This is a genomic window from Vreelandella maris, from assembly GCF_013371085.1.
GTDB classification, from domain to species: domain Bacteria; phylum Pseudomonadota; class Gammaproteobacteria; order Pseudomonadales; family Halomonadaceae; genus Vreelandella; species Vreelandella maris.
This window is the reverse complement of record NZ_JABWCV010000003.1, coordinates 1-230,686: the sequence shown is the minus strand read 5'-3', so window position 1 is coordinate 230,686 and position 230,686 is coordinate 1. Positions and strand designations below refer to the sequence as shown.

The 230,686-nt window shown below is 55.7% G+C and carries 198 protein-coding genes, 7 tRNA genes and 2 pseudogenes (1 of these 207 cut by a window edge); 96 read left to right on the top strand and 111 right to left on the bottom strand.

The window, feature by feature from the left end:
• The 9 genes from malQ to HUO07_RS03665 form a co-directional block, all read left to right on the top strand.
• A protein-coding gene (gene malQ / locus HUO07_RS03705) for a 4-alpha-glucanotransferase (RefSeq protein ID WP_176302427.1) crosses the window boundary here: on the top strand, positions 1 to 185 show its final stretch. Its footprint begins 1,957 nt before the window's first position; 185 of the gene's 2,142 nt are visible here — the last part of the coding sequence; the start codon falls outside the window, past its left edge; the stop codon is at positions 183 to 185.
• The gene (gene treY / locus HUO07_RS03700) at positions 178 to 2,994 is read left to right on the top strand and encodes a malto-oligosyltrehalose synthase (RefSeq protein ID WP_176302426.1); all 2,817 of its coding nucleotides are present in this window, start codon (positions 178 to 180) and stop codon (positions 2,992 to 2,994) included. The genes malQ and treY overlap by 8 nt, the downstream gene beginning before the upstream one ends.
• Positions 2,995 to 3,065: 71 nt before the next feature.
• Positions 3,066 to 3,674: a DUF2934 domain-containing protein gene (locus HUO07_RS03695; RefSeq protein ID WP_176302425.1), complete on the top strand. Its 609-nt coding sequence runs from the start codon at positions 3,066 to 3,068 to the stop codon at positions 3,672 to 3,674.
• Between the two features lie 101 nt (positions 3,675 to 3,775).
• Positions 3,776 to 5,974 (top strand): glycogen debranching protein GlgX, encoded by a 2,199-nt coding sequence (gene glgX / locus HUO07_RS03690; protein ID WP_176302424.1) that lies wholly within the window; start codon positions 3,776 to 3,778, stop codon positions 5,972 to 5,974.
• 58 nt (positions 5,975 to 6,032) lie between these two features.
• On the top strand, positions 6,033 to 8,060 hold the full coding sequence (locus tag HUO07_RS03685) for an alpha-1,4-glucan--maltose-1-phosphate maltosyltransferase (RefSeq protein ID WP_176302423.1): 2,028 nt from the start codon (positions 6,033 to 6,035) through the stop codon (positions 8,058 to 8,060).
• Between the two features lie 88 nt (positions 8,061 to 8,148).
• Positions 8,149 to 11,496: a maltose alpha-D-glucosyltransferase gene (treS, locus tag HUO07_RS03680; RefSeq protein WP_176302422.1), complete on the top strand. Its 3,348-nt coding sequence runs from the start codon at positions 8,149 to 8,151 to the stop codon at positions 11,494 to 11,496.
• Entirely contained in the window at positions 11,489 to 13,723 is a 2,235-nt protein-coding gene (gene glgB, locus HUO07_RS03675) for a 1,4-alpha-glucan branching protein GlgB (RefSeq protein ID WP_176302421.1), read from the top strand. The genes treS and glgB overlap by 8 nt, the downstream gene beginning before the upstream one ends.
• A 46-nt stretch (positions 13,724 to 13,769) precedes the next feature.
• On the top strand, positions 13,770 to 15,002 hold the full coding sequence (locus HUO07_RS03670) for a cation:proton antiporter domain-containing protein (RefSeq protein ID WP_176302420.1): 1,233 nt from the start codon (positions 13,770 to 13,772) through the stop codon (positions 15,000 to 15,002).
• A gap of 208 nt (positions 15,003 to 15,210) precedes the next feature.
• On the top strand, positions 15,211 to 16,077 hold the full coding sequence (locus HUO07_RS03665) for a DMT family transporter (RefSeq protein WP_176302419.1): 867 nt from the start codon (positions 15,211 to 15,213) through the stop codon (positions 16,075 to 16,077).
• Positions 16,078 to 16,082: 5 nt separating this feature from the next.
• On the opposite strand, the gene HUO07_RS03660 is transcribed toward HUO07_RS03665, so the two are convergent.
• The 5 genes from HUO07_RS03660 to HUO07_RS03640 all read right to left on the bottom strand — a co-directional run bounded on the left by HUO07_RS03660 (position 16,083) and on the right by HUO07_RS03640 (position 22,112).
• Complete coding sequence (locus HUO07_RS03660; RefSeq protein ID WP_176302418.1) at positions 16,083 to 17,096, bottom strand: asparaginase domain-containing protein; 1,014 nt, start codon at positions 17,094 to 17,096, stop codon at positions 16,083 to 16,085.
• 39 nt (positions 17,097 to 17,135) lie between these two features.
• Entirely contained in the window at positions 17,136 to 18,599 is a 1,464-nt protein-coding gene (locus tag HUO07_RS03655; protein WP_176302417.1) for an alanine/glycine:cation symporter family protein, read from the bottom strand.
• 185 nt (positions 18,600 to 18,784) lie between these two features.
• A complete protein-coding gene (locus HUO07_RS03650) occupies positions 18,785 to 18,985 on the bottom strand; it encodes a DUF2798 domain-containing protein (RefSeq protein WP_479694268.1) in 201 nt (66 codons plus the stop codon).
• Positions 18,986 to 19,094: 109 nt separating this feature from the next.
• Entirely contained in the window at positions 19,095 to 21,278 is a 2,184-nt protein-coding gene (locus tag HUO07_RS03645; protein WP_176302415.1) for an OsmC domain/YcaO domain-containing protein, read from the bottom strand.
• 192 nt (positions 21,279 to 21,470) lie between these two features.
• Entirely contained in the window at positions 21,471 to 22,112 is a 642-nt protein-coding gene (locus HUO07_RS03640; protein ID WP_176302414.1) for a TetR/AcrR family transcriptional regulator, read from the bottom strand.
• 88 nt (positions 22,113 to 22,200) lie between these two features.
• Here HUO07_RS03640 and fabF point away from each other — a divergent pair, with 88 nt between their 5' ends.
• Positions 22,201 to 23,472 carry a beta-ketoacyl-ACP synthase II gene (gene fabF / locus HUO07_RS03635; protein WP_176302413.1) on the top strand — a complete coding sequence of 424 codons (1,272 nt, stop codon included), beginning with the start codon at positions 22,201 to 22,203 and terminating at the stop codon, positions 23,470 to 23,472.
• Positions 23,473 to 23,500: 28 nt separating this feature from the next.
• Here the strand turns inward: fabF and HUO07_RS03630 are convergent, their stop codons facing one another.
• Positions 23,501 to 24,385, bottom strand: a complete 885-nt coding sequence (locus HUO07_RS03630) for an alpha/beta fold hydrolase (protein ID WP_176302412.1) — start codon at positions 24,383 to 24,385, stop codon at positions 23,501 to 23,503.
• Positions 24,386 to 24,501: 116 nt separating this feature from the next.
• Positions 24,502 to 25,386, bottom strand: a complete 885-nt coding sequence (locus HUO07_RS03625) for a LysR family transcriptional regulator (protein WP_176302411.1) — start codon at positions 25,384 to 25,386, stop codon at positions 24,502 to 24,504.
• 122 nt (positions 25,387 to 25,508) lie between these two features.
• On the opposite strand from HUO07_RS03625, the gene HUO07_RS03620 reads away from it, so the two are divergent.
• Together HUO07_RS03620 and HUO07_RS03615 are read left to right on the top strand one after the other, a co-directional pair.
• Positions 25,509 to 26,519: a zinc-binding alcohol dehydrogenase family protein gene (locus HUO07_RS03620; protein WP_176302410.1), complete on the top strand. Its 1,011-nt coding sequence runs from the start codon at positions 25,509 to 25,511 to the stop codon at positions 26,517 to 26,519.
• A gap of 108 nt (positions 26,520 to 26,627) precedes the next feature.
• Positions 26,628 to 27,431, top strand: coding sequence for a helix-turn-helix domain-containing protein (locus tag HUO07_RS03615; protein WP_176302409.1), 804 nt, complete (start codon positions 26,628 to 26,630; stop codon positions 27,429 to 27,431).
• Here HUO07_RS03615 and HUO07_RS03610 read toward each other — a convergent pair.
• Positions 27,428 to 28,018 (bottom strand): TetR/AcrR family transcriptional regulator, encoded by a 591-nt coding sequence (locus tag HUO07_RS03610; RefSeq protein ID WP_176302408.1) that lies wholly within the window; start codon positions 28,016 to 28,018, stop codon positions 27,428 to 27,430. The genes HUO07_RS03615 and HUO07_RS03610 overlap by 4 nt on opposite strands.
• 205 nt (positions 28,019 to 28,223) lie before the next feature.
• Between HUO07_RS03610 and HUO07_RS03605 the strand changes: the two genes are divergently transcribed.
• The 4 genes from HUO07_RS03605 to HUO07_RS03590 all read left to right on the top strand — a co-directional run bounded on the left by HUO07_RS03605 (position 28,224) and on the right by HUO07_RS03590 (position 34,748).
• Entirely contained in the window at positions 28,224 to 29,450 is a 1,227-nt protein-coding gene (locus HUO07_RS03605) for an efflux RND transporter periplasmic adaptor subunit (protein ID WP_176302407.1), read from the top strand.
• Entirely contained in the window at positions 29,447 to 32,572 is a 3,126-nt protein-coding gene (locus HUO07_RS03600; RefSeq protein ID WP_176302406.1) for an efflux RND transporter permease subunit, read from the top strand. Before HUO07_RS03605 ends, HUO07_RS03600 begins: the two co-directional genes overlap by 4 nt.
• Positions 32,572 to 33,978, top strand: coding sequence for an ATP-binding protein (locus HUO07_RS03595; RefSeq protein WP_176302405.1), 1,407 nt, complete (start codon positions 32,572 to 32,574; stop codon positions 33,976 to 33,978). The genes HUO07_RS03600 and HUO07_RS03595 overlap by 1 nt, the downstream gene beginning before the upstream one ends.
• A 74-nt stretch (positions 33,979 to 34,052) precedes the next feature.
• On the top strand, positions 34,053 to 34,748 hold the full coding sequence (locus tag HUO07_RS03590) for a response regulator (RefSeq protein ID WP_176302404.1): 696 nt from the start codon (positions 34,053 to 34,055) through the stop codon (positions 34,746 to 34,748).
• Here HUO07_RS03590 and HUO07_RS03585 read toward each other — a convergent pair.
• The gene (locus tag HUO07_RS03585) at positions 34,745 to 35,695 is read right to left on the bottom strand and encodes an alpha/beta hydrolase (RefSeq protein ID WP_176302403.1); all 951 of its coding nucleotides are present in this window, start codon (positions 35,693 to 35,695) and stop codon (positions 34,745 to 34,747) included. The genes HUO07_RS03590 and HUO07_RS03585 overlap by 4 nt on opposite strands.
• 149 nt (positions 35,696 to 35,844) lie before the next feature.
• On the opposite strand from HUO07_RS03585, the gene HUO07_RS03580 reads away from it, so the two are divergent.
• The 3 genes from HUO07_RS03580 to dauA all read left to right on the top strand — a co-directional run bounded on the left by HUO07_RS03580 (position 35,845) and on the right by dauA (position 40,414).
• Positions 35,845 to 36,264 carry a hypothetical protein gene (locus HUO07_RS03580; protein ID WP_176302402.1) on the top strand — a complete coding sequence of 140 codons (420 nt, stop codon included), beginning with the start codon at positions 35,845 to 35,847 and terminating at the stop codon, positions 36,262 to 36,264.
• A gap of 213 nt (positions 36,265 to 36,477) precedes the next feature.
• Positions 36,478 to 38,526, top strand: coding sequence for a choline BCCT transporter BetT (betT, locus tag HUO07_RS03575; protein ID WP_176302401.1), 2,049 nt, complete (start codon positions 36,478 to 36,480; stop codon positions 38,524 to 38,526).
• A 151-nt stretch (positions 38,527 to 38,677) separates the two neighbouring features.
• Positions 38,678 to 40,414 (top strand): C4-dicarboxylic acid transporter DauA, encoded by a 1,737-nt coding sequence (gene dauA / locus HUO07_RS03570; protein WP_176302400.1) that lies wholly within the window; start codon positions 38,678 to 38,680, stop codon positions 40,412 to 40,414.
• 100 nt (positions 40,415 to 40,514) lie between these two features.
• On the opposite strand, the gene exaC is transcribed toward dauA, so the two are convergent.
• Positions 40,515 to 42,035, bottom strand: coding sequence for an acetaldehyde dehydrogenase ExaC (gene exaC / locus HUO07_RS03565; protein ID WP_176302399.1), 1,521 nt, complete (start codon positions 42,033 to 42,035; stop codon positions 40,515 to 40,517).
• Between the two features lie 129 nt (positions 42,036 to 42,164).
• On the opposite strand from exaC, the gene HUO07_RS03560 reads away from it, so the two are divergent.
• Positions 42,165 to 42,842, top strand: a complete 678-nt coding sequence (locus tag HUO07_RS03560) for a response regulator (protein ID WP_101147483.1) — start codon at positions 42,165 to 42,167, stop codon at positions 42,840 to 42,842.
• Here HUO07_RS03560 and HUO07_RS03555 read toward each other — a convergent pair.
• From HUO07_RS03555 to HUO07_RS03505, 11 genes are all read right to left on the bottom strand, one after another.
• Positions 42,839 to 44,230 (bottom strand): hybrid sensor histidine kinase/response regulator, encoded by a 1,392-nt coding sequence (locus tag HUO07_RS03555; RefSeq protein WP_176302398.1) that lies wholly within the window; start codon positions 44,228 to 44,230, stop codon positions 42,839 to 42,841. The genes HUO07_RS03560 and HUO07_RS03555 overlap by 4 nt on opposite strands.
• Complete coding sequence (gene nosP / locus HUO07_RS03550) at positions 44,199 to 45,365, bottom strand: nitric oxide-sensing protein NosP (RefSeq protein WP_340162485.1); 1,167 nt, start codon at positions 45,363 to 45,365, stop codon at positions 44,199 to 44,201. The genes HUO07_RS03555 and nosP overlap by 32 nt, the downstream gene beginning before the upstream one ends.
• On the bottom strand, positions 45,346 to 47,607 hold the full coding sequence (locus HUO07_RS03545; RefSeq protein WP_176302396.1) for a hybrid sensor histidine kinase/response regulator: 2,262 nt from the start codon (positions 47,605 to 47,607) through the stop codon (positions 45,346 to 45,348). The genes nosP and HUO07_RS03545 overlap by 20 nt, the downstream gene beginning before the upstream one ends.
• Complete coding sequence (locus tag HUO07_RS03540; protein WP_176302395.1) at positions 47,597 to 48,172, bottom strand: putative pterin-binding protein; 576 nt, start codon at positions 48,170 to 48,172, stop codon at positions 47,597 to 47,599. The genes HUO07_RS03545 and HUO07_RS03540 overlap by 11 nt, the downstream gene beginning before the upstream one ends.
• A gap of 97 nt (positions 48,173 to 48,269) precedes the next feature.
• Positions 48,270 to 49,088: a DUF2189 domain-containing protein gene (locus HUO07_RS03535; RefSeq protein WP_008956022.1), complete on the bottom strand. Its 819-nt coding sequence runs from the start codon at positions 49,086 to 49,088 to the stop codon at positions 48,270 to 48,272.
• A 345-nt stretch (positions 49,089 to 49,433) separates the two neighbouring features.
• Positions 49,434 to 49,862 carry a universal stress protein gene (locus HUO07_RS03530; RefSeq protein ID WP_176302394.1) on the bottom strand — a complete coding sequence of 143 codons (429 nt, stop codon included), beginning with the start codon at positions 49,860 to 49,862 and terminating at the stop codon, positions 49,434 to 49,436.
• 11 nt (positions 49,863 to 49,873) lie between these two features.
• Complete coding sequence (locus tag HUO07_RS03525; protein WP_035586009.1) at positions 49,874 to 52,468, bottom strand: TRAP transporter permease; 2,595 nt, start codon at positions 52,466 to 52,468, stop codon at positions 49,874 to 49,876.
• A 157-nt stretch (positions 52,469 to 52,625) separates the two neighbouring features.
• Positions 52,626 to 53,606 carry a TAXI family TRAP transporter solute-binding subunit gene (locus tag HUO07_RS03520; protein WP_176302393.1) on the bottom strand — a complete coding sequence of 327 codons (981 nt, stop codon included), beginning with the start codon at positions 53,604 to 53,606 and terminating at the stop codon, positions 52,626 to 52,628.
• A gap of 394 nt (positions 53,607 to 54,000) precedes the next feature.
• The gene (locus tag HUO07_RS03515) at positions 54,001 to 55,305 is read right to left on the bottom strand and encodes a TRAP transporter large permease (RefSeq protein ID WP_176302392.1); all 1,305 of its coding nucleotides are present in this window, start codon (positions 55,303 to 55,305) and stop codon (positions 54,001 to 54,003) included.
• Positions 55,295 to 55,774, bottom strand: coding sequence for a TRAP transporter small permease (locus HUO07_RS03510; RefSeq protein WP_176302391.1), 480 nt, complete (start codon positions 55,772 to 55,774; stop codon positions 55,295 to 55,297). Before HUO07_RS03510 ends, HUO07_RS03515 begins: the two co-directional genes overlap by 11 nt.
• Positions 55,775 to 55,835: 61 nt before the next feature.
• Positions 55,836 to 56,846, bottom strand: a complete 1,011-nt coding sequence (locus HUO07_RS03505) for a DctP family TRAP transporter solute-binding subunit (protein ID WP_176302390.1) — start codon at positions 56,844 to 56,846, stop codon at positions 55,836 to 55,838.
• Positions 56,847 to 57,125: 279 nt separating this feature from the next.
• Between HUO07_RS03505 and HUO07_RS03500 the strand changes: the two genes are divergently transcribed.
• Both HUO07_RS03500 and HUO07_RS03495 read left to right on the top strand, forming a co-directional pair.
• Positions 57,126 to 57,860 carry a ParA family protein gene (locus HUO07_RS03500; protein ID WP_176302389.1) on the top strand — a complete coding sequence of 245 codons (735 nt, stop codon included), beginning with the start codon at positions 57,126 to 57,128 and terminating at the stop codon, positions 57,858 to 57,860.
• Between the two features lie 45 nt (positions 57,861 to 57,905).
• Entirely contained in the window at positions 57,906 to 58,766 is an 861-nt protein-coding gene (locus HUO07_RS03495; protein WP_176302388.1) for an EamA family transporter, read from the top strand.
• Here the strand turns inward: HUO07_RS03495 and HUO07_RS03490 are convergent.
• The 8 genes from HUO07_RS03490 to puuE form a co-directional block, all read right to left on the bottom strand.
• The gene (locus HUO07_RS03490; protein ID WP_176302387.1) at positions 58,763 to 59,293 is read right to left on the bottom strand and encodes a DUF192 domain-containing protein; all 531 of its coding nucleotides are present in this window, start codon (positions 59,291 to 59,293) and stop codon (positions 58,763 to 58,765) included. The genes HUO07_RS03495 and HUO07_RS03490 overlap by 4 nt on opposite strands.
• 2 nt (positions 59,294 to 59,295) lie before the next feature.
• Positions 59,296 to 60,462 carry an ABC transporter ATP-binding protein gene (locus HUO07_RS03485; protein WP_176302386.1) on the bottom strand — a complete coding sequence of 389 codons (1,167 nt, stop codon included), beginning with the start codon at positions 60,460 to 60,462 and terminating at the stop codon, positions 59,296 to 59,298.
• The gene (gene modB / locus HUO07_RS03480) at positions 60,425 to 61,093 is read right to left on the bottom strand and encodes a molybdate ABC transporter permease subunit (RefSeq protein ID WP_176302385.1); all 669 of its coding nucleotides are present in this window, start codon (positions 61,091 to 61,093) and stop codon (positions 60,425 to 60,427) included. Before modB ends, HUO07_RS03485 begins: the two co-directional genes overlap by 38 nt.
• Before the next feature lie 13 nt (positions 61,094 to 61,106).
• Positions 61,107 to 61,910, bottom strand: coding sequence for a molybdate ABC transporter substrate-binding protein (modA, locus tag HUO07_RS03475; RefSeq protein WP_176302384.1), 804 nt, complete (start codon positions 61,908 to 61,910; stop codon positions 61,107 to 61,109).
• The gene (pyk, locus tag HUO07_RS03470) at positions 61,888 to 63,372 is read right to left on the bottom strand and encodes a pyruvate kinase (RefSeq protein ID WP_176302383.1); all 1,485 of its coding nucleotides are present in this window, start codon (positions 63,370 to 63,372) and stop codon (positions 61,888 to 61,890) included. The genes modA and pyk overlap by 23 nt, the downstream gene beginning before the upstream one ends.
• A gap of 105 nt (positions 63,373 to 63,477) precedes the next feature.
• Complete coding sequence (locus HUO07_RS03465) at positions 63,478 to 63,966, bottom strand: ureidoglycolate lyase (RefSeq protein WP_176302382.1); 489 nt, start codon at positions 63,964 to 63,966, stop codon at positions 63,478 to 63,480.
• 138 nt (positions 63,967 to 64,104) lie between these two features.
• Positions 64,105 to 64,938 (bottom strand): bifunctional allantoicase/(S)-ureidoglycine aminohydrolase, encoded by an 834-nt coding sequence (locus tag HUO07_RS03460; protein WP_176302381.1) that lies wholly within the window; start codon positions 64,936 to 64,938, stop codon positions 64,105 to 64,107.
• An 11-nt stretch (positions 64,939 to 64,949) separates the two neighbouring features.
• On the bottom strand, positions 64,950 to 65,888 hold the full coding sequence (puuE, locus tag HUO07_RS03455; protein WP_176302380.1) for an allantoinase PuuE: 939 nt from the start codon (positions 65,886 to 65,888) through the stop codon (positions 64,950 to 64,952).
• Between the two features lie 319 nt (positions 65,889 to 66,207).
• On the opposite strand from puuE, the gene HUO07_RS03450 reads away from it, so the two are divergent.
• From HUO07_RS03450 to HUO07_RS03430, 5 genes are all read left to right on the top strand, one after another.
• Positions 66,208 to 66,963: an aspartate/glutamate racemase family protein gene (locus tag HUO07_RS03450; protein ID WP_176302379.1), complete on the top strand. Its 756-nt coding sequence runs from the start codon at positions 66,208 to 66,210 to the stop codon at positions 66,961 to 66,963.
• Between the two features lie 160 nt (positions 66,964 to 67,123).
• Positions 67,124 to 68,482 carry an NCS1 family transporter gene (locus HUO07_RS03445; RefSeq protein ID WP_176302378.1) on the top strand — a complete coding sequence of 453 codons (1,359 nt, stop codon included), beginning with the start codon at positions 67,124 to 67,126 and terminating at the stop codon, positions 68,480 to 68,482.
• A gap of 29 nt (positions 68,483 to 68,511) precedes the next feature.
• A complete protein-coding gene (locus HUO07_RS03440; protein WP_176302377.1) occupies positions 68,512 to 69,990 on the top strand; it encodes an NCS1 family nucleobase:cation symporter-1 in 1,479 nt (492 codons plus the stop codon).
• Positions 69,991 to 70,149: 159 nt separating this feature from the next.
• Positions 70,150 to 70,497, top strand: coding sequence for an addiction module toxin RelE (locus HUO07_RS22115; RefSeq protein WP_176302376.1), 348 nt, complete (start codon positions 70,150 to 70,152; stop codon positions 70,495 to 70,497).
• Entirely contained in the window at positions 70,490 to 70,774 is a 285-nt protein-coding gene (locus HUO07_RS03430) for a helix-turn-helix domain-containing protein (RefSeq protein WP_176302375.1), read from the top strand. The genes HUO07_RS22115 and HUO07_RS03430 overlap by 8 nt, the downstream gene beginning before the upstream one ends.
• 45 nt (positions 70,775 to 70,819) lie before the next feature.
• Here the strand turns inward: HUO07_RS03430 and HUO07_RS03425 are convergent, their stop codons facing one another.
• The 4 genes from HUO07_RS03425 to uraH are packed head-to-tail and all read right to left on the bottom strand — an operon-like array spanning position 70,820 to position 73,307.
• Positions 70,820 to 70,996, bottom strand: coding sequence for a CopG family antitoxin (locus tag HUO07_RS03425; protein WP_217908766.1), 177 nt, complete (start codon positions 70,994 to 70,996; stop codon positions 70,820 to 70,822).
• Positions 70,986 to 71,720: a GntR family transcriptional regulator gene (locus HUO07_RS03420; RefSeq protein ID WP_176302374.1), complete on the bottom strand. Its 735-nt coding sequence runs from the start codon at positions 71,718 to 71,720 to the stop codon at positions 70,986 to 70,988. The genes HUO07_RS03425 and HUO07_RS03420 overlap by 11 nt, the downstream gene beginning before the upstream one ends.
• Before the next feature lie 18 nt (positions 71,721 to 71,738).
• Positions 71,739 to 72,938, bottom strand: coding sequence for a urate hydroxylase PuuD (locus HUO07_RS03415; RefSeq protein ID WP_176302373.1), 1,200 nt, complete (start codon positions 72,936 to 72,938; stop codon positions 71,739 to 71,741).
• Positions 72,939 to 72,953: 15 nt separating this feature from the next.
• Positions 72,954 to 73,307 carry a hydroxyisourate hydrolase gene (uraH, locus tag HUO07_RS03410; RefSeq protein WP_176302372.1) on the bottom strand — a complete coding sequence of 118 codons (354 nt, stop codon included), beginning with the start codon at positions 73,305 to 73,307 and terminating at the stop codon, positions 72,954 to 72,956.
• Between the two features lie 146 nt (positions 73,308 to 73,453).
• Between uraH and uraD the strand changes: the two genes are divergently transcribed.
• Entirely contained in the window at positions 73,454 to 73,990 is a 537-nt protein-coding gene (gene uraD, locus HUO07_RS03405) for a 2-oxo-4-hydroxy-4-carboxy-5-ureidoimidazoline decarboxylase (RefSeq protein ID WP_008955995.1), read from the top strand.
• Between the two features lie 118 nt (positions 73,991 to 74,108).
• On the top strand, positions 74,109 to 75,476 hold the full coding sequence (locus tag HUO07_RS03400; protein ID WP_176302371.1) for a uracil-xanthine permease family protein: 1,368 nt from the start codon (positions 74,109 to 74,111) through the stop codon (positions 75,474 to 75,476).
• 86 nt (positions 75,477 to 75,562) lie between these two features.
• On the opposite strand, the gene HUO07_RS03395 is transcribed toward HUO07_RS03400, so the two are convergent.
• The 3 genes from HUO07_RS03395 to HUO07_RS03385 all read right to left on the bottom strand — a co-directional run bounded on the left by HUO07_RS03395 (position 75,563) and on the right by HUO07_RS03385 (position 77,630).
• Positions 75,563 to 75,952, bottom strand: a complete 390-nt coding sequence (locus HUO07_RS03395) for a phasin family protein (RefSeq protein ID WP_176302370.1) — start codon at positions 75,950 to 75,952, stop codon at positions 75,563 to 75,565.
• A 180-nt stretch (positions 75,953 to 76,132) separates the two neighbouring features.
• A complete protein-coding gene (locus HUO07_RS03390) occupies positions 76,133 to 76,822 on the bottom strand; it encodes a glutathione binding-like protein (RefSeq protein WP_008955992.1) in 690 nt (229 codons plus the stop codon).
• A gap of 115 nt (positions 76,823 to 76,937) precedes the next feature.
• The gene (locus tag HUO07_RS03385) at positions 76,938 to 77,630 is read right to left on the bottom strand and encodes a glutathione S-transferase family protein (protein ID WP_176302369.1); all 693 of its coding nucleotides are present in this window, start codon (positions 77,628 to 77,630) and stop codon (positions 76,938 to 76,940) included.
• A 389-nt stretch (positions 77,631 to 78,019) separates the two neighbouring features.
• Between HUO07_RS03385 and HUO07_RS03380 the strand changes: the two genes are divergently transcribed.
• Positions 78,020 to 79,711 carry an L-lactate permease gene (locus HUO07_RS03380; RefSeq protein WP_101147517.1) on the top strand — a complete coding sequence of 564 codons (1,692 nt, stop codon included), beginning with the start codon at positions 78,020 to 78,022 and terminating at the stop codon, positions 79,709 to 79,711.
• 97 nt (positions 79,712 to 79,808) lie between these two features.
• Here the strand turns inward: HUO07_RS03380 and HUO07_RS03375 are convergent, their stop codons facing one another.
• From HUO07_RS03375 to HUO07_RS03335, 9 genes are all read right to left on the bottom strand, one after another.
• Positions 79,809 to 80,333, bottom strand: a complete 525-nt coding sequence (locus tag HUO07_RS03375; RefSeq protein WP_176302368.1) for a gamma carbonic anhydrase family protein — start codon at positions 80,331 to 80,333, stop codon at positions 79,809 to 79,811.
• Between the two features lie 34 nt (positions 80,334 to 80,367).
• Entirely contained in the window at positions 80,368 to 83,370 is a 3,003-nt protein-coding gene (locus tag HUO07_RS03370; RefSeq protein WP_176302367.1) for an FAD-binding and (Fe-S)-binding domain-containing protein, read from the bottom strand.
• Positions 83,371 to 83,386: 16 nt separating this feature from the next.
• The gene (locus HUO07_RS03365) at positions 83,387 to 84,598 is read right to left on the bottom strand and encodes a pyridoxal-phosphate-dependent aminotransferase family protein (protein ID WP_176302366.1); all 1,212 of its coding nucleotides are present in this window, start codon (positions 84,596 to 84,598) and stop codon (positions 83,387 to 83,389) included.
• Positions 84,599 to 84,698: 100 nt separating this feature from the next.
• A complete protein-coding gene (locus tag HUO07_RS03360) occupies positions 84,699 to 85,886 on the bottom strand; it encodes a CaiB/BaiF CoA transferase family protein (RefSeq protein ID WP_176302365.1) in 1,188 nt (395 codons plus the stop codon).
• A 42-nt stretch (positions 85,887 to 85,928) separates the two neighbouring features.
• A complete protein-coding gene (locus HUO07_RS03355; RefSeq protein ID WP_176302364.1) occupies positions 85,929 to 86,714 on the bottom strand; it encodes an enoyl-CoA hydratase in 786 nt (261 codons plus the stop codon).
• 29 nt (positions 86,715 to 86,743) lie between these two features.
• Positions 86,744 to 88,024: a TRAP transporter large permease gene (locus HUO07_RS03350; RefSeq protein WP_176302363.1), complete on the bottom strand. Its 1,281-nt coding sequence runs from the start codon at positions 88,022 to 88,024 to the stop codon at positions 86,744 to 86,746.
• Positions 88,021 to 88,539, bottom strand: coding sequence for a TRAP transporter small permease (locus tag HUO07_RS03345; RefSeq protein ID WP_217908765.1), 519 nt, complete (start codon positions 88,537 to 88,539; stop codon positions 88,021 to 88,023). The genes HUO07_RS03350 and HUO07_RS03345 overlap by 4 nt, the downstream gene beginning before the upstream one ends.
• Before the next feature lie 85 nt (positions 88,540 to 88,624).
• Positions 88,625 to 89,545: a TRAP transporter substrate-binding protein gene (locus HUO07_RS03340; protein ID WP_422822679.1), complete on the bottom strand. Its 921-nt coding sequence runs from the start codon at positions 89,543 to 89,545 to the stop codon at positions 88,625 to 88,627.
• Between the two features lie 396 nt (positions 89,546 to 89,941).
• A complete protein-coding gene (locus HUO07_RS03335) occupies positions 89,942 to 90,406 on the bottom strand; it encodes a GlcG/HbpS family heme-binding protein (protein ID WP_176302361.1) in 465 nt (154 codons plus the stop codon).
• Positions 90,407 to 90,599: 193 nt separating this feature from the next.
• Here HUO07_RS03335 and HUO07_RS03330 point away from each other — a divergent pair, with 193 nt between their 5' ends.
• Positions 90,600 to 91,283, top strand: coding sequence for a GntR family transcriptional regulator (locus tag HUO07_RS03330; protein ID WP_176302360.1), 684 nt, complete (start codon positions 90,600 to 90,602; stop codon positions 91,281 to 91,283).
• 5 nt (positions 91,284 to 91,288) lie between these two features.
• On the opposite strand, the gene glcC is transcribed toward HUO07_RS03330, so the two are convergent.
• Positions 91,289 to 92,068 carry a transcriptional regulator GlcC gene (gene glcC / locus HUO07_RS03325; protein WP_101147519.1) on the bottom strand — a complete coding sequence of 260 codons (780 nt, stop codon included), beginning with the start codon at positions 92,066 to 92,068 and terminating at the stop codon, positions 91,289 to 91,291.
• Between the two features lie 215 nt (positions 92,069 to 92,283).
• Here glcC and glcD point away from each other — a divergent pair, with 215 nt between their 5' ends.
• The 4 genes from glcD to HUO07_RS03305 all read left to right on the top strand — a co-directional run bounded on the left by glcD (position 92,284) and on the right by HUO07_RS03305 (position 96,670).
• Complete coding sequence (glcD, locus tag HUO07_RS03320; RefSeq protein ID WP_176302359.1) at positions 92,284 to 93,783, top strand: glycolate oxidase subunit GlcD; 1,500 nt, start codon at positions 92,284 to 92,286, stop codon at positions 93,781 to 93,783.
• 51 nt (positions 93,784 to 93,834) lie between these two features.
• Positions 93,835 to 94,935 carry a glycolate oxidase subunit GlcE gene (glcE, locus tag HUO07_RS03315; protein WP_101147521.1) on the top strand — a complete coding sequence of 367 codons (1,101 nt, stop codon included), beginning with the start codon at positions 93,835 to 93,837 and terminating at the stop codon, positions 94,933 to 94,935.
• 14 nt (positions 94,936 to 94,949) lie between these two features.
• Positions 94,950 to 96,182 (top strand): glycolate oxidase subunit GlcF, encoded by a 1,233-nt coding sequence (gene glcF, locus HUO07_RS03310; RefSeq protein ID WP_176302358.1) that lies wholly within the window; start codon positions 94,950 to 94,952, stop codon positions 96,180 to 96,182.
• A gap of 86 nt (positions 96,183 to 96,268) precedes the next feature.
• Positions 96,269 to 96,670 (top strand): heme-binding protein, encoded by a 402-nt coding sequence (locus tag HUO07_RS03305; RefSeq protein WP_008955984.1) that lies wholly within the window; start codon positions 96,269 to 96,271, stop codon positions 96,668 to 96,670.
• A gap of 116 nt (positions 96,671 to 96,786) precedes the next feature.
• On the opposite strand, the gene HUO07_RS03300 is transcribed toward HUO07_RS03305, so the two are convergent.
• The 6 genes from HUO07_RS03300 to HUO07_RS03275 all read right to left on the bottom strand — a co-directional run bounded on the left by HUO07_RS03300 (position 96,787) and on the right by HUO07_RS03275 (position 98,268).
• A tRNA-Asp gene (locus tag HUO07_RS03300) sits at positions 96,787 to 96,863 on the bottom strand.
• Between the two features lie 79 nt (positions 96,864 to 96,942).
• Positions 96,943 to 97,018 (bottom strand) — tRNA-Val (locus HUO07_RS03295).
• A 52-nt stretch (positions 97,019 to 97,070) separates the two neighbouring features.
• A tRNA-Asp gene (locus HUO07_RS03290) sits at positions 97,071 to 97,147 on the bottom strand.
• Between the two features lie 58 nt (positions 97,148 to 97,205).
• A tRNA-Asp gene (locus HUO07_RS03285) sits at positions 97,206 to 97,282 on the bottom strand.
• Between the two features lie 70 nt (positions 97,283 to 97,352).
• Positions 97,353 to 97,428 (bottom strand) — tRNA-Val (locus HUO07_RS03280).
• A 96-nt stretch (positions 97,429 to 97,524) separates the two neighbouring features.
• Positions 97,525 to 98,268 carry an alpha/beta fold hydrolase gene (locus tag HUO07_RS03275; RefSeq protein ID WP_176302357.1) on the bottom strand — a complete coding sequence of 248 codons (744 nt, stop codon included), beginning with the start codon at positions 98,266 to 98,268 and terminating at the stop codon, positions 97,525 to 97,527.
• 164 nt (positions 98,269 to 98,432) lie between these two features.
• On the opposite strand from HUO07_RS03275, the gene ccoN reads away from it, so the two are divergent.
• The 11 genes from ccoN (at position 98,433) to fnr (ending at position 109,541) form a co-directional block, all read left to right on the top strand.
• Positions 98,433 to 99,857 (top strand): cytochrome-c oxidase, cbb3-type subunit I, encoded by a 1,425-nt coding sequence (ccoN, locus tag HUO07_RS03270; RefSeq protein WP_176302356.1) that lies wholly within the window; start codon positions 98,433 to 98,435, stop codon positions 99,855 to 99,857.
• 19 nt (positions 99,858 to 99,876) lie between these two features.
• Positions 99,877 to 100,485, top strand: coding sequence for a cytochrome-c oxidase, cbb3-type subunit II (gene ccoO, locus HUO07_RS03265; RefSeq protein WP_008955981.1), 609 nt, complete (start codon positions 99,877 to 99,879; stop codon positions 100,483 to 100,485).
• A gap of 3 nt (positions 100,486 to 100,488) precedes the next feature.
• Complete coding sequence (locus HUO07_RS03260) at positions 100,489 to 100,713, top strand: CcoQ/FixQ family Cbb3-type cytochrome c oxidase assembly chaperone (RefSeq protein ID WP_008955980.1); 225 nt, start codon at positions 100,489 to 100,491, stop codon at positions 100,711 to 100,713.
• A complete protein-coding gene (gene ccoP / locus HUO07_RS03255; protein WP_008955979.1) occupies positions 100,710 to 101,639 on the top strand; it encodes a cytochrome-c oxidase, cbb3-type subunit III in 930 nt (309 codons plus the stop codon). Before HUO07_RS03260 ends, ccoP begins: the two co-directional genes overlap by 4 nt.
• Before the next feature lie 147 nt (positions 101,640 to 101,786).
• Positions 101,787 to 103,226, top strand: coding sequence for a cytochrome c oxidase accessory protein CcoG (gene ccoG, locus HUO07_RS03250; protein ID WP_008955978.1), 1,440 nt, complete (start codon positions 101,787 to 101,789; stop codon positions 103,224 to 103,226).
• 6 nt (positions 103,227 to 103,232) lie between these two features.
• Positions 103,233 to 103,766: a FixH family protein gene (locus tag HUO07_RS03245; RefSeq protein WP_176302355.1), complete on the top strand. Its 534-nt coding sequence runs from the start codon at positions 103,233 to 103,235 to the stop codon at positions 103,764 to 103,766.
• Positions 103,763 to 106,222 carry a heavy metal translocating P-type ATPase gene (locus HUO07_RS03240; protein ID WP_176302354.1) on the top strand — a complete coding sequence of 820 codons (2,460 nt, stop codon included), beginning with the start codon at positions 103,763 to 103,765 and terminating at the stop codon, positions 106,220 to 106,222. Before HUO07_RS03245 ends, HUO07_RS03240 begins: the two co-directional genes overlap by 4 nt.
• A complete protein-coding gene (gene ccoS, locus HUO07_RS03235) occupies positions 106,219 to 106,461 on the top strand; it encodes a cbb3-type cytochrome oxidase assembly protein CcoS (protein ID WP_176302353.1) in 243 nt (80 codons plus the stop codon). The genes HUO07_RS03240 and ccoS overlap by 4 nt, the downstream gene beginning before the upstream one ends.
• Positions 106,458 to 107,153: a sulfite exporter TauE/SafE family protein gene (locus HUO07_RS03230; protein ID WP_176302352.1), complete on the top strand. Its 696-nt coding sequence runs from the start codon at positions 106,458 to 106,460 to the stop codon at positions 107,151 to 107,153. The genes ccoS and HUO07_RS03230 overlap by 4 nt, the downstream gene beginning before the upstream one ends.
• A 101-nt stretch (positions 107,154 to 107,254) precedes the next feature.
• A complete protein-coding gene (gene hemN / locus HUO07_RS03225) occupies positions 107,255 to 108,694 on the top strand; it encodes an oxygen-independent coproporphyrinogen III oxidase (protein WP_176302351.1) in 1,440 nt (479 codons plus the stop codon).
• Positions 108,695 to 108,797: 103 nt separating this feature from the next.
• On the top strand, positions 108,798 to 109,541 hold the full coding sequence (gene fnr / locus HUO07_RS03220) for a fumarate/nitrate reduction transcriptional regulator Fnr (RefSeq protein WP_176302350.1): 744 nt from the start codon (positions 108,798 to 108,800) through the stop codon (positions 109,539 to 109,541).
• Here the strand turns inward: fnr and ttcA are convergent.
• The 3 genes from ttcA to HUO07_RS03205 all read right to left on the bottom strand — a co-directional run bounded on the left by ttcA (position 109,534) and on the right by HUO07_RS03205 (position 113,039).
• Positions 109,534 to 110,445: a tRNA 2-thiocytidine(32) synthetase TtcA gene (ttcA, locus tag HUO07_RS03215; RefSeq protein WP_176302349.1), complete on the bottom strand. Its 912-nt coding sequence runs from the start codon at positions 110,443 to 110,445 to the stop codon at positions 109,534 to 109,536. The two genes, fnr and ttcA, sit on opposite strands and share 8 nt — an antisense overlap.
• Positions 110,446 to 110,550: 105 nt before the next feature.
• The gene (locus tag HUO07_RS03210; protein WP_176302461.1) at positions 110,551 to 111,204 is read right to left on the bottom strand and encodes a 3'-5' exonuclease family protein; all 654 of its coding nucleotides are present in this window, start codon (positions 111,202 to 111,204) and stop codon (positions 110,551 to 110,553) included.
• Between the two features lie 5 nt (positions 111,205 to 111,209).
• On the bottom strand, positions 111,210 to 113,039 hold the full coding sequence (locus HUO07_RS03205) for a DUF294 nucleotidyltransferase-like domain-containing protein (RefSeq protein ID WP_176302348.1): 1,830 nt from the start codon (positions 113,037 to 113,039) through the stop codon (positions 111,210 to 111,212).
• Positions 113,040 to 113,714: 675 nt separating this feature from the next.
• On the opposite strand from HUO07_RS03205, the gene HUO07_RS03200 reads away from it, so the two are divergent.
• The 4 genes from HUO07_RS03200 (at position 113,715) to HUO07_RS03185 (ending at position 120,507) form a co-directional block, all read left to right on the top strand.
• On the top strand, positions 113,715 to 113,975 hold the full coding sequence (locus HUO07_RS03200; RefSeq protein ID WP_176302347.1) for a DUF4212 domain-containing protein: 261 nt from the start codon (positions 113,715 to 113,717) through the stop codon (positions 113,973 to 113,975).
• A gap of 6 nt (positions 113,976 to 113,981) precedes the next feature.
• Complete coding sequence (locus HUO07_RS03195) at positions 113,982 to 115,763, top strand: sodium:solute symporter family protein (RefSeq protein WP_176302346.1); 1,782 nt, start codon at positions 113,982 to 113,984, stop codon at positions 115,761 to 115,763.
• Between the two features lie 135 nt (positions 115,764 to 115,898).
• Positions 115,899 to 116,408 carry a hypothetical protein gene (locus HUO07_RS03190; protein ID WP_008955966.1) on the top strand — a complete coding sequence of 170 codons (510 nt, stop codon included), beginning with the start codon at positions 115,899 to 115,901 and terminating at the stop codon, positions 116,406 to 116,408.
• A gap of 157 nt (positions 116,409 to 116,565) precedes the next feature.
• A complete protein-coding gene (locus HUO07_RS03185; RefSeq protein WP_176302345.1) occupies positions 116,566 to 120,507 on the top strand; it encodes a hybrid sensor histidine kinase/response regulator in 3,942 nt (1,313 codons plus the stop codon).
• A gap of 55 nt (positions 120,508 to 120,562) precedes the next feature.
• Here HUO07_RS03185 and HUO07_RS03180 read toward each other — a convergent pair whose 3' ends face one another.
• A complete protein-coding gene (locus tag HUO07_RS03180; RefSeq protein ID WP_007113812.1) occupies positions 120,563 to 121,225 on the bottom strand; it encodes a response regulator in 663 nt (220 codons plus the stop codon).
• Between HUO07_RS03180 and HUO07_RS22000 the strand changes: the two genes are divergently transcribed.
• Complete coding sequence (locus HUO07_RS22000; RefSeq protein ID WP_022522133.1) at positions 121,224 to 121,349, top strand: hypothetical protein; 126 nt, start codon at positions 121,224 to 121,226, stop codon at positions 121,347 to 121,349. The two genes, HUO07_RS03180 and HUO07_RS22000, sit on opposite strands and share 2 nt — an antisense overlap.
• 107 nt (positions 121,350 to 121,456) lie before the next feature.
• Here HUO07_RS22000 and acs read toward each other — a convergent pair whose 3' ends face one another.
• Positions 121,457 to 123,406, bottom strand: coding sequence for an acetate--CoA ligase (gene acs / locus HUO07_RS03175; protein ID WP_008955964.1), 1,950 nt, complete (start codon positions 123,404 to 123,406; stop codon positions 121,457 to 121,459).
• Between the two features lie 245 nt (positions 123,407 to 123,651).
• Positions 123,652 to 124,200, bottom strand: coding sequence for a SprT family zinc-dependent metalloprotease (locus HUO07_RS03170; protein ID WP_176302344.1), 549 nt, complete (start codon positions 124,198 to 124,200; stop codon positions 123,652 to 123,654).
• A 71-nt stretch (positions 124,201 to 124,271) separates the two neighbouring features.
• On the opposite strand from HUO07_RS03170, the gene HUO07_RS03165 reads away from it, so the two are divergent.
• Complete coding sequence (locus HUO07_RS03165) at positions 124,272 to 124,931, top strand: YecA/YgfB family protein (RefSeq protein ID WP_176302343.1); 660 nt, start codon at positions 124,272 to 124,274, stop codon at positions 124,929 to 124,931.
• Between the two features lie 15 nt (positions 124,932 to 124,946).
• On the opposite strand, the gene HUO07_RS03160 is transcribed toward HUO07_RS03165, so the two are convergent.
• From HUO07_RS03160 to ampD, 7 genes are all read right to left on the bottom strand, one after another.
• A complete protein-coding gene (locus HUO07_RS03160) occupies positions 124,947 to 126,068 on the bottom strand; it encodes a phospholipase D-like domain-containing protein (RefSeq protein ID WP_176302342.1) in 1,122 nt (373 codons plus the stop codon).
• A 33-nt stretch (positions 126,069 to 126,101) separates the two neighbouring features.
• The gene (locus tag HUO07_RS03155) at positions 126,102 to 126,845 is read right to left on the bottom strand and encodes a class I SAM-dependent methyltransferase (RefSeq protein ID WP_176302341.1); all 744 of its coding nucleotides are present in this window, start codon (positions 126,843 to 126,845) and stop codon (positions 126,102 to 126,104) included.
• Positions 126,842 to 127,540 (bottom strand): tRNA (adenosine(37)-N6)-threonylcarbamoyltransferase complex dimerization subunit type 1 TsaB, encoded by a 699-nt coding sequence (tsaB, locus tag HUO07_RS03150; protein WP_176302340.1) that lies wholly within the window; start codon positions 127,538 to 127,540, stop codon positions 126,842 to 126,844. The genes HUO07_RS03155 and tsaB overlap by 4 nt, the downstream gene beginning before the upstream one ends.
• 123 nt (positions 127,541 to 127,663) lie before the next feature.
• Complete coding sequence (gene adk / locus HUO07_RS03145; RefSeq protein WP_008955958.1) at positions 127,664 to 128,317, bottom strand: adenylate kinase; 654 nt, start codon at positions 128,315 to 128,317, stop codon at positions 127,664 to 127,666.
• A gap of 242 nt (positions 128,318 to 128,559) precedes the next feature.
• On the bottom strand, positions 128,560 to 130,596 hold the full coding sequence (aceF, locus tag HUO07_RS03140) for a pyruvate dehydrogenase complex dihydrolipoyllysine-residue acetyltransferase (protein WP_176302339.1): 2,037 nt from the start codon (positions 130,594 to 130,596) through the stop codon (positions 128,560 to 128,562).
• A 58-nt stretch (positions 130,597 to 130,654) separates the two neighbouring features.
• The gene (aceE, locus tag HUO07_RS03135) at positions 130,655 to 133,327 is read right to left on the bottom strand and encodes a pyruvate dehydrogenase (acetyl-transferring), homodimeric type (RefSeq protein WP_176302338.1); all 2,673 of its coding nucleotides are present in this window, start codon (positions 133,325 to 133,327) and stop codon (positions 130,655 to 130,657) included.
• A 402-nt stretch (positions 133,328 to 133,729) separates the two neighbouring features.
• Positions 133,730 to 134,311 (bottom strand): 1,6-anhydro-N-acetylmuramyl-L-alanine amidase AmpD, encoded by a 582-nt coding sequence (ampD, locus tag HUO07_RS03130; protein WP_176302337.1) that lies wholly within the window; start codon positions 134,309 to 134,311, stop codon positions 133,730 to 133,732.
• A 93-nt stretch (positions 134,312 to 134,404) separates the two neighbouring features.
• Here ampD and nadC point away from each other — a divergent pair, with 93 nt between their 5' ends.
• The gene (nadC, locus tag HUO07_RS03125) at positions 134,405 to 135,259 is read left to right on the top strand and encodes a carboxylating nicotinate-nucleotide diphosphorylase (protein ID WP_176302336.1); all 855 of its coding nucleotides are present in this window, start codon (positions 134,405 to 134,407) and stop codon (positions 135,257 to 135,259) included.
• A 6-nt stretch (positions 135,260 to 135,265) separates the two neighbouring features.
• On the opposite strand, the gene HUO07_RS03120 is transcribed toward nadC, so the two are convergent.
• Complete coding sequence (locus tag HUO07_RS03120) at positions 135,266 to 135,790, bottom strand: GNAT family N-acetyltransferase (RefSeq protein ID WP_176302335.1); 525 nt, start codon at positions 135,788 to 135,790, stop codon at positions 135,266 to 135,268.
• 164 nt (positions 135,791 to 135,954) lie between these two features.
• On the opposite strand from HUO07_RS03120, the gene tsaA reads away from it, so the two are divergent.
• Positions 135,955 to 136,692, top strand: coding sequence for a tRNA (N6-threonylcarbamoyladenosine(37)-N6)-methyltransferase TrmO (tsaA, locus tag HUO07_RS03115; RefSeq protein WP_176302334.1), 738 nt, complete (start codon positions 135,955 to 135,957; stop codon positions 136,690 to 136,692).
• Between the two features lie 15 nt (positions 136,693 to 136,707).
• On the opposite strand, the gene purC is transcribed toward tsaA, so the two are convergent.
• The 3 genes from purC to dapA form a co-directional block, all read right to left on the bottom strand.
• A complete protein-coding gene (gene purC, locus HUO07_RS03110) occupies positions 136,708 to 137,424 on the bottom strand; it encodes a phosphoribosylaminoimidazolesuccinocarboxamide synthase (RefSeq protein WP_008955951.1) in 717 nt (238 codons plus the stop codon).
• A 32-nt stretch (positions 137,425 to 137,456) separates the two neighbouring features.
• Complete coding sequence (gene bamC / locus HUO07_RS03105; protein ID WP_176302333.1) at positions 137,457 to 138,437, bottom strand: outer membrane protein assembly factor BamC; 981 nt, start codon at positions 138,435 to 138,437, stop codon at positions 137,457 to 137,459.
• 78 nt (positions 138,438 to 138,515) lie between these two features.
• Positions 138,516 to 139,400 (bottom strand): 4-hydroxy-tetrahydrodipicolinate synthase, encoded by an 885-nt coding sequence (gene dapA / locus HUO07_RS03100; protein WP_008955949.1) that lies wholly within the window; start codon positions 139,398 to 139,400, stop codon positions 138,516 to 138,518.
• Between the two features lie 269 nt (positions 139,401 to 139,669).
• Here dapA and HUO07_RS03095 point away from each other — a divergent pair, with 269 nt between their 5' ends.
• Positions 139,670 to 140,146, top strand: coding sequence for a peroxiredoxin (locus tag HUO07_RS03095; RefSeq protein WP_008955948.1), 477 nt, complete (start codon positions 139,670 to 139,672; stop codon positions 140,144 to 140,146).
• A gap of 53 nt (positions 140,147 to 140,199) precedes the next feature.
• On the opposite strand, the gene HUO07_RS03090 is transcribed toward HUO07_RS03095, so the two are convergent.
• Both HUO07_RS03090 and HUO07_RS03085 read right to left on the bottom strand, forming a co-directional pair.
• Entirely contained in the window at positions 140,200 to 141,300 is a 1,101-nt protein-coding gene (locus tag HUO07_RS03090) for an AI-2E family transporter (RefSeq protein WP_008955947.1), read from the bottom strand.
• On the bottom strand, positions 141,297 to 141,560 hold the full coding sequence (locus HUO07_RS03085; protein ID WP_035562136.1) for a sulfurtransferase TusA family protein: 264 nt from the start codon (positions 141,558 to 141,560) through the stop codon (positions 141,297 to 141,299). The genes HUO07_RS03090 and HUO07_RS03085 overlap by 4 nt, the downstream gene beginning before the upstream one ends.
• Positions 141,561 to 141,778: 218 nt before the next feature.
• Between HUO07_RS03085 and HUO07_RS03080 the strand changes: the two genes are divergently transcribed.
• Positions 141,779 to 143,242 (top strand): M48 family metalloprotease, encoded by a 1,464-nt coding sequence (locus HUO07_RS03080; RefSeq protein ID WP_176302332.1) that lies wholly within the window; start codon positions 141,779 to 141,781, stop codon positions 143,240 to 143,242.
• 125 nt (positions 143,243 to 143,367) lie between these two features.
• Here HUO07_RS03080 and nadA read toward each other — a convergent pair whose 3' ends face one another.
• The 8 genes from nadA to purL all read right to left on the bottom strand — a co-directional run bounded on the left by nadA (position 143,368) and on the right by purL (position 153,592).
• The gene (gene nadA, locus HUO07_RS03075; RefSeq protein WP_176302331.1) at positions 143,368 to 144,396 is read right to left on the bottom strand and encodes a quinolinate synthase NadA; all 1,029 of its coding nucleotides are present in this window, start codon (positions 144,394 to 144,396) and stop codon (positions 143,368 to 143,370) included.
• Positions 144,397 to 144,666: 270 nt separating this feature from the next.
• A tRNA-Lys gene (locus HUO07_RS03070) sits at positions 144,667 to 144,742 on the bottom strand.
• Between the two features lie 92 nt (positions 144,743 to 144,834).
• Positions 144,835 to 144,910: transfer RNA gene (locus tag HUO07_RS03065), tRNA-Lys, on the bottom strand.
• A gap of 147 nt (positions 144,911 to 145,057) precedes the next feature.
• Complete coding sequence (gene rluB, locus HUO07_RS03060; protein WP_008957531.1) at positions 145,058 to 145,933, bottom strand: 23S rRNA pseudouridine(2605) synthase RluB; 876 nt, start codon at positions 145,931 to 145,933, stop codon at positions 145,058 to 145,060.
• Positions 145,920 to 146,759 (bottom strand): SMC-Scp complex subunit ScpB, encoded by an 840-nt coding sequence (gene scpB, locus HUO07_RS03055; protein WP_176302330.1) that lies wholly within the window; start codon positions 146,757 to 146,759, stop codon positions 145,920 to 145,922. Before scpB ends, rluB begins: the two co-directional genes overlap by 14 nt.
• Positions 146,756 to 147,706: a segregation/condensation protein A gene (locus HUO07_RS03050; protein ID WP_176302329.1), complete on the bottom strand. Its 951-nt coding sequence runs from the start codon at positions 147,704 to 147,706 to the stop codon at positions 146,756 to 146,758. Before HUO07_RS03050 ends, scpB begins: the two co-directional genes overlap by 4 nt.
• Positions 147,707 to 147,805: 99 nt before the next feature.
• Positions 147,806 to 149,617, bottom strand: coding sequence for a DNA repair helicase RadD (gene radD, locus HUO07_RS03045; RefSeq protein ID WP_217908764.1), 1,812 nt, complete (start codon positions 149,615 to 149,617; stop codon positions 147,806 to 147,808).
• A gap of 21 nt (positions 149,618 to 149,638) precedes the next feature.
• On the bottom strand, positions 149,639 to 153,592 hold the full coding sequence (gene purL, locus HUO07_RS03040; protein WP_176302328.1) for a phosphoribosylformylglycinamidine synthase: 3,954 nt from the start codon (positions 153,590 to 153,592) through the stop codon (positions 149,639 to 149,641).
• Positions 153,593 to 153,776: 184 nt separating this feature from the next.
• Here purL and mltF point away from each other — a divergent pair, with 184 nt between their 5' ends.
• On the top strand, positions 153,777 to 155,240 hold the full coding sequence (gene mltF, locus HUO07_RS03035; RefSeq protein WP_176302327.1) for a membrane-bound lytic murein transglycosylase MltF: 1,464 nt from the start codon (positions 153,777 to 153,779) through the stop codon (positions 155,238 to 155,240).
• Positions 155,241 to 155,267: 27 nt separating this feature from the next.
• On the opposite strand, the gene tadA is transcribed toward mltF, so the two are convergent.
• Positions 155,268 to 155,735 carry a tRNA adenosine(34) deaminase TadA gene (tadA, locus tag HUO07_RS03030; RefSeq protein ID WP_101147560.1) on the bottom strand — a complete coding sequence of 156 codons (468 nt, stop codon included), beginning with the start codon at positions 155,733 to 155,735 and terminating at the stop codon, positions 155,268 to 155,270.
• 133 nt (positions 155,736 to 155,868) lie between these two features.
• On the opposite strand from tadA, the gene HUO07_RS03025 reads away from it, so the two are divergent.
• Positions 155,869 to 156,687 (top strand): acyl-CoA thioesterase, encoded by an 819-nt coding sequence (locus HUO07_RS03025; protein ID WP_176302326.1) that lies wholly within the window; start codon positions 155,869 to 155,871, stop codon positions 156,685 to 156,687.
• Positions 156,688 to 156,758: 71 nt separating this feature from the next.
• On the opposite strand, the gene HUO07_RS03020 is transcribed toward HUO07_RS03025, so the two are convergent.
• Entirely contained in the window at positions 156,759 to 158,030 is a 1,272-nt protein-coding gene (locus HUO07_RS03020; RefSeq protein WP_035562105.1) for a malic enzyme-like NAD(P)-binding protein, read from the bottom strand.
• A gap of 335 nt (positions 158,031 to 158,365) precedes the next feature.
• A complete protein-coding gene (gene rpmE, locus HUO07_RS03015) occupies positions 158,366 to 158,581 on the bottom strand; it encodes a 50S ribosomal protein L31 (RefSeq protein ID WP_035562478.1) in 216 nt (71 codons plus the stop codon).
• Positions 158,582 to 158,739: 158 nt separating this feature from the next.
• Between rpmE and HUO07_RS03010 the strand changes: the two genes are divergently transcribed.
• The 13 genes from HUO07_RS03010 to tatC all read left to right on the top strand — a co-directional run bounded on the left by HUO07_RS03010 (position 158,740) and on the right by tatC (position 171,401).
• Positions 158,740 to 160,986, top strand: a complete 2,247-nt coding sequence (locus HUO07_RS03010; protein WP_176302325.1) for a primosomal protein N' — start codon at positions 158,740 to 158,742, stop codon at positions 160,984 to 160,986.
• Between the two features lie 145 nt (positions 160,987 to 161,131).
• The gene (gene argS, locus HUO07_RS03005; protein WP_176302324.1) at positions 161,132 to 162,817 is read left to right on the top strand and encodes an arginine--tRNA ligase; all 1,686 of its coding nucleotides are present in this window, start codon (positions 161,132 to 161,134) and stop codon (positions 162,815 to 162,817) included.
• Between the two features lie 3 nt (positions 162,818 to 162,820).
• Positions 162,821 to 163,555: an SPOR domain-containing protein gene (locus HUO07_RS03000; RefSeq protein WP_176302323.1), complete on the top strand. Its 735-nt coding sequence runs from the start codon at positions 162,821 to 162,823 to the stop codon at positions 163,553 to 163,555.
• A 159-nt stretch (positions 163,556 to 163,714) separates the two neighbouring features.
• On the top strand, positions 163,715 to 164,248 hold the full coding sequence (hslV, locus tag HUO07_RS02995) for an ATP-dependent protease subunit HslV (protein ID WP_008957546.1): 534 nt from the start codon (positions 163,715 to 163,717) through the stop codon (positions 164,246 to 164,248).
• Positions 164,249 to 164,299: 51 nt separating this feature from the next.
• The gene (gene hslU / locus HUO07_RS02990; protein ID WP_035562091.1) at positions 164,300 to 165,622 is read left to right on the top strand and encodes an ATP-dependent protease ATPase subunit HslU; all 1,323 of its coding nucleotides are present in this window, start codon (positions 164,300 to 164,302) and stop codon (positions 165,620 to 165,622) included.
• 112 nt (positions 165,623 to 165,734) lie between these two features.
• Positions 165,735 to 166,118, top strand: a complete 384-nt coding sequence (locus HUO07_RS02985; protein WP_035562088.1) for a gamma-butyrobetaine hydroxylase family protein — start codon at positions 165,735 to 165,737, stop codon at positions 166,116 to 166,118.
• Between the two features lie 161 nt (positions 166,119 to 166,279).
• Positions 166,280 to 167,035: a bifunctional demethylmenaquinone methyltransferase/2-methoxy-6-polyprenyl-1,4-benzoquinol methylase UbiE gene (gene ubiE, locus HUO07_RS02980; RefSeq protein ID WP_035562085.1), complete on the top strand. Its 756-nt coding sequence runs from the start codon at positions 166,280 to 166,282 to the stop codon at positions 167,033 to 167,035.
• 31 nt (positions 167,036 to 167,066) lie between these two features.
• Entirely contained in the window at positions 167,067 to 167,726 is a 660-nt protein-coding gene (locus HUO07_RS02975) for a ubiquinone biosynthesis accessory factor UbiJ (RefSeq protein WP_176302322.1), read from the top strand.
• Positions 167,723 to 169,345, top strand: a complete 1,623-nt coding sequence (gene ubiB, locus HUO07_RS02970) for a ubiquinone biosynthesis regulatory protein kinase UbiB (protein WP_176302321.1) — start codon at positions 167,723 to 167,725, stop codon at positions 169,343 to 169,345. Before HUO07_RS02975 ends, ubiB begins: the two co-directional genes overlap by 4 nt.
• 31 nt (positions 169,346 to 169,376) lie before the next feature.
• Entirely contained in the window at positions 169,377 to 169,769 is a 393-nt protein-coding gene (locus HUO07_RS02965; protein WP_217908763.1) for a phosphoribosyl-ATP diphosphatase, read from the top strand.
• A 76-nt stretch (positions 169,770 to 169,845) separates the two neighbouring features.
• Positions 169,846 to 170,124, top strand: coding sequence for a Sec-independent protein translocase subunit TatA (gene tatA, locus HUO07_RS02960; RefSeq protein WP_035562075.1), 279 nt, complete (start codon positions 169,846 to 169,848; stop codon positions 170,122 to 170,124).
• 3 nt (positions 170,125 to 170,127) lie between these two features.
• Positions 170,128 to 170,613, top strand: coding sequence for a Sec-independent protein translocase protein TatB (tatB, locus tag HUO07_RS02955; RefSeq protein WP_176302320.1), 486 nt, complete (start codon positions 170,128 to 170,130; stop codon positions 170,611 to 170,613).
• Complete coding sequence (gene tatC / locus HUO07_RS02950; protein ID WP_176302319.1) at positions 170,610 to 171,401, top strand: twin-arginine translocase subunit TatC; 792 nt, start codon at positions 170,610 to 170,612, stop codon at positions 171,399 to 171,401. Before tatB ends, tatC begins: the two co-directional genes overlap by 4 nt.
• 101 nt (positions 171,402 to 171,502) lie before the next feature.
• Here the strand turns inward: tatC and elbB are convergent, their stop codons facing one another.
• Positions 171,503 to 172,162, bottom strand: a complete 660-nt coding sequence (elbB, locus tag HUO07_RS02945; protein ID WP_035562066.1) for an isoprenoid biosynthesis glyoxalase ElbB — start codon at positions 172,160 to 172,162, stop codon at positions 171,503 to 171,505.
• Positions 172,163 to 172,330: 168 nt separating this feature from the next.
• On the opposite strand from elbB, the gene hemB reads away from it, so the two are divergent.
• Together hemB and ppk1 are read left to right on the top strand one after the other, a co-directional pair.
• Positions 172,331 to 173,341, top strand: coding sequence for a porphobilinogen synthase (hemB, locus tag HUO07_RS02940; RefSeq protein ID WP_035562063.1), 1,011 nt, complete (start codon positions 172,331 to 172,333; stop codon positions 173,339 to 173,341).
• 121 nt (positions 173,342 to 173,462) lie between these two features.
• A complete protein-coding gene (gene ppk1 / locus HUO07_RS02935) occupies positions 173,463 to 175,652 on the top strand; it encodes a polyphosphate kinase 1 (protein ID WP_035562061.1) in 2,190 nt (729 codons plus the stop codon).
• Positions 175,653 to 175,741: 89 nt separating this feature from the next.
• Here ppk1 and metE read toward each other — a convergent pair whose 3' ends face one another.
• Positions 175,742 to 178,039, bottom strand: a complete 2,298-nt coding sequence (gene metE, locus HUO07_RS02930) for a 5-methyltetrahydropteroyltriglutamate--homocysteine S-methyltransferase (protein WP_176302318.1) — start codon at positions 178,037 to 178,039, stop codon at positions 175,742 to 175,744.
• Between the two features lie 99 nt (positions 178,040 to 178,138).
• Between metE and HUO07_RS02925 the strand changes: the two genes are divergently transcribed.
• Positions 178,139 to 179,077 carry a LysR family transcriptional regulator gene (locus HUO07_RS02925; RefSeq protein WP_176302317.1) on the top strand — a complete coding sequence of 313 codons (939 nt, stop codon included), beginning with the start codon at positions 178,139 to 178,141 and terminating at the stop codon, positions 179,075 to 179,077.
• On the opposite strand, the gene HUO07_RS02920 is transcribed toward HUO07_RS02925, so the two are convergent.
• The 5 genes from HUO07_RS02920 to HUO07_RS02900 all read right to left on the bottom strand — a co-directional run bounded on the left by HUO07_RS02920 (position 179,040) and on the right by HUO07_RS02900 (position 184,074).
• Positions 179,040 to 180,635: an ATP-binding protein gene (locus HUO07_RS02920; protein WP_176302316.1), complete on the bottom strand. Its 1,596-nt coding sequence runs from the start codon at positions 180,633 to 180,635 to the stop codon at positions 179,040 to 179,042. The genes HUO07_RS02925 and HUO07_RS02920 overlap by 38 nt on opposite strands.
• A 20-nt stretch (positions 180,636 to 180,655) precedes the next feature.
• Positions 180,656 to 181,414, bottom strand: coding sequence for a winged helix-turn-helix domain-containing protein (locus HUO07_RS02915; protein WP_008957562.1), 759 nt, complete (start codon positions 181,412 to 181,414; stop codon positions 180,656 to 180,658).
• A gap of 474 nt (positions 181,415 to 181,888) precedes the next feature.
• Positions 181,889 to 182,068: a PLDc N-terminal domain-containing protein gene (locus HUO07_RS02910; protein WP_008957563.1), complete on the bottom strand. Its 180-nt coding sequence runs from the start codon at positions 182,066 to 182,068 to the stop codon at positions 181,889 to 181,891.
• Between the two features lie 87 nt (positions 182,069 to 182,155).
• Positions 182,156 to 182,680, bottom strand: a complete 525-nt coding sequence (locus HUO07_RS02905) for a retropepsin-like aspartic protease family protein (protein WP_035562048.1) — start codon at positions 182,678 to 182,680, stop codon at positions 182,156 to 182,158.
• Between the two features lie 44 nt (positions 182,681 to 182,724).
• Entirely contained in the window at positions 182,725 to 184,074 is a 1,350-nt protein-coding gene (locus HUO07_RS02900) for an MFS transporter (protein ID WP_035562045.1), read from the bottom strand.
• A 262-nt stretch (positions 184,075 to 184,336) separates the two neighbouring features.
• Here HUO07_RS02900 and HUO07_RS02895 point away from each other — a divergent pair, with 262 nt between their 5' ends.
• From HUO07_RS02895 to HUO07_RS02885, 3 genes are read left to right on the top strand one after another with little or no spacing between them, the layout of a single operon-like run.
• Positions 184,337 to 185,023, top strand: coding sequence for a substrate-binding periplasmic protein (locus HUO07_RS02895; protein ID WP_246286441.1), 687 nt, complete (start codon positions 184,337 to 184,339; stop codon positions 185,021 to 185,023).
• A 42-nt stretch (positions 185,024 to 185,065) separates the two neighbouring features.
• Positions 185,066 to 185,755: a substrate-binding periplasmic protein gene (locus tag HUO07_RS02890; RefSeq protein WP_176302314.1), complete on the top strand. Its 690-nt coding sequence runs from the start codon at positions 185,066 to 185,068 to the stop codon at positions 185,753 to 185,755.
• Positions 185,752 to 187,044, top strand: a complete 1,293-nt coding sequence (locus HUO07_RS02885; protein WP_176302313.1) for a diguanylate cyclase — start codon at positions 185,752 to 185,754, stop codon at positions 187,042 to 187,044. The genes HUO07_RS02890 and HUO07_RS02885 overlap by 4 nt, the downstream gene beginning before the upstream one ends.
• 77 nt (positions 187,045 to 187,121) lie before the next feature.
• Here the strand turns inward: HUO07_RS02885 and HUO07_RS02880 are convergent, their stop codons facing one another.
• Positions 187,122 to 187,268 (bottom strand): hypothetical protein, encoded by a 147-nt coding sequence (locus HUO07_RS02880; RefSeq protein WP_008957566.1) that lies wholly within the window; start codon positions 187,266 to 187,268, stop codon positions 187,122 to 187,124.
• A 76-nt stretch (positions 187,269 to 187,344) separates the two neighbouring features.
• Complete coding sequence (locus HUO07_RS02875) at positions 187,345 to 188,970, bottom strand: BCCT family transporter (RefSeq protein WP_176302312.1); 1,626 nt, start codon at positions 188,968 to 188,970, stop codon at positions 187,345 to 187,347.
• 228 nt (positions 188,971 to 189,198) lie between these two features.
• Between HUO07_RS02875 and HUO07_RS02870 the strand changes: the two genes are divergently transcribed.
• Positions 189,199 to 189,573, top strand: coding sequence for a hypothetical protein (locus HUO07_RS02870; RefSeq protein WP_176302311.1), 375 nt, complete (start codon positions 189,199 to 189,201; stop codon positions 189,571 to 189,573).
• Positions 189,574 to 189,601: 28 nt separating this feature from the next.
• On the opposite strand, the pseudogene HUO07_RS02865 reads toward HUO07_RS02870, so the two are convergent.
• The 6 genes and pseudogenes from HUO07_RS02865 to trmB all read right to left on the bottom strand — a co-directional run bounded on the left by HUO07_RS02865 (position 189,602) and on the right by trmB (position 196,478).
• Positions 189,602 to 190,494: pseudogene (locus HUO07_RS02865) on the bottom strand (AEC family transporter).
• Between the two features lie 67 nt (positions 190,495 to 190,561).
• Positions 190,562 to 193,534, bottom strand: coding sequence for a bifunctional [glutamate--ammonia ligase]-adenylyl-L-tyrosine phosphorylase/[glutamate--ammonia-ligase] adenylyltransferase (gene glnE / locus HUO07_RS02860; RefSeq protein WP_176302310.1), 2,973 nt, complete (start codon positions 193,532 to 193,534; stop codon positions 190,562 to 190,564).
• Positions 193,535 to 193,583: 49 nt separating this feature from the next.
• Positions 193,584 to 193,955 carry a diacylglycerol kinase gene (locus HUO07_RS02855; RefSeq protein WP_008957571.1) on the bottom strand — a complete coding sequence of 124 codons (372 nt, stop codon included), beginning with the start codon at positions 193,953 to 193,955 and terminating at the stop codon, positions 193,584 to 193,586.
• 34 nt (positions 193,956 to 193,989) lie between these two features.
• The gene (gene dacB / locus HUO07_RS02850) at positions 193,990 to 195,477 is read right to left on the bottom strand and encodes a D-alanyl-D-alanine carboxypeptidase/D-alanyl-D-alanine endopeptidase (protein ID WP_176302309.1); all 1,488 of its coding nucleotides are present in this window, start codon (positions 195,475 to 195,477) and stop codon (positions 193,990 to 193,992) included.
• Positions 195,478 to 195,486: 9 nt separating this feature from the next.
• The gene (locus HUO07_RS02845) at positions 195,487 to 195,816 is read right to left on the bottom strand and encodes a DMT family transporter (protein ID WP_101147584.1); all 330 of its coding nucleotides are present in this window, start codon (positions 195,814 to 195,816) and stop codon (positions 195,487 to 195,489) included.
• Positions 195,813 to 196,478 (bottom strand): tRNA (guanine(46)-N(7))-methyltransferase TrmB, encoded by a 666-nt coding sequence (gene trmB, locus HUO07_RS02840; RefSeq protein ID WP_101147585.1) that lies wholly within the window; start codon positions 196,476 to 196,478, stop codon positions 195,813 to 195,815. Before trmB ends, HUO07_RS02845 begins: the two co-directional genes overlap by 4 nt.
• A gap of 253 nt (positions 196,479 to 196,731) precedes the next feature.
• Between trmB and HUO07_RS02835 the strand changes: the two genes are divergently transcribed.
• The 8 genes from HUO07_RS02835 to HUO07_RS02800 all read left to right on the top strand — a co-directional run bounded on the left by HUO07_RS02835 (position 196,732) and on the right by HUO07_RS02800 (position 204,552).
• Entirely contained in the window at positions 196,732 to 198,612 is a 1,881-nt protein-coding gene (locus HUO07_RS02835; RefSeq protein ID WP_176302458.1) for a beta-ketoacyl synthase, read from the top strand.
• Complete coding sequence (gene coaD / locus HUO07_RS02830; protein ID WP_176302308.1) at positions 198,612 to 199,106, top strand: pantetheine-phosphate adenylyltransferase; 495 nt, start codon at positions 198,612 to 198,614, stop codon at positions 199,104 to 199,106. The genes HUO07_RS02835 and coaD overlap by 1 nt, the downstream gene beginning before the upstream one ends.
• Positions 199,107 to 199,178: 72 nt before the next feature.
• Positions 199,179 to 199,427: a YfhL family 4Fe-4S dicluster ferredoxin gene (locus HUO07_RS02825; RefSeq protein ID WP_008957577.1), complete on the top strand. Its 249-nt coding sequence runs from the start codon at positions 199,179 to 199,181 to the stop codon at positions 199,425 to 199,427.
• Positions 199,428 to 199,432: 5 nt separating this feature from the next.
• Positions 199,433 to 200,731, top strand: coding sequence for an MATE family efflux transporter (locus HUO07_RS02820; RefSeq protein ID WP_176302307.1), 1,299 nt, complete (start codon positions 199,433 to 199,435; stop codon positions 200,729 to 200,731).
• A 173-nt stretch (positions 200,732 to 200,904) separates the two neighbouring features.
• A complete protein-coding gene (locus tag HUO07_RS02815) occupies positions 200,905 to 202,215 on the top strand; it encodes a short-chain fatty acid transporter (RefSeq protein WP_176302306.1) in 1,311 nt (436 codons plus the stop codon).
• 94 nt (positions 202,216 to 202,309) lie between these two features.
• Complete coding sequence (locus HUO07_RS02810; protein WP_176302305.1) at positions 202,310 to 202,849, top strand: acyl-CoA thioesterase; 540 nt, start codon at positions 202,310 to 202,312, stop codon at positions 202,847 to 202,849.
• A 34-nt stretch (positions 202,850 to 202,883) separates the two neighbouring features.
• Positions 202,884 to 203,888, top strand: a complete 1,005-nt coding sequence (locus HUO07_RS02805) for an ion transporter (RefSeq protein WP_176302304.1) — start codon at positions 202,884 to 202,886, stop codon at positions 203,886 to 203,888.
• Between the two features lie 58 nt (positions 203,889 to 203,946).
• The gene (locus HUO07_RS02800; RefSeq protein ID WP_176302303.1) at positions 203,947 to 204,552 is read left to right on the top strand and encodes a LysE family translocator; all 606 of its coding nucleotides are present in this window, start codon (positions 203,947 to 203,949) and stop codon (positions 204,550 to 204,552) included.
• A gap of 5 nt (positions 204,553 to 204,557) precedes the next feature.
• On the opposite strand, the gene HUO07_RS02795 is transcribed toward HUO07_RS02800, so the two are convergent.
• Together HUO07_RS02795 and HUO07_RS02790 are read right to left on the bottom strand one after the other, a co-directional pair.
• A complete protein-coding gene (locus HUO07_RS02795) occupies positions 204,558 to 204,917 on the bottom strand; it encodes an I78 family peptidase inhibitor (protein WP_246286439.1) in 360 nt (119 codons plus the stop codon).
• Positions 204,918 to 205,031: 114 nt separating this feature from the next.
• Complete coding sequence (locus tag HUO07_RS02790) at positions 205,032 to 205,163, bottom strand: entericidin A/B family lipoprotein (RefSeq protein ID WP_176302301.1); 132 nt, start codon at positions 205,161 to 205,163, stop codon at positions 205,032 to 205,034.
• A 174-nt stretch (positions 205,164 to 205,337) separates the two neighbouring features.
• Between HUO07_RS02790 and HUO07_RS02785 the strand changes: the two genes are divergently transcribed.
• Entirely contained in the window at positions 205,338 to 205,757 is a 420-nt protein-coding gene (locus HUO07_RS02785; RefSeq protein WP_176302300.1) for an HIT domain-containing protein, read from the top strand.
• A gap of 8 nt (positions 205,758 to 205,765) precedes the next feature.
• Here HUO07_RS02785 and HUO07_RS02780 read toward each other — a convergent pair whose 3' ends face one another.
• Genes HUO07_RS02780 through HUO07_RS02765 form a run of 4 tightly spaced genes read right to left on the bottom strand, consistent with a single transcriptional unit; the run spans position 205,766 to position 208,386 of the window.
• Positions 205,766 to 206,767 carry a nickel/cobalt transporter gene (locus HUO07_RS02780; protein WP_176302299.1) on the bottom strand — a complete coding sequence of 334 codons (1,002 nt, stop codon included), beginning with the start codon at positions 206,765 to 206,767 and terminating at the stop codon, positions 205,766 to 205,768.
• A gap of 52 nt (positions 206,768 to 206,819) precedes the next feature.
• On the bottom strand, positions 206,820 to 207,479 hold the full coding sequence (locus HUO07_RS02775) for a DUF1007 family protein (RefSeq protein WP_176302298.1): 660 nt from the start codon (positions 207,477 to 207,479) through the stop codon (positions 206,820 to 206,822).
• Positions 207,476 to 207,835 (bottom strand): hypothetical protein, encoded by a 360-nt coding sequence (locus HUO07_RS02770; RefSeq protein ID WP_176302297.1) that lies wholly within the window; start codon positions 207,833 to 207,835, stop codon positions 207,476 to 207,478. The genes HUO07_RS02775 and HUO07_RS02770 overlap by 4 nt, the downstream gene beginning before the upstream one ends.
• Complete coding sequence (locus HUO07_RS02765) at positions 207,832 to 208,386, bottom strand: hypothetical protein (protein WP_176302296.1); 555 nt, start codon at positions 208,384 to 208,386, stop codon at positions 207,832 to 207,834. The genes HUO07_RS02770 and HUO07_RS02765 overlap by 4 nt, the downstream gene beginning before the upstream one ends.
• A 147-nt stretch (positions 208,387 to 208,533) precedes the next feature.
• On the opposite strand from HUO07_RS02765, the gene HUO07_RS02760 reads away from it, so the two are divergent.
• Complete coding sequence (locus tag HUO07_RS02760) at positions 208,534 to 209,667, top strand: glycerate kinase (protein WP_176302295.1); 1,134 nt, start codon at positions 208,534 to 208,536, stop codon at positions 209,665 to 209,667.
• Between the two features lie 268 nt (positions 209,668 to 209,935).
• A complete protein-coding gene (locus tag HUO07_RS02755) occupies positions 209,936 to 210,412 on the top strand; it encodes a Dps family protein (RefSeq protein ID WP_027958621.1) in 477 nt (158 codons plus the stop codon).
• A 93-nt stretch (positions 210,413 to 210,505) separates the two neighbouring features.
• Here the strand turns inward: HUO07_RS02755 and HUO07_RS02750 are convergent, their stop codons facing one another.
• Positions 210,506 to 211,972 carry an aminoacyl-histidine dipeptidase gene (locus HUO07_RS02750; RefSeq protein ID WP_176302294.1) on the bottom strand — a complete coding sequence of 489 codons (1,467 nt, stop codon included), beginning with the start codon at positions 211,970 to 211,972 and terminating at the stop codon, positions 210,506 to 210,508.
• 28 nt (positions 211,973 to 212,000) lie between these two features.
• Positions 212,001 to 214,199, bottom strand: a complete 2,199-nt coding sequence (locus tag HUO07_RS02745) for a tRNA(Met) cytidine acetyltransferase TmcA (RefSeq protein ID WP_422822678.1) — start codon at positions 214,197 to 214,199, stop codon at positions 212,001 to 212,003.
• A gap of 352 nt (positions 214,200 to 214,551) precedes the next feature.
• Here HUO07_RS02745 and dctP point away from each other — a divergent pair, with 352 nt between their 5' ends.
• The 4 genes from dctP to HUO07_RS02725 all read left to right on the top strand — a co-directional run bounded on the left by dctP (position 214,552) and on the right by HUO07_RS02725 (position 219,459).
• A complete protein-coding gene (gene dctP / locus HUO07_RS02740; RefSeq protein WP_176302292.1) occupies positions 214,552 to 215,655 on the top strand; it encodes a TRAP transporter substrate-binding protein DctP in 1,104 nt (367 codons plus the stop codon).
• A 65-nt stretch (positions 215,656 to 215,720) separates the two neighbouring features.
• Positions 215,721 to 216,224, top strand: coding sequence for a TRAP transporter small permease subunit (locus tag HUO07_RS02735; protein WP_101147597.1), 504 nt, complete (start codon positions 215,721 to 215,723; stop codon positions 216,222 to 216,224).
• On the top strand, positions 216,221 to 217,558 hold the full coding sequence (locus HUO07_RS02730) for a TRAP transporter large permease (protein ID WP_176302291.1): 1,338 nt from the start codon (positions 216,221 to 216,223) through the stop codon (positions 217,556 to 217,558). The genes HUO07_RS02735 and HUO07_RS02730 overlap by 4 nt, the downstream gene beginning before the upstream one ends.
• Before the next feature lie 215 nt (positions 217,559 to 217,773).
• Entirely contained in the window at positions 217,774 to 219,459 is a 1,686-nt protein-coding gene (locus HUO07_RS02725; RefSeq protein WP_176302290.1) for an ABC transporter permease, read from the top strand.
• A 7-nt stretch (positions 219,460 to 219,466) separates the two neighbouring features.
• Here the strand turns inward: HUO07_RS02725 and HUO07_RS02720 are convergent, their stop codons facing one another.
• Positions 219,467 to 220,570, bottom strand: coding sequence for an ABC transporter ATP-binding protein (locus HUO07_RS02720; RefSeq protein WP_176302289.1), 1,104 nt, complete (start codon positions 220,568 to 220,570; stop codon positions 219,467 to 219,469).
• A 229-nt stretch (positions 220,571 to 220,799) separates the two neighbouring features.
• Between HUO07_RS02720 and HUO07_RS02715 the strand changes: the two genes are divergently transcribed.
• Positions 220,800 to 221,825, top strand: coding sequence for a Fe(3+) ABC transporter substrate-binding protein (locus tag HUO07_RS02715; protein ID WP_101147601.1), 1,026 nt, complete (start codon positions 220,800 to 220,802; stop codon positions 221,823 to 221,825).
• A 79-nt stretch (positions 221,826 to 221,904) separates the two neighbouring features.
• Here the strand turns inward: HUO07_RS02715 and polA are convergent, their stop codons facing one another.
• Positions 221,905 to 224,694: a DNA polymerase I gene (polA, locus tag HUO07_RS02710; protein WP_176302288.1), complete on the bottom strand. Its 2,790-nt coding sequence runs from the start codon at positions 224,692 to 224,694 to the stop codon at positions 221,905 to 221,907.
• Positions 224,695 to 224,890: 196 nt separating this feature from the next.
• On the opposite strand from polA, the gene HUO07_RS02705 reads away from it, so the two are divergent.
• Both HUO07_RS02705 and speA read left to right on the top strand, forming a co-directional pair.
• Entirely contained in the window at positions 224,891 to 225,850 is a 960-nt protein-coding gene (locus HUO07_RS02705; protein ID WP_176302287.1) for a homoserine kinase, read from the top strand.
• Entirely contained in the window at positions 225,847 to 227,787 is a 1,941-nt protein-coding gene (gene speA / locus HUO07_RS02700; protein WP_176302286.1) for a biosynthetic arginine decarboxylase, read from the top strand. The genes HUO07_RS02705 and speA overlap by 4 nt, the downstream gene beginning before the upstream one ends.
• A 177-nt stretch (positions 227,788 to 227,964) precedes the next feature.
• Here speA and HUO07_RS02695 read toward each other — a convergent pair whose 3' ends face one another.
• The 4 genes and pseudogenes from HUO07_RS02695 to HUO07_RS02680 form a co-directional block, all read right to left on the bottom strand.
• A complete protein-coding gene (locus HUO07_RS02695) occupies positions 227,965 to 228,630 on the bottom strand; it encodes a fumarylacetoacetate hydrolase family protein (protein ID WP_101147605.1) in 666 nt (221 codons plus the stop codon).
• Between the two features lie 118 nt (positions 228,631 to 228,748).
• A complete protein-coding gene (gene thpD / locus HUO07_RS02690) occupies positions 228,749 to 229,762 on the bottom strand; it encodes an ectoine hydroxylase (RefSeq protein WP_176302285.1) in 1,014 nt (337 codons plus the stop codon).
• Between the two features lie 172 nt (positions 229,763 to 229,934).
• A complete protein-coding gene (locus tag HUO07_RS02685; RefSeq protein WP_176302284.1) occupies positions 229,935 to 230,549 on the bottom strand; it encodes a hypothetical protein in 615 nt (204 codons plus the stop codon).
• 28 nt (positions 230,550 to 230,577) lie between these two features.
• Positions 230,578 to 230,686 (bottom strand): annotated as a pseudogene (locus HUO07_RS02680) (IS630-like element ISHsp2 family transposase); the annotation flags it as partial.

Genomic DNA, 230,686 nt, shown 5'->3' with positions numbered 1-230,686 from the left:
CCAACTTACCAAACACGGTGGATGAGCACCCTAATTGGCGTCGGCGCTGGGCATCCGATGCCAACGATTTACTGACATCGGATGAGGTTCGTCAACGGCTCGTGGCGCTGACACGTGCGCGCAAAGCCACCTCCTCTAGCAAACCATCACGATCCGCCCTATTTGGGAAATCGACTCATGAATGAAATCCTCGCGACTGTGCGGTTGCAGTTTCACCGCGACTTTACCCTAGAGGATGCCGAACACTGGGTAGACTATTACGCCAGCCTGGGTATTAGTCATATTTATGCCTCACCTCTACAGGCATCACGTGCCGGTTCGCCCCATGGTTACGATGGCATCGACCCAACACGCATCGACCCTGATTTAGGCGGCGAGGCGGCGCTGGAGCGCCTAGTATCGCGGCTTCGCTCGCGTGGCATGGGGCTAATTCTGGATATTGTCCCCAACCACCTAGCGGTGGGGGGCTCCCAAAACCGCTGGTGGCAGGATGTGCTGACCTGGGGGAAAGATAGCCCCTATGCCGACTTCTTTGATATTGACTGGCACGCTGCTGATATTAATAACGCCGCCCCCTCGCTTGCCGGAAAGCTGCTAGTGCCGTTCTTGGGTGATCCTTATGCCGAAACCCTGCATTCCGGTGAATTAGAACTGAGCTACGACGCCGATAAGGCGGGCTTCCATGTGGATTATCACGAGCACCGTTTCCCCATCGATCCTCGTCATTACGGCGACATACTACGCTTTGCTGAGCACAACGTGCTGCACGAACAGGCGGCCTTTTTCGATGCCCTGCAGCAACGCGAAGACGCCTATACCGCTGCTGACGAGGCGCGTTACCAGCTAAGCAAGGTGATGGAATCCCCCGCTGCCCGGCAGTCGATCGACGCTGTTCTGCCCCTGTTTGACGGTGCAAACCCCAACGGTGCCATTCGCCTGCATAACTTGCTTGAACGCCAGCATTACCGCCTGGCGTGGTGGCGCACCGCCTCTGATGAGATCAACTGGCGGCGCTTCTTCGATGTCACCGAACTGGGCGGGCTACGCGTTGAAGTGCCGGAAGTGTTCGAGGCCGTTCATGCCCTGCCGTTACGGTTGGTCGAAGCGGGCTGGGTCGATGGCTTACGGGTCGACCACGTTGATGGGCTTGCCGACCCACGCGGCTATTGCCTAACGCTACGCCAGCGCCTGGATGCCTTGCAAGCCAAGCGACCGTCCGATGTGCCTCGCCACGTCGCTCTCTATGTAGAAAAGATTTTGGGTGATGGCGAAACGTTACATGACGACTGGGGTGTGGACGGCACCAGCGGTTATGAGTTTATGAACGAAGTCTCAGGCATACAGCACAGCCCGGCCAGCGCCGCACCACTGCGCAAGCTTTGGCAGGAAATCAGTGGCCGAGACATTGATTTTTCAACCGAGGTACGGCTGGCCAGGCGCGAGATACTGACCTCACTACTAGCCAGCGAATTCAATGCCTGTGCCAACGCCCTGCATGCCATTGCCCGCGCCCAGCTTGCCAGCCGTGATATTACCCTGGCGGCCATCAGCCGGGCACTGGAAGCGTTAATCGTTCACTTCCCCATCTATCGCAGCTATGCCGACGAGGCCGGACGCCCCGAAGCCGATGCTCCTTTTTTCGCTCAGGCGATGCGCGGGGCTCGGCAAGCGCTAAATCCGCCAGACATTGCAGTGCTCGAAGCGTTAGAGCGCTGGCTGGGCGGCGAAGCGCCTCGTGACATCGCAAAGGATGACGAGCGCCGACTGCGCCAGCGCGCCATCGTACGCTTCCAGCAGCTCACCTCGCCGGTGGCGGCCAAGGCAGTGGAAGATACCGCGGGGTATCGCAGCGCCGTATTGATCTCGCGAAACGATGTGGGCTTCGATGGCGAGCACTTCAGCCATTCTCCCAAACACTTTCACGAAGCGAATGCCCGGCGTGCCCGCCAATTCCCCCGCAACATGGTGACCACCGCCACCCACGACCACAAGCGAGGCGAAGATGTTCGCGCGCGATTAGCAGCACTCAGCGAGCACGCCACCCACTTTGCGACGCATGTTGAGCATTGGCGGCGGTTAGCCGCTCCGCTGCGCCGGTCGTTGCCCAACGGGGTTGCTCCCTCACCGGGCGATGAACTGATTCTCTACCAAATTTTACTAGGGGCCTGGGCACCAACGCTTGACCCGCTGGACAACGATGAGATGCAAACGTTTACCCAGCGACTCGCCCAGTGGCAGCAAAAAGCCCTGCGCGAAGCCAAGTTACTCAGCCATTGGCTATGGCCAGATGATACTTATGAGTCCGCTTCACAAGCGTTCCTTGAGGACTTACTGACCACACCGCCCCTGCGCGATTCCATTGCAGCGGCGGCACGCACTGTTGATCTACCGGGCGCCCTTAATGGCCTCGTACAAACGGTGCTGCGCCTGACCGTTCCCGGCGTACCTGACCTCTACCAAGGTGGCGAATTCTGGGATTACAGCTTGGTCGATCCTGATAATCGCCGCCCCGTCGACCATGCCGCGCGTCAAGCGGCGCTTGAAGCGGCCTTAACGCCTACAGAGGCATTGTTAACGTGGCGGGATGGACGGATAAAGCAAGCGTTCATCGCCCGGTTGCTGACGTTGCGCCATCGTCATCCGCGGCTATTTACCCACGGTGATTATCATCCTCTCTCGGCAACTGGTGAGCAGGCCGACCACGTGATGGCATTTACCCGGCGTTACGCTGGCTACCGATTGTTGGTGGTAGTACCCCGGCTGACGACAGCGCTACTAGGCAACGCTGAGCTACCGCATATTCCCCCGACGCACTGGGGAGATACTTTGCTACAGCCAGATGCTGGCGTTTGGCAGGGGATTTTGACCGAGTCTTCTCTGGAGATAGGCGACCACGGACTTCCTATCGCCTCCTTGCTGGCGGAACTCCCCATCGGTGTCTATCTGCGTAACAACGACACGGAGAGCAGCGGCGCTTGGGTTACTTCTAGATGACTTCCACACCCTGTCACATCGAAAACGAGCGTCGAAAACGAATTGTGACATAGCACATAGGATGAGCTGACATGACTGACGAAGAACGCGTGCGTCAACTGGCCTACAGCATCTGGGAAGCTGAAGGACGCCCCGAAGGCCAACAGCAACGCCATTGGGATAGGGCATTAAAGATCGTTGCCGCTGAGCAAGCAGCCGGTAACGACGCCGACTTGGAAGAAGTCGGTGAGCCTCTGGACGAAACACCTATCTTGGAGGAGGACTTGCCGCTAGAGGATGACGAGGTAGGCATCCAGGAGAACCGTTTACCGCTGGAAGACCCGGACGGCGACCCCGACTTCGATGAAGCTCCCTTTCGCGACGACACCTTAGTCGGGCAGGACGTGCCGGTACAGGATCGTGGCCATCCGCCCCAGGCGCCTACCGCCCCCGACGCTACAGCGAGTTCGATGGAGCCTCTGCCTGAGGACTCCGCCACGGTGGCGCGTACCCGCCGCCCGCGGCGTAGCAGCAACCCGCTGGCCGCTAGCAAAGAGACGAGCACAGCTAAGACAGCTAACACATCTAAGAAAGCAGGTAAGACGGCAACGGCTAAAAAGACAGACGCCAAGACAACGAAAAAAGCGACGCCAAAGGCGAAGAAAACCAATACGCCTAAGACAAGCGACCCCGAGAGTTAAAAGCTGTTTTTAAAAACGGTCGTTAAAAAACGTTTGTTAACAAACAGACGTTAAAACGTTAGCTAACACCCAAGTGCCCGAATGGCCCAAGGACGAATGCAATGAATACAAGCCACGCCTCGCGGGACAGCGATAAGTCCGTTGCCGCCGACGAAACCCCAAGCGTTATGCGGCAGACACGTGTTCACGAAGGATCATCGTTTCCTTTAGGGGCGACCTGGGATGGACTAGGCGTTAATTTCGCGCTGTTCTCGGCGAATGCCACGAGGGTTGAACTATGCCTGTTTGATGAAACCGGCGAACAGGAGTTGGCACGTGTAGAGCTGCCCGAATACACCGACGAAGTTTGGCATGGCTACCTACCCGACGCCCGCCCCGGCCAACTGTATGGTTACCGTGTGCATGGTCCTTATGCCCCCGAGGAAGGCCACCGCTTCAACCCCAACAAGCTGCTGCTCGACCCTTACGCCAAACAGATTGTGGGTGACCTGCAATGGGATGAAGCACTATTTGGTTACACCATCGGCCATCCCGACGGTGATCTAAGTTTCGATGATCGGGACAGTGCACCGTTTATGCCGCGTTGCCGCGTGATCGACCCGGCCTTTACCTGGGGTCGCTCTCGGGATGTGCAGTTGCCTTGGGATCACACCATTGTTTATGAGACCCATGTTCGTGGGTATACCATGCGCCATCCTTCGGTACCAGAAGCGCTACGTGGCACCTTTGCCGGGCTGATGGTCAACGATGTGGTTGACTATATTCACTCCCTTGGCGTGTCGTCGGTTGAGTTACTGCCGATCCACGCCTTCGTAGATGATCAGCGCCTGTTAGAGCAAGGGCTGCGCAATTACTGGGGCTACAACACGCTCGGTTTTTTCGCCCCCCATTCGCGCTATATCTCTGGCGAAAGCATCAATGAATTTAAAGAGCTGGTGGCGCGTTACCATGCCGCCGACCTGGAGGTCATTCTCGATGTGGTCTACAACCACACGGCCGAAGGTAACGAGCTAGGTCCCACCCTTTCGCTTAAAGGCATCGACAACGCCTCTTACTACCGGCTGATGCCCGAAGAGCCGCGCTACTACATCGACGATACCGGCACGGGTAATACTCTTAATCTTAGCCATCAGCGTGTGCTGCAAATGGTCACCGACTCGCTGCGCTATTGGGCCACAGAAATGCGCGTCGACGGTTTCCGCTTTGATTTGGCGACCATTCTTGGCCGCGAACCCCACGGCTTCGACGAGGGGGGCGGCTTTCTCGATTCCTGTCGACAGGACCCTATTCTCAGTCAGGTTAAGCTAATTGCCGAACCTTGGGACTGCGGCCCCGGCGGTTATCAAGTCGGTGGCTTCCCTCCTGGCTGGGCAGAATGGAATGACCGCTACCGGGATACGGTACGCGCTTTCTGGCGCGGCGATGAAGGGCAGTTACCCGAGCTTGCCACCCGGCTCATGGCGTCAGCGGATTTCTTCAAACGGCGTGGCCGGCGGCCATTCGCCTCGGTCAACTTCGTGACGGCCCACGACGGCTACACCCTTTTTGATCTGGTGGCCTACAACGATAAGCATAACGAGGCGAACGGCGAGGACAATATGGATGGCCATGACCACAATTTATCGTGGAACCATGGCGTCGAAGGCCCTACTGACGATGAGGATATCCAGGCATTACGGCTGCGTCAGATCCGTAACTTTATCGCCACCACGCTGTTCTCCCAAGGCACGCCGATGCTACTGGCGGGCGACGAACTATTGCGCACCCAGCAAGGCAACAATAACGCCTACTGCCAGGATAACGAGATCAGCTGGGTGGACTGGAATCTCGACGGTGACGCCCACGCCATGATCGAGTACCTGCGGCGCGTGATCGCACTTCGGATGCGTTACCCCATCCTGCGGCGAGGTCGCTTCCTTTCAGGTGAATACAACGAAGAAATGGGGCTCAAGGAAGTGACATGGCTGGCCCCGGATGGCGCCGAAATGGATGTTGAGCGCTGGGAAGATACCGAGGCGCGCACACTCGGTCTTTTACTCGATGGTCGCGCGCAGCCTTCCGGCATACGCCGTGCGGGGGCCGATGTCACCTTGCTGCTAATTTTCAATGCGCACCACGAGGCCGTCGCTTTTCAACTACCGGCCGCCCCAAGCGGTAGCGGATGGTTATGCCGCCTCGACACCAGCCAAACCTGTGAGGAAGCCCCGTTCCAGCGCGCCTTTGGTGAAGAACATAGGATGGAAGGTCGCTCACTGGCCCTGCTAGAGCTAGTGCAGCACAACGAAGGCGCCGTTACCTAGACATAAGGCGGCGCGGATACCTTCGCTGTCGTTTTCGCGCTGCAAGGAGAAGCATGCGATGAGTTCACCTGTCTATCCCACGTCCGGGGCTTTCCCGGCACAGAGTCAACACCAGAACCATGGCCTAGCGGCCACCCATGCCCCGCGCATTGCCATTGAAGCCGTCACCCCTTCCCTGGATCAGGGGCGCTTTGCGACCAAAGCCATCGTTAACGAAACGGTAGTGGTGAAAGCCACCATCTTCGCCGACGGTCACGATGCGCTGGCAGCGGCTATCTGCTGGCACGACGATGAGGGGCAGCAACAGCGCGCGCCCATGAGCCAGGTCGAACCCCTCGGCCTGGATGTATGGGAAGGGAGTTTCACGCCTCACCGGGTGGGCCGCCATGGTTTTATTATTGAAGCCTGGTGGGATGTTTATGCCACTTATCACTACGAACTGGCCAAGAAACACCAGGCAGGAGTGCCCATCGGGCTCGAACTGGAAGAAGGCAGACAACTGGTGGAACAAGCCGCCGAGCGTAGCGAAGGAACGCTTTATGAATCACTGGCTGACCTCCTCGAACAATTTCGGCTAGCGCAGAATGATGCTGACCGCGTCGCGCTGCTATTAGATGATGAAACGACTAGGTTGATGCACGAAGCGGATACTCGCCCGCATCTAACCAGAAGCGACGCCCTTTATCCGCTTGAGGTAGAGCGGCTTAAAGCAGGTTTTGCCAGCTGGTATGAGCTGTTTCCTCGCTCGGAAACCGACGATCCCAATCGCCACGGCACGTTCAAGGATGTACACAGGCGGTTGCCGTTAATCCGCGACATGGGCTTTGACGTACTCTATTTTCCGCCTATCCATCCTGTCGGTCGGGCGTATCGCAAAGGGCCTAACAACAGCCTTGAAGCCGGGCCGAACGACCCAGGCAGTCCTTACGCCATTGGCAGCGAAGAAGGCGGACATGACGCCATCCATCCTGAGCTTGGCACCCGCGAAGATTTCCACGAGCTGGTCCGTGTTGCCGCCGAACACGGCCTGGAGATAGCGCTCGATTTTGCCATTCAGTGTTCACCGGATCACCCCTGGCTCAAGGAACACCCAGGCTGGTTCTCCTGGCGGCCCGACGGCTCAATTCGCTATGCCGAAAATCCGCCCAAAAAATATCAGGATATTGTCAACGTCGACTTCTACGCCGAAGAGGCCATCCCTTCGCTCTGGCTTGAACTGCGTAATGTGGTTCAAGGCTGGGTCGATGAAGGGGTAAAGATATTTCGTGTAGATAACCCACACACCAAACCGCTGCCCTTTTGGGAATGGTTAATTGCCGATATTCGCCAACGTGACCCTGATGTGATTTTCCTGGCTGAAGCGTTTACCCGCCCGGCCATGATGCTGCGCCTGGGCAAACTGGGTTTCACACAGAGCTATACCTATTTCACCTGGCGCCATACCAAGGCGGAGTTAACCGAATACTTCACGCAACTCAATGAATCGCCCCTGCGTGACGGCTATCGGCCCAACTTTTTTGTCAACACACCGGATATCAATCCCTACTTTCTGCAATCGTCCGGACGGGCAGGTTTCCTGATTCGCGCGGCGCTGGCCACCATGGGTTCAGGATTGTGGGGCATGTACTCCGGTTTTGAACTCTGCGAAGGCGCACCGGTACCCGGCAAGGAGGAGTACCTCGATTCAGAGAAGTACCAGATTCGCCTGCGCGACTATAGCGCCCCCGGCAACATCATCTATGAGATCGCCCAGCTCAACCGAATCCGGCGCGAGAATCCGGCGTTGCATAGCCATCTTGGGCTGACCTTCCATGCGGTACACAACGACCGTTTATTGCTCTTCGCCAAGCGCACCGAGCAAAGCGACGAGGCCATCTTGGTCGCGGTCAACCTTGACCCGTTTGAGCCTCAGGAGGGCGCCTTTGAGTTGCCCATGGCGCTATTCAAACTTCCCGACGAAGCGGCACTGCATGTGGAGGATCTCATGAGTGGCCGTCAATGGACTTGGCATGGCAAATGGCAATCGATGCGCTTAGACCCCGCCGTTATGCCGTTCGCTATTTGGCGACTTCGCCCGGTTCACTAGCTATCGGTTTACTAACAACGGTATTGGCTTGGAAGCCGCTAGTTCATGTCAATTTTGACCTAATGATCAAAGCAGAGAGGGTAAGCCAATGATGGATGCCAGCAGCGAAACACACGCCGTCGAGGCGATGGATTTCCTCGATGACCCACTCTGGTACAAAGACGCGGTGATTTACCAGGTACACGTGAAGGCCTTCTTCGATGCCAACGACGATGGTATCGGCGATTTCGAAGGTTTGATTCAGAAGCTGGACTATATCGTCAGCCTGGGCGTTAATACAATTTGGATTTTACCGTTCTACCCCTCGCCGCGTCGCGACGATGGTTACGATATCGCGGAATACACCAGCGTTAGCCCCGATTACGGCACGCTAGAGGATGCCCAGCGCTTTATCAACGAGGCACACCGACGCGGCCTGCGCGTTATTACCGAGCTGGTCATTAACCACACGTCCGACCAGCACGAGTGGTTTCAACGCGCCAGACAGGCGCCAGTAGGATCACCAGAACGCGACTTCTATGTCTGGTCGGACACCGACCAAAAGTACCCCGGCACACGGATCATCTTTCTCGACACCGAATCCTCCAACTGGACCTGGGATCCGGTGGCTGGCGCCTACTACTGGCATCGTTTCTACTCCCACCAGCCGGATCTCAACTTCGACAACCCTGTGGTACTCGACGAGATTCTCAAGGTCATGGAGTACTGGCTCGATATGGGGGTGGATGGCCTGCGCCTGGACGCCATACCGTATCTGGTTGAGCGCGAAGGCACCAACAACGAAAACCTGCCCGAAACCCACGTGGTACTCAAGAAGATCCGAGCGGTGCTCGACGAGCGCTACCCCGACCGCATGCTGCTCGCCGAAGCCAACCAGTGGCCCGAGGACACCCGGCCCTACTTCGGCGACGGCGACGAGTGTCACATGGCGTTTCATTTTCCTTTGATGCCGCGCATGTACATGGCCCTGGCTCAGGAAGATCGCTTCCCGATTACCGACATTCTGCGTCAGACGCCTGAAATACCGGCCACTTGCCAGTGGGCGATCTTTTTGCGTAACCACGACGAACTGACCCTTGAAATGGTCACCGATAAGGAGCGCGACTACCTCTGGAATCACTACGCCGCCGACCGCCGGGCGCGTATCAACTTAGGCATCCGCCGCCGGTTAGCTCCGCTGCTGGAGCGCGACCGGCGACGTATCGAGCTGCTGAACAGCCTGCTGCTCTCCATGCCGGGCACGCCGGTGCTCTATTACGGCGACGAAATTGGTATGGGCGACAATATCTATCTCGGCGACCGTGACGGCGTGCGTACACCCATGCAGTGGTCGGTGGATCGCAACGGCGGCTTCTCTCGCGCCGACCCGGCCAAGCTGGTGCTGCCGCCCATTATGGATCCGCTCTACGGCTATCAAACGGTGAATGTGGAAGCACAAATTCGTGACTCGCACTCGCTGCTTAGCAATATGCGGCGGCTACTGGCGGTACGCAGTCAGCACCGTGCTTTCAGCCGTGGCACCATGCGCCCACTCTACCCCTCCAATCGGCATATTCTCGCCTACCTGCGTGAGATGACGCTCGACAATGGCGAAACAGAAACACTGCTGTGCGTAGCCAACGTGGCCAGTACCGCTCAGGCGGTGGAGCTCGATCTTTCCGCATTCGCGGGTCAAGTGCCCGTCGAGATGGTTGGAGGTAGCGCTTTCCCCCCGGTGGGCAAACTGGCGTACCTGCTGACGCTGCCTCCCTACGGTTTTTTCTGGTTCTTGCTGGCCCCGGCTACCGCCATGCCGGAGTGGCATGTTCCTGTACCAGAGCCCATGCCGGATTACGTCACGCTGATTATCAAAAAACGCCTTGAGGAGATTTTTGAGGAGACGCCCAGACGGCTACTCGAACGTGAAACGCTGCCCAGCTACCTGCCCAAGCGACGCTGGTTTGCTGCCAAGCAGTCCCGTATCGAACACGTCCACCTACACCCCACCGGCCGTCTGGAGCACAGCGGGCACTCACTGCTGTTTAGCGAGCTGGAGGTCAAAAATGGCCAAGGTAGCGAGCGCTACCAACTGCCGCTGGCTTTCCTGGGCGAAGACGAGCAAAGCAATCCGCTACCCCAACAGCTCGCCATGGCACGGGTGCGTCGTTTCCACGAAGTCGGGCTGCTCACCGATGCAGTCACCCTGGATGCCTTTACGCTGGCGGTACTAGAAAACATGCGCCTAGGCACTGTGCTGCCTTATGAGAAAGGAGAAATCCATTTCTTGCCCACCGCCGCCTTCGCCGAACTGACGCTTCCCGAGCACCCCGAGGTAGTGCAACAGAGTGCCGAGCAGTCCAATAGCTCGGTGATCATCAATCATCAATTAGTGCTCAAGCTGTTCCGACGCTTGGAGCCGGGCATTCACCCCGAAGCAGAGATCGGCAGCTACCTGACTGAGCGGGGCTTTATGCATACCGTGCCCCTGTACGGCGTGGTAACCCGGCTTGAACAGGGCTCCACGCAGACGCTCATGATTCTGCAAGGCTTCATCGACAACCAGGGCGATGCCTGGTCATGGACGCGCAATAAGCTGGAACGTGCCATTCGTGAAGCGGTGGCGGACGACGAACGCGCAAGCGAGCCAAAAGCCGAATCCCGCTACGGCGCCTTCGAGGAGTTGGAAGAATTTGCCACCACCTTAGGGCGCCGGCTGGGTGAGCTGCATATGGTGCTGGCGACGCCCAGCGACGACCCAGCATTCGCGCCCGAAGTCGCCGGGTCATCCCATGTACAGCACTGGACGCAACGCGTGACGCAGCGTGTTGAGGAAGCGCTAAACGTGCTGGAGCAACACAAGAATACTGCCAACGAAGCCGAACAGCGGCTTGCCGACATCATTTTGGCTCGCCGCGCCACGTTGATAGATGCCATCAAAAAGATGGCGGAACTTGCCCAAGGCAGCCTGCTCACCCGTATTCATGGTGATTTACATCTCGGCCAAGTTCTAGTGGCTCATGATGATGCCTACATCATCGATTTTGAAGGCGAACCAGCCAGACCCCTGGAAGAGCGTCGCGCAAAAGATAGCCCGCTGCGCGATGTGGCTGGCATGTTGCGCTCCTTCGACTATGCCTATGCCAAGGTGGAGGAAGCCCGGCCCGGCGACAATGAAGGCGCCGATACACATACCGATACTAGCCATTCGGTGGTGGAGCAGTATCTGCTTAAAGGCCGCCAAGCCTTTCTCAACGCTTATTGGCTGGCCACCATGGAAATACCCCACGAGTGGAAGCAAGCCAGCGGAGCCGCCGCGGCGGTGGACCTGTTCGTGCTCGAAAAGACAGCTTACGAAATTGCCTACGAAGCCGCCAACCGCCCCGAATGGTTGGGTGTGCCGCTGCACGGCTTAGCTGCCCTCATCGAACAACTCAACCCAGGAGAGCCACATGAATAATGTTATTCACACCCGACCCCTTCTGGATCGCAGCTTGTGGTTGACTGAGGAAGACGCCAGTGCACTAGCGCAAGGAACCCATCGCGATCCCTTCGCCATTCTTGGCATTCACAGTGATGGCAAAGGACAGTTTTTGCGCGTATTCCTACCCGGCGCGGTAGGGGTTGATGTTCTCGACCGCGACGGCGGCAATGTGCGTTGCTGCCTCACGAGCATGCAAATTCCTGGTCTATTCGCCGCCCGGCTGCCGCATGCGGCTCCCTATCTGCTGCGTATTCGCTGGCCCCAAGGCGAACAGCTAACCGAGGACCCGTATAGCTTCGGCCTGCTGCTGGGCGAAATGGATCTTTACCTGCTGGGCGAAGGCAATCATCGACAGCTGGGGCACTGCCTGGGTGCCCAGCCCATGACAATAGATGGCGTCAACGGCGTGCGCTTTGCGGTCTGGGCGCCGAATGCCCAACGTGTTTCCGTGGTCGGTAATTTCAATAGCTGGGACGGCAGACGACACATAATGCGCCTGCGCATCGCTGCTGGGGTGTGGGAGTTATTCGTACCGCGCCTTGGTCCTGGGGAGGCGTACAAATATGAGGTGGTCGAAGCCCACGGTGCAATTGGCCTGCGTGCCGACCCGGTCGCTTTAGCCACCGAAGCACCGCCCTCTACCGCCTCGGTGGTAGCCGACACCACGCCCTTTACCTGGCATGACGACGCATGGATCGCCCAGCGGCAAAAAATCCATGACCCGACCCACCCAATAAGCATTTATGAAGTGCACGCCGCCTCCTGGCGCAAGCATGGCGGCGACAACGGCGAAATCTATAGCTGGCGTGAGCTGGCCGAGCAATTGATTCCCTATGTGTTGGATATGGGGTTCACCCACGTTGAGCTCTTGCCCATCATGGAGCATCCCTTCGGCGGCTCCTGGGGTTATCAGCCGCTGAGTCAGTTTGCGCCCAGCGCCCGCTTCGGCAAGCCTGCCGACTTTGCCTACTTCGTTGATGAGTGCCATCGCGCAGGGCTGGGCGTCATTCTCGACTGGGTGCCGGCCCACTTTCCCACCGACCCCCACGGCTTGGCACGCTTTGATGGCACCGCTCTGTACGAATATGAGCATCCTTTTGAGGGGTTCCATCAAGATTGGGACACCTATATCTATAACCTGGGAAGGCGCGAAGTACATGGCTTTATGCTCGCCTCGGCACTGCACTGGCTGCGGCATTTCCATGTCGATGCACTGCGTGTCGATGCCGTTGCCTCAATGCTCTATCGCAACTACTCCCGTAACGAAGGCGAATGGATTCCCAACCGATTTGGCGGTCATGAAAACCTGGAAACCATCGACTTCCTGCGCCACCTCAATGACGTTATCAGTGAGGAAGTCCCCGGCACCATCGTTATTGCCGAGGAGTCAACCGCTTGGCCGGGTGTCACCCAGCCGACCAAGGAGGGCGGGCTGGGCTTCGCCTATAAATGGAACATGGGCTGGATGCACGACACGCTGGAATACATCGCCAAGGACCCGGTGTATCGCACTTACTCCCATCACGATATGACCTTTCCGATGGTCTACGCTTTCTCTGAGCACTACGTGTTGCCGATTTCTCACGACGAAGTAGTCCACGGCAAAGGTTCGCTGATCGGTAAGATGCCTGGCGATGAGTGGCAGAAGTTCGCCAATCTCCGCGCCTATCTCGCCATCATGTGGTCACAACCCGGTAAGAAGCTGCTGTTTATGGGCTGTGAGTTCGGCCAGTGGCGTGAGTGGAGCCACGACCGCGAGCTGGATTGGTCGCTGCTCGCCGAAGCCCGGCATGCCGGTCTCCACCGTTTACTTAGCGACCTTAACCGCTGCTACACCGAGTTACCCGCCCTGCACCAATGCGATAGCGAACCACGGGGATTTACCTGGGTCGTGGGCAATGACAACACCAATAGCGTGTTTGCCTGGCTACGCTGGAGTGCCACCGGTGAGCCGTTGCTGGTGGTTGCCAATATGACCCCAATTCCACGTATGGGTTATCGGCTGGGCGTGCCGCTGACTGGTGGCTGGGAAGAACGTCTTAACAGTGACGCGGAGTGCTATGGCGGTTCCAACATGGGCAACCTGGGTCGGCTAACGGCTGAAGACTCCCCCCTACATGGGCAAATCGCCAGCCTGGAGTTGACGCTACCGCCACTCGCGGTATTGCTGCTACGTCCGGCCGGCATGCCCAACACTGACTGAGGTGCTCAGCCAAAACACGACCTAAACCTGGTGGCAGTATAAGAATATGCACGAATTTAATATTGGATTATTAGTCGTTGCAGCTAGCGCCTTATTGTTAGGACTATTATCAACACCGCTGAAGCGCGTCGGCTTGCCCGACTCCGTCAGCTTGCTGCTGGTCGGGGTGGTGTTGGGGCCTACCGGGTTTGGGCTTCTTGACCCAGCGCAGTGGGGGAATGAAATGGCCATTTTAGAGCAAGTGGCCCGTCTAGCCCTCGCCATTGGTTTGATGGGTATCGCGCTGCGGCTCCCCAAATCCTATATTTTTCACCACTGGCGATCGCTCTGCGTGTTATTGCTGGTGAGCATGCCGGTCATGTGGCTGTGCAGCAGCGTTATAACCGGCTGGGCGCTTGGTCTGCCATTAGGAGCGGCGTTACTCATCGGTGCTGTGATTACCCCCACAGACCCGGTGGTTGCCTCTACCGTGGTGACCGGGCCAGTAGCAAAAGAGAACCTGCCCGCTTATCTACGCCACATTATTTCGAGTGAGTCGGGCGCCAACGATGGACTGACGTTTATCTTTGTCATGTTTGCTGTTTTTTTGCTGACGCTACCCGCGGATCAATCGATCACCACCAATATATTGGGGGTGCTGGGAGGCGATATTTTAGTCGCACTAGTGTTAGGAACGATGATCGGTTATTCGGTCGGCTTTGCCATACGCAAGGCTGAAGAAAAAAACACCATCGACCAACCGTCGATGCTAATGGTAACCACAGCGCTTGCGCTCACCACCCTTGCCGCGGTGAAGCTGGTGGGCAGCAATGGAATTCTCGCTGTGTTCGTAGCAGGGTTAGCATTTGATCAACAAGCCAACGCCTCAGAAAAGCAGGAGGAAGAAAGAGTGGTAGAAGGCGTGGACCGCTTTTTCACATCGCCCATTTTTCTCTTGCTCGGCTTGATGATCCCCTGGCAAGCGTGGCTCTCCTTGGGGTGGCCCGCGCTGCTGGTGATTGGTGTGCTTTTCCTGCGCCGCTTACCCATTCTGTTATTAGTAGGTGGTCATATTAAAGATCTTCCCAGCAAGCTGGATGGCAGTTTCACTGGCTGGTTTGGGCCGATTGGGGTCGCCGCGCTTTACTACGCGGCATTGGCCCATCATAAAACCGATGTTGCTGAACTCTGGCCCGTGGTGAGTTTGCTGGTGGTGTCGTCCATCTTGGTGCACGGGCTAACCGCCATGCCATTTTCGCATCTCTATAGACAAATTAAGGGTTCCAGCGCTTCATCGTAAGAGTGCTCTCAGCGTTCTATTCGCTACTGGTTCTTTGGTTAACGCCATAGGCCACCTGGAGCGCTTTCGCATATCGGGATCAGCGTCTACTTTTAGGTGGCAAGATTAGGGTTTGCAGGTAGCAGACCAAGAGCATCATTAAGCAAAGGGAATGCGTGCAAACACCTATTACTCCTAGGTGTTAACGCTCAAGGACGAAAGGTGAAATATGGCAGGTGCCAGCAGTATGTTGATCGCGCTCGCGGCCTTCTTCTGGGGTATTTCAGGGGGAATCGCAGGCATTCTTTTAGACGGCGGCTGGGATGCCTCTGTCGTCTCTTTTTATCGTGGTTTTGTAGGGCTTCTCTGCGCGCTGGCGTGGCTTCTACTGCGACGCAGCCATAGCGGCTTAGCTAGTCGACAGCTGTGGTTCTGGTCGGTGGTGGCGGGCCTTGGCGTAGCGGGCAACTTCACTTTCTATTTCATCAGTATTGATCATGGCAGCGTGGCGGTCGCGGCTACCTTGATGTACTGCGCCCCAGTATTTGTTTATCTGATCTCCTTTGCCCTTAAGCTTGAGCGCCCCACCGCTGCCAAGTGGCTAGCCATCGTGCTAGTAATGGTGGGTGTGGTGCTGTTAACCAAACTGTATGCCATTAGTGCTAGCGGCCTCTCGTTGATGGGCGTAGCTACCGGGCTGCTTGCCGGGCTCTCTTATGCGGCCTTCATTTTTGGCTTTAAATACGCTGCACCCCATGGCAGCCCCCAGGCAATACTGACGATCGCCTTCGCGGTACTGGCCATCATGCTCGTTGTGCCAAGCGATACGGGGCAGATTGTGAGCGTCCTGGGCTCATCGGATTGGCCTCTATTTGTAACACTCGGCCTCTTAGGCGCAGGCGTGTCTTTTGTGCTTTATATCGCGGGGATCAAACGCACAACGCCTGCGCTCGCCTCCATGGTGGCCATGGTCGAACCTATCACGGCCACTCTCTTTGGCGTTGCTGTGTTAAATGAAAGCCTGGGTGTTATTCAAATGGCAGGTATGGGAATCATCTTGATAACCGTTACCGCGCTGAGCATTTCTTCACGCTGATTAGCTTAACGGCTACGTTCACCGCGCATGGGTGCACTCAATGCCTTGCGCAGCGCTGGCCCCACCAGCCCTTGCCCAATTAGCACGGTTAGCTTCGCGATGGCGGCTTCCAGGGTGATATCGCTTCCGGCAATCACGCCCGCTTGATTAAGTGCGGCACCGGTGGCGTAGGCACCCTGCACTACTTCGCCTTGGGCACACTGGGTGACGTTAAGCAGCGCTACGCCCCTCTCGTTAGCCGCCTTCAAGCAATCAAGCAGCTCGCCTTCAAAACTAAGCGGGTTGCCAACTCCATAGGTATAAAGCACCAGCCCTTTTAGCGTTTTATCCGCCAGCAGCACCTTTGCTCGGCGCAGCGACATCCCTGGATGCAGCGGCAGTACCGCCACCGCCTCGTCGTCCACCTCAATAGGTGCAAAATTCGGTTTTCCGATCAGCAGCGCCGAGGGTTGGGGAAAACGAATACCAATACCAAGCTCGGCAAGCCAGGGGAAGTTGGGTGAGTCGAAGGCATCTAAGCCTTGGGTGCGCACCTTACGCGCGCGGTTACCGCGCAGCAGCCGGTCATGAAAGGCCAGGCTGACTTCGCGAGGAGTGTCTGGATGTGCTGCTAGTTGCAGCGCGCTAACCACACTGTTCAACGCATCGCTTCTTGGCTCACCTAGTGGAATTTGGGAGCCGGTGAAGATCACCGGCTTGTCTAGCGCACCGAGCATAAACGAGAGCGCTGACGCGCTGTACGCCATGGTATCGGTGCCGTGCAGCACCACGAATGCATCGTAGCGTGGCCAATGGTTTTCCAGCTGCGCCGCCAAGCGGTTCCAAGCCTCTGGCATTAGTTCGGCGCTATCAATCAGCGGCTGCATTTCAATCACATCAAACACTGGCAGCCGGTAAGGATCGCCCAGAGCCAAGTGCGCCGCCAGGCGCTCGCCCACCCCTGCACAGGGCACGTAGCCTTGTGACGATGGCTGCATACCAATAGTCCCGCCGGTATAGAGCATCAGTACGCTGGGCATGGGCGCTCCTTTCCTTATCGATCCATTTTAGAAGACTACTTACTTCGCAGGCGCGCTTTCCAGCCGCTGTTTTAAGGCTTCGGCCTCTTCGGGCTCCAGCTCCCAGGCTTTCGGGTCCAGGTCGAGATCTGGATGCTGGTTGGCATCAAAAATCGGCTGTTTGATCCCTTGCCGACGCTGAACATCGAAGTCTTTCAAAATGCGAAGACCACACTTGAACAGCAGAATCAGCGCCACCAGATTGACGACTGCCAAGAGCCCCATGGTGACATCCGCAAAGCCGAACACGGTACCCAGATCGGTGGTCGCGCCCCAGCACACCAGCAGCACGATGGCGATGCGAAAGGCGTTAAACAGGTTCTGGTTGTCGCGGCTAAAGAAGTTAAGGCTGTTCTCACCCAAGTAGTAGTTGTAAAGAATGGTGCTGAAAGCAAACAGCAGCAGCGCCAGGCTGACAAAGGTGCGTCCCCATTCGCCTACGTGGTCAGCCAATGCTGCTTGAGTTAGCGCGATACCCTCAACACCAGCGCCCGCAGCAGGGTCATATACACCGCTGAGCAGAATCAAAAACGCCGTGGCGGAACAGATAATCACCGTATCAATAAATACTGAAAACGCCTGCACGATGCCCTGGTTGGCCGGGTGCGGCACGTAGGCCACCGCCGCTACGTTAGGTGCACTACCCAGGCCCGCTTCGTTAGAGAACAGGCCACGCTTCAAGCCCATCATAATCGCCGCGCCAATCCCGCCACCAATCAGCGGTTCAAGGCCGAAGGCGCTCTTTACAATCAGCACAATCACGCCAGGGATTTCAGTAATATTCATAGCGATGACCAGCAACGCAATGGCGATATAGCTCACCGCCATAAAGGGCACCAAAACCTCAGAAATACGCGCAATACGCTTAATACCGCCGAAGATAATCAGTCCTACCAGCATCGCCAGAGCAATACCGCTATACAGCACCGGCACCCCGAAAGCGTCGCCAAAGGAAGTTGCCACCGCATAGGATTGCAGCGCAGTAAAAGCGAAGCCGAAGGTCAACAGCAGTAGTACCGAGTAGAACGCTGCCAGCCAGCGCCATTGCTTACCCAGCCCTTTAACAATGTAATACGCCGGGCCGCCGCGATAAGTGCCGTCACCTTCGGCTTCTTTATAGGTCTGTGCCAGGGTGCATTCCAAAAAGCTGGTGGCCATACCCATTAAGCCCACCAACCACATCCAAAAAATCGCCCCTGGGCCGCCCAGTGTAATCGCTACGGCAACGCCTGCGATATTGCCGCCACCTACTCGCCCAGCTACTGAAAGCACCAGCGCCTGAAACGAGCTTAAATGACCGTGCTGGTTGCGTTTAAAGGCTTGACCGGACCCGAGGATACGAAACATCTCACCGAAATAGCGAAACTGCACAAAGCGGGATGCAACGGTAAAACCGATACCAACACCCACCAGCAGCACTAGTAATACCTTCCCCCACAGAAGGTCATTGAGCATATCGAGCATGTGATTCTCTCCGCGTTTTTGTATTAGCGTTATGTTTGAATTCGCGTCGTTTGCTATCGCGCTTGTGGAATTCACGCCGCGGAGAATGTTTTACCAAGCATGGGGGAGCATTAAATTTGGCGCAGCGGTGCAGTTGTATGCACCCACTGCACCAGCAAGTGCACCACAGTGCATCAGGCAAGCCGTCAGATCTTCTCGGCAATGCGGTGGGCTAATTTATGAATAAAGGGACCGCTGATAAATGCGATGATCCCTGCGGCTGGCCAAGCTAACAGCCATGCATGCATCCACATGCCAACAAAGTCAGCATGCGTACCAATATTCACGTAGGTCACCCAGGCAGACATAATCGGCGATAGCGTAAACGACAGGAGAATTGCGAAGATAATTCTATGTTTCGTAAAAGTCCTTAACTACCGTTTCACGTACATCAAAGCCATTCCGCTGGTGCCGTCGCACCAGCAGAGATGAACTTTCATTGATCTTGGTTAACGCTTAATTACCCGCTTTCGCTGCCCGTGCCGCATGAAGCTTCTTATAGCTTTCGATTAAGCGTTGGTGGCGCTCAAGGCCCTCTAACTGCATGTTAGTCGGCGTTAGGCCATGGAAGCGCACTTCGCCACTCACCGAGCCCACCACGGCCGCCATGGTTTCCTCACCAAACATGCGCTGGAAGCTGTGCAGATAATCGTTCAGCTTCAACTCGTCATCCAGCGCGATTTCCAGCACTGCGTTCACTGCCTGATAGAACAGGCCGCGCTCGACGGTGTTGTCGTTGTACTGCAGGAACATCTGCACGCAGTCGAGCGCTTCTTCATGGCGCTGCAACGCCAGGTAGACCAATAGTTTTAGCTCTAGGATCGTCAGTTGCCCCCAGACGGTGTTCTCGTCAAACTCAATGCCGATGAGCGTGATAATGTCGGCGTGGTCGTCCATCTGGCTCTCTTCCAGCCGCTCGACCAGATCGGTGAGTTGATCGTCATCCAAGCGGTGCAGGTTGAGAATATCCTCGCGGTAATCCAGCGACTTATTGGTGTTATCCCAGATTAGGTCTTCAATCGGATACACCTCGGAGTAGCCCGGCACCAGAATGCGGCAGACCGGCGCACCTAAGTCTTCGTGTACCGCCATATAGACTTCCGCGCCTAGCTCTTCAAAGATGCCGAACAGGGTCTCGGCCTCTTCATCATTGCTGCCAGAGAAGTCCCACTCGCTAAACTCGAAGTCGGGCTTAGCACTAAAGAAGCGCCAGGAGACCACGCCCACCGAGTCGATAAAGTGCTCAACAAAGTTATTCGGCTCGGAGACGGTTTGTGAGTTAAACGTCGGCAACGGCAGGTCGTTCAGGCCTTCGAAACTGCGGCCTTGCAGCAGCTCGGTTAGGCTGCGCTCCAGCGCCACTTCAAAGCTTGGGTGGGCACCAAAGGAAGCAAACACGCCGCCGGTGCGCGGGTTCATCAAGGTGACGCACATGACCGGGAACTGCCCGCCCATGGAGGCATCTTTTACTAGCACCGGGAATCCCTGGGCTTCCAGGGCGTTGATGCCCTCTACAATGCTGGGGTATTTTGCCAGCACCTCCTGCGGCACATCAGGCAGAGTTAACTCCTGCTCGAGGATTTCACGCTTTACCGCCCGCTCGAAAATTTCCGACAGGCACTGCACCTGGGCTTCTACGAGGGTGTTGCCCGCACTCATGCCGTTACTCAGGAACAGGTTTTCGATCAGGTTGGAGGGGAAGTAGACCGTTTCGCCGTCGGACTGACGCACAAACGGCAGCGATACAATGCCCCGGTCTTCACGACCCGAGTTGGTATCAATCAGGTTCGAGCCGCATAGTTCGCCTTCCGGGTTATAAATCGCCAGACAGTGCTCGTCGAGAATCTCGGCGGGCAGCTCGTCGTTCGGGCCCGGTTTGAACCATTTCTCATTGGGGTAGTGAACAAACGCGCTATTAGCAATCTCTTCGCCAAAGAATTGGTCGTTATAGAAGAAGTTGCAGCTCAACCGCTCAATAAACTCGCCCAGCGCCGAACACAACGCGCTCTCTTTGGTCGCGCCTTTGCCATTGGTGAAGCACATCGGTGAGGCCGCATCGCGAATATGCAGCGACCACACGTGAGGCACGATATTGCGCCAGGAAGCGATCTCGATCTTCATGCCGAGATTAGCCAGGATCGCGCTCATATTGGCGATGGTCTGCTCCAGCGGCAGGTCTTTGCCCTCGATATAGGTGCTGCCGCCTTCAGGCGCGCCCATCAACAGCGCCTGAGCGTCCTCGTCTATGTTTTCTACCGTCTCAATCTGAAACTCGGGGCCGGTTTGCACCACTTTCTTGACCGTGCAACGGTCGATGGAGCGCAGAATGCCTTGGCGATCCTTTTCAGAAATATCTTCCGGCAGCTCAACCTGGATTTTGAAGATCTGCTTATAGCGATCTTCCGGGTCGACGATATTGTTTTGTGACAGGCGAATATTTTCGGTAGGAATATCCCGGGCGTTGCAGTACACCTTCACAAAGTAGGCGGCGCACATGGCAGAGGACGCCAGGAAGTAGTCAAACGGCCCTGGTGCCGAGCCGTCGCCTTTATAGCGAATCGGCTGGTCGGAGATAACCGTAAAATCGTCGAACTTGGCCTCCAGACGGAGGTTGTCGAGATAGTTAACTTTGATTTCCATGAGCGGGCATCCGGGGTAATGAGTGTGCCTAGGCTTTTGCAAACATAAGGCAGTAGGCGAATTGCGGCCCATTATCCAGTTTTTTACCCGCTTCGTCTTGGTCAGTCTTCCGAATCGCCTATCCGGCGTTGAGAAGAAACGGCAGCGTTTGCTCTAACAATATCTCAGAACTCCTTTCAGAAGGTGCCCAAATTATTGTGCTTGCATCATACGTTCTGCCTCAGTTTCGCTGACCCCGAGCATCAGCAAAATCTGGCGCTGGGTGGCTATTAACACCTGCTTTCGTTCCGCCTCTCCCGGCAAACTTTTGGCAATGGCGACAGCCCCTACCAGGGAGGCCAATATAACGCGGGACTTATCAGCAATTGCTTTGCGGTCATTGGCAAAAGGAAGTTGTTTCAACTTGCTCAATGCTATTAACCGGGTTTCAAGCATCTTTTTCATACTCATATATGACGCTTCAAACAGGGTGCGGATTTCGGCTTTTTCACTGCCTATTTCGTTGAACAATACCGCTTCCGGCCCCGGTTTATGCTTAGCTTCCAATTCTTGGAGATTGCAGTAGTTGGCGACTAGCTCGGTTAGGTGTTGTAACGAAAGGGGTCCTTTTACCAGTCTAGCCGCGCGGCTGTTATCAATGGTCAGGCGAACCGACTCATTGTATAGGGCCTCTTTTGATGCGAAATGTGAATAAAAAGCGCCATGCGTCATCTTGGCTAGCGTCATGATCTGGCCAATCGACACCTTTTGAAACCCCTTGCGGCTGAATAGCTCTGTCGCCGAAGCCAAAATGCGCTCTTTGGTTTTCGATTTATGGCTCTTAGGATAAGGCATGTCTACCTCGTCATACGTCAGCTAAATATTATCTTGATCATATAGTGCCTATTGCTAGGGTGACCACATCAATAACTCTGGAGTCGCTATGCAATCACCAATTGTGATTACCGGCATGGGTATGGTCAGCCCCTTAGGAAACAGCATCAATATAAGTTGGGATCGACTGGTTAAGGGCCTGTCTGGCATCAGCACCATTGACCGCTTCGATACAAGCGATATTCCGATCAAAATTGCCGGGGTAGTGCCGAGCATTAACCACGACCCCACCGGTGGTATTGACCTGGATGTGATAGCCGATCCCAAAGAGCAGCGCAAAATGGATTTGTTCAGCCTGTACGCATTGGCAGCAGCTCAAGAGGCACTGTCACAGGCCAACTGGTTCCCCGTTGAGCAGGCTCAAAAGCGCAGAACAGCCACCATTATTGGCTCTGGTATTGGCGGCTTTCCGACCATCACTCAAGCCCAAAAAACCCTTGTTGAGCGCGGCTATCGCAAACTCTCCCCCTTCACAGTGCCCGCCTTTCTAGCCAATTTGGCTGCTGGCAATCTGTCCATTCGTTATGGCTTTCAAGGCCCACTGGGGTGCCCGGTAACAGCTTGCGCGGCAGGCCTACAGGCAATTGGCGACGGTATGCGCATTATTCGCAGTGGAGAAGCGGACGTTGCCCTAGTCGGTGGCGCTGAGGCGTGTATTGACCCTCTTTCACTCGCCAGCTTTAACGCTTTAAAGGCCGTTTCGACGGAAGCAGACGCCCCTGAACGTGCTTCCAGGCCGTTTGATAAAGCCCGTAACGGTTTTGTGATGGGAGAAGGTGCGGGCGTTATGGTGATCGAAACGCTTGAGCATGCGGTCGCGCGGGGAGCAACGCCGTTAGCGGTGATTAGCGGCTACGGCACCAGCGCGGATGCCTACCACCTAACGGCAGGCCCAAAGGATGGGTCCGGGGCAGCAGCAGCGATTCAAGCGGCGCTAGGCATGGCGAACCTTACCACTGATGCTATTGATCATATCAATGCCCACGCCACTTCTACGCCGGTTGGCGACCGGGCTGAAATTGCCTCGCTGCGTAATGTATTCGGTGAGCGCTTGCCCGCCATACCTATTTCGGCCACGAAAGCGGCCACAGGCCACCTGTTAGGCGCAGCGGGGGGCATCGAGAGCATATTTTCAGTATTGGCACTCAACACTCAGCACCTTCCGCCCACCATCAATCTTGAGCAATGCGATGATGATATGCAGGACTTAACCTTCGTCACGGCGACTTCTCAGAAGCACGTCACAAAGCATGTATTGTGCAACGGATTCGGTTTTGGTGGCGTCAATGCGGCGCTTATTGTGAGCAGTATTGAGCATTAAAGACGGGAGCAGATAAACCGTTCCACCATCAATCTACCTTGCTTAGAAACGGCAGCGCTTCCTCAAGCAATATTTCGGGGATCTCTTCGGCGATATAGTGACCACAAGGCAGCGCCTTTCCGTCTACCTGCGTCGCTACCTTCCGCCACTCGCCCAGGGCATCGAAGCAGGCCTCAATCGCGCCTTGGGCGCCCCACATCACTTTAATGGGGCAGGTCAGCTTCACACCCGCGTCGATATCCGCCTGATCGTGCACGAGATCGATGGTGGCGCTGGCGCGGTAGTCGCCGCAAATGCCGGTGGCCGTGCCCGGGAGCGACAGGCAGCGCTCGTATTCGGCCAGCCCTTCTGGGGAGAAAGGCGCCATGCCCGCGCTGCGGGCGCCTATCACGCTTTTAAGGTACTGGGCTGGGTCGGCTTGAATCAGTATTTCCGGCAGCGGCTGGGGGCGAATCAGGAAGAACCAGTGCCAGTAGCTACGCGCGAACGCTTCCGTGGTGCCGCGATACATCGCCAGCGTCGGGGCGATATCCAACAGCACCATACGGTCTACTCGCTCAGCGTGGTCAACGCCTAAACGATGGGCGACTCGCGCCCCACGATCATGGGCCAACACTTTAAACCGATCAAAGCCCAGCGCGCTCATCAGCTCCGCCATATCCTTCGCCATGGCGCGCTTGGCGTAATTTAGGTGCTCTGCGTCGTCGTCGGGCTTACTGCTGTCGCCGTAGCCGCGCAGGTCGGCGGCAATCACGGTGAAATGCTGGGTAAGCGCACCTGCCACTTTGTGCCAAATGAAATGGGTTTGCGGATGGCCGTGAAGCAGCAACAGCGCCGGACCGCTGCCGCCCATTCGATAGGCGATATCGACGCCGTTGACGTGGCGTGTCTGTTTTTCAAACCCATGAAACATGGTGAGCTCCTAGTCTGCTGCCATGAAACTAACACAACGTAATTGTGTAGCTCTGTTATAAACGCCTACATCAGGGATTCTCAATACAAGCTGATGTTAAGCACTGTTTTCAGGCGCTAGCGGCTGTAACCTTTTAGTCGCTCAATAAGAAAGTCTTTTAACGCTATCACGGCAGGCGTCAATGAAAGGCGATGCGGGCATACAAGATAGAGCGGCGTTGGCTCGCTGGGAAAGTCTTCCAGCATTGCCACCAGGCAACCATTTCGAAGATCTTCTTCAACATCTAGCCGGGATTTGTAAGCGATGCCTTCGCCAGCCACTGCCCAGCGGCGCACACACTCAGCATCGTCGCTCACCCGATTGCCTTTTACGGTGATGTTGTCACTACCGAACTGCCACTGGTTATGGACACGCTCGCCGAGCACAAAGCAGAGGCAGTTGTGCTGACGTAAATCGTCAGGGCAAGCGGGACTGCCGTGACGGGCAATATAGTCAGGAGAGGCACACACCACGCGGTCATTATCGCTTTTAAGCGGCAGTGCGACGAGACTGGAGTCTTCCGGCACCCCATATCGCAGGGCAATCTCTACTGGTTGACGGAACAGGTCACTCACGCGGTCACTTACCCTCAAGCGTAAGTGTAGTTGCGGGTGCTGGGCCATAAAGGTGTCCAACCACCCCAGCAACACATTGCGGCCCAGGTCGGAAGGCATGGCAAGACTGAGTTCCCCAGCAATCTCTTGGCGCTCGCGGTGAAGTTCTTTCTCACCTTGGGTAAGGGCGTTGAGCGCCGCTTTAGCGTGTACAAGATAGTGCGCACCTGCGGTGGTTAATCGCAAACTGCGGGTGGAGCGCACCAATAGCCGCGTGCCAAGCGCCTCTTCCAAACGCTTGATAGCCACACTGGCCACCGCTGGGGTAATCGCTAACTCCCGCGCAGCGGCAGAAAGACTGCCGTGCTCGGCGGCATAGATAAGCACTTTTAGATCATCGACACGCATAAGAACGCTTGGCGCCTGCTATTTTCAAAATTTATTAGAAACTGTTAGCAAGATTACCCCTCTTTTTAGCAAAACAACATCCAGGCATGATGGTGCCACTTATCGTTAACTTGAGAGCCACTATGAAAGCAATTGCCTTTACCCAAAGCCTGCCCATCGACCATCCAGATGCGCTTCAAGCAATTGAGTTACCTATCCCAACCCCTGACGCCCACGACATTCGCGTTGCAGTCAGCGCGATTTCCGTAAACCCTGTTGATGCCAAAGTGCGCAACAGCGCCTTGCCGGAAACCGGTGAGCCGCGCGTACTGGGATATGACGCGGTAGGCATCGTGGATGCCGTCGGCAGTGCGGTCACCCGCTTTCAGCCGGGCGATCGCGTCTGGTACGCGGGCAATATTGCTCGTCAGGGCTCTAACGCTGAGTTTCAACTGGTCGATGAGCGCATCGCCAGCCTAGCGCCGAAAAGCCTTTCTGACACTGAAGCCGCTGCGCTTCCATTAACCGCCATTACCGCTTGGGAATTGCTGTTTGACCGGCTAGAGCTGGGCATGCGCGATACCCAAGGCAAAAGCCTATTGGTAATTGGCGCCGCGGGAGGCGTTGGCTCGATCCTGGTGCAACTTGCCAAGCAGCTCACCGATATTACCGTGATTGGTACGGCGTCTCGGCCCGAAAGCCAAGCCTGGGTGAAGTCGTTAGGTGCGGACGCAGTGATTGACCACCACAAGCCACTTGATCAGGCGCTTAAGGCAGCGGGCTTTGACGGGGTGGATATGGTGATCAGCCTTAACCAAACTGGCCACCACTTTGATGCCATTATTGAAGCCCTTGAGCCCCAGGGGAAACTGGCGCTTATTGATGACCCCGAGCTGATTGATGTACGTAAGCTCAAAATGAAAAGCCTGTCGCTGCATTGGGAGTTGATGTTTACCCGCCCGTTATTCACTACCGACGATCTTGCCAAGCAGCACGACCTGCTCACAAAAGTAGCGGCCATGGTTGATGACGGCCGACTAAAAACTACCTTAGGCGAGGTGTTAGGCCCTATTAACGCCGAGAACTTAACGCGCGCGCACGCGCTTATTGAGAGCAACCGCACGATTGGCAAACTGGTCTTGGAAGGCTTTTAAGCAGGATAGAAATTGATTGACGCAACGGCCCTGTCACAGGGCCGTTGCACTCTGAGGCGTGAACCATCACATTAGGCAGCCACGACACTAAGAGAATCGAGTCACCCCATGCATGACGATTTTGTGGCCAACCTGCGCCTGCTCTGCAGCTACTACCCGTCTATTGCTGAGGTTTGTCGGCGCTTAACGATCAACCGTGCTCAGTTTAACCGCTACCTGAGTGGGCGCTACCGTCCCAGCCACGCAGCACTTCAGCGAATTTGCCACTTTTTTGGCGTCACCACTGAGGATATCGCACTTCCTCACCACGATTTTCGCGCCCTGGTGCAAACCGGCCAACTAAAGTCAGAAGCAACCCCAGCAGCATTGCCTTGGCCAAACGCACTGGTTCAGCGCGGCAGTGAAGGTATGGAGCGCTACATTGGTCGTTACTTTGAGCTTTATCACTCAATGTCGCGACCGGGGCAGTTAATGCGAACCTTGGTGTGCCTGGAAGCACGTGAAGGTGGCGTGATCTATCAGCGCACCGAGCGAATGCAGACCACACCTGGCGTCCGCCCGTGTCACAATCGCTATGTAGGCACCGCGGTTAAGCTTGCTGATCGGCTCTTTTTGGTCGACCACGAAACCCTTAACGGCCACGAAATCACTCAGACGATTCTATTTCCGAGCTTTCAGAGCCAAGTGACGCGTTTGACCGGCTTAAAAATGGGCGTGGCGGATAACAGCGAGCGCATGCCCTGCTGTGTACGGGTTGTGTATCAACGTTTGGATGAACAGGTCAGCCTGCGCGAAGCGCTGGCACAGTGTGGCTTGGTAGCGCTGAATGACCCATCACTAGATGCTGCCCTAATAACCGCGACTCGAAACGATGTGGCCACTGATGAGCATCACTTCCGCGCCAGACATTAATCTTTAGCGACTAACACCTGCTGGAACAAAATCGCTTCAAAATGTTCCATGGGCTCAACGGATTTAAGCGTCTTAGCACGTAGAATAGCCCCTTCCCAGCCGCTTAGAATAAAGCTGGCAAGCGATGCTGGGGCGGTATGAGTAGCAATATCTCCCCGTCTTTGGGCATCCTGCAAGCAGCGTATAAAGCGCTGCTCCCAGCGCTGAAACACAAGATTTAGCGCATCGCGGAAGGTGTCATTCTGGCCTGAAAGCTCTTGGCCAAGATTACCGATCAAACAGCCCGTGGCGTGATCGCACTCGTGCATATGGTCACGGCCTGCCGCGAAGTACCGTTTCAGGCGCTCAAGTGGCGGCGTCTCACTATCTTCCAGCAGTGCCACCAGCGTTTCGTCATAAGCAGCCGCAAAGCGCTCAATCACCGCCAGCCCGAAATCCTCTTTGCTGGAGAAGTAGTGATAGAAGGAACCTTTGGGTACACCGCAGGCCTTTAAAACGGCGTTAATACCCGTCGCGTTGTAGCCTTGCTGACTAATCAGCTGGGCGCCACTATCAATTAATTTGTCGCGGGTTACATTGTTTTTCATATACTTAAAGTAGACCAGTCAGTCTATCACTATCAAATGAGTGAAAGCCAAGTAAGTAAAAGCCAAAGGATTGAGTGCCAAGTAAATGTTAATTACATGTTATTTGCACATTGCTTGACTAATCGCTGCTTAACAATGCGTGATGCTAGCATCATACGCTTATTTTTCTGGAATTTTCGCCCTAGCCAACGGATGACGCGCGGTAATGACACCAAAACGCTCCCACTCTTCCCCCCAATCATCTTACCAACGAGGCCGCATTCGTATAGGCGCTGTGGTGGCATTATTGATTCTTATGGGCACCCTGGCGCTCGCCTGGTGGATTATTACCCAACCGCCCCGTATTGAGCGAACCCCTCCGCCGGAGCCTCTATCTACTATGGTAGATGTCGTCACGGTAAACGCGAGTGTTCAGGCACCTAATCTTTACGGCTTTGGGCGCGTTGAAGCAGAACAGGAGGCGATGTTAGCCAGCCGTGTGGCGGGGCAATTGGAGCGGTTTGCCGATGGTGTTGTGCCTGGCCAAGTCGTTGAACAGGATGCCGCCGTGGCGTTTATTGATCAAGCCGACCTGGCGCTAAGCCTGGAAGATGCCGAAGCGCAGCTGGCCACTGCGCAAGCGTTACTTGCTTTAGAGCAGGCGGAACAGCAGCGCGCCCGCAGTGAGTACGAATCCTTTGGGCGTCAGCTTTCTGCTGAGCGACGTTCGCTGGTACTGCGTGAACCACAGCTGCGCCAAGCACAAGCCGAACTCACCCAAGCACGCGTGGCCCGCGACCAGGCAGCACTGAATGTTGAGCGCGCAACCCTCACCGCTCCCTGGCGGGCCATGGTACAGGAGCGCTTGGTCGGCGCTGGCAGTCTGCTCAGTCAAGGAACCGAGGTATTGCACCTGGTGGGCGTCGAGCAGTTTTGGGTGCGCGCCTCACTACCCGGTGAGTGGATGGAGTGGCTGGAAGCGGGCAGTAGCGTGACGTTAACCAGCCGCGGCTGGCCCGAAGGCTCCACTCGAGAAGGCACGCTGGTGTCGATGCTGCCCAGCCTGGAAGAGAATGGCCTGCAGGCACAGCTACTTATCGCGGTGAACGACCCGTTAGCGCTCGAGACCGATGGTCCTGCCCTGCGTTTGGGCGATGTGCTGCGGGCCTCCTTCCAACCTTCGATTCAAGAGCAGCTCATATCACTGCCCTCTTCGGCGCTTCGCCCCGGTGACGTCACTTGGCGGGTCGACGAAGAGAATCGCCTACGCCGCACGCCGGTCACCCTGGCCTATCGAGGGGAAGACGACGCCTTAATTCGTAGCGGTCTTGAAACAGGCCAGCAGGTCGTCACCGCGGGCTTGGCCCAGCCTAGAGAAGGCCAGCTAGTGCGCATTCGCCGGCCCAACGACACCCCGGCCCAAGCAGGAGATGAACCGGGAGATGAATCATGAAGGTGCCACGCGGCCCATTGGCTTGGATGGTGGATCACGGGGTAGCCCCCAACTTATTGATGGTGCTGTTTATCGTCGGCGGCCTAATGGCGTCGCTGGCGATTAAAAAGGAAGTGTTTCCTGAATTCGACATCGAAGTCGTGCAAGTAACGATTAGCTATCCCGGCGCCACGCCGGAAGATGTTGAACAGAGCCTGCTGCTACCGGTAGAAGCCGCGATCGCCGATGTCGAAGGCATTGATGAGCTCACGGCTACGGCCAGCGAAGGCAGCGCCAACGTCAGCGCTACGCTGATTGACGGCATTGATGTCATGCGCGCCTATCAGGATATTCAGCAGGCAGTGAACGCTATCACCACGCTGCCCAGCGCCGCCGATCCACCGCGTTTCACCCTGGCGGGACGCTCTCGCAGTGTGCTCAGCCTGCAGGTTTATGGTCAGGTCGGCCTAGAGGCACTCCACGACGCAGCCGAAGATGTACGCGGCGAGCTGCAAGCCACCTCGGGCATTTCCCGCGCTGAGCTTTCCGGCAACCGCGAGCGGGAGATTCAAGTCCATCTGGATGAAGAGGCCATCGAGCGCTTTGGTCTCGACCATCAGGAGTTGGCTAGTCGCATAGCCGAAGAGGCGCTTGACCTTGCCAGCGGTCAGCTAACGACGGCCGAAGGCGAGTGGCTAATTCGCTATCAAGGGCGGCGCAATAGCGCCGAAGCCTTTGCAGAGCTGCCGATACTAACCAGCACTCAGGGCGCTCCGATTTCGCTGGGCGACATTGCCAGGGTCAGCGACGGCTTTGCCGAGACCGATCGCGAGGAGTTCTATAACGGTCAGCCCGGCCTCTCTGTGGATGTTTATCAGATTGGCGACCAGACCCCGACCAGTATCTCTGAAGCGGTCAACGGAGAGCTTGAGCGCTTGCGGGCAGGCATGCCGGAAGGCGTTAGCCTGGATATTTCCCGCGACAGCTCGGAAGTTTACGAAGACCGCCTGAGCCTGCTGCTTAAAAACGCCTGGATGGGGCTAGCGCTGGTATTGGTACTCATGGCGCTGTTTCTGGAAGCACGGCTGGCCTTCTGGGTCACCCTGGGCATTCCGACGGCGTTCCTAGGCGCCATGCTGTTTCTGCCCTGGATCGGCGTCTCGCTCAACATGATGTCGATGTTCGCCTTTATTATCGCCCTGGGGATCGTGGTGGATGACGCCATTATCGTTGGCGAAAATATCTACAGCTATCGGGAAGAGGGTTACTCACTGCGCGATGCAGCGGTGAAAGGCGCCAGCGAGATCGCCACGCCGCTTACGTTTGCCATTCTGTCTAATATCGTTGCCTTCCTACCGCTGCTTTTTTTACCGGGCTTTTTAGGGCTGATTTTTGCCACGGTTCCGGTGGTGGTGGTGACCGTCTTTCTGATCTCCTGGCTGGAAGCGCTCGTCATACTGCCCGCCCACTTAGCGCATAGCCGCAAACCGCGCCAAACCCCGGCGTGGCAGCGTCCGCTTGAATCACTTCGCCAACGCCTTCAGGGTGGCTTACACCACTTCACCTATCGTCAGTTCGAGCCGTTTCTGCAGCGCGCGCTGAACCAACGCCTGCTGAGTATTTCGCTGGGCATCGCCATTCTATTGATCGCCCTCTCCTGGGCAATGAGCGGGCGTTTGGGTTTTTCCCTGATGCCACGGGTCGAATCAGATCAGGTGCAAGCCACGGTCACCCTGCCCATTGGCAGCAATATCAGCGTTAGTCGCGAGCTTAGCCAACAGCTGCTCGACGCCGCAGATGTTCTCAGCGAGCGTGAAGAAACACTCAGCTTTAGTAGCTCACGCAGCCGCCTGGACGGCGAAAGCCTGGAAGTGCGTTTGGATATAGCCAGCGAGAGTTTAGAGGCTTGGCCACCGTCGCGCATCGCCCGGGAGTGGCGCGACCTATCCGGCGATTTGCTCGGTGCTCAGTCAGTGCGTTTTGAGGCAGACGTCGGCGGGCCCGGCAGCGGCGCGGCGCTCAGCCTTCGCCTTTCCCACCCGGACACGCAGGTATTGGAAGCCGCCGCCGAACGCTTGGCGGAAACATTGGGCGGCTATGGACTCACCGATATCGACAGCGGCCTGGGCGACGGCAAACCGCAGTTAGAGATGCGTCTTTCTGCCGAAGGCCGCGCGCTGGGGCTCACAGGTAGCAATTTAGCCGAAGCGCTACGCGGGCCTCTTCAGGGTGCCACGGCACTTGAACAGTACGTCGGGCGCAGTGAAATCAGCGTTGAGGTTCGTCTGCCCAACGACAATCGCGACAGCCTGAATGAGCTCTACCGCATGCCGGTGCGCACGCCTGACGGCCTCAGCGTGCCACTGTCGCGGGTAGCCGACATCACCATCAGCCAAGCCTCTAGCAGCCTTGAGCGCATTAACGGGCGACGGATTATTACCGTGACCGCCGACTCGGAAAGCGATCTGGCCATTAACCAGGTACTGGCAACGCTGCAGGAAGAGGTGTTCCCCAACCTTGAGGCAACTTGGCCAGGGCTTGAGGTCAGCATGGGCGGTCGTCAGCAGGACACCGCCGATAACTTGGCCACGCTCAAAACCTCCATGTGGTTAATGATTGCCGCCCTTTACGCCCTGCTCGCCATTCCGTTCCGTAGCTATTTGCAGCCGCTGCTGGTATTGGCCGCCATTCCCTTCGGTATTGTCGGTGCAGTAGCTGGCCATATGATTATGGGTTTCGGGCTTTCGATTATCAGTTTGCTGGGCATGCTCGCGCTCTCTGGCGTGGTAATTAATGATGCGCTGGTGCTGATCGACTACGCCAACCGTAAACGCCGCGAAGGCATGGATGCCCGGGGCGCTATCGTGGCAGCGGCTACCCGCCGTTTACGGCCAATTATGATGACCACATTGACGACCTTCTTGGGCTTGGCACCCATGATCTTGGAAACCTCGCGGCAGGCACGCTTTATGATTCCGATGGCGATTTCGCTAGGTTTTGGCATGCTGTTCGCTACGGCTATTCTGTTAATTCTGGTGCCCTGCCTCTACCTGGGCATGGAGAATGTTCGCGAACGGCTTAGTGCCCCGCGTCAGCCTAAAACTCTTCCCTCTACCCCTAGCCACGAGGAGGGCACTCATTAATGACCATGCTCACCGCGATACGCCAATGGCGGCCCTCTCGGCTGGGCCTGAAGCTGTTTGTGATTATCCTAAGCGTCAATGTGGCCATCTCAGCCAGTATGTTTCTGGCCGTCTCCTACAGTATTGACCGCGGCTTTCTCGACTATCTCAACCAAGCTCAGGAGCGCCGCGCCACGCTGCTGGCAGATGGTCTTGTCACACGCTGGGAAACCCAGCAGAGCTGGGAGTGGCTGGAGCAGTCACCGGAACGCTGGCCGTTTATTGTTCGTTTTGAACTGGGCCAGGAGCATCGCGACCGACCCTCACCGCTAGGTGAAGCGCGTGACTTTAGCCTGCGCGCGGAAGATGGACGCTTTGTCGTGCCGCCGAACAGCGGGCGCGAAAACTCGGGCAACTGGCATTGGCTAACCCTGCAAAGCGGTGAAACCACTATCGGGTCGCTGGGATTCCGGCCGCCGCGGGAAATGATGGAGCGCATGGAGAGCCGCTTCCTGGAGCGCCAGCAGCGTAATCTGGTACTTATCGTCATATCACTCTGCGTTGCTTCATTGCTACTGGCGGGCGGGCTTTCCTGGTGGCTGGGGCGTCGTACCCGGGCATTGGCCGGCGCCACATTGCGCCTTACCGAAGGCGACTACCACACCCGGCTACCGGAACGCGGCCGCGACGAACTCTCTCGCCTAGCGCGGGATTTCAATGTGCTTGCCGCCACGCTGGAAGCCAGCCGTGATGCCCGCGCCCGCTGGGTATCAGATACGGCCCATGAGCTGCGCACGCCGCTGGCGGTACTGCGCGGAGAGATCGAAGCCATGCAGGATGGCATCCGGCCACTCAACCAGGAAAATCTTAGCTCTCTCGCCCAGGAGGTGGGTCAGCTAGAGCGCTTAGTGGCGGATTTACGTCTGCTTTCCCAAAGCGACGCGGGCGCGCTGGATATACAACTGGCGCCGATGGATCTAAGCGACTGCCTGGCTAGCCGACTGGCTGACGCTGATCGCTGGTTAGTGGACAGCGGTTTAACGCTGACGGAAAAGATCGAGCCTGGCATTATGATTCGTGGCGATGCTCAGCGCCTGCGCCAACTTTGGAACAACCTGCTGGACAACAGCTGCGCCTACACCCAGCCGCCGGGAGAGCTGCGTGTTACGCTCACGACTCAGAAAGGGGAGGCAGTAGTCACTTGGGAAGATAGTACGCCGGGGGTACCGGAAGGCGAGCTGGCCCGTTTGACCGAGCGCCTCTACCGAGTGGAAGGATCACGCAGCCGCGCTAGTGGCGGCAGCGGTCTAGGGCTCTCTATTGCGAGTGCCTTGGTCAATGCCCATGGTGCAACGCTGACGCCCTCTCCCTCCACGCTAGGTGGGCTGCGCTGGACGCTGCGCTTTCCTTTGTTGGCCGCTAATTAATGTTTTTCAGAATTCGTGTTTAAAAACTGTTTTAAGCCATGCTTTCCCGTTCACTGCTAAGCGAGTCTACCGCTATGTCTCATGCTGCCTCTTTGCTCGTTGTTGAGGATGAACCGAAAATTGCCCGCCTGATGGCGGACTACTTAACCACTCATGGCTTTGAGGTGACCACCCTGGGCCACGGCGATGAAGTGATGCCGTGGCTTGAGCAGCACTCCCCAGCCCTGGTGCTGCTCGATATTATGCTACCGGGTAAAGATGGCCTTACTCTGAGCAAGGAAATTCGCCAGCTGTGGCCTTCCATAGCGATCATCATGGTCACTGCCAAGGTAGAAGAGGTCGACCGCCTGCTGGGCCTGGAGCTAGGGGCTGATGACTATATCTGTAAGCCTTTTAGCCCTCGTGAAGTCGTTGCTCGGGTTAAAGCCGTACTGCGCCGCAGCCAAGCAGCAGCAGAGGCGCCGAGTGAAGTGCAAAACGCCCCGGTAGTGTTAAACGAAGACGGCTGGCAAGCCCTTGCCCACGGGCAGGACCTGGGCCTGACCGCGGTGGAGTTTCAGTTATTGCGCGTCATGATGCAGGCGCCGGGGCGCATCTTCAGCCGCGAACAGTTGATGGATCACATGTACCGCGATAACCGCATCGTTTCTGAGCGCACCGTGGACAGCCACATCAAAAAACTGCGCAAGAAGATCCACGAAGCGCTGCCAGAACTGGAAATCATCCGCTCGGTATATGGCGTCGGCTATAAGTATCAGCCGGAGGGTTAAGGGTTAACCTGCCGATTGAGAAACGCGATGCCTGCATCAATAGCGCCACCGCGCAGCAGGAAGCTGGTGATGTGGCCGCGCCAGTGCTGCAGGTATAGTTCGCTTTCGATGTTGTTAGCCTGCAGGGCTTGATAGAAGTCCGTGGCGTGATCCACCGGCACGAGCTTGTCCCAGTTGCCGTGGAAGAGAAAGAACGGCGGTGCCTGGGGGGTAATTTGCCAAGCAGGCGACGCTAGCCGGTACGCCTCGGTCTTTTCTGCGCGGGTGCCGCCAATAAAATCCACCACCAGCGGCCCGTCATCGAACTTAAGCAAGTCACTGGGTAGACCACCCGCCAGCACCGCGGCCAGACGGCTCTGCTCACCGCCATAAGGTTCCGCCAGTGGCCCTTCGGCGCCCGCGAGTGCCAATAAACTCACCAAGTGCGCGCCTGATGAAAAACCCACACCCACAATGCGATCGGTATCCACCTGCCACTCATCGGCGTTAGTGTGAATCCAGCTCATGGCCTGCTGCAAATCGTGTAGCTGGTTGGGAAAGCGGTATTCCGGTGCAAAACGGTACTCAACATTCACCGCCACATAACCTTGCCCGGCTAGCTGTTCGGCAATGCCCTGCATATCTTGCGGTGTACGATTGCGCCAGCCGCCTCCATGCACTATTAATGCCGCGGGTCGCCGCGTATCTGTTGATCCATTGGGCAGATAAACAGTCGCCTTTAACGCCTGTGGCCATGCCTCGGGTGTGTAAGTAACTGGGGCTAAGCGCTCAAAAGGCTGGGGTTCATGCAACGGGTTATTCTCAACAGCAGGCTCGCCCTGGCTAATATGTTGGGAAGCGCTACAGCCATTCAATAGCAAGGCAAGCGCCCCCAGGCCAGTAACACGGCGTAGGGTGGTAAACGCATAACGCGGCTGAAACACGCGAAAGTATTCGATTCGCGACATTAAGTTGCTCCTTGATAACTAGGTGACCCCTCACCTACCGACTACGACCTGCCACGAGCTAATAAGATCATGATTGTTGCACACTATCTGCAAACGGTTTGCACGTCTCCTAGCGATACTGGCATCGTCAACTCACCAGGAGAGAACTTATGAACCATTCAAGTGCTAAGAAACTGTCAATTCGCCAACTGTTCGCCCCGGCCCTGCTGGCTATTGCTATTGCTCCGCTAGCGCTTACCGCTCAAGCGGATAGTCACGGTGACCATGAAGGTAAAGGCCCTGATCGCGAGCGTATGGAAGAACGCATGGAAGAGCGTCGCCAAGAGATATATCAGCGCGCCGAAATCTCTGAAGAGAAGCAAGCTGAGCTCAACGAAGCTCACGCTGAACACCGTGAAGCGATACACGCGCTGCGGGACGAGCATAAAGAGCGCGTTGCGGAAATTCTCTCCGAAGAAGAGCAGGAAGCACTGCGCAATGCCATGCACGAAGCTCATGAAGAGTATCGTGGTAAGCACGGCAAGCGCGGCCACCACGGCGATAACGACGACATCGCCGATAGTGAATAAGCGTTGATCACTTTTTAAACGTTAGCGTTAACGCCCGGCTTGCCGGGCGTTTTTGCGTCTGCCTTTGCGTTTTTCTCACCGCTCACTCCGCGCTTATTCACCCCACACAAGGGAGGTTAACTTGAAGGGGAAGGTTTAATCGCGTATTTTATTTGAACGTTCATTCAAAATAAAATATTACATCCACCCTTCAACGAAAAGGAGTCCACCTCGATGGCGAAAGACAATCCCGTCCTTCCCTCCCGCGACCGCCTCAATCCCGTGGTTTTCCACGGCAGCGTGGCGGGCATACTTATCTTTTTAGTGCTCACTATGCTGTTTACCGAGCAAGCTGGCGCCTTTTTCGATGCCGGGCTTGCCTGGGTGAGCAAAACCTTTGGCTGGTACTACATGCTCGCCATCGTGGCTTACTTGGTTTTCGTCGTCGCCATTGGTATGTCGCGCTTTGGCAGTATTCGCCTGGGGCCTGATCACTCTCGGCCTGAGTTCTCGCTACTCTCCTGGTCGGCCATGCTGTTTGCCGCGGGTATCGGTATCGATCTGCTATTCTTCAGCGTTGCCGAACCGGTAGCTCACTACTTAGCGCCGCCGGATTTAACCCCGGAAAGCCAGGAAGCGATGCGTAACGCCGTCGTTCAAACCTATCTGCACTGGGGGCTCTCCGGCTGGGGGCTGTACGTGTTGATGGGTATGGCGCTGGCTTACTTCAGCTACCGCCACCGCCTGCCGCTGGCAATTCGCAGTGCTCTTTACCCGATCCTCGGTAAACGTATCCACGGCCCGATTGGTAACGCGGTGGATATCACGGCGGTCATCTCCACCGTATTCGGCATTGCTACCAGTCTCGGCATCGGGGTGATGCAGCTTAACTACGGCCTCACCTATATGTTCGGTGTGCCGGAAACCCTCACCGTGCAGGTGATCTTGATTGTGCTGGTGGTCGTATTAGCAACGATTTCCGTGGTCACTGGGGTTGAGAAAGGCATTCGTCGCTTATCAGAGTTCAATATGCTGCTGGCGTTGGCGCTGATGCTGTTTGTACTCTTTTCCGGCGACACGCTGGTACTGCTGGATAAAGTAGTCAATAACGCCGGTGATTATCTCTCTGGGTTTGTCGGTGCCAGCTTTGACACCTACGCCTTTACCGATGAAAGCGCCCAAGAGTGGAAAATGTGGTGGACGATCTTCTTCTGGGGTTGGTGGATTGCCTGGACACCGTTTGTAGGCCTGTTCCTAGCGCGGATCTCCCGTGGCCGTACCATTCGTGAATTCGTCGCTGGTGCACTGTTTATTCCGCTGGCCTTTATGATGGTGTGGATGTCGATATTTGGTAATAGCGGTATTGAGCTAGTCGCCAATCAAGGCGTTGCCGAGTTGGGTGAACAAGCGCTCAATACGCCGCAAACCACGCTTTACACGCTGCTTGAGTACTACCCCTATGTGGGCCTTACCGCGGCGGTCGTGACCGTACTGGGTATCGTGTTCTTTATTACTTCAGCAGATTCCGGTGCGCTGGTACTTGCCAACTTCACCTCTATCCTGAGCGATGTGAACCACGATGCGCCGGTGAAGCTGCGTATTTTCTGGTCGGCGACGATTGGTTTGATCACTATTGCCCTGCTGATGGCAGGCGGTTTGAATGCGTTGCAGAGTGCCGTGGTCATCACCGCGCTGCCGTTCTCGCTGGTGATTTTCGCGGTCATGGTGGGCATGTATAAAGCCCTGAAAATGGAAGGCAGCAAGGCCGATGCACGCCGTATGATTGCCGGTAGCGCCCCAGGTGGCGATTGGAAAGAGCGCTTGGATCGCGCTTTGGATACCTCTAATCGCGCCGGTGCGGCGGCCACCATTGAGCATGCGATTCGCCCGGCAATGACCCAGTTCGCTCAAGAGCTTGAGAGCCGTGGCCAAACCGCCAATGTGACTGAAGAGCACGTTGAGGGTGAGGCGCTACCGAACTTGACCCTCCAGGTCGACTTCGGCGAAGCCACTAGCTTTGTTTACCAAGTGTGCCCGCACCGCATGCGTACACCGAGCTTTATCCCGGCGGATGATGACTTCTATGTACGCTTGGATGTGTACTTGGCTGAAGGCGGGCAGGATAAGGATCTTAACGGCTACACCCGCGGTCAGGTGATTGGTGATTTGGTCTGCGAATATGAGCGCCACCTGCACTTCCTCACTCTGGCGGGCCAGCAGATGGGCCATGTGCAGGCAATGCCCGGTACGATTGGGGAGCCGCCTGAAGATTCCCAAATGTAACGGCATTATTGTTTAACCCCACAGACAATCCCGGCCTGCGCGCCGGGATTGTCTGTGCGCGAACGGCTCTGAAAAAACGCTTTGTTGTGGGAACTCCAGGGTAGGCGTAGCGTAGTAGCCTGTTTTCCCTAACACTTAGGAGGCTGGCCACATGTCCCGCGCGCATCGACCCTCGGGGTACGTTTTCCCGATGCCTGGCAGTGCGTTACTCAACGCCTGGCGTGAAGGTTATTCGCTGGGTAAATTAAAGCGCGACGTGATGGCGGGGCTGACGATTGGCGTCGTTGCCGTGCCGCTTTCCATGGCACTGGCGATTGCCACTGGGGTACCGCCCCAGCACGGGCTCTATACGGCCATTGTGGCAGGGGCGGTGATCGCGCTAACTGGTGGATCGCGGTTTAACATCTCCGGCCCCACCGCTGCGTTTGTGGTTATTCTTTTCCCGATTGTTGCCAACCATGGCTTGGGTGGGCTGCTGATTGCCACCTTTATGGCGGGCGCTATTTTGGTCGCGCTGGGCCTTTCGCGATTGGGCAGTCTCATTCAGTACATGCCTTACCCGGTCATTCTTGGCTTTACCGCCGGTATCGGGGTGGTCATTGCGTTGCTACAACTGCCCGACTTTCTTGGCTTGGCTGGCGTAGCGTTAGGCGACAGCACCGTGCATAACGTGATGGCGATTGGCCGAGCACTGCCGAGCCTGTCGCTGTCGGAAATTAGCGTAGGACTTGTGACCTTGGCAACGCTGTTAGTCTGGCCGCGCCTGAATACGCCGGTTCCTGCTCCCTTGGTAGGTTTAGCGGCGGGCACGCTAGCCGCCGCCCTGCTGCTGATGGGAGGTATTGAGGTCGATACGATCGCTTCACGGTTTCGCTGGTCGTTCGAAGATGAAAGCGGTAGCGGCATACCTCCCTTTGCGCCCAGCTTTATCGCTCCATGGCATTTCCCTGGTGCCGACGGCTCACCGCTTGAGATTAACTTTGCGTTGATTCAAGCGCTGCTGGGTCCGGCACTGGCGATCGCCTTACTCGCTGCGATTGAATCGTTGCTGTGCGCCGTCGTCGCAGATGGCCTAACCCGCACCCGCCATGACCCCAATGCAGAACTGATTGGCCAAGGACTCGGCAACCTGGTGGTGCCCTTCTTTGGCGGTATTACCGCTACGGCCGCACTGGCACGCACCGCGACCAATATCAAAAGTGGCGCGTTTTCACCTGTCGCTGCGCTGGTGCACTCGTTAGTGGTGCTGCTGGCCGTCGTCGCGCTGGCGGGCGTGTTGGGGTATGTACCGATGGCTGCGTTGGCCGCGCTGCTGTTTATTATTGCCTGGAACATGAGTGAAGCGCGGCATTTTATGCACACGCTAAAAAGCGCGCCTGCCAGCGATGTATGGGTATTGGTAATCTGTTTCGCACTGACGGTTATTTTCGACATGGTGATCGCCGTGGCCGTCGGCATTGGCCTAGCCGCCGCGCTGTTCATTCGCCGAATGGCGCAGCTAACCCATACCCAGCGCCTTTCCTCACCCAGCACTGGCGAACAGTTCCCGCCAGAAGTAGCGCTCTACAAAATTAGCGGCCCGCTGTTTTTTGGCGCCGCAGAAAAAGCCATTGCTACGCTGCGGATCATTGATCACAGCGTGAGAATCGTCGTTTTGGATATGCGAGATGTGCCTAGCCTGGATACTACTGCGATGGTGGCGCTGGAGTCACTGCGCCGTGAATTAGCCGAGCAAGGCGTGGGAGTGATGTTTGTTGGGCTACCGCCGCGCATGGCGCTAAAAATAAAGCGTGCGGGTATTCAGCGCGAAGTGGGTAAATTAGCGGTGGTTAGCAACCTTGCCCATGCAGAGCGTATGTCACGCCGCTGGTTAGGAACGACTGACTAGAAAGGGCTGATTAGAAAGTGCTACCCAGGCAAGTCGGGGCTACAAAAAAGCCTCCCGGCAAACAGCGCCGGGAGGCTATTGAGTTACAAAACGTCAGGCGTTAAAAGAAGCCCAGCGGATTGATATCGTAGCTGACCAGCAGGTTTTTGGTTTGCTGGTAGTGCTCAAGCGCCATCTTGTGGGTTTCACGACCCACACCGGATTTCTTGTAGCCACCGAAAGCCGCATGAGCAGGATACTGGTGGTAGCAGTTGGTCCATACGCGCCCGGCTTGAATGCCGCGGCCCATGCGGAAAGCGACGTTCATGTCGCGGCTCCACACACCTGCGCCCAGGCCAAACTCGGTGTCGTTGGCAATCGCCAGCGCTTCCTCTTCGTCTTTGAACGTGGTGACCGCCACGACGGGGCCGAAGATTTCTTCCTGGAAGACACGCATTTGGTTTGTACCCTTCAGCAGCGTGGGCTGAATGTAGTAACCGCTGTTAAGGCTGTCGTCCATGGTCTCTTTATTGCCGCCAGTGAGGAACTCCGCGCCTTCGTCGCGAGCAATATCCATGTACGACATGATCTTGTCGAACTGCTCCTGGGAAGCCTGAGCCCCTACCTGCACATCGGTATCCAGTGGATTACCGCGCTTGATGGTTTTCGTGCGTTCGATCACCTTGGCCATGAACTCTTCGTACATGCTCTCTTGGATCAGCGCGCGAGACGGGCAGGTACACACTTCACCCTGGTTAAAGAACGCCAGTACCAGGCCCTCTACCGCTTTATCAATAAACGTCGGTTCGGCGTTCATAATATCAGCGAAGTAGATATTGGGAGATTTACCGCCCAGCTCTACAGTGGAGGGGATAATATTTTCCGCCGCGCATTTCAGAATATGCGAACCGACAGGCGTGGAGCCGGTAAAGGCAATCTTGGCGATACGCTTGCTGCTGGCCAGTGCCTGACCCGCTTCGGCGCCAAAGCCGTTGACGATATTGAGAACGCCAGGCGGCAGCAGATCGCCAATCACTTCCATCACTTTCAGAATCGATGCGGGGGTTTGCTCCGCGGGCTTCAAGACCACACAATTACCCGCTGCCAGCGCAGGCGCCAGTTTCCAGGCGGCCATCAGGATCGGGAAGTTCCAGGGGATGATCTGACCCACCACGCCCAGCGGTTCGTGGAAGTGATAGGAAACCGTATTGGCATCGATATCCGCTGCAGTGCCCTCCTGCGAGCGCAGGCAGCCGGCAAAGTAACGGAAGTGATCAATGGCTAGCGGAATATCGGCATTGATGGTTTCGCGTACCGCTTTACCGTTATCCCAGGTTTCAGCGACGGCGAGCATTTCCAGATTTTGCTCAATACGGTCAGCGATTTTCAATAGGATATTGCTGCGCTCTTGAACCGAGGTTTTACCCCAGGCAGGCGCCGCTTTATGGGCAGCATCTAAGGCCTTATCGATATCTTCTGCCGTCGAGCGGGGAATTTCGCAAAAAACATGGCCATTAACAGGGCTGATGTTATCAAAGTACTGGCCTTTGACCGGGGCAACGAATTCGCCGCCGATATAGTTGCCATAGCGCTTTTCAAATGACACCAGTGAACCGGTGTCACCAGGGTTGGCGTAGATCATTGTCATGCTCCTGAGTATTATGATTATTAAAGGTGCCTTTTTAAGATGCCTAAACAGTGTTGTTCACTAAAGCAAATGGCGATATAGCCCGATGGCAGGATTAGCCCTCATCCCTTGGTAGGAGACGCCATGTATTCCCTGTTAGTGGCCGATGATCACCCGCTGTTCCGTGATGCGCTGCAAACCGTGATTAGCGGGGGTTTGGCAGGCAGCCAACTGGCGGAAGCGGAGAGTCTCGCTGATGCGATGACGTTGGTGGAACAGCATGCGGAGTTGGATTTGCTGCTACTGGATTTAAGCCTGCCTGATGCCGAGGGGCTAGAGGGGCTGACCCGCCTGCGCGAGGTGTTTCCATGGCTGCCGGTAGCAATTGTCTCTGCGCATCAAGAGCGCCAACTGGTGCTGGATGCCATTACCCTGGGCGCGGTGGGCTATATCCCCAAATCTACGCCCCGGGAAGCAATGCTGGCAGCCTTAACGCAGATTCTTGAAGGCCAGCTTTACCTGCCGCCCGACATCATGCGACGGCCTGCGCCCCGCGCGTCATTGCCACCCACGACCGTCACCGCCACAACGCCCAGCGAGCGCCTGGCGCGCCTGACAGAAAAGCAGCTGATGGTCTTGGGCTGTATGGCCAAAGGCATGTCCAATAAGCATATTGCGCGAGAATTGTTGATTGCCGAAACCACCGTTAAAACCCATGTCTCAGCGATTTTGCGTAAATTAAATGCGACTAGTCGGGTACATGCGATCGTCATTGCCGGAGAGGAGGATTTAAGTTTTTATCGCGCCAACCGGGCTCACTAATGCTTATGCAACAGCGAGCCAAGCAGCATGCGCAGCCGCAGCGGTTTGAGCGGTTTTAGCAAACAGTGCATGCCCGCCTCACGGGTGGCCCGCTTAATCTCTGCCTCATGATTCGCCGTTATGACCACGGCGGCCAACCCGGGATAGCGCCGCTGTAAGCGCGCGGCCAGATCGATACCGGTTTCACGATGTTCCCCCAAGTGGTAATCGACCAGCAGCACCGCAGGGCGCTCACCGTCGCTGGCGGCCTCAAGGGCGCTCACCGTGGCGGCCGCACGTACCCGGCAACCCCAACTGCTTAGCAGTGCCTGCATGCCCTCAATAATGGCCAAATCATCATCGATCACCCAGACGATACAGCCCTGCAGCGGATCATCTATCTCAGATGAAGGTGAGGTATAGCGCGTGGGCAGTGCCGATGATGGGACCGCCGCGTAAGGCACGGTGATCGAGAACAGCGCCCCTACACCGGGGCGGGAAGCAAGGGATACCGGTTGCTCCAACATGCTACTGATCCGGTCAACGATGGCTAGCCCCAGCCCTAATCCACGGCTATTAGCACTATGGGGCTGGTTAACCCGCCGGAACTCCAGAAAGATCGCTTCACGCTGCTGCTCTGGAATACCGGGCCCGGTATCGCCCACCATAATTTCCAATCCATGAGGGCGTCGTCGGCAGCCCAGCAGCACGCGGCCATGTTCGGTATAGCGCACCGCGTTACTGAGGAAGTTGCGTATGACCCGCGCTAGCAGCGCCAAGTCTGATTCAATCATCATACTGGAGGGCACATAGTGCAACGCCAAGCCACGCACGCCCGCCACTTGGCGGTACTCTTCAGCCAGCGTATCGAGCAGTGTACTCACCGCGAACGGTGATTTATCGGCGCGCAGCACCCCCGCATCCAAGCGCGAGATATCCACCAGCGTGCCGATCAGGCCTTCCACATCTTTCAGCGAGCGGCCGATATGGCCCACTAGTTTTTGCGAGTTTTCAGGCAGTGAGTGGGTTTCTAAAGCGCTGGCAAACAGGCGGGCCGCGTTGAGCGGTTGCAACAGGTCATGGCTGACCGCCGCAAGGAATTTTGTTTTAGAGAGGTTGGCCGCTTCAGCCTCGGCTTTGGCCGCCAGTAATCGTGTGTTGACCTGCCCCAGTTCATCCAAGGTTCGGTGCAAGGTATCGGTGCGTTCTCGCACCTGCTCGGCAAGCAGCACTGAACGCTCAAAGGCGGCGTAAGGGGCGCCCTCGGCACTACCATCCCCTTCGACCCGCTCCATTAACGCTTGGCAGACTTTGCGCAGGCGACGGTTCTCTTCTCGCAGCGCGGCGACCTCGGCCTCGTCCTGGCTATTGGTGGCTTCAGTGGTTGTCGTTAGCTGGAAGAGATCCAAACGCCACCCCCGTAAACGTTTGATTCACATGCATGCCATGGTGCTGCTCACCGTAGGTATTGAACCCCACTACCCCAGCCTGGCGCAGTAGCTGCGACGCCTGATCTAGATGGGCTAGCGCTTCAAGCTCCATGCGGCGTAAAAAGCAGTCGCAGGCAATGATCACGCTAGGCGTACCCAGCCTGGCGCTCACCCCAGCAAGCATCTCTTCAAGGTTATCGAGTAGCGGCGTTGGTTGCATCGCCGTTAGCACGATGCCATTTTCTACTGCACAGTAAAAACTTAGGCTGCTATCGCTATTAACGCGCTGAATGGAGCGCACATAGTGCTGCCCACCGATGCGTACCGCCAATGGATGATGGGCAAAAATCGCCGCATTGAGCTGCGCAGGTGCCACGCCCACTAAGTCGGCATATACCTGCGCGGCGGGCAGACCATTGAGTTCGATTACCCGACGCTGCTCACGATTCGCCTCCGTCACCACGAGTTTGTGGGCCATTGGGGTCAAATGGTGAGTCGAAAAGACGTCAAAGGGCAGCTGGGTATTAATCATCACTACCACCGCAGCCCGGGTATGAAAGCGCCCGGCGGTGTACACGTGGGTATGGCTGAGATGATTATCATCGCCGGCAGAGCCGCCAAAGCTGGGTATACGCCCCAGCGCGGCATCCAAGGTGGCAAGCACTTGCTCTTCGCGACTCGATAAGCCATCCAATAAGGTGAGCGCAAAGCTGTGCTCATTAATGGGCGCGACGGCCTGTCGACGGCAACGCTCCAATAGGGTATCGACTAGCGGCTGAGCGTTGGTCAACTCAAAATGATCCAGGTCATCGATCAGCGCTGTTTCGATGGCAAACCAACGACGATCAAAGCCCATCGCCACGATCGAACCGCGATCATAACCAAGCGGCGTTATTTCCCCAGCGGTAGTGCAGCCGCTAAGCGGCGTGGAGGGAAAGCTTCGCTCTAAAGCGGCCGCCAGCCCCGCTAAATCATACTCCGCGCTGCAGAAGAACAGCACGAAGCCCAAATGCTCGTGACATAGGGCGCAAGCTAGCTCGACTGCAGCGTAGGAAGCGTCGGGATGCTGGCTAGCCGCCGTAATAATGCCCTTTTCAACGGGATAAGTGGTCACGACACCACCTCTCCAGTGCGGCATGGGTTTGCGCCGCAGAAAGCCTTAACGTGCTGAACACATCATTGAGTTGGCGGGCAGTGGCTTGCTTTGTCTTGGCCAATATCTCCAACTGCTTCGCCAATTCGGCTAGCTGGTCAGCGCCCATGCTCACTGACTCACCTCGCAGCTGGTGCGCCAAACGCATGACTTGATGGTGCTGCTCTGGTGTCAGTGGTGTTGACACCAGAGCAGCCAGTTGCTCGGTGTAATCGCTGACTTGCTGATGGTAAAGCATCGCCAGTTGGCTCAGGCTCGACTCTTCCAGTGACGTTTTCAGCATAGTGAGAGTGTCGGCATTCAGTAACGGCGGCTCCTCGGTTGGCGTTTGTGTTCCCGCTAATGCTGGTACAGGAGCCGTGTCGGGAGCGGCAAAAAGCTGTAACGCCAGCACATTACTTAACGCCGAAAGCGACAGTGGCTTGGTAATGTAATCATTCATGCCCGCAGCCAAGCAGCGTTGGCGATCATCTTCAACGCCGCCTGCCGTCATGGCGACAATAGGAACATTCGCCAGCCAGCCACCCTGTTCGCGTAAGCGCTGAGTGACCAACAAGCCATCTATATCGGGCAACTGGATATCCATAAAGACGAGTTGTACCTGCTGTGACTGGGCCATTGCCAAGGCGTCATGACCATTCTCTGCCCAGATCACATCGCAGCCTAGGCGCGATAACAAGCCAATGGCGACTTTGCGGTTGACCGCATTGTCCTCCACCAGCAGCAGCGTTGTGCCGGAAAAATCGCGTTTAGGCATCACGGGCAGTGACGCTGAAACAGGATCGACTGCTACCAAGGGCAACTGGCACCAGAAGGTACTTCCCTGGCCTAATTGGCTCTTGACCCCTAACCGCCCTTGCATGGCTTCGCTTAACCGCTTGCAGATCGCAAGCCCCAGCCCCGTTCCACCAAAGCGGCGGGCCACTGACTCATCCGCCTGCTGAAAAGGCTCAAAAAGCCGCTCTTGCTGCTGCTCGCTCAAGCCACAACCGGTGTCGATCACCTCAAATAATAGCTGTTCTACCGTAGAGGAGACCTTGACGCTTACCTCGCCATGGTCAGTGAACTTGATCGCATTGGCGATCAGGTTTAGCAGGATCTGCCGCAGACGGGCAGCATCGACCAACACCCAGGCAGGTACCAGTGGGTCGATGTTAACCGTAAACGTCAATCCTTTAACTTTTGCCCTGGGTGCAAGCAGTACCACCACACTATCAATAAGCGGCTTTAACGCAGTAGGCGATGTTTCCAGGGTTAAGTGACCGGCCTCGATTTTAGAAAAATCGAGGATCTCATTAATCATTGCCAGCAGTTGATTGGCACTATCGTGAATCGTGTGAGCGTAATCCTCTACCTGAGCGGGACTCGCCGATTCACGTAATAATTCACTCATTCCAATCACACCGTTCAGCGGGGTACGAATTTCGTGACTGACCATGGCGAGGAAGTCTGACTTTGCTTGATTCGCCGCCTGCGCCTGTTTGGCAGTAACTTCCAATTGCTGGCCTAATTGCTCCTGCTCGCGCCTGACCGCCGCACTTTCGCGCATTTCGCGCACCAGGAAAGCAATCACCAGAAAAGCCGCTAAGCTCATTCCGACGATTAGTGACATGAGGAGCTTGTAGAGCAGGCTGAGCTGGGCGCGCTCTTCGGTCGCCGACTCGGCCAAATAGCCATTAATCGCAATAACCAGACGCTCTGTTAACTGCGTTAGCGCCTGCAATTCCTCTTCCAGCACCGCCACCGGTAATGGATCAATTCTCCCATCGATTTCAGGCCCACCATAGGGATAAAACATACTATCCAGCACATCCAGCTGTTGCTGGATTTGGCCCAATAATTCCCGAGCAGTACCAATCTGTTGCAATAACGTGCTGACCTCACCCTCATTGAGCAGCGTAATGCGGCTATATAACAGCTCAAAGCGTAGGTTTAGCTCATCATGCGTCTCGGACGTAAGCGGCTCACGCGTCACTGCCAATAGATGGTTCAAGAGCTGTACCGCATCGCGGTCCAGCTTATAAACCACCCAGGCGGTATCTTCACGCAGGCTCTGAGTGAGATTTTCCTGCCGCCAAGCAGCCAGGGTAGCGACGACCAACGCCGCGGCAAATAGCGATACCGCAACGATGGCAACGAGCTTAAAACGGCGGGGATAACGCAGCAGGCTGGAAGCCTGTACGGTTGAAGCGCTAGCGGACATCAATATGCATAACCTGCCATACCGCCCTGAAGCGTATTTTTTCGCTTAACAGCGCTTCATCCTGGTCAAAGGGATAAAGCACCCATAACGGACCGTACTCACGAATGGGGATAGCTTTTTCATCCTTTTCGAGGGCTAAGATAACGTCATACTCTTCAAAATCGCTCACTGGTATTTCCGCTTCGTAGCCGTTCAGGGCGACGACGTGTACCGTATCGCTTTCCGCGTTTAAACGCGCCAGTAGGTCGCGCATTAAAGGTCCACGATAGTGGTTACTAGCTTCTGTCCAGGGTGTGGTGGTATCGAACTCGTGCTGTGGTAACGCCTCTAAAATGGCGCGGTCAAACTGCGCCTCACTACCAACGTTCGTAAGGCCAACATTACCGCTAACGGTCAAAATAACCGGCCCACTGGGTTCCTCTAAGTCATCGGCTGTTTCAGCGAGTCCCGCTAGGGGAATGCTGAATATCAGCACAACCCACCCCATTAATAACGCTTTCACAGTCAACACCTCACGCCAAAAGACCCGTTGGTTTAAATGCCCAGAAATAAAAGGAGACAGCATAAAGATTACGCTATCTCCTTAAATAGGTCAGGCTCAATACTGTTTTTGGGTAATGTTTTTTTCGTAATGGAAGCGCTATTCGCTATTCACAGTCGAGTTACGAGCTAATTTTCTCAATCGGGTCGAAGCGCACTAAATCTTCATAGGCATGCCAGCTAGCGTGACCTAATACTGGCAAGATTAGCGCCAAGCCAATATAGAATGTCATCACACCCACCAACACACACAGCGTTAAAATCACCGCCCACAACAGCATCACGCGAAAGTTCCGGGCAACACAGCGTACGCTGGCTTCAATCCCTTCCATAAAGGTTAAGTCTTGATCCATCAATGTGGGTATCGCCACGACACTAATAGCAAACGCGCCGAAGGCTAAAATGCCACCAGCGACCGTACCGACAGCGAGCATGCCCAACCCTTCAGACGTCGTCAGTAGCGCGGTATACAGTGTGGCAGGGCTGGGAACTTCGAAACCAAAAAACAGGGCAAACAGCAGAGTAGCCAAACGAATCCAGGCCAGAAAGAAGATCATCATCATGACCCCCATCATCGCCAATTGACCGGCGTGGGGTCTCCAGCTTCCGAATGCATCCCCCAGGTTAGGCACTTGCCCCCGTTCTAAGGCTCGGCTGATGCCATACGAACCTACCGCGACCAAGGGCCCAATAAACATAAAGCCAGCAATCATGGGTAGCAGCCAATACCAGTACCCCAGCGTGAATGCGCCCAGGGTGATAGCAATACTCAAGCCGACCCAAAACATGCCATACGAAAGACTGACCACCGTTGCGCGGCGAAAATCCTCTACACCCGCGGCCAACCACGCTCTAGGCCGATCCAATCCGACCTTATTAATAGTAATTTTAACGCTGGGCTGATCTGAATGGTGGTTTGTTTTTGTTGTAGCCGCATTCATGGCATCACTCCTGTTGTACCTGATACTAGGTCCTGAATTCAGGATTTACCTCAAAGCATCAGCGCTTGTTAGCGCTGCTGGCATTAATGCCAACTTAATGGCTTAACACTATTTTCAGTGCATTCTCTCAGTGCTTTCTTAATGCTCTCTTAATGTAGCTGACCTGAAGACACGAGGCGTTGACTGAAAGGTTATGCGTACAAAAAATCCATGAGAAGGTCTTAAAACGCCAATTTAATTGCTGCGTTAGCAAAAGCGTATGTAGCCAACTTTAGGTACCAGCCATAAAAAACTCCGGGCTAGCTGCCCGGAGTTTTTGGTTTTGCTACGTGACGCTTTGAATGTCTAGCGCACAATCATTACCGACATTTTGGCATGGTGCACAACGTGCTCTGCATTAGGGCCGAGCACATAATCGACAAACTTACGCTTATTGTGAGAGGCCATGACGATCAGATCCACATCCAGTTTCTTAGCGGCTTTGATAATGGCCTCCCAAGGCGAACCATCCACAATGACACTTTGCACCTGAATATCATCGGGCACATTCGTTTTGATGAACGCGTGAAGCGCATCGGTGATCGCGACATGCGCTTTTTGGGCGAAGTCCTTGGGGAAGTAGGAACCCACCATGGGCATGCGATAGTCCGGCAGTACCGTGACCACATGAAGCGAGGCGCCGAAAGTTCGGCATAGCGTCAATGCCGTGGGCAGCGCCTTCGTCCAGGAAGCCTCCTCGTTCAAATCCACCGGCAACATGATCTTACTGTACATGGCACTCTCCTTCATGCGGTGGCGGTCGCTTGGGTGTCATCACGACGCCGACGCTGCATCAACACAATCAACCCAAAGAGCAAGAAGGCAGGAATCCACATGATCTCTTTCGTCCAGCGGTTCACGGGGGCTAACACTTCGATGATTTCTTGATCGAAGTCGAAACCGAGTTCAGCCGCTTGGCTGCCGTAGGTCACCATATCAACGGTCGCCGTGCCATCTTCAATAAATAGCTCCATACCCAAGTTATCAAGCCGCTCTTGACCTGTTTCACCTTCAGGCACCGGCAATGTCATGTAAGTGGTCATGGGATCGCCATAATCATCAAGACCGGCAATCTGCAAGCGCAGCGTCGAGTCTTCATCGACACCACCCAATGCTTCGACAAATTGCGCGGGCGGGATGGACTCGTAGGGATCATGAATCATGTCCATCCAGAAGCCGGGGCGGAACAGCGTGAACGCAATCAGCAGCAGTACAATAGACTCATACCAACGGTTGCGCGTAATCATGAAGCCCTGGGTCGCCGCGGCGAAAATCAGCATCGCGATGGTCGACACCACAAAGATCAGCACCCCCTGAAGGAAGGTCACATCGATGAGCAGCAGGTCGGTATTAAAGATGAACAGGAACGGCAGCGCTGCGGTACGAAGGCTGTAATAGAACGCCTGAAAGCCGGTTCGAATAGGGTCACCACCGGATACTGCCGCCGCCGCAAAGGACGCAAGCCCCACCGGCGGGGTAACGTCGGCCATGATGCCGAAGTAGAACACGAACAGGTGTACCGCAATCAACGGCACCAGCAAGCCATTTTCAGCGCCCAAGTTGACGATGACCGGCGCCAGTAGTGCCGAGACGACGATGTAGTTAGCCGTTGTAGGTAGCCCCATGCCGAGAATCAAACTAAGCACTGCGGTAAGCAGCAAAATCAGCATCAAGTTGCCCATGGCCAGCGTTTCCACCACCTCGGCTAGCACCAGGCCCACCCCGGTCTGCGAGACGGCACCGACGATAATACCGGCGGTAGCCGTCGCAATGCCGATGCCGATCATGTTGCGGGCGCCGGTGACCAGGCCATTCCATAGATCCATCGCACCTTCACGCAGATCCGCACGCATATCGCTGCGTCCGCGAAAAATCGACGTGATCGGGCGCTGAGTAAGAATGATAAAAATCATGAACACAGTGGCCCAGAACGCCGACAACCCTGGCGATAAGCGCTCCACCATCAGACACCAGACCAGCACAATCACCGGCAGGATGTACTGCAAGCCAACCAGCACTGTGGGCTTGGTTTGCGGCAGCGAATAAATCGGTTCATTAGGATCATCGAGCTCAAGCTCGGGGTAACCGGCCGCCAGCTTGAGCAGAGCGATATAAATAACCGTAAGCCCAACAGCCACCACCCAGGGCGTCGCCTCACCCAACACCGGCTTGAGCCAGCCAAGACCATAATAGACTGCCAACGCGGTGACCATCATCAGCAGCAGACCACCAAGGAAGCCGATCACTTTATTGACCAGCGGCTTAGGTGGGTTACTGCTTTGCAGCCCCTTCATATTGGCTTTTAGGGCCTCAAGGTGAACGATGTAGACCAGCGCGATATAGGAGATTAGCGCGGGCAGGAAAGCATGCTTAATCACTTCGACATAAGAAATACCGACATATTCGACCATCAAAAAAGCGGCCGCCCCCATCACCGGCGGCATAATCTGTCCGTTGACCGACGATGCCACTTCGACAGCCCCCGCCTTTTCAGCGGAAAACCCAACACGCTTCATCATCGGCACCGTAAAGGTACCGGTGGTTACCACGTTAGCAATAGAGGAGCCGGAAATCAGACCGGTCATGGCCGAGGCCACCACGGCGGCTTTCGCTGGCCCACCGCGATAGTGACCAAGCAGCGAAAACGCCACCTTGATAAAGTAATTGCCAGCGCCCGCCTTATCGAGCAGAGCACCGAACAACACAAATAGGAATACGAAGCTGGTTGAGACGCCCAGCGCAATACCGAAGACCCCTTGAGTTGTTAACCACTGATGATTAATCAAACCAAAGAGACTCACCCCACCATGGGAAAGAATCCCCGGCATCCAAGGGCCAGCCAGGCTATAAAGCAGAAAAACTGACGCCACAATCATTAACGGCGGGCCAAGCGCTCGACGTGTCGCTTCGAGCAACAGCAGTATCCCGGCTATACCAATAATCACGTCCTGCAGTATCGGTGCGCCGGGGCGTTGCGATAACTGCTCATAAAACATGAACATATAAGCGCCACAAAAGGCCGCCGCCGCTGCCAGCACCCAATCCTGGATCGGCACACGGTCGCGCGGGGAGCGCTTGAGTGCCGGATAGGCCATATACGCCAGGAACAGCGCAAAGGCTAAGTGAATAGAGCGGGCTTCCGTGGCACTAAACACGCCAAAACCCAAAACGAAGGGCACTGGGGATGCGATCCACAATTGAAAAAGGGACCACGCTGCCGCAATGCTTACCAAGAGCTTGCCGGGCATACCGGCTGGTTTGCGGGCTCCCGTGTCGCTGGAGGCGACCATATCCTCCAAGTCTCCTCCGACTCCCGAAGGCCTGTTCTTATCTTCTGTCATATGACTGCCCTGCTCCGAGTCGATTGACGCATCATTGCCATATCGAAATGCCCTATCAACATTCTAAGTGCCCTATCAACATTCTAAACCAAAATGCGCGGCACCCTGGGGTAACCGCGCATTTCTTACTAAGGTAGCAACACCTCAGGCTGAAGGATTACTCAATCCAGCCTTGCTCACGGTAGTAACGCGCCGCCCCATCATGCAACGGTGCGGAAAGGCCCTGAGTTACCATCTCTTCTGGAACTAGGTTCTCGAAAGCCGGATGCAGCTGCTTGAAACGATCAAAGTTATCAAAAACCGCTTTTACAGTCTGGTAGATAACTTCTTCGTCAGCTTCAGCGGTGGTGACAAATGTCGCTGCTACACCGAAAGTTTCGACATCTTCGTCATTGCCGCGATACAGACCACCCGGAATGACCGATGCGGAGTAGTAGGGGTATTCATCGATGATGCCCTGAATGTCTTCGTCATTCAGCGGAATCAAACGAGCATCAACTGTGGTGGTGGCTTCTTGGATGGAACCGTTGGGGTGGCCAACGACATACACCATGGCATCGACGTTATTATCGGAGAGCGCCGCTGCTTGCTCGGCCGCATCAAGCTGAGATGCCAAAGAGAAAGTATCTTCGGTCCAACCCTTGGCCTCCATCACCACTTCCATGGTGTTGCGCTGGCCTGAGCCTGGGTTACCGATATTGACGCGCTTTCCTTCCAAATCATCGAGTGTCTCGATGCCTGAATCAGCACGTGCAAGCAGGGTCAATGGCTCACCGTGGACACGGAACACAGCCCGCAGGTCCTCATAGGGCTCGCCTTCGAAATTCCCGGTACCATTGTAGGCTTGGTACTGGACATCCGATTGAGCGACACCCATGTCCAATTCGCCGGACTTGATGCCATTGATATTGGCGACAGAACCACCGGTGGAAGGTGCGTTACACTTAATATCAGCGTCTTCAAGACGATTAACCAAACGACAGATCGACTGCCCTACGACGTAGTAAACGCCGGTTTGGCCACCGGTGCCGATGGTGATGAATTGCTCGTCATCCTGTGCCATCGCCGGAGAGGCGAAGGCAGCGGCGGCCAGTAGCGCACCGGAGAAAGCAGCGGTAGAAAACGTATGGCGTTTCATGAACACACCTCTTTATATTGATGTTATGAGCACTGCACGCTTTGGGCTCACCTAGTGAATTGTTCCCATAGGTGATTCTGCTCCAAAACGTTTTTCAAGACATTCTATTTTCAAGACAAACTGTTTTTAAGACAATCTGTTACAAGCACCCGTTGGATGCCTGCTAATACTACTTTAGCGAAAAACTAAGCCTTTAGCGAAAAAAGCGTGCTTAACGACATGCCGCAGTACCTATCGCTATTTAAAACGCATTTCAGCTTGGTAGATAGTAGTTTAGTGGTTGGTAACGTTTAGTAAGCGTTAATCCCTATACCGTTTTGGCATAGGGGATAAGGATATGCACTGCTTGTTAGACATGAGCAATGCCTTATGGTCACTAATTTCTGAGCCCACATCAAACGTTATAGCCCAACACGGTAGGCAGCCACAGCGCGATAGCGGGGAAAATAGCCACCAGCGCCAGCGCACACCCCATTGCCACCACAAACAGCAGCGCCCAGCCGAGCGTTTGCTCCAAACGAATTTTGGCCACCTCGGTCGTCACCATCAAATTCACCGCCACCGGCGGGGTAAACTGGCCAATAGCAATGTTCATTGCCAATAGAATGCCGAACCACACCGGGTTCCATTCAAAGTGCTGCATCACGGGTATCAAGATCGGCATCATAATCAGATAAATCGAGATCGCATCCAGCAGCATCCCGGCGACCAGCACCGCCAACATCACCAGAATAAGCAGCAGCACGCCGTTATCGGTCAGGCTAATGATCCACTCCGCCAAGTGGCGGAAGGTGCCCAGCATGGTGCCCGCCCAGGCAAAAATTCCGGCCAGCGCGATAATCAGCATCACCACCCCTGAGATAATCGCCGCCTCGCCTAACAGCTCCCACAAATCGCGTAGCGACAGTTCACGAGTAAGAAAAAGCCCGACAATCGCGCCATAGGCCACCGCCACCACGGCGGCTTCAGTGGGTGTAAACAAGCCTGAACGCAAGCCGCCTAAAATCAGCACCGGCGCAAACAGCGCCGGTATCGCCTGCTTAAAGGTGGTGCGCACACTGAGCTGTTCAGCGCCCTCTAACGGCGTGCCGCCCTCCCAACCATAGCGTTTGGAAACGATCATGGCAGGCACCAGCAGTGCTATCCCCGCCAACACGCCAGGAAACAGCCCCGCCGCAAACAGCGCCCGCAAATCAACACCGGGCACCACAACCGAGTAAAGAATCAGCGCCACAGACGGCGGTATAAGAATCGCCGTCGAGGCTGAGGCCGCAATCAGCGTGGCCGAAAACGGCTTGGGGTAGCCCGCTTTGGTCATGCTGGGCAGCATCACCATCGCCACGGCCGCCGCATCGGCAGGGCCAGAGCCGCTCATGCCGCCCATAATCATACACACCAACACCGCGACCAGCGCCAAGCCGCCGTGGCGAGGGCCAATCAGCGCCTGGGCAAAACGCACCAAGCGAAGCGCCACACCGGAACGCTCAAAGATAAGCCCGGTTAAAATGAATAACGGAATCGCAATCAAGGGGTACTTGGCGATGCTGTTATAGGTATTAGTGCCCAAGGTCGCCAGCATATCCGGCGACAAGCCAAGCAAGATGCCGACAGCCCCGGAAAGCGCTAATGAAAACGCCACCGGCACACCCGCAATCAGCAAGCCTGCAAAGGCCAGAATCATCCACACATCAGGGCTCATCGGTGAGCCTCCCCGTCAAACGGTCAGCGGTCTGCTGGAACAAGCGCCATAACATGGCCGCGGAAAGCACGGGCAGCCAAACCAAATACCACCACTGCGGCAACCCCAGCCCAGGCGAAAGCGACTCCCACTGATACTCCTGCCAAGCCAACTTGCCGCCATACCAAGTGATCAAACCCAGCACAATGGCACCGCACAGCGCTTGAAAAACAATCAGCGCACGGCGGTACTTGGGCGGCAGTGCACGCTCCAAAAAACCGATGCGAATATGCCTGTTGCGCCGCAGCGCCACCGAAGCACCGGCAAACGTCAGCACCACCAACAAAAACACCGAAAACTCCTCCGTAAACGAAAAAGAGCCACCGGTCAGATAGCGGGTAATGACATTACCTAGGCTGATCAATGAGATAATGATTAACGCCAGCGCGCCCAGCCAGCGCTCGGGGCGTGCATCAGGAAAGCCTTTCATGGCAGCCTCACAGCAAAAAACTCCCAGCCTTGAGGGCCGGGAGTTAGAACATCATAGGTAATTAACGTGCGTCGATAGCCGTTTGTGCGGCGTTGACCACCTCTTCACCAATGCGCGGCGCCCATTTCTCATAAACGGACTGTGTCGCATCGACAAACGCTTGGTACTGCTCATCAGAAAGCTCGGTCACCGTCACACCGCGCTCTTGAATCGCCGCTAAGCGTTCACTCTCCTCTTCACGGGTCATGGCGATTTCCCATTCACCAGCTTCCTTGGCGGTTTCACGCAGCATGGTTTGCTGCTCTTCATCCAGCGACTGCCAAACCTGCTGGTTAACGGCGAAAATCAGCGGATCATTCATGTAGTTCCAGAGTGTTAAATGCTCTTGGCCCACTTGATCAATACGCGCCACGTCAAACACAGAAAGCGGGTTTTCCTGGCCGTCCACCGCGCCAGTCGTTAACGCTGGCTGAGCATCGGTCCAGCTCATTTGGGTGGGGTCGGCGCCCAGTGCAGAGAAGGTATCCTGGAACAGCGGCGAACCCACCACACGAATTTTCAGACCGTCCAGGTCATCCGGCTGACTAATCGGCCCACGCGAATTGGAAACCTGACGGAAACCGTTTTCACCCCAGGCTAACGGGATAACCCCACGTGATTCGATTGCTTCAAACACTAGCTCTCCCGCTTCACCACCGGTGACCGCATCCACGGCGGCTTCATCGGGAATGAAGAACGGTAAGGAGAATAGATTGAGTTCCGGCACCTGGGGCGACCAGTTGATCGTCGAGCCCACCGCAGCGTCGATTAGCCCAGAACGCATAGCGGAAAATTCGCGGGTTTGGTCGCCGGAAACAAGCTGAGAGTTGGGGTAAACGCGCAGCGTGAGTTCACCACCGCTGCGTTCTTCCACCAATTCGGCCCACTTCTCCGCCGCCTGCCCCCAAGGGAAAGCGTCGGACAAAACAGTGGACACCGAGAGTTCACGAGCTTGTGCAGACAGGGAAGCGGAAAGCAGAGCCGCACCTGCCAAGCCGGCAGTGAAACGAGCCATTGAGCGTTTCAGCGTCATAGTAGATCCTTTTTTATCGATTTTTATGGTGACTTTATAAGGAGGTCTATCACTGTATCGCCTAAATAACGGTGCGCATTGCGTGCATGTTGGCGATAAGCACTCCATTGTAGGTATTCTTGAGGGGAAGGAAAGCCATTCTATCGGCTATTAACGACCGACTTTCGGCGTGTATCACAGCGGTGTGACGCTACTACCACCGCCGCCGTCATAGAAACGTCACGTATCCGTGTGGGCCAATCGGTTAGACTAAAACAGTTACCAATCAAGGAGTTTCCCATGCAGATGCTGGCGCTTTACAGTATCAAGGGCGGCGTGGGTAAGACCGCCTCCGCCGTCAATCTCGCCGCTGAAGCGGCACGCGACGGCAAGCGAGTGTTGCTGTGGGATATCGACCCCCAGGCAGCCACCACCTTCTACCTGCGCAGCAAACCCAAAGTGCGCGGTGGTGTCGACAAACTGGTCAAGGGCAAGGCCGACCTTGATCGGGCGATCCGCGAGACCGACATTGAGGGGCTCGACCTGCTGCCTGCGGCACTGGGCTCCCGCGACCTGGAAGCGTCGATGGAAACCCGCAAACCTAGTCGACTGCGCAAGATCCTCAAACCAGTAATGACCAGTTACGACCTGGTGATACTCGACTGCCCGCCGAGCTTGTCGGCACTCGCCGACCAGATATTCTCCAGCGTCGATGCCCTACTGGTGCCGGTGGTGCCGACGACCCTGTCTTTGCGCACCCTCGAGCAACTGGACGGTCATCTTGACGCGGTCGAGCAGGCTTGCCCAATCTGGCCGTTCGTAACCCTCGCCGACCGCCGCAAAACCCTCCACCGCGAGGTGATGGAGAGTCTCAGCGAGCGCTGGCCGAGGCGCTTGTCCACGACCGTGCCAAACGCTAGTGCGGTCGAGCGCATGGGTGTCGAACGCGCGCCGGTCGGGCATTTCGCCCGCAGCAGTCCTGGCGGTCGCGCCTACACCGCACTATGGCGAGAGATCGCGCAGCGTATGAAATGACGCTCGTTTTCATCTAGCAAAAAACATCAACGAACGGACATCAATGTGCCCCTACGCGACCTGCTGCTTGGCCTATTTGTTATCGTCATTTGGGCGCTGAATATCATTGTGATCAAGGTCGGTGTGGTGGAGTTGCCGCCGCTGTTGATGACCACGCTGCGCTTTATGCTGGTCGCGGTGCTGCTGGTGCCCTTCTACCCGGTAGCGCGGGCACAGCTACCGTTTTTGCTGCTGTTATCCATCACCTTCGGCAGTCTCCACTTTGCCCTGCTATTTATTGGCTTGGGGCAGGCCGAAGCAGGTACTGGCGCGCTGTTGCTACAAATGGGTACCCCTTTTGCGACACTGCTAGCCGTGGTATTCCTCAAAGAGAAGCTGGGACCCAAACGTATCGCGGGGTTGCTACTCTCGTTTGCCGGAGTGATCGTGCTCGCCGGAGGGCCCACACTGCCTTCGCCTCTGCCGCTCAGTATTTTATTAATGAGCGCTCTCGGTTGGGCGGTATCGCAGCTATTGATTAAACGCGGCCCACCCATCGCCCCCTTAGCGCTTGCAGGTTGGGTGGCGCTATTTGCAGTGCCCCAGGTAGCGCTGGGCTCGTGGCTGTTTGAAAGCGGCCAGTGGCAGGCGATGCGGCAGGCAAGCTGGATGGGCTGGGGGGCAATGGTTTACACCGCCGTGATGTCATCGATTGTGGCTTACGGGATCTGGTACGCCCTATTACGCCGCCATCCGGTCAACCGCGTGGTACCCATGACGCTGCTCGTACCGGTATTGGCGGTCGGCCTAGGCGCGCTGTTGATGGGCGACAGCCTAGGCGTGCATAAACTGGTGGGCGGTGGCTTAGTAGTCGCGGGTATCGCTTTGATTGTGCTGAAGTTTCACCGCAACCCTCGCCCCGCTTAATTCTCAGGTTGGCAGAAGCCGGCGTCTTCAGGGATGGAAACACAGTCGCCTACTTTGATGCCGCGCTCGGCAAAGTAGCCGCCATTAACCTCTAGCGCTGAATGATACGCCGTACCAGGAGGGTAAGAGGGGCAGTCGCTCGGTGAAGTGGACTCACAGGGCGGCATGGTATTAATCGCCACGATACGGCCATTTGCATCGATAAAGGCAATATCAAGGGGAATCAATGTCTTATACATCCAAAAAGCGTTATTGACCGATTGCTCATTCTCAAAACGAAATAGCATGCCCTGCGCTTCCGGCAGGCTCTCACGCCCCATCAATCCGCGCTGTCGCTGAGAGGATGTTTCTGCCACCTCAACGTCTAAGCGGTGCGGACCGCCCTCGCTATGAATAGCCAGCGCCAGCGTCTGCATCTCTTTCGTTGCCTGCCCCCAGGCAAACGAGCTGAGTAACGACATCGGCAGCAGCGCCGCCAGCGGTAACAGTAACGATGCTTTAAGCAGCGTGCGACGCGTGTGATCCATGCTTACTTCCTTTTGTCATGCGCATCTGCGCGAACTCGGTGGCCTGGCAACAGGTGTATTCCTGCCGCCAGCAGTGAAACATTCACCACTGCCCCGCGGGTTAACTGATTGCGACGTGCAGCATGGGTGGCAATGTCGAAACGTAACATATCACCGTGGCCAACGCTTAAGGAAACTGACGTAATGCCACCCAACACCACTACCTCACTGACCGTGGCAGTCAGCGGGTTTTCCCGCTCGCCTTGCGACGGCCGATCACGACGATGAAGCACAATATCGGAAGGCGGCAAATACCAGGCCACGGTCTCTCCCAGTGGTAGGTTGGTAAGTCCTTCCGCGACTTCCAGGTAAGTTCCTCCCCATTGCAAACGGCGCTGCCCTGCTACCTCTACAACGGTGCCTTCAAACAGATTATGGCGGTCCAGCAAGCGTGCTACTAGCGGCGTGGCTGGGCGGCTGAACAGTGCCTCGGGCGAATTCTGCTGAAGGCTTACACCGTTATGCAACACGCAGATTTGATCAGCCAGTGCAGTGGCTTCCTCCAGGTCATGCGTCACCAGCACGATGGGAATCTCGATTTGCTGGCGGAGCAGTGCCAGTTCGCGCTGCAAACGCCGACGGGTGACTTGATCCACCGCTGAAAACGGTTCATCGAGCAACAGCACTTTCGGATCGCGGGCCAAGGCGCGGGCCAGCGCGACACGCTGGCGCTGCCCACCGGAAAGTGCATTTGGGTAGCGGTTGCCCAGTCCATCTAAACGCACCTTGGCCAGCCACTGTTCCGCCTGTTCTCGGCGCTGGGGTTGAGGCAGGTGACGCAGTGGTAGTTGAATATTTTCTAACGCGGTTAAGTGGGGAAACAGCGCATAGTCCTGAAACACCATGCCGACTTGCCTATGCTGGGGTGGAAGTGAATGCTTACGTTCAGCATCAAACCAAACGTCGCCAGCGCATTCCACACGCCCATTTTGAGGGCGATAGAGCCCGGCAATAGTGCGCAGCAGCGTGGTTTTCCCGCTACCCGACGGCCCTACCAGCGCCAGCAGTTCCCCAGGTTGGCAGATAAAATCGGCGGCCAGTGGAATCGGCCCCGTTTGATTGACCGCCACACGCAGACTTGCGATACACGACTCAGCCACGTGCCCACCGCCTGCGCCCAGCCAGTCCATAGACAAGCCCCAAGGTAATAAACGACACCAACAGCAACAGCGCCGACATCTGTGCCGCGCCCTGTTCGTCAAAGGCTTGAACGCGATCATAGATGGCAATGGCAAGGGTGCGGGTTTCGCCATCAATAGCGCCCCCCACCATCAAGATGACGCCGAATTCGCCCAGCGTATGGGCAAAGGTGAGCGCTGCCGCTGACATAATGCCTGGCCACACCAAGGGCAGTTCGATACGCAGCAGCGTTTGCCTGGGGCTCAAGCCGCTGCACCAGGCCGCTTCCCGCAGGTTGTGGGGCACGTGCTCAAAGGCGCGCTGAATGGGCTGCACAGCAAACGGTAGATTGGCGATCAGGGAGGCCAGTAATATGCCCGAGAAAGTGAAATTCAGCCCGCTGCCGGTCATTCCTGCCCAAAACGAGCCCACCGGCGCATCGCGGCCAAAGCTCAACAGCAGATAAAAGCCCAGTACGGTAGGCGGCAATACCAGCGGTAGTGCAATCAGCGCTTCGCATAGTCCTTTACCCCGGAAACGCGCATAGGCCAGAGAGCGGCCTAACCAAATAGCGATGGGCAGGAGAATGAGGCAGGTGAACACCGCGAGGCGTAACGAAACCGACAGCGCCGACCAATCCATTATGCTCCTTCCATTATTCGACGCTAAACCCGTAGGTACGCAAAATCGATTGCCCCTCTTCCTCTTGCAGCCACTGATAGAAGGCAGTGGCGACATCTCCCGCCTGATTGGTCAACACCATGCGTTGTCGAAGCGGGCTATGCCAAGCCTCGGGGATAAGTACGTACTCACTTCGTTCACTTAACGCGGGGGCCAATGCCAAGGAATAAGCCACCAGACCACCGCGCGCATCATCGGAAAGCGCAAACTGCGCCGCTTGTGAGACATTTTCACCCAGCACCCGCAGTGCCTCGGTTTGCTGCCAAAGCCCGGCGTGCTCAAGAACCTGCTGCGCCGCCACGCCATAGGGCGCGTGTTCGGGATTCGCCAGGGCGATGCGTTCAGTAGTGCCGCTCACTTGCGCTTCAAGCGCGGCCTCTACCCCAGCCAGTGGCGCATCGGCACTGGGCAAATCACCGCGCCCTGCGCGCTGCAGCCACACTAACCGACCAATGGCGTAAATAACGCCCTCGTCTTGGGTGTGGCCCTCTTTATAAAGCGCCTGAACGTAGCGCTCATCAGCAGAAAGATACAGCTCGAAAGGTGCGCCCTGGGCGATTTGGCGACGGAAGTTGCCCGACGAACCAAAGTTGAGCCGCAGCGCGTGGCCGGTTTCTTGTTGAAACTGCTCCGCGGCCTCCGTCAGCGCAAACTGCAGATCAGAGGCTGCCGCCAAAATAGGAGGTTCCCCCGCTTTCACGGGGGAGCCTGTTAATAGCAAACACAAGCAGACCAGCAGCAGCCCGCGAGCTACATTAGCTGTTGCTAGGCTCAGCATGCTGATCGGTAATCTCCATCACCTTCATGGTATTGGTACCACCATGAGCATTCATATGGTCGCCGCGGGTAAGGATCACGTGATCGCCTGCTTTGGAGATACCGGTCTTCACCAACAGTTCCAGCGCACGGTCGTTTAGCTCGGTGGGTGTCATATCAGAGGTATCAAACGGCAGCGAAACGACCCCACGGTAAAGTGCCATACGGCGCTGAGCGATAGGGTTATGCGCCAAGCCCACAATCGGCAGACCGGAACGAATGCGCGACGCGATCAATGGCGTATAGCCCGACGATGTCATGCAGGCAATCGCGGTAATGCCAGTCATATGGTTCGCAGCATACATAGCGGAAAGCGCGATGGTTTCATCCGGGCGAGTAAAGCCTTCATGAATACGGTGACCAGACTCCTGGGCGGATTTTTCACGCTCAGCGCCCAAGCAAACTCGTGACATCGCTTCCACGGTTTCCAGCGGATAGTCGCCCGCCGCCGTTTCCGCTGAGAGCATGACCGCATCGCTGCCATCCAATACCGCGTTGGCCACATCAAACACTTCGGCACGAGTGGGTAGCGGCGCCGAAATCATGCTTTCCATCATCTGCGTTGCGGTAATCACCGCACGGTTAAGAGAACGCGCCCGCTTGATCATACGTTTCTGAACGCCAACCAACTTGGCATCGCCAATTTCTACGCCTAAATCACCGCGTGCCACCATGACCGCTTCGGAAGCTTCGATAATGCCGTCCAGGGTGGCGTCATCAGCGACCGCTTCAGCGCGCTCGACCTTGGCGACCAGGCCAATGTCCTTACCCGCTTCGCCCAGTAAACGGCGTGCTTCCAGCATATCTTCGGCATGACGAGGGAAGGAAATCGCGAGATAGTCGACGCCAATATCAACAGCGGTTTTGAGGTCTTCTTTGTCTTTCTCTGTCAACGCCGGGGCGGAGAGGCCGCCGCCCTGCTTGTTGATGCCTTTATGGTTGGAGAGCTTGCCGCCCACAACCACAGTGGTATGCACCTGTTGGCCGTCGACGCGGGCCACATCCAGCACCAAACGTCCGTCATCTAACAGAAGGCGGTCACCGGCGGCCACGTCTTGTGACAAGGTTTTGTAGTCACAGCCCACCTGATGAATATCGCCCGCATCCCCGTCGAGCTCCATATCGAGAATGAACGGCTGGCCTTCTTTAAGCACCACGGCGCCATCTCTAAACCGCGCAATGCGGATCTTGGGACCTTGGAGGTCGCCTAGAGCCGCTACGCTGCGGCCCAGTTTGGCGGCAATTTCACGCACCTCGGTTAACCGGCGGCGGTGATCATCGGCGGTACCGTGAGAGAAATTAAGACGCACCACATCAACACCCGCCTTGAGCATGGCCTCCAATACGCCTTCACGGTCGCTGGCAGGTCCAAGGGTGGCGACAATTTTGGTACGACGGATCGTAGAGAAGTGCAGTGCGTTCATAATATTCCAACCATGCTAATGAGCGTGTAGTGACTTTGTTTAATAACACTAGCTTATCAGTTTAACGCGTTCTATATGACAGCTCTGCAACACGAAATGTACGTATTATTCCAACGTAACGGTAATTGCCAGGGGAAACTCATCGCAGTTATTGCCATCGCCGCCCCGATCCACCACCAAGAACTCGCCCTCACGTTCTAGCACTGACTGGATGGCGTGCCAAGTGCCTGCGCGGTAATTCACGCCTTGGTGGCCATCGGTCACAAAAGCACGCACTTCGTCAGGATTGATATGTTCACCGGGCGGCGCCACTACAACGATAAAACGTTCCTGATGCAGCGGCATAAACGCTTGGCTGCCCTGGGGGTGACGCTCTAGAAACGTTAGCTCCAGCGGTAGTGTAATCGGCTGGCTCACGAAGATATTAATCAGCGTGCGGGCGTTTTCGCCCAAGGTTTCTACCTTGGCCAGATCATGATGGCGTTGGGTACGCCCGGCGTTAATGGGAAACGACGCAGAGGTTTGTGCATCCATCACATCGCCAAAAGGAGCGAAGGCTTCAGCCGTTAGCGGCTCGGCTTTTATTTCTAGCATAAAGTTTTCCTTGAAAGCTGCCCTGAAGATATACCTCAGTCGAGGGCAGGCCTACGAGGAGGCGCTGTGAACCCATCCTTGGGCGCTACCTACGCCATCCATGGCGTAGGACCTCCTCTCCGGCCTGCCCCCGCCTTTTTAGTGTGCACTTAGGCGAAGAGAGGCATGGCGATTAACATCTTTATACAACAGATACCGAAATGGCCCTGGACCAGCGGCGTAGCAGGCCTGGGGGCAGAAGGCGCGTAGCCACATGAAGTCCCCGGCTTCTACCTCTACCCAATTTTGATTCAGGTGATAAACGGCCTTGCCTTCAAGCACGTATAAACCATGCTCCATGACATGGGTTTCATCAAAGGGGATCACGCCGCCGGGCTGAAAGGTCACGATATTGACGTGCATATCGTGGCGAACGTCCGCAGGGTCGACAAAACGTGTAGTGGCCCAGCGCCCTTCTGTGCCCGGCATTTCGATGGGAGCAATGTCCTGCTCATTGGTGACAAACGCTTGTGGCACCTCGAGCCCTTCCACAAATTCATACGCCTTGCGTACCCAGTGGAAACGCACCGGCGCGTTAGATTCGTTTCGCACCTGCCAGTTACTACCAGGAGGAATAAACGCATAGCCGCCGGGCTGCATAACGTAGCGCTCGCCCGATAAAGTAAGCGTTAACTCACCTTCAACAATAAACAGCACGCCTTCCGCCTGGGGGTCTGGCTCGGGCTTATCGCTACCGCCCTGGGGCTGGACTTCCATAATGTACTGGGAGAACGTTTCCGCAAACCCCGACAGCGGCCGCGCCAGCACCCACAGCCGGGTGCTTTCCCAAAACGGCAGGTTGCTGGTGACGATATCGCGCATCACGCCTTTAGGAATCAGCGCATAGGCTTCAGTAAATACAGCACGGTCAGCGGTTATTTGGGTTTGCGGCGGGTGCCCGCCGGTGGGGGCGTAGTAAGTAGGTTGTTTCATTATTTTGCCTTTCAATGGGTTGGCGCCGGGTGGTGCTCTGCCCAATGACGGGCGATATCGACCCGGCGGGCCACCCAAACGCGGTCGTGGGTTTCGATATAATCCAAAAAGCGCTGCAGCGCGCGAAAACGCCCCGGGCGCCCCAACAAACGACAGTGCATGCCCACCGAGAGCATTTTCGGCGCCTCTTCCCCTTCTGCGTAAAGTACATCAAAGGCATCGCGCAGGTAGGTAAAGAAGTGATCCGCGGTGTTGAAACCTTGCGGTGCGGCAAAGCGCATATCGTTGCTGTCCAACGTGTAGGGCACAATCAGATGGTTGTGGTCACTGCCCTGACTATCGGTCACCTGCGTCCAAAAAGGCAAGTCGTCGCCGTAGTAGTCGCTATCGTAAAGGAAACCGCCTTCGTCCAGTACTAGCCGTCGGGTATTAGGGCTATCGCGGCCGGTGTACCAGCCTTGTGGCTTCTCACCGTAAAGACGCTGAAAAATTTCCATGGCCTGCTGTAGATGCTCCCGCTCAACATGCTCGGGCACTTCCTGATAGTGAATCCAGCGGTAGCCGTGGCAGGCAATCTCGTGGCCCAGCTCTTTAAATGCAAGCGCCACATCCGGGTTGCGCTCCAGCGCCATGGCAACGCCAAACACGGTGAGCGGTAGGTCGCGTTTCTCAAACTCGCGCAAAATGCGCCACACCCCGGCGCGGGAGCCATATTCGTAAATAGACTCCATACTCAAGTGGCGATCTGGATAAGCCGGTGCACCGATGATTTCCGACAGAAACTGCTCCGAGCCTGCATCGCCGTGCAGCACGCTATTTTCGCCGCCTTCTTCGTAATTAAGCACGAACTGGACGGCAATTTTGGCTTTATTGGGCCAATTGGCGTGAGGCGGGTTGCGTCCGTAACCGATCAAATCACGGGGGTAATGCACCATGGATGAGGACGACATCGTTATCTCCTTCGGTCATATTTCTGACCAACACTGGTTAGCTTCTATTCGATGAGCAATGCCAGTGCGGCAACTAATTATTTGTATACAAAATAGCGGCATTAATAGCGTACCGCAACGCAGCTTGCCGCTAATCCTCTGACACTAATAGCGTTTCTCAGTTTAAACGTCGTTAAACCTTTGAATCCTGAACAATTGGTCAAACTTTTAGGCTAGCATTTTTGTCGCTTATTGGCGCCTAGACCCTTGCGTCTCGCTAGAAACCGCCCTATTTTTGTATACAAGAAAAGTCATATTGTTTACATACGGAACGCTTAACGTGCATATACGAATTATCAATCCTAATACCACGGCGTCCATGACCGCTGCTATTCATCAGGCAGCACAGCAACAGGCAGGCGCTGGCACCACGGTGAGCGCTTCACAGCCGGATGCTGGCCCGGTTTCAATCGAGAGCCATTTCGACGAAGTGATCAGTGCGGTAGGGGTGGCCGAAGAAGTCCTCAAGGGCGAGCGCGAAGGCGGCATTGATGCCTATATAGTGGCCTGTTTTGGCGACCCTGGCTTGCTTGCCGCACGAGAACTGACCCGTGCGCCGGTAATTGGGATTGCCGAAGCAGCATTTCATCTGGCCACTCTGGTAAGCACCCGCTTTTCCATCGTCACGACCCTGGGCCGCACCGGCATTATCGCCGAGCATCTGCTTCAACAGTACGGCTTTAGTCACCACTGCCGTCGTATACGCGCCGCTGAAATCCCCGTGTTGGATCTTGAGCATCACCCTGACGCGGCGTTTACGCGCATTGTTGAAGAGTGCTGCCGCGCCCGGGATGAAGATGGCATTGGCGCTATCGTTTTAGGCTGCGGCGGCATGGCCAATTTGACCCAGCAAATTAGCCGCGAAGTGGGCCTGCCGGTAGTAGAAGGTGTCACCGCAGCGCTGAAACTGGCGGAGTCACTGGTCAGTTTAGGGCTGTATACCAGTAAACATGGCGACCTTGCCTACCCACGCCCCAAAGCCTTCACCGGTAAGTTTTCCGAGCTTTCTGATCTTGATCTACCGCTAAAGCCTTAACCATTTAGCACTAACAAAATAAATTTAAATAACAATAACTTAAAAAATAAACTCGATTAAAAACAGTAACGTCCATTAGCACGCCACGCCGCAAGCGTTGCTTGGGTACTCAACGTACTCAAGCTGCCAATAAAACCGATAATCTTGCGAGGACGACATCATGAGCGCTTCACCCTCGGCTCTTGCGTCAGAAGAACGATCCGATGCTGGATCAAAAGCACTCGGGGCAGAAAGCCTGGCCCCTCAACAGACCCGGATTATGGGGCGCGGCTCCTACTTTCTCGCGTGGTTCGGCGGCTGCGTTTCCATCGGCACCTTTGCCATGGGCTCCAGCGTGGTCGGCACCCTGAACCTGTTACAAGCCACCCTGGCGATTGCCATCGGCTGCTTTGTGATCGGCATAGCCCTCGCCATTAACGGGGCGGCAGGCTATAAGTACGGTATTCCGTTTATGGTGCAGGCGCGCAGCGCGTTTGGTTTTACGGGTACGCGCTTGCCGGGCTTGGTGCGCGCGGTACCGGCGGTAGTGTGGTACGGCTTTCAAAGCTGGATTGGTGCCGGGGCGCTCAATATGGTGTCGGCCACCCTGTTCGGTTTCGACAACCTGATCTTCTACTTCATTACCTTCCAGTTTCTGCAAATTGGCCTGTCCGTGATGGGTTTCCAGGGCATCAAATGGTTAGAGAATATCGGCAGCGCCTTTATCCTCGCCTCACTGGTGTATATGTTTTACGCCACGGTGCAACGCTATGGCGATGAGCTTTCCGCCAGTCTGCTCACCATGGAAGGCTCCTGGGGCATGCCGTTCTGGGGCGCGACCATGCTGTTCCTGGGCATCTACAGCACCATGATGCTCAACGTCAGCGACTACTCCCGCGAGCATAAAAAGGGCACCGCCCAGAGCCTGCTGACCACCATCTACGCCATGTCGATTCTGCCCTGCACGCTGTTTATGGGTTTGATCGGCTATATGGTCTCGCAAGCTACCGGCACCGCCGACCCTATCCAGGTGTTTGCCAACGCCGTTGATAACACTCCGCTGTTAATGACCACCCTGCTATTCATCGCCTTTGCCCAGGTCACCACCAACGTCCTTAACAACGTGGTACCGCCGACCTATGTGCTGATGGACATCTTCAAGATCAAGTTCTCGGTCGCCACCGTCATCGTCGGGCTGCTGGCCTTCGCCACTTTCCCCTGGAAGCTGGTTCAGCCGGGCTCTGCAGCAGGTCTCCAGCTGTTTGTACAAACTTACTCTGCTTTCCTAGGCCCCATCTTCGCCATTCTGGTGGTCGATTATTATGTGATTCGTCGTCGCACGCTGGATATCGACAAACTGTATGACGTTAACGGACCTTATCAGGGTATTAACTTGGCCGCTTTCATCGCCACGGCGGTGGGTATTGTGGCGGCGCTCTCTTTCTCGGCGATCTCGTGGTACGCCAGCCTGATCCCCGCCGGTGTTACCTACTATCTGTTGATGAAGTACTGGGCTCCCTGCCAGCGCTTTAGTCAGTAACTCCATTTGCCAACCGAAGAGCTAATAAGATGAAAGAGAGTAACGACGTTAGTGACCTGGATATTAAGCACATTGATCCCACGCTCTATAACGAGGATCTCGCGCCGCTTAAACCCCAGGATCGTAACTGGGGCGCGTTTGAGATATTTAACGTTTGGTCTAACGATATCCAGAGCCTGTTTGGTTACACCCTCGCCGCCTCGCTGTTTTTAAGCTACGGCCTGAACGGCTGGGCGGTGATGGCGGCGATTATTCTGGCGGGCGTGATCGTGATGTTTCTGGTCAACCTCACCGGTAAGCCCAGCGTTAAATACGGCATTCCTTTCCCCGTCATGGTGCGCGCCAGCATGGGCGTCCGCGGCGCAAACCTGCCCGCGATGCTGCGCGCCATCGTGGGGATTTTCTGGTACGGCGTGCAGACCTACTTTGCCTCCACCGCTGTCACCCTTCTCATTACCGCCTTTGTGGGCGCAGGCAGCGGCAGCACCTTCCTGGGGCTTTCCGGCGTGGCCTGGGTGTCGTTTGTGATTGTGTGGCTGTTTCAAATCGCGATTTTCTGGCAAGGCATCGAGCGCATTAAGCACTTCCTGAACTGGGCGGGCCCGTTGGTTTACGTGGTGATGTTGGTGCTGATGATCATTGTCTGGTATCAGGCGGGAAGTGAGCTGATTCCTGCCATTGGCACCATTTTTAGCGGTGGAAGTGAAACCAGCGGCAGCTCAATCGCCGCCTTTATGGCGATTGTGGGCACCATGGTGGCGTATTTTGCAGCGGTTGTGATTAACTTCGGCGACTTCACCCGCTTTGTGAAAACCGAACGCCAGATGAAGCTGGGTAACCTGCTGGGCTTGCCGCTTAACGTGGCGTTCTTCTCGTTTATCGCGCTGATTATTACCGCCGGTACCCTGGTACTGTTTGGCGAAGCGCTGACCAACCCCGCTGATATCGTTGAGCGAGTGGATTCATTGCCGCTGACGATTATTGCCGCCCTCACCTTCTTTGCCGCCACGGTGGGCATTAATCTGGTCGCCAACTTCATTCCCCCCGCCTACGACCTGGCCAACCTGTTTCCCAGCAAAATCAGCTTTAAGATGGGTGGCCTGATTACCGCGGTCATCGCGTTCTTTGTCGGCGCGCTATGGCTTTCGGTCATCAGCCAGATTGGCGTTCCCGGCTTTGTAAATGCGCTAGGGGCCATCGTCGCGCCCTTCTACGGCATTATCGTGGTCGACTACTACCTGATTAAGCGCCAGCACTTAAACATGCAGGAGCTCTTCTCATCAGCACCGGGCAGCGCCTACTACTACGTCAACGGCTGGAACACCCGCGCGCTTATTGCCTTTGGCGTGGCGGCGCTGTTCTCGCTTTCCACCGTGTTAGTACCCGCGCTATCCGCACTTGGCGGCTACGGCTGGCTGATTGGTGCAGGATTGGGTGGGCTGTTCTACTACGGTTTGATGCGCCAGTTTAAGGCTTCGCCTGCGTTGGCTGAGCAGAAGGTTAGCTAAGTCGGTAAAAATGTAACTGACTGATTTAAAATAAAACTTTCGCCATCGGCACACAACCGATGGCGCTTTTCTTGTTAGTAATACAGCATGCGTATGAGCAAACATTGATCCATGTCTAATAGCTTGCCCTAAGTCATCCATTGGATTACTCTATTCAATATGCTGACTACAATCACTGAGCTTCCAGAATACATTAAGCGGGCAGATGCACTACTCACTGATTTTGAGCGCAAGCCTGTCATCGACTATCTTGCCGAGCACCCGCTGGCTGGCGATGTGATGGAGGGTACAGGTGGGATTCGTAAGCTTCGTTGGAGCAGAGGTAATAAAGGAAAGAGTGGTGGTGTGCGCATCATTTACTACTACCATGACCAACGACTCCCAATGTATTTGCTAACGATGTTTGGTAAAGGTGAGCGGGCAAACTTAATAAAAGCTGATAGAAATGCGCTTGCTAAGCTGGTCAGCATTCTTATTCATACAGCATTGGAGAAAAATCATGGCTAGTGCATATGAAAGTATTGCTCAGGGCTTACAGGAAGCCATTGAGCTTAATCAAGGACGTAAAGTTGCAGCTAGGACTCATCGTCCTGAACCAGTCGATGTTGCTGGAATTCGCAAGAATTTAGGTATGACTCAAATGGAGTTTGCTTCCAAGTTTTGTATTAGTGTGGCGACGTTGAGGCACTGGGAGCGTGGAGACCGCACGCCCCACGGGCCAGCGCTGGCTTTACTGCATGTGGTTTCAAAGGAGCCTCAGGCTGTATTGAGGGCTTTGGGTTAACAAAACACATCATGCTGCCGAACGTCATTACGTGTCGCCAGCACTTCAGCTTCGACGGCTGCCCTTCACATCATCCGAAAGCCAAATCTGTATCAGCAACTGGTAGGACTTATGTCGCTTGTTTACTTCGATTTTAACCCTAGCAAGCAGGATTTCCGGCAAGCGGAGTGAGATAGTCTTGGTTGAGAGCTTCAGCTTGAGGTTGCTGCTCTCACTCCCCAAATATCTGCTGCAAATCCGGCACGTTCTCTTCTTCTTCGAACATCGATAGCGAGGCTTCGATAGCTTTTAGGTGGCGGCTCATAAAGGCTCTGGCGCGCTCGCCGTTGCCTGTTTCCAGGTAGCCGATCAGGTCATCATGGTCGTGGGATTCACAGCCTAAGTGGCCGCGATGGCCGTAGACGGCGAGTATTAGCGATGAGCGGGAGCAGAGGCGTTCGACAAACTCTGCCAGGGTGGCGTTGCCTGATAGCTGCGCTAGGCGCACGTGAAAATCGGCGGATAGGCGAATAGCCACGCTCTGCTGGCCACTGCGCAGCGCTTGGCGCTCCTGGCGGGCCATTTCGCGCAGCTCTGCCGCTTCTTTTTCGCTCATGCGCCGCGCCACATCGGGCATCAGCCCGCACTCGATTAACTGGCGGGCATCGAATACGTCTTTGGCTTCGTCGGCGGTGGGCCGGGTGACGCTGGCGCCACGGCGCGGTGTTAGCGTGACTAACTGCTCCAACGCCAGGCGCTGGAGGATTTTACGAATACCGGTGCGGCTAATGCCGAATACATCCGCTAGCGCATCTTCGCGCAGCCGTGCGCCGGGCTTTAAACGCTGCTCGACAATGGCATCGCTCACGGAGCGGTAGATGGCATCGTGGCGTTCATCGCCCTCTTTGCTATTTTTAACTTCTTTAGCAGGAGCGCGCCGTTTTTCCGGCGCCTGCGCATCACTCATAGCTAGCCTCTCTGATCGTTACTCCCAAGCGGCAATGATATCGCGCTCTTCATCGCTCATGTTGGTCATATTGCCTAATGGCATGTAGCGGCTGGCCACGACCTGCTGAATCTGCGTTTTCTGGCCCAGAATCTCATCCCAGCTATCAAAAGCAAACCCGGCGGGGGGTGCTGAAAAACCAGCATGTTCGGGGTTGCGCGCGTGGCACTGCACGCAGTGCTGCTCAATTAATCCAGTGATTTGCGCCTGGTCTGGCCCTTGCGCGCCTGCATCGCCGCTTGTGGATGAAGCACTCGGCGCAGCCACCCAAAACGCTAACAGGATAAGCCCTACCCCAAAGGCGGGATAGGCGGGCTGGGTTTTGCCTGCATGCATCAATACAAAGAACTGACGGATCAAGGCACCGGCAAAGATAAACAGCACCATCACCACCCAAGCAAGCTCATGGGAGTAGATGAATGAGTAGTGATTACTCACCATCAACAGCACGACCGGTAGCGTGAAGTAGGTGTTATGCACCGAGCGCTGCTTGCCGCGTTTGCCATCCAAAGGATTGGGGGCATCGCCCGCCTTCATGGCTTTTACCATGCGGCGCTGCCCGGGAATGATCCAGAAGAAAACGTTGGCCGACATCGCTGTCGCCATCACCGCCCCCGTGAGCAGGAAGGCGGCGCGGCCGGTAAACATCTGCGTGCTTAGGTAAGCAACGATCACCATCATCACGGCAACCGCAATGCTGAGCAGGCCGTCGCGATCCATATTGGGGCTAATGCGTTTACATAGCTCGTTATAAACCACCCAACCACCGAGCAGGAATGCCAGCGCCAGCACGTTGGCCTGCCAGCCGGTCATGTTGGCGGCCCACTCCCAGGGGCTATTGGGGTTTACCAGATAGAAGCCCGGATTGACCATGTAGAGAATCACAAACAGCGCAAAGCCGGAAAGCCAAGTGGTATAGGCTTTCCAGAATGACCAGTGAAGATCATTGGGGAGCTTGGCAGGCGCGGTGGCGTACTTCTGGTTGTGGTAAAAACCACCGCCATGCACTGACCACATTTCACCAAAGACGCCCTTCTCGCGGTCTTCCTCAGCCTTTGGTGTGCGCAGGCTATTATCCAGCATCACAAAATAGATCGACTCACCGATCCAGGCGATAGCCGCAATCACATGCAGCCAGCGAAGCAGCAAATTAACAAAATCGATTAGGTACGCTTGCATAACGGAACTCCCCTATCAACTACCGCGGTAAGTTGAGTAGCCATAGGGCGAGAGGAGTAGCGGCACATGGTAGTGCTGGCTGGCATCGGCAACGCCAAAGCGCAACGGGATTACGTCTAAAAAGCGCGGCTCATTAGCTTCAACGCCTTGGGCACGCAGATAGTCGCCGGCGTGGAACACCAGTTCGTACTCACCTGGCGTGAGCGCATCACCTTCTAAAATAGGTGCATCACAACGCCCGTCACTGTTAGTAATCACTGTACTCAGGTGTTGGCGCTCACTGCCTGTAAGGCGAAACACCTCAATAGTAATCCCCTGACCGGGCTGTCCTTTGGCGGTATCCAGTACGTGGGTGGTTAAACGGCCCATAGCCACTCCTTATTTATAACGTTGTTTGCTTTGCTTAACCTATTGGTCAAAGAGTACCGTTACTGCCATTTATTGTATACAGTAATTCCATCCACGCACCTTTTGAACCACCGTCGCTTTAACATTACCCGCTTTGGAGAGTGTCAATGCCAACATCTCACCCGTTACTGCTTTCACCCGCGCCTAGCAAGTGCAGCCTTGAAATGCTTACCCACCATTATGGGGATATTTATGAACACTCCCCCTGGGTGGCCGAAGCGGCCTGGCAGCACGGCCTGACGGAAGCCCACGACACCCCAGATGCACTGGCCGAGTTGATGGGGCTTATGTTGCAGCAGGCAAGCAGTGAACAGCAAATTAAAGTGATTCAGGCGCACCCAGATTTAGCCGGTAAAGCCGCGATGGCCGGTGAGTTAACCCAGGATTCCACCAGCGAGCAGGCAGGCGCCGGGCTCGACCAGTGCAGCCCTGAAGAATTTGCGCGCTTTGAGTATCTTAATGCGGCGTACAAGGAGAAATTTGGTTTTCCCTTTGTGGTTGCCGTGAAAGGGCTTGATCGGCATGGAATTCTAGCTGCCTTTGAAGAGCGACTGCATAACGATGCAGCCACCGAACGACAAACGGCGATTGAGCAAATTATCCGTATTGCACGTTTTCGATTAAGGGCGCGTGCCGAACAATAAGCTGAAGCGTTAAAGACTATTCGCCAATGGCTGCTTGCATTATTTCTTGTATACACTTTTATTAGTAACTGGATGCAATAAATAAACAATGCCACCCACTGCGAATAAAGGCTCCCTAATGTCTTCTCCGCCCGATGCCCAAACGCGGCCTTCGCGTACTATCAATCAAAATCCTGATGCGATGCCGCCGCTTTCCAAGGCGATTCCGCTAGGCCTGCAGCACATCATGGCCATGTTCGCTGGTAACGTAACGCCGCCAATTATTATTGCCGGCGTGATTGGCGCCAATCCGGCGGAGCAGATCTTTTTAATCCAGGTGGCGCTGTTTGTGGCGGGGGTATCTACACTGGTACAAACCATCGGTATCGGCCCGATAGGCGCCCGCCTGCCAATTGTGCAGGGCACCAGCTTTGGCTTTTTGCCGGTGGCGCTGCCGCTAGCCAAGGCGTTTGGCCTACCCGCGGTGCTCGGCGCCTCGTTCGTGGCCGGGTTACTGCAGATTGTGCTCGGCGCTTTTTTGAAGAAGATTCGACACTGGTTCTCGCCGGTGGTGACCGGCATCGTGGTACTGCTGATCGGTATTACGCTGATGCCGGTTGGCCTCAATTATGCCGCAGGCGGTGTGGGTGCGGATGACTTTGCATCACCCGGCAACTTACTTCTAGCACTCTTTGTGCTCAGCGTGACGATTGCCATTCATCAGTATGGGCGTGGCTTTATAAAAGCGTCTTCTATTCTGTTTGGCTTAGTGGCGGGCTATGCGGTTGCCATCATTCTTGGCAAGGTCGATTTTACCTCGCTAAGTAACGCTGCTTGGTTCGCGCTCCCTAAACCACTGGAATACGGCATGACGTTTTCAGGCACCGCGATCATCGGCATGACGCTGATTATGTTTGTGGTGGGGCTAGAAACGATTGGCAATATCTCCGCGATTACCACCACCGGGGCTGGCCGCCCCGCTAAAGACCGAGAGCTCTCTGGCGGCGTTATGGCCGATGGGGTAGCGACTTCATTTGCCGCCGTTTTCAACACCCTGCCCAACACCGCTTATGCGCAGAATGTTGGCCTGATTACCTTGACCGGCGTGGTTAGCCGCCATGTGGTGACTATCGGCGGGCTGCTATTGATCGCCATGGGGCTATTTCCCAAGCTGGGTGGGCTGGTCGCCGCCATGCCGCCTGCGGTACTTGGCGGAGCAGGCGTGGTGATGTTCGGCATGATTGCCTCAGCAGGGCTTAAAATCATCAAAGAATGCGAACTGGATCAGCGCAATATGTTGATCATTGCCGTTTCACTAAGCTTGGGTATCGGCCTACCCGCCGTTGAGGCAATTTCTGAAACAATGCCAGGGCAGTTGGGACTCCTGCTCAAATCCGGGTTAGTGCCTGCCGCACTCACTGCGCTGCTGTTGGATGCCATCTTACCCGGCAAACCTGATAGACGCGCCAAGCTGGCAAAAGCTGAAGCGGAGTCTCAAAACCGCTAATCTTTACGTCATGGCGTGCAGGTAGAAATAAAAAAACGCTGCGCCCAATCAGGGCGTAGCGTTTTTACGTCGTCTTGCTAGCTAAATTATTGCTTAGCTTTGGATACCGCACTCTTCGTATTTTCTTCAGCTTTATCTACTGCATTCTTGGTGGTTTCTTCTGCCTGCTGCTGGCTATCTTCAGCAAAACTTTTACTGATTGACGTTACTTTCTCAGTATCGCCCTTTACGCGTTCCATGAAATCACTTGCCGTTTTTTGCTGGCTTTCCATCGCTTTCTTGAAACTATCAGCGTCTTTAACATCAAGCCAAGTGCGCGCTTGTGAAATTGCCATATCAGAGTAGGCACGGAAAGCGTCCATTTGTGCACTGAAAAGCTGATCGTAGTAATCAAGGGCGGTTAACGTATAAGAACGCATGGGTGAAACAAATGCGGATTCAAACTGTTGCGTTGTCTTATCAGTAGCTTTCGTCATCTTCATATCTCCAGGTGTGAGCTAGCACATAAACACGCCTCATTAGGCGGTTGTTAGCCAGGCTGTTGCCTCTGCTGCCATTAAAGCTAGCAGTGCTTTTTGTGCAGCGCAACATGGTTTTTACTCATGCTGCGCCTGCTCACTTCTGGTTAGTGCAAAACGCTGTCGGCACCCCGACGACTAGCGGTTACCGAACAAATGTTTACGCGCTTGCTCGTCCATTTCCACACCCGCCTGGGGATTTACTTCTTCCACCAATGCGTACGCTCGGCGCACGGCTGGGCGTGCTTTGACCATCTCAAACCAGCGTTCTAGGTCCGGGAACTCTTCAATGGTTTGACGCTGTTTTTCCCAGGGCACAATCCAGGGGTAGATCGCCATGTCGGCAATCGAATAGTCATCGCCGCCCACATAAGTGTGATTCGCCAGGCGCTGATCCAACACGCTGTAAAGGCGATTGGTTTCACGCACGTAACGCTCGATGGCGTACTCAATTTTCTGCGGGGCGTAGTGGCAAAAGTGGTGGTTTTGGCCTGCCATCGGGCCTAAACCGCCCATTTGCCAGTGTAGCCACTGCAGCACGATGTAGCGTTCGCGGCCCGCAGCAGGCAGGAAAAGACCGCTCTTATCGGCGAGGTATTCCAGAATCGCGCCAGACTCAAACATCGAAAGCGGCTGCCCGCCATCCTTTGGCGCGTGATCGACAATGGCGGGAATGCGGTTATTTGGGGCGATGGTGAGAAACTCAGGGTCAAACTGCTCGCCGCGGCCAATATTGATTGGCTTCACTCGATACGCCAGTTTGGCTTCTTCGAGCATGATGGAGATTTTGTGGCCGTTAGGTGTTGTCCAGTAGTACAGATCAATCATTGCCATCTCCTTGTTGAAAACGTTGATTCACTCGCCATGAGTTTATCAAGCTTTCACTCTTAATCAGGCGGTACGTTAGCGTACCGCCCCTGTCAGCTATATCGCGCAGTTGGCGTTATAGATCGCGCACGGTCAGGGCCTTGCTAGCTTCTCCACCGTGTACGCTGAGCATACGCTTAAACCATTCATCGACCGGGTCGCCAGCCTCTACTAGCGTCTGTGTCGATACGACGTGCGCCCACATCATGCTGCCGAACAGTAGGTAATCGGAACCGGCAGGTGCATCGCCGTCTAAAAAGGCGCTGTCCCGTAGCAAGTCGCGCACAGGTGCTAATACCTGCTTGAGCTGCTGTTTGCCCTGCTCTGGCTGATGGAACTCTTCTAACGTGCAACCAAACCGCGCTTCACGAGCTTTGCGGAAATAGTCGCGATCGTTTGGGTGAATGGCCGCAAGCAGATCCATGGCAATAATGCGAAACAGTGCTGGTGTTACGCTACGTTCAACAAAGTATTTGAACAGTAAAACCCGCTGATAACTGGCCCCTTCACCCAGCATGGGGGCGTCGGGATAGGCTTTATCCAGATAGCGCATGATTTCAAAGCTATCGGTCACCACTTGATCGCCATCACAGAGCACCGGCACTTTGTCGTAGTCAGCAAACTCCAACGCTTTTTTGTCGAGGAATCGCCACGCCACGGTGGTGAATTCCAGGCCTTTGTGGGCGAGCGCCATGCGCACGCGCCAGCAGTAAGGTGAGAAGCGTAGCCGTTCATCTCGGCCGCACAGGTCATAAAGCTTTAGTGCCATCACTACCGCCTTTTTGTTGAGAGGATCGTTGGTAAAAAATTATGGGTAAAAGGGCTTAGAAGGCTCTCTTACACACTTAGCGTAGTTAACAATGAGCCCAACCATCTAACCGTGCAAGAGAGACTGCTTAGCACTGTCTATTAGTCTAATGGGCCAGCGGGGCATCCGCCTTAAAAATACATCTAAAAATATTTTAAAAACAATAAATTAGGAAAAAACCAGTAGCGTAATCTTACATTCAAAACAAGCGTTACACTGGTAAGACCAATTTTCCAATGTAGTCATCTGGTTAGCCTAAACGTATCTTTCCCCTACACCCGGCAAGCGATACAAATGCTGGGCGGTTATTGCGGAGCATACCAAATTAATAACAAGGGGCAGTTCCTTCCATGAATGAAACGATACTTGCACTTCTGGCCTTCTTGCCGCTGTTGATGGCCGGTATTTTACTCGTTGGGTTTAAAATACCTGCCAAGATAGCGATGCCTCTCGTCTTCCTGACAGCCGCCATCATTGGCTTAACCGTTTGGGATATGTCGTTTAGCCGTGTCGCGGCTTCCACCATTCAAGGCTTGATCCAAACCGCTGGCCTTCTATGGATTATCTTTGGTGCCATCCTGCTGCTTAACACGCTTAAGCACTCCGGCGGCATTACGGCTATCCGTAATGGCTTCTCCGGTATTAGCCCTGACCGTCGCGTACAGGCGCTGATTGTTGCTTGGCTGTTCGGCTGCTTTATCGAAGGCGCGTCTGGCTTCGGTACACCAGCCGCCGTGGCGGCACCGCTGATGGTCGCGCTCGGCTTCCCGGCTCTTGCGGCAGTCGTCGTTGGCATGATGATCCAGTCAACACCGGTCTCCTTTGGCGCGGTCGGCACACCTATTGTTGTGGGTGTCGGTAGCGGCTTGGATCGAGCGGGCATTACCACTGAACTTGACTCGGTAGGCTCCAGCTGGGATGTCTTCTTCCAACTGGTAACCAGCGAAGTGGCGATCACTCACGGCATCGTGGGTATTTTAATGCCGCTGATTCTGGTCACCGTCATGGTGCGTTTCTTCGGTGCTAACCGCTCCTGGAAAGAGGGGCTGTCGATTACTCCCTTCGCCATCTTCACCGGTATCTGCTTCGTGGTGCCTTACATGCTGGTAGGCGTGCTGCTTGGCCCTGAGTTCCCGTCGATGATCGGCGCGATGGTAGGCTTGGCGATTGTGGTTCCGGCGGCCAAACGCGGCTTCCTGATGCCTAAAGATACCTGGGACTTCCCTGAATCGACTTCGTGGCCAGACGAGTGGATCGGCAACCTGCAGATCAAGCTGGATGACGTTGTCGGCAGAGCCCCGATGTCCACCTTCAAAGGCTGGGTACCCTACGTATTGCTGGCGCTGTTCCTGGTCGCTTCGCGCACCATCGAACCGCTACGCGTCGCTCTGACCTCGATCAATCTCAGCTGGAACAATATTCTGGGTGAAGCGGGTGTTAGCGGCGGTGTTCAGCCGCTCTACCTGCCGGGCGGTATCATCCTGGCCGTGGTTATCGTGACCTACTTCCTGCATCGCATGAATCCGCAAAAGATGAGCGCAGCGGTGTCGGAATCCACTAAAACCATTTTTGGTGCTGGCTTCGTGCTGATCTTTACCGTGCCGATGGTACGTATCCTGATCAACTCCGGCGTTAACGGTGCGGACCTGGTCTCGATGCCGGTCATGATGGCACAGGCGGTGGCCGACAGTGTTGGCGGCATCTACCCCTTCTTTGCCCCGGCGGTCGGTGCGATGGGCGCCTTCATCGCAGGCTCCAACACTGTTTCGAACCTGATGCTGGCGGAATTCCAGTTCAGTGTTGCTGAAACTCTGGGCCTTTCCACCTCCATGATGGTGGCACTACAAGCAGTCGGTGCGGCGGCGGGTAATATGATCGCTATCCACAACGTGGTTGCGGCATCAGCAACGGTGGGCCTGCTCGGCCGTGAAGGGGCCACCATCCGTAAGACGATTCTGCCGACGATCTACTACCTTATCTTTACCGGTATCATCGCTCTCATTGCGTTCTACGTGATTGGCGTAACGGATCCGTTAATGTGACCATGAAGTAGCTCTGGCTGAAATAACGACGCTAGAAACGCAAACCCCCAGGCCAAGGCCTGAGGGTTTGCGTTTCTAGCACAGCGGGTTTTACGCGTTAATCGATGCGTTTTAGCTGCTGACTATGGAGTTTGCCGCGTTCAACATAGCTTTGAGCGTTCTTCTTCAGTCCCACAACCGCTTCTTCGGAAAGCTCCCGTACTACCTTGGCAGGCGAGCCAACGATTAGCGAGTTGGGCGGAAACACTGCGCCTTCCTTAATAAAGGCACCGGCACCCACCAGGCTATTCTCACCAATCACCGCGCCATTGAGCACTACGGCTTGAATGCCGATTAAACACCCATCGCCAATGGTGCAGCCATGCAGCATCGCCTGGTGCCCTACCGTTACGCCTTTACCTACTTTTAGCGGAAAGCCTGGGTCTGCGTGAAGCACCGCGCCATCCTGAATATTGCTCTCTTCGCCTATTTCAAGATGGTCGGTATCACCGCGTAACACGGCTTGATACCAGACGCTTGAGCGCGCCTTTAACGTCACCTGGCCGATAACATCGGCCGTTTCCGCAATGTAAACATCGTCGTGAACCTCTGGGCGATGCTCGCCGTATTGATAAAGTGCCACATTAACCTCCTGGGTTGTTATTGGTGTTCCGCCTTCAGGCTAGCGCTTGTTCCAGCAATCGAGCAACGTGAATCGCTTCGCGGCCACTTCCATCGTGAATCTGATGGCGACAGCTCGTGCCATCGGCAATCAACACGGCGTTGCTATCCGCTTTTCGAATCGCAGGTAAAAGCGAGAGCTCCGCCATTTTCAGCGAGGCGTCGTAATGCTCCGCTTCATAGCCAAAGCTACCCGCCATACCGCAACAGGAGGACTCGATAGTCTCGACGGTGAGGTCAGGAATCCAGCCCAGCACCTGCTCAACGGGGCGCAGCGCATCGAAGGCTTTTTGATGGCAGTGGCCATGCAGCATCGCCCGCTCGTAGTTCAGCGGTTTCAGTTCGAGGGGAAGCTGATCTTCGGCCCGTGCCTTGACCAGAAACTCCTCAAACAGATAGGCCGATGACGACAACGCTTTTGCCTCTTCGCCAAAGCCGTACTGCAGGAATTCATCGCGCATGCTGAGCAGGCAAGAGGGTTCTAACCCAACGACTGCCACGCCGCGCTCGACAAACGGCATCAGATGCTCAAGTGTGCGTTTGGCCTCCGCCTTGGCTTTATCAAACTGACCGGAAGAGAGGTAAGTACGGCCACAGCAGAGTGGCCGCTGGCCTTTGGTCACATTGAGGTGTACCCGGTAGCCCGCCGCTTCCAGTACCCGCTTGGCGGCTTTGGCGTTATCGCCTTCCATATAGTTATTAAAGGTATCCACAAACAGCAGCACTTCCCGCTCAGAGGTGGCTGGCTGCCGAGACGCCTCGGCACTGGCGAGAAAATTACCGTTGAACACCGGCAGCGAGCGCTGGGGTGCCAGCTTTAACGACTGCTTGATCTGCTTAGCCAGAAACGGCACCCGCTCAACGCCATTCACCAGGGCAGAAAACTTACTGGCCCAGGGCGCATAGCGCGGCATTTCGCCGACCATCCGATCACGCAGCGATAAGCCTTTGACACGGGCGCGGGCGGTGCGCGCCTCTATCTTGAATTTGGCCATATCCACGCCGGTAGGACAATCTCGCTTGCAACCTTTGCAGGACACACAGAGATCCAGCGCTTCTTTGACATCGTCGCTGGCCAGCCCTTCTTCACCTAGCTGCCCGGAAAGCACTAAACGCAAGGTGTTAGCGCGACCACGGGTCAGGTGCTGCTCATCCTTAGTAATGCGGAAACTTGGACACATGGTGCCCGCATCAAACTTGCGGCAGTGGCCGTTGTTGTTACACATCTCCACCGCCATGGCCAAGCCATGGGTCGCATCACCGCCGGAACCTAGTGCGGTTTGCTCGCCCGTTAACGGGTCGCGCTTCACATTCCAGGCGGACCAATCGAATACCGGGGTAAGCGGAATAGTGGTGTAAGACTTGGGAAAACGAAAATAGCGCTCGTCGTCCATTTTGGGGGTATCGACGATTTTGCCGGGGTTGTACAGATTTTCAGGATCAAACAGCTGCTTAATGTCGCGGAAGGCATTGTTGACCGTTTCACCAAACTGCCACGCCACCCACTCGCCACGGCAAATACCGTCGCCATGTTCGCCAGAGTAGGCGCCCTTGTATTCACGCACCAACGCGGAGGCCAGCTCGGCGATTTCGCGCATTTTCTCTGCGCCATCGCGGCGCATATCGAGAATCGGCCGCACGTGTAGCGTGCCGACACCCGCGTGGGCGTACCAAGTGCCTTCAGTGCCGTAGCGGTTGAAGACCTCGGTGAGCTTATTGGTGTACTCAGCCAAGTGCTCGAGCGGCACCGCGCAATCTTCGATAAAGGAGACCGGCTTACCGTCACCTTTCATGCTCATCATGATGTTGAGCCCGGCTTTGCGCACGTTCCACAGCGCTTTCTGCTCGGCTGCTTCGGGCATATCCACCACGCTGCCCGGCAGACCTAAATCACCCATCAATTCATTAAGCCCGCGCAGCGCCTCAAGCTGCGCTGCGTGATCGTGACCGGCAAACTCCACCAGCAAAATGGCTTCAGGTTTACCAATCAGCGTCTTCTCGATGACCGGGCGGAACGCTGGGTTCTCCAGCGACAGCTCTATCATGGTCCGATCAACCAGCTCCACCGCCGTGGGGCCCAGCTTGACGATATGCTGAGTGAAATCCATCGCCTGATAAAAGGTCGGGAAATTCACCACGCCCAGCACCTTCTGCTCGGGCAGCGGGGAAAGTCTGAGCTTAATACGCTGGCTTACCCCTAGCGTGCCTTCCGAGCCCACCAGCAGATGGGCCAAGTTGGCGCGACTATCAGGGTCATAGGGCATCGGGTTCTGGCAATCGAACAGATCCAGATTATAGCCACCCACCCGACGCAACACTTTGGGAAAGTGATCGCGAATTTCCGGACCCACTCGCTCCGCAATCGCCCTCACCTGCTGGGCGAGACGCTGCTCCTGCGAGCCTTCCGCGAAGCTGTCAACGAAACCAAAACTCGCCGCGCTGCCGTCAGCCAGTAGCGCGTCCACACCCAGCACGTTGTGCACCATATTGCCGTAGTAGATCGACCGCGACCCGCAGGAGTTATTGCCCGCCATACCGCCGATGGTGCACTGGGCGCTGGTGGACACATCCACCGGGTACCACAGCCCGTGAGGTTTGAGCCAAGCATTGAGGTGGTCGAGCACGATGCCCGGCTCGACCACCACCGTGCGTGCCTCGGCGTCGAACTCAACGATTTCGTTAAGCCAGCGGGTGGTGTCGATCACCAGGGCTTCGCCAACGGTTTGGCCACACTGGCTAGTGCCCGCACCCCGGGCCAAAATCGGCACCTTGGCATCACGGGCAATATCCAGGGCAATTTTCAGATCTTCCTGATGGCGCGGGAGAACCACGCCTACCGGGGTCACTTGATAAATAGAAGCGTCGGTTGAATAACGCCCCCGAGTGGCCAGATCAAACAGCACCTCACCGGCCATCTCGCGGGATAACCGCTCGGCTAATTCGCCGAGCGGTTTAATCTTGGCATCACGGGACGGGTGTTGGTTCGTCAGAGACGTCATGTGGCTCTCCCGTCGTTTAGCGCTCGCCTGCGTTAAGCGGGTTGGCAGCAAAGTAGTCCAAAGCAGCCGTTACGCCACTGCCTTTAAGGTTAACGCCCGACAGCTTCATACCGGCTTCACAGCCGCCCAGCGTGGCAATCAGCGTTAAATCGTTGCAGTCGCCCAAATGGCCAATACGGAACATCTTGCCCTTGGCCTTGCCCAGCCCCATACCTAATGAAAGGTCAAAACGCTCATAGATAATCTTGCGCACCGCATCCGCATCGACACCTTCCGGCATTACCACACCGGTCAGCACCGGCGAGTAAACCAACGGATCTAAACACTGAATCTCAAGCCCCCACGCCGCTACCGCCGCGCGCACCCCAGCGGCCCAGCGTTGGTGGCGGGCCAATACGTTGTCCATGCCTTCATCCAGCAGCATATCCAACGCTTCGTTAAGGCCGTACAACAGGTTGGTGCTGGGCGTGTAGGGCCAGTAGCCGTTCTTGTTGGCTTCGAGAATTTCATCCCATGCCCAAAAGCTTTTCGGCAATTTCGCCTGTTTGCTGACCTCAATGGCTTTAGGGGAGAGCGCGTTAAAGCTGATGCCCGGCGGCAGCATCAGGCCTTTCTGTGAGCCGGAGACGGTGACATCAACGCCCCACTCATCATGACGGTAGTCGGCACTGGCCAACCCAGAAATGGTATCGACAATCAGCAGTGCGGGGTGACCTGCCGCATCGATGGCTTTACGCACGGCGGCGATATCGCTGGTAACGCCGGTCGAGGTTTCGTTATGCACTATGCAGACGGCTTTAAGCTCGTGGTTAGTGTCTTCTTTCAGGCGCGCTTCGATCATGTCGGCCTGAACACCGTGGCGCCAGCCTTCGTAGCCAGGCAACCCCAGAAACTCAGGCTGGATGTCCAAACGCAGGGCCATTTTGTGCCACAGTGTGGCGAAGTGGCCGGTCTCGAACATCAGTACCTTATCGCCCGGTGACATGGTATTGGCTAAGGCAGCTTCCCAGGCACCGGTACCTGAGGCCGGGTAGATAATCACCGGGTTCTCGGTTTTGAAGATTTTTTGAATCTTGCTCAGCAGCTCAAGGCCCAGGGCGCCAAATTCTGGTCCGCGGTGATCTATCGTAGGCAGGCTCATCGCCCTTAAAATGCGGTCTGGCACCGGCGAAGGGCCAGGAATTTGCAAGAAGTGACGACCGGATGGATGAAAATTAAGTTTTAACATGGGGACATTCCTGTTTGTTGTTGTACGGCTTGTGGTTGGATCGGCCAACTAGCGTTATTGGAAATGGATAATGAATGCAATTTATCACATCAAAAAAGCGCTACTTGATACATCCTTCTGCGCGTAAGGCGTCAAGCTCAGCGCCAGAAAACCCTAAACTATCGAGCACTTCATCGGTGTGCTGGGCAAAGAGCGGCGCTGGACTGCGAATTTGCGAAGGTGTTTCTGAAAATTTGCTCGGAAAACCGATGGTTTTCATTTTGCCTATCACCGGGTGCTCCATCTCCTGCACCATGCCGCGCGCTAAATAGTGCTCATCCTGCATGGCCTGGGCGAAGTCGTTGATTGGTCCGGCAGGTACACCTGCGCTGTCACAGAGGGTTAGCCACTCATCAACGCTTTGATTCGCCATTAGCTCTTCGAGCAGCGCTTCCAGCTCTTCAACGTGCTGACCGCGGTCCTGATTGGTAATAAAGCGGGGATCCTGCATGAGTTCTTCGCGCTTCAGTACATCTTGGCAGAAGCGCTCCCAGGTGCGTTGGTTAGCACAGCCGAGCATCAAATAGCCATCACGAGCCTTAACAGCCTGATAGGGTGCAGAGACGCGATGGCGCCAGCCCGTTGGTCCAGGCACAGTGCCTTCAGAAAAGTACGCCGCCGCTTCCCAGGTAAACCAAGGCAGGCCACACTCGGTGATAGCGATATCAATATGTTGGCCAGCACCGGTCTTCATCTTGTGAATACAGGCCGCCAGAATCGAATACACCGCCGTCAGCCCACCGCCGATATCGTAAACCGCAATACCGGTTTTCAGCGGGCGCTTACCCTCTTCACCGGTCATCGACATTAACCCTGTCATACCCTGAGCGACCAGGTCGAAGCCCCCTTTATGGCTATACGGCCCGGTTTGGCCATAGCCAGAAATAGAGCAGTAAACGATGCCGGGGTTGATCGCCTTGATGGTGTCATAGTCGATCGCCAGAGACTTGGTCACGCCAGGCCGGTAGTTCTCAACGATGACATCGGCGTCAGCCGCCAAGCGGTAGAAAATTTGCCGCGCGCGCTCGTCTTTAAGATTGAGCGATATGCTCTTTTTATTACGGTTAATCTGTGAAAAGCAGGTCGATTCGCCGTTGACATAAGGCCCCATTTGGCGGCTGTCGTCTCCGCCGTTGAGCTTCTCGACTTTAATGACCTCGGCACCCATATCCGCCAGCACCATAGTGCAGTAAGGGCCTGCCATAATTTGCGACACATCCAGCACTTTTATATTTTGTAGGGGAAGCATGCGCTTTCCTCCCAGTTAGTAGTTTTACGCTCTGTCTGAAAACTAGTGGCCAGACCACTCAAACGGCGTTTTATTGACGAACTTATCCACCGCCGCGGCAAAATCTCGACTCATGTAGCAAGTGGTTACCCAGTCGTCCCCCGCCTCTAGTGACGCTCGACGCTGGGCCTGTACGCGTCCGACCAGCGCCTTGCTGGCCTGAAGCGTCAGCGGTGCTCGCGCCGAGAATTCATTGGCGATTGCCGTTACCTCGGCGGCAATGGTGTCGGGTGAAAAGACGTCGTTGACCAGCCCTGCCTGATAAGCTTCGTCGGCGGTAAGCAATTTCGCCTGCATCAGGACTTCCTTGGTGCGAGCGACACCCACCATGTCAATCAGCCGCGACACATTGGTGATGGAGAGAGTGTTACCCAGGGTCTTGGCTATCGGCACACCGAATTTCAGCGACGGCGTGCAGTAGCGAAAATCGCAGGCCATGGCCATCGCCGCGCCACCGCCAACACAAAAACCCTCGATCATGGCGATCGTCGGCTTGTTGAGGGTTTCAAGACCACTCACCACCCGTTCAATGCGTCGCTCGTAATCGAGGGCATCCTGCGGCTTGGTAAAGTGAGAGAACTGTGTGATGTCGGTTCCCGCCACGAATGCTTCGCCACCGATACCATGCAGTATCACGGCATGCACGGTGTCATCCTCGGCCAACTGCGAGCAGTTGGCCTCCAGGGCGTTATACATATCCCACGTCATAGCATTACGGCTCGCTGGCCGGTTGAAACCGAGCCAGACAAGGTGTCCCTCTCGCCTAAAAACCAGCGCCTCATCGGACATAAGCTTCTCCTCCTAAGAGTCTATCGGGCTCACCGGTAGAATAGCTCCACCAGGCCCATGGGGAAGAGTGGTACGTAAGTCACCAGCATCAGCAGCACGAACAGCAGAATGACGAACGGCACATTGGCTTTAGATACTTCCCAGATGTCCGCCTTGGCCACAGAGCAGGCGGTCATCAGCACGCTTGCAACCGGGGGAGTCTGCTGGCCGATCGCCAGGTTCAGTGTCACGATCATCCCGAAGTGAACAGGGTCGATGCCGACCATCATCACCAAAGGCATGACAATAGGGACAGTAAGAATGATCGCCGCCGCCGAGTGCAGGATCATGCCAATCAACAGTAGGAAGATGTTGAGCAGAGCCAGGACCATATATTTGTTACTGGTGAAGTCGCCGATCATCGCCGCCAGCATTTGTGGCAGCTGAGCGCGGGTGAGGAAGTCCCCGAGCAGTGCAGAACTCGCCACCAACAGCATGACCACGGCGGTCTGAACACCGCCCTCGACCATGGCAGCGCGTAGTTTCTTCCACCTCAACTCTCCGTAGCGGAAACTGATCAGCAGTGATGCCAGTACCGCTAGTGCGGCGCCTTCGGTCGCTGTCATGAAGCCACCGAAGATGCCACCCAGGATGATCATCGGCAGTAAGAAGGCAAGGCCCGCCGCCTTGAAAGTGGCCCACACCCGGCTAAGCCTGAAGGCCTGTTCCACTGGAAATTTATAGCGGACCGCGAAGAACCAAGCGAGTACCATCATCAACAACCCGCCAACCACACCGGGCACAATGCCAGCGACGAAAAGCTGCACGACGGAGGTGTCGGCCATGGCGGCATAGAGGATCATCGGAATCGAGGGCGGAATGATGATCGCCAGCGAAGCCGAGGAAGACGTGATAGCCGCGGCAAATGGAGCGGGATACCCCTTGCGCTTCATTTCTGGAATCAGGATAGAACCAAGGGCTGCCACGTCGGCCACGGCAGACCCGGAGATCTCGGCGAAGAAAAGTGATGTGCCAACGTTCACCATCGCAAGACCGCCACGAACGAAGCCGAGCAGTGCGGAGGCGAAATCAATCAGCCGTCGAGAGATACCGCCAGTGTTCATGATGGCACCGGCCAGTACAAACAGTGGAATGGCGATCAACGGGAACTTGGTTGAACCCTCGAACAGCACAAGCGGAAAACCGAGCAGGCTGTTCGTCCCTTGTAACACCAGCATGGCGACGATGGAGATCGCTCCCAGCGCCACTGCGATAGGTATGTTGATGAAAATCATGGCCAGTCCGGCCAGCAGGATCAAAGCCGTCGTCATTGCATTTCCTCCACAATATCCTGCTCCGAGGGTGGCTTCCGCCCATTCCAGGCTTCACGCAGTATGTCCGGCAGGTTTAGCAGCTCGGCGATCACATAAAGCGCCGCGCCAATGGGAATAGTCGACTGGGTGACAGCGATCGGGATCGGCACGCTGACCAAGGTAGAGCCGCCAAGCACACTGATCACGAAGACGCCATAGTATGCGAGCAGCACGAAGAAGGTGATGGTGATGAACTCACCAAGCACAACCAGCACCATGCGCATGGTCCGTGGACGCGAATAGACAAAACCCGGAACGCTGATGTGAGCGCGTTTCAGGGCGGCTAGAGCAGCACCGTAGTAGGTTACCCACGCCAACATCACGGCGGCGACCTCGTCATACCAACCCAGAGAATTGCCGGTATAGCGAAAGCTAACGCCGAGTAACACCACCACAGTCAAGGCAACCACTAAAAACATGGTAATGACCTCGAGCAGCCACTCGAAGCCGGATCGAAGTTTAACAAGAGACATTGAAGCCACTCCGTCGAGCAGAGGAAGAACCGCCCGTTCTGGGCGGTTCACGGGTTGGTTCAGGAGGTTCAGTCTTTAGAGAGACTTAGTCTTCTTCGCCAAGGGCCAGCACACGGTCGACTAGATCGCCGCCGCCTTCCACTTCTTCGTCGAAGAGCTCGTAAACCGGACCACTGGCATCGATGAAGGCCTGCTTGTCAGCCTCGTTGATCTCCATGCCGGCCGCTTCCATTTCGCCAAGCAACTCCTCTTCTTGCTTAGCGGCCGTCTCGTAAACGAAGTCCTGAACTTCCTGAGCGGTTTCCTCAAGCACTTCACGAACGTCTTCCGGTAGGTCTTCCCAATGGTTCTTGGAAACCACCACATAGGCAGGCGTATAGACGTGGTTGGTAATGGAGAGGTAGTCCTGCACTTCTTGGAACTTCTGAGAGTAGATCTGCACTAGAGGGTTTTCTTGACCGTCCATAGTGCCGGTCTGCAAAGCCGTGAATACTTCCGAAAGCGACATGGGCGAAGGGTTGGCGCCATATTCCTCGAACATACGCACCCGCCAAATGCCCTCTGGGGTCCGCAGCTTCAAACCATCCAGATCTTCCGGGGTATTGATGGGACGCTCATTATTGGTGATCTGGCGAAAGCCATTCTCCCAGACAGCGAGGATCTTGTAGCCCTCTTGCTCCACCAGCGGGTAGAGATCGGGCTCGATAACTTCCTCGATAACCCGCTTCATGTGGTCCCGATCCTGGATCAGGTAAGGCATCTCGAACAGACCAAACTCATCCACCACAGAGGACATCACGGTGGACGGCAGTGTAAAGGTCAACTGGCCTAGTTTGAGCTTCTGCATCATGGAGCTGTCGCCGCCAAGCTGGCTCGATCCATAGGCCTGCACCTTGTAGTCGTCACCCAGTCGCTCGTTAGCCCGCTTAGCGAATTCATTCACGGACATATCGAATAACGAACCGGGATTGCCTACATGACCGAACTGCAATTCGGTCTGAGCCATGCTGAGGCCGGGCGTCAGGCTTAACGCAAGTGAGGCGGTCACAAATGCTGTCTTGATCTTTTTCATTAGATACTCCAGTGCTGGCTTGTTGTTGTTGTGCACGTGCTGCCCAGGTCGATGCTACTTCGAGATAGTCTTGGTATCGGTGCGGTCGCCTGAGGTCACAACGACGAACCTACTCGTCTCCAACCGTTTGGCGAAGCGAAGAGTTAGACCGTCACACATTCAATTTGAATTCAAAATTCAAAATTAGGTATTAAACTTTCGTCTCGACCAAAAAATATCGCTGCAACAGCTTGTTTCCTAAGGAACAAAAAAAACCAATTGGGATAAAAAAACGGGCAGTGGCTTCATCAGCCATCTGCCCGCCTTAGATTGATGATTTCTCCTACTAACTTACTCGCTCGGTTCAAGCCCCCAATTCAGTCCAGCTAGCTCAATACCGGCAATCGCAGCCTGTTGATCCTCATCTGACGAGGCGCCGCTAATACCTACAGCGCCAATCACTTGACTCTGTGTATTGAGAATGGGCACCCCGCCAGCGACAGCCACAAAATGCCCCTGGGAGGCAGCGGCTACACTGGCAACAAAGGCTGTGCGCTCGACATTGCGCTCACCCAACACACCACTGGCAACCCCAATACCCAATGAGGAGTAAGCCTTACCTTTGGCTACCGGAAAGCGCAGCGGCGCACAGCCATCCTCGCGTTCAGCAGCGACTAGGTTGCCGCCGACATCTAGTACCACAATGGTCAACGGCGGCAACTTTGATTCGCGCGCCAACGCCATGGCACCATCGATTATCTTTCTGCCCTGTTCTCTGTTGAGCTGTACGCTGCAATGAAATACTTGTCCGGCCATTTGGTTTCACCTTTGTCATTGTTAGTGAGCAGTGGAGGCAAAGCGCCACCAAAGGAATATTGAATTCATAATTACTTTTGCAGATCATATCAACAATAGCCACTATATGAAGATGGCACCGAGCTCTTATTGGACCAGGTGGCCTGGGTAGCTTGGCAAACACTCAAGCGAGCCGCTGACAAGGAAATTACGAATGACCAAGATCTTGCAACGCAATTTATATCGTGAAGTGGCCGATAGAATTGGCGACCTGATTGAGCACGGTGAGCTCCTACCCGGTGAACGTATCTCTGAAAAGCAGCTGTGCGATCTTTTCGGCGTATCGCGTACGCCGCTGCGCGAAGCGCTAAAAGTACTCGCCACCGAAGGCCTGATTGAACTGCTACCCAATCGAGGTGCGCGGGTAGTACGGCTCACTTTGAAAAACGTGAAAGACACTTATGACCTAATGGCAGCACTGGAGGGGCTGTCGGGGGAGCTTGCCTGCCAATATATCAGCGATGCGGAAATAGCGGCCATTCGTCAGCTACACAACACGATGCTGGAACACTACCGCAACCGGGATTTAATCCCCTATTTCCAGGTTAATCGACAAATTCACGAAAGCATTCTGGCGGCGTCCAATAACGATGTGCTGCAGGAAATGTATAGCAACTTGAGCCAGCGCGTTAAGCGGGTTCGCTACTCGAAGCAGATGACCGAGCGCTACTGGAGCCAGGCGGTAAAAGACCATGAAAATATGATAGCCGCCCTTGAGCAGCGCGATAGCCAACTGCTCGGTCAGATTTTACGCGACCACCTGTGCAATAAGATTGAAGTGGCTACCCTAGCGGGCGTGATTGACACTGAAGACGATAAGAGTGTGGTCAATAACTAACGTCACTACTGCCACTCCTCAAGGCGCATGGAGGAGCGCTCCAGCCTATCATGCTCCACCTCCAGATCACGCAGCAGTTGGCTAATGCTGGAGAGATGCTCCAGCGCAACCTGTTTTGCCTGCGCCGCCTCGCCGCTGACAACGGCATCATGCAATTGGGCATGCTGCTGATTGATCATCGCCCGCGGTACCGGCAAATGATAAAGGTGTTTGACCGAAGCGAAAACCGAGCTAAGCAGTAAGTCGGTCAGGCTTTGCAGCGTGTGTACCAGTACCGGGTTGTGCGAGGCTTGGGAAACCGCTAAATGAAAAGCGTGATCGAGCCTGGCAAGACGTTCAACATCGATCGTCTCGGCTGATTCCACGTAGTCGGCCATTTCACGATAACGCCGCGTGATCAACACTCGGTCGGCGGAAGTGCCTCTGTTTGCCGCTAACCACGCCGACTCCCCTTCCAGTAGAGCACGCACTTCCAGTAGATCAAACAGCGTACGTGGATGGTCTTTAAACAAGTGCATTAAAGGGCTTTGATTGCTGACGGGCAGCAGCGTAGCTACCGTTGAGCCGTGGCCCTGCCGGGTATCGATAATTCCTTTGCTGCGCAGAATTCTTAATCCCTCACGCAGCGATGCGCGGGAGACGCCCAACCGGTCACACAGCCGTCGTTCCGAAGGAAGCAGCTGGCCGGGGCGAAAGACGCCATCAAGAATAAGCCGCTCAAGCCGGGTGGCCACTTGATCCGGCCTTCGCTGCCCGGGTGACAAGGCTTGATTTTCTGCTGCCATGGTAACTCTCCTGATGGGCAATATGACCAGCTTGCCAGCACTTCACCCAGTACTAAACAAAGAAGGCATCACTGTCGACCAATTACTGGTCAGACCAATGCACCACCACCTAGACAGATGGATAAAAAAAGCTCAAATTGAGGCCATGCCAGTTGGTGGTATGCGCCTAAATTTTCAACGTTTGCCTTTAATGATAATAAGCATGGGATGTCGTGATGAATATCCTCTTTGATGAGCGTCTGGACGGCGAATTGGTTCAGCGAGATAAAAGCGAGGTCTTGAACGACCTGCAGCAAGCGGTCCCGGATATGACGCTGCTGCACCGTGAAGAAGACCTCCGCCCCTTTGAGTGCGATGGGCTAGCGGCCTATCGCGTGCTACCGATGCTGGTGGCACTGCCTGAAACCCTGGAGCAGGTAAAAGGGCTGCTGAAGCGCTGCTATGCGCTGGGCGTGCCCGTCGTTACCCGCGGCGCGGGCACCGGCCTCTCTGGCGGCGCGCTGCCACTGGAGCAAGGCGTGCTGCTGGTCATGTCGCGCTTTAGCAAAATACTGAGTGTGGACCCCGATGCCCGCATGGCGCGAGTTCAGCCTGGCGTGCGTAACCTGGCAATTTCTGAAGCTGCTGCGCCTTACGGACTTTACTACGCGCCGGATCCCTCCTCGCAAATTGCCTGCTCGATCGGCGGTAACGTGGCCGAAAATGCTGGTGGCGTACACTGCCTCAAATACGGCCTGACAGTGCATAACGTGATGCGCGTCGACGTGCTCACCATTGAGGGAGAGCACATGACCTTGGGCGCCGAGTCTTTCGATGCGCCCGGCTTTGATCTGCTGGCGTTGATGAATGGCTCAGAAGGCATGCTTGGCGTGGTCACCGAAATTACCGTTAAGCTGCTGCCCAAGCCCGAAACCGCCAAAGTACTGATGGCCAGCTTCGACGATGTCGAAAAAGCGGGACGCGCCGTGGGCGACATTATTGCCGCTGGCATTATCCCCGGCGGCCTGGAGATGATGGATAAACTTGCCATCAAAGCCGCCGAAGATTTTGTCAAAGCAGGCTACCCCCTCGACGCCGAAGCGATTTTGCTCTGCGAGCTGGATGGCGTAGAAGCCGACGTGGACGACGATTGCGATACCGTACGGCGGGTACTTGAAAAAGCTGGGGCCACCAATATCCAGCAGGCCCGCGATGAAGCCGAGCGCGCCAAGTTCTGGGCCGGGCGTAAGAATGCCTTTCCTGCAGTGGGCCGTATGTCACCCGATTATTATTGCATGGACGGCACGATTCCACGCCGCGAACTCCCCCGCGTACTCAAAGGCATTGCCGCGCTTTCCGAGGAAAGCGGCCTGGCAGTTGCCAACGTATTCCACGCAGGTGATGGCAACATGCACCCGCTGATCCTGTTTGATGCCAATAAAGAGGGACAGTTGGCGCTTGCCGAAGAGGTGGGCGGCAAGATTCTTGAGCTTTGTGTCGCGGCAGGCGGCTCGATCACAGGTGAGCACGGTGTTGGGCGCGAAAAGATCAACCAAATGTGCAGCCAGTTCCAGCCGGATGAGATTAGCGTTTTTCATGCCCTGAAAGCGGCATTTGACCCTAAGCGACTGCTCAACCCCGGCAAGAACATTCCAACCCTGGCGCGCTGCGCAGAGTTTGGCGCCATGCATGTTCACAATAACGAACTGCCGCACCCGGATCTGCCCCGTTTTTAATAGTGACCTAGTCAAGATCACCACTAGGCAAAATAAATATTGGAATAGACCATGACCGAACTAGCGATGCATGCCGCCGACCGCGATATCGCTGACACGCTGTGTGAGCAGGTGCGCAGTGCGTATGACGCACGCACTCCGCTACGTATTGTAGGCGGAGATACCCGCGCTTTTTATGGCCGACCGGTGGAAGGCCAAGCGCTGCAGATGGCTGAACATAGTGGCATTGTCAGCTACGACCCGGTGGAATTGATCGTCACCGTGCGCGCTGGCACGCGGCTAAGCGCCCTTCAAGCAGCGCTGGCAGAGAAACACCAAATGTTAGGGTTTGAGCCGCCCATGTTTGGCGAAGCCTCGACCATTGGTGGTGCCGTTGCGACCGGCCTTTCCGGCCCACGCCGCCCCTGGGCGGGTGCGGCGCGGGATTTTGTGCTCGGCACACGGATAATCACTCAAGAGGGCAAGCTGCTGCGCTTTGGTGGCGAAGTGATGAAGAATGTCGCCGGTTACGATCTTTCGCGCATGATGGCTGGCGCCCAGGGAACGCTTGGCGTACTGACCGATATTTCGTTTAAGGTGCTGCCGATCCCCAACGCCACGCACAGCCTGCGTTTATCGCTCAACCTTAACGATGCGCTGAAAAAGCTGGCCGAGCTGGGCCGTCAGCCGCTACCAATCACAGCGGCTGCCTGGCATAACGGTGAACTCTTTCTGCGCCTAGAGGGGGGTAAAAGCTCAGTACAGGCAACCCAGGAGCGCTTAGGCGGCGAATCGCTTGATCCAAGCTTCTGGACATCCCTACGCGACCATAGCCATCCATTTTTCCAGCTAAACGACGGCCAAGCATTGTGGCGGCTATCGCTGCCGCCCAATACCGCGCCTCTGAACCTGGATATTGCCGAAACCGATATTTTTTACGACTGGGCAGGCAGTCAGCGCTGGGTAAAAACAGCGCTGGACGCTGATACGCTGCGCGCCGCCTGCAAAGCAGTAGGCGGCCATGCCACCTGTTACACACCCCATGCCCAGGGCGGCGCCGTTGAGCCTTTCACACCGCTGAATGCGGTGGTGGAAAAATATCATCGTAACTTAAAGGCGGAGCTGGATGCCCATGGCATATTCAATCCCGGTCGTCTTTATGCGGCGTTTTAATCAGGAGAGCTGACATGCAGACGCAATTTACCGATGCCGACCGTCAGAAGCCGCACATACAGGAAGCAGATAGCATTTTGCGCACCTGCGTTCACTGCGGTTTCTGTAACGCCACCTGCCCCACCTACCAGCTGTTAGGCGATGAGCGCGACGGCCCCCGCGGGCGTATTTATCTGATGAAGGAGCTGCTTGAGAGCCGCGACGATGACGACCAGGTCACCGAAGAGACTCGCCTGCACCTTGACCGCTGCCTGACCTGCCTTAACTGTGAAACCACCTGCCCTTCAGGCGTGGAGTACCACAAGCTGCTCAACATTGGCCGTGCCGAAATTGAGCGCCGGGTGCCCCGCCCTGCTGGCGAGCGGGCTCAGCGCTATGCGCTGCGTAAGATGATGGTCGAACCTAAACGCTTTCAGGCGCTGCTAAAGCTGGGTCAAACCTTTAAGCCGCTGGTGCCTAGCAAGCTACGCAATAAAATGCCCGCTGAACCGATAGATGCAGGCGTACGCCCTGATGCGCACCGTCATACCCGGCAAGTGCTGATTCTGGAAGGCTGCGTGCAGCCGGGGCTGTCACCCAATACCAATGCGGCTACCGCGCGGATCCTAGATCGGCTCGGCATTAGCGTAACGCCGGTGGCTGAAGCAGGCTGCTGTGGCGCGGTTGATTTTCACCTCAACGCCCAGGACGATGGCCGGGCTCGTATGCGCGCCAATATCGACGCTTGGTGGCCATATATTGAACAAGGCGCTGAAGCCATCGTTCAAACCGCCAGCGGTTGCGGCGCCTTTGTTAAAGAGTATGGCTATATGCTCAAGGATGATCCTGAGTACGCCGTTAAAGCGCAAAAGGTCAGCACCTTGGCCAAAGACATTGTCGAAATCTTGCGCGATGAGCCCCTGGAAGCATTGAACGTTAAAGGATCCAAGCGGCTGGCATTTCACTGCCCTTGTACGCTGCAACACGCGCAAAAGCTTAACGGTGCAGTGGAAGGCGTACTCACCAAGCTCGGCTTTTCGTTAACGCCGGTGCAGGATGCGCACCTCTGCTGCGGCTCGGCGGGCACTTACTCGATTACTCAACCGGAAATTGCCACCCAACTGCGCGACAATAAGCTCAATGCCCTGGAGGCCGGTAATCCAGAGATGATTGTCACTGCCAATATCGGCTGTCAAACCCACTTGGCTGGCGCCAACCGGACGCCGGTGCGCCACTGGGTTGAAATCGTCGATGCGGCACTTCCCTAGCGCTAGTGGTTACTCTTTAACCCCTACCGCCGCGCTGCTACTTAATAGCGCGGCGACTCACTCCCTGCCTTAAAAAGGATTACACCATGCAAACAAAAGCCATCCTCGCTCAAGCCGATGTCATCAATGTATTAGACGCGGCGCAAAAAGAAGCCGACAGCAATAACTGGCCGGTCACTATCGCAGTAACCGACGACGGCGGCCACTTATTGGGCCTGCGCCGCTTAGATGGTGCCGCCCCTTTCAGTGCCGATGTTGCCACGCAAAAAGCGCGCAGCGCAGCGCTAGGTCGTAAAGAGACCCAGGTATTTGAAGAGATGATTAACGGCGGCCGTACAGCGTTTATTTCTGCGCCGCTGCAGGGTCTACTTTCAGGTGGTGTGCCGATCACAGTGGATGGCCATGTGGTGGGTGCCGTGGGCATTTCCGGCGTTAAACCCGACCAGGACGTACAAGTTGCCAAAGCGGGTGTCAGCGCTATCGGCTAAGGCTAGCGTGCAGCCTATGGGCTGCACGCAATAAAAAAGCCCGGATCATTGATCCGGGCTTTTTTTGGAATTCGTTCGGCTGATGCCGATGTTACATTTTCAATCTAAGCGCTTAATGGCGGACCGGACGAGACTCGAACTCGCGACCTCCGGCGTGACAGGCCGGCATTCTAACCGACTGAACTACCGGTCCACGTTAAGGCGCATTACTACTACAACCATCGTATGCATAGCATTTTCAGCGGTTCAGAGGCGCTTTAAATGGTAGGCGATGGTGGGTGGTACTGGGTTCGAACCAGTGACCCCCAGCTTGTAAGGCTGGTGCTCTCCCAACTGAGCTAACCACCCAATCTGTCAATAAGTCCCACAGGCACTTACCAACCTTGCTTCGCAGTTATCGTGGCGGACCGGACGAGACTCGAACTCGCGACCTCCGGCGTGACAGGCCGGCATTCTAACCGACTGAACTACCGGTCCGAATAGCGATAACGTACTTTAATACTACTTGCTCATAAAGCAGATACTGATTTGATGTTGGCGGACCGGACGAGACTCGAACTCGCGACCTCCGGCGTGACAGGCCGGCATTCTAACCGACTGAACTACCGGTCCGTTAGGCACATCAAAGCTTAATCTTACTTTTTACTTCACGCTTCCAAACCATTTTAGCGATTACTAAATATGGTGGGTGGTACTGGGTTCGAACCAGTGACCCCCAGCTTGTAAGGCTGGTGCTCTCCCAACTGAGCTAACCACCCGCTGGTCACGTGGCGCTGCATTCTACAGAAGGTTGTTTCAATGTCAACATGCTGCGCTTAAAAACTGCTTTTAAGCTAGCGCGTTGCCCTCTTCTTTCAAGCCTTGTCTTTCAAGCCTTGGCTGTGAACGCGGACGAAGGATGCCGCAACCTGGGTGGCTTCGTCAATCAAAAACGTTTGCGTTAGCCCAGAAGAGCGCCGTGGCTTGAAATCGTGATCGCCATCTTTCAGCCAAGCCAGCTGTGCATTAGCGGGCAGCGTATAGCTTGTGACCTCCTCCTGAGTACCGAAAGGATCTCGCTCGCCTTGTATCACTAGCATGGGGCAAGTAATCGTCGGCCAGTGTTCCAAACGAAGCTTTTCCGGCACTTTGGTGGGATGAAACGGGTAACCGGCCACCACGACACCAGGGCACGGTTGTTGACTGGCTAACAGCGTCGCCACGCGGCCGCCCATTGATTTCCCCCCAACCCACAGCGGCCCGTCAAACAGGGAATCAAGTAGCGCATACCACTCGGCAAACTGGGCAAGCGTCTGCGCGATCGGCGGCGGTGGGCGTCGCTTGCCGGTTTCCTGCATTTGCTGCATATAGGGGAAATCAATACATAGAACTTGTATGCCCCGCCCAGCCAAAGAGGTGACAAATTGACGCATGAAAGCGGACTGCTGGCCGGCGCCAGCGCCATGGGCAAACAGCAAGCGTCCTATTTTGGCCTCACCATGAACTGCCAACGGCCCCATGCCCTGCACCAAATAACAGCCGTTTGAGTCGAGATGAGTCTCTTCGCTTAATGCATCTGGCGTTAGCGAAATGTAGTCAGACAAAGCGTAATGTGACATGCACCGCTCCTAATAATTCAATGATTAACCTATTGGCATGTTCAGCTTAAGCCTCGGCTGCGCTAGAATCCTCGTCGGATCTTGACCTGCATCATCAAGCGGGTGGCCGCATCCGTGCAAAATGCCACGGGTTACCCCCTAACCGCGTTCGATGGGAACATGAAATGAGCACAGCACTTGAACACCCGACCTACAACTACAAGGTAGTTCGGCAGTTCGCGATTATGACCGTTGTGTGGGGCATCGTGGGAATGACCGTTGGTGTCATCCTCGCCTCGCAACTGGTTTGGCCGCAACTGAACCTCGGCATACCTTGGACCAGCTTCGGGCGACTGCGTCCGTTACACACTAACGCCGTTATTTTCGCTTTTGGTGGCTCGGCGCTCTTTGCAACGTCCTATTACGTTGTCCAACGAACGTGCCAGACACGGCTATTCTCGGACAGGCTGGCGGCCTTTACGTTCTGGGGCTGGCAAGCCGTTATTATCTCAGCGATCGTGTCGCTCCCCATGGGCTACACCACGACCAAGGAGTACGCTGAGCTAGAGTGGCCGATCAATATATTGATTGCAGTCGTTTGGATCAGCTATGCCATCGTGTTCCTGATGACGATTAAAAAGCGCACCACGTCGCATATTTATGTGGCGAACTGGTTCTTTGCGGCGTTTATTTTAACCGTTGCAGTGCTGCATATCGTCAACAACGCGGCGATCCCGGTTACCCCGATGTACTCCACCTCGATCTACGCTGGTGCGGTGGATGCCATGGTGCAGTGGTGGTACGGCCATAACGCGGTAGGCTTTTTCCTGACCGCTGGCTTCCTGGGCATGATGTACTACTTCGTGCCGAAGCAGGCTGAGCGACCGATCTACTCTTACCGTCTTTCCATCGTCCACTTCTGGGCGCTGATCATGATTTACATGTGGGCAGGTCCGCACCACCTGCACTACACGGCGCTGCCGAACTGGGCGCAGTCGCTGGGCATGATCATGTCGATCATCCTGCTGGCACCCTCTTGGGGCGGCATGATAAACGGCATGATGACCTTGTCAGGCGCTTGGCATAAGCTGCGCACGGATCCGACTTTGCGCTTCTTGGTAGTGGCCCTATCGTTCTATGGCATGTCGACGTTTGAAGGCCCGATGATGGCCATTAAAACGGTCAACGCGCTGTCGCACTACACAGACTGGACCATTGGCCACGTTCACTCCGGCGCGCTCGGCTGGGTAGCGATGATCACTATCGGCTCGATGTACCACCTGATCCCGCGCGTATTCGGTCGCACTGAAATGCACTCCGTCAACCTGATTGCCGTGCACTTCTGGCTGGCCACTATTGGCACCGTGCTCTACATCGCCTCCATGTGGGTTAACGGCATTCTGCAAGGCCTGATGTGGCGTGCGATCAACCCTGACGGCACCCTGATGTACACCTTCGTTGAAGCCGTTGAAGCCAGCGCGCCGGGCTACTTCGTGCGCTTAATCGGCGGCCTCTTCTGGGTCACCGGCATGCTGATCATGGCATTCAACGTTTACATGACCGTTAAGCGTCGTGAGGCCATCAGCCATTCAGCGCCACAAGCTGCTTAAACCGGGGAAGTTGAGACCAATGAAACACGAGATTGTCGAAAAGAACGTTGGCCTGCTTGCCGTGTTGATCCTTGTCGTGATCAGTTTCGGCGGCTTGGCTGAGGTGGTGCCACTGTTTTTCCAGAAGCAGACCACCGAGCCGGTTGAAGGCCTGGAGCCTCTATCAGCGCTGGAACTGGAAGGCCGTGACATCTATCGCCGTGAAGGCTGCGTGGGCTGTCACTCACAAATGGTTCGCCCGTTCCGCGCTGAAACCGAGCGCTACGGCCACTACAACGTGGCGGGTGAGCAGGTTTATGAGCACAACTTCCTGTGGGGTTCCAAGCGTACCGGGCCGGATCTGGCGCGTGTAGGCGGCCGCTATAGCGACGACTGGCACCGTGCTCACCTCTACAACCCGCGGGATGTAGTGCCCGAGTCGATTATGCCGGCTTACCCCTGGCTGTTTGAAAACACCCTCGATGGTGACGCCACACCGAGAAAGATGCGCACGCTGCGTCAGCTAGGTGTGCCGTATACCGACGAAGATATCGCCAATGCGACTGCAGATGTCCGCGGCACCCAGGAAATTACTGCCCTGGTCGCGTATCTACAGCAGCTCGGAACCGTGCTCGAGGGCACTCGTTAAGTTATGGATACGGGAACTTTTCGCGGACTCATCACGCTGATCTTGATTTTCGCTTTTATCGGCATCGCCCTCTGGGCGTACTCCAAGCGGCGCAAGCCAGACTTCGACGAAGCGGCCAACCTGCCCTTTGCCGATGAAGATGAGCAACCGACCAGTGACAAGCACGCGTCGCATGAACGCGATAGCGAAGCGCATTCCCGCCAAGACAGGGGAGATAAGAAGTTATGAATAATTTATGGGGTGACTCCCTATCCGGCTTCTGGAGTGCCTGGATCATTATCATTACGCTGGGCACAATTGCGCTGAGCGTATGGATATTGCTCTCCAACCGTCGTACCGATAAAACGCCGGATGCTGAAGGCAACGTAGAAACCACTGGCCATGCTGCCGACGGTATTGAAGAGTATGACAATCCACTGCCTCAGTGGTGGTTCAAACTGTTCATTCTGACGGTGATCTTTGCGCTGGGTTATCTCGTTCTTTATCCCGGCCTTGGCAACTACGCCGGGGTGCTGGGCTGGTCGCAAGAGGGCCAGTGGGAAGAGGAAGTTGCACAAGCGGAAGAACGCTTCACACCGATTTTTGCCCAGTATCAGGAAGTGCCTATTCCTGAGCTAGCCGAAGATAACGAAGCGATGCAGGTGGCGGAACGCATTTTCCAGAACAACTGCGCGGTGTGTCACGGTTCTAACGCGCAAGGTGGCTACGGCTTCCCGAACCTGACCGATGACGACTGGTTATACGGCGGAGAGCCCGACAATATCGTTCAAACGCTGACGAATGGCCGTAACGGTCTGATGCCTTCCTGGCAGCAGCTGGGGCAAAACAATATTGAGAACCTGTCTCAATACGTGCTCTCACTGTCTGATGAAGCGCATGACGAGGCACAAGCTGAACAGGGCGAAAGCACCTTTACAGCAGTGTGTGCGGCTTGCCACGGCCCAAGCGGCACGGGTAATACAGCCCTCGGCGCGCCTAACTTGACCGACAATACCTGGCTCTACTTGGCGCCCGGCCAAGAGGTAGGTGACTCCATCCGTCAAACGCTACGCAATGGCCGTAACGGTCATATGCCAGCGCAAGCGGCTTATATTGGTGAAGAGCGTGTTCACCTGGTCGCTGCTTACGTGTATAGCCTGCGCTTAGCAGACTGATTGACTAGACAGCCATGCTAGCCAAGCAAGGGTGCGGCCTCAAACCGCACCCTTTCTTTATGCGCAAACCGATACAATATTGACCATGCACCGTCTTTACGAAACTGGGGTGCACTCTCTCCTGCCTTCTGAGCCGGGAATACTGCCATGGAAAAGATACCGACCCAAGACGTCACGCCGAATCCGGTGGGGCATCACACTCCTCCACAACAACCGGTTACTCAGGAAATGTACGCCAAACGGCGTCACATTTATGTGCGAGAAATTAAAGGTATTTTCCAGAAACTACGCCGCAGTACTAATTGGGCGTTAATGATGATGTTTTTCCTAGTGCCCTGGATTAACCTTGGCGGCCGGCCACTCATTCTATTCGACCTGCCTAATCGTGAATTCCATATCTTTACCGCCACGTTTTATCCGCAGGAGTTCATACTGCTGTCGTGGCTGTTGATCATTTGTGCTTTTGGGCTGTTCTTTATTACCGTTTTTGCTGGTCGGGTGTGGTGTGGTTATACCTGCCCGCAAAGCGTTTGGACCTTTCTGTTTATCTGGCTTGAACACCGCATCGAAGGCTCGCGTAACAGGCGCATCAAGCTCGACGATCAGCCGATGACAGCGGATAAGGCGTGGCGTAAAACTGCCAAGCACACCGCTTGGCTACTGATAGCGCTCGCTACCGGCATCACCTTTGTGGGCTATTTCACTCCGATTCGCGATTTAGTGGCGGAGTTACCGACATTTGAAGCCCATGGCTGGTCCTACTTCTGGGTGGGCTTTTTCCTGGTATTCACCTACCTGAACGCGGGTTGGCTGCGTGAACAGGTGTGCATTTATATGTGCCCCTATGCCCGCTTTCAATCGGTAATGTTTGACCGTGACACCCTGATTGTCTCCTACGATGAGTCCCGCGGCGAACCTCGCGGGCATCGCAAAAAAGGGCTGAGCCACCAGGAAGCGCGGCAATCTGGCTACGGCGACTGTATCGACTGCGACCTGTGTGTGCAGGTCTGCCCCACCGGCATCGATATCCGCGATGGGCTGCAGTATGAGTGCATCACCTGCGCCGCCTGCATCGACGCCTGCGACAGCGTGATGGACAAAATGGGCTACCCACGAGGGCTGATACGCTACACTACCGAAAACGCGCTTGAGGGCAAAAAGAGCCATATAATGCGCCCTCGCCTGCTAGGCTACTTTGCCGCATTGGTGCTAATGATAGGCACTTTTGCCTGGGCGATTAATGACCGCATGCCGCTTAACTTTGACGCTGAGCGGGAGCGCACCCAACTTTACCAAACGACCCGCGACGGCCTGATTAGTAATGTGTTTACCCTGACCATTCGTAACCTTGATGACCAGGATCACACTTACCAGCTGAGCGTTTCCGGGCTGCCCAGTTTAGCCTTAGAGAGCAATATGATTGACGTGCCTGCGGGTGAGTCGCGCTTAGAAGTCGTTACGGTGACCGCTAGCCCTGACGAACTACAGCAACCCAGTCACGACATTGTATTCACACTGCAGGCTCAGCAAGACGAACGTATTCGCCTTGAGCGGGATGCCCGCTTCCTGGGCGATATTAGGAGATAAACGACGATGTCATCCCTACCCTCTAGCGAGAAGGTGATCCCCTGGTACAAGCAGTTTTGGCCATGGTTTCTGATCGGCATTCTGCTCTCATCCATTATGTTCAGCATTACCTTTGCCGTTATGTCAGTTAAAAGTTTTGATGGCATGGTAGTGCAGGAGGATTACTACGAGCATGGCAAAGCCATTAATATGGTACTTGCCAAGCAGGAGCAGGCCCGCGCTCAGAACTTAAGCGCCGAGCTACGTCTTGATCCGATGACCAGCGACATCGTGGTTGATTTAAGCGGCGATGCGCGTCCCGACAAGCTCTATCTGGACCTCATCTTCCCTACCGAGGATGACCGTGATCAATCGTTCATACTTGAGCATGTCCGTGACGGCCGCTATATAACCCAGGGGCCCGACAACCTGCGCTACCGCTGGTACCTACAGATTCAGCCCGCACTAGAAGATGCCGACTGGCGCCTGACGGGTGAAGCGACGTTCCCGAATGAAAATAGCGTCGCGCTATTGCCAGGAGGGCGTCCAGAAAGCGAATGAGCAACGCCGCGCCTGCCTCTGACTGCTACCACTGCGGTAACCCGGTGCCCGCTGCGGCACCCTGGACGATTACCCTGGATGACCACACCCACCCGCTTTGCTGCCCCGGCTGCGAAGCGGTGGCTCATGCCATTGTCGACGGCGGGCTAGAGAGCTACTACCGCTACCGGACCGAACTTCCCGAACGCCCCGATGAACACCAAGCCGCCAAAGCAGACACGTGGTCGGTGTTTGACGACCCCGGCCTGCAGGCGCAGTTTGTTCACCCTGATGGTGATGAGGGCAACGTCAAAGCCACCCTCGCCATTGAAGGCATTACCTGCGCCGCCTGTGCGTGGCTGATTGAACACCGCCTGAATGCGTTGGAGGGAATTACCACCAGCGCGGTGAATTTAACCCACCACCGACTGCGCGTGAGCTGGGACCCGCAGCAGCTTAAACTCTCGCAACTACTAGCCGAACTGGCTGCAATTGGCTACGACGCTCAACCTTACGAACCGGATCAAGCCCAAGCACGCATGCAGCATGAAGAGCGCATGAACGTGCGGCGATTGATCATCGCTGCAGTAGGCATGATGCAGGTGATGATGTTCTCGATCCCCATTTATGTCTCCGGCCCCGGTGAAATCAGCGACGATTTCTACGCGCTGTTCCACTGGCTCTCGTTTGCCTTAGCAACGCCGGTAGTATTTTTCTCCGCCCAGCCGTTCTTTCGCAATGCCCTGCGCGACCTGCGCACCGGCGTACTGGGGATGGATGTGCCAGTGTCGCTGGCGATCGGTGGAGCTTATCTTGCCAGCAGCTATGCGGTGCTGTTTAACGTCGGCGAGGTCTATTTTGACTCGGTCGCCATGTTCACCTTTTTCTTGCTGTTTGGGCGCTACGTGGAAGGCCGCGCCAGGCGCCGTAGTGGGCATAGCGGCAATGCGCTGAGCGGTGTGCTGCCTATCTCGGCTACACGACTGGAAAGCGACGGCAGCGAACGCATTCTGCCTGCCAGTGAACTCGCCCCGGATGATCGTGTCTTGATCAAGCCCGGCCACGGCGTGCCTGCCGATGGCGTGATTGAGGAGGGTGAATCAAGCCTGGATGAATCCATGCTGACCGGCGAATACCTGCCGGTCACCCGTCGGGTGGGCGACCGCATTATCGGCGGCAGCCAGAACATGGAAAACCCGCTGGTGATCCGAGTTACCCACGCCGGGCGCGATGCCCGTGTGGCGGGCATTGTCGATCTCACCGATCGCGCCTTTGCCAGCCGTCCGCGGCTGGCCCAGATGGCGGCGCGCATGGCCCACCTATTTGTACTTCGCCTGTTAGTGGTGACCGCCTGCGTCACCATCGCCTGGTGGTTTATCGACCCCTCGCGGATGCTCTGGGTACTGCTTTCGGTGCTGGTCGTGACCTGCCCTTGTGCGCTGGCGCTGGCCACCCCCGCGGCCCTGACCGCAGGCCATGGTCAACTGCGCAAGCGCGGCGTGTTGATAACCCGTGCCGATGCCATGGAGACGCTCTCCAACGTAACCCGGGCAATCTTTGACAAAACCGGCACGCTCACCCGCGGCGAGATGCACCTGACCCAGACCAAACCGTTCGGCGAATTAACCGCCGAGCGTGCCCAGGCGATTGCCGCGGCGCTCGAAGCCCACTCAGAACACCCTATCGCCCGCGCCTTTCGTCCGTTTCGGGATGCAACGCTTCAGGCAAAAGATATTCATAGCCATACCGGTCAAGGACTAGAGGGCACGCTAAACGGCGCGCGCTGGAAGCTGGGCAAACCAGAATTTTCCACTGGAGAACCCATTTCGGCACCCGCCAGGGGGCAATGGCTGCTGCTGAGCGAAAACGGCGAACCCCGCGCCTGGTTTGGTCTTCATGATGGCATTCGTGATGACGCTGCTGCCACGATCAAAGCCCTACAGGCCCAGGGGCTAACCGTGGAGCTGCTCTCCGGTGATACCGTCGATGCTGTGGAGAGCCTGGCCAACCAACTCAACATAACGACGTGGCACGCAGGCACCAGCCCAGAAGGCAAACTGGCCCGGATGAAAGAGCTTCAAGCCGCTGGCGAAACCGTGGTGATGATTGGTGACGGCATCAACGACGTGCCGGTGTTAGCCGGTGCTGATGTGGCAATTGCCATGAACGGTGCGACGGACTTAGCCCGCACCCGCGCCGACGCGGTGCTGCTCAGCCCACGCCTGATGCGGATTTTTGAGGCTATCGAGATTTCCCGCGCGACCCGGCGTATCATGCGCCAGAACATGATCTGGTCAGTATGCTACAACTTTTCGGCGCTGCCGCTGGCGGCCATGGGGCTGGTGCCACCCTGGATGGCGGCCATTGGTATGTCGCTCAGCTCGCTAGTGGTGGTGGGTAACGCGCTGCGGCTGTCACGCTGGCGTACGACGCCGCCCGCCTCTTCGCCAAGCGCTTCAACACCGGTAACCGCATGACGATTCTGTATCTACTCATTCCGCTTTCACTTATTCTGCTGGGCCTCGCCGTCTGGGCATTCTTTTGGGCGGTGAAAAATGATCAGTTCGACGACTTGGAAGGCCCGGCGCACCGCATTTTGTTTGATGAAGATGAGAACGACCTAACCCCTGAACAGCGTCAACAACGTCAGCGCGCTAAGCAAAAGCCGACTATCCCCGCCGAAAACTCAACCGACGACCAAGAGCCCCGGCCATGAATCCAACCGGCCTTGACCTGCCGCCACTGCTGGCGGCGTTCGTGTTTGGTTTGATGGGCGGCGCCCATTGCATTGGCATGTGTGGTGGCATTATGAGCGCGCTCACTTTTGCAGTCCCCCCCAGCATGCGCCATCCGGCGCGTATGGGAGGCTTGCTGCTCAGCTATAATGCAGGTCGTATTACTAGCTATATGAGCGCAGGCGCACTGGTAGCTCTACTAGGCACACTGTTTTCCCTCTCAGCCACGGCGCGAATGCTGCTACAAGTGTTTGCGGCGCTGATGCTGATCCTGATGGCGCTGTATATCGCCAACTGGTGGAAAGGGCTGCTGAAAGTGGAAGCGGTAGGCCGCCGCCTATGGCGCTTCATCGAGCCGGTAGGGCGACGTTTAATGCCAGTGGTTCATTTACCCCAAGCCTTTGCGCTGGGGGCGATATGGGGTTGGCTGCCCTGTGGGCTGGTCTACTCCATGCTGGCCTGGAGCTTAGCGATTGCCGACCCGCTCCAGGGCGCACTATTGATGGGCGCCTTTGGACTGGGCACGCTGCCTGCGCTGCTGGCCACCGGGCTTGCCGCGCGCCAGTTAAGCCACCTGATTCGTCACCCAGCCACGCGCAGCGTCGCAGCCATAACGATCATTGCGTTCGCGTTGTGGCAACTGTGGACAGTCACCGCACACAACCTGCATTAACATGACTTGGCTCAATATTTATATCGGCGCCGCGCGTTAGGCTGGCTCTGGCTTTGAAAAAACAGCCTTTAAAACGCCCCTTTTAACGCCGGAGCCACTTCATGCCCGTTCATGCCCCCGCGGCTTCTTCTACGATGACTTCAACCATGGCCGGGGCAGCACCGGAGCAGAAAGAGTGGGATGAAGCCTTGCTACGCCGTTACGATACCAGTGGCCCGCGCTATACGTCTTACCCCACGGCGTTGTCGTTTCACGACCAATTTACCCCGAGCGATTTGACCCAGGCGTTAGAGCGCAGCAATGCCAGCCAACGTCCTCTTTCGGTGTATGTGCATATCCCCTTCTGCCGTAAAATTTGCTTTTACTGCGCGTGTAATAAAATTGCCACCAAGAACACCGCCCTGGCCGAGCCGTACTTATCCCGGCTCGACCGTGAAATGGTGCTGACTGCTCGCCACCTGGATACCACACGACCAGTGAAGCAGTTGCATTGGGGAGGCGGAACACCGACGTTTCTTAACTTGAACCAGATGGGCGACTTGATTGATCGCCTGGACGCGCGCTTTGGTCTCTCGTCCGCGTCTGATCGCGATTACGCGATTGAAATCGACCCACGCGAAGCGGACGTATTTACGCTGCGCCACCTGCAATCGCTCGGCTTCAATCGCATCAGTTTAGGCGTGCAGGACTTAAGCCCGCTGGTACAGAAAGCCATTAACCGTATTCAGCCACGGGTGCTCACCGAGACGCTGATGGATGAAGCACACCGGCTGGGCTTTCGTTCGCTCAATCTCGATTTAATATACGGTTTGCCCTTTCAGACTGAAAAAAGCTTTGCGGACACCCTGCGCCAAGTGATCGAGCTAAACCCCGCACGGCTTTCGGTATTTAACTACGCTCATATGCCCGAGCGCTTTGCCCCCCAGCGGCGGATTAACGTCGATGACCTGCCGGGCAGCGATGAGAAGCTGGCGATTCTGCGCACCACGATTGAGATGCTCACCGCGGCCGGTTATGTGCACATCGGCATGGATCACTTTGCTCGTCCTGATGACAGCTTGGCGATCGCCCAGCGCGAAGGCTCGCTCCAACGCAACTTTCAAGGCTATTCCAGCCACGCCCAGTGCGACTTAATCGGGCTTGGCGTGTCGGCGATTTCTCGCGTCGATGACGTCTATGCACAGAACCCTAGTGATCTGGCCCGCTATGAAGCAGCGCTGGATCAAGGCCAATTGGCAACCGTACGTGGGCTGCGCTTAAGTGACGATGACCTGATCCGCCGGGACGTTATTGAGCGACTAATGTGTGATATGCGCATTGATCTGGCCGCCATCGGTCAACGCTGGAACATTGATGCCCCGCGTTACTTTGCGCAAGCGCTTGAGCACTTACAGGGCGCCGAGCGAGATGGCCTGCTGACACGCAGCGGCGACCAACTAAGCGCGACGCCCATGGGGCGGCTGCTGATTCGTCATTTAGCCATGGCGTTTGATGCTCACCTGCCGCAGCAATCAGGCAAACACTACTCAAAGATTGTGTAAACAAACTATCGCTAACGAAATGAAGCTTCCATAATAAGAGAAGCATACCTCAGGACAGCGTAATGAATACCTGCCACTCACGACGCTACTCAAGGAGCTACGCATGTTGGAACCCATGAGCCGCCGACGCTCGCTACTCCATGAAGCTCGCTGCCAAACCTGCAGCTTGAGTTCACTATGCCTGCCACTTGCCCTTGAGATCGACGATATGGGCCAGTTCGATGCTATTATTCGTCGTCGCGCACCGCTGAAAAAAGGCGAGCCACTATTTCGCCAAGGCGATACCTTTACCAGCGTTTACGCGGTCCGTTCGGGCAGTTTGAAGCAGGTCACCTCAGAGGGAAACGGCAGCGAACAACTGACCAATTTCTACCTCCCGAGCGAGCTAGTGGGGTTGGACGGGATCGATGAAGAGCACTACCCAGGGAGTGTAATTGCCCTGGAAACAACCACCGTTTGCGAGATTCCCTTTGATAGCTTGGACTCACTCTCTGAGGAGCTGCCCGAACTGCGTGGCCAGCTGTATCGCAGCATGAGCAAAGAGTTGCGCGACGACCGGCGCATGATGCGACTGCTATCACGTAAAACTGCCGACCAGCGGCTAGCGAGTTTTTTAATCACACTTTCGGATCGTTTTCGTCGCCGTGGCTACTCGCCCTACAGTTTCCGCCTTTCCATGTCCAGGGCCGATATCGGCAACTATTTGGGTTTAGCGGTGGAAACCGTCAGCCGGATTTTAAGCCGCTTCCAGCAGCAGAGCGTAGTGGCGGTATCCGGGCGAGAGGTCAATATTCTTGATATGCAACGCTTAATCACCCTCGCCGAAGAGGAGCAAAACGCTAGCTGACGTTAAATGCCTGGATCCGTCCGGCCAGTAGTTCTGCCTGTTTGGCTTCTAGCCCTTCAAAATCAAAGAGATTGCGATCCGCTAGCTGGGAAGGCGCAATATTGGTAACGGCTTTAAACATGCTTTCCAGGCGACCGGGGAATTTTTTGTCCCACTCGGCGAGCATCTCTTTGACGACCTGACGCTGCATATTGGGTTGCGAACCGCATAGATTGCAAGGAATAATCGGGAATTCCATTAGCCGTGAAAACTCAGCAATATCGGCTTCTTTGCAGTAAGCCAGTGGCCGAATGACGATGTTTTTACCATCATCAGAAAGCAGCTTAGGCGGCATCGCTTTTAAGTTGCCGCCAAAGAACATATTGAGAAACAGAGTCTCGAGGATGTCTTCACGGTGGTGACCCAGGGCGATTTTATTGGCGCCAATCTCTTCAGCAAAGCCATACAGCGAACCGCGGCGCAGACGTGAACAGAGCGCACAGGTAGTTTTGCCTTCTGGGGTTTTCTCCTTCACCACCGAGTAGGTATCACGCTCGACGATGTGATACTCCACGCCCTGCTTATCCAGATACGCAGGCAGCACGTGCTCGGGAAAACCAGGCTGTTTTTGATCCAGATTGACCGCTACCAGTGAGAAATTGACCGGCGCGTTGCGCTGCAAGTTACGCAAAATCTCCAGCATCGTATAGCTGTCTTTGCCGCCGGAGAGACAGACCATGACCCGGTCGCCTTCATTGATCATCTGGTAATCAATAATCGCATTGCCTACTTCTCGGCGTAGGCGCTTTTGCAGCTTGTTAAATTCACGTTTCTGCTTTGCATCAGCCAGCTCTGGCGAGTCTTGCTCTACATCAGCGTGGGCGACTCCGAGGGAAGCCGGGTCAAAATGATCAAGAGATTGCATGGTATAAGCACTGCCGAGGGTGGAAGGCATTCAAGAAAAAGTGGCTACTATTCTAACAACACTCACCGCCCTGACCCAACTACTCGTATACAGCGCTGCCTATGACTAAGCAGCCTCCGCCATAATGCGCTGCAGGCGCATATAGAGCAGCGCGCTGGAAGTAGCCTCACCTAACACGCCCTGCATCCCCATCGCGGGTACTTGCCAGCACGCCAGCGCTTGGGCAAAGCTACTCGGCGCCTCTATCTCCGGATGCAAGCGCCGCAGCTGGCGCTGATGCAGCTTTTCTACGTCGACCTGGGCATTGGGCAGCGCGAAATCCAACCGCTTTCTCAGCAACGCATTTAACGCCCCAATCCGCTGGTCTAACTGCCAGCCGACAATAGGGCGATTACCAATAAACTCTACTAACGCATTTAAATTGTCGCGGTTTGGGGCAGCCACCTCCCCTGCCTGGCTCAGCAGGTGGTGGCGACGCAGCGATGCATGGTCAGCCTGCCCCGGTGCGCCTAGCGTCAGCACAAAAGCACGGCTGGTACGCACCTGCTGTTGGCTAAGCACTACGGCGGCCAAACTGGTCACAGGTGACGTCGGTGTAGGCGTTGATGTGCAGGCAAGCGCTACCAGTTCTTCGCCCATATAGGGCTGAAAGAGCCAGGCATAGGGAGAATCAGCACAGCGTCGCCGGTCGCTTTCGCGACGCAACAAGGTGCGTAAGGAACCGCTAAAAAGTGCCACGTGTCGATCTAACAGCCGCATTCCGCTCACGAATACTCCAGATGATAACGATGGGAAAGCCGCTGCTTAAAGTCTTTCACAATGTGCAGTGCTTCACGCAATAGGTCGCGTTCTAGCGAAGAGAGGCTTTGCACCACGACACGATTGGTGCGGTTCGCCTCTTGCGATGTGCTACTTGCCTCTAGGGCAGTGAGCTGCTGTTTGAGACGCAACTCGGAAAACAGCGCCAGGGCTTCGCCCAGGTCGTCAGCGAACCGTCGATCCAAGCGGCCATCGGCGGCCAGCGCGTCTAAACGATCCAGTGTTGAGGTCGCTTTGATTCGTCGCTCCAGCGCCATGGTACGCACGCCGTGGACAATGGGGAAAATGCCGCCTTTCTTGATATCGATACCGTGCTGGGGCTTTTTCAGCGAGCCAAACAGCGTTAGCGGTGTGGAAAAGCGTAGCGCCGTGCGAGCAAAGTACGAAAGCAGTAGCTCATCACGAGAACAGCGTTCAAATAGCTCTTCTCGTACGCTCTCAAGCAGATTGGGGTTACCGGCCACGGCATGAGCATCAAGCATAATCGCCAGTTTCATTAGGCTGTCGCCATCCCGCTCGCTGGCCCATTTGGCAATATTGCTCTTCCACTGCGACACCGTGGCCACCCACTCAGGGTTCGAAACCATAATATTGCCGGGGCACGGCGGGTAGCCAAGCTGGATGAGGGTATCGGTGAGCGTTTGCATGTGGCTCATAAGATCTGGCCACTGCGCGTCGTCGGCGAGAATCAAGCCATTATCCTGGTCGGTTTTTAGTATTTGTTCGCCGCGCCCTTCGCTACCCATCACCATCATGCAGCTCTGCTCGCGGTACTTCTCATCAATAGTGAATTCCCAGGCTTTACTCATGATACGGCCGTTCAGCGCAGCGAGTAGATCCATCGCAAAGCGTAGCTTTACGCCTTGAGCCATCAGCGCCTTCACCAGCTCTGGGGTGCGCTGGCTGGCCGCCGACAGTGCTTCCAAACTACTCGCCTGTTCGACTTGTAGACTCACCACGTAGCTGCGACTGGAAAAATAGCTAAGTACGTCGGTGAGTTCGACGACGCCTTTGAGAACGTTTTGCTCCAGCACCACTACACGCGTCACTTTATGCCGCGTCATCAGTACCAGAACTTCAAATAAGTATTGATCCGGCGCGACGGTGACCAGATTAAAATGGGCGATCTCATCAAGCGGTGATGACAACGCTCTACCGTGCAATACCAATCCATTGAGCAGGTCGGTTTTCGTCACCATGCCTAGCTTGCCTTGAGTCTCGACGAGCAGGCTGTCGGCGTGGCTGTCGTTGAGCTGCTTCACCGCGCTGGCAATATCAGTAGCCGCCGCCATTAACAGCGGCGCACGCATACATTCGCTTACCTTGGCCAACATAAAACCCGCCATGGTGACACCTCCTTCGGCACGCTTTTCAGTCAGTAAGCGTGCTTTATGCGTCAGCGATTGGCGAAAGAAATTACTGAAGTCCGGGTAATGACGGCACAACTGCTGAAACAACGCTTTGGGCAGCAGGTAACACAAGCACTCCTGCTCGGCCTTAAAACGATAGCGGCTTTTACCATTGAGAATGCTGATCGCGCCAAATAGGTCCCCGGCCGTGTAATGACCAATACGCGAGGTAGACGAGGGCAGCGTGGGGTCGATTTCTGCCACTTCACCTTTATGTATCAGGTAAACAAACTCTCCCGCCTGCCCGGTCTCTAGGATTATTTCGTCGCGGTCAAAATACGCAAGATCAATGCCACGGCGAATGTGGTCACGACCTTCATCGTCAAGAAGCGTGAACGGCAGTTGGGATAGATCCACATCGACCATTGTGCATGACCTCATTCAACTAAAGGCGAACTAGAAAATAAAGTAAATAAGCACTCCGCCCGACATTGATCAACGTCAAAGGAGCCTTTCCAACGCTTCAAAAACGGTAATCGATTATTATGTGAAGGTGGTGGTACGGGTATAAAGGATTCACTTCCCAACTAGCAAGTATAACGTCGTTATACCTTTAGCTATCACGCTAAGGTCGAAGCGACTTTTGACACACGACCAAAGTCTCAACATCTACTAATCACGATTAGCCTTAAAATTCTCTCCATGTATTTAAAGTAGCCAATAACCACTTATATTTGCTCACTAGACTATCGTCCTATAGCTCTGCAAACGCCTGTAAACTTCGCTTAAAAAATGCCTAAAAATACGTATTTTCAACCACATGTAAAACAAAAAGGGCACTTTAGCTGTTTATTGATACCAAAGTCTGGGATTTATTTTTTTGTGTTTATTGCCCAGTATTAACAATGAGTCATGCAGGGTAATCGCACGTCACTTACTAACTCGAAAGTCTATATCGAATAATAAGGTGACGTGCTGACGAAAGCTGGCTCACCACTCTATACGATTGAGTGGCTTTCGACGTGCGATTGCCCTGATGGGTCACACGCTATTCCTCGTGAACTTTCCCAACCTTAAAAATCACAAGTGGAGAGCAACACAATGGCAGACGACAAAACTAATGCTGCTGAATACTGGAAAGCTAACGTCCGCTTAATTTTCGGATGCCTAGCTGTTTGGGCATTTGTTTCTTACGGATGCGCTATCCTGTTTCGCCCACTGCTCGCCGGTATTCCGGTCGGCGGCACCGATCTTGGCTTCTGGTTTGCACAACAGGGCTCCATTTTAACGTTTATCGTGCTGATCTTCTTCTATGCCTGGAAGATGAATAAGCTCGATGAAAAATTTGGCCTTGGGGAGTAAGCCGGTATGAGCCAGTTTGCAATTAACTTACTGTTCGTCGGCGCCTCCTTTGCCCTCTATATCGGCATTGCGATTTGGGCACGAGCAGGCTCGACAAAAGACTTCTACGTCGCGGGCGGCGGCGTTCATCCGATCACTAACGGTATGGCGACTGCGGCTGACTGGATGTCAGCGGCGTCGTTTATTTCAATGGCGGGCCTGCTGGCCTCTGGTGGTTACGCTAACTCCACCTTCCTTATGGGCTGGACCGGTGGCTACGTTATCCTTGCGATGCTGTTAGCTCCTTACCTGCGTAAGTTTGGTAAGTTCACCGTGCCTGACTTCATTGGTGACCGCTTCTACAGCAACACCGCTCGCCTGGTGGCGATTGTGTGTTTGATTGTAGCGTCAGTCACTTACGTAATCGGCCAGATGACCGGTGCGGGCGTGGCGTTCTCACGCTTTCTTGAAGTCAGCAACACCTGGGGTATCTGGCTAGCTGCGTTGATCGTTTTCCTCTACGCCGTGTTTGGCGGTATGAAAGGCATTACCTATACCCAGGTAGCTCAGTACATTGTTCTGATCATCGCTTACACCATTCCTGCGGTATTTATTGCCTTCCAACTGACCGGCAACCCGATTCCGATGTTCGGCATGTTCAGCACGCACACTGAATCCGGTGTACCGCTGCTGGAAAAACTGGATGATGTGGTCAATGCGCTTGGTTTCCAAGACTACACCGCCGATGTGGACAATAAACTCAACATGGTGCTGTTCACGCTGTCGTTGATGGTCGGTACCGCCGGTCTGCCCCACGTTATCATTCGCTTTTTCACCGTACCGAAAGTGGCTGATGCACGCTGGTCTGCCGGTTGGGCGCTGGTGTTCATTGCATTGCTTTACCTCACCGCACCAGCGGTAGGCTCCATGGCACGCTTGAACCTGATGACCACGGTCTACCCAGAAATGGCTGGCCAAACCGAAAACTACGAAGAAGCAGCAAACAATCCAATCCTGTACGAAGAGCGTCCTGACTGGTTCCGTACCTGGGAAGAGACAGGCCTGATCAACTTTACAGATACTAACGAAGACGGCCGTATTCAGTTCTACAATGATGCAACTGACTACACCGACCGTGGCTGGGAAGGCAACGAGCTAACCGTTAATAACGACATCCTGGTACTCGCCAACCCGGAAATTGCCAATTTGCCCGGCTGGGTCATTGGCCTGATCGCAGCAGGGGGTATCGCGGCAGCACTCTCTACCGCAGCAGGTTTGCTCCTAGCGATCTCGTCGGCGATCAGTCACGATTTGATCAAGACCATGATCAATCCGAAAATCACCGAAAAAGGCGAAATGTTAGCGGCTCGAATCTCCATGGGCGGCGCGATTCTGCTGGCCACCTACTTGGGGCTTAATCCACCGGGGTTTGCGGCACAAACGGTGGCACTCGCCTTTGGTATCGCCGGTGCATCGCTATTCCCTGCGCTGATGATGGGTATCTTCTCCAAGCGGATGAACAGCCCAGGCGCCGTTGCCGGCATGCTGGCGGGCTTGGTTTGCACCCTGCTGTACATCTTCACCTATCTAGGCTGGTTCTTTGTGCCGGGCACCAACATGCTGGCCAACACGCCGGATAACTGGATCTTAGGCATCTCGCCGCTCTCCTTCGGTGCGGTGGGCGCGATGATCAACTTCGCAGTTGCCTTTGCAGTTTCCAGAGTGACCGCGGCACCGCCGCAGGAAATTCAGGATCTGGTGGAAAGCGTTCGCTATCCGAAAGGTGCTGGTATGGCGGTAGATCACTAAGTCATACTACTTCCTGATGCGTTATCGCAATACAGCGATAACGCTTTGGAATCGACCTCACCATCGGGCTTCCTAACGGAGGCCCGATGGCTTTTATAGATAGCTCTTATAAACGGCTTTTGGAAAGGATATTTTATGATATGGCATTTGATCGCCGCCGTTTTTGCGGGCCTTGCGGCCGCCGGGATTGGCCTGATACTGCGTAACCTGAGTGGCAAACGTCTGCCCAAGTGGATCGTACCGGTGTTTGGCGCGCTGGGTATGTTGGGCTATCAAGTTCAGGTAGAGTACAGCTGGTTTGAACACAAGCAGGCGCAGCTTCCCGAGACTGCGACGGTTATTTCAACCGAAAGCACCACCGCCGTATGGCGTCCCTGGACTTTTGCCTTCCCGATGACCACCAAGTTCAGCATGGTGGATAGTGAAAGTATTCGTTTCAGTGAGCAGGATGGCACCCGCTTAGCAGAATTTATTCTTTATCAGTTTGAGCGTCACCACACCGACATATTGATTACCCAGCCTTATCTACTCAATTGTGAGAGCCGTGAGCTAGTGCCCTTAGATCAAGACTCCCGCGACCCTATCCTTGAAGAGATACGCACGCTACGCGAAACATCACCGCTACTCAGCAACGTATGTGCATAGATAAAGAAAGCCGAGGTAACAACAGGCCTAAAGATAACAGTAAGTCTAAGTAGTGGTCGTACATGGCCCCCTATTTCGCCTAGAATAAAGCATTTTTTATTAGCGCACGTTTAGCGCACATAATAAGTGGGTAGCACACTCTGGCGGGGAGAAAGGCATGTTTCACGGCGGGCTACTGGTAGCGGTATCGTTGCTCTATATTGCCGTTTTGTTCGGCATTGCTTGGTACGGTGACCGCCGCGCGCGTACCCATGGCGCTACTCGGCGGCGCCCGATCATCTATAGTCTGGCGCTCGCGATCTATTGTACATCGTGGACTTTTTACGGCGCTGTGGGCCAGGCAGCCACTGCGGGCTGGTCGTTTGCGAGTATCTTCGTTGGCCCGATATTGACGTTTTTACTGTTCTGGCCGGTATTGGCAAAGATGATCCGCGTTGCCAAACACCAAAACGTTACCTCCATTGCCGATTTTATCGCCTCCCGTTACGGCAAAACCCAGTCGCTGGCCGCCTTTGCCAGCCTGGTCGCTCTGGTCGGCACCCTGCCCTACATCGCGCTACAGCTAAAAGCCGTTTCTACCACCTTCAGTGTGCTCACCGATGCCTCCGATGTGACCCATACGCCGCTGTTTGGCGATACGGCGTTCTACGTTGCCATTGTGATGGCTATCTTCGCGATTCTCTTTGGTACTCGACATACCGATGCCACCGAACACCACGAAGGCTTGATTCACGCCGTCGCGTTTGAATCGCTGGTCAAACTGTTGGCCTTTGTGGTGCTTGGTGTCTTTGTCACCTGGGGAATGTTTGATGGCCTGGGTGAGTTAATGGGCCACGCCGAAAGCCAGCTTGAACTCCAGCGCCAGTTGGCCAACCAGGACTTTGGCCAGAGCTTCTGGGCACAAACCTTGCTCGCCATGCTCGCAATTCTGTGCTTGCCACGCCAGTTCCATGTAGCGGTGGTTGAGAATATTCACCCCGACGACGCTACCAAAGCCCGCTGGCTGTTCCCGCTCTATCTGTTGGCGATTGCCTTTTTCGTGGTGCCTTTGGCCGCTGCCGGGCTGCTGATGTTTTCCGAAAGCGGAGTCGAGCCGGACACCTATGTATTGGCGCTATCCATGGCGTCGGGGCAGCAGTGGCTGACGCTGCTTACCTTTATCGGTGGTTTCTCCGCAGCGACCGGCATGGTGATCGTTGCCGCGGTGGCCGTGTCGATCATGATCTCCAACGAGATTGTAATTCCGGCGCTGTTCCGGCTGCGCTGGTTTGACACCAAGGCCCGGGATTATGGCCGTCTAGTGCTTCGTGCGCGGCGTTTGACTATTGTCGCCGTACTAGCCATGGCCTACGGTTTCTACCAACTGATAGCCGAATTCACCTCGCTGGCTTCGATCGGCATGTTGTCATTTGCCGCCGCCGCGCAGTTTGCCCCCGCGGTGATTGGTGGGCTTTACTGGAAGCGCGGTAATCGCCTCGGGGTCATTGTCGGCATGAACGCTGGCTTTGCCATCTGGGTATATAGCCTGTTAATGCCCGCCATGATCAATGCCGGTGTACTGCCGACAATGTGGCTTGAAGGCGGCCCGCTGGGGCTTAACTGGTTATCACCCACGGCGCTGTTTGGGCTCAACTTGGGCGACAGCTTTACCCACGGCGTCATGCTCTCACTCGGGATCAACCTGTTCTGCTATATCTTTGTCTCTCAGGTCACTTCACAGCGCGTGGTTGAGCGTATTCAAGCCTCGCTGTTCGTGGATAGTGTGGAAACACGCCAGACATCGGTCAACCGCCCCTGGACAGGCGCGACGACCGTGGGTGATTTAAAAGTTCTTTGCGAGCGCTTCCTCGGTGCCGGCCAAGTGGATCGCGCCTTTGAAGATTACGCCCGTCGTGCAGGCAAGCCCCTGGACAACGGCACCCGCGCCTCAATCGATATTATCCAGTTTACTGAACGTTTTCTGGCCTCGGTGCTCGGCGCTTCATCGGCGCGTATCGTGGTTAACTCGGCGCTGCAGGGGCGCGGCATCGGCATCTCGGATGTGATTTCGATTGTCGATGAAGCTTCCCAGGTACTGGAGTTCAACCGGGCGCTGCTCCAAGCCACCATCGAGAACATCAACCAGGGCATCAGCGTGGTCGACCAGAACCTGCGCTTGGTGGTGTGGAACCAGCGTTACCTGGAGCTTTTCCGCTTCCCTGATCACTTGATTCGTGTGGGCGCGCCCATCGACCGCATCTTCCGCTACAATGCCCACAACGGCGAATATGGCCCAGGAGACCCGGAAGAGCACGTACAGTTGTTGCTCGACAATATCCGCGAGGGCCAGCCCCACCGCTACGTGCGCTACCGCCAGGATGGCAGCGTGCTGGAAGTACAGGGCAACCCGATGCCCGGCGGCGGCTTTGTGTATACTTATCAGGATATTACCCAGCAAAAGCGGATCGAAGAGGCACTGATCCGCTCGGAAAACAATATCCGTATCTATACCGATAATGTGCCAGCGCTGATTGCCTACTTCGACAAAGAGTGCCGCTATTTATTTACCAACCGCGCCTACGAGCAAGCGTTTAATATTGACCGCAACGCCGTTATTGGCCGTCGTTTTGAAGACGTGCTGCCGGTCAAGCAGGCGGAAGAGCGCACACCATGGGTCGCCCGTGCGCTGAATGGCGAGCGGGTCAGCTTTGAAGTCTCGCTGCGGGTGAATGAGGCCATGCGCTACATGCTGGTCACGTATACGCCGCACTTTGGCGACAGCCAGGCGATTCTGGGCTTTTTCGCCCTTTATCAGGATATTACCGAGCGCCGCCAAGCTGAAATTGCCCTGAAAGAGACCAACGAAACCCTTGAGGAGCGCGTGCGTGAACGTACTCAGGCGCTTTCCGAAGCCAACTCGGCGCTACGCCAGGAGAACCGGGTCCGCGCCGAGGCCGAGTTAGCGCTGCGTCAGGCCAAGCAGTTGGCGGAAGACGCCAACGCCTCCAAGACACGCTTTTTGGCCGCGGCCAGCCATGATTTGCTGCAGCCGCTTAACGCGGCACGGCTGTTTACTTCTGCACTGATGCAAAACGTTACCACCACCGATACTCAACGCATCGTCGGCCATATCGATAACTCGCTGCAAGCCGCTGAGGAGTTGCTCAGCACCCTGCTGGATATCTCCAAGCTGGACGCAGGCGCCCTGACGCCGCGTCGCAGTCACTTTGCCCTGGCGGATATCGTTCGCCCGTTACGCGCCGAGTTTGAGGTGATGGCGGATGATCGCGGATTGGACTTAGAAGTGGTACCGACCCACTTGTGGGTCGACTCAGACCCGCAGATGCTGCGCCGAATCGTACAAAACTTCTTATCCAATGCGATTCGCTACACCCAAGAGGGACGCGTGCTGCTGGGCTGCCGCCGTCATAATGGCTGGCTCTCGATTGAAGTGTGGGACAGCGGCCCCGGCATTCCCGAATCCAAGCTCACCGAAATTTTTCAGGAATTCCGCCGCCTGGATCAGGTGTCACGCCACAAAGAGAGCGAGAAAGGCCTGGGGTTGGGGCTATCGATTGCCGACCGCATGAGCCGCGTGCTGGATCACCCCATCAAAGTACGCTCGACAGTGGGCAAAGGCGCCGTTTTCTCGGTCAGCGTGCCGATCGTTACCGCTCGCGAGCCAAGCAATAGCGAGCTTGAACCTCAGGCACGGCGCGGCAGCCACAAGCTGAGCGGCACACGGATTGTGTGTATCGATAATGAAACGCTGATTTTGGAAGGCATGACCGCCATGCTAAGCGGCTGGGGCTGCGAAGTGTTTACGGCTACCAGTATCGGTGGGGCTAAATCGATTCTACGCAATATGGATGGCGACCCGGACGCTATTTTGGCGGACTATCACCTGGATAACGAAGTCACCGGTCTAATGGCGCTAGAAGCGCTCAGCGAGCGTTTTGAGGGGGCGGTACCGGGCATTGTCATCACCGCTGATCGTACCGAAGCGGTGGCTGAAGAGATCAAGCGGGCGGGCTATCAACTACTGCTGAAGCCCGTAAAACCCGCGGCGCTGCGGGCGCTATTGACGCGCACATTGCAGGCCAATCGCGCGGCGCGTTAAGCGCCGCGGTTCAGGTGCTAATTACTTAGATGCTAAGTATCAAGAAGACAGGTAGTTAGGAAACGACTTTTGGCGGTTCGACTTCCAGTTTCTGAGCCGCGATAACGGCCTGTGTACGCGAGTGCACGCCCAGTTTACGTAGAATCGCGGTTACGTGGGCTTTGATCGTCGCTTCAGAAACGCTCAGTTCGTAAGCGATCTGTTTATTCAGCAGCCCTTCGGTCAGCATGTTCAACACGCGAAACTGCTGGGGTGTCAGCGACGCAATCGCCTCAGCAAAGCGCGATTCTTCTTCGCTGGTCTCTTCCAGCACGTTGGCCAATGCCTCTGGCAACCACACTTCGCCCTGCAGAATTTCACCGACGGCTTCAGCAATTAGTTGTAGAGACGATGATTTAGGGATAAAACCCGACGCGCCGTAGTCAATAGCACGACGCACCACGTAGGGCTCATCACTGCCTGACACCACCGCCACGGGGATATCGGGCATCTGGCCACGCAGTTGAATCAAGCCGGAGAAGCCGTGGGCTCCCGGCATGTGTAGATCCAGCAGAATCAAATCGGCGTCTGGGTGGCGATTAACCACGTCAGTGGTGGCTTCCATGGTATCCGCTTCGACAATTTCCGCCTGGGGGGCCAACTGGCGTAACGCTTGGGTCAGCGCTGCACGAAACAGCGGGTGATCGTCAGCGACGATAAACTTATGAGCTACTGCCATGGATATTCCTCCGGTTCCTCGAGCAGCGGGGTTGTCTGCCGCCGCGACGCTAGGCTCTTACGGTTGTGAAGCATGGTACCCCATGGGCTTCATCATGCCCAAGCATCACATGCACAATTTGTAATAGATAGATCATACCAACAAAAACAACAGTGCCGACCTACACGGGTCGGCACTGTTTTCTAGGTAAACAGCCCTTATTAGGCTAAACAGCCTACTGCGGTGTCGCCGTTATTGATTGGCGCGATGCTCAATCAGCTCATCGACTACCGATGGATCCGCCAGCGTGCTGGTATCACCCAAACCATCGCACTCGTTAGCGGCAATCTTGCGCAGGATGCGGCGCATGATTTTACCCGAGCGGGTTTTCGGCAAGCCGGGTGCCCATTGAATAACATCCGGCGAGGCAATCGGGCCAATATCTTTGCGCACCCACTGGGTCAGCTCTTTTTTGAGCTCGTCAGACTCCTCAATACCGTCATTCAGGGTGACATAAATATAGATGCCTTGTCCCTTAATATCGTGCGGGAAGCCAACAACGGCTGCTTCAGCAACGGCGCTGTGCGCTACCAAGGACGATTCAATTTCAGCGGTCCCCATCCGGTGACCGGAAACGTTCAGCACGTCATCCACACGGCCAGTGATCCAGTAGTAGCCATCCTCATCGCGGCGGCAGCCGTCACCGGTAAAGTACATACCGTCATAGGTTGAGAAGTAGGTCTGGATATAGCGCTCGTGGTCACCCCAAATAGAGCGCGCCTGCCCCGGCCAGGAATCGAGAATCACCAGATTACCTTCGGTGGCACCTTCTAGAATGTTACCTTCGTTATCCACCAGCGCGGGCTTGACGCCAAAAAACGGCACGGTCGCAGAGCCGGGCTTGAGCGGTGTAGCGCCCGGAAGCGGGGCAATCATGATACCGCCGGTTTCGGTCTGCCACCAGGTATCTACAATCGGGCACTTTTCGTTGCCGATCACACGATAGAACCACTCCCAGGCTTCCGGATTGATCGGCTCACCCACAGAGCCCAGCAGACGCAGGCTATCGCGCTTGCTGGAGTCCATGACGTTGTCGCCATGGGCCATCAGGGCACGCACCGCGGTGGGCGCAGTATAGAGAATATTGACGTTGTGCTTATCAACGATATCGCCCAAACGGCCATGAGTGGGATAGCTGGGAACGCCTTCAAACATGACGGTGGTCGCACCGTTCGCCAAAGGTCCGTAAACGATATAACTATGACCCGTCACCCAGCCCACATCGGCAGTACACCAGTAAACCTCACCCTCTTGGTAGTCGAACACGTACTGATGCGTCATCGCAGCGTAGGTGAGGTAACCGCCGGTGGTGTGTTTCAGACCCTTAGGAGCACCGGTAGAGCCTGAAGTATACAGAATAAACAGTGGGTCTTCGGCGCCCATAGCTTCTGCTTCACACTCGCTGGACTGCTTATCCACCAGCTCGTCAAACCACACATCACGGCCATTTTTCCACTCAATTTCACCGCCGGTACGCTTCACCACCAGAACGTTTTTGCAAACATCGGTGCCGTCACGGGTCAGCGCGGCGTCCACGTTCTCTTTTAATGGTACGTGTTTACCACCACGCACCGATTCATCGGCGGTAATCACTAGCTTGGAGTCGGCGCCAATCACCCGCTGAGCAACAGCGTCTGGCGAGAAGCCACCAAAAACGACCGAGTGCACGGCGCCGATGCGCGCACAGGCAAGCATCGCCATGGCAGCTTCGGGAATCATCGGCATATACAGCGTAACGGTATCGCCTTTACGAATGCCCAGCTCTTTCAGCGCGTTGGCCAGCTGATTCGTACGTGCGTAGAGCTCACGATAAGTAATGTGCTTGGAGTCATCGGGATTATCGCCTTCCCAGATAATCGCCGTTTGATCACCGCGTTTCTCTAGATGACGATCCAGGCAGTTGGCGCTGACGTTAAGCAGCCCATCCTCAAACCAGCGAATATCGACATTATCACGCGCAAAAGAGGTGTTTTTGATTTTAGTGGGCGCTTTAATCCAGTCAAGACGCTTGGCCTGCTCGGCCCAGAAGCCTTCCGGATCGTCCATCGACTGCTGATACATGGCCTCGTACTTAGCTTTATCGGCCCAGGCATTGGCGGCGAAATCGTCGCGCACCGGATAGACGTTGTGTTGATCGCTCATAAAATTGCCTCTGTCCGTGAAAATGCACTTTTCTATAAAGTGCCATCTAAAGAAACTGTAGTCGATACACTAATTGAAGGCATTGCTCGAAGACGCTACTTGAAGACTTTGCTGGGTGTTATTGGCCATTATCAGGGGTATCGACTGCCATGAGTGTTCCCCTAGCATAAACCTCCTCGCCCTGGCTTCCCTTTAGACATTGGTATTATCATTTTTTATTTAAAAAACAAACATTTATAGTTAAATCAAAGCTTATCTTCTGGCCTGTAGACCAAGGTCTTAGCACAGTGACGGCAACGGTAACGACGGCCGTTTGCCACTAAAGCATGACGCCTGGGAGTAAATTGATGAATCCGGCAATCGCACTGGTAGCGATAAGGGGCTGGTTGCGCCTGCTGAATATCAAACTGATGGGTCACATTGGGCACTAAACCGAAAAGATCGCGCATCACCGTCTTCCATTCACGGCCATGGGGTTTCAAGCGGGGACCATTATCTAAATGAAAGACCAACCAGTGGGCCACTTCATGAGGAATAATATCCTCAAAAAAAGCCGTGCGGTTTTCACTCAACAACACCGGGTTAAAACGCAAGCCGCCGTGCCCCAGATGCGCCTGCCCGGCCGACGCACCGCGCAGGTTAAACCACACCCTTGGCGCTGGCAGCGTAGGGCATACTTCACAACAGCGTTGCCACGCCTGCTCCACGCGAACCCGCGCGGCGTGGTGCAACTCTGTTTCCGTCATGTCGGCCAGTTCAGCAGCTGGCCAAGGGGGCAGTGGAGACGTCTTCATTAGTGATAAACTAGCCGTTATGGTTTCCTAGTGACCGATGATTACCGATTCGCATTGATGAGGCTTTACTCATGGCAGAGCGCAGCGACACGCCCGACACAAACACGCCCCCGCAGCCACTGCTCGAGGATGAGCAACTGGACAGACTGGATGACTTCCTCGACTCTGATCAAGTGGATGAAGACGCCCTCGATCTGATTTCCGCTCATGGCTTTTTAGTGGCGCTTGCCGTCGCCCCTAGCGAAGCGCCGCCCGCCCAGTGGTTGGCAGAGCTTTTTCAGGGCGAGCCACGCTATGCTGACGACGCCGAGCGCGATGAGATTATCACCCTGCTCACGCTGCTGCGTGACAATGCGGTGGCAGTACTTGAACAGGGTGGCTTACCCGAACTCCCCTTTGAGCTAACGCTTGGCGGCGAGCCTGCCGAAGAAACACCTATAGGCGATTGGTGCGCGGGCTTTATGGAAGGCGTCTTCAGCGATGAAAGCGCTTGGTTTCAAGACGATGAAGAGGCCGCCGCCACGCTGCTGCTGCCGTTTATGCTGCTTTCTGGGCTGTTCGATGATGAACCCGACATGGCCGAGCTCGCTAAGGACCAAGCGCGCCAGGAGTCGCTGGTGGTACAGTTGCCGGAACTCGTTTTGGACCTTTACCTGCACTACCGCGTCCCGCCAGAAACTTCCAAGCCCAAGCCGCGCAAGAAAACGCCTGCCAAAGGCAAGAAACGCTAACGCTACCCGCGACCCTTATTTAAGCCGCATGATGATCCCATCCAACACCCCGTAGATCCACTCACGAGCGCGCTGCCCCCAGGGGCGCGCCGCCCAGGCAGCGGCGTCAACTTCCTGACTTGCGGCAAAGTTACGTACAAAAAGCTCACGCACATCCTCCGCCAATTGAGGGTCTAGTGCCTCTTGATTTGCCTCCAGGTTCCAGTGCAGGTTCCAGTGGTCAAAGTTACACGAACCAATGCTTACCCACTTATCGGCGAGCACAAATTTGGCATGGATAAAGGTCGGCTGGAACTCAAAGATGCGCACCCCCGCTTTCAGTAGCGAATGGTAAAAGCGTTGACCAGCAAAACGCACGCTGGGATGGTCATGCTTTGCCCCAGGCAGCAGCAGGCGAACATCGATCCCCCGCCGTGCGGCCCGCACCAAGCGACGCCGCAACGCGAAGGTAGGCACGAAATAGGGTGTACATAGCCACAGCCGCGTTTCCGCCTGGTTGACGCGCTCATGCAGTGAATGGCGTATTGCTTGGTATCGATAGCCCCGCGCCGACATCGCCCGCCCCGGCTGGCCATCGGCATGCGCTTGTGGCTCACGCCGTTCAGGCAGTGTACCCGCGCTATTATCACCCTTCTCAGCGCGAGTTAGCCGCGAGCTCCAGAGTCGTCTAAACAGCTGCTCCCAGTCCGCCACCACCGGTCCATCAATACGTAGCGCAATCTCATACCAGGCATTCAGGAACTCATCTACCGCGCCAAAGCCACCGGTAAATGCCCGTTCGCCGTCAATAACGACAATTTTGCGATGGTCGCGGCTTAAGTTAAGCGCTAAGGAGTGAAAGCCGATGGGATTAAAAAAGCGCAGCTTTACGCCGCCTTGCTTCAATCGCTGGCGGTCTTCGCTAGACAACCCCATCGAGCCATATCCATCCAGCAGTAAACAGACCCTGACTCCGCGCTGTGCAGCGTCAATCAGCTCAGCAATAACTTGATCGGCAAGCTCCCCTGACTCCATCAAATAGAGCTCGACCAACACATAGTGACGAGCACTATGTACAGCTTCAAACATGGCTGGCAGAAAGCGCGAGGCCTCTGGCAGCAGCGTAAATCGATTACCTTCTCGCCACGCATTCTGCATGGGTGCTCCTTGCATGATCACCGCGCGAACGCACTAACGCACTAATGAGCGATGGACATATAAATCATAGCGGCTGGTTTTGCCTTCAAGCGTGTGCTGCGGTGCCGGGCCCTCGATAGGTGGTGCCTTGCGGGGCCGCTTGACTACCACTCGGTGGGTGGCTACATCCAGCGCCGCTTCAAGCAGGCGCGGGGCATCGTCGTCATCCCCAGCCAACTCACGAAACAGGCGCATCTCTTTTTTCACCAGCGCCGATTTTTCGCGGTGGGGAAACATCGGGTCCAGATGTATCACCTGCGGCGCAAAATGAGCACTGGCAACAAGCGCCGCCAGAGATTGAGCCGCATCGCCATTGCGCAGCGTCATTCGGGCGGCTATATCTGCCGTATCGCTATGTCTGGACGCACGTTTTAAACCGTCTTCCAGCAGGGCTGCTATCGCGGCCACACGTTCAATTAACAGCACCTGGGCGCCGAGGCTTGCCAACACAAACGCATCGCGGCCTAGCCCTGCCGTTGCATCAACAATGCTAGGTGACACGCCCTTGGCTAGCCCACAAGCCTTGGCGACTAGCTGGCCCCGTCCACCGCCAAAGCGTCGACGGTGGGCCGCTTTGCCCGCCACAAAATCGACGCTAAGCGGCTTGCCATAGCGTTTTTCATCACCGACCAGCGCCAATCCATCATCGCTTTGTACTAAACGCAGCCCGTCAGGCAGAGCAATGCACTCAACGTCGCTCTCGACATTGGTCTCAACTGGGCTCTTCACAAAGCTCATGCGGGCTTTTTCCAGGCGACGTCATTACGCAGATAAACCGGCTGAACCAAGTGTGCAGTCTGCCCCAACCCAGCGGCAAAATCACGCGCTGCCAGCCACGCCATCTCTTCAGCGCGGGGCTCTAAATCATCCAAATGCTGGGGCATGCTTAGCTGTAAATCGACAGTGAAGCGCTTCCACAACGTAAAGCCGCTGCCTACGCCGACCCAGTCGGTTTCGTCGCCGGGCAAGCGCAGTGCCTCTGGGGCCAGCACGGCTTCGGCGCTCATCGGCGTAATCGTGTCTTTCAGGCAGTGCCAGGTCGCGGCGTACACCTCGCCCATGCGGGCATCTAAAGCCGTCACCACGTGGCGAAGGTGATAGCGGCGGTGAGCCTGAAGCGCCAGTGCTTCCAACGTTGAGATACCCAATAGCGGGCAATCGAGGCCAAACGCCAACCCTTGAGCAGCGCCTGCGGCGATACGCAGCCCGGTAAACGAACCCGGGCCACGACCAAACGCGACGGCATCAAGCTGGGAAGGCGTCACCTGCGCTTCGGCAAGCACTTCATCCACCATTGGCAGCAACCGGCGAGTATGGGCGCGGGGCGTCATCTCAAAGCGCGCCAGGCAAGTAGCCCCCGTCTCGTCTTGGCGCAATAGGGCTGCAGAACACGCGCTAGAGGAGGCGTCCAGGGCAAGCAGATGTAACGGCATAGCAAGTGGCCACTCGAAAGAAAGATGGCAGCATTATACCTTTGTCACGCCATCACGACGATGGCCCGCCGAAGCGGGCCATCGTTGGCAGGTAATAACGATGCGATTAAACAATAGCGTTTATTAACTTAGCGCTTCTTTCACCTGACGGGTGATGTCGGTCACGCTGCCTACGCCTTCAATGCGATGATATTGGGGAGCGCTCTGCGGATCCTGCGCGGCCCACTGCTGATAATATTCAACCAGCGGGGCTGTTTGGTCGTGATAAACCGAGAGGCGATTGCGCACCGTAGACTCCTGGTCATCCTCACGCTGAATCAGCGTTTCGCCAGTCACATCATCCTTGCCCGGCTCTTTAGGCGGGTTGTGATCAACGTGATAGACACGGCCCGAGGCTTGGTGAACACGTCGTCCCGCCAAGCGGCTAACGATTTCTTCATCGGGTACGGCAATTTCCACCACGTGATCAAGCTTAACGCCGCCCTCTTTCATGGCGTCAGCCTGGGGAATCGTGCGCGGGAAGCCATCGAATAAAAAGCCATTTTCACAGTCTGGCTGGCTGATACGCTCTTTGACCAGATCGATGATGATGTCGTCAGACACCAAACCACCGCTGTTCATAATCTCTTTTACTTTCAAGCCCAGCTCAGTGCCATCTTTAATGGCCGTGCGCAGCATATCCCCGGTGGAAATCTGCGGAATCTTGAATTGCTCGCAAATAAACTGAGCTTGAGTCCCCTTGCCCGCGCCGGGGGCACCCAACAGGATTAAACGCATGGCTCTGCTCCTTGAAATTCTTAGTATGAAGAATGAGTATGAAAAATCTGTTAACTGACAATAACCGCGCCTCTCAGGCGACACAACTCCCCAAAAGCCTGAGAGACGCGCTTTTATTTCAATTTTTTTAAATTAAAACAGCCAAGTGCCGTAAAACTACCACTTTGGTCGCGCTGCTAGCCATTTAGCAAACACAAGCGGCGCCCCGAGGGGCGCCGCTTGTAAGACTCTATCGCTACCAATTACAGCAGTAAACGACGGATATCGGTCAACACATCTGCCAGGAAGGCGGTGAAGCGAGCTGCGTCAGCGCCATTGATGGCACGGTGATCATAGGAGAGCGACAGCGGCATCATTAAGCGCGGCTGGAAGGCACTGCCATCCCATACCGGCTTCATTTGCGCTTTAGACACACCCAAAATAGCCACTTCCGGCGCGTTAACGATTGGCGTAAACGCCGTGCCACCGATCGAGCCGAGGCTCGAAATAGTGAAGCAGCCACCGGTCATCTCGTCACGCTTGAGCTTTTTGGTTTGTGCTTTCTTACCCAGATCCGCCATTTCCTTGGCAATCTCCACCAAGGACTTTTTATCGGCGTCGCGCACCACCGGCACCATCAGGCCATCGGGGGTATCAACCGCGATACCGATATGGACGTAGTTCTTCCATACCAGCGTTTCGCCATCGCCCTTCAGGCTGACGTTGAACTGCGGGAACTTACGCAGCGCAAACGCACAGGCTTTGACCATAAACGGCAGCGGCGTCAGCTTGGCGCCTTGGGCTTCCACTTCGGCTTTCATCGCCTTACGGAACGCTTCCAGCTCGGTAATGTCCGCTTCGTCGAATTGCGTGACGTGGGGAACATTGAGCCAGCTACGATGCAGATTGGTCGCGCCCATTTTGAGCAGGCGACCCATCGGCTTCTCTTCCACTTCACCAAACTGGCTGAAGTCGACTTCCGGAATGGGCGGAATACCCGCACCACCGGAGGCCGCGGCTGTGCCGGGCTGCGCTTTGCCTTGATTGGCAATGGCTTGTTTAACGTAGGACTGTACGTCCTCTTTAAGCACGCGATCTTTCGGGCCGCTCGGCTTTACCAGTTCCAGGTCGACGCCCAGCTCACGGGCCAGCATACGTACGGCGGGGCCAGCGTGAACCAATTTGCCGTCACGTGGCTTGTGGGCCGCCATCTGCGCTTCCGGGCTGGGGGTGCCCGCTGGCGATTCAGAAGGCTTGGCACTGGTTTTGCTCTGCTGGGCCTTTTCGGGCGCCGCTTTCTCAGGGGCCGCCTTTTTCGGAGCGGCTTTTTTACCACCGCCGCTGGCAGCCACTTCGATATAGCCAATGACATCGCCTTCCGAGACGGTGTCGCCCTCTTTGACGGTTAGCTCAAGGAGCTTACCTTTGTAGGGGCTGGGCACATCCATAGAGGCCTTGTCGGACTCTAAGGTGATCAGCGGGTCTTCTTCGTTGATCTCGTCACCGACCGCTACGCCGATTTCGATAATCGGTACGTCGGAGGCGCCAGAAATATCCGGCACGCGAATTTCTTTGCGCTCCGGTTCGCCACTAGCGGCTTCTTCCTGATCATCTTCTTCAGCGGGCTCTTCCGGCTCGTTGCTGGCTTGGCTAGTAGCCTGCTCTTCAGAAGCTTCTTCTGCGTCATCGCCGCCTTCGCCCGCAATCTCCATCTGGCCGATCACATCGCCTTCAGAAACCGTGTCGCCTTCTTTCACAGTGAAGCTGACGATTTTGCCACTATGAGGGCTGGGCACGTCCATAGAGGCTTTATCAGACTCTAGGGTAATGAGCGTATCTTCAGCTTCAACCTCATCGCCTTCACTCACCGCGACTTCGATGATCTCAACGTTATCCGAGCCACCCAAGTCGGGCACCTTGATATCAACGGTTTGCTTACCACCGGCTGATTTCTTGGCAGCAGGCTTCTCGGCCTGCGGCTTTTCTTCTTGAGGCTTTTGCTTTTCTTCTTTCGCTGGGGCTGCTTCTGGCTCAGCGTCTTCGCTACTGCTGTCGCCGCCGCCTTCCACTTCCAGCTCAACGATATCGTCACCTTCGGAGACGCTATCGCCTTCCTTGACCAGCACTTTAAGTACCTTGCCGCCTTTCGGGGCCGGTACATCCATGCTGGCTTTGTCAGATTCCAGAGTGATCAGGGTGTCTTCCGCTTCAATGACGTCGCCTTCTGACACCGCAATCTCGATGATTTCGACATCGGTATCGCCACCGATATCGGGAACTTTGATGATTTCGCTACTCAAGGTCGCGCTCCTTCCAAATCGGATCGAGCCGGTGAGCATTCGCCCACCGGGCAGCGGTTTAGCTAGTCAGCGGGTTAGGCTTATTAGCGTCAATGCCGTACTTCTTCAACGCTTCGCCGACAAGCTTGCGATCAATCTCACCGCGATCAGCCAGCGCACGCAGCGCGGCTACAGTGACGAAGTAGCGATCCACTTCGAAGAAGTAGCGAAGCTTCTCGCGGGTATCTGAACGGCCAAAGCCATCGGTACCCAGTACAGTGTAGTCACCCGGCACCCAGGCGCGCACTTGGTCCGCATACAGCTTCATATAATCAGTTGACGCGATCACCGGGCCATCGCGCCCTTCCAGGCACTTAGTCACGTGAGGCTTATTGGCCTCCGCATCTGGGCTTAGGAAGGCTTCACGGTCAAGCTGTAGCGCTTCACGACGCAGCTCGTTAAAGCTGGTCACGCTCCAGATGTCGGCGCCGATGCCCCAATCGTTCTCAAGCAGGGTGGCAGCTTCTTCGACTTCGCGCAGAATCGTGCCAGAACCCAGTAGTTGAACGCGGCCTTTGTCACCCTTGGTTTCGCGCAGCAGGTACATACCCTTGACGATATCGTCGGCCGGTACGTTCTCCAGTGCAGGATGCTCGTAATTCTCGTTCATCACCGTCAGGTAGTAGAAGCAGTTCTCCTTGTCGGTGAACATGCGCTTCAAACCATCCTGCAGAATCACTGCCACTTCATGAGCGTAGGTGGGGTCATAGCTGCGGCAGTTGGGAATGGTGGAAGCCTGAATCAGGCTGTGACCATCCTGGTGCTGTAAACCTTCGCCGTTGAGCGTGGTGCGCCCCGCCGTGCCGCCGACCATAAAGCCGCGCGCCTGCAAATCGCCTGCTGCCCAGGCCAAATCGCCAATGCGCTGGAAGCCGAACATCGAGTAGTAGATGTAGAACGGCAGCAGAGTGACGTTATTGTTGCTGTAGGAAGTCGCGGCAGCGATCCAGGCAGACATTGCCCCGGCTTCCGTAATGCCCTCTTCGAGAATCTGACCTTTCTGATCCTCGCGGTAGAACATGATCTGGCCTTTATCGACCGGCTCGTACTTTTGGCCTTCCGAGGTGTAGATACCCAATTGGCGGAACATACCTTCCATACCGAAGGTACGCGCTTCATCAGGAATGATCGGCACCACGTGCTTACCGAGTTTTTTATCTTTCACCAGTCCGTTCAGAACACGCACAAACGCCATGGTGGTGGAAACTTCGCGCCCTTTCGAGCCACCCATTTGCGAGGCAAAGGTTTTATCTTCGAGGCTAGGAATCTCCAATGCCTCAAAGTCGCTTTGACGGCTGGGCAAGTAACCGCCCAGGCGCTCGCGCTGCAGGTGCATGTACTTAAGCTCGGGAGAATCATCTTCCGGCTTGTAGTAAGGAACGTCTTTGAGCTGCTCATCGGTGATCGGAATACCAAAGCGATCGCGGAAAGTCTTGAGCGCTTCGTATTCCATGCTCTTAACCTGGTGCGCTTCGTTGGCCGCTTCACCATCGCCGCTACCCATGCCATAACCTTTAACGGTATGGGCCAGAATAACCGTAGGCTTGCCGTTAGAGGTGTTAACCGCCTCGTGGTAGGCCGCATAAACCTTGAACGGATCGTGGCCGCCGCGGTTGAGCTTCCAGATATCTTCGTCAGAGAGGTCTTTGACCATCGCTTCGGTTTCTGGATATTTGCCAAAGAAGTGCTCGCGAGTGTACGCGCCACCATTGGCTTTGTAGTTCTGGTATTCGCCGTCGACCGCTTCGTCCATGCGCTTCTGAAGGATGCCTTTCTTGTCCTTCTCGAACAGCGGATCCCAGTGGCGGCCCCAGACGACCTTGATCACGTTCCAGCCAGCGCCACGGAAGACGCCTTCGAACTCGTCCATCACTCGCGAGTTGCCGCGCACAGGGCCATCGAGGCGCTGTAGATTACAGTTGATGACGAAGATCAGGTTGTCGAGGTTTTCACGACCCGCCAACGAAATAGCGCCCAAGGATTCCGGCTCGTCACACTCGCCGTCGCCCATGAAGCACCAAATCTTGCGGTCATACATATCTTTCAGCTCACGGTGATGCAGGTACTTCATCACGTGCGCTTGATAGATCGCTTGAATCGGCCCAAGACCCATAGAAACCGTGGGGAACTGCCAATAGTCCGGCATCAACCACGGGTGCGGGTAAGAAGAGAGACCATCGCCATCGACTTCCTGGCGGAACTTGTCCATCTGCGCTTCACTCAGGCGACCTTCCAAATAGGAACGGGCGTAAATGCCTGGTGCCACATGCCCTTGGATATACACCAAGTCACCAGCAAAATCGCCTTGGGGCGCGCGGAAGAAGTGGTTAAAGCCTACGTCGTACAAGGTGGCAGACGACATGAAGCTGGCAATGTGCCCGCCCAGACCCGGCTTGGCGCGGTTGTTACGAATCACCTGTGCGATGGCGTTGTAACGGATCAAGGAGCGGATACGGCGCTCCATGAACAGATCGCCAGGCATCGGTGCTTCGCGGTGAACCGGGATCGTATTACGGTGCGGGGTTGTCACCGAGAAGGGTACCTTCATCCCGTCCCGGCGCAGGCGATCCGCCAGGCGGGTCATCAGGTAGCGGGCACGATCTTCGCCCTCACGATCCAATACCGACTCTAGGGAATCAATCCATTCCGTAGTTTCGATCGGATCGAGATCTTCTCTTGTCTCCAGACTCATAGAGGTCTCTCCGAATGACGATAAATGACAATTAGCCCCGCTACCCTAATGGGCCTGGGGCGGCGGTGTGGAAGTCCACCACGCGCCAACATTCAGCCGGTGAATAAACGCCGGATAGGGGTTTTAGCTCTACATTCAACAAGCTACGTGCCGTTTTATGTAGTAAAGCTACACAAATGTCGTAAAAGTTAGCCTTTTGTATAGGGGAAGATACCGCAAAGTCGTCACGCTGCCAATTCTGTCGGGGCGGAAAAGCCTATCGAAAACAAACTATTGCACTGCAACATAAGCAAATTACAGACCTCATTCTTCAGTATCAAATAAGCCAACAATTGTAATTAAACTACTGTTTTATTGCTTTGTTATTGAAGCACTTAGTTATTAAAACACCTAATCTAACCACTACTTCTCAGCCTGTGACGTTAACCGCTGCTGGAAATACACCCAGTCAAATGCTGGGCCTGGATCTGTTTTGCGCAGCGGCGCGACATGGGCATGGCTGGTGATACGACGGCTATTCAGCCGTGGGTAGCGCGCCATTAGCCAGATCGTTACTTTTACCAAGGCGTTGTACTGAGCTTTGGTGTAGGGGGTAATGTCGTCCCCTTCAAGCTCAATGCCTACCGAGAAGCTGTTAAGCGCTGTTCGCCTTTTCAGCTGGTGGGCATCCCACCAGCAGGAGCGCCCGGCGTGCCATGCGCGCTGATCCGTATCAACAAATTGAACGCACTCTCCATCGCGACGTATTAGCAGGTGCGCAGAGACTCTCAGATGGGTTATTTCAGCGAAAAAGGGATGTTCATCGGCTACCAGCTGATTGGTAAACAGCGCTTCGATAGCATCACCGCTAAACACGCCTGGGGGCAGACTGATCGCATGCAGTATCAGCAGCGAGACTTCGTCGCTTGGGCGAGCGTCGCAGTTGGGTGAAATCACGTGCCGAGCGCCTTCCCACCAGCCACTTAACGGTTGCTTCTCTTCCACGCGCACGCTCTCCTCTATGTTAGCGCTCTCTTTCACTGCTCATTTTCACTATAATACTGATCACACTTGACGACGTTCTGAGAACTCACTGCCATGCATTATCAATCCGCTCTTGCAGAAGAAATCCGCGCCAGCGCTGCTCGTCTGCTAGCCGAAGACGTGGGCCCAGGTGATATTACCGCGCAATTGATCCCTGAACACCAGTGGGCCAGCGCCGATGTGATTACCCGTGAAGCCGCGGTGTTGTGCGGTGCACCTTGGGTGGATGAGCTGTTTCGCCGCCTGGATAACCGAGTAAGCCTGAACTGGCACGCCGCTGATGGCGATAAACTTGAGGCTGGCCAGTGTTTTTTAACCCTGGAAGGCCCCGCCCGCATCCTGCTCACCGGTGAGCGTGCGGCGCTTAACGTGCTGCAAACGCTGTCTGCCACTGCGACTGCCACCCGTGCTTATGTCGACCTGATTGAAGGTACTGGCGTGCGCCTGCTCGATACCCGCAAAACGCTACCCGGCATGCGCTTGGCGCAAAAATATGCGGTCACCTGCGGTGGCGGCCATAACCACCGCATTGGTCTATGGGACGCGTTTTTGATCAAAGAGAACCACATTGCCGCCTGTGGGGGCATTCAAGCAGCCGTTGCACAAGCACGCAAGCTGGCCAGTGACCTCCCAGTGGAAGTGGAAGTAGAAACCTTTGAAGAGCTGGATCAGGCGTTGGCAGCGGGTGCCGATATTATTATGCTCGACAACTTCGCCATTGAAGACCTGCACGTTGCGGTAGAAATTAACGGCGGCAGAGCCACCCTGGAAGCATCAGGCAATGTGGACGACGCTACGCTACGGGCAATCGCCGATACCGGCGTTGACTGTATCTCTAGCGGTGCGCTAACCAAGGATATCGCCTCAATCGACTTATCGATGCGCATAACCCGCAGCTATAGCGTGTAGCTAGACTTACGTTTCCACGGCGTTAAGTGCCTTGGAAAGTCGATACCGCTTGAGCGATTCACCACTGCGCTCCACCCACTGCTCGCCGTGGTTTTCCCAGCCGCGGCGCATTAGACGCTCGTAAAGCACCGAACTGGCCTCAATCTCCACCTTGCCTTTGCCCTGTTCGAGCAGCATACGCTCAGCGTGAACCAGCAACGTGGTGCCAATGCCGCGACCAGCAAGAGAAGGCCAGACATAGAGCGTTTCAATTCGCCCGGCATCTAAATCTACTTCCAAAAACCCCACGCAGCGTCCATCACAGGTAGCAATTAACGTGGTATACAGCGCTTGCCGCACTGCCCAGGCACTGCCTTCACGGGGTAGCGCTTGCGCCCATGCCCGCCGCTCATCCAGCGTATAGTGGGTAGCAGCCCCTTGCATGACGGCGTGGTAAAACACTTCTGCCTGATCGGCGGCATCGCGTGCCAGTGCCGCGCGATACATAACCCGCGCACTCGTTGGCGCTTGCTGCTCATCGCTATTACTCATGCGTCACCTCTGCACTGTTCAGCTAACATTTGGTCAATGCCTATTCAAGCAAGACCTCTTCGATCACGCCGCTTTAGATCACACCCTATTGGGTCACGCTGAAGCCATCGGCTGCTTTATACTGTTTTATACTACGCCAATAAATCCTAGCAAAAGGCAGTGTGATGGACGATGCCCCTAACAGCGAGCACTTTACGCTATCGCCCATTGGCCACATGGTCAGCGACTACCCTGACAAATTCGGCATTCCGCGCCAACCAGGGCTCGCACCCGCGGCTAACGCCAAGCTTGTGCTCACCGCACCCTACAATGACCCTCTCGCCGTGCGTGGTTTAGAAGACTTCAGCCACCTGTGGTTAAGCTTTATATTTCATCAAAGCCCGCAACGCTGGTCGCCGCTGGTGAGGCCGCCACGGTTGGGCGGTAATAAAAAAGTGGGCGTTTTTGCCAGCCGTAGCACCCATCGCCCTAATCGTCTGGGGCTATCACTGGTAAGGCTAGTCGGTATCGACACTCAGCAAGGCGTCGTTTTGGCGTTACAGGGCTGCGACTTAGTGAGCGGCACGCCGGTGGTTGATATTAAACCCTATCTGCCCTGGGCTGAATCTCAGCCTGATGCACAGGCTGGTTTTGCGCCGCAGACGCCGTCACTGTTGGCGGTGTCGTTTCACCCAGCGGCACTGGACACCCTCACCCAACGCTCAGACAGCGCCACGCTGCATGCATTAATTGAGCAAGTACTAAGCCAGGACCCACGGCCCGCCTATAAGCAAAAAGAGTTAGCGTCTGATCGACTTTACGGGGTACGCCTGCGCGATGTAGACGTTAAGTTTCGTCAGCGCCAACAAGGCGAAGCCACCACCTTAGAGGTGATGGCTATCGAACCTTACGACGAGCGATAAAACAATGATGACGTTTTAAGCGGGAAAGGTAATACCCAGGCGGCGACCAACTTCTTCATACGCCTCAATCACGCCGCCCAACCCCTGGCGGAAGCGATCCTTATCCAGTTTTTCACGGGTGTTAGCGTCCCAAAGGCGGCAACCATCCGGCGAGAACTCATCCCCCAATACCACCTCACCCTTGAAGACACCAAACTCAAGCTTGTAATCCACCAGCAGCATATCGCCCTCGGCAAACAGCGCTTTGAGGATATGGTTAACCTTGAAGGTCAATGCTTTCATTTTGGCGAGCTGCTCGGGCGTTGCCCAACCGAAGGTCTCCGCCAACGACTCGTTAATCATCGGGTCGCCCTTCTCGTCGTTCTTCAAGAACAGCTCGAAGGTAGGCGGTGTTAGTGCAATACCCTCTTCCACACCTAACCGTTTTACCAAACCACCGGCGGCGATATTGCGCACTACGCACTCCACCGGGATCATCTGCATTTTTTTGACCAGACTCTCCGTATTGGAGAGCTGCTTTTCAAAGTGGGTGGGAATGCCCGCTTCCTGCAGCCGCTCCATAATGAAGGCGTTAAAGATGTTATTGACCATTCCCTTACGGGCCAGCGACTCCACTTTTTTGCCATCGAAGGCGCTGGTGTCATCACGAAAGTTAAGCACCAACAAATCCGGATCGTCGGTGGTATACACAGATTTCGCCTTACCGGCGTAGAGTTCTTGGCGCTTTTCCATGGGGGCTCCGTAAGGGATCAAGGGTCAATAAATTAACGTAAATAACCGGAGACACGCTCAAGCAGCTCGAGCTGATCATCGGCGCTGAATGCCCGTTCGCTGGCGTTGATGGCACGCAGGATCGTCTTGTCGCCGTCAGGCTGTAGGGCAAGGCGGATCTCTTGGGACATTTTGCGTACGTCCGCGCTGAATACAATTTGCAGCGGGTTACGATTGCGCTCGGTTTCGGTCATATATTCAACCAGGAACTCGTGGCTACTGGGGTCAGAGGCAAGCAAGTCGCGCTGTCCTTCCTGAGCAAAATCCAGTTCAAGGTAGTGGTTCAGTTCAGCCCATACGCGGTCCACCGGCTGCGGAATAACCACTTCCCACTCTTCACCCTGCTGGCGAACTTGTAACGTTTGCTCATCGGTAAGGCGCTGAGCGGTCCAGGAAGATGACACGCTGGCAGAAGCGCTGCGTGCACTTAGATGGCTTTCCAGTGCGTCCAGACAGCTAGTCATGGTTTGCCCACCGCTTTCACAGCGAACTTCGCTACTGCCTGCGCGCAGCGCACTCTGCAGGCGTATTTCCCCCTGGGACGTCACGATAACGCCCTGAGAAGCGCTGCTCTGCAGCACATTCAGCTGCCGGCTGCGTACAAACTCTTCCAACTGCGGCCACACCGTACCGGTGTCGGCGGCCACCACTAGCCAGGTTTGATCACCGACTTCGCGGCGCTCAACGTACTCAGGCTCTAAGCCACTGCCAATAGCCAGTGATTGGGGCGGACGAATTTCTGCCGCTTCGTCAAGCGTCCCTTGGGTGGCGGCTTGAGGAACCGGCAGCGCATCGCGGTAACGTTGGGTATTACGGGTCTCTGGTAACACCAACGGAGGCGCCGGAGCAGCCTCGGTGTAGTCCAGGTTACGGTCGTGGTAAAAACCATCCCGTGCGCAACCAGAGAGCGCGACAGCCGCTGCGAGTGCCAGCGGAACCCATTTAAGCGCACGTATTTCAAGCACAGAGCTCATCAAGCCACCTTAAGTCAACAAATCAGGTACCCAGCTCAACTTATCGCTGAGCTGGGTAGCAAAGGGTATTGCGCCAGGTTACTCCTCTACGACGCCTGCCATCTGCAGCGCTTCGCTCACCGTGGCGTGGTACTTTTCAGACAGCCAGGTTAGCGGTAAACGAAGGCCTGCGTCCGCATAACCCATGCGATTAAGCGCCCACTTCACGGGAATAGGATTCGACTCTATGCCCAAATTGGTGTGTAGCGGCATCAGACGGGTATTAATCTGGTGGGCTTTATCAGCATCACCGGCCACGGCAGCGGTGCACAGATCATGCATCGCCCGTGGGGCAACATTCGCCGTCACGGAGATATCGCCATGGCCACCCATCAACATAAAGTCACAGGCGGTCGCATCGTCGCCGGAGTAGAGCATAAAGCCACTGCCCTTTAGACGTGAGATTAGATCTTCCGCACGCTCCAGGTTCCCTGTTGCGTCTTTCAAACCAATAATATTATCGACATCGGCCAAGCGTAAGACGGTCTCGTTGTAGAGGTCAGAGCAGGTACGGCCCGGCACGTTATACAGAATCACCGGCAGTTTGCTGCCTTCCGCGACCGCTTTAAAGTGCTGATACAGGCCTTCCTGGGTGGGCTTATTGTAGTAAGGGCACACTGACAAGCAGTAATCGGCTCCGACTTCCCCGGCGTAACGCGCCAGCTCAACCGCCTCAGAAGTGGCGTTAGCCCCAGTCCCTGCGATAACCGGAATACGACCATTGACCTCTTCGACAACGCTGCGAATCACATCAAAGTGCTCCGCGAAGGACATGGTAGTGGGTTCGCCCGTCGTGCCAGCAGCCACAATGCCATCGGTGCCATTTTCGAGATGGAAGTTCACCAGACGACGAAGCGCCTCCCAGTCGATGTCGCCATTGACCTTCATAGGCGTCGCCAGGGCGACAATGCTGCCTGTGATCATCCGTTTATTCCTCACCAGCCAAAGTGTGATATCAACTATCTATGTATTTTACGTGCTATGTCTTTAGCAAACTGGGCGCCATCGCGATACTTTGTATAAGACGCTGGCGTTCCACAGAGAGCAAATGGTACTCAGGCGATTCGAGCCTGTACAGCGTAAAGCGGTGCAAGTTTGTCACCGGCCTGGTTTGAGCTTTGACAACTGCCCCTGGCTTTCGTGTAATCGCGCGTGACTACTAATCTTAACACCCACCCTCAAAAGGACGCCTTATGTCTGTTGAAATTGGTCAACCCGTTGCTGACTTTTCCGCTACTGCAACTGGTGATTCCACCGTGACGCTATCGGAACTGCGCGGCAAACAAGTGGTTATTTATTTCTACCCCAAAGCCAGCACCCCAGGCTGCACCACCGAGGGGGGTGACTTTCGCGACCGTAAAACCGCCTTCGATGCTGCCAATACGGTCATCCTCGGCGTCTCTCGCGACGGCCTACGTGCGCAGGAGAACTTTAAAGCCAAACAGGATTTTAATTTTGATCTTATCTCTGACAAGGACGAAAACGTCTGCACGCTGTTTGACGTTATCAAGCTCAAGAAAATGTACGGCAAGGAGCATCTCGGCATAGAGCGCAGCACCTTCTTGATTGATAAAGAGGGCAAGCTCGCCAACGAATGGCGTGGTGTTAAGGTGCCTGGTCATGTTGATGAGGTACTCGCCGCGGCTGAACAACTTAACGCTGCCAGTTAACCCCTATGCCCGCGCTGAGGATACCCAGCGCGGGCCGTGTTTAAGCGCTACGCTTACTCTTTTGCTGGGGCTTGCAAGCTACGACGCTCCTCTCGCTCCTGCATACTACGCGGCCAAGCGTAGATCAGCGCTTTCAGCAGCGTCGCTAATGGAATAGCAAAGAAAATACCCCAGAACCCCCAAATCCCGCCGAAGAACAACACCGCCACAATGATAGAAACCGGATGGATATTGTTAGTTTCAGAAAATAATACCGGGGCTAATACGTTGCCATCCAGCGCTTGAATCACTCCATAAGCTACTAGCACATACACAAACTCCTCGCTGAGCCCGAAGTGAAACCCAGCGACCGCAGCCACCGGCAGTGTTGCCACCGCCGCCCCGATATACGGCACCAATACAGAAAACCCCACCAGAACGGCTAACAACGCGGTATAAGGCAATCCAAAGAAGGCAAAGGTAAAGAACGTTACGGTGCCTACGATAATGATTTCAATAAACTTGCCGCGGATATAGTTGGCAATTTGATCATCCATCTCACGCCAAATACGCGATAACAGCGTGCGTTTTTGGGGCAGCAGTGAAAGCATAAAGCCAACCAATACGTCGCGATCCTTGAGCATGAAGAAGACCAGAATCGGCACCAGTACCAGATAGATAATCAGCGACATAATGTTGCCTAGCGATGCCAGCGAAAGCGTTAAGGCACGCTGCCCTAACTGGCTGATCTCGCGGCTCGCCACGCCTATCCAGTTCTGCATCTGGTCCGGCGTAATAATGTTGGGGTAGCGCGCTTGCAGCTCATCCAGCCAGCCTTGACCACTGGCGAACATCCTCGGTGTTTCTTGTACCAACCCCACTAACTGATTCCAAATCAGCGGCATTAAAATAAACGCCAGGGTTAACAAGACACTAATAAACGCCAGGAATACCATGATCACCGCCAGCAAATGCGGCAACCCACGGCGGGTAAGTGCGCTCACCACGCCTTGCAGTAGAAAAGCAATTACCAGTGCAGTGAAAAACGGTGCCAGCATACGGCCAAACCAAATGATCGCCGCAAAACCTGCCACCAATACTACCAGCAGAATCAGCGCCTCTTCGTCGGAGAAGTAGCGCTCAACCCAGCTTTTTAAAATCGTACGCAGGGTCATGAGTGACCATCCCCGGCTTTACGAATCCAGTACACATAAACATCGTCACGCTGTTCACGGCCTTCCAGGGTATGCGCACTTTGATCGGTAAACGACGCGATATCCCGCCACGAACCGGCGTCCGTTGAACGCACCTCCAGCAACTGACCTGCTGCCAAGGTAGCTAAGGCTTGCTTAGCTTTCAGTAGTGGCAATGGGCAATGCAGCCCACAAGCGTCAAGCACCGTATCGGGTTGAAAGCCCCCGGTTTGCTCAGACATACACTCTCCCTCAAAATGACCTGCCTATTCACGGCATAGATTTGTCAATGTTGCTGCATATACATTGTGTAATAGACGCTGCCGCATAAACTGTCTTGTTAGCGATTGATTTCACTAGGTCGTCGATTTAACGGCACTTCCCCGTCTTTATCAATGTCATAGTATTAATCAATGTCATACCCTGACTGTAGCGTTTAACCATTACCCATGAGGATGCCATGCCGACCTTTCCTACCGCTTACCCTGGCTGGATATGTGCGTTCGCTTGTGCCTGTGGCAGTTTACTTTTTAGCCCCCCAAGCGTTGCCATCAACGATTACGGCCTGCCAAGCCTGGGGGCGGCGTCTACCTCAGTCAGCAATGAAGAGTACCGCCTGGGCCGCGCGTGGTTACGACAGTTTCGTGCTCAAGCCCCCCAGTGGCAAGATCCTATTACCAGCGACTACCTGGAAAGCCTGATTGCCCGGCTCGCCCCCCATAGCAAGATTAATGGTCTACGCACTATTACCGTGATGGTGGATAACGAATCGCTTAACGCCTTTGCCGTGCCTGGCGGGGTGGTAGGCATCAATTCAGGGCTGTTCGCCTTTGCCGAAGATGAAGGTGCCTTCGTTTCAGTGCTGGCGCATGAGTTGGGCCATCTCTCTCAACGCCACTACGCAAGGGGAAGCGCACGGGCAGCACAAACCCAACTGCCCGCCATGGCGGCCATGCTAGCCGGCATGCTAATTGCCGCGAGTGGCGGCGGTGACGCGGGCATGGCGGCCGCCATGGGCTCCCAGGCAGCGCTCATACAGGATCAGCTCAGCTATTCACGTTTATTTGAACAGGAAGCCGACAACTTAGGCCTCCAGGCGATGGCCGACGCGGGCTACGACCCAGAGGCCATGGTGCGCATGTTCGCCGCCATGCAGCGCATGGCCCGGCTGCAGGGCGATACACCGCCGGAGTTCCTGCTTAGCCACCCGGTCACCGATAGCCGCTTAACCGCTGCCCAAGATCGCGCTGCCCAGCTCAATGTCGCCGATGCCTATACCAGCGACCCCCTTTACGACATGATGCGCGCCCGCGCCCTGTTGAGCATTTATGCCAACACGCCTGAGCAAGCGGCTTCGCGCCTTGCCCAAGAAGGCGCTGACGAGACTGCCCAGGGCTACCTGGACGCCTTGATCGCTGCCCGTAACGGCCAGACTGATAATGCCTTACAACGCCTTGATCAACTTGCCAGTCAGCAGCCTGACTTTGCCATGCTCCCTGCCTCTGCCGCGAGCGTTGCCTTAGAGGCCGGTCAGTTCGATGAGGCCATCCAGCGCAGCCAGCGATTGCTGCGCTTTATGCCTAACTACCTGCCTGCTCAACTGATATTGGCCGAAGCACAGCTACAGCGTGACCCTCAAGCGGCTTATAACGTGTTACGGGACATGGCCGATCAGCACCCAGAAAACCCTCAGGTCTTCAATCTATTAGCTGAAGCCGCCGGACGCAGTGGTCATGATGGCTGGGGGCATTTGGCTCGCGCTGAGCACCTGCAATTGACGGGCCGGGTAGACCGCGGCATTCGCCAGCTCTCCATTGCTCGCGATGCTGCGGAACGTGAAAATGATCAACAGGTAGTAGCCAGGATTGAACAGCGCCGCGAGGCCTTTATTGAATATCGCGAAGCGCTGGAAGATTTCAACTAAATCTAGGTCAACAAAACCTGTGTCATTGCGAGGAGCGCAGCGACGCGGCAATCTTAACCAGCGGCTGCAATAACCCTAAGATTGCTTCACTTCGTTCGCAATGACATTCGGTTAATCTTTTCTCGCTAGGCGTTAAAATTAAGCATCCGCTCCAGGGGCATCAAGGCCTTCAAACGCATCGACTCATCGACCTGAATCTCACCACTTCCCTCGCGCAATGCACCCGCCAGGTTATCCAGCGCGTTCATGGCCATCCAGGGGCAGTGCGCGCAGCTGCGACAGGTAGCGCCGTTACCTGCGGTGGGCGCTTCAAACAGGGTTTTATGGGGCACCGCCTGCTGCATCTTGAAAAAGATGCCTCGGTCCGTCGCCACAATCAGCTTATCGTTAGGTAGCTCTTTAGCGGCCTTGATCAACTGCGAAGTGGAACCGGCCACGTCGGCCAGTTTCACCACCGGCTCGGGCGACTCGGGATGCACCAGTACCGCTGCATCGGGATAGATTCGCTTAAGGTCTTCAACGCCTTTGGCCTTGAACTCTTCATGGACGATACAGGCGCCGTCCCACATCAACATGTCGGCGCCGGTTTTCTTCTGGATGTAGCCGCCTAAATGCTTATCAGGTGCCCAGAGAATTTTCTCGCCTTTGGCCTGCAGGTGCTCAATCACCTCTACCGCAATCGATGAAGTCACCACCCAATCCGCTCGCGCCTTAACCGCCGCGGAGGTGTTGGCATACACCACCACGGTGCGATCCGGGTGCGCATCACAATAAGCGCTGAATTCATCGGCAGGGCAGCCAATATCCAGTGAACAGGTCGCTTCAAGGGTGGGCATCAGCACGCGCTTTTCCGGCGACAGTATCTTGGCGGTTTCGCCCATAAAGCGAACCCCGGCAACCACCAGCGTGGTGGCGTCGTGACGGGCACCAAAGCGTGCCATTTCTAGCGAATCGGCAACGCAGCCGCCAGTCTCTTCGGCGAGCTGCTGAATAGCATCATCGGTGTAATAATGCGCGACCAAAACAGCGTTATGGGCTTTCAATAGCTGCTTGATTTCTTCGACCCTTGCCAAATCCTCCGCCGGAATCCGGGTCGGACAGTACGCAACAGGCAACGGAGCACTCAGCTCTGCTTGAGTAGTCATAATAGTCATCGTGTCTACCACTGTGACGAACAGGGAATCCCCCTGCTAAACACTGGGTCACGGCACAGGCGCGTTTCGCTCTATTCCCGCACCGCTCGCGTGCGATGGGCCACTACGTCTCTCGCGGTGGCCTATCGTCTGAATATCTATTCTAGCCCATTTTGATCAGAAATAGCTGCCCGCTGCAAACAGATTGTCACGTAGAGGCATTACCCCAAAGTGCTTTTCACCCGCATAGCAAAACGCCCCTGGCAGCTATGCTGCCAGGGGCGTTGAATTTGGTGGGTCGTGCAGGATTCGAACCTGCGACCAATTGATTAAAAGTCAACTGCTCTACCAACTGAGCTAACGACCCAAATTTTTGCTGCTACATCATCCTACTGTCTTCGTTCACAACCATCCGATGCTACTTATTGTTTAAACATATCGTAAAAACAACGGCTTTGATGGTGGGTCGTGCAGGATTCGAACCTGCGACCAATTGATTAAAAGTCAACTGCTCTACCAACTGAGCTAACGACCCGCCTGAACGGATGCATATCCTACGCTTACACCCTTTTGATAGCAAGTGTTTTTTAGTCTCGGATAACAGAAATGAACCATACAACGTGCCTGACTGATCAATACAGACCAGTTCAGGCACGTTCACTTACCTGCTTAACGGGCTTTGTTAACGGGCTTTGCTTTTTGGTTTACGCATCGCTTGAACCGGCTTACGCTTGTGCTTATCGCGGTTCCAGCGGTTCTTTTCATCGGGCGTCAACGCAGGCACTTTACGGGTTTCTAAGTTAGCCAATGTCGCTAAGTCATCCACCTCATCCTGGTTAAGTTCAACCCATTCACCGGCTTTAGCGCGCTTATCGAGGAAGATGTTGCCGTAACGCACGCGTTTCAGGCGACTCACCGTGAGGGCTTGCGACTCCCAAAGGCGCCGCACTTCGCGGTTACGACCTTCCAAAATTACCACGTGGAACCAGGTATTGATGCCTTCGCCGCCAAACTCCTGCACATCCGTGAAGCGAGCCGGGCCGTCTTCCAGCATCACGCCATCGACCATCGCCAGGATATGCTCACGCTTCACTTCACCCATTACGCGAACGGCGTACTCACGCTCCACCTGGGTAGAGGGATGCATCAAGCGGTTGGCCAACTCGCCATCCGTGGTAAACAGCAGCAAACCGCTGGTGTTAATATCCAGGCGACCAATCGCAATCCAGCGCTCGCCTTTCAAGCGCGGCAAGCGTTCAAATACGGTGCGCCGACCTTCCGGGTCTTTGCGTGTGCACAACTCGCCTTCCGGCTTGTTGTACATAATCACTCGACGCGGCACTTCCTCTTCAGGGCGCAGCGATACCGGGCGATCATCAAAGCTGACTTTATCCCGCGCTTCAACACGGTCACCCAGCTTGGCCACCTGGCTATTTACCTTTACACGGCCATCGGAAATTGCCGTTTCCATCTCACGCCGTGAGCCAAGGCCTGCGCGGGCCAGGACTTTTTGCAGCTTTTCGCTGGTAGGGGGCGTGGTGCTATCACTCTGACTCATGGTCGCCTGACCTCACATCTGTAGTCTGCGTGCGCTCGCGCTCTTCTTCGTTCGCGCGCTGCGCACGTGCCGCCAACCGTGCCTGTAAATCGGCAAAGCTTAGCGGCTGGGTTAACGCCGTCTCGGCGTGCGTATCGGCTGTTTCAGCCGACGTTATGTCTTCTTTCTGGGGTGGCGCATCCTGCACCGTTTTAATCGTTTCGTCTAGTGCTTCGTGGTCTGAACCGGTGTCTTGTTCTTCCTGGATGGCAGCATCATTGGTCATCCCTGTGTCTTCAGGTATTTCGCTCTCGTCCCAGTTCGCCAGGGTGTGCAACGGCGGCAGCGCATCAAGCGTTTTTAATCCAAAGTCATCTAAAAAATTCCGCGTGGTGGCATATACCGCCGGGCGCCCCGGCACATCTCGGTGGCCCACTACGCGAATCCAACCGCGCTCCGCCAGGGTGCGCATGATTGAACTGCTTACACTAACCCCACGCACCTCTTCGATATCGCCACGAGTAACAGGCTGGCGGTAGGCGATCAGCGCCAGCGTTTCCAGCAAGGCCCGTGAGTAGCGCTGGGGGCGCTCGTCCCATAGCCGCGACACCCACTGCGACAGACGCGGGCGAATGCGTAGCTGATAGCCTGAGACCGTTTCCAACAACTCTAGCGCCCCAGCTGAATGTCGCAACTGCAAGCGCTCAAGGATATCGCGAAACTCCTTGCGAGTCGGGCATTCGCCTTCAAGAAAAAGCATTTCTAGGCGTTCAAGGGGTAACGGTTCGCCAGCGGCCAGGAGCGCCGCTTCAATAATGTCATCTAACGCGTTGGCGGCATTATTCATGGCGTCTCTTCTCCAGATTCAAAGGCGGACTCACCATAGGCATCGTCTTCTATCTCGTTCTCCTCAAAAGCGCCCTCTTCGTCGTCGGCCAGGGCGGCACGCCGAGCACGTACGTGAATCGGCGAAAGCGGTGCATTCTGAACAATTTCAATCATGGCTTCTTTGGCCAGCTCTAGAATTGCCATAAAGGTCACGACCACGCCAGCCCGCCCTTCTTCTAAGGTGAACAGCGCTTCAAAGGGGGTATAACGATGATGCGCATCATCGTGGCTGAGTAACTCCATAATATTGAGCATGCGCTCGCGGGTAGATAGCACCTCGCGACTGATCTGGTGGGCTTGCACCAGCTCGGCGCGCTTGAGAATATCCGAAAGCGCGCTGAGCAATTCATCCAACTCCACCTCAGGGTGAATCACACGAGATTCCAGCGGAGGTAAGCCCGCCTGCACGCTGAACCAGTCACGCCCCATGCGCGGTAGCGTATCCAGTGTCTCGGCTGCCTCTTTGAGGCGTTCGTACTCCTGGAGGCGTCGGATAAGCTCTGCGCGAGGATCCTCCTCATCGTCGCCCTCGGCCTTCGGCGGGCGGGGTAACAAGGTGCGCGACTTGATCTCAGCGAGCATAGCGGCCATCAGCAAGTATTCACCCGCTAACTCAATCTCCATGGCCTTCATCAGTTCCACGTACTCGATGTACTGGTGGGTGATAGTGGCCACATTGATGGTCAGGATATCCAGGTTCTGACGCCGAATCAGGTAGAGCAGTAAATCCAGCGGGCCTTCAAAAGTCTCCAGAAAGACGCGTAGTGCCTCGGGAGGAATATACAAATCCTCCGGCATTTCCGTTATCTGCTCATTGAACAGGCGCCCAAACGAAACCGCCACTGGGTCAGTGGTCGCAGCGTCAGGATTTTCTAGCTCAGTCGTATCGCTTGGCGTCTCGCTCACGCGGGTCGGCTCTCCTGGTAAAAGGGGATCAACACAATCGCACAGTTTAGCAAAGTCGACACCCTTGGCGACGCCCAAGTCGCAGGTAATGAAAGCGCATCACCCTGCCTCCACCGCTTTACGATAGCGTCCTTCGTAATCAAACAGCTTGTCTCGGATTTGGAAATGGCGGCCCACTTTACGGCCTACGACAAAATCAGGATGTCGCAGGCGGCGCTGCTCGGCAACGACCTCATCAGCGCTTAGCGGCTGCCATTTACCGCCTGGTGCGCGCAGGTGATAGCGCAGAAATGCGGCATAAAAGGCACGCCGTTGAGCAGGCGTTTCCAGTGCGAACCACTCGGAGAGCTGGGTGCCATCTTCATCGTGGTAAGTCACTTTCAAACGTGGCAGGCCACGACCATTGGTGGTCGCTTCCAGTTGCATACCGCTTACTCGCAATACCTTGGCATCTTTCAGCTTTAGGGCATCTTTTAGCTTGTCATCTGCGTCCACCAACAGCTTGTCGCAGCCATGGCAGCGCCGGGCAGCGATATCATTTTCGGCACCGCACTCATCGCAAACTTTAAAACGAAACCTAAATTCACACTGGCGTTGTCTGCCGTCATTATCTTCAATCAGCCCCTGACAGCGGCGGCCAAAGTGCTCGATTACTAAATCCCCGTCGCGCTTACCCCAATAAAGATTGGCGTGGCCGCAGGCGGGACACTCGACCTGCACCGGCTCGCTGTCGCTATTAGGCTTCGGCTCACCCACTTCCGGCGCGAAGATATCCCAGGGGTTACCGGCATAGTCCAGAATCAGGCAGTCACTCTTACCCGGCGATAAACGCAGCCCTCTGCCCACCATCTGTTGATAGAGACTAACCGATTCGGTAGGCCGTAAAATAGCGATCAGATCCACGTGGGGAGCATCGAAACCGGTGGTCAGCACCGCTACATTAACTAGGTACTTCAGCTCCCGTGCTTTGAAGGCATCAATTAGCGCTGTGCGCTCCTGGGAGGGGGTCGCACCGGTGATAAGCGCCGCTTCAGCTCGCGGCAAATAGCCGATAATTTCTTCGGCATGGGCCACCGTGGCGGCAAAGATCATTATCCCCTGGCGATCAGCCGCGCGTTCGACGATTTGTCCGATAATACCCGGCGTTGCCCGGCTACCCGCCACCACGCGATTGAGTTCCTCCTCCTGAAAAAAACCGCTTGAAGAAGGCTTGAGGGCTGAGAAATCATAGCCCTCAATGGCCATATCCAGGCGTTTGGGAGCCGCCAGATAGCCCTGCTTCACCATCAGCCGCAGCGGCTGCTCAAAGACACAGTCGCGAAAAAAGCTCTCTTCACTGCCCCGCACCATGCCGTGGTGATGGCGATAATAGATAAAACCCTGCCCTAACCGATACGGCGTCGCAGTGAGCCCGAGAATTTTAAGCTGTGGGTTTTGGGCCCGCAGATGCTCAATCACTTGGCGGTAGCTGGCGTCTTCGTTAAGCGATACGCGGTGACTCTCATCGATGACCAGCAAGGTAAAATTAGCGTCATTAAAGCGATCTAAGTTGCGCACCACCGACTGCACCGAGCCAAAGACGACTTGCCGACTCGCCTCTTTACGCTTTAAGCCCGCGCTAAAAATATCGGCCACAAGCCCATACGCCTGATACTTGGCATGGTTCTGCTCCACCAGCTCGCGTACGTGAGCGAGCACCAGTACACGCCCACGCGCAAGACGCGCCAGCTCGGCAATCACCAGGGATTTACCGCTGCCGGTAGGCAGCACCACCAACGCCGGCTCACTGGAAGCACGAAAATGCACGACCACCCGTTTTACCGCTTCCTGTTGGTAGGAGCGCAATTGGGGCGTCTGGGCTATGGATGAGAAAGGCGGCCCGGAGGCCGCCTTGTGGTGTTGCGTCATCATTCACCTATGCGGGTGTATCCGTTAGCCCAACCAAACGCGAGCGTTGCGGAATAGGCGCAGCCAAGCACCATCTTCAGTCCACTCCGCCGGACGCCAAGAGTTGGTGACCGCCCGAGCGACACGTTCAGGGTGCGGCATCATGATAGTCACGCGGCCATCGGGCGTGGTTAGCCCCGTAATACCCGACGGCGAGCCGTTAGGGTTCGCCGGGTAGCGGGTCGTCACTTGGCCATAGTTGTCGATGTAGCGAAGCGCAATCTGGCTGCTCGACTGCATGCTACGCAGATGCGCGCTGTCACGGAACGCCGCCTGCCCCTCACCATGAGCAACCGCAATGGGCAGCTTGGAGCCTTCCATGCCGGCAAGCAGAATCGAAGGACTCTTCTCAACCCGCACCATGGAGACCCGCGCTTCAAACTGCTCGGACTCATTGCGCACAAACGTCGGCCAATTTTCCGCGCCAGGAATCAGCGATTTCAACTGCGAGAGCATCTGACAGCCATTGCAGACACCCAATGAGAAACTATCGTCTCGGGCGAAGAACGCCGCAAACTGCTCCTGGGCGCGCTCGTTAAACAGCACTGATTTTGCCCAGCCGCCCCCGGCGCCAAGCACATCACCGTAAGAGAAGCCGCCACAGGCAACAAGCCCTTTGAACTCATCCAGCGAGACTCGCCCTTCAAGGATGTCACTCATGTGTACGTCAACTGCTTCAAACCCGGCTTTATCGAAGGCCCAGGCCATTTCCACCTGGCCATTGACGCCCTGCTCGCGCAGTACGGCCATGGCAGGTTTAGCGGTATTAACAAACGGTGCGCTTATGTCGTCGTTGATATCAAACGTGGGCGTCGCGGAGAGCCCTGGATCACGACTATCGAGCAGATTATCGAACTCATTCTTGGCGCACTCAGGGTTATCCCTCAGTGCCTGCATGCGATAACTGGTTTCAGCCCAGGTGCGCTGAGTGAGCAGACGCGTGGTTTCCAGCAAGGGCTCTTCAAATAGCGTGACGCGCACTTGGTCGTCGTAACGGGGACGAGCAATCACGCCACAGGTTTCGATACCGGCCACGGCAAACTGCGCCAGCACTTCTTCAGTGTGTTGGCGATTGACTTGAATGACCGCGCCAAGCTCTTCGGAGAACAGTGCATTCAGCGCCTCTACCGGTTCATCGATCATCCAATCGAGCTTGATCTCAAGCCCCGCATGGGCAGCAAAGGCCATTTCTAACAGAGTGACCAACAGGCCGCCATCGCTGCGATCGTGGTAGGCCAATAGCTTACCGTCGCGGTTAAGGCCCTGAATGACCTCGAAGAAGGCTTTAATATCCTCCGGATCGTCTACATCAGGGCAGTCGTTACCCACCTGGCCGTATACCTGCGCCAAGGCAGAACCACCCAAGCGGTTCTGACCGCTGCCCAGGTCGATCAAAATCAGATCAGACTCATCTTGATCCAGATTGATCTGCGGCGTAAGCGTTGCCATTGCATTGGTGACCGGCGCGAAGCCCGTGACGACCAGCGAAAGCGGCGACGTTACGCTCTTGTCTTCGCTTTCACCTTGGTCGTTCTCATCAGTCCAGGCGGTGCGCATGGACATCGAATCCTTGCCCACCGGAATCGCAATGCCCAATGCCGGGCACATCTCCATGCCCACGGCGTAAACAGCATCATAAAGCGCTTGATTTTCACCGGGGTGGTCAGCAGCGCTCATCCAGTTAGCGGAGAGCTTGATATCGCTAAGCTTGGCAATTGGCGCGGCCGCCAGATTGGTAATTGCTTCGGCAACGGCCAAGCGAGCGCTTGCCGCGGGGTTGATCAACGCCACCGGCGGACGCTCCCCCAACGCCATGGCTTCACCGGCCTGGGTATCATAGCTTGCCGTGGTAACCGCCACATCGGCTACCGGCACCTGCCAGGGGCCGACCATTTGATCACGGGCCACTTGGCCGGTAATCGAGCGATCGCCAATGGTGATCAGGAAGCTTTTGGAGGCGACTGTCGGCAGGCGCAGCACCCGATCCAGCGCTTCGCGAAGGTCAAGATTATCGAGCATCATGCCCGAGAGTTCGGGATCGTGGCGTTCAAACTCACGCTGCATTTTGGGTGCTTTGCCGAACAGCACGCTCATCGGCAAATCGACCGGCTTGCTGCTGAAATGGCCATCGCGCACTTCCAAATGGTGCGCTTCCATCGCTTCACCAACCACGGCATAAGGGCAACGTTCGCGCTTACACAGCGCGTCAAAGGTGTCCAGGTCTTCGGGCGCGACGGCTAGCACGTAGCGCTCTTGCGCCTCATTGCACCAGATTTCCAGCGGGCTCATGCCCGGCTCAGCATTTGGCACCGCGCGCAAATCAAAGCGGCCGCCACGGTTGCCGTCTTTGACAAGCTCCGGCAAAGCGTTGGAAAGCCCGCCTGCGCCCACATCGTGAATAAAGCGGATGGGGTTGTGATCGCCCAGCGCCCAGCAGCGGTCTATGACTTCTTGAGCGCGACGCTCGATTTCCGGGTTTTCACGCTGTACCGAGGCGAAATCCAAATCGGCGCTGGAGGTACCGGACGCCATGCTGGAGGCAGCACCGCCGCCCAGACCAATCAGCATCGCCGGGCCGCCCATCACAATCAGCTTGCCGCCGACCGGGATATCGCCCTTTTGGACGTGATGAGCACGAATATTGCCGTAACCACCGGCGAGCATGATCGGCTTGTGGAAACCGCGCCGCTCAATACCGCCTTCGTTCAGGGATTCCTGCTCGTAAGTGCGGAAATAGCCGGTTAGATTGGGGCGACCAAACTCATTGTTGAACGCGGCCCCACCAATCGGGCCTTCGAGCATAATGTTAAGCGCCGACTCCATGCGCCCCGGCTTGCCGTAATCAAACGCTTCCCAAGGCTGCACGAACTCAGGAATGCGCAGGTTGGAGACAGTAAAACCTGACAGACCGGCTTTGGGTTTACCGCCGATACCCGTGGCGCCCTCATCGCGGATCTCCCCACCCGAGCCGGTTGCAGCGCCGGGGAAGGGGGCAATCGCGGTGGGGTGATTGTGGGTTTCGACCTTCATCAGGATGTGAATAGGCTCCTGATGCGTGGCGTAAAGAGCACGCTCGTCCTCTGCTCCTGTCAGCGGCGTTGCAAAGAACCGCCCACCCTGGCTGCCCTTGATGACAGCGGCATTATCACTGTAAGCGGAAAGCACGTTGTCCGGCGACGACGCAAAGGTGTTCTTGATCATCTTAAACAGCGAGTGGCTTTGCGGCTCGCCGTCGATCACCCAGTCGGCGTTGAAGATTTTGTGACGGCAGTGCTCGGAGTTAGCCTGGGCAAACATCATCAGCTCAACGTCGCTGGGGTTACGCCCTAGTTCGTTGAAGGCATCTACCAAGTAATCAATTTCATCTTCTGCCAGCGCCAGCCCCAGCGCTTGGTTGGCTGTCGCTAAGGCTTCCCGGCCCCCTTCTAGAATATCCACACTACCCAACGGCGCCGGGTCGTGCTGGGCAAACAGCTTAGTGGCGTCTGATGCATCGGATAGCACGGTTTCAGTCATACGGTCATGCAGCAGTGCCGCCAGCGCGTTCAGGCCCTCTTCATCCGGCATGTCGGTAAAGCTGACCCGATAATCGATGCCGCGCTCGATACGGCTAATCTGGCGCAATCCGCAATTGTGGGCGATATCGGTCGCTTTAGACGACCAGGGCGACTGGGTACCCAAACGCGGCACCACTAAAAAACGCTGGGCGTTTTTCGGAACCTCAACGCTTGCGTGAGCCGGCACATAGTCCAGCAACTGCACCAAACGCGCGTGGGCGGTATCATCCAGCGTCTTGCTGTGGTTATGAGCGTTAAGATCGATGAAATGAACATAGTGGGCAGACAGCGCTTCCACCTCGGGAACACGTTCACGCAGCACCGTTAACAGCCGAGCATGACGGAAGGCAGAAAGGGCGGGCGCGCCTCGCAGTTCGAGCATATCCTGAAGCCTCTAGAGCAGGGAAATTCGAGCAGGGAAATCACCGGGCCGCTAGGCGGCCGTGCTTTTATGATAGCGAAAAACGCCTATGATACTGGAAACCAGCCACCACACGAAATCAACAAGGTGACAGCGTGACCTGGGCTGGGTATCGTGGCAGCTTGTTTCATGCCGACAAGACGCCATGCTGACGTTGATTTGCCGACATTTTATTGCCCGTGCCAGCGCTTATTATGCGTTAACTGCCGTTACGCTTTTGACCATGGTACCCACTCTCTCTCTTGTTCCCCCAGGCGAGCATTTAACGCATATCAGCACAAAAGACTTTATTACCGTTCACACCCGCAATACTCCCACGACCTATTACGAAGGCCGCCAGGGCCCTACCGGTTTTGAGTATGAGTTGATGCATCGCTTTGCTGACTATCTGGGAGTGAGCCTTAACCTTGATGCCAGCCACCACCCAGAAAGCGTCCTGCCTGCGGTGCGTGATAAAGGAGACCTAGGTGCAGCAGCGCTGCCATTACTGCCTGACAGCCCTGGCGTCCACTACACTCGGCCGATTATTCAAATGCAGCCGCTGGTGGTTTACCGCCGCGGCCTGAATGGCATTAAAGAGCCGAGTGACCTTGTCGGCTTAGAACTTGGCACGCTCAGCGAAGCCGGTACCGATGAAGCGCTGCGCGACCTTCAGCGGCGTCATCCTACCTTGAGCTGGAAAGAGTCTCACGAGCTTGAAGTCGCCGAACTGCTGGCGCGCGTTGAAGACGGCACCCTGGATGCCGCGGTCATTTTCGAGCATCAGTTTCGTTTAAATCGGCTTTTTTTCCCCAACGTAGAACGTGGCTTCATACTCGGGGACCCACTTTCCATGGCATGGGCGGTGCCTAGTGGTCGCGGCTTAGGGTTGCTTGAAGCCGCCAATCGCTTCCTACAAGACCTTCAGGAAAGCGGCACGCTTGATCGGCTGGTAAGCCGTTACTTCGGCCATGACGACTATTTAGAGTATGTCGGCACGCGCACCTTTCTTGATCACCTTGATGCACGCTTGCCCCGTTACACGGAACTGTTCCAGCAGGCTGCCCGCGAAACAGAGTTTGACTGGAAGTTATTAGCGGCAGTGGGGTATCAGGAATCCCACTGGAACCCAGACGCCGTCTCGCCAACGGGCGTGCGTGGCTTGATGATGCTGACCAACCCCACGGCGGGTGAAATGGGCGTGACGGACCGCACAGACCCCGCCCAGAGCATTGACGGCGGTGCCCGCTATTTACGCAGTATTAAAGACCGCTTACCGGAAGGCATCACCGGCGATGATCGCCTGTTTATGGCCATGGCGGCCTACAACGTGGGTCTTGGCCACCTTTATGACGCGCGTAAGATTGCGGAAATGCGTGGCGGCGACCCCGACAGCTGGCAAGATGTGCGCGCGGCGCTACCGCTATTACAGCAGCGTGAATGGCATAGCCAAACGCGTCACGGCTACGCCCGTGGCGGTGAGCCGGTGATATACGTACGCAACATCCGTCGTTATTACGAAATGATTCAATATGTGGAACGTAGTCGTCAGCAATTTTTTCAACTAGAACAAACATCTGTCAACGATGACCCGCTGGTATTGTTTGAACTTGTGCCGCCGCTTGATTAACAGCGTCGTAGCATTTCCAATTCAGTATTACTGATTCAATTGCTTGCGCCGGGCGGCGAAGAAACCCTTCAGCAGCTTTTGCGAGGCTGCGGCCAATACCCCACCGGTCACCGCGATCTGATGATTAAACCACGGCTGCGTCAGCAGATTAGCCTTTGACTCAACCATGCCCGCTCTAGGCTCGGCGGCCCCGTAGACTAGGCGGGCCAGACGAGCATGAATCATCGTGCCCGCACACATCATACAGGGCTCCAGGGTGACAAACAGCGTGCAGCCTTCAAGGCGATAGTTGCCCTGGTGCTTGCCCGCCTCGCGTAGGGCACGAACTTCCGCATGGCCGCTAGGGTCGCAGCTGGCCACCGGCGCATTACACCCCACACCAATAATCTCTCCCTGCGCATCGACAACCACTGCCCCTACAGGCACCTCGCCCGCCGCCGCGGCCAGGTGGGCTTGGTCAAGCGCCCGGTGCATGTAAAATTCATCGCTGCGCATAAACGTAAACTCCGCTAAGGTAGCAAAACGATCGTATGAAAGGGGTGCCCGGCGCCGTGGCAACTCATTACTTTCACCGATAGCATTCTTTCACCGACCGCATTCGATAGAGACAGCCGCAAGGATACCGAGAATGACAGACGCGCTGAACAAATTGGTAGCGTTACTAGAGCTAGAAACGCTGGAAGAGACGCTATTTCGTGGTCAGAGCCAGGATCTAGGCTTTCCTCAGCTTTACGGTGGCCAGGTTCTTGGCCAAGCGCTGGCGGCCGCCGCGCGCACCGTGCCAGACGAGCGTCGCCCGCACTCTCAACATGGCTACTTTCTGCGCCCCGGCGACCCCCATCGCCCCGTTGTCTATCAAGTGGATACCATTCGCGACGGCGGCAGCTTTACCACCCGCCGCGTTACTGCCATTCAAAAAGGTCGGCCGATCTTTTTCTGCAGCGCCTCTTTTCAGAGCGAGGAAGCAAGCTTTAGCCATCAGCGCGACATGCCGAATGTCGCCACCCCCGAGGCGCTGCTAGAGAGCGGCGATGCCAAACATGACCGCTTTCCCGGCCACCCCATTGAGTTTTTGCATCTCATGGGCAACCCCGACAACGGCACGCCTGCAGGCCAGTGTTTGTGGTTTCGCCTTTCAGGCACACTGCCAGACGACCCGGCCCTGCATCGCCACCTACTCTCGTACGCCTCTGACTTCAACCTGCTGACCACCAGCTTGATTCCCCACGGCATCGAGTACCGCGACCCCAAACTGCGCATCGCCAGCCTAGACCACGCCTTATGGCTGCACCAGGACACACGCTTGGACGACTGGCTGCTGTACGTTATCGACTCACCCTGGGCAGGCGGCGCTCGCGGGCTGGCGCGGGGGCATATTTACAGCCGTGATGGCCGCTTAGTGGCCTCAACCGCTCAAGAAGGGCTAACGCGTTATTCACAAGACTAACTAGACACTCTCTCAAACATTTACGCCCGCTAATAAGCGGGCGTAAATAGTTACCAGAGTGCTGCGGTTTATTAGCCGCCGTAAACGTCGTTGATGGACGTTAGCGGATAGTGCGCAGGGAATGGTTTGCGCGCCACGCCAGAGTCAACCGCGGCTTGAGCAACCGCCGAGGTGACTCTCGCCAACAGGCGGATATCGACAGGCGTGGGAATAATGTACTCGCGACCAAAGCTCATCTCGGTACGCTCGTAGGCGTTCAGCACTTCCTGAGGAACCGGCTCACGGGCCAGGTCTTTCAGTGCGTGTACGGCCGCCAGTTTCATCTCTTCGTTAATGCGTGTAGCACGAACATCCAGCGCACCACGGAAAATAAACGGGAAGCCTAGAACGTTGTTAACCTGGTTCGGGAAATCCGAACGGCCAGTGGCCATGATCACATCCGGGCGCGCTTCGCGGGCAACGTCAGGATGAATTTCCGGATCCGGATTAGTGCAGGCAAAAATCACCGGGTCTGGCGCCATTTTCTTCACCTGTTCAGCGGAGAGCAGGCCCGGGCCGGAAAGGCCGATAAATACGTCAGCGTTGTCGATGGCATCATCCAAGGTGCGCATCTCGGTATCGCGGGCGAATTCAGCCTTGTATTCGTTAATGCCTTCGCGGTCCGTGTGAATGACACCACGGCGGTCAAGCATCACAAGATTGTCTTTACTAGCGCCACAGGAAACCAGCAGGCGCATGCAGGCAATCGCCGCCGCCCCTGCACCCATGCAAACAATCTTAACGTCTTCGATGCGTTTACCAGCGATCTCCAGCGCATTGAGCATGCCTGCCGCCGTGACAATCGCGGTGCCGTGCTGGTCATCGTGGAAGACTGGAATACTGCAGCGCTCAATCAGGGCTTTTTCAATTTCAAAGCACTCCGGCGCCTTGATATCTTCAAGGTTGATGCCACCCCAGGTATCGGCAATGCGCGCCACGGTATCGATAAACGCCTGCGGGCTTTCCGCATCCACCTCGATATCCACCGAGTTAATGCCAGCAAAGCACTTAAACAGCACGCCTTTGCCTTCCATGACTGGCTTACTCGCCAGTGGGCCCAGATTACCTAAGCCAAGAATAGCGCTGCCGTCGGTGATAACGGCAACCAGATTACCCTTGCCGGTATAGCGGTAGGCATTTTCCGCATCCCTGGCGATTTCAAGCACTGGCTCAGCCACGCCTGGGCTATACGCCAGCGCCAAATCCCGTGCAGTCGCAGTGGGTTTGGTCAACTCCACCGACAGCTTACCGGGAATCGGTTTCGCGTGATAATCCAAAGCAGCCTGCTTATTTGCATCCGTCATGGTCAGAGTCCAGTTAACATAAAATAGATAAGTCGTTTGAGAATATAGAAAAAACCTATGCGCCTCAAGCGTGCCGTCAACTCATATCAAAACGCCCGTTTAACTGAATTTTACCTTCATATTCGCCACATTTCGCAGATATTTGCTGAAACTTATGTAAAACGGCGTTAGCCATAACGCTTTGCTTATTGCTGTACCGCAACATCAGCACGGCATTTGTGAAAATTTTTTCCACAAAAATAGCCAGTTTTTAGCGAGACAACAAAAAACCCACGCCTTGGCGTGGGTTTTGCGCAAGCAATACCTGTACTTGCGATGTGGCTATCCGAGGTGGATTAGCCGCGCTTAACAGCAGCGCCGAAACGCTTGTTGAAGCGCTCTACGCGGCCACCAGTGGTCGCTTGCTTCTGCTTACCAGTGTAGAACGGGTGGCAGTTGGAGCACACATCCAGAGAGAAGTCCTGACCTGAAGTAGAACCTACCTGGAAATTAGCACCGCAAGAACAGTTGGCGGTGACCGTGTTGTAATTCGGGTGGATACCTTGTCTCATCTCGAACCTCACGAAGCTATATGCCGCCACCTGATCTCGTGCCAGGCACCGCATACGGGTTTGGAAAAACTACTAACCGGTTGGCCGCTCTTTCGTTACGATAAGATCGCTAAGATTGAGCGGTCGCATATTCTAGCAAAACTAACGCCGGAGGCCAATTGCCTGATTCTGTTTCTTCGCGGATACCGCCTCAAGTGCTTAACCAAATACTTAAAATAGCGCTGCCCTCACCGCTGCGGCGCCTGTTCGACTACTTGCCGTCTAACGTGACTCCCGCTTGCGGTTGGCAGCCGGGACTGAGGGTGCGGGTGCCTTTTGGGCGCCGCGAAGTCGTCGGTGTGGTCGTGGAACTTACCGACCACAGCGACCTGCCGCGCAGCCAATTGCGCGCGGTCAGCGAGACGCTGGACGACGCGCCGCTGCCCGCAGACTGGCTCTGGTTATGCCGCTTTGCCGCCCGCTACTATCAGCACAGCCTGGGCGACACCTTGCACCACGCCATGCCCGCGCGGCTACGCCAGGGACACGCGATGGCCGGTCGCACACAAACACTTTGGATGGCCCAAGGTGACGGCGCGCAGGAAACCCTCAGCCGAGCGCCTAAGCAAGCAGAGCTGCATGCGCTTTTACGCCAGCACCCCCATGGCCTACCCGGTCGTGCGGTTAGCGCCCATGGCTTTGCTCGCGACCAGTTATTAGCGCTAGAGAAGAAAGGCTTGGCCACTAGCCAGGAACATATTCTCACTGCACCTACGCCGCCAAGTGGCAACTTACTCGCGACTCCCGCGCTACCCCTAAACCGTGAACAGGCCACGACGCTGGCCGCGCTGCATGAAAAGCTAGAGGGTTATCACCCCTGCTTGCTCGAAGGCGTCACCGGCAGTGGGAAAACGGAAGTCTATCTGCAGCTGATTGAAGCCGTGGCCGCCAAGGGTAAGCAGTCGCTGGTGCTGGTGCCGGAAATTGGCTTAACGCCGCAAACCCTCGCCCGCTTCAGAAGCCGTTTCCGCGTGCCCGTGGTGGCGCTGCATTCGGGCCTCACAGACCCTGAGCGCTTAGACGTGTGGGAAGCCGCCGCCAGCGGCCGGGCGCTGATTATCATCGGCACTCGCTCGGCCATTTTCACGCCATTGGCTAACCCCGGCGCGATTATTGTCGATGAGGAGCATGATGGCTCCTACAAGCAGCACGACGGTTTGCGCTATCACGCACGCGACCTTGCGGTTGCTCGGGCGCACTACCATAAAATCCCGCTGCTAATGGGCAGCGCCACGCCGTCCTTAGAGAGCCTGCACCAGGCGCTTAGCGGTACTTATCGACACCTACGCCTGACCCATCGCCCCAGCCGCCACCCACCGGCCAAGCTGGAACTGATCGACCTGCGCCACCAGCGCCGCCAGGGCGGCTTGCTGCCGGGGGCAATTAAGGCGATCAAAAGCACCTTAAGCGCGGGCAAACAGGTGCTGATCTTCATCAACCGCCGTGGCTTTGCCCCAACGCTTGCCTGCCACGCCTGCGGCTGGATGGCCGAGTGCGACCAGTGTGACGCGCGCATGACACTGCACCGTCAGCCCGCCCTGCTGGCTTGCCATCACTGCGATAGCCGCCGCGCCCTGCCGGACGCTTGCCCCGAGTGCGGCAGCGGTGACCTGCGCGCGCTAGGTAGCGGCACTGAACGCACAGAAGAGACATTACAGACCCTGTTTCCAAAGGCCACCATCCACCGCATTGACCGTGACAGCACGCGGCGAAAGGATAGCTTCGAGCAAGTGCTGAAAGAGATTCAGCGCGGTGAGCCGTGCGTCTTAGTCGGCACTCAAATGCTCGCCAAAGGACACCACCTGCCCCACGTTACGTTGGTGGTGGTCGTAAATGCCGACGGCGGGCTGTACGCCGCTGATTTTCGCGCGCTGGAACACAGCGCTCAGTTGCTAGAACAAGTGGCGGGCCGAGCGGGGCGTGCCGCTCACCCAGGTCGAGTGCTGGTGCAAACCCTGCACCCCGACGACCCTCACTTGGGCCAGTTGGCTGAACACGGTTACGGGGCGCTCGCGCGCAACATGCTGGAAGAGCGACGCATCGCTCAACTGCCCCCGTTCTGCTTTATGGCGCTACTTCGGATTGAAAGCCCCAAGGAGGAGGCCGCCTTAGCCATGGCGCAACAGGCTGCCCAGGCCTTGCGCCAGTGGCTCAAAGAGTCCCGTGTGGCGACCCGCTGTCTGGGGCCGGTGCCCGCTCCGATGGAAAGACGTCAAAACCGTTACCATTTACATGTCATGCTGGCGGCAGATAAGCGTAGCCAACTTCACCCCGCCGTCAGCTGGCTCGTGCAGTGGTTGGAAGCGAATCGCGAGGCGCGCAAGGTGCGCTGGTCGATAGATATCGACCCACAAACGCTCTCCTAACCCCTAAACGCTCTCTTATAAATAGGGGCTCACCATCACGCGGCTTTGAAACTGCGGCTCAATTGCTGATAATAGCCGCTTTATCGACGCACCTTTACAGCTGCGCGTTAGCACACGCCGCCACCGACGACACCCGGATACCTAAATGAAAGACACGATAGTTTCTCTGCTCGAAGGCGCGATCACTGCGCTCAAGCACCAAGGCGTGCTGCCGAACGACCTTCAACCCACGATCAAAGTCGACCCCACCAAAGACAAAGCCCACGGCGATTACGCCACTAATCTAGCGCTGATGCTGGCCAAACCGGCAGGCAAAAATCCGCGTGAATTAGCCACTATGCTGGTGGCCGCGCTCCCCGAAAGCGACGCGATCCAGAATACCGAGATCGCGGGCCCCGGTTTTATCAACTTTTTCGCTGCCGCCGATGCCGCGGCGCAAATCGTTGCCCAAGTACTCGACTGCGGCGATACCTTTGGCCGCAGCCTGATCGGCAAGGGTGAAAAAGTGCAGGTGGAGTTCGTTTCCGCCAACCCCACTGGCCCGCTGCACGTTGGCCACGGCCGGGGCGCGGCGATTGGTGACTGTTTATGCCGCCTGCTCGAAGCCACCGGCTATGACGTGACCCGCGAGTTCTACTACAACGACGCAGGTGCCCAGATCGCCAACCTCGCCCGCTCGGTACAAGCGCGTGTAAAAGGCTTGGGCCCTGACGACGCCAGCTGGCCGGAAGACGGCTATCGCGGTGAGTATATCGTCGATGTCGCCAACGATTACCTGGCAGGTAAAACGGTCAGCGCCGATGACCGCGAAGTCACCGCCAAAAAAGATCCTGACGACCTGGACGCGATACAAGAGTTTGCCGTCGCGTGGCTGCGCCGTGAGCAGGATCTCGACTTAAAAGCCTTTGGTGTAGAGTTCGATGTCTATTTCTTAGAGTCGTCGCTCTACGAAGATGGCAAGGTGGATGCCACCGTTGAGAAGCTGGTAAACGCTGGACACACCTATGAAGAAGATGGCGCCATGTGGCTGCGCACCACCGATTTCGGTGATGACAAAGACCGCGTGATGCGCAAACAGGACGGTGGCTACACCTACTTCCTACCCGATGTGGCCTACCACCTGGACAAGTGGCAGCGCGGCTTCAAAACCGTAATTAACGAGCAGGGTGCCGATCACCACTCCACCGTTACCCGTGTGCGCGCTGGTTTACAGGCGCTGGAAGTGGGCATTCCCAAAGGCTGGCCCGACTACGTGCTCCACCAGATGGTGATGGTCACCCGCTCCGGCGTCGAGGTAAAACTCTCCAAGCGCGCCGGTAGCTATGTCACCGTGCGCGACTTGATCGACGAAGTCGGCCGCGATGCCACGCGTTTTTTCCTCGCCGCCCGCCGCGCTGACTCCCAGCTCACCTTTGATATCGACCTGGCGCGCTCGCAGTCGAACGACAACCCGGTTTATTACATTCAATACGCGCACGCTCGGGTATGCAGCATGCTGCGCAAAGCACAGGATGCCGACCAGCCGTTTGATCATGCATTAGCCATAGCCAATCTAGCCCTGCTGGATAGCGATCAGGAAAAAGCCGTTCTTAACCGCTTGGCACGCTTCCCTGAAGTGGTGGAGACCGCTGCTAGAAACCGCGAACCACAGCAGGTTGCCCAGTATTTGCTCGATCTTTCCGGCGATTTCCACACCTGCTATAACGCCGTCAAGGTAATGGTTGAGGACGACACCCTACGCAACACGCGCTTGGCGCTTGGCCTCGCTACCCGTCAAGTGCTGCGCAATGGGCTTGATTTAATGGGGGTTAGCGCCCCAGAGGAGATGTAATCAATGGCTAGCCCGCGTAAAAAGCCCGCCTCCCGCCGCGGAGCCACTTCGCAGCGCAAATCCCCCCGTAGCTCTGGTGGCGGCTTTCGCCTTCCTGGTTGGCTATGGGGCTTGGTCGGCATGGCGGCAGGTTTTTTCTTGGCTCAACACCAGCACGGCACCGCGCCTTGGCAAGAGCAGAGCGAAGCGCCTCAGGCTACGGTTCTGCCCAAACCCGCGGGTAGTGAGGAGCGCGCTGCGGCTCGGGAAACCGAAGAGGCCGCTGAGCCATCAATGCCGACCTTTGAGTTTTATACACTACTGCCGGAAACCGAGGTCATTGCCCCTGGCGTCACGCTGCCGTCAAGCGTTGTGCGCCCGGAAGTTCCCCAGCAAGAGGCCGAGAGCGATACCGCCTCTGGCTCGACCAGCGACGACCCCATCGCCCAGGTCATTGCCGCTAACACCCGGCCTGAAGACCAGATTTCAGCAGCCCAGGAGAGTGAAGCGGCTACCAACACTCCCGGGCGCTATATGCTTCAAGCCGCTTCATTTCGTGAGGCAAGTGACGCCGAACAGCTGCGCGGCCGACTGCGCAATTTAAGCCTGTTGGCGGAAGTTAGCGAAGTCCAGGCGGATGGCAATACCTGGCACCGTGTTCAAGTGGGGCCTTACGAGGATACCCGGGAGCTGAACCGCGCTCAGGATTTAATGAACACCCAGGGTATCGAACCACTACTTATCCAGCTGCAGAACTAATAATCCCATCTTGAATACCCTGCGGGCGGTTGATTTTTTATCAGCCGCCCGCATTTTGTTGTGAACGCTTACACAATGGTCGCTTCCAGAAGCAGTATGTTAAAGAGCAAGTGATCTGCCAGTCATCGGGAGCGCGCCTCCCACCAAGGAGTTATCTCCATGACCACTATTGTCTCCGTTCGTCGTGGTAACCAGGTCGCCCTCGCCGGCGACGGTCAAGTTTCGCTGGGCAATACCGTAATGAAGGGTAACGCCAGCAAAGTACGCCGCCTCTACCGCGGCAAAGTACTGGCCGGGTTTGCCGGTGGCACCGCAGATGCGTTCACGCTATTTGAGCGCTTTGAAGCGCAGTTGGAAAAATACCAAGGGCATCTCACCAAAGCAGCTGTCGAGCTCGCCAAAGACTGGCGCACCGACCGGGCGCTGCGCCGTTTAGAAGCACTGCTGGCCGTGGCTGACCATAGCGCCTCATTAATCATTACCGGTAACGGTGATGTGGTCGAGCCTGAGCGCGGCATTATTGCGATTGGCTCTGGTGGCAACTTCGCCCAAGCCAGCGCCCGAGCGCTGTTAGAAAATACCGAGCTTTCGGCGCGTGAAATTACTGAGAAATCGCTGGCGATCGCTGGTGATATCTGTGTGTTTACCAATCATCACGTGACGCTCGAAGAGCTGTCGATTGACGGTCGCTAATCATTTTACGCGACTCGCAAACGCCGCTCATTGCCCACAAAGGTTACTTATATGACTCAGATGACACCCCGCGAAATTGTTCACGCTCTAGACCAGTACATTATTGGCCAGCAAGATGCTAAACGCGCCGTTGCAATCGCCCTGCGTAACCGCTGGCGCCGCATGCAGCTCGATGACGACTTGCGCCCAGAAGTCACGCCTAAGAACATTCTGATGATTGGCCCCACCGGTGTGGGTAAAACCGAGATTGCCCGCCGTTTGGCCAAGCTGGCCAAAGCACCGTTTATTAAAGTTGAAGCGACCAAGTTCACCGAAGTCGGCTATGTTGGCCGTGACGTTGAGTCGATTATTCGCGACTTGATGGAAGCCGCGATTAAGATGGTGCGCGAACAGGCGAAAGAAGAAGTTGGCAACCGTGCCGCGGATGCCGCCGAAGATCGGGTTCTAGATGCCCTTCTTCCGCCTCCCCGTGGCCAGGAAGATAAGCCACGTGAAGAAGGCAGCACTCGCCAGTCCTTCCGTAAAAAATTGCGTGAAGGCCAACTGGACGATAAAGAGATCGATATTGAAATATCCTCTCACGGCCAAGGCATCGATATCATGACCCCGCCGGGCATGGAAGAGATGACCAGCCAACTGCAGAGCATGTTCTCCAACATGGGTCAGCAGAAGCGTGAGAATCGCCGCGTAACGGTCAAAGAAGCGCTGGTTCTGCTACGTGATGAAGAAGCTGGCAAGCTAGTCAACGAGGAAGAGATCAAGGCTCGCGCGGTCTACTCGGTAGAGCAGCACGGCATCGTCTTCCTGGATGAGATCGACAAGGTGGCCAAGGGCAGCGGCCAATCCAGCGGCGGCGAAGTCTCTCGCGAAGGCGTTCAACGCGACCTGCTGCCGCTGATCGAAGGCTCTACTGTTTCGACCAAGTACGGCATGGTCAAAACCGATCACATTCTGTTTATCGCTTCTGGCGCCTTCCACCTATCGCGCCCGTCCGACCTTATTCCTGAGTTACAGGGCCGCCTGCCGATTCGTGTAGAGCTTGATGCACTGACGCCCAACGACTTCAAACGCATCCTCACCGAGCCCTCTGCCTCGCTGACCAAGCAGTATCAGGCGCTCCTGGCGACAGAAGGTCTTGATGTGGAGTTTACTCCCGACGGTATCGAGCGCATCGCGCAGATCTCTTGGCAGGTCAATGAAGGCACTGAAAACATCGGCGCCCGCCGCCTGCACACGGTAATGGAGCGGTTGTTAGAAGAAGCCTCCTTCAAAGGCGGCGATATGGAGAGCCCGCTGGTCATCGACGCTGATTACGTCAATGCCCAGCTTGGCGAACTGGCGGTCGACGAAGACCTGTCGCGGTATATTTTGTAAGTTGCGCCTGCGGTTATTATCAGCGCTGGTATCGTCAGCAACAGCAAGCCCGCTCTTCGCGGGCTTGCTGCTATGACATTTAGCCATGGACACTTAGCCATGAGGTCTCATCATGAACGCCCCTACCCCCACTCGTGTTCACTACCATAAGCAGTCCCGTGAGCTGGAACTTGGCTACGCCACTGGTGAGAGCTTTCGCCTCCCGGTTGAGTTTTTACGCGTCTACTCGCCGTCTGCCGAAGTGCGCGGCCACGGTGGCGACACCGCCGTTCTCCAGGTAGGTAAAAAAGATGTCGGCCTGCAGAATATTACCCAGGCAGGCAACTACGCGCTGAAGCTTCACTTTGACGACGGTCATGACAGTGGGCTGTTTAGCTGGAACTACTTATACGATCTGGCTACTCACCAGGAAGCTTACTGGAACAATTACTTACAGCGCTTAGAAGACGCCGGTGCCTCGCGCGAGCCGGCCAGCATTCAATTCAAGCAACTGTGATGGCATGACTCACACCCCTGCAACAAACTAGGCAGGGACGCTAGGCAGACAAGCCAGGGCGGACAAGGCTACAATGACGCTAACTTTTTAATCGCGTCGGCCCTCAGTCAAAAGACCAAAGGTCGATCTGCCATCGCCTAAAATTCGGGAGCTACCGCCCAATGAGCCCCACAGAAAAACGCACGACTCATTTTGGTTACCAGGAAGTACCGGTTGATGAGAAAGCGTCACGAGTAGCTGACGTATTCCACTCGGTAGCCGCCCGCTACGACGTAATGAACGACTTGATGTCGATGGGTATCCATCGGGTTTGGAAACGCATGACTATTGAGCGCGCTGGTGTGCGCCCTGGCCACCACGTGCTTGATATCGCTGGCGGTACGGGCGACTTAACCCTCAAGTTTTCCCGCCTGGTTGGCCCGCGTGGCAAGGTAGTGCTGGCGGATATCAACGCCTCGATGCTCAAAGTCGGCCGCGACAAGCTGATGGATAACGGCGTCGGCGGCAACGTAGAGTACGTTCAAGCCAATGCCGAAAACCTGCCGTTTCCCGATAATAGCTTCGACTGCATTACGATCGCTTTTGGGCTGCGCAATGTCACCGACAAAGACGCTGCGCTGCGCTCTATGGCGCGCGTTCTTAAACCTGGTGGGCGCCTGTTGGTATTAGAGTTCTCCAAACCCAACAATCCTTTGCTGTCTAAGGCTTACGACGAGTACTCCTTCCGCCTGCTGCCCAAAATGGGCGAACTGGTGGCGGGGGACGGCGAAAGTTACCGCTATTTGGCGGAGTCGATTCGGATGCACCCCGACCAGGAAACGCTCAAAGCCATGATGGAAGCTGCCGGGCTAGAGCGGGTCGAGTACACCAATCTGACGGGCGGTATCGTTGCACTACACCGCGGCATTAAGCTATGAGACTTCAGACGCTACAGACCCAGAGGCCAGCATGCTGGTAACCCCGACCCTGCTGTTGGCCGGATGTGAACGCACGCTCAATGCCCTACTCGCCCGCGACCCGGCAGCCCCCGCACGGCTGGCAGCGCTGGTGGGCAGCCGTTTGCTTATACGCCTGGAGCAGCCACATCTTGAGCTTGTGATCCACTATCACCACGCAGGCTTAGACCTGATGCGTGGCGAAGGTGTTGATGAAACCGAGGTAGATGCGGTCGTCGAGCTAACTCCGGAAACATTTTCAGAGTGGATCAGCGGCGCCTCGATTGAGCGGCTAATGTTCGATGGCAAACTGGCCGTGCGTGGGCGCATCCATCTGCTTGAAGCGACCCGCGAGCTGCTTTTCGATTTAAACATTGATTGGGAAAGCGAGCTGGCCCGCTGGCTTGGCGATATGCCCGCTCACTCGCTGGCCGAAGGGGTGCGTCGCGCCGCTCGTTGGGGGCTGCGTGCCAAAGATGAACTGATGCAGGATGTTTCTGAATATGTCTTTGAAGAAGCCCGCCTGCTACCCGGACAGCAACAGCGCAACGTGCTGCGCGATCACTTAACCGAACTGGAAATCGCCACCGATCGTCTGGAAGCGCGCTTTAACCGCTTGCAGCGCAAGCTGACGCAACCACCGCAGAGCGCCTCTCAGGAGCCACGCCTATGAGCCTGCGCCTGCTACGGATTAGCTGGGTAATCACGCGCCACCGGCTAGACACATTACTGCCGCTGGAACGCTTGCCCTGGTGGCTGCGGACGCTGCTGTGGTTTTCACCGTTACGCCTAGTGCCGATCGGCAAGCGATCGCGGGGTGAACGCCTGCGCTTGGCGTTAGAGGCGCTAGGGCCAATTTTCATTAAATTCGGGCAGATGCTCTCGACCCGCCGCGACCTGCTACCGGCAGATATCGCCGATGAGCTAAAGCGCCTTCAGGATCAGGTGCCGCCTTTTCCCGGTGATCTTGCCGCTGCCCGCGTCGAGAAAGAGCTGGAAATGTCGCTGGCGGATGCCTTTGCTGAATTTGACCACGTACCGCTCGCCTCTGCATCGATTGCCCAGGTACACGCAGCAAGGCTGCACGGCGGTGAAGACGTAGTGGTAAAAATCATTCGTCCCGGCATTGATCGCGTCATGCGTCAGGACATGGCGCTGATGTACCAAGTCGCCAAGCTATTTTCCAAAATCCCCGAAGCGCGACGTTTGCGCCCGGTGGAAGTCATCCGCGACTACGAAGCCACGTTGTTTGATGAGCTGGATCTCTATAAAGAAGCCGCCAACACCTCGCAGCTTAAACGTAACTTTAAAGACTCACCGCTGCTATTTGTACCTACCATCTATTGGCCCTTCACCCGCCGCCACGTGATGGTTCAAGAGCGCATTCGCGGCATACCGGTCGCCGATTTAGACACGCTAATTGCTCGTGGCACGAACCTTAAAAAGCTCGCAGAGCGCGGCGTTGAGCTTTTCTTTACCCAGGTATTTCGTGACAACTTCTTCCACGCGGATATGCACCCCGGCAATATCTTTGTTAACTGTGACAACCCCGAAGACCCGCAGTACATCGCCATCGACTGCGGCATCGTGGGCAGCCTGACCCGAGAGGATCAGGACTATTTGGCGCGCAACTTATTGGCATTTTTTCACCAAGACTATTACGAAGTCGCCGCACTGCATATTGAGTCCGGCTGGGTGGGTGAAAATACTCGCGCCAATGAGTTCGCAGCCGCTATTCGGACCGTCTGCGAGCCTATTTTAGAGAAACCGCTGAAAGACATCTCCTTTGGCCAAGTGCTCCTGGGTCTGTTTCAAACCGCGCGACGCTTTAATATGGAAGTGCAGCCGCAGTTGGTTCTATTGCAGAAAACGCTGCTCAATATTGAAGGCTTAGGGCGCCAGCTCTATCCTGACCTGGACCTTTGGAGCACCGCCAAGCCGTATTTAGAGCAGTGGATGAAAGAGCGTGCGGGTGTCAGCGGTTTATGGGAATCACTCAAGCGACAGGCACCGGAGCTTTCACACCAGCTACCTGAATTGCCTGTACTGGCGCACCAAGCGCTCAGCCGCATGGAGCATGAGCATCGTCAACGTCATCAGCAGGTGGACTCCATCAACGCCATGCGCGTACAGATGGTGCGGCAGGGCAAGCGGCTTTACCGCCTGCGCCTGGGTTTGATTCTGCTGGCACTGGCACTGGCTTGGCAGCCATTAAGCGGTTGGATTGAGCTCCAGGAGTGGCCAATACTGGCTGCCGCTGCGATTGGCCTCTTACTGCTGGTATGGCAATAGCGCAGTGCATTAAACGTTTATAAGGATTCCCATGGACAGCAACTCATTATCGCCTGACAATTTACCAACCAACACTTTTTCGACAAACAGTGCGTCTGTGCTGGATACTCTCAATGAGGTACTAAAGCAGCGGCGACACGCAGCAGCAGAAGATTCTTATGTTGCCTCCTTGCATCATAAGGGTTTGAACAAGATACTCGAAAAGATTGGCGAAGAAGCGACTGAAACAGTGCTTGCGGCAAAAGATGCGGAGCACGGTGGTGAGGCTGAGCGCCAAGCGTTGATTTCTGAAACTGCCGACCTGTGGTTTCATAGTATGGTGATGCTGTCGCACCTGGGGATGGATCATCAGGCTGTTTTAGACGAACTGGCGCGACGCGTTGGCATTTCCGGGCACGAAGAAAAAGCGTCTCGTCAGCCATAGCGGTCACAGAAACTGTCGTATAGTGATAACCAAGCTGGAAAAAAGATAGTCAACCTGCTCCCATGAGGAAACGCATATGTTAGGTGGTATTAGTATTTGGCAGTTGCTGATTGTCCTGGGCATCATCATCCTGGTTTTCGGCACCAAAAAACTGCGTAATGTGGGCACCGACCTAGGCGGGGCGGTCAAGGGCTTCAAGAAAGCCATGCACGATGAAGAGAAAAATAAAGAGACGGATAAAGAAGACGCTGACCAACCGCATGCCAAAGTGAGCCATGAAGAACCTGGCAACACTTATGACGTTCAAGCCGAAGAGAAACAGGCCGCCAACGAACGTAACGAAGAGCGCAAATAAACCATGCTGGATATCGGCTTTCTTGAACTAATGCTCATTGGCATCGTCGGGCTGTTGGTGCTTGGCCCGGAGCGGCTGCCTAGGGCCGCCCGCACGACGGGTATGTGGATTGGCAAAATCAAGCGCACGGTATCCGGCATGCAGCGTGAAATTAGCGCTCAGCTTGAAGCAGAAGAGTTACGCCAAAAGCTTAACGAACAGCAGAAGAAGCTCGACGATAGCTTGAAAAAAGCCAAGCTGGATGTAGAGAGTATTGCCGATACCCCTTCTACTCCTCGGTCAGCGCCAGCAACCAAGGCGACGCAGAGCGAGACAGAGCAGCGCGTCGCCAAGGCGAGCTCCCGATTGGATGACGCCCTGCAAACGGTACGTGAAGAAACGCCTCCTTCATCCTCATCGCCTTCCTCGGCAGTGCCCGAAGACGCGGCAGAACCTGAGCCGACTGAATCTCAAAAGGCTGCATCAAATAAGGACCGTAACCACCAATGAGTATGTCTGGCGATTCAAAGGAGCCGCGTGAAGACCAAAGCCAAGCCCCTCTTATTGAGCACCTGATTGAACTACGTTCACGGTTGATGCGCGCCGTGATCGTGATTCTGGTGGTCTTTTTGGGCCTTTATTCGTTTGCCAATGATATTTATACCTTCGTCGCCGAGCCGTTAATGGATCTGCTGCCCGCAGGCTCGCAAATGATCGCCACAGAAGTGGCTTCGCCATTCTTAGCGCCATTTAAGCTTACCTTGGTCGTCGCGGTGTTTATCGCCATTCCCTTTGTGTTGCATCAGGCCTGGGCGTTTATCGCGCCGGGGCTTTACGACAATGAAAAAGCACTGGCGATCCCGATACTGGTCTCAAGCATTGCGCTGTTCTATGGCGGTGCGGCGTTTGCCTATTACGTGGTTTTTCCGCTGCTGTTTGAGTTTTTCACCCAAACCGGGCCGGACAACATCGCGATAATGACCGACATTAACCAGTATTTGAACTTCGTTCTTAAGCTGTTTTTTGCTTTCGGGGTGGCGTTTGAAATTCCTATTGCGACCTTCCTGCTTATCCTCTCTGGCGCCACGACGGTGGAAAGCCTTTCTAAAAAACGCCCCTATATCCTTTTAGGCTGCTTTGTCGTCGGTATGCTGCTAACCCCGCCTGATGTGATTTCCCAAAGCCTGCTGGCAATCCCCATGTACCTACTTTACGAAGTGGGGCTACTGTTTGGCCGTTTGGTGCGCAAACGCAAAGAAGAGAAAGAGGCTGATGAAGAGCAAGAAGCCGATCTCTAAGCGGATCAGCGCAGCACGCAGATACTGAAAAAGCCGTCGCCATTAACCATGGCGACGGCTTTCTTATCTGCAATACGATGTTCTAAAATGCAACGGCGTACTTAATCCATCATTTCAGCAATACGATCTACCAATTTAAAGATACCAGTGGCCGCTTCACTAATGCGCTTTGCCAGCATATAAGCAGGAGTGGTCACCACGCGGTGCTCAAGGTCGACGACAATATCTTCTACTGCACAGCTGCGGTGCAACCCGCCCATGGCACTAATCGCCCCGGAAACCGCCGGATCATTACCCACGGTCACTGCAATACCGTCACCCAATAGACGGGGCACCAGTACGGGGGAAATACACATCAAGCCAATGGGTTTGGCCTCTTGACGAAAACCAAACAGCGACTCTTTTAGTGCTTCCAGCACCTGCATATTGTCGCTGGCACTGGCGAAATCCGACAGATTTTTGGCGACACCGAAACCACCGGGCACAATCACTGCATCGAAGTTATCAGCGTCTAGCTCACTCAATGGGCGGATGTTTCCACGCGCCAAGCGGGCAGACTCCTGCAGCACATTACGCTGTTCACCTTCCGCCACCTCTTGCGTGAGGTGATTGATAACGTGATGCTGTTCTATATCCGGGGCAAAACAGTGGTAACCAATACCCAACTGATCCAAGCGCAACAGCGTTAACGTCGTCTCATATATCTCTGAACCATCATAAACGCCGCAGCCAGCTAAAATCACCGCCACCTGTTTGGTCATGCCTATCTCCTTATCCCAGGGTCTGCCGATCGCAATACAGCAAAGCAATTGCTCACTTTAGTCAGTCTACCTTGTTGTCACAAGACGGCTTTCGCCGCAGGGCATGGCTGATATACTCCATTCAGACCTTCGGGCACACTCATTTGCGTTCCTTAATGGAGACACCCCTTGAGCATACCTACCCCCCGTCACTTCCCCGCCACACGCATGCGTCGAATGCGCCGCGATGATTTTTCACGCCGCTTGATGCAGGAGAACAGCCTTAGCCCGTCAGATTTGATCCTGCCGGTGTTTGTACTGGAAGGCGACAACCAGCGTGAAGCGGTGGCCTCAATGCCCGGTGTGGAGCGGCTCTCGATCGACCTACTGATTGAGCAAGCCCGCGAAGCTTATCAACTGGGCATCCCTGCGTTGGCGCTTTTTCCAGTTGTCGGCCCTGAGCACAAAACTGAGTTAGCCGAAGAGGCCTATAGCGCCAGCGGCTTAGTACAGCGTAGCGTGCGCGCCCTTAAAGCAGCCCTGCCCGAACTCGGCATTATCACCGACGTGGCGCTCGACCCGTATACCAGCCACGGCCAGGACGGCATTCTTGATGAACACGGCTACGTGCAGAATGACCGCACGGTGGATACGCTGCTTAAACAGGCACTCTCCCATGCCGAAGCGGGCGCTGACGTGGTGGCGCCTTCCGACATGATGGATGGGCGTATCGGCGCGATCCGCCAAGTGTTGGAACAGGAACATCTCCACAACGTGCGGATTATGGCTTATAGCGCCAAGTATGCCTCCCACTACTATGGGCCCTTCCGCGATGCCGTTGGCTCAGCCACCAACTTGGGCAAAGCCGACAAACGCACCTATCAAATGGACCCTGCCAACAGCGATGAAGCATTGCATGAAGTAGCCATGGACATCGCCGAAGGCGCCGACATGGTGATGGTCAAGCCGGGTATGCCTTACCTGGATGTCGTTCGCCGTGTAAAAGCTGAGCTAAAAGTGCCGACTTTCGCTTATCAAGTCAGCGGTGAGTACGCCATGCATCGCGCCGCCTTCGACAATGGCTGGCTGGAAGCGGAACCGGTGATTTTGGAATCATTGATGTGCTTCAAACGAGCAGGTGCCGATGGAATTTTGACCTATTTCGCTCTCGACGCAGCGCGTTTATTACAGCGCCACTAAACTACTGCGACAAAGATGACAACAAGGTGACACTTGTTTGTCATCTTCTCCCCGCATACTGCCTTCCTATACAAGTATCAGGCTATGATACCTTCGAGCCATCAACGCGGGGAGATCCACTATGGACGAGCAAGCGACAGATTCTTTACCATTATCGTCTACTGATCAAACCAGCAGCGACGGCGATATGCCGCTACGAATTAACCGCACCCCCACCGGGGTTCAAGCGCGTGACACGTTGCCTGAAACCGACCTTGACGACACTCAGCTTTACTTCAATCGCGAGCTGTCGCATCTACAGTTCAATATCCGCGTGCTGGAACAAGCGCTAGACGATGCCCACCCGTTGCTCAACCGCTTGATGTTCTTGCTGATTTTCTCATCCAATATGGATGAGTTTTTCGAAATTCGCGTAGCGGGATTAAAGCACCAGATCGCCCTTGGCGACGACACCACCGCGGCCGATGGCCGACTGCCTAAAGCCGTATTGGCCGAGATTTCTCAGATCGCACATACGCAAATTGATCGCCAGTATCAAATACTCAACGATACCTTGTTGCCCGCCCTGGAGACTCATGGGTTGCGCTTTCGTCGTCGCGATCAGTGGACTGATCAACAAAAGGCCTGGACGCGGGCGTTTTTCGATAACGAAATTATGCCGGTTATTAGCCCCATCGGTCTCGACCCTTCGCATCCCTTCCCGCGTCTGGTCAATAAAAGTCTTAACTTTATTGTTGAGCTGGAAGGCAAAGATGCCTTTGGCCGCGCCGGAGGTATGGCTATTCTACCAGCCCCACGCTCGCTGCCTCGCTTAATGGCGCTACCGAAGGAGTTATGCGAAGAGGGTTTCTCCGAGTATGTGTTCCTGTCCTCGATGATTCATGCCCATGCCGATGAGCTATTTCCCGGCATGCGCGTGCGCGGCTGTTACCAGTTCCGTTTGACCCGCAATGCGGATATGAGCGTTGACCCTGAGGAAGTCTCAGACCTTGCTTCCGCGCTGCGTGGCGAACTACTGGCACGCCGTTATGGCAGCGGTGTGCGGCTGGAAGTGGCGGACAGCTGCCCCGATGACTTAACTAATTTTCTGCTGCGTCAATTTGAGCTTGAGAGCGACGATTTATATCGGGTCAAAGGGCCGGTGAATTTAACCCGCATGATGTCAGTTCTGGGTGATGTGGACCGTCCAGAACTGCTCTATCGCCCGTTTACTCCCAGCATTCCGAAAGCGCTCAAAGCGGGCAGCTTGTTCGATGCTATTGCTAAGAGTGACATTCTGCTCCATCACCCTTTTCAATCATTTACTCCGATTGAAGACCTGCTGCGCGAAGCCGCCCGCGACCCGCATGTACTGGCTATAAAGCAGACGCTATACCGTACGGGCTCAGACTCGCCTATCGTTAGCGCGCTGGTAGAAGCGGCTAGCCAGGGCAAAGAAGTCACCGTGGTCATTGAACTACGTGCGCGTTTTGATGAAGCCGATAATCTACAGCTGGCTTCTCGTTTGCAGGAAGCGGGGGCAATCGTTGTCTACGGCATTATGGCCTACAAGACTCACGCCAAGATGCTGCATATAGTACGCCGCGAAAAAGGCGAGCTGTGCTACTACGCGCACCTCGGCACCGGTAATTACCACTCAAAAACCGCCAAACTGTATACCGATTACAGCCTGCTGACTGCCAATAAAGCGCTGTGCGCCGATGTGCATAAAGTGTTTCAGCAGCTGTCGGGGATGGGCCGCGCACGCAAAATTGACACGCTGTTGCATGCGCCGTTCACGCTGCACGAGCGGCTAGTGGAAATGATTGACCGTGAAGCGCAGATAGCGCGCAAGGGTAAACGCGCCCATATCATCATTAAATGCAATTCGTTAACCGAGCCCAAACTTATCAAAGCGCTCTACCGTGCCTCCCAGGCGGGGGTTGAGTGCGATTTAATTATTCGCGGTATGTGCTGTTTGAAGCCAGGCGTGCCGGGGGTTTCCGAGAATATTCGTGTGCGCTCCATTATCGGCCGCCTGCTTGAACACACCCGCGTATTCCACTTTCACAATGATGGCAAGTCGGAAACTTGGTGCTCAAGCGCCGACTTTATGTCGCGCAATATGTTTCACCGTGTTGAAACCTGCTTCCCGCTGCTGGATAAGAAGCTCGCCACCCGTGTGCGCAAGGATCTCGAAACCTACATGGTGGATAACTGCCAGAGCTGGCTGCTACAGACCGACGGCAGCTACCAGCTTCAGGATCCAGGTAAAAGCGATGCCATCAGCGCCCAGGAAACCCTGCTCTACGCCTATGCTTCGAAAAGCTAAGTGTCGACAAGCTAGTTTTTAAGCCAAACCCCGCTTTTTAGCGGGGTTGATTCTGACCAGAAAGACTTAATCAAAGTATTTACAACCGTTTACGCATAGCGTTGGCGCAGTACTTTGGCAGCTTCGACCATATTAGCCAGCGCTGGCTCTACTTCCGCCCAGCCGCGCGTTTTCAGGCCACAATCCGGGTTTACCCACAACCGTTCGGCAGGGATTTTTTCTAGCGCTTTCTCCATCAAATCAACCATCCAGCTCACCTCGGGAATATTCGGGGTGTGGATATCGTAAACCCCTGGGCCGATTTCGTTGGGATAAGCGAAGTCCTGAAAGGCGTCCAGCAGGTGCATATCCGAGCGCGATGTTTCGATGGTGATCACATCCGCATCCAGGGCGGCGATCGCACCGATGATGTCGTTGAACTCCGAGTAACACATATGGGTGTGAATCTGGGTGGTGTTGGCAACGCCTGCGGCACTTAGCTGAAAGCTCTCGACTGCCCAATCCAGGTATGCCTGCCACTCATGTTGGCGCAGTGGCAGCCCTTCGCGAAGCGCCGGTTCATCGATTTGAATCACATTGATCCCAGCTTTTTCCAGATCCAAGACCTCATCGCGCAACGCCAGGGCAATTTGCCGACAGGTTGTTTCTCGCGGCTGATCGTCGCGGACAAACGACCACTGCAGAATCGTCACCGGCCCCGTTAACATCCCCTTCATGGGCTTGCTGGTCAGGGTTTGCGCATACTGGCTCCAGCGAACGGTCATGGGCGCAGGGCGTGAAACGTCGCCGAAAATAACCGGCGGCTTAACACAGCGTGAACCGTAGCTCTGCACCCAGCCAAAGCGGGTAAAGGCAAACCCTTCAAGCTGTTCGCCAAAATACTCCACCATGTCGTTACGCTCGGCTTCGCCGTGCACTGGCACATCGATATCCAGCGCTTCCTGACGCTCAACCGCGTAAGCAATTTCATCCTGCATGCGGGCTTCGTAGTCAGCTGATGACAACTCGCCGGCTTTAAACGCGCGCCGTGCAGCACGAATCTCATCGGTTTGCGGAAAAGAGCCAATTGTCGTCGTCGGGAACAACGGTAGCTTAAGCGCTCGCCGTTGTGCGTCAGCACGCACGCTGTAGGGCGCCTGTCGTTGGCTATCGGCAGGGCTAATCGCGGCCAGCCGCTCACTAACCGCTGCCTGGTGGATACGCGTTGATTCACGCCGGGCATCCAACGCTCGGGTTGCTTCATCCAAACGCTGCTCATCCTCAGGCATGGTACGGTTATCAATCAACCGCGCCAGGGTGACCACTTCCGCCAGCTTTTGCTGCGCAAAAGCCAGCCAACTCACGAGCTCCTCACCGAGCTCTGTTTCCTGCGCAAGATCTACCGGCACATGCAACAACGAGCAGCTCGGCGCCAACCAAAGCCGCTGCCCGAGGCGCACTTTTAACGGCAACAAGCGTTCGCGCAATGCCGCTAAGTCGGCTCGCCAGATATTGCGACCATCGACAAAACCGACTGATAGCACCTGATGCGGACCAAGACGATCAATGACACTCTCGACTTGTTGCGGCGCGCGCACGGCGTCAATGTGCAACCCAGCGACGGGCAAACGGGTGGCTAATGAAAGATTGTCGCCCAGGCCTCCGAAGTAAGTGGCTAACAGCAGCTTTAGCGGTGCTGACTGAAGACGGTGATAGGCGCGCTCATACGCCTGCTGCCAGTTAAGCGGTAGATCCTGCACTAGCGCGGGCTCGTCCAGCTGCACCCACTCAATGCCTTGGGTAGCGAGCCGCGCTAATATTTCGCCATACACGTTGAGTACGCTGTCTAGTAGCGTCAGGCGATCAAAATCACCGCCCTTGGTTTTTCCCAGCCATAGCCACGTTAGCGGCCCGGTTAGCGTTACTTTCGGAGTAAAACCCGCGCGTAACGCTTCATCCACCTCGTCGAACAGGCGGTTCGAAGCCAGGTTAAAGGTTTGCCCTTCGTGTAGTTCGGGGACGAGGTAGTGGTAATTGGTATCGAAGTATTTGGTCATTTCACAGGCGGCGGCGGGTTCACCGCTGGGCGCGCGGCCCCGGGCCATGCGAAAGGTGGTGTCGAGGTCGATATCGCCACCAGCCACTTCATGCTGGGCATTAAAACGGGCAGGTACGGCACCCAGCACCACTGAAACATTAAGCACTTGATCGTAAAAAGCAAAATCACCAACACTAACAAAATCTAGCCCAGCATCCTGCTGCACCTGCCAGTGGCGCAAGCGAAGCTCGCGACCAGTGCTTTCAAGTTCGCTACGAGTGCATTCGCCCTTCCAGTATGCCTCAGTGGCCTTTTTGAGTTCGCGCTGAGCACCGATACGGGGATAGCCGAGAATATGAGAAACTGTCATGATAAAACCTGCCAACGTGAATGATGTTGCACAGTCTGGCCACGCCCACCCAATGAATCAAACTAAAGTTTTTAATAGCCAAGATGAAAAATAATCACGATGATTGAACTACGCCATCTACGCACACTACTCGCCCTGCGCGAAACTGGCTCACTAGTTGATGCTGCTGAACGCGTGCATTTGACTCAATCGGCGCTCTCGCATCAGTTGAAAGATTTGGAGAGCCGCGTGGATAGCCCGCTATTCGTGCGCAAAACCCGCCCGGTGGAATTTACCCGCGCAGGCTTACGGCTGCTCGCCTTAGCCGATCAAGTATTGCCCGAGGTACGCAAAGCGGAGCGGGATTTGGCGCGCTTGGCAGGCACCGAGCAGGGGCGTTTGCATATGGCCATTGAGTGTCACAGTTGCTTTCAGTGGCTAATGCCGACGGTGGATTACTTTCGCGATCACTGGCCCGAGGTGGAAATCGATATTCCCAGTGGCCACCACTTCGACCCGCTTCCAGCGCTTGCTCGCGAGCAATTGGATCTAGTGATCACCGCCGACCCCCAACCGCTTGACGGCATTCACTACGCCCCGCTGTTTCGCTATGAGGGATTATTAGCCGTCGCCCGCCAGCACGCTTTTGCAGGCCAGGGCTTTATAGAGCCCCAGGCGCTGGCGGATGAAACCTTGATCACGTATCCCGTTGAGCAATCACGGTTGGATATTTTCACTCAGTTTTTGCAGCCGGCGAATGTACGCCCTCGGGAGATCCGCACCGCCGAATTGACGATTATGATGATGCAGTTAGTCGCCAGTGGGCGAGGTGTATGTGCGCTGCCCAACTGGGCGCTCACCGAGTATTTAGAACGCGACTACGTCAGCGCGGTAAAGCTGGGCGAGCATGGGGTATGGAGCACGCTGTATGCGGCGATTCGCGAAGAGACCCGAGAAGCGCCGTGGATGCAGGATTTTTTGCGCACCGCGCGGGAAACCTCCTTTGCGGTGCTAACGGGGGTTAAGCCAGCGGATCGCGACGGGGAACCAGCAACGTAAAGCGCGCACCACACAGGGTGGGGCTGGTGTCGATGGTCACACTGCCGCCGTGCCCGGCCATGATTTTCTGCACAATCGAAAGACCTAACCCGTAGCCGCCGGAACTGCGGGCGCGGCTGTCATCCAGTCGGGCGAACGGTTTAAAGATATCCGCCCGCGCTTCAGGCGGAATGCCGGGGCCGTCATCTTCGACATCGATACGCACCAAGTTGGGCTCGTCCCACAGCTGGATCACCACCTGAGACTTGGCATGCCGACAGGCATTACCGACTAAATTCTGCAGGGCGCGCTGAAGATAGCGTGGCTCCGCCAACAGCTCAATTTCAGGGCCGGCCGCCAGCGTTAACGTTAACTCTTTATGCAGCGGTGAAAGAGTATCAATCACGCGTTCCGCCATGGCACGGCACTCCACCAGTGACGTTTCAAGTTCAGCGCCATTGACCGTTTCACCGCCTAAACGTGCATAGGTGAGTATTTCATCGACTAATTCATCAAGTTCGGCAATATCCGCATCAATACCCTGCAACTGCCGGCGAATAGCGGGCTGGTCGGTCATATCTTCGACCATTTGCACGGCAAAGCGAATACGGGCGACCGGGGTACGCAGCTCGTGGGAGACCGCGCGAATCATTTCTTGCTGACCACGCAGCAGGCTCTGCACCTGATTGGCCATGCCGTTAAACGCCATACCTAATCGCCCTAAAAAGTCACCGCTTTCCACTTTTACCCGCGTTTCCAAACGGCCACTCGCGATCCTGGTCGCGGCCAGCTCTAGCCGCGCCATTCGGGCCTCAATACTGCGCATAATTAAATAGATGATCAGGCTGAGCACGATCATCAGCCCCACCAGAAGCGGCAGGTGCAAATTAGGTGGCAGTGTATCGCCGCGAGAGATAGGCCCAGCTTGCAGCCACTGGGATTCGCCTGGCAGTTGATAAAGCAGCGTGATGGAGAGCTTATCAGAGACTAACTGAGTGATGACGCCGCCACTCTCCAGCTGGGCCTGCTGCTGGGGCGATAGACCGGCTGGCAAAGTAGACAATAGCTGAAGCGGCCAGCTGCCTTGGCGCAACTGGGCGATGCGGTTTTCTCGCTCATTTTCGGGCGCAGCCGCGAGCCAGTCCCCCAACAGAGAAATGCTGCCGTGCCACTGATGCTCACTCCACTCTTCAAGCCTAGCTTGCAGTAACCATGTATCGCCCGGTAAGCGTTGCTGTAATAACCACGGCCTCTCGGCGACCAGTATCTTGCCCTGCTCTAGGCGTGATCGCTCAAAATAGCCAAGATCAGCTTCGTTGATAGGCTGCAGGGTCAACTGCAACTCAAGTTGCTCGGAAAAACGCGCAAGCAAAGCGTTTCGCTGGCCTGCAGGCTGGTCGGCTAATTGTTGCGTCATCAGCGACATAGGTAACGCAGCTAGCTGCTCGCGGTAATCTTCGCGGCGCACCTGCTCGATAAACGAACGCCCTGCTAACGCAATCACAAACACCACCAACAACGCTACGCCCAGCAACAAATAGAAGCGTAAAAACGAGCCGTTACTGAGCACCCGCCGCATGATGCCTTCCCTATGCATGATCAACTGTCTTTAACGAAGAGATAACCTTTACTGCGCACGGTTTTAATTCGGTGAGGCTGATTAGGATCATCGCCAATTTTAGGCCGGATACGCGACACACGAACATCAATAGAGCGGTCCTGGCCGTCGTACTTAATTCCCCGTAGATCACTGAATATCTCTTCACGGGTAAGCACTCGACCGGCATTACGGCCCAACAGCCACAGCAGGTCAAACTCAGCGCTGGTTAGGTCGATACGCTCCCCAGAGAGCCAAGCTTCGCGGGTCGCGTTATCGATCTCTAGGTTTTCAAAGCGCAACCGCATTTCACCGTCCGGTGCAGGCCCGTCAGCGCGGCGTAGCAGTGCTCGCATACGCGCCAGCAGTACCCGCGGCTGAACGGGTTTCGGCACATAATCATCAGCGCCCATCTCAAGCCCCAAGACTTGATCCAGATCGTCGGTGCGCGCGGTCAGCATCATGATCGGGCCAGCAAAGTTAGGTCTAACGCGACGACAAATAGCCAAACCATCTTCACCTGGCAGCATTAGATCTAAAATGACTAAATCGGGCTGCAGGGTTAAAATACGGTCAACCCCTTTCGCCCCATCAGCTTCCAGCGTTACTTGAAAGCCATTCGCTTCCAAGTAATCGCGGGTAAGTTCCGCCAGGCGCTGATCATCTTCAATGATCAGGACATGATCTTGATCGGGATAGTCAGGCATGACAGGTTCTTGCGACTCAAGCGCCTGAAACTGCTGTTCCAAATGATCTACCATCCTCTTTTTGCACTCCGCTTAGGCTGTTTATTTTTTCACCCGCTCACCCAGTAATAACGCAGGTGTCCTATTGTTGGCTCTCAGGATAACTCAAAACCATCAAAACACCCGCCTCTGTCGTTACCATTGCGCTTATTGATGGATACGGAAGGCCTGACACTTGATTCTCACAGCAACGGAAGCTAATGTAGAAACGCTAACTGTCGACAATTTGACAGAGGAACCTGCCATGGGAAGTAGCAAAACGAAAAGTGTTATTAAACGTGTTTACATTCCAACCCAAGTGCGCGACCTGCCCAACGGGGAAAAGTTAAAAATACCCGGGCATTATAAAGCACCACCCGGTGAAGGAAACGACACAATTGAGTAATGCTCTCTTGAGTAGTCCTTTATTCAGTGAGTAAGCCTCAAATTAACAAAAAGGCAGGCCATCACAGGCCTGCCTTTTTCATTTGATCGCACTCAGCTAGGCTGCTATCCCTTCGGACCAAACAAGAACCACGCAATCAAACCGATCAATGGGAAGAACAGCAATACTAGAATCCAGATCAGTTTAGCAAAACCACCTGCATCGCTTTTGGCCACTTTGACGATGGCCCAAATAACGATAACAAGCCAAATTAGTCCTAACAATCCACCTACTTCAATGCCCATAGCAACTCCTTAGCGTGTTGGCACTCTGTTTCTGAAACCTAGCTGTTTAACTCTTGCTATTAACTCCACCTTCACCAGTTGAACTCACTACTCTGGAAGGCTCAGCACCATCTCACCTGCCTGTATTTCAATCGACAAGAGGTTCAAAAAACTCATGCCGAGCAGGACGGTGTCGCGATCCATGCCAGGGCTAATAGACCCCTGTACATTTTGCACTTTTAACCCGCCCAGGGAAACCTCATCCAGTTCGGTTAAGGTACCTTCTACTCGGCCATTGGCGGTATTAAACCAAGCACTGCGCCCCGGCGCCAAGCCCAGCTCATCGGCCAAAGCGGCCGATACCGCTACATAAGTGGCGCCCGTGTCGAGCAAAAAGGTGACGGGCTCACCATTAATTCGGCCGGGCGCCTCAAAATGACCAGCACGATTACGCTTTAAGGTAATCGGCTCACCCGCAGGCAAGGTATGCACGATGTTGGCGTTGGGGCGCATCATCTCCTCCAGGCCACCGTGTATCCACCACGTCCCAACGGCCATTAACAGCACCCAAAACAACAGCATCATGACGATGCCACCACGCTGTGCTATTGGCGTTGCTGTCTGCGTCACCATCGTTCACCTCGCAGAGGTAGGGGCGTAGGGGCACCCAGCTATCCCTATTGTGTGTTTTCCCAGGCAAGCGCAGCCTCCCGGCCGCGGCGCTCGTTGACCTTAGCGCAAATTAGCATCGCGATAACGAACAAGGCCACACATAATAGAATAGACGCTTGCAAGCCAATGAGCGTTTGCAACACACCCAGCATGACGATACCAAACACCCCCGCCAACTTATTGGCCAACCCCCAGAAACCGAAAAACTCAGCTGATTTTTCCAGCGGTGAAAATAGACCAACCAGTGCCCGGCTGGCAGATTGGCTAGAACCAAGGCTCAGCCCCGCCAAGCAACCCACTACCAAGAATACGTACTGGGCCTGCCACTGCACCTCAAACTGTTCGTTGATCCACTGGGTAAGCTCCGGGGTTGCCCAGATGGCAATAATCGCCAGCACCCAGAGCGCCAGCGTCATTTGGTAAGTGTGCTTGGCACCTAGCCGATCCTGTAACCAACCAAACCCCAGCGCCCCCGCCGCCGCGGTAACTTGAACAATAATAAACATGATATTGCGTACACTCTCGTCCCAGCCAATCACTTGGGCACCATAGATAAATGCAAACGCGATAATGATGTAAACACCGGCCATTGAGAACAACAGCGATATTAAAAACACGGCCAGGTCTTTGAAATAACGCAGTTCATGCAGCGTGGATGTCACCCGCTTCAAGGCAATATGACGGTACGAGACGCCACGAGGCTGAGGCGTACCACGCTCTTTTAGCCATAAAAAAGTGGGAATGGCGGTAATCAAGAAAAAGCCGGCGGCAAAGGGACCCACCCAGCGTATACGTTCAAAATTATCCGCGCTTGCCTCACCTAGCACCACCAGAGTAAAGCCTGCTGCAAATAGTCCGCCAATGTAGCCTAACGCCCAGCCAAAGCCGGAAATTTTACCCAGCGACTCTGGCGGCCCCAGTTCAGGTAAAAAGGCGGCTATAAACGACTCCCCCATGGAATAAGCGTAATTAGACAGCACAATTAATAGCAGGCCAATAATGACGTAGCCGGGTTCAACAAAGTACAGCATGGCCGTCGTGACCACGGTGGCAAGATAGCTGATGAGCAGAAAACGCTTTTTCTCAGCCCGGTAGTCCATCACCGCGCCACACAATGGGGCCGTGATCACTACCATCAGATAGCTGATAGCCAGACCAAGGCTCCATAAGAAGTTGGCAAGTCGGAAGTTATCACCCCGATCCCCGACGATGACCGTGGTAAATAGCTCGCCAAAGACCACGGTAATTATCAGTAGCGTGTAAGCCTGGTTGGCAAAATCAAACATCGCCCAGCCGAAAATCTCTCGACGCGATGCGTAGCCATTCATCGCCTTAGCAGTAGTAGCAGGCAGCATTAATTTACTCTCACAGAGGAAGTCGTAAGCCTAGCAGGTGGAGCCAGCAATATGCCACGGCTTGCGTTGGCATATTAGAGGTGACAGATGACCAGCGTTGCTCTAAGTTTGATTGACTGATAGATCATATGGGTAGACAGCAATGGGATTAGTCCCACCACCTTCACGGATATTATGTCCATGCCTTTTAAAAAGGTTGATGGTCGTGCTGTGTCTTTGCCTAGCAATAGTTTCTAACACATATGCTGAAGCGCCCCTCACCTTGGCGCCATTAACCTTTATCACTGAAGAGTACCCTCCCTACAACTATGTCGCTGGTAATGTCGGTAGTAACGTCAACAATCAACAGCTAACCGGTCTATCAATTGAGTTATTGGAGGAGATGTTTGCGGCGACCAAAACGCCTTTTAGTCGTCAGGACATTCGTTATTACCCGTGGGTTCGCGGCTATGAGATGGCGCTAAGCCAGCCTAATACGGTGCTTTTTTCAACCACTCGCACACCTGCACGGGAGGCCAGTTTTCACTGGGTGGGGCCGATTGCTCAAGATCGAGTCGTATTGCTCGCCCATCGTGACGCGCCGATTACGATTGATTCGTTAGCTCAAGCCATTGATCGCGAACTGACCGTGGCAGTAATTCGTGAAGATATTGGTGCCCAGGCACTAATGGAAGCAGGTTATCCTGACCATTTGCTAGTACCCGCCATTGATAACCGCAGCGCGCTCAATATGCTGACCCGCGGGCGGGTTGATTTATGGGCTTATAGTGAGGATGTAGCTGCCTGGATAGCTAAATCCAGAGGCTACACTAAAGATAATTTAATCCCGGTACACACGCTCAGTGAATCTTCGCTATACTTTGCCATAAACCAAGCTACAGATCAGCGCTTGGTAGCGCTGATGCAACAAGCATTAGACAGAGTGCAGGCAGAGCGGTCTCAGAGGTAAATAATGGTGGCTAATGACGTAATTTGCCAATGGCGATACCGCATGGGCGTTGCTCTTATCAGCGCTATGGGTAGCTGCAGCCTGCCGCTTCAAGCGATGCCGCTCACTATCAACACGGAAGAGTACCCGCCGTTTAACTATGCGGACGACCAAGGCCAAATCATCGGCAGCGCGACGATGCTCCTTCGCAACGCGCTACGCCAAGCGGATATTGAGGCCTATTTTCGGTTGCTGCCTTGGGCCCGCGCTTACACCGAAGCACGCTTAAGCGACAATCACTGCGTTTATTCCACGACTCGTACTCGTGAGCGGGAAGCGTTATTTCAGTGGATTGGGCCGCTGGTAGTCAATGAGTGGGCTGCGTTCAGTTTAGCCGAACGCGAGCTTGATGTTACATCGCTTTCTGAGCTGCGCGACTGGCGTATAGGAAGCTTTCGGGAAGATGCGGTAGGCGATTACGTTGCCTCTAGCGGCAGTAATGTTCTACTTGCTCCCTCAGAGCGAGAAAATATCGCACGCTTAAAGGCGGGCCTGCTTGATGTCATTGTGACAGGTAAAGCAACCGGTGAATTTATGGCACAAGAACAGAACATAGCGCTCGAACATTTGTTTACCTTTCACCGTGCGCCGCTTTATCTCGCCTGCCATCCCAGCGTTTCTGAAGCCCTGCTAGCGCGTCTGCAAACGCAGTTGGATGCCCTGCATCGCGATAGGCAGGAGGAAAGCCAGTGATAAGCCCTCGCCCGCGGTTTCCTCTCTCTGCCCCTGTCACCGCCCCTAAAAAAGGCAGCTTAACCACTAAGCAAGCGCTGCTTACCCTGCTCATTGCGTTGCTGATTAGTAGCGTGGCGGGGAGTATTGAGCTGCTCAGCCACGCCACCAATATGCGCCAAGAAGTGCAACTGCGTGTTGCCCAGCAACTGGCGATTGTTAATGGGGCCGCCGCCGAAGCCGCCTTCCAACTAAACCCCGACCTCGCCCACCAAATCGCCTACGGGCTGTTTAGTGATGATGAGGTGGCGTGGGTCTCCATTCGCGACGATTTTGGCCGTGCGCTGGCTGAATTTAACACCCCCGAACAGGCGGAATCGACCTGGCTCAGCCAGCGCCTGTTTGGCGATATACTGCATCACCAAACCGCCCTCCTCTATTACATGGGCAGTGACATGCCGGAAGCCATTGTCGGCGAGATTGAGCTGGTGCTATCAGAAGGCTATTTAACCCAGCAGTTTCTGGCGCGGATTTATGCAGTGGTTGGCTTCAGTATTCTGGAAGCGTTTATTTTAAGCATACTGGTCATCGCATTTTTCCACGTGTTTATTACCCGACCACTGCTCAAAGTACATGCGGCGATTGCCCAAACCGATCCCAATCGCCCTGGTCATTGGCCCAAACCAGCGTTACGCGGCCACCTCCATGATGAACTAGGACACCTAGTAGATAGTTTGGATCATCTGTTGAAAGCCTTTCAACAAGGACTGGAACAGCGCGACCAGTTACATCACTTATCCAACATGGATGGCCTAACAGGGGTAGCTAACCGCCGCCACTTCGATGAGTTTTATAAACAACACTGGTACTTGGCGCAGCAAACGCAGCAGCCGCTATCGGTGATTTTTATCGATATCGATAACTTTAAAAAGTTTAACGACCACTATGGCCATGCGATGGGTGACGAGACGCTGCGTGCGGTCGCCAATGCACTCAATCAGTGTATTGACCCTACACGGGATTTACTCGCCCGCTATGGCGGCGAGGAGTTTGTTTGTGTACTGCCAGGCCAAGACCATGATGACGCGGTAGACGTTGCCCACTGCTTGCGCGAAGCCGTGCTGTCGCTGGCCATTCCTCACGCTTTTTCAAGCGCTCATTCAGACCTCACCGTTAGCATGGGTGTTGCTAGCATGTCCGCGGGAGTTTTGGTTAGCGCTGAAGCATTGATTGAACACGCTGACCAACATCTTTACCGCGCCAAACGGCTAGGCCGGAACCGGGTAGAGACACGCAAACGCCCGGCTTAAAAAAGCCGGGCGTTGTGACACGACCATTGCGAAGCGCTAACTTAGCAAAGAACTGACTTTGCAAAGAGCCAACAGCGTCAGAGCAACCAGTGGGCAGCCACCGCGGCCAAGCCAATGACCATGGCCGTCAGTACGGCTACGGTCACTACCCGGTCAAGCCAACGATCAAAGGCAACCCCTTTGGGCTGCCTTCGCGTTGCGCCATGGCGTCCTTGCCGAGCCATTAGCCTGTTCGCTCCATTATCGTGCTCCTGAAATAGCAAGCTCCCGCAACAAAAAGCTTGCCTGTCCCTAGCGTTACTAGCTATTAATGCGCCGGTTGACCACATTGGGCGCACGACGAAGACGCTCTTCTTCCCCTAATAGCTCGGCTTCAAAGGCGTCAGCCCCCACTGGCGTTTCCCCATGGCGGCGATAAAGCTGCGTCAGCATCGCCTTGCGGTCTGCGCGCAGTTCCTGCACTAAAACAAACACCATCATATACAGAATAAAGGTGAACGGTAGTGCCGACAGCACCGATGCGGACTGCAGCCCCGTTAAACCACCAGATGCAATCAGTGTCAGGCAGATGGCGGCGATCAGCACGCCCCAAATGACGCGCTTATACAGCGGCGGATTGATCGAACCATTATCGGTCATTTGCGCCACGATATACGAGGCCGAGTCAGCGGAAGTGACCAAGAAAATAAAGATCAACATCATCGCAACGATTGAAAGCGCGCCCGTAAAGGGCATCAGCTCAAACATCTCAAACAGTGCGACCGTTATATTATCCTGGGTCGCGGCAGCTAGGCCGACATCCGTACCATTCAACTCCATATGCAACGCCGCGCCACCGAACACACCAATCCACAAACAGGCGAGTAGCGGCGGTACGAACAGCACCCCAAACACATACTCTTGGATAGTACGTCCGCGGGAAACGCGGGCAATAAATGTACCCACAAACGGCGACCAAGCGATTACCCAGGCCCAGTAGAAAATCGTCCAGCGGCTCGCCCACTCATTATCACTGTACGGCGAAATACGCAGGCTCATACCGATGAAATTCTGCAGGTAATCACCAATCCCCACGGTAATCGTTTCGAGTATCGCAACGGTAGGGCCAGTGAACAGTACGTACAGCATTAACCCAATGCATAACACCATGTTGAGATTAGAAAGGCGCTTGATGCCTTTGTCCAACCCCGACCAGGTGGATGCCATGTAAGCACAGAACATGACAAACAAAATAATAAACTGCCAAAGACCGTTTTCAGGAAGGCCAAACACGGCATTCAAACCGCCGTTCATTTGCAGAACACCCAAGCCGAGCGAAGTAGCCACCCCCATTACCGTGGCCACCACTGCAAACACGTCCAACCAAGAGGCATAGGGACGTACCTTAGGATTTTTAGCCGTTATTGACGACAACACCGAAGAAACAAGCCCCGCCTGCCCTTTGCGGAACTGAAAATAGGCAATGATCAGCCCCACAATGGAGAAGGCCGCCCACTGGTGTATGCCCCAGTTAAAATAGCTGTATTGAATAGCATAGCGTGCTGCTGCTTCGGATTCGGCGGTTCTATCCCCATAAGGAGGCTCAATATAATGAAACATGGGTTCCGCCATGCCATAGAACACCAGACCGACACCAAAGCCCGCGGCCAGCAGCATGCTTATCCACGAAAAAAATGTATAGCTGGGGCTACTATCCTGTGGCCCCAAGCGAACTTTACCGTATTTACTCAGCGCCAAGCCAAAGAGAAAAATCACAAACCCAAAAACAGAAAATAGATAAAACCACCCAAATAGCTCGGTAACGGTCGTCAGCGCCCCCTCTGCCGCGTTGGCAAATCCTTCAGGAAATGACGCCCCGACAATTACCAAGCCAAAGATAATCACCACCGATGCGATGAAAACCGACTTGCCTCCATGATTAGCCATATAACCGTCCTGTTAGATGAGCTCTGTTAGATAAGCACTGCGTACTAAGCGCATGCTTGTACAGCCAAACTTGTTTTGTACAGCTTAATGGTAACAGTTGGAAAACCTAATCGCACTGCCAGTGGAGCATGCCCCCGCCTGCGACGACGCATTTCGTCCTTTCGCCATGCAGTGAACTTGCTAGACCAACTGTGTTCCAATGGGTGCGAATAACCGATGGAGGCTCTCATGCCACAGATGAATCGCGACCAACGCAACGCAGCATGGCAAGCAGCAAACCAATGGCGTGCCCGTGCAGCGCAAACCCAACCCACCGGTCTGGCAGGTAGCTTAAAGCTGCTGTTTACGTGGCTGGCCTTTGGCGCGTTGATGATAGTAGGTGTGGTACTCGGCCTGTTTTTCTTATTGATTGGCTGGGCGATGATGCCTTTTGTGCGGCATAAAATGAAAAAACGTATGGAGCAGCTACGTGCCCAGCAGGCGCAGGATATCGGCGGCGGTTATTCTCACTGGAATGCCTCTGCGAACAGCCGTCCAGGGCATCAGGACGCATTAGAAGGTCACTATAAAGTTAAAGACAGTGAAGTCAAAGATGATCGATAAGAACGCAGTCCCTCAATTGCAGCGCCTGTTAAAGAGGCGCATGTACCCAAGTGAATGCCGCGGCTAGCGTAAGCGGCATAACTACCAAGCTCCCCAGATTACCAATCAGTACCAGCGACGCCACTTTCTGTGGCGCAAGCTGGTACTGCTCTGCCACCAAATAATTCAATACCGCGGGGGGTAACGCTGCAAACACCAGCAGCACGGCCATCTGCATGTCATTAAGTGGCAGTAGCCACTTAATGGCAACGCAATCACTAACCCCGACAGCGGACAGAGCACCGCCCCCAGCATCCCCGTGCGCCAATCACTAAAGTCAATTTCCAGCAACCGCACCCCTAGCGCAAACAGCATTAAGGGGATACATACTTCGCCCAGCATACGCATAGCCTCCAGCAGCCAGCCCGGTAGCGGCAATCCACTGATGTTCACCGAAAGCCCCGCCAAGCTCGCCAACACGATAGGCATGCGCAGCATCCGCCATAGCGAAGTACGCGGGTTTAGCATATAAAGCCCTACCGAGAAGTGCAGCAGCATCTCAACAATAAAAACCACTACGGCGGCAGGCAGCGCGTCAGGGCCGAATGCGAGTACCAGTAGCGGCACCCCCATATTGCCTGAATTGTTGAACATCATAGGGGGAAGAAAGGTTTTAATATCCAGCTTAAGCCACCTAGCCAGCGGCCACAGCACAATCCCCGACCCTAGCACCACCGCAACAGCCGCTGTAGCAAGCCAGGCGTACTCGGCAAGTGGCGCCTGGCGGTCAGCCAGCACGGCGAATACCAATAGGGGAACGAACAGCTCCATATTGAGTGTATTCAGGCTGCGAATGTCGGGTGTCCGGTAGCGTCCATAGGCCGCGCCACAACCGGTGATTAAAAACACGGGCAATAGCGTGGCCAGGATATGTCCAATCATGCGGGCCACCCCGCCTGACTCCATGGCTTCATTGTTTCTTCCTAGTCAGAGTGACCCGTTTGCCGGGCTAGTTATTATCAGTGGCTGGTGGCTCAAGAAAGCGCTGCCAGAGCGCGGTGACTATATCGCGATGTTCCCTAAACTCTTCACCATCGGTGAGCGCTTTTTCACCGGTGAGCGCCGCTCGATGGGTAGCGCTGCGATACGCTAGGTAAGCTTCTCTCAGTCGCTCCGCTTCTTCGTAAGGTAAGTGCCCACTCTCTGTCAGGCTCTCTAAAATACGGATATTGTCGCTATACGTCAGTAGCGCGGGGGTTTGGTGAGCAAGAGCTAACACCGCGTATTGGCAGAGAAACTCAATATCCACCATACCGCCCGCATCTTGCTTAATATTAAACGTATCACTGGTCGCTTTGCTGCCCAGATGGTCGCGCATTTTCTGACGCATCTTGACCACTTCTTCGCGCAGTGCGGCTTTATCGCGTTCATTGCCTAAAATATCGCCGCGCAGTTGTGAGAATTTTTCGGCCAGCACATCGCTACCCGCCACGACACGGGCGCGCACCAACGCTTGGTGTTCCCACGTCCAGGCGTTCTGCCGCTGATAGTCTGCAAAGGCTTTAAGCGATGTTACCAATAGCCCTGAATTCCCCGAAGGCCGTAGACGCATATCTACTTCATAAAGCGTGCCGGTGGGGGTTACCGCGGTAAGCAGGTGAATAATACGCTGGCCCAAGCGGGTGAAAAATACAGGTGTATCAATGGGCCGTGGGCCATCCGTCGCGCCTTGGCCATCGCTATCATGCAGGAAAACAAGATCTAAATCGGAGCTGTAGCCCAGCTCAATGCCGCCCAACTTACCGTAGCCGACAATCAGAAAGGCTGCCTCGCGGGTATTCAGACCCTCAGGAACGCCATGCTTGCGGGTAATATGTTTCCACGCCATGGCCAGTACGGCATCAAGAATGACTTCAGCGATAAACGTTAAGTAATCACTTACTTTCATCAGGTGCCGAGTACCCATGATATCTGACGCCGCGACATGAAGCGTTTGTGCGTGCTTAAAGACACGCAGCGCCTCCAGTTGCGCCTCTTCGTCATCCTCTGGCAAGCGGTTCAGCGTTTGACGCAGCTCATCGGCCAGGCGCGCTTTATCAGCTGGGGTGTAGAGCGTTTCCGGCGTCAACAGCTCGTCGAGTAGGATGGGGTAACGCGCCAGCTGTTCGGCGATCCAGGGGCTGGAAGCACACAAGCGCATCAGGTGTTCAAGCGCCTGAGGGTTTTCGCGCAGCAGGGCAAGGTAAGCGGTACGCCGTAAAACGGACTCAATCAGTGGCTGCACCCGCGCCAGCGCGGTATCTGGCGCCTCGTTGTCGGCCACGGCGTCCAGCAGTAGCGGCATCAACGCATCCAATCGTTCAAAGCCAATCCGCTGCATGCTTTGCACTTGCCGGGAGTGGTAAAGACTCTGCAGTCGCTTTAAGGCTTTTTCCGGCTCATTAAAGCCCGCCTCGGCAAGGTGCGCAGTGGCCTCCTCCGCCTCTAGCTCGCCGCGCCAAATCAGTCGCCACTGGGCCAAACCAAGCTGGCTGTCATCGTTGGCCTCATCCACGTCCTCTTCAGGATCCGCGATCACTGCATCAAAGTGCTGGCGCACGCGCTCGCGCACTTCATCAAGCTGGGCAATCAGCCCCGGCCAGTCTTCATGGCCCATGGCGAAGGCTACCCGCTCACGGTCGCTGTCATCGCTGGGTAGGGTTTGCGTCTGGCGGTCTTCCAGCGCTTGAAGGGCGTGTTCGACATCGCGCAGAAAAGCGTAATCGGGCAGCAGCTCATCAACCACTTCTTGCGGCAACAGGCCTAGCTCGGGCAAGCGGTTGAGCGCGGTTTTCAGCGATGTCACCTGCAGTTCGGTATCACGGCCGCCGCGAATCAGCTGGAACGCCTGTACCACAAATTCAACTTCTCGAATGCCGCCGGGGCCGAGCTTGATATTGCTCTGCATACCTTTGCGCTTCACTTCGCGGTTAATCATCGCTTTCAACTCACGCAGCGACTCAATCGCGCCGAAATCAAGATATTTGCGATACACAAAGGGGCGCAGCCCGGCCAGCAACTCATCACCTGCGTCTAAATCACCTGCCACAGGGCGCGCTTTCAGCATTGCGTAGCGCTCCCACTCGCGGCCTTGATCCTGGTAGTAGCTTGAGAGCATGGCAAAGCTGCCCACCAACGGGCCGCCGTCGCCCAACGGCCGCAAGCGCATGTCGACACGGAAAGCAAAGCCGTCAGCGGTCATGGCGTCTAATGCGCCGATCAGCTTTTGACCGAGCTTGGTAAAATACTCCTGGTGCGCTAATGGCTTACGCCCGCCCTGGGTTTCGCCTTTTTCGGGGAAGGCAAAGATCAGATCAATATCGGAGGAGAGATTCAGCTCACCCGCGCCCAGTTTGCCCATACCCAGGACAACCAAGCGCTGGGGCGAGCCGTCTTTGCGTGGCGCGGGCTCACCCCAGCGCGGCGCGTAAAATTGCTCAAGCCAGCTCAACGCGGCTTCCAGGCAGATTTCGGCAAGCTCAGACACCGCCTTGGCGGTATCCCACATAACGTGGCCGGGCGCACGATTAAGGTCACGCCAGATAATGCCGACCATCCGCTTGCGGCGAAAACGTCGAATCACCCGCTGCATGGCCTCTTCGTCGTCGGCGCTCTCAAGCGACTCATTCAGCCAGCTAGCCAGTTCATCCCGCCCAGGATTTGCGTCCAATTCACCGGCAATATCCAACTCAGCCAACCACTGGGGGTAGCGGGCCAGGGTATCCAGCGCGAAGGTTGAAATGGCCAACACTTTCGCAAGCGCCTCACGGCGCTGCTCAGAAAGCCCCTGCCAACTGCTTGAAGGCAGCTCTTGCTGAGTCATCTCAGCAATATTATCGGCTTGGGTCAGCGCCTCAATTAAGCGCTGCCAAGCGGCCTGGGTAGCTTTTTGTAACGACGCTGGCAGCGTCGACAACGGTAAAAAATCGTCGTTCACTTGCATAACTACCTCGCTGTCCAGCGTGTTAAAAATATTCAGCTCTTAAATCAGCTTAGCTATAAAACTTTTCCCAACCCAATAGCCCCCAGGTAAGGCCAGCCATCATCAGTGACAGCATAACAGCGGCGGAGCCAATATCCTTGGCCCGGCCAGAAAGCTCGTGGTGCTCCGTGCCAATGCGATCAACCACGTTTTCAATGGCACTATTAAGTAACTCTACGATCAGCACAAAAAACAGGCTACTTACCAATAGTAGCCAACTGATGATGCTGTCCCCTATCCACCAGGCGAAGGGGAGTAACAACGCAGTAATCACGACTTCTTGGCGAAAGGCTGCCTCGTTTCTAAACGCTGCCTTAAGCCCCTTCCACGAATAGCGCGTGGAGTGGACCAAATGGGTTAAACCGGTATGCCCTGGTTTCATGCAGGTCGCCTCACCTTGTGAGCGTAAAGGGAAATCAGTTCGCTAAAATCATGGCGTCCAGATCCAGTGATAAGGGATCCAGCACCTCAGACCAGCTTAAATACGGCGTACTGCCACTACCATTGACCATGACACTAAATACTCCCCAGCGTCCTTGCGCGGTGCGAAAATAGCCCGCCGCGGCGCGCACAGCAAAGGGTTGATTAAGGGTACCGGTTTTTAACATGACATTGTTTTGAAACGTGGTTGAACCACGCCGAATAAAGCGCATAACGCCGTTGGCTGGTGACTGAAAGGCGGCCACAAAGCTTGGAAACAGCGCGCTCTGCCGAAACATGTCTTCCAGCATCACATTAACCCCCTGAGCCGATGTGCGGTTTTCCGTGGTCAGCCCACTGCCGCTATACAACGTTAATGGCCCATGGCCGGGAAGATGCTGCACATAAGACTCAATGGCTTGGCCTGCCTGGCGTAACTGCGCCTGGGGCGTCTCGACCAGATCAAGCGCCAGTACATCAGCCATGTAGTTATTGGAGTAGTTCATGATGCGCAGCAATATTTCTTGCAGGGGCTGACTGTCGACGGCGGCCAAGCGCTGCGCCGTGCTGGGCGGCTGGGTCGAACTGACGCGCCATGAGTCGCGCACCTGAATCCCCGCCTGATTTAGCATCCCCATCAGCACTTGTGCGGTTTTCTCGGCCGCATCGCCCGCGCCACGATAAACATCCCGGGCAGTGGCATTAGTCGAAATCTGTCCCGTCAGGCGCATCACATCACCACGTTCATCGGTGATACGTTCCGCGCTAATCTCTGTGCCGCTATTGGCTGGGCGAGTGACGACTTGATTATCAATGGTGATCAGCGAGGTCTGGCTGTCGCACAGTCCCACCCGGGCTGGCTCACCTGCGCTTGCAGCGGGGGCGACATTGACACACCAACTGCCGAAATTAACGCCAGCGGACGAAAGCGGCGCGCTGTAGGCGTTGGCGACCCGAGTGAGGGCATCGCAGCGGTCGGTAGTAATACAGTCAACCGGCCCAAACCGCCACTGGCTGACCACCAAAGCGCCATCAATTTCACGCACCCCGGCTAAGTGCAAACGCTGCACCAAGCGCCATAGGTTTTCCGTGGTCAGGCCGGGGTCGCCACCGCCCTCAAACACTAAATCGCCACGCAGCACACCGCCATTAGCTCTGTTCTCAACTCTGCCTGAGCTAACTAGCTGGCTGGTAAAGCGATGCTGAGGACCAAAACGGTTCAGCGCCGCCGCCGCCAGGTATGCCTTCGTAACAGACGCGGGCGATAACTGGCGCTCTGGGTTGATGCTGCCCAGCAGCGCATTGGCGCCTGTGTCGGCGTCAAGCAGGCGCGCTTCAGCACTGATCGAGAAACCTTTGTTCTGCAGTTGGCTCAGGCGGCTGAAATCAGCGAACAGGCTGGCACTGGCGCACAGTGCCAGCGAGGCAACCCCGGACACCAGCGCCCAGCGCCGCAGACGCTTAACAGTAAAAAAACAACCCATTAAATTACCTCAATGCACGTTCATTTTGGAAAACACTTGCAGCAGAACCACACCCGCCACAATCAGGCTAATCCCCAGTACCGCCGGTAAGTCGGGCTTTTCACCAAACACCACAATGCCGACCAAGGTGACCAGCACAATGCCCAGGCCCGCCCAAATCGCATAGGCGACCCCCACCGGCAGCGTGCGCAGCACCAGGCTGAGCAGATAAAAAGCGAGCCCGTAGCCAACCACCACCACAACGCTCGGCAATGGACGTGTAAAGCCCGTAGAAGCCTTTAATGCACTCGTAGCAATGACTTCGGCCACAATCGCCAACACTAAATAAACAAACGTCATTTTCGCTCCAAATCAACCCATAACCGCCACAGCGCTTGGCCACTTTGAGCATACTTCGCCTCAAACGGAGTTAAATAGTCACCTTCAGGTGCAAATTCAGCCACTATCGCCTGCTTGCCGGTTACCTGCGCCACCGCCAAGGCAAACTCTTCAACGTAAAGCGACCAATTTGAGCGCAGCTCAAGGTGCCCGCCAAGCGCCAACAGTGTGGGTAAAACCGCATGGCCATGCCAGCGCATTTTGAGATGCCCTGCTTTGGGGTAAGGATTGGGGTAAAGCAAATAGTGATACTCGGGCGCCCAGCCTGCCTGATAAGCCAAACGCCAGAAATCGACCAGATCCGCGCGCACTAGCAGCGCATTATGTGGCAGTTCGCCGTGATCACGCCCCAAACGATCCTCACTGCGATCAATGCCAATCACGGCATGGCCGGGGAACTGCACCGCTAGTTGGCGTGTCGATACCCCGACGCCACAGCCGGAATCAAGTATCAGCGGCGCCTGACGGCTCGCCAACCATTCGGCCGCCTGCGCAAAGTTGCGCTGCGTGTGTTCGGCGATCGGTTTACGTAATGGGTGCGTGAGCGCTCGGTTGACCCTGCGCGCCAAATCCTGATGCGGGCCTGGCTGATTAGACGTCACTGGTCGAGAATTATGCTGCATGCCATCTCTCGGCTGAAAAGCGTGATTCTATCAGTCTCGAGCGCTTGCGGCATGACGCCGTTGCGTGGCCGGTGCTATGATCACGCATTAGGTACGTATTAAGCGCATCGCTTTGGTCATCATAGAGCTAGTTATAATTGACTTGGTTATAATTTAATTAGCTATAATTGACTTAGAGCGTTGTCAATAATTGTTATTACCACCACCGCATCACGAGGAACCCGGCTTGTCACACTTACCGGTGATTGTCGGCATGGGCGGCATCAACCCTGCTGGCAGAACCTCTGGCCATCAGGCCTTCCGCCGCACTGTGCTTGATGCCCTCCCTGCTGACCAGCAACGCCAGACACTGGAAGGCTTGGCGGCGCTTATGCGCCTAGTAGAGCACTCCGAAAAGGGGTGGCAGGACAGTCAAGGCCAGCCCGTAGACGCCCCGGCTCAGTCGCTGCGTGATCAGGTATTGAACCATACCCTGATCCGTCGCAACGAAGACCCGCGTTTTCTCGCCCCCGGCCTACCGTCTAACCGCCAGGCCAGCATGCAGTTTGCTGAGCCGATGCGCTTTACCCTGCGCCGTCGTCAGCTGCCCGACAACCTGCCGGCCGACTGGCAAGTGCGCGAGATCGATGCCCGCGAGGTAGAGGTCAGCGTGCCCGCAGGCATACTAGAGGTATTGCTGCCCGATGCGCAGGTACCCAAGGTACGCGCAGCGGCGCAGCTGCCCAGCGGTTTTGACCCCGCTAGCCTCTATCGCAGCGTGCATCACCCGCGCGGTCTCTCGCTGGCGGTGTTTGGTGCCAGCGACTGCCTGGGCGCCAGCGGTTTCTCCTGGGAGACACTGCGCCAACAGCTGAATCCGGACCATATTGCCGTGTACGCTGGCAACTCCATCGGCCAGCTGGATGACCAAGGCTGGGGCGGCTTGCTCAAAAGCCTGGTGACCGGTCAGCGCGCTACTTCCAAGCAGATGCCGCTAGGCTATGGCCAGATGCCCGCCGACTTTTTGAATGCCTATGTACTCGGCAGCGTCGGCGGCACCGGCGCGGCGCTTGGCGCCTGCGCCAGCTTTCTCTATAACCTGCGCCTGGGTATTGACGACATTCGTGCTGGGCGCCGCCGCGTGGTGATGGTCGGCACGTCAGATGCGCCGATTACGCCGGAAATCATCGAAGGCTTCCGGGCGATGGGCGCCCTGGCTGACGATGCTGGGTTAAAAGCGCTGGACGCGCTTGAGCTACTGACTGACAGCGACTACCAGCGCGCCTGCCGCCCGTTTGCCCGCAACTGTGGCTTTACCATGGCGGAAGCCAGCCAGTTTGTACTACTGATGGACGACTCCCTCGCCTTAGAGGTCGGTGCAGATATTCTGGGCGCGGTACCCGAGGTATTCGTCAACGCCGACGGTTATAAACGTTCGATTTCGGCGCCGGGTATCGGCAACTACATTACCCTCGGTAAAGCGGCTGCACTGGTGCGCGATATGCTCGGTGAAAAAGCCCTCAAAGAGCGCAGCTTTTTGCACGCCCACGGCACCAGCACTCCGAAAAACCGCATTACCGAGTCCCATGTGTTCGATGAGATTGCCCGCGCCAACGGCATCAGCGACTGGCCAGTCGTGGCGATCAAAGCGTTTATCGGCCATTCGCAAGGTTCAGCGGCGGGTGATCAGTTGGCCAGTGCCCTGGGCAGCTTTGCCCATGACCTATTGCCGGGCATTCCTACGCTTGATGCTGTAGCCGACGATGTCTATGCCGAGCGGTTACGGTTTTCGCAAACCACCCAGGCCTTCCGTGCTGATGCCTCTTTTATCAATGCCAAAGGGTTCGGCGGCAACAATGCCACCGGTGTTGTACTTTCGCCTGCGGTGACCGAACGCTTACTTGCCCAGCGCCATGGCGAAGCGGCGATCAGTGCCTGGAAAGCACGTCGTGAGGCAACCCGCGAAGCAGCGGCAAGCTACCTCGCTCAAGCTGACCATGGCCACTACGCGCCACGCTATCAGTTCGGTGAAGCAGTGCTGGAAGGCCCAGAGTTGGATATTCATGCCGACCGGATTCATATTCCCGGTTACGACCACGCAGTTTCGCTCACCAGTGACAATCCGTTTGGCCGTTTGGACGAGGAGACATCGTGATGAGCAGCGGCAAAATCAATATCGCCGTCTATCCAGGCACTTTCGACCCGATCACCAATGGCCACTTCGACCTCATTGAGCGCGGCGCGCGCATGTTCGACAAAGTCGTTATCGCGGTGGCGGCGAGCCCTGGCAAAAGCCCCAATCTCGACCTGGAAACGCGCATGGAGCTGGTCAAAAAGGTCTGTGCGTCGTTACCCAACGTGGAAGTCATCGGTTTTTCCACCTTGCTCACCACCATGATGCATGAGCAGGGGGCGACGATTATTCTGCGTGGCCTGCGCGCGGTCTCCGATTTTGAGTATGAACTGCAGCTTGCCAACATGAACCGGGCGCAAAACCCAGAGCTGGAAAGCGTGTTTTTAACCCCGGCGGTCGAAAACTCATATATTTCTTCGACCATCGTGCGCGAAATTGCCAAGTTGGGCGGCGATATTTCTCGCTTGGTGCATCCACAGGTCGCCGAAGCGCTACGCAAGCACTACACTAGCTAGCCAACGCCATTGTTGAGTAAAACACTCGGGTATTAGACAGCCCGAGTGTGAACGTATACGCGAGGTATGCCCATGGCCCTGATGATTACCGACGAGTGCATTAACTGCGACGTCTGCGAGCCCGAATGCCCTAATGATGCGATCTCCCCAGGCGAGGAGATCTATGTCATCGACCCCAACCTATGCACCGAATGCGTAGGTCACTATGACGAGCCTCAGTGTCAGCAGGTTTGTCCGGTGGATTGTATCCCGCTTGACCCAGAGCGCCACGAAAGCCAAGAGCAGTTGATGAAGAAGTATCGCATCATCACGGCCGCTTAAGCCTAGTGCGTATCTGGGCCCTCGCCTGGCCAATCATTCTTTCTAATATCACCGTTCCGCTACTTGGGTTGGTCGATACCGCCGTGGTCGGGCATCTGCCCGACTCTCGCTACCTGGCGGGCGTCACCCTGGGTGCAACTCTGTTCAGCTTTCTCTATTGGGGCTTTGGTTTCTTGCGCATGGGCACCACGGGATTAGTCGCACAAGCCATGGGCCGCGAGAGCGACACGGATGTGCGCAACCTGCTGGGGCAATCACTTATTATGGCGCTAGTGATCGGCACCTTGCTGATTGTATTTGCCTCGCCGCTGATTACGTTAGGCTTGTGGCTATTGGATGGTAGTGAAGTAGCCACCGATTTAGCGCGTGAGTACGCCCATATCCGTCTCTGGTCAGCGCCCGCGGTACTCGCCAACTACGCCATTTTGGGCTGGTTTTTAGGCCAGCAAAATTCCCGCGTCACGCTAATGATTTTACTGCTGACCAACAGCGTTAATATCGTGCTGGATTTATGGTTTGTGGTGGGGCTGGGGATGACCAGTAACGGCGTGGCCTGGGCCAGCGTTATCGCCGACTACAGTGCTTTAGCCTTCGGCAGCTATCTGGTGCTGCGCCAATTAGCCAACCTGAACGGCCACTTTTTGCGCGAGCGCCTGCTGGCGCTGGCAGCCTACACCGCGCTGTTTAACGTCAACGCCAACCTCTTTGTGCGCACCCTCGGCCTGCTGTTTGCCATGGCGTTCTTTACCGCCCAGGGCGCCCGCCAGGGCGATACGGTGCTTGCCGCCAACGCTGTACTGCTGCAGTTCATTATGCTCACCAGCTATGCGTTGGATGGGTTTGCCCATGCCGCGGAATCATTGGTCGGACGTGCTTATGGGCGCAAAGATTGGCGTGAGTTTGCAGCCACCGTTCGCGCCGCTGCCGTTTTTTCATTCTGGACCGCGGGCGCAGCGGCTCTTCTGTTTGCGCTAGGCGGCAACGGCCTTATTGCCCTGCTCACCGGCCTTGAAGAGGTGCGCGAGACCGCAGCGCACTACCTGCCGTGGATGGTTGCGATGCCGCTGATTGCGGTATGGAGCTACCTGCTTGATGGGGTATTTATTGGCACTACCGCCGTGCGTGAAATGCGTAACAGCATCTTTATCGGCCTCGCCGTCTACCTGCCCGCCTGGTGGCTAACGCAAGGGCTGGGCAATCATGGCCTGTGGCTGGCGTTTATGCTCTTTACGCTGGTTCGCTCGGCGGTACTCATTCACTACTATCGTCTTTACTACCACCGCCGCTACCGGTTAAGCCACTGACGCTGGCGCTAAAACAAACACGTTGAGCAGCAACTGAGCTAATGTGAAATTAAGCGGGCAGCTTCAACGTGAAAAACAGCGCGCTCCCCCGTATATTAGCCATGCACTTCCTAGACACTGACTAGCAAGACACTGACTAGGCACTTTCTAATAATGAATAAAGAGAGCATCCCATGCTTAAAATGATCTCAAAACCGGCCGTAAAGCTGGTGGAGCGCTATCTACCCGACCCGTACATTTTCGTTCTGCTGCTGACGTTAATCGCGTCGGTTGCCGCGATCGCTATAGAGCGCCAAACGCCGCTGGCGGTGCTGCGCTTCTGGGGCGATGGCTTCTGGGGTTTACTTACGTTCTCTATGCAGATGCTGCTGGTGTTGGTTACCGGTTTTATGCTGGCTAGCTCCCCGCCGGTAAAACGTATTCTGCAAAAAATCGCTGGTACGGCCAAAACGCCCGGTGGCGCCATCATTCTGGTGACGCTGGTTTCCTTGGCGGCCAGCTGGATTAACTGGGGTTTTGGTCTTGTGGTCGGCGCGCTGTTTGCTAAAGAGCTGGCCCGGCTGATTCGCGTTGACTATCGGCTCCTCGTTGCCAGTGCCTACTCGGGTTTTGTGGTGTGGCACGGCGGCTTGGCAGGTTCGATCCCCTTGACCATCGCCACCGAAGGCCATTTTACCGCTGACCAGATTGGCGTCATTAGCACCGGCTCAACGATTTTCGCCTTCTTCAACCTCGCCATTGTGGTCTGCCTGTTTATCGCCATCCCACTGGTGAACCGTATGATGCTGCCGGATGAGAAGGATAGCGTCTACGTCGACCCCGGTGTACTGAACGACGAGCCAGAGCCGGTAGGACGCATTACTCGACCGGCAGAGCGTCTTGAAAACAGTTTGACCCTTTCCCTACTCGTAGGGGTGCCTGGGGTGCTGTTTCTGCTTGATCACTTTTTGCTGCGCGGCGGTGGCTTGAACCTTAACGTCGTTAACTTCCTGTTTCTGTTCCTTGCTATTGTTCTACATCGCACGCCACGCAACCTTCTCAATAGTTTGAACGAAGCGATCAAAGGTGGCGCGGGCATTGTTATTCAGTTCCCCTTCTACGCTGGCATCATGGCCATCATGGTTCAATCAGGGCTGGCTGAAAGCATGTCTGAGTGGCTGATCTCATTTGCCACCGCCAGCTCACTGCCCTTCTGGTCATTTATCAGCGCCGGGATTGTGAACCTGTTTGTCCCTTCTGGCGGCGGCCAATGGGCCGTACAAGCACCGGTGATGATCCCTGCGGCTCAAGCGTTAGGTGCCGACATTTCACGGGTGGCCATGGCAGTCGCTTGGGGTGATGCCTGGACCAACCTGCTGCAACCCTTCTGGGCGCTACCGGTACTCGCTATTGCCGGGCTGAAGGCAAAAGACATTATGGGCTTCTGCCTGATTCAACTGTTTATTACCGGTATTATCATTTCAGTCGGCCTAATGTGGTTTTAAAAAAGACCTAGTTTTAAAAAACAGCCAATGACTGCCCGCCGCCCAATTTGCCCAGCCTCTGGGCGGCGGGAAGCGATAACAGAAGGAACACCGTATGTCCGAGACGGAAACCAGCGCGAGTACCGCTATCAATACTGCCCTGCCTGGGCAGCACGAACTATCCATGACGGTATTAATGACACCTGACATGGCGAATTTCAGCGGCAAAGTGCATGGTGGCGCTATTCTTAAAAAGCTCGATGAAGTCGCGTTTGCCTGTGCCAGCCGTTATTCAGGTCACTACGTGGTGACACTGTCGGTGGATCAAGTGCTGTTTAAACAGCCTATCCATGTGGGGGAACTGGTTACCTTCTTAGCCTGCGTCAATCATGTTGGCCGCTCATCAATGGAAATCGGCATTAAGGTCGTAGCCGAAGATATTCGCAATAAGCTAATCCGCCATACTAATAGCTGCTACCTCACCATGGTCGCGATTGATGCTGAGGGCAAGCCCGCCAGCGTACCGCCACTCACGTTGGCAACACCGCTTCAGAAACTACGCTTTGAAAAAGCAGCGCTGCGCAAAAAGTTACGCAAACAGGCGGAGCGAGAAGAGCTGTTGACCCAACAGCAGCATCAATCGCAAGCCCAGTAACAACCGTTGCAACGTCCCACCATAAGGAGTTCGCATGCCCGCCAGGGAACGCTACCCGCACCTGCCTAAAGCGGTCGAATATGCCCATATCGGTTGGGATTTTTTCATTTTAACGCTTGTGGTGATTAACCTCTCGCTACTGCTGTTTGATTCACTGTTTTTGCTTGGCCCTATCAACCAAGGTATCGCTGGCATCGCGCCTGGCTTTCACGCGTTCTACGATGACACCATCCATAGCCGCTTTATCGCCATCGACTTGGTGTTTGTAAGCTTTTTTATTGCCGATGTACTGCTTGGCTGGTCCATTTCGATTGCCGAACGGCGCTACCACCGCTGGTTCTTTTACCCCTTCGTGCACTGGTATGACGTGCTGGGCTGTATTCCCCTGGCAGGCTTCCGCCTGTTGCGTATTCTGCGTGTCGTATCGCTGCTCCATCGTCTACACCGGCTGGGCTTAATTGATGTCACCCGCTGGGATATTTACCTATTTTTTGCCAAGTATTACGACATTTTGCTCGAAGAGCTTTCCGACCGTATCGCCTTAAAACTCTTGGGTAATGTTCAGCAGCAGATTCGCGCCAGTGACTCGCTGACCGAGCGAGTCATCGACCGAGTGATCATGCCCCGCAAAGCGCAGTTAATCCATGAGATCGCCCAACGGTTAGAGAGCACAATTGGTAAAGCCTACCAGCATAACCGCCAATCTATCATGGCGGCGATCAGCGACTTAGTTAGTCGTACGCTAAGAGAAAGCCCCGAGATTCAGCGCTTTAACCGGTTGCCCATGGGGCAGCAAGCCACGAGTGCAATGGAAGCCTCCCTAAGCGGTGTTGCCCAGCGACTAGTCGATGAGCTACTGCTTGGCATCCATTCGGATGAGTTTAAGGAGTTAGTTGAGCGCACCGCCGACAGCGGCTTTGACACCTGGCTAACGGTTGACGAAGGCAGCAACCGGGTTACCGAACAGATGCTGTATGACATCCTCGAAATGCTTAAGGAGCAGGTCAATCGTCAACGCTGGAAAGACCGCTATGATTAGTCATGGCGCGTTCATTACACAACCACTCAGCACAACCGCCTAGTATGGATACACTTAAATGAACAGCGAATGGTTAATCCTCGGTCCTGCCGCGCTCTATATGATGTCGATGACGCTTACGCCAGGGCCGAACAACGTGATGCTCACCGCCTCTGGCGCCAACTTTGGCTTTAAGCGCACGCTACCGCATATGTGGGGGATTTTAGGCGGCTGCTTTTTGTTGTTTGCTGGCATCGCACTGGGGTTAGGCGTGCTATTTGAGCGCTATCCCGCTGTTCAAACCGCGCTTCGCTGGATAGGCAGCGCCTACTTGCTCTATCTGGCATGGAAAATTGCCAGCGCGCCACCGCCTAATTTGAAGGCACGCGAACATAGCGTACCGTTTACGTTTTGGCAGGCGGCAGCGTTTCAGTTTGCCAACCCTAAAGCATGGGTGATGGGACTTGCGCTAATGGCGGGCTTTTTACCCGAAAGTGGTCAGCCGGTCTTCAATGCGCTGGTACTTGCAGGCTTTGCTGAGGTGGTAGCACTGCCGTGTATTGCTTTATGGGCGGCCTTTGGCACGGCTATTGGGCAGTGGATCAAAAGCGACGGCGCATGGCGGGCGTTCAACATTACGATGGGGATATTGACCGCCGCCTGCGTCGTGCTGATTTTACGCTAGAGGCGTTAGCCGCAGCGTAAGTCCTCAATAACATCTTGATCATCAAGGTGGATATTCAAACGATCCGGACGGTGATCCATCGTGGCTGCATCACCAGGTCGAAGCACACGCACTTGGCGAGCGCGGCTATCACTTTGCAACTGCGATACCTTCGCCTCATCGAATGGCTCGCCTATCGCGTGTTGAATAGCCTCCAGGTCACAGGCAGCCGCCTGATCATCACTGGAGTCATTCGGCGCTACCGTGGGCGGCGGTGGTGCTGCGTCGACATCGTCGCTGGCTGGGGAAGTCGGCATCTGTGAGCTGACGCAAGCGGTCAGCAACATCGTAGAAGCGCTAACTAGGGCGAATTTAGCCAGAGTCATACGGGGCTTCATCCTTGAATCTCCAAATAGCAGATTATGAATAAATAAGTGCTAAACACCACCGGGCCGAGCAAACGCCCGGCCCGGTGGAGAACATCAGCTTACTAGTGCAGCTTAACTGGCTGCATCCTGGACAGCTTGGCCGCCCTCTTCCACATCCTGGCCAGCACCAGAGATGGTGTTACAACCGGTAAGAACACCCGCGGTCATCAGCAGCATAAAGCTCATGGCTAATAATTTTTTCATTTTCCGTTCTCCTTAACGAATCATTCAACATCGGGAAACTCCACTGGCAACTCTCATTGCCGCTTGGGAGTTTTTTCAGGGTAACAGCGTTTTCATGATCATGCTCGCTTTCCCTACTTCACTTTGCGACTGCTATGCTAGCAATTATTTAAACTGCTGTCTGGAGTCCATGACTTGAACAATTTCGAGCTAGATGAACGCCTAACGGCTGATACACTTCCTATCGCCGACCTTCCCCTCAGCCGCGTGCTGCTTATGAACGATGCGCGCTATCCTTGGGTTATTCTGGTACCCCGCTATGGCGCTATCAGCGAGGTGTTTGAGCTTTCCCTTGATGACCAGCAGCAGCTGTGGCGGGAAGCCACCCAGCTTGGCGAGGCCATGAAAACATCACTAGGAGGTGACAAAGTCAACATTGCCGCGCTAGGTAATGTCGTCAACCAACTGCATGTCCATGTCATTTTACGGCGCCACTCGGATGCCACCTGGCCTGCACCGGTATGGGGCAATGGCTCCCCCGAACCCTACGACCTGGATGGCCAAGCGCAGTTACGTCACCAACTTTTAGCGCTTATTGATGGTCTTGATGTATAGCCTGGGCGTTACCCCGTCAGAGGATGACTTTGCCGAGTGGGTGGTTCATTCAAAAGCGGCCCACTCGCGGGCTGCGCAACGCCCGCGACGCTAAGCGAAATACCCAGCATGACAATCAGCGCACCACCGGCCAAGGCCAGCCAGCCGGTGGCTTTTTGTACACTGCGCTGACTATGTTGTTGCTTGGACAAGCGCCGCTGCGCCCAACCACGGGCGAGGATACTTGCCAGCGCGAGCGCCGAAACGGTAATGCCCGTGCCCAGCGACATCGCCACCACGGATGCCACTCCCACCTCGAACTGGCCCAGCAGGCTGGCAGCCCCCAGCATCAACACCGCCCCACTACAGGGCCGCATGCCAATAGCACCGACCGTTATTATCGCTGTGCGCCAATCTAACGCCTGCTGCGGCTCAATATGATGAGCACCGCCACAACAGTGACTATGGGTATGATCATGTCTGTGACTGTGGCTACGGTCATTTTCATGGGCCTGATAGGCTGCGCGCAATTGCTTGATTGCTCGCCAGCATAGCCACGCGCCTAACGCCGCTACCAACAGAAAACTAGCTTGCTCTACCCAAACAACACTGCCCATGGCTTGCCGGGTTATCCAGCCTAGGCCGTATACCAGCACCACGACCAATATTATGGCAGTCATACCCTGCAGCAAGGAGGCGGCAAACGAAAGCCCTAAGGCGCGCTTAACAGCTCCGCCATGCGTCGCCAAATAGGTCGCCAGTACGGCTTTACCATGCCCCGGCCCAGCGGCATGAAACACGCCATAGGCAAAGCTAACGCTCAGCAGGGTCGCCCACGTGGCCATACTGGGAGTACGGGAGAGTTCGGTAATCGCCAGCGTCAGCGAGCGATGCAGATCACGCTGCCAGCCGAGCAGTTGGTAACTCACACCCTGAAACCCACCTTGCCAAACAATGACGAGCACCACCGCGGCTAATAGAAGGCCCAGCATTAGTCCTAAGTGACGTGTAAAAGGCCGCGTTAAGGCCATCTGTCGCTCCATCGTGTAAAAATTAACAATTAATATTGTTAACAAATAGCGCCTAGCGGCAATCTACTTGGCCGGTCTCGGCAAAGTAGCGCCCCAACCCTGGCTCACCGCTTTCATCTTTATCAAGCAGCGCGGCTTCCATCACCACTTCTGGGTCAGGATCTGCGGGCAGAATAGAGAGCTCACAGGCAAGCTCGCCGTTAAGTATCAGCGCATCATCCCGTGGCTGACCGCCCTCCTCTTCATGGACAACTTCGATGTAGTAAGTGGGGTCAAATACTTGATAGCGAAGCAGAGAATCTGCCAACGGCTGGGGCGTTTCCAGCGGCAGAATAAACATAAAGGTCAGCCGACCATCGCGCTCCAGGGCAGTATATTCACTCACCTCGCCCAACGCCTGCGGCTCGTCGTTGATGCGTACTTCGGTTAAATAGTGTTGACCGGAAAGATTATCGCGAATCTCTTTGCCAAGCTGATCAAGGCCCTGCTCAAGGCTGGCGTTCTCTACCTGCTGCAGTTCTTCGAAAACCACCAGACTGTAAAAAGGGTCCATCCGCCACGTTTGATGCAAGCCACTTACCATGCCCTGGTCATCGGTGATGATCCGCACACTCACGTCGATCCAGCCATGAGGATGGGCACGCGCATCAGGGCTAACCAGCAAACTACTTCCCGCCAAGAAAAACGCCACGGCGATACCCGCCCCCCTCATGGCGCGACTCCCAACTTATGCTGCAAGTCGACAAGCCATGGGTCGAGCAAATAGGGTGGCAACGGTTGACTACCTCTTAAGGCTGATACACTCACTCGACTACCGCTGCCCTCTTCACTCACCTGCAGTTGCAGCTGATACCCCGGCCAGCGGGCAAGCGATGCTTCCGCACGCCCCAGGGCAATATCCGCATGGCGCACCACATAGCCTTGCTCAACCATCAAGTCTATTGCTTTGCGAAACGTTTCCTCGGTCGGCGTTGTGTAAACTAACTCACGAGGTTCCAAAGGCGCTGTGGTGGCACAGCCAGCCAATCCCGCCAGTAGCGCTATTAATACCCAGTGGCGAAGATTCATAACGGGCTCCCAGCGGTAGGCACGCTCTGCTCGAAAGCGGTTTGAAAGCGCTGACAGAAATCATCATTGCTGGCGCTATAGGATTCGCGTAAATCGCCCATGTGATCAAAGCGGCGAATATCACGGGAGATACGTATATGCGCGTCGTTCACAAAAATCGAGACACGCTCTACCTCCACAGGCTGCTGACCTATTCCACCACCAAAACCTATCCCACCGCCAAAACCGATGCTGGAACCACCACCAATGCCCAAGCCACCGAACATACGCATGCCACTCCCATAGCCATACGCATTATCGTAAGGGTCATAATAACCGTGCAGTTCACGTTCACGACTGGCGCTAATTAAGCCCAATGTGGTATCGGTAGAGGTCAGAGTAAACCCCCACTCGGTCAGGATATCTACACTGGTTTCAAGCGCCCGCGCATCCGTTGCAGGAAAATAGCACGCAGCAGCAGGCGCTGGTTCGGCTTGAGGCAGGCTACTTGGAGTCACTTGACAGCCAGCAAGCGCTAGCAGGCAGGTTAAGCTTATGGGTATCGACTTCATGTTAGATCCTCTAACGGACGAGGCCGCTGGTTTGGCGCAGGCTAGCGCGCTGATCTCGCCAACGGGGGCATACTTAACTGACACTGTAGTGAAGACACTGTATTAAAGACATCGTATTGAAGACACCGTTTTGCGGAGATCGTGCTAATGAATGTTTTGCTTTGCCCCGACAGCTTTAAAGATGCGCTGAGCGCCCAAGACGCCGCCGCCGCCATGGCTCGGGGCGTCAAGCGCGCCATACCAAGTGCCCAAGTGCAGGCTTGCCCATTGGCTGACGGTGGCGAAGGAAGCCTAGATGCACTGATCGCCGCGACAGGTGCCGAGCGCCGCCAGTTGGATGTTCGCGACGCCCTGGGACGCCCGATAAAAGCCGCCTGGGGCTGGCTTAGCGACCAGCGTACAGCGTTTATTGAGCTGGCAGAAGCCAGCGGTTTACAGCACCTTACTGGCGATGAGCGCAACGCGCTGCACACCTCTACCTTTGGGGTGGGTGAACTGCTGCTGGCAGCGTTGGATCAAGGCGCTGAAAAGGCGCTTTTACTGCTCGGCGGTAGCGCTACCAATGACGGCGGTGCCGGTATGCTGCAGGCCTTGGGTGCTCGCTTTTTGGATCAAAACGACGAACCGTTACCTCCTGGCGGTGCGGCGCTTAGCCAACTGGCCCGTTTAACACTGGATGGGCTAGACCCGCGGTTGGCTGGGCTCGCCCTTGAGGCGGCCGTGGATGTTGATAACCCGTTGCTGGGCGTACGCGGTGCCACCGCAGTATTTGGTCCGCAGAAAGGTGCCTCACCTGAGGAAGTCGAACAGCTAGACCGCGCGCTGGGCCACTTTGCTGATATTAGCGCTCAGGTGCTCGGCGAGGACTACCGAACGCTACTAGGCGCCGGGGCAGCAGGTGGCATGGGGTTTGCGGCCAAGGCCTTTTTAAACGCCACGCTAAAACCCGGTATCGAAATGATTATGCAGCAGGCTGACATGGCAACGCTCTTAGCCAACGCGGATCTAGTGATTACCGGTGAAGGCCGCCTGGATGGCCAGAGCCTGGCGGGTAAAACGCCCATCGGCGTTTCCCGTGCCGCCAAGCGCCTTAACAAACCCGTTATCGTGTTAGCAGGCAGCCTAGGCGATGGCTGGCAAGCCTGTTTTGATGAAGGCGTCACGGCCGCCTTCGCGTTAGCCGACGGCCCCATGACGCTAGCTGATGCACTACCGCGCACCGCCGAGCTACTCGAAGCGCGCTGTGAAAATCTGCTGCGACTGTGGGCGCATAAACGTTGAGGTATATAAGCGTTGAAAAGCATGCAGGCCTTGAAAAGAGCTCTCAGCGCCAGCATTTAAATGGTAGTCAAAGGGTAACGGCAGGCATCTAATGTCTTAGCACTGTTTAATGTCTTAGCATTATTTAATGTCTCAGCGCTATGGCGGCGATGCAAAAAACTTGTTTTGCATTGCACCAAAGACGCCCTACTCTGTAACACTGTTATTAAGATTTGTGCTGGAAAACGCCTTAACCGCCGCTCATTGCGGCATAAAGAGGGAGCAGGATATGACTGACACTAATAGCATTGGCCTACACGAAGGTAGCGCTAGTCAACTCGCCGAAAAGCTTAACCACCTGCTAGCCAACTACCAAATTTTCTACATGAACGTGCGCGGCTACCACTGGAACGTTCGCGGTAGCGACTTTTTTGAGCTGCACGCCAAGTTTGAAGAGTTCTACACCGACCTGCTGACCAAAGTGGACGAAGTGGCCGAGCGTATCCTAACCCTGGGGCACAAACCGGTACACGCTTACAGCGATTACGTCACGCTATCGCGCATCCAGGAAGATAAAGACGTTCACGACGGCACCACCTGCGTTAAAGGCGTGTTGAAAGGCTATCAAACGATCATTGAGCTACAGCGCGAACTACTGGCGCTCGCCTCTGACGCTGATGATGAAGGCACCGCGGCACAAGCCGGTGACTACATCCGCGAGCAGGAAAAAACCATCTGGATGCTCAACGCCTACTTGAGCAAATAAGGGTTAAGCAGATAAGCGCGTTCGCTTAGCGTAAAAACGGCACCCACTTGTTGGGTGCCGTTTTTTTATGCGCGGCCATTCACACGACAAGGACTAGCGCTGATCGGCAAGATCCTCGATCAACGCCCTCAGCATCGCCCAAAACTCTTCAACCGATTCAAGCTCCACCCGCTCATCCGGCGAGTGAGCACCGCGAATTAGCGGGCCAAACGAGATCATATCCAAATGCGGATACTTGCTGCCCAGAATACCGCACTCCAGCCCGGCATGAACCACCTTCACCTCTGGCTCACAGCCCAACAGTGCCGCGTGGCGCGCTTTAAAGGTCGCCAATAACTCGCCATTGGGATTGGGCGCCCAACCTGGGTAGCTGTTTTCCACCTTTACCCGCGCGCCAATCAAGCCAAACAGCGCTTGAAAGCGATCCGCCATAGCGACCACGGCACTGTCGTGCAGCGAGCGAACCAATGCGCAGAGATGCAGCCGCCCATTTTCCAGGCTTAATACGCCCAAGTTATTGGACGTTTCCACCACGCCCGGCACATCGGCACTCATCCGCTCCACGCCGCATGGGGCAGCGTGAAGCGCGGCCAACAACATGACGCTGGCATCCAGCGTTAGCGGTTCTGCTTCAGGCACCTCAGTCAGCTGTTGGGCGCTGATTTTAAGGCCGCTATCACCGCTGCCCAGCTCTCTTAAAAGAATGGTTTCCAGCCCGGCGATGGCCACCAGCGCGGTGTCTACTTCATCGGCAGGCAACGCCACCTGGGCAAAGGCTTCACGGGGGATTGCATTACGCAACGTGCCGCCGTGGTAGCTGATCAAGCGCGCATCAAAGGCTTCTAACGTCCTTAACACTCTAACCAGTAGCCGGTTGGCATTGCCCAGCGGCTTGTGGATATCGATACCCGAGTGACCGCCTTTCAGGCCGGTCAAGGCAATCTCAATGACCTGTTCGTGGTCGCCAGCAGCGGCGCTCGGCAGCTGGGCATCGACTTCTACATCAGCCCCGCCCGCGCAGCCAATATAGACCTGCCCCCGGTCTTCACTGTCCAGGTTGAGCAGCAACGAGCCTTCCAGCCAGTTCTCAGCCAGGTTCAGCGCACCGCCCATGGAGGTCTCTTCTTCCAGGGTAAACAGCGCTTCCAGCGGCCCATGACGGAGATCGGGATCTTCCAATACGGCGAGAATTGCCGCCACGCCCAATCCGTTATCAGCGCCTAAGGTGGTGCCTTCGGCGTGCAGCCACCCGTCGGCGACATAGGTGCTGATCGGGTCGCGAGTAAAGTCGTGCGCGTGGTCGCTATTGGCCTGGGCCACCATGTCCAGGTGGCCCTGAAGCACCACGCCGGGTGCCTGTTCACAGCCGGGGGAAGCCGGTTTACGTAGTCGTAAATTGCCAAAAGCATCGCGGTCGTGCGTTAAGCCTTGGGCATCGGCCCACGCTTCGAGGATGGCGACAAGCGCCGCTTCATGCCCAGAGGGGCGCGGCGTATTACAAAGGGTTCGAAAGTGGCGCCAAACTAAGGAAGGCTCCAGCGCTTCAAGATGTTCGTTCATTAAAGACTCTTCGTTATCGGCAATCGGCCTACTTTACCTCAATGAGGTTATTCACGGCGAGGCGCAGGGCCTTCAACGCGTCATTGTGTGCCGTCGCCAGGGGTATATTTTGAAACGCCCACGCCGCCACTTGTCGATGTGACTGCTGTTGCGCTTCCGTTAAGGGGCAGTGGCTGGCTTGCCGGGCCAAGGCTTGCAAGGCCGGGCGAGCAAGAACAGGATCGCGATGAGCGGTCGCCACATCTTCAATATCCTGCCAATCGCGCGCATTAAGCGAAATGCTCGGCATCTGACCGAGCAACAGCACGACAACCGAAGCAGGCAACGCCTTCAACTCAAACGCCAACAGGCCCGCTAATGCCGCCTGAAAGCGCTCATTCAGGTCGGCAAGCACCGCTTCACCCTGCGCGTTTAACGCTTTCGCCACCATCACAGCAAACTCACCGGTGGAGGCTTCACGGGTAATGCCTAAACGCACCGGCGTAAACCCCAGGGCCAACCAAAACCGCAACAGCGACGCCTCCGCACCAAAGGTGGCGCCATACAGCGCGACACCCTGCTGCTTGGCGGCGGCCATATCATCATGCAGTAGCGCTTTCCCCAAGCCTTCGCGGCGACGCTCAGGGTGCGTCGCGATCCTCACCACCCGCCGCCAGCGGGCGGTCAACGCCTCACGGCTACCGGCGTGAGTGGCCAGCGACTGCGCCAACAAATGTCCCTGGGGCCGACGTTCACCGCGGGCGACTTGATGGGCAAGGGTGGCCTCAAAACCGCCCTCCTCTCGTGTCACCAAAACCGCCTGAGGCTCGCTCGCCTGCTCGATCACGCGCAATGCCGTACCGGGGCCGTCAAGCAGTTGGCGCAGGTCGTTGGGGGAAGTACGGTAGTGCGACTGCACCAGCAGTCCAAACAGCTTTTCCAATGCCGCGTCTTGCTCGGCAAGCCAGGCACGATCAACCACTTTTGTAGCTACGGCGCTGTCATTCGGTTGAGCCATGGGCAGCGCTGCTTTTAACAGCAGCAGTTGATTGACCAGCGCTTCCAGCGGGTCGCCACCTTGCCAGCGAATGGGCGACTCAAGCGCCAGCGCTTTCCACTGGGGCGTCAGCCGGTCAAGGGTGTCGCGAAAGCGCAGCGCGAATCCGCGACCGGAGCCCTCATAGCCGTGCACCGTCGTGGCAAAGGCAATGCGCGGAAAAGCCACCAGCCACTGCCCCAGAAGCGTAGCGGGAATTGCCGCCGCCTCATCCACCAATAAATAACTGCCATCGCCGCCCTGCACCTGCGCATTGACCTGTTCGGTCAAGTCGTCTGGGGGTAAAAAAATCAGCTCGCGGCCCTCGGCCAGCACAAAGTGATCTTGGGCGACCCGTAGACCTGCCGGGCAGAGCGCAGACAGCCGTTCAAAAACACTCTCCACCGCACTCAGGTGCGGCGCGGTCAGCACGATGCGCTGGGCTTTGTCCATTAGCAGCCGGGCGCAAGCGATACCCAAGGCGGCGCTTTTGCCGCGCCCACGGTCGGCAGTTATTACCAGCGGGCGACGCCGCTTTAGGCCCACCAATTGCTTTACGGCGACGGCTTGATCTAAGGTCAGGCAGTCGCTATCACCAGCGCTGGGATCGCCTGCTCCACTCGAAGCTAATTGAGGCAATTGAGGCAGCTGCAACGGCTGTCCCGCACACCAGCGCACTACCTGAGTAGAGGCTTGCAGTTGACGCGCCAAGCGCGCCAAATAATGGCAGCTCAGTTGCGACCAGTGCCAGGGGTAATCAGCAAAACGCGCGTAGTCCGGGTCAGGTGCTTCACCCCACGGCTGGGGTGTGAGTAATATCAGTAAACCACCCGCCGTGATCGTTCCCGCCAGCGCCCCCAGCGCTTCAGGGTCAAAGCCTGTGCTGTGTGTATCGATCACGACCAGTTGATGCTCAGCCCCCAGGCGTGCCCGTGCCTTGCGCGGTGAGAGAATAGGCGCGGAAAACTGCAATGCGGTGTTCTCATTGGTCACCCACAGAGGCGCCTGCCAGGAGAAGGATTGCCATATGTCCTGGGCGATTGAGCGACACTGTTCTGCCTCACCGCTTAACCATACCAACTGGCGCCAGCCGCGGCGGTTGAGACGCTGCGCATGATGAACTAACGCTGCCACCCTTCGCGATGGGTGTTGGCTTTCTGACAGCTGATTATTCAGCAAATAATTGCCTACTCCGGCGCGCCGGTTTCCCATCACGTTACCCTATAAAGTGTGCCGCTGAGCCTCTTATGGTGAGCCTTCTGCTTACAACTTTGGTTGAACAATTTAACTACTTTCAACGTTTCTGTACTACTTAACGACTCATCTCAACATTCAAAAACCCTATAACTGTCTGTTTTATTTAAAAATGTAAAATTTAATTAAGAAACTATGGAAGAGCTTTCTTACATTACTGATATTGCGCTGCAGCGGGGTTGGTGTGCTAGTTTAGCTCTGTAGCGCTTAAATTACCTTGTTTACGTAAACGTAACGCTGTAGCACTGCACTTTCCTGACTTCAGGTATCCAACACTAACAACGTCACACGCCAAACCAGGAAACACACCATGAAAAAAACGACCAAATTTGCCCTCACTGGCCTTGCAGCTGGTGTTGCTTTCGCAGCCTTTGCGACCACTGCTCAAGCACAAGAAGAGTGGACGATGACCTCTACCTGGCCAGAGAATCTTGATCTTATCAAGATCGACCAGCACTGGGTGGAGCTGGTCAATAAGCTGGCGGGCGAAGAACTACAAATTAATTTCCGCGCGGGCGGCACGCTAATGCCCGGCACCGAAGTCTTTGACGCCACAGAAACGGGCAGCATCGAAGCCGCAGGCGACTGGCCGGGCTACTGGGCCGGCTTGAATCCCGCCTTTTCGCCACTGGCCACCACCACCAGCCTGTTCAATGGCGTTGACTACCTTAACTGGATTCAGCAGTGGGGTGGCCGCGAGCTGTACGAAGAGATCTACGGCCAGTTCAACATGGTGTATCTGCCCTACGGCATTACCAACAATGAATCGGGCTTTATGGGCCGCACCCCGATCGAAAGCATTGCCGATTTAGAAGGCAAGCGTCTGCGCCTTTCGGGTCGTGACCAGGGCCGCGTGCTTGAAGAGCTGGGCGGCTCCCAGGTCACTCTGGCAGGTGGTGAAGTCTACCAAGCCATTGAACGCGGCGTTATCGATGCGGGTGAGTTTTCAACCCCCGGTGTTGATTTTAACGCCGGTTTTGCCGAAGTGGCTGACTACTGGGCCACGCCGGGCTGGCACCAGTCGGCCAGCGTATTTGGCGTAATGATCAATAAAGATGCGTGGGACGCTCTCTCAGAAGAGACCCAAGAAACCCTGCGTATCGCGGCGGACGCCACCATGGCATGGTCGCTAGCCTGGTCTGAACGCCAGTCCACCGAAGCCACGCAGAAGTTTATTGACGCCGGTGTCACGATCAATCAGTTCTCTGAAGAGGACTTGGCGCGCATTCAGGAAGTTACCAACGACGTGATTCTGCGCGGTGCTTGCGAAGACCCCGACCACGCCAAGGTTTACCAATCCATGATTGCCTACCTTGAGCACTACGCGACATGGCGCGATGTTTCCGCGCCTTACAACATGAGCCGCGTGATGGATAATCTGCCCTCACTGGAAGAGATCGAAGTCTGCCTGTAAGGCGCTTCTGTGCCGCCTCGGTTTTTACCGGGGCGGTTTTTTTGTGCTGACCGCGGAGATCTTCCATGAATGCGATTGCCAAGGCGATCGATGCTATCAATGAAGCTTTTGGGCGCATCATCGCGCCATTGATTGCCATCATTACCCTGATTGTTCTTTACGACATTGCGTCACGCTTTCTGTTTGGGCGCCCTAGCGACTGGGCGTTTGACGTGACCAAAATGCTGTTTGGCGCCCACTTTATGCTGATGGCGGCTTACGGACTCCGCCACCATGCCCACGTGGAAGTCGACGTATTGAAACGGCTGCTATCGCGTAGGAAGCAAGCCGTGCTTGAAGTGCTCGGTTATCTAATTTTCTTTGTGCCGTTTATCTGGATGCTGATCACCCTGGGCTGGAGCTTTTTTGAACGCGCGTGGAGCCGCGGTGAAACCACTTATGGCATGGTTTCTATCCCGGTCTACCCGATTAAAGGCGTAATTGTGGTCGCCGCTATCCTGATTCTGCTACAGGCAATTGCCATTGTGCTGCGTGCCATCATGCAGCTTCGCGAGGAGACATCAGCATGAACCTAAGTCCTGAAATGCTCACGCTGGTGATGTTTGGCGGCCTGATGGTGGGCCTGTTTATGGGCCATCCGCTGGCATTTGTGCTGGGTGGTGTCGCGGTTATCGGCGCTTTTCTCGGCCTGGGCGAGCGTATCCTCGGCACCCTGATTAACAATATTTTCGGTAACGCCATGGACAACTATGTCCTGGTGGCGATACCGCTGTTCATTTTGATGGCGCGGTTCTTAAACGACTCCGGCGTCACCGAGAAGATGTTTGATGCCATGCGGCTATTGCTGGCGAATCTGCGCGGCGGCCTGGCTCTTACCGTGGTCATCGTGTCGGTGCTGCTCGCCGCCACCACTGGTATTGTCGGTGCCTCAATTGCCGTCATGGGGATGATCGCCCTGGTGCCGATGCTCAAGTATGGCTACAACAAAGAACTGAGCGCGGGCGTCATTATGGCCAGCGGTTGTCTGGGCATTCTGATTCCGCCCAGCATTATGCTGATCCTGATGGCAAGCTATTCGCCGGTATCGGTTGGCGCACTGTTTGCGGGCGCGCTGATTCCCGGTCTGCTGCTTGGTGTTATGTATGCGCTCTACGTATTGATCATCTGCTATCTCAAGCCCCACTACGGCCCCAAGGTGCCAGCGGAAGAGCGTGCCGAAGTCAGCACCAAACAGTTGCTGATCATGCTGGCCAAATACGTGGTTCCACCCATGTCGTTGATTCTAGGTGTGCTGGGTGCGCTGTTTACCGGTATCGCCACGGCGACCGAGGCCTCGGCCATCGGCGTGTTTATCGCGTTCATTCTGTTTTTGATTTTTGGTGATCGCAAAATAAGCACCTGCTTCTGGACGATGATAGAAGCCGGCAAAACCACCACCATGGTCATGCTGGTATTAGTCGGCGCCACCGCCTTTACCGGAGTGTTCTCCCGCGGCGGCGGCATGACCGTGATCAGCGAGTTGGTGCTGGCGATGCCTGGTGGCACGGTGGGCGCGCTGATCCTAATGCTGTTCTTGGTGTTCGTGCTGGGTATGTTCCTGGACTGGACCGGCATCGTACTGCTGAGCTTTCCGATCATGCTGCCCATCGTCGAAACCATGGGCGTCGATATGCTCTGGTTCGTAGTGATGGTAGCAGTAATATTACAGACCTCGTTCCTCACCCCGCCCTTTGGCTATGCACTGTTCTACCTGAAAGGCGTGGCGCCACCTGGGGTAGAAATCGTCGATCTGTACAAAGCGGTCGTGCCCTTCGTGGCGTTGATTGTACTGGCGTGTACGTTGATGGCGTTCTTCCCTTGGCTGATTACCGGTCTGCCTAGAATGATGTTAGGTGGTTACTAAGCCGCCCTACCTTAAAGTGTAACGTTCAACCATTACAGCCCGCTTCGGCGGGCTTGTTTTTGCATTGACGACTGGCCTGCAAAGCTGCAGTAGAACAGCGCCAATGCTACTATTCACGCCCGCCAGTGATTCGCATTAGATGTTTGCTGCGCTACTTTCCGGCTTTCCACTATTGCTTTCCACTTTTGTTTTCCACCAATGCAAGGAGTGTTCGCTTGTTCAGATCCAGCTATCGCGGGCTATCCGCCGCCACCTCTTCGCTTCGCCGTCGTGCCAGCCCCTGGTCGATAGCCTTGATCGCGGTGGCGTTCGTGGTTGCCTTGCCAGTGCTGGTGGTGTTTGCCCATATCGCGATGCCTACCGATGGCGTATGGCAGCACCTGGCTAGCACGGTGCTGGGTCGCTACCTGAACAATACGTTCTGGCTGGTGGTGATCGTGGGCCTCGGCACGTTGGTTATCGGCACCGGCACCGCCTGGCTGGTGGTGATGTGTCGCTTTCCCGGCAAACGGTTGTTCGAGTGGGGGCTGCTGCTGCCCCTGGCAGTGCCTACCTATGTCATCGCTTATGCCTATACCGACTTCCTCCAATTCGCTGGCCCGCTCCAGAGTCTGCTACGCGAGACGTTTGGCTGGGAGTATGGCGACTATTACTTTCCCAATGTGCGCTCGCTGGGCGGCGCGGCAACGGTCATTACCCTGGTGCTTTACCCCTACGTCTACCTGCTGGCTCGCGCCTCATTCCTGGAGCAGTCGGTATGTGTACTGGATGTGGGCCGCACGCTTGGCCGCGGCCCTTGGCGGCTGTTTGCCAGCGTCGCCGTACCGCTGGCTCGTCCGGCGCTGGTGGGCGGAGTGTCACTGGTATTGATGGAGACACTGAACGAGTTTGGCGCCGTGCAGTTCTTTGGCGTCGATACCTTTACTACCGGCATTTACCGCACCTGGTTCGGCATGGGCGAACAAATCGCGGCGGCGCAACTGGCAGCGTGTCTACTAACTTTCGTGATTGTTTTAGTGCTGCTGGAGCGCTGGTCGCGGGGCAAGCGCCGCTATTTCCATACCACCAACCGCTATCAGCAACTGCCTGAGTATGCGCTGCACGGCTGGCGCGCCGTGGCGGCGACGCTTGCGTGCCTGCTACCGGTGCTGGTGGGCTTCTTACTGCCCAGCGGTATTTTGCTTAATTTAGCGCTGCAGGGGGGCGATTCGCTGTGGGGCTCGCGCTTTATCGGCTACGCCTGGAACAGCCTGGGATTGGCAACCGTCGCTGCGCTAATCGCCGTGGGCTTGGCAGTTGTGCTGAGCTATGGCGTGCGCATGCACGATACGACGTTTGCACGGGTGGCTTCCAGGGTCGCCTCCATGGGCTACGCCATACCCGGCTCGGTCGTTGCAGTGGGTATTCTGATTCCGTTTACCTGGCTGGATAACGCGCTGAATACCTGGCTGAATAATCACTACGGCTACATTATCGGCCTGGTGTTCAGTGGTTCGGCGTTTATTCTGCTGTACGCCTATGTGGTGCGCTTTTTGGCTGTCTCGTTCAATGCGGTTGAAGCCAGCTTGGGCAAGGTAACGCCGAGCATGGATGCCGCCTCACGCACCCTAGGCCAGACGGCAGGTGGCACGCTGCGCCATATTCATACGCCGATGATGCGTAGCAGCCTGCTGGCGGCAGGGATTCTGGTCTTTGTCGACGTGATGAAGGAGCTGCCAGCCACGATCATTCTGCGCCCCTTCAACTTCGACACGCTGGCGGTGCGGGCACACAATTTGGCCTCTGACGAGCGGCTGGCCGAGGCATCTACATCGTCACTGGCGATTGTGGTTGTCGGCATCCTGCCGGTGATTCTGCTTAGCATGGCCATGCGACGTTCGCGCCCCGGCGCTAACTCCTGACGAAACCCTAGGTAGAGAGCGGAAAAACAAACACCTGGGAAAGGTCGAGGTGAATATCCACCGGCTGCCCCTCCGCGGGTAGAAATACCCCAGGTACACGGGCGTGCAGGTGGGCTTCAAGGCCATTCTCGCCATGGGCACACAGGTGCAATAGGCTAGTGCGCCCCAGCAGCTTCGCCATGACCACATGGCTATGGCGATGAGCATCCGCCGGCAGGTCGCGCTCCACAATACGCAGTGCCTCGGGGCGAATCATTACCTGAGCATCACTGCCTTCAGCTAGTCCCACCGCAGGCACCCGCCCTACCGGCGTGCTCACCATGCCGTTGTGCACCTTACCCTGCAGCTCATTCACATCGCCGAAAAAGGTCACCACAAAGGGGTCTTGCGGCGCGCAGTAAAGCTCTCGCGGCGTTCCTGTCTGCACGATTCGCCCATCGCGCATCAGCGCGATGCGGTCTGCCATGAACATGGCTTCTTCAGGGTCATGGGTCACCAGCAGCGTCGCCGCACCGACCTTTTTCAATACGTGCAGCGTATCGTCGCGGATACGGTCGCGCAGGCGCGCGTCCAGGCTTGAGAAGGGTTCATCCAACAGCATTAGACGCGGTGACGGCGCCAGCGCACGCGCCAGAGCCACCCGCTGCTGCTGGCCGCCCGAGAGCATGTGGGGGTAGACATCGACATACCCAGCCATGCCCAGTTGTTCGAGCAGTTGCTTGGCCCGCTCGCGGCGCTGACCGGAGGCCAAGTGCTTAAGCCCAAAGGTGACGTTTTCCAGCACGGTGAGATGGGGGAACAGCGCCGAGTCTTGAAACGCTAGCCCTACATTGCGCTTTTCCGGCGGCATGTGGCGCTGGTCCGGCGCAGCAATCGTAATATCTTCCAGCGCTACGCTGCCCTCTTGCAGTACTTCCAGCCCCGCTGCAATGCGCAGCAGCGTGGTCTTGCCGCACCCGGAGGGGCCCAGCAGGCAAACCACTTCACCCGGTGCAACGCTTAAATCCACCCCTTTGACAACCGCATGGCCGTCATAGGCATGGCACACATTGTGAAGGGACAACGCCGTTGTACTGGGCACCACCGGGGCGACCTTGAGGGTTGCTGTCATATATCACCACTGTTAATTAACACGGTTCAGGTACGCAAACCGCGCCTGTCAAAACCTAAACGCGGATTCAATACGTTTGAAAGTTGTTTGCATTCTATTTTTTATTCACTGGTTATGCACGTAACACCTTTTACGTAGACGCTAACCCTTGACGTCAGACAGCCAAAACGCTTCAATAACGATGTTAATAATGCAACTTATTATCATTCAACAAATAAGGATGTGCTTGATGAAAACTGTACGCTTTGTTGCTCCAATGGCAGCGATGATGGTAGGCGCTACGTTTGCTGGTCAGGTCGCTGCAGATGAACTCAACCTCTACTCCGCGCGCCACTATGACTCTGACGAACGTCTCTACGATGCGTTCACCGAAGAGACCGGCATCGAAGTCAACATCCTGGAAGGCGACTCCGACCAGTTGATCGAGCGCATTCAGCGCGAAGGCGTGGCAAGCCCCGCAGATGTGATGCTTACCGTCGATGCAGGCCGTCTGTGGCGCGCGGAAGACGAAGGCATCTTCCAGAGCGTCGAGTCCGATGTGCTTAATGAGCGCCTGCCCGAAGCCATGCGCCACCCTGACGGCCTGTGGTTTGGCTTTAGCCAGCGCGCCCGGGCGATTTATTACAACCGCGAAAACTTCGACCCTAGCCAGATTACCAGCTACGAAGATCTTGCCGACCCGCAGTTTGAAGGCAAGGTGTGCATCCGCTCGTCCAATAACATTTACAACCAGTCACTGCTGGCGGCCATGATTGAGCACCACGGCGCAGAGGGTGCTGAAGAGTGGGCCCAGGGCGTGGTGAATAATATGGCGCGCGACCCGGAAGGTGGTGATACCGACCAAATTCTGGGTGTGGCCAGCGGCGAGTGCGATATCGCGGTCGCGAACCACTATTACTATGTGCGCCTGCTGAAATCGGACGACGATGCCGAGCGCGAAGCCGCCCGCAAAGTGGGGATCATCTTCCCCAACCAGGATGACCGCGGCACCCACGTGAACGTAGGCGGCGCCGGGGTTGTGGAAGGCGCGCCTAACCGTGAAAACGCGGTCCGCTTCCTTGAGTACCTAGCCTCAGACACCGCTCAGGAGATCTTTGCTTCCGGCAACAATGAGTTTCCGGTGGTGGAAGGCGTGAAGAAAGACCCGGTGCTGGAATCCTGGGGCAACTTCAAAACGGACGACGTTAACATCAGCGTACTGGGTACCAATAACCCTGAAGCTATCCGCATCTTTGATCGCGTCGGCTGGCGTTAAGCCTAACCAGCCCGATTAGCCCAACCCCGTAGCCACTGGCTGCGGGGTTTTCGTTTATGGCAATAGTTACACTGGGGCGTTAGTGGGCTTCATCCCAGTTGGCACCGCTCTCCGCTTCGACAATCAGTGGCACTTTTAGCGCAGCTGCGCCCTGCATGCGTGTTTGCACCTGCTTGATAAACGCCTCGACCTGCTTCTCCGCCACTTCAAACACCAGTTCATCGTGCACCTGCATCACCATCAGTGCGTCGAACTCGCCCTCTTCCAGCCACGCATCCACGTTGATCATCGCTTGCTTGATGATATCGGCAGCCGTGCCCTGCATCGGCGCGTTAATGGCGGTACGCTCGGCGCCTTGGCGACGGTTGCGGTTCTGCGACTGAATCTCCGGCAGGTAAAGCCGCCGACCTAGCACGGTTTCAACAAAGCCATCTTCAGCTGCCTGAGAGCGGATGCGCTCCATGTAGCGGGCCACACCAGGGTAGCGATCAAAGTAGCGATCTATGTAGGTCTGGGCCTGATTACGTTCGATACGCAGTTGGCGCGCCAGTCCCCAGGCGCTCATGCCGTAAATCAAGCCAAAGTTGATCGCCTTGGCGCTGCGTCGCTGGTCGCCGGAGACTTTTTCAAGGGAGGTACCGAAGACTTCCGCCGCGGTAGCGGTGTGGATATCGCGCCCTTCGGCAAACGCCTCCAGCAGGCCTTTATCTTCGGAAAGATGCGCCATAATGCGCAGCTCGATCTGCGAGTAGTCGGCGGCGACAATGCGGTAGCCGGGGCGGGCGATAAACGCCTGACGAATTTTGCGCCCCTCTTCGGTACGAATAGGGATGTTCTGCAAGTTCGGGTCTGATGACGACAGCCGCCCGGTGGCGGTAACCGCCTGGTGGTAGCTGGTGTGCACCCGGCCTGTGGCTTTATTGAGCAGCCGCGGCAGTTTATCGGTGTAGGTGGATTTAAGCTTGGCAAGGCCACGGTGCTGCATGATGACCTTGGGCAGCGGGTAATCCAGCGCCAACTCTTCCAGCACCCCTTCAGCGGTGGAGGGCGCGCCTTTAGGCGTTTTCTTGAGTACCGGAATCTTCTGCTCTTCAAACAGAATCTCCCCCAGCTGCTTGGGCGAGCCCAGGTTGAATTCACGCCCGGCGAGCTCAAAGGCCTCGCGCTCCAGTTCGCGAATACGCTGTTCCAGCTGCTGGCTCTGTTCGTGAAGGCGCTCGGCGTCCACGGCCACGCCGTTACGCTCAATGCGCGAGAGCACCTTGATCAACGGCAGCTCGATATGATCCAGCACTTCCGCCAAGCGCCCTTCGTTTTCGACCTGAGGGCGCAGGGTTTGTTGCAGTCGTAGGGTGATATCGACATCTTCGCAGGCATAAGGCACGGCTTGTTCCAGGGCAATCTGATTAAACGTCAGTTGCTTGGCGCCTTTGCCGGCGATGTCTTCAAAGGAGATGGTCTTTTCGCCCAGATACTTCAGCGCCAGCGAATCCATATCATGGCGCGTGGCGGTGGAGTTGAGCACATAGGATGCCAGCATGGTGTCGGCAAACGGGCCGACGACAGCGATCTCATAGTTCGCCAGCACCGAAATATCGTACTTGAGGTTTTGACCAATCTTGGTTTTGGTTGGGTCTTCCAACAGTGGTTTTAGCGCGGCTAGCACTGCTTTACGGTCAAGCTGCTGGGGGGCATCCAGGTAATCGTGGCCAACCGGAATATAAGCAGCCTTCCCCGCTTCCAGCGACACGCCGATGCCGACAATTTCCGCATCCATGTAGTTGAGGCTGGTGGTTTCAAGGTCGAAGCAGAAGCGCTCGGCACCATGTAGCCGTTCTAGCCAGCGCTCAAATTCCGCTTGTTCGAGAATGACGTGATCTTCGCGAGCAGCCCCTTTAGCAACGGCGCTCGAACCCTCGGCATCGCTCTCTGCCACGTCAGCGCTGGCGGGCGCAGGCTCGCCGCCTTTAACGTCATCGACGCCTTCGTCTTTGCCTTCCAGCAGTTCACCCAACCACTGACGGAACTCCATCTCTTTATACAGCGTCACTAGCGCTTCGCGGTCTGGATGAGCGATATCCAGGTCATCCAGGCCCACCGGCAGATCGCAGTCTATCTTGATGGTCGCCAGCCGATAGGAGAGAAACGCCTGATCGCGATGCTCTTCAAGCTTCTTGGGCAAGGTTTTCGCCCCGCGGAAGGTGAGCGTTTTTACCCGCTCTAAATCGCTATAAATAGTATCCAGCCCGCCGCCCATCCCTTGCAGCAGTCCAATGGCGGTCTTTTCACCCACGCCGGGTACGCCGGGTATATTATCGACCTTGTCGCCCGTCAAGGCGAGAAAATCGATTATCAGCGCAGGCGGCAGGCCGAATTTTTCCTCCACACCCGCTTCGTCAAGCGTTTCATTCTTCATGGTGTTGACCAGCGTGATGTGGGCATTGACCAGTTGCGCCATGTCCTTATCGCCAGTAGAGATCACCGCATCGCGCCCTGCCTGGGTCGCGTGATGCGCCAGGGTGCCAATCACATCGTCTGCCTCGACGCCTTCAACGCATAGCAGCGGCAGGCCCAGCGCCTTAACACAGGCGTGCAGCGGTGCTATCTGACTACGCAGGTCATCCGGCATCGGCGGGCGATGCGCTTTGTAGTCGCTGTACATGTCATCGCGGAAGGTTTTGCCCGGGGCATCGAATACCACCGCCATCGGGCTTTGCGGGTAATCCTTGATCAGCCGTTTGAGCATGTTCAACACGCCCTTCACCGCGCCGGTAGGCTGACCATTAGAGGTCGTAAGCGGCGGCAGCGCGTGAAACGCACGATAAAGGTAAGAGGAGCCATCGACGAGAACGATCGGAGCGCGAGCCATAACCAAGTTCCATTGTTGAAAAAGTGCTGAAGAGTGTGTCGAAAAGAGTACTGAAAATAGTTGTTCACATAATACGCGTTGCGCGGGCTGACTGCAGGGCCAAACTGGCACTGCCACATTTACAGTGACAACAACGCTGCCAACTGGGCTACCAAGCCGCTACAATAATGGGCTTAGCAACCTGGGCGAGACATTCATGGCTGTATTCACCCCGCTTAGCGACGCACAGGTCGCCGCGTTCTTAGAAAAATTTGATGTTGGCAGCTTCGTTTCCCTGCAGGGAGTGGCGGGCGGCACAGAAAATTCGACATTTTTTGTGACCACTGACCGTCGCGAGCTGGTTTTGACCCTGTTCGAACAGGGCGAGCATGCAGAGCTGCCGTTCTTTGTGGAACTGCTGGACTATTTAGACGAGCACCGTCTGCCGGTGCCCGGCACGATTCATGACCGCGAAGGCGTTGCCCTGCACAGCCTGGAAGGTAAACCGGCGCTGTTGTTTCCGCGCCTGCCCGGCCGTCATCCGGAAGCGCCCAACCTGGCGCAGTGCCACGCCCTGGGCGATACCCTGGGCCGCCTGCACGTGGTCTCAAAACGCTTTCCCGGCCACCGCCCGAACCCGCGGGATCTCAACTGGCTGCATGTAATGCACCACAAGGTGCTGAGCTATCTAAGCCCGGCAGATCAAACCTTGATGAAGGATCAAGTCGACGATTTTGAGGGCGCCTTTATACAGCACGATGAACTGCCGCAAGGCGCTCTGCACGGAGACCTTTTCCGCGACAATACCCTCTTTGAGGGTGATCAGTTGGGCGGTATTATCGACTTTTATAACGGTTGCACCGGCGACCTGCTGTTCGACTTGGCGATTGTGATCAACGACTGGGCTTCCAACGACGACGGCACGCTTAACGCAGAGCGCTACGGCACGCTATTGAGCGCCTATCTGGCACGCCGACCATTAACGAGAGATGAGCGCGAGCTATGGCCCACGATGCTGCGCATGACAGCGCTGCGCTATTGGTTATCGCGCCTGCTGGTGGTTTACGTTGACCCGCCAGCGCATGATTTAACGCCCCACGACCCGGAGCGTTTCCGTACTATTTTAACGGCGCGCATCGCCCACGGTGCGCTGCCGCTGCCTGAGGTAACTGCATGAGTGTGACGGCCACAACTAGCCCTGCGCTGCGCGCTCGGCGCACCTGGAATATCGATCAGTGGGGCAGCGGCTACTTTGATGTCGATGACCACGGCCAAGCCCTGGTCCGCCCGCTGGGTAGCGATGCAGAAGGCCCGGCGCTGCCGCTGAGTGGGCTGGTGCGTCAACTACAAAGCGCTGGGCTACGCCTCCCGGTGCTGGTTCGCTTTAGCGATATTCTCCATGACCGGGTCGAACAGCTGTGCGGCGCCTTTGATGCCGCCATGAGTGATTGCGACTATCAAGGTGGTTACACCGCCGTTTACCCCATCAAAGTGAACCAGCAGCGCCGCGTAGTGGAAGAGATTCTGGCCACCGCCGAGCGCGGGAGTGGCCGCGTGGGGCTGGAAGCGGGCAGCAAACCGGAACTACTGGCGGTGCTGGCGCTTTCCGATGGCGGCTCCTCGCTGATTGTTTGTAATGGCTACAAAGACCGCGAGTACGTGCGCCTGGCGCTGCTGGGGGAGAAGCTCGGCCATAAGGTCTATTTGGTGGTCGAGAAGCTCTCCGAGCTGCAGATGATCCTGGAAGAGGCCCGCGAGCTCGACGTTACCCCGCGTATTGGCCTGCGCGCCCGCCTTGCCTCGGTGGGCAAAGGTAAATGGCAGAATACCGGCGGTGAAAAATCCAAGTTCGGGCTGACCGCCAGCCAAATTCTCGAGGTGGTAGACACCCTTCGTCGTGAGGACGCGCTGGAAAGTTTGCAGTTGGTGCACTTCCACTTGGGCTCCCAGATCGCCAATATTCGCGATATTCAGCGTGGTCTGCGCGAGTGTGCCCGCTTCTATCAAAACCTGATGCAGCTGGGCGCGCCCATCGATACCGTGGACGTAGGCGGCGGCTTAGGAATTGACTACGAAGGCACCCGCTCGCGCAGCTTCTGCTCGGCCAACTACTCGATGCGCGAATACGCGCGCAACGTCGTTAATGCCTTTGCCCAGCTATGCCAAGAGGCCGACCTGCCCCAGCCCCATCTCATCAGTGAATCCGGCCGTGCGCTAACCGCCCACCACGCGGTGCTGATCACCAACGTGATTGGCGAAGAGCGTATTGATGACACGCCGCCTGATCGCTATTCCCTAGGAGAGGGCCAAGAAGAGAGCCAGGAAGATGCCCAAGTAGAGCTTCTCTGGCGGGTATTTGAGCAGTTGGCAACGCACCAAGAGCCACGCATGCTAGTGGAAGCCTGGCACGACCTGCTTCAGGCAGTAAGCGAACTGCAGGATCGTTTTGTGATGGGCCTGAGTGACATTACCGCCCGCGCGGAAGGCGAACGCGTCTACATGGCTGCCTGCGCACGGCTGCGTACCCAGCTTGACACCCGCAACCGCGCCCACCGTGAAATTATGGATGAGCTAGCGGAGAAGCTGGCCGACAAGCTGTTCGTCAACTTCTCGCTGTTCCAGTCGGTGCCTGACGTGTGGGGCATTGAGCAGATATTTCCGGTGCTGCCCCTCAGCGGACTGGATCAAGCGCCAACGCGCCGAGCAGTGATTCAGGATATTACCTGCGACTCCGATGGCCGCATCGACAGCTATGTCGATGGCCAGGGCGTAGAGAGCACCCTGCCACTGCCCGAGTGGGCATCTGATGACGAGCGTTGGTTAGGGTTCTTTCTGGTAGGCGCCTATCAGGAAATTCTTGGCGATCTGCACAACCTGTTTGGCGATACCGACTCTGTCGATGCCGCGCTTAATGCCGACGGCGAGTGGACGCTCTCCAACCCGCTGGCGGGTGACTCAGTGGCGCAAGTGCTCGCCTACGTCAACTTCAATGCCAACGTCCTTAAGCAAAAGCTCACCGACCAGTTAGCCGCCAGCGGCTTTACGGCCGATGAACAAGCCCGATTTGCGGCAAGCTTAAGCGAAGGGCTAGAAGGCTACACGTATCTTGAGTAATGCGGCTTGAGCCACTTGGCCCTGTAGCGGACATTGGCTGCGAACGTTTTTGTCGGCTAAAATAAGAAACGCCACCCTGAATTTGCGGGGTGGCGTTTTCTTTGATCGTCACAATTTACAATAACCTTGGTGATGGCGTACTCAACATATACCTCAATGGGCTCGCCACTCTTTTAACTACTCGACTACGCTGGTTTCAATTTCCAAACCACCGGTCAAGGTTAAGCGCAGTGACGAGCCGCGTACGAGTTTTCCAACGCCTGAGGGCGTACCGGTCAAAATGACATCACCCGGTTCGAGGGTAAAGTGGCGGCTCATTTCGGCCACCAGGGACGGGATAGCAAAAATCATATCAGCCCCCTCGCCGTGCTGGCGCTCTTCACCGTCAATTTCAAGCGTGAAAGCCAGCGCATTCCAATTGGGTACCCGACTTAAAGGCAAAAACGACGAAAGCGGGCAGGCGCCATCAAAGGCTTTGGCGATTTCCCAAGGATGGCCCTTCTCTTTAAGCGTCGTCTGCACATCACGTAGGGTTAAATCCATCGCCAAGCCGATACCGACAATCGCCCGCTCGGCTTCATCCATCGTGGCATGGGTTAAGGTTTCGCCCACTAACAGAGCAAGCTCTGCTTCATAATGAACATCACCCCGTGAAAACGGCGGATCTAAGGGCTTGCTTAGATCCACGACGCTGGTAGCCGGTTTAATAAATAGCAACGGCTCTGTAGGAACTGGATTATCCAACTCTTTCGCATGGTCGGCATAATTGCGGCCGATGCAGACAACTTTGCCCAACGCGTGGGGAAACTCCTGGCCATCGGTGAACTGTAGAACAAAACGCATGGCGGGTATTCTCCTTCTCATTATGCGTGCCGCATTCGCAACGACAGGCGCAACAGTTTACCCCACCTAGACGAAGGTTCCACAACCTTCAGCCATCAATTTGTTCCCCCACCACTCGTTAGCGATACTGCTGCGCCTGTTGGTCAAGGCTGTGAGCCAAGAAGTCAGGGCGCTGCTTAGCTGCCGCATAGGGCGCATCGCAACGATTATCGCGACGATTAAAAACAAAGAACACGTTGCTACGTGGGTCAGGCGAAAGATTGGCATTCGACGCATGTAGCGTATTGCAATCGAACAGCAGCAAGCCGCCCGCTTTACCCTTCGGCGCTTCAATGCCGTGTTCAGCCACTAGCTCGGTTAGCGCTTCAGGGCTTGGGACGCCCACTTCCTGCGCTTTCAGCGAGCTTTTGTGGTTATCCTCCGGCGTTTCCCCCAGGCACGGCACAAACTTGTTGTGTGAACCGGGAATCAACATTAACGGCCCATTGAACTCGTGGTTGTCGGTCAAGATCAACGAAGCACTCACCGCGTGCATCGCCGGCATGCCATCTTCCGCGTGCCAAGTTTCAAAATCGGAGTGCCAGTTAAACCCCTTACCGGCAAACCCTGGCTTATAGTTGATCCGCGACTGATGCACGTAGGGGTCGTCGCCAATAATTTGACGCGCAGCGCCCGCTACTCGCTCGTCGCTGGCCAGTTCACCCAAGCGTTCAGAGAGGAAATGCACCGCAAAGAGTGAGCGGATTTCCTGGCTTTCTGGCTCTGTCACGCTGAAATCTTTATTGCGGTACTCATCGTTACTCATCAGCGCCGTCATTTCTTGACGCAGCTCATCCAGCTCCGCGCCTTCAATGAGGTTGGGAATAAACAGAAACCCTTTGCGCTCAAACTCATCAAGCTGCGCTTGGCTTAAGGGGCCGGAAAGCTGGCGACCTTTCACGACCGCATCTTGTCGCGGCAGCCAGGTTCTCTCAGGCGTATTGGTTAAGCGCGACGGGTAGGCATCCTGTACCTGTTCGCTTTGAACCTGTTTGCTTTGAACCTTTGTACGCTGAACATTAGGTGTATCGGCCATTTCGCTATATTGCTTATGGGCGTTTACCGCATTTAGCGGTGTGCTTTTGACTGTCATCTAATCCACTCCTTGTATGATTAGGTTTCAGATCGAATGATGTTACTGGGGATAGCGTAGACAAACAAAATCAGCATGCAAGGGTTAATAACGCTTTTCATAACGTGTGTTATGTGAAAAAAATTGAAGCTTCCTTTATATGCGCTTATCTGCGCTAGTTAAACCTTCTACGTTAGCTAAACCCTGGGTAATCTTCTCTCTCCTGCTTTAAGGTTCGCATTAGTTTTTTCCGCTCATGAACAGTAGACCAAGAGGTTGTATTCCAACTTAACGGGTTAAAAAAAACGCCTACTGACGATTTAAAAAACTTAAAATGCCTGGAAGCGCCTAACAACCTCTTATCGGCTCCATGAAAAAAGACAACGAAAACATTAACGACGTCACCCGGTTCAATTTGAATGACGTCTTGTTCAGTTTTTTCTTTCTCCTTTGAAAGACAAGGGTAAAATATACCGCCCACCTCTAGCTTGACACAGCTTCCAGGAAGAATAGTGCCTTGATATTCCCACTTATCGATACCGTCAACTTCTTTTTTAAAAAGCCCTTCTCCATGTAAATCATCAAGATTGTAAACTTTTTTATTCTCACCGCACTCAATACTAAAAAACACATTTCTTATATAAACGGGATCAGCCGCCATATTCGTAAATGCAAGCTTCATACTGCTACAATCGTAGCCTTCCGTATGAATGATAAAACGAGCTCGCCGCTGGCGCTTAAACGTTAGAAAAAATAGCTGGGCAAAAACCACCCAGATTAAAAAAGTGCCTATCTCAACAAACGCCATCACCAATTCGTAATAATTCTCTAAGTGCCTATTCAAAATTAATCGCGTGATCAGTTCCGTAACCACCGAGTAAGCGGTGTACCTCTTCATGTAGACGTTCAAACGAGAGATAGGCACTCAAGGGCAGCCAGGTGTAC

Bases quoted from the DNA above. Each gene is read 5' to 3' on its own strand.
- treY (WP_176302426.1), top strand. From the start codon at position 178: ATGAATGAAATCCTCGCGACTGTGCGGTTGCAGTTTCACCGCGACTTT.
- HUO07_RS03695 (WP_176302425.1), top strand. From the start codon at position 3,066: ATGACTGACGAAGAACGCGTGCGTCAACTGGCCTACAGCATCTGGGAA.
- glgX (WP_176302424.1), top strand. From the start codon at position 3,776: ATGAATACAAGCCACGCCTCGCGGGACAGCGATAAGTCCGTTGCCGCC.
- HUO07_RS03685 (WP_176302423.1), top strand. From the start codon at position 6,033: ATGAGTTCACCTGTCTATCCCACGTCCGGGGCTTTCCCGGCACAGAGT.
- treS (WP_176302422.1), top strand. From the start codon at position 8,149: ATGATGGATGCCAGCAGCGAAACACACGCCGTCGAGGCGATGGATTTC.
- glgB (WP_176302421.1), top strand. From the start codon at position 11,489: ATGAATAATGTTATTCACACCCGACCCCTTCTGGATCGCAGCTTGTGG.
- HUO07_RS03670 (WP_176302420.1), top strand. From the start codon at position 13,770: ATGCACGAATTTAATATTGGATTATTAGTCGTTGCAGCTAGCGCCTTA.
- HUO07_RS03665 (WP_176302419.1), top strand. From the start codon at position 15,211: ATGGCAGGTGCCAGCAGTATGTTGATCGCGCTCGCGGCCTTCTTCTGG.
- HUO07_RS03660 (WP_176302418.1), bottom strand. From the start codon at position 17,096: ATGCCCAGCGTACTGATGCTCTATACCGGCGGGACTATTGGTATGCAG.
- HUO07_RS03655 (WP_176302417.1), bottom strand. From the start codon at position 18,599: ATGCTCGATATGCTCAATGACCTTCTGTGGGGGAAGGTATTACTAGTG.
- HUO07_RS03645 (WP_176302415.1), bottom strand. From the start codon at position 21,278: ATGGAAATCAAAGTTAACTATCTCGACAACCTCCGTCTGGAGGCCAAG.
- HUO07_RS03640 (WP_176302414.1), bottom strand. From the start codon at position 22,112: ATGCCTTATCCTAAGAGCCATAAATCGAAAACCAAAGAGCGCATTTTG.
- fabF (WP_176302413.1), top strand. From the start codon at position 22,201: ATGCAATCACCAATTGTGATTACCGGCATGGGTATGGTCAGCCCCTTA.
- HUO07_RS03630 (WP_176302412.1), bottom strand. From the start codon at position 24,385: ATGTTTCATGGGTTTGAAAAACAGACACGCCACGTCAACGGCGTCGAT.
- HUO07_RS03625 (WP_176302411.1), bottom strand. From the start codon at position 25,386: ATGCGTGTCGATGATCTAAAAGTGCTTATCTATGCCGCCGAGCACGGC.
- HUO07_RS03620 (WP_176302410.1), top strand. From the start codon at position 25,509: ATGAAAGCAATTGCCTTTACCCAAAGCCTGCCCATCGACCATCCAGAT.
- HUO07_RS03615 (WP_176302409.1), top strand. From the start codon at position 26,628: ATGCATGACGATTTTGTGGCCAACCTGCGCCTGCTCTGCAGCTACTAC.
- HUO07_RS03610 (WP_176302408.1), bottom strand. From the start codon at position 28,018: ATGAAAAACAATGTAACCCGCGACAAATTAATTGATAGTGGCGCCCAG.
- HUO07_RS03605 (WP_176302407.1), top strand. From the start codon at position 28,224: ATGACACCAAAACGCTCCCACTCTTCCCCCCAATCATCTTACCAACGA.
- HUO07_RS03600 (WP_176302406.1), top strand. From the start codon at position 29,447: ATGAAGGTGCCACGCGGCCCATTGGCTTGGATGGTGGATCACGGGGTA.
- HUO07_RS03595 (WP_176302405.1), top strand. From the start codon at position 32,572: ATGACCATGCTCACCGCGATACGCCAATGGCGGCCCTCTCGGCTGGGC.
- HUO07_RS03590 (WP_176302404.1), top strand. From the start codon at position 34,053: ATGTCTCATGCTGCCTCTTTGCTCGTTGTTGAGGATGAACCGAAAATT.
- HUO07_RS03585 (WP_176302403.1), bottom strand. From the start codon at position 35,695: ATGTCGCGAATCGAATACTTTCGCGTGTTTCAGCCGCGTTATGCGTTT.
- HUO07_RS03580 (WP_176302402.1), top strand. From the start codon at position 35,845: ATGAACCATTCAAGTGCTAAGAAACTGTCAATTCGCCAACTGTTCGCC.
- betT (WP_176302401.1), top strand. From the start codon at position 36,478: ATGGCGAAAGACAATCCCGTCCTTCCCTCCCGCGACCGCCTCAATCCC.
- dauA (WP_176302400.1), top strand. From the start codon at position 38,678: ATGTCCCGCGCGCATCGACCCTCGGGGTACGTTTTCCCGATGCCTGGC.
- exaC (WP_176302399.1), bottom strand. From the start codon at position 42,035: ATGATCTACGCCAACCCTGGTGACACCGGTTCACTGGTGTCATTTGAA.
- HUO07_RS03560 (WP_101147483.1), top strand. From the start codon at position 42,165: ATGTATTCCCTGTTAGTGGCCGATGATCACCCGCTGTTCCGTGATGCG.
- HUO07_RS03545 (WP_176302396.1), bottom strand. From the start codon at position 47,607: ATGTCCGCTAGCGCTTCAACCGTACAGGCTTCCAGCCTGCTGCGTTAT.
- HUO07_RS03540 (WP_176302395.1), bottom strand. From the start codon at position 48,172: ATGCTGTCTCCTTTTATTTCTGGGCATTTAAACCAACGGGTCTTTTGG.
- HUO07_RS03535 (WP_008956022.1), bottom strand. From the start codon at position 49,088: ATGAATGCGGCTACAACAAAAACAAACCACCATTCAGATCAGCCCAGC.
- HUO07_RS03530 (WP_176302394.1), bottom strand. From the start codon at position 49,862: ATGTACAGTAAGATCATGTTGCCGGTGGATTTGAACGAGGAGGCTTCC.
- HUO07_RS03525 (WP_035586009.1), bottom strand. From the start codon at position 52,468: ATGACAGAAGATAAGAACAGGCCTTCGGGAGTCGGAGGAGACTTGGAG.
- HUO07_RS03520 (WP_176302393.1), bottom strand. From the start codon at position 53,606: ATGAAACGCCATACGTTTTCTACCGCTGCTTTCTCCGGTGCGCTACTG.
- HUO07_RS03515 (WP_176302392.1), bottom strand. From the start codon at position 55,305: ATGAGCCCTGATGTGTGGATGATTCTGGCCTTTGCAGGCTTGCTGATT.
- HUO07_RS03510 (WP_176302391.1), bottom strand. From the start codon at position 55,774: ATGAAAGGCTTTCCTGATGCACGCCCCGAGCGCTGGCTGGGCGCGCTG.
- HUO07_RS03505 (WP_176302390.1), bottom strand. From the start codon at position 56,846: ATGACGCTGAAACGCTCAATGGCTCGTTTCACTGCCGGCTTGGCAGGT.
- HUO07_RS03500 (WP_176302389.1), top strand. From the start codon at position 57,126: ATGCAGATGCTGGCGCTTTACAGTATCAAGGGCGGCGTGGGTAAGACC.
- HUO07_RS03490 (WP_176302387.1), bottom strand. From the start codon at position 59,293: ATGGATCACACGCGTCGCACGCTGCTTAAAGCATCGTTACTGTTACCG.
- HUO07_RS03485 (WP_176302386.1), bottom strand. From the start codon at position 60,462: ATGGACTGGCTGGGCGCAGGCGGTGGGCACGTGGCTGAGTCGTGTATC.
- modB (WP_176302385.1), bottom strand. From the start codon at position 61,093: ATGGATTGGTCGGCGCTGTCGGTTTCGTTACGCCTCGCGGTGTTCACC.
- modA (WP_176302384.1), bottom strand. From the start codon at position 61,910: ATGCTGAGCCTAGCAACAGCTAATGTAGCTCGCGGGCTGCTGCTGGTC.
- pyk (WP_176302383.1), bottom strand. From the start codon at position 63,372: ATGAACGCACTGCACTTCTCTACGATCCGTCGTACCAAAATTGTCGCC.
- HUO07_RS03465 (WP_176302382.1), bottom strand. From the start codon at position 63,966: ATGCTAGAAATAAAAGCCGAGCCGCTAACGGCTGAAGCCTTCGCTCCT.
- HUO07_RS03460 (WP_176302381.1), bottom strand. From the start codon at position 64,938: ATGAAACAACCTACTTACTACGCCCCCACCGGCGGGCACCCGCCGCAA.
- puuE (WP_176302380.1), bottom strand. From the start codon at position 65,888: ATGTCGTCCTCATCCATGGTGCATTACCCCCGTGATTTGATCGGTTAC.
- HUO07_RS03445 (WP_176302378.1), top strand. From the start codon at position 67,124: ATGAGCGCTTCACCCTCGGCTCTTGCGTCAGAAGAACGATCCGATGCT.
- HUO07_RS03440 (WP_176302377.1), top strand. From the start codon at position 68,512: ATGAAAGAGAGTAACGACGTTAGTGACCTGGATATTAAGCACATTGAT.
- HUO07_RS22115 (WP_176302376.1), top strand. From the start codon at position 70,150: ATGCTGACTACAATCACTGAGCTTCCAGAATACATTAAGCGGGCAGAT.
- HUO07_RS03430 (WP_176302375.1), top strand. From the start codon at position 70,490: ATGGCTAGTGCATATGAAAGTATTGCTCAGGGCTTACAGGAAGCCATT.
- HUO07_RS03420 (WP_176302374.1), bottom strand. From the start codon at position 71,720: ATGAGTGATGCGCAGGCGCCGGAAAAACGGCGCGCTCCTGCTAAAGAA.
- HUO07_RS03415 (WP_176302373.1), bottom strand. From the start codon at position 72,938: ATGCAAGCGTACCTAATCGATTTTGTTAATTTGCTGCTTCGCTGGCTG.
- uraH (WP_176302372.1), bottom strand. From the start codon at position 73,307: ATGGGCCGTTTAACCACCCACGTACTGGATACCGCCAAAGGACAGCCC.
- uraD (WP_008955995.1), top strand. From the start codon at position 73,454: ATGCCAACATCTCACCCGTTACTGCTTTCACCCGCGCCTAGCAAGTGC.
- HUO07_RS03400 (WP_176302371.1), top strand. From the start codon at position 74,109: ATGTCTTCTCCGCCCGATGCCCAAACGCGGCCTTCGCGTACTATCAAT.
- HUO07_RS03395 (WP_176302370.1), bottom strand. From the start codon at position 75,952: ATGACGAAAGCTACTGATAAGACAACGCAACAGTTTGAATCCGCATTT.
- HUO07_RS03390 (WP_008955992.1), bottom strand. From the start codon at position 76,822: ATGATTGATCTGTACTACTGGACAACACCTAACGGCCACAAAATCTCC.
- HUO07_RS03385 (WP_176302369.1), bottom strand. From the start codon at position 77,630: ATGGCACTAAAGCTTTATGACCTGTGCGGCCGAGATGAACGGCTACGC.
- HUO07_RS03380 (WP_101147517.1), top strand. From the start codon at position 78,020: ATGAATGAAACGATACTTGCACTTCTGGCCTTCTTGCCGCTGTTGATG.
- HUO07_RS03370 (WP_176302367.1), bottom strand. From the start codon at position 83,370: ATGACGTCTCTGACGAACCAACACCCGTCCCGTGATGCCAAGATTAAA.
- HUO07_RS03365 (WP_176302366.1), bottom strand. From the start codon at position 84,598: ATGTTAAAACTTAATTTTCATCCATCCGGTCGTCACTTCTTGCAAATT.
- HUO07_RS03360 (WP_176302365.1), bottom strand. From the start codon at position 85,886: ATGCTTCCCCTACAAAATATAAAAGTGCTGGATGTGTCGCAAATTATG.
- HUO07_RS03355 (WP_176302364.1), bottom strand. From the start codon at position 86,714: ATGTCCGATGAGGCGCTGGTTTTTAGGCGAGAGGGACACCTTGTCTGG.
- HUO07_RS03350 (WP_176302363.1), bottom strand. From the start codon at position 88,024: ATGACGACGGCTTTGATCCTGCTGGCCGGACTGGCCATGATTTTCATC.
- HUO07_RS03345 (WP_217908765.1), bottom strand. From the start codon at position 88,539: ATGTCTCTTGTTAAACTTCGATCCGGCTTCGAGTGGCTGCTCGAGGTC.
- HUO07_RS03340 (WP_422822679.1), bottom strand. From the start codon at position 89,545: ATGGCTCAGACCGAATTGCAGTTCGGTCATGTAGGCAATCCCGGTTCG.
- HUO07_RS03335 (WP_176302361.1), bottom strand. From the start codon at position 90,406: ATGGCCGGACAAGTATTTCATTGCAGCGTACAGCTCAACAGAGAACAG.
- HUO07_RS03330 (WP_176302360.1), top strand. From the start codon at position 90,600: ATGACCAAGATCTTGCAACGCAATTTATATCGTGAAGTGGCCGATAGA.
- glcC (WP_101147519.1), bottom strand. From the start codon at position 92,068: ATGGCAGCAGAAAATCAAGCCTTGTCACCCGGGCAGCGAAGGCCGGAT.
- glcD (WP_176302359.1), top strand. From the start codon at position 92,284: ATGAATATCCTCTTTGATGAGCGTCTGGACGGCGAATTGGTTCAGCGA.
- glcE (WP_101147521.1), top strand. From the start codon at position 93,835: ATGACCGAACTAGCGATGCATGCCGCCGACCGCGATATCGCTGACACG.
- glcF (WP_176302358.1), top strand. From the start codon at position 94,950: ATGCAGACGCAATTTACCGATGCCGACCGTCAGAAGCCGCACATACAG.
- HUO07_RS03305 (WP_008955984.1), top strand. From the start codon at position 96,269: ATGCAAACAAAAGCCATCCTCGCTCAAGCCGATGTCATCAATGTATTA.
- HUO07_RS03275 (WP_176302357.1), bottom strand. From the start codon at position 98,268: ATGTCACATTACGCTTTGTCTGACTACATTTCGCTAACGCCAGATGCA.
- ccoN (WP_176302356.1), top strand. From the start codon at position 98,433: ATGAGCACAGCACTTGAACACCCGACCTACAACTACAAGGTAGTTCGG.
- ccoO (WP_008955981.1), top strand. From the start codon at position 99,877: ATGAAACACGAGATTGTCGAAAAGAACGTTGGCCTGCTTGCCGTGTTG.
- HUO07_RS03260 (WP_008955980.1), top strand. From the start codon at position 100,489: ATGGATACGGGAACTTTTCGCGGACTCATCACGCTGATCTTGATTTTC.
- ccoP (WP_008955979.1), top strand. From the start codon at position 100,710: ATGAATAATTTATGGGGTGACTCCCTATCCGGCTTCTGGAGTGCCTGG.
- ccoG (WP_008955978.1), top strand. From the start codon at position 101,787: ATGGAAAAGATACCGACCCAAGACGTCACGCCGAATCCGGTGGGGCAT.
- HUO07_RS03245 (WP_176302355.1), top strand. From the start codon at position 103,233: ATGTCATCCCTACCCTCTAGCGAGAAGGTGATCCCCTGGTACAAGCAG.
- HUO07_RS03240 (WP_176302354.1), top strand. From the start codon at position 103,763: ATGAGCAACGCCGCGCCTGCCTCTGACTGCTACCACTGCGGTAACCCG.
- ccoS (WP_176302353.1), top strand. From the start codon at position 106,219: ATGACGATTCTGTATCTACTCATTCCGCTTTCACTTATTCTGCTGGGC.
- HUO07_RS03230 (WP_176302352.1), top strand. From the start codon at position 106,458: ATGAATCCAACCGGCCTTGACCTGCCGCCACTGCTGGCGGCGTTCGTG.
- hemN (WP_176302351.1), top strand. From the start codon at position 107,255: ATGCCCGTTCATGCCCCCGCGGCTTCTTCTACGATGACTTCAACCATG.
- fnr (WP_176302350.1), top strand. From the start codon at position 108,798: ATGTTGGAACCCATGAGCCGCCGACGCTCGCTACTCCATGAAGCTCGC.
- ttcA (WP_176302349.1), bottom strand. From the start codon at position 110,445: ATGCAATCTCTTGATCATTTTGACCCGGCTTCCCTCGGAGTCGCCCAC.
- HUO07_RS03210 (WP_176302461.1), bottom strand. From the start codon at position 111,204: ATGCGGCTGTTAGATCGACACGTGGCACTTTTTAGCGGTTCCTTACGC.
- HUO07_RS03205 (WP_176302348.1), bottom strand. From the start codon at position 113,039: ATGGTCGATGTGGATCTATCCCAACTGCCGTTCACGCTTCTTGACGAT.
- HUO07_RS03200 (WP_176302347.1), top strand. From the start codon at position 113,715: ATGGCAGACGACAAAACTAATGCTGCTGAATACTGGAAAGCTAACGTC.
- HUO07_RS03195 (WP_176302346.1), top strand. From the start codon at position 113,982: ATGAGCCAGTTTGCAATTAACTTACTGTTCGTCGGCGCCTCCTTTGCC.
- HUO07_RS03190 (WP_008955966.1), top strand. From the start codon at position 115,899: ATGATATGGCATTTGATCGCCGCCGTTTTTGCGGGCCTTGCGGCCGCC.
- HUO07_RS03185 (WP_176302345.1), top strand. From the start codon at position 116,566: ATGTTTCACGGCGGGCTACTGGTAGCGGTATCGTTGCTCTATATTGCC.
- HUO07_RS22000 (WP_022522133.1), top strand. From the start codon at position 121,224: ATGGATATTCCTCCGGTTCCTCGAGCAGCGGGGTTGTCTGCCGCCGCG.
- HUO07_RS03180 (WP_007113812.1), bottom strand. From the start codon at position 121,225: ATGGCAGTAGCTCATAAGTTTATCGTCGCTGACGATCACCCGCTGTTT.
- acs (WP_008955964.1), bottom strand. From the start codon at position 123,406: ATGAGCGATCAACACAACGTCTATCCGGTGCGCGACGATTTCGCCGCC.
- HUO07_RS03170 (WP_176302344.1), bottom strand. From the start codon at position 124,200: ATGAAGACGTCTCCACTGCCCCCTTGGCCAGCTGCTGAACTGGCCGAC.
- HUO07_RS03165 (WP_176302343.1), top strand. From the start codon at position 124,272: ATGGCAGAGCGCAGCGACACGCCCGACACAAACACGCCCCCGCAGCCA.
- HUO07_RS03160 (WP_176302342.1), bottom strand. From the start codon at position 126,068: ATGCAGAATGCGTGGCGAGAAGGTAATCGATTTACGCTGCTGCCAGAG.
- HUO07_RS03155 (WP_176302341.1), bottom strand. From the start codon at position 126,845: ATGAGCTTTGTGAAGAGCCCAGTTGAGACCAATGTCGAGAGCGACGTT.
- tsaB (WP_176302340.1), bottom strand. From the start codon at position 127,540: ATGCCGTTACATCTGCTTGCCCTGGACGCCTCCTCTAGCGCGTGTTCT.
- adk (WP_008955958.1), bottom strand. From the start codon at position 128,317: ATGCGTTTAATCCTGTTGGGTGCCCCCGGCGCGGGCAAGGGGACTCAA.
- aceE (WP_176302338.1), bottom strand. From the start codon at position 133,327: ATGAGTCTGGAGACAAGAGAAGATCTCGATCCGATCGAAACTACGGAA.
- nadC (WP_176302336.1), top strand. From the start codon at position 134,405: ATGCATTATCAATCCGCTCTTGCAGAAGAAATCCGCGCCAGCGCTGCT.
- HUO07_RS03120 (WP_176302335.1), bottom strand. From the start codon at position 135,790: ATGAGTAATAGCGATGAGCAGCAAGCGCCAACGAGTGCGCGGGTTATG.
- tsaA (WP_176302334.1), top strand. From the start codon at position 135,955: ATGGACGATGCCCCTAACAGCGAGCACTTTACGCTATCGCCCATTGGC.
- purC (WP_008955951.1), bottom strand. From the start codon at position 137,424: ATGGAAAAGCGCCAAGAACTCTACGCCGGTAAGGCGAAATCTGTGTAT.
- bamC (WP_176302333.1), bottom strand. From the start codon at position 138,437: ATGAGCTCTGTGCTTGAAATACGTGCGCTTAAATGGGTTCCGCTGGCA.
- dapA (WP_008955949.1), bottom strand. From the start codon at position 139,400: ATGATCACAGGCAGCATTGTCGCCCTGGCGACGCCTATGAAGGTCAAT.
- HUO07_RS03095 (WP_008955948.1), top strand. From the start codon at position 139,670: ATGTCTGTTGAAATTGGTCAACCCGTTGCTGACTTTTCCGCTACTGCA.
- HUO07_RS03090 (WP_008955947.1), bottom strand. From the start codon at position 141,300: ATGACCCTGCGTACGATTTTAAAAAGCTGGGTTGAGCGCTACTTCTCC.
- HUO07_RS03085 (WP_035562136.1), bottom strand. From the start codon at position 141,560: ATGTCTGAGCAAACCGGGGGCTTTCAACCCGATACGGTGCTTGACGCT.
- HUO07_RS03080 (WP_176302332.1), top strand. From the start codon at position 141,779: ATGCCGACCTTTCCTACCGCTTACCCTGGCTGGATATGTGCGTTCGCT.
- nadA (WP_176302331.1), bottom strand. From the start codon at position 144,396: ATGACTATTATGACTACTCAAGCAGAGCTGAGTGCTCCGTTGCCTGTT.
- rluB (WP_008957531.1), bottom strand. From the start codon at position 145,933: ATGAGTCAGAGTGATAGCACCACGCCCCCTACCAGCGAAAAGCTGCAA.
- scpB (WP_176302330.1), bottom strand. From the start codon at position 146,759: ATGAATAATGCCGCCAACGCGTTAGATGACATTATTGAAGCGGCGCTC.
- radD (WP_217908764.1), bottom strand. From the start codon at position 149,617: ATGATGACGCAACACCACAAGGCGGCCTCCGGGCCGCCTTTCTCATCC.
- purL (WP_176302328.1), bottom strand. From the start codon at position 153,592: ATGCTCGAACTGCGAGGCGCGCCCGCCCTTTCTGCCTTCCGTCATGCT.
- mltF (WP_176302327.1), top strand. From the start codon at position 153,777: ATGCTGACGTTGATTTGCCGACATTTTATTGCCCGTGCCAGCGCTTAT.
- tadA (WP_101147560.1), bottom strand. From the start codon at position 155,735: ATGCGCAGCGATGAATTTTACATGCACCGGGCGCTTGACCAAGCCCAC.
- HUO07_RS03025 (WP_176302326.1), top strand. From the start codon at position 155,869: ATGACAGACGCGCTGAACAAATTGGTAGCGTTACTAGAGCTAGAAACG.
- HUO07_RS03020 (WP_035562105.1), bottom strand. From the start codon at position 158,030: ATGACGGATGCAAATAAGCAGGCTGCTTTGGATTATCACGCGAAACCG.
- rpmE (WP_035562478.1), bottom strand. From the start codon at position 158,581: ATGAGACAAGGTATCCACCCGAATTACAACACGGTCACCGCCAACTGT.
- argS (WP_176302324.1), top strand. From the start codon at position 161,132: ATGAAAGACACGATAGTTTCTCTGCTCGAAGGCGCGATCACTGCGCTC.
- HUO07_RS03000 (WP_176302323.1), top strand. From the start codon at position 162,821: ATGGCTAGCCCGCGTAAAAAGCCCGCCTCCCGCCGCGGAGCCACTTCG.
- hslV (WP_008957546.1), top strand. From the start codon at position 163,715: ATGACCACTATTGTCTCCGTTCGTCGTGGTAACCAGGTCGCCCTCGCC.
- hslU (WP_035562091.1), top strand. From the start codon at position 164,300: ATGACTCAGATGACACCCCGCGAAATTGTTCACGCTCTAGACCAGTAC.
- HUO07_RS02985 (WP_035562088.1), top strand. From the start codon at position 165,735: ATGAACGCCCCTACCCCCACTCGTGTTCACTACCATAAGCAGTCCCGT.
- ubiE (WP_035562085.1), top strand. From the start codon at position 166,280: ATGAGCCCCACAGAAAAACGCACGACTCATTTTGGTTACCAGGAAGTA.
- HUO07_RS02975 (WP_176302322.1), top strand. From the start codon at position 167,067: ATGCTGGTAACCCCGACCCTGCTGTTGGCCGGATGTGAACGCACGCTC.
- ubiB (WP_176302321.1), top strand. From the start codon at position 167,723: ATGAGCCTGCGCCTGCTACGGATTAGCTGGGTAATCACGCGCCACCGG.
- HUO07_RS02965 (WP_217908763.1), top strand. From the start codon at position 169,377: ATGGACAGCAACTCATTATCGCCTGACAATTTACCAACCAACACTTTT.
- tatA (WP_035562075.1), top strand. From the start codon at position 169,846: ATGTTAGGTGGTATTAGTATTTGGCAGTTGCTGATTGTCCTGGGCATC.
- tatB (WP_176302320.1), top strand. From the start codon at position 170,128: ATGCTGGATATCGGCTTTCTTGAACTAATGCTCATTGGCATCGTCGGG.
- tatC (WP_176302319.1), top strand. From the start codon at position 170,610: ATGAGTATGTCTGGCGATTCAAAGGAGCCGCGTGAAGACCAAAGCCAA.
- elbB (WP_035562066.1), bottom strand. From the start codon at position 172,162: ATGACCAAACAGGTGGCGGTGATTTTAGCTGGCTGCGGCGTTTATGAT.
- ppk1 (WP_035562061.1), top strand. From the start codon at position 173,463: ATGGACGAGCAAGCGACAGATTCTTTACCATTATCGTCTACTGATCAA.
- metE (WP_176302318.1), bottom strand. From the start codon at position 178,039: ATGACAGTTTCTCATATTCTCGGCTATCCCCGTATCGGTGCTCAGCGC.
- HUO07_RS02925 (WP_176302317.1), top strand. From the start codon at position 178,139: ATGATTGAACTACGCCATCTACGCACACTACTCGCCCTGCGCGAAACT.
- HUO07_RS02920 (WP_176302316.1), bottom strand. From the start codon at position 180,635: ATGCGGCGGGTGCTCAGTAACGGCTCGTTTTTACGCTTCTATTTGTTG.
- HUO07_RS02915 (WP_008957562.1), bottom strand. From the start codon at position 181,414: ATGGTAGATCATTTGGAACAGCAGTTTCAGGCGCTTGAGTCGCAAGAA.
- HUO07_RS02910 (WP_008957563.1), bottom strand. From the start codon at position 182,068: ATGGGCATTGAAGTAGGTGGATTGTTAGGACTAATTTGGCTTGTTATC.
- HUO07_RS02905 (WP_035562048.1), bottom strand. From the start codon at position 182,680: ATGGTGACGCAGACAGCAACGCCAATAGCACAGCGTGGTGGCATCGTC.
- HUO07_RS02900 (WP_035562045.1), bottom strand. From the start codon at position 184,074: ATGCTGCCTGCTACTACTGCTAAGGCGATGAATGGCTACGCATCGCGT.
- HUO07_RS02890 (WP_176302314.1), top strand. From the start codon at position 185,066: ATGGGCGTTGCTCTTATCAGCGCTATGGGTAGCTGCAGCCTGCCGCTT.
- HUO07_RS02880 (WP_008957566.1), bottom strand. From the start codon at position 187,268: ATGGCTCGGCAAGGACGCCATGGCGCAACGCGAAGGCAGCCCAAAGGG.
- HUO07_RS02875 (WP_176302312.1), bottom strand. From the start codon at position 188,970: ATGGCTAATCATGGAGGCAAGTCGGTTTTCATCGCATCGGTGGTGATT.
- HUO07_RS02870 (WP_176302311.1), top strand. From the start codon at position 189,199: ATGCCACAGATGAATCGCGACCAACGCAACGCAGCATGGCAAGCAGCA.
- glnE (WP_176302310.1), bottom strand. From the start codon at position 193,534: ATGCAAGTGAACGACGATTTTTTACCGTTGTCGACGCTGCCAGCGTCG.
- HUO07_RS02855 (WP_008957571.1), bottom strand. From the start codon at position 193,955: ATGAAACCAGGGCATACCGGTTTAACCCATTTGGTCCACTCCACGCGC.
- dacB (WP_176302309.1), bottom strand. From the start codon at position 195,477: ATGGGTTGTTTTTTTACTGTTAAGCGTCTGCGGCGCTGGGCGCTGGTG.
- HUO07_RS02845 (WP_101147584.1), bottom strand. From the start codon at position 195,816: ATGACGTTTGTTTATTTAGTGTTGGCGATTGTGGCCGAAGTCATTGCT.
- trmB (WP_101147585.1), bottom strand. From the start codon at position 196,478: ATGCAGCATAATTCTCGACCAGTGACGTCTAATCAGCCAGGCCCGCAT.
- HUO07_RS02835 (WP_176302458.1), top strand. From the start codon at position 196,732: ATGGGCGGCATCAACCCTGCTGGCAGAACCTCTGGCCATCAGGCCTTC.
- coaD (WP_176302308.1), top strand. From the start codon at position 198,612: ATGAGCAGCGGCAAAATCAATATCGCCGTCTATCCAGGCACTTTCGAC.
- HUO07_RS02825 (WP_008957577.1), top strand. From the start codon at position 199,179: ATGGCCCTGATGATTACCGACGAGTGCATTAACTGCGACGTCTGCGAG.
- HUO07_RS02815 (WP_176302306.1), top strand. From the start codon at position 200,905: ATGCTTAAAATGATCTCAAAACCGGCCGTAAAGCTGGTGGAGCGCTAT.
- HUO07_RS02810 (WP_176302305.1), top strand. From the start codon at position 202,310: ATGTCCGAGACGGAAACCAGCGCGAGTACCGCTATCAATACTGCCCTG.
- HUO07_RS02805 (WP_176302304.1), top strand. From the start codon at position 202,884: ATGCCCGCCAGGGAACGCTACCCGCACCTGCCTAAAGCGGTCGAATAT.
- HUO07_RS02800 (WP_176302303.1), top strand. From the start codon at position 203,947: ATGAACAGCGAATGGTTAATCCTCGGTCCTGCCGCGCTCTATATGATG.
- HUO07_RS02795 (WP_246286439.1), bottom strand. From the start codon at position 204,917: ATGACTCTGGCTAAATTCGCCCTAGTTAGCGCTTCTACGATGTTGCTG.
- HUO07_RS02790 (WP_176302301.1), bottom strand. From the start codon at position 205,163: ATGAAAAAATTATTAGCCATGAGCTTTATGCTGCTGATGACCGCGGGT.
- HUO07_RS02780 (WP_176302299.1), bottom strand. From the start codon at position 206,767: ATGGCCTTAACGCGGCCTTTTACACGTCACTTAGGACTAATGCTGGGC.
- HUO07_RS02775 (WP_176302298.1), bottom strand. From the start codon at position 207,479: ATGAGGGGGGCGGGTATCGCCGTGGCGTTTTTCTTGGCGGGAAGTAGT.
- HUO07_RS02770 (WP_176302297.1), bottom strand. From the start codon at position 207,835: ATGAATCTTCGCCACTGGGTATTAATAGCGCTACTGGCGGGATTGGCT.
- HUO07_RS02765 (WP_176302296.1), bottom strand. From the start codon at position 208,386: ATGAAGTCGATACCCATAAGCTTAACCTGCCTGCTAGCGCTTGCTGGC.
- HUO07_RS02760 (WP_176302295.1), top strand. From the start codon at position 208,534: ATGAATGTTTTGCTTTGCCCCGACAGCTTTAAAGATGCGCTGAGCGCC.
- HUO07_RS02755 (WP_027958621.1), top strand. From the start codon at position 209,936: ATGACTGACACTAATAGCATTGGCCTACACGAAGGTAGCGCTAGTCAA.
- HUO07_RS02750 (WP_176302294.1), bottom strand. From the start codon at position 211,972: ATGAACGAACATCTTGAAGCGCTGGAGCCTTCCTTAGTTTGGCGCCAC.
- HUO07_RS02745 (WP_422822678.1), bottom strand. From the start codon at position 214,199: ATGGGAAACCGGCGCGCCGGAGTAGGCAATTATTTGCTGAATAATCAG.
- dctP (WP_176302292.1), top strand. From the start codon at position 214,552: ATGAAAAAAACGACCAAATTTGCCCTCACTGGCCTTGCAGCTGGTGTT.
- HUO07_RS02735 (WP_101147597.1), top strand. From the start codon at position 215,721: ATGAATGCGATTGCCAAGGCGATCGATGCTATCAATGAAGCTTTTGGG.
- HUO07_RS02730 (WP_176302291.1), top strand. From the start codon at position 216,221: ATGAACCTAAGTCCTGAAATGCTCACGCTGGTGATGTTTGGCGGCCTG.
- HUO07_RS02720 (WP_176302289.1), bottom strand. From the start codon at position 220,570: ATGACAGCAACCCTCAAGGTCGCCCCGGTGGTGCCCAGTACAACGGCG.
- HUO07_RS02715 (WP_101147601.1), top strand. From the start codon at position 220,800: ATGAAAACTGTACGCTTTGTTGCTCCAATGGCAGCGATGATGGTAGGC.
- polA (WP_176302288.1), bottom strand. From the start codon at position 224,694: ATGGCTCGCGCTCCGATCGTTCTCGTCGATGGCTCCTCTTACCTTTAT.
- HUO07_RS02705 (WP_176302287.1), top strand. From the start codon at position 224,891: ATGGCTGTATTCACCCCGCTTAGCGACGCACAGGTCGCCGCGTTCTTA.
- speA (WP_176302286.1), top strand. From the start codon at position 225,847: ATGAGTGTGACGGCCACAACTAGCCCTGCGCTGCGCGCTCGGCGCACC.
- HUO07_RS02695 (WP_101147605.1), bottom strand. From the start codon at position 228,630: ATGCGTTTTGTTCTACAGTTCACCGATGGCCAGGAGTTTCCCCACGCG.
- thpD (WP_176302285.1), bottom strand. From the start codon at position 229,762: ATGACAGTCAAAAGCACACCGCTAAATGCGGTAAACGCCCATAAGCAA.
- HUO07_RS02685 (WP_176302284.1), bottom strand. From the start codon at position 230,549: ATGGCGTTTGTTGAGATAGGCACTTTTTTAATCTGGGTGGTTTTTGCC.